Here is a 226,317-nt window from a genome sequence, read left to right as displayed (position 1 = left end):
TCGCACCGGGGCACCGGGCCGTACCTCGCCGTCGGCCGGTTCGACGTGACCGACCGGGCCGGCGCCCCGGCCCGGGTCGACGTGTCGGCCGACGGCTCCCGGATCAACCTGGTCGGCATCCCGTTCGGCGACGAGCCGGTCACCGCCGACTGGCTGCTCACCGTCGCGCCCCGGTGGACCGGCCCCGCGTTGCAGAGCGACGTCACCTGGTCGGTGAACGGGTGGCCGACAGCGGCGGTGTGGGAGGTGGCGTTCAACATCGACGGCGCGTCCCCGGCGGTCGGCGATCCGGCCGTGGAGGCGCGGCCGACAGGTGACGTCACCGGGATGCCGCGCTGGACGATGAGCACCGGCGACGGGCTCTCGGTGGTCGCTGTGCACCGGTGGGGCTCGGCCTGGCGCGGCGACAACACCTGGTACGACGCCGGCCACGCGATGGCGGCCTGGCAGCCGTTGTGGCGCGACGGCGGCCTGTCCTGGGCGCCCGGCCAGTACGCGGGCGGCACCTGGCGCCTCACCGCGAGCGGGGTCCGGCGGGACGTGACGTCCGCCGACGCCGCACACGCCGCGATCAACGCGATCCCATGACGGGCGCGGGCATCGGCGACGCGCCGCACCGGAACGGCCGGGTGGTCGTCGCCGCGACCGGCGTGGCCAAGCGGTTCGGCGGCGTGACCGCCCTCGACGGCGTCGACTTCGACGTCCGGGCCGGCGAGGTGCACGCGCTGCTCGGCGAGAACGGCGCGGGCAAGTCCACCCTGATCAACATCCTCTCCGGTGTCGTCACCGACTACGACGGAGAGGTCACCGTCGACGGGGCGCCGGTACGGTTCACCGGGCCCGCCGCCGCCCAGGCTGCCGGCATCGCGACCATCCACCAGGAACTCGACCTGGTGCCCGGGCTGTCGGTCGCCGACAACCTGGTGCTCGGGCGGGAACCCCGGACCCGGCTGCGCACGCTCGACCGGCGGGCCGCGGCCCGTACCGCGCGCGAGCACCTCGGCCGGCTCGGCGCCGACATCGACCCGCGCCGCCCGGTCGGCTCGCTGCGCGTGGGGGAGCAGCAACTCGTCGAGATCGCCAAGGCGCTCGCCCTGGACGCCCGCGTGCTGGTCATGGACGAGCCGACGGCCGCCCTCGCCGACGGGGAGGTACAGCGGCTGTTCACCACCATCGACGGCCTGCGCCGCCGGGGCGTCGGCGTCGTCTACATCTCCCACCGGATGGAGGAGATCGAGGTCGTCGCCGACCGCGCGACGGTGCTGCGCAACGGCTCGGTCGCCGGTGTCGTACCCGCCGGGCGGATGGACCGGCGGCGGATCGTCGCGATGATGGTCGGCGAACGGGCCACCTCGCTGTTCGCGCCCGCGCCGGGCGACGCGGCCGGCCGCCCCGGTGGGCGGGGCGAGCCGCTGCTCGAACTCGCCGGCCTGGCCGTGCGTCCCCGCTCGCCCCGGCCCGGCCGCTGCGAGCCGGACGGCATCAGCCTGACCGTACGGGCCGGGGAGATCGTCGGGCTGGCCGGCCTCATGGGCGCCGGCCGTACCGAGCTGCTGGAGACGCTCTTCGGCGCCGGACCCGTCGGCCTCCGTACCGGCACGGTCCGGCTGGCCGGCCGCCCGTACGCTCCGCGCGGCCCCCGCGCGGCGCTGCGCGCCGGCGTCGGCTTCGTCCCCGAGGACCGGCGCCGCTCCGCGCTCGTCCTGGCACACCCGGTCGGCCGCAGCATCGTGCTGGCCGCACTCGCCCGGCTGACCACGGCCGGAATCGTCAGACGTGGCCGGGAGCGGGCCGCGGTCGCGCGGTCGGTCGCCGACCTGGCGATCAAGACCGCGTCGGCGGCCACCCCGGTCGGCGCGCTCTCCGGCGGCAACCAGCAGAAGGTCGTCTTCGCCCGGCACCTGCTCACCGAACCCCGGCTGCTCCTGCTGGACGAGCCGACCCGCGGCGTCGACATCGGAGCGAAGGCAGAGATCTACCGGCTGCTGCGCCGGCTCGCCGACGACGGCGTGGGCATCCTGCTCGCCTCCTCGGAGCTGCCGGAGCTGCTCGGCGTCTGCGACCGGGTGGTGGTGCTGCGCCGCGGGCGGGCCGTGGCCGACCGCGTCACCGGCGGCTGCACCGGCGAGGACATCCTCGCGGCGGCGATGGGCGGCCCGGCCGCCGGAAGGGACGCCCGATGACCGACACCCGCGTGCCGCCGCCCGAGCCGGCCGTGGCCGAGGCGCCGCCCGCCGCCGGTACGGTCGGGTTGCGTGGCGCCGCCGCCCGCTGGCTGCGCCGGCCACGCAGCCGCCGGGAACTCGTCGACCGGCTGTTCGCGGTGCAGAGCCTGTTCGCGCTGCCCGTGGTCTTCGTCGTGGCGATCCTCGCCTCACCGCGCCGGGACGGCGAGATCCTCTTCCTCACCGCCGGCAACCTCGGCAACATCGTCCGCGCGGTCTCCGAGATCGGCATCATCGCGATCGGGATGACCTTCGTCGTCCTGCTGGGCGGCATCGACCTGTCGGTCGGGGCGATCCTCGGCCTCGCGGCCGTCGGCACGGCGACCCTCATGGTCGACTCCGGGCTCGGCATCCTGCCCGCCGTCGCCGCAGTGCTCGCGATCGGCGCGCTCTTCGGCGCGCTCCAGGGATACGCCGTGGCCCGCCTCGGCATCCAGTCCTTCATCGTCACGCTCGCCGGTCTCCAGGTCGCGCGGGGCATCGCCCGGATCTGGTCCGGCGGCCTCGGCGTCCCGATCGCCTACGGCGACGGACCGCAGGAGGCGCCGCCCGCCTTCGAGCTGCTCAACGGCTCGATAAACGGGGTGCTCCCGGTGCCGGCGGTGCTGTTCGTGCTGATCGGGGTGGCCGCTGTGGTGGTGCTGCGGACGACGGCGTTCGCCCGGCACGTCTACGCGATCGGCGGCAACGAGAAGGCGGCCCGGCTCTCCGGCGTACCCGTGACCCGGGTCAAGGTCGCCGTCTTCGCCGTCGCCGGCCTCCTGGCGGCGGTGGCCGGCGTCGTGCACGCCGGACAGCTCAACCAGGGCAGCCCGAACGACGGCGCCGGATACGAGCTGGACGCGATCGCCGCCGTCGTCATCGGCGGCACCAGCCTGGCCGGCGGCTCCGGCTCGATGGGCGGCACGCTGGCCGGCGCGCTGCTGCTCGGCATCCTGAACAACATCCTCGCGCTCAACAACATCGACGCCAACGTCCAACTGCTGATCAAAGGACTGGTGATCGTGCTCGCGGCGGCGTTGCAGAAGCTGCGTCGCGGCCTCGCCTGACCGGACCGACACCCCGAGGAGCCATCCCGTGGAGAAGCGAACCAGACTGCTCGCGCTGCTGGTCACCGGCGCGCTGGCGGTGACCGGATGCAGCGTGGAGAAACCGTCCGACGACGCCGGGCAGGCCCGTGCCTGCGGCGCCGGCAAGGACTTCCTGATCGGCATGTCCCAGGCCAACAACGCCGAGCCGTACCGGCAGGTGATGAACAACGACGTGCAGACGGCGGCGAAGTCGGTGCCCGGGTTCCGCGTCGTGGTCTCCGACGCGGCGCAGGACAACAGCAAGCAGGTCGCCGACGTGGAGAACTTCCTCACCCAGAAGATCAACCTGCTGGTCATCTCGCCCAACGAGGCCAAGCCGCTCACCGCCGTGGTGAAGAAGGCGTACGACCAGGGCGTGCCGGTGATCGTGCTGGACCGCAAGGTCGAGGGGGAGGCGTACACCGCGTTCGTCGGCGGCGACAACGTGGCGATCGGCAGGGCGGCCGGCGAGTTCTACGCCACGACGCTGCTGCCGGACGGCGGCAAGGTGATCGAGATCGCCGGGCTGCCCGGCTCGACACCCGCCGCCGAGCGCGCGCAGGGCTTCCGCGACGGCATCGCCGCCAATCCGAAGATCCAGATCGTCGCCTCCCAGCCCGGCGACTGGCTGCGGGAGAAGGGCCAGTCGGTGGCGGACGCGCTGATCAAGGCCCACCCGGACGTGTCGGCGATCTACGCGCACAACGATCCGATGGCCGAGGGCGCCTACCTGGCCGCGAAGTCGGCGGGCGCCGAGCGTCGGATCAAGTTCACCGGCATCGACGCGCTGCCGGTGCCCTCCGGTGGGATCAAGGCCGTCGAGCAGGGCCGCCTCGCCGCCACGTTCCAGTACGCCACCGGCGGCCGGGAGGCGGTCGAGCTGGCCCGGAAGATCCTCGTCGACTGCGCCGAGGACGTCCCGCGCAGCACCACGCTGGACACCATGCGGATCACCGAGGAGAACGCCACCGAGGCGTACGCGAAGTTCGGCGGCCGCTGAGCGCCCTGTCCCGTCCCGCCGACCGAGGGAGCTGTCCGTGACCCGTTACACCCTGCCCGTGCCGGTCGAGCGCCCGGCCGCCCCACCCCGCACCGTCTACACGGTGGCCAGCGGCGACCTGCGGCTGAGCGCCAACGTCACCTGCTGGCCCGTACAACGGCAGCTCGAAGCGGACCTCGCCGCCGCCGTCACCGCGCTGGGCTGGCAGGTGCGGCGCGGGCACGACGTCGACCCGGTCACCGGCCACGGCTTCATCGACAGCCAGCGCGCCGGGATCGAGGTGTTCCGGCGCATCCCGGCGGACGTGCCGCTGATCGTGGTCGAGGCGGTCTGGCAGTACAGCCACCACGTGCTGGCCGGGCTGCGCGCCCACCGCGGGCCGATCCTGCTGGTGGCGAACTGGAGCGGGCAGCACCCCGGCCTGGTGGGCCTGCTCAACCTCGCCGGCAGCCTCACCAAGGCGGGGGTGCGGTACTCGACGCTGTGGAGTGAGGACTTCACCGACGAGTGGGCACGCGACGGCCTGAAGAAGTGGCTGGAGACCGGCGAGGTCGTGCACGACGAGAGCCACGTACGCCCGCTGCCGGCGCTGCGGCCGGACGCGGAGGTCGAACTCGGCGTGGCGCTGGCCCGGCAGCTCGTCGCCGAGCGGGCCGTCATCGGCGTCTTCGACGAGGGCTGCATGGGCATGTACAACGCCATCATCGACGACGAGTTGCTCAACCCGATCGGCGTGTTCAAGGAACGCCTCTCGCAGAGCGCGCTGGTGGCGGAGATGGCGCGGGTGCCCGACGCCGAGGCGGAGGCGGTGCTCGCCTGGCTGGAGGCGGCCGGGATGACGTTCCACACCGGTGTCGACGAGGCCACCGAGCTGACCCGGGCCCAGCTGCTGAGCCAGTGCCGGATGTACGTCGCCGCGCTGCGCATCGCCGACGACTTCGGGCTGGACGCGGTGGGGATCCAATACCAGCAGGGACTCAAGGACACCGTGCCGGCCAGCGACCTGGCCGAAGGGCTGCTGAACAACGTGGCACGCCCGCCGGTGACCAGCCGGGACGGCTCCCGGGAGCTGTACCCGGGTGCGGCACTGCCGCACTTCAACGAGGTCGACGAGGGCGTCGCGGTGGACTCGCTGATCACCAACCGGATCTGGACCGCGATGGAGCTGGACCCGGCGACCACGCTGCACGACATCCGCTGGGGACAGCGGTACGGCGAGCACTTCGTCTGGGTCTTCGAGATCTCCGGCTCGGTGCCCGCGTCGCACAACGGCGGCTACGACAGGTCCTACAGCATGCGTCAGCCGCCGATGTACTTCCCGCTCGGCGGTGGCACGCTCAGCGGCGTGTCGAAGCCGGGGGAGATCGTCTGGTCGCGGGTGTTCCTGATGGACGGCGGCCTGCACGTGGACCTGGGGCGCGGCACGGTGGTGGAGCTGCCCGAGGCGGAGACCCGGCGGCGGCTGGACGCCACCACCCCGCAGTGGCCGATCATGCACGCCGTGCTGCACGGCGTGGACCGTGACCAGTTGATGGCCCGGCACAAGGCCAACCACGTGAACGTCGTCTACGCCCCGGACGCCGTGACCGCCGACCGCGCCCTACGGGTCAAGGCCGCCTTCTTCGCCGAGCTGGGCGTACGCGTGCACCTGTGCGGGGAGGTCACGATCTGAGCGAGCCGGCGGCCGCGCCGCGCGGGCGAGGCCGGTCGGCGGCGCGACCCTCGGCCGACCGGGCGGAGCTCTCGCGTACCCGCAACTCGGTGTGGAGCACCACGGTCGAGGGCGCCTTGACCGGGTCGGCGATCCGCTCGACGAGCAGCGTGGCCGCGGTACGTCCGAGGTCGTAGGTGGGCTGCGCGACGGTGCTCAGCGACGGCCGGACCAGGTGCGCCCACGGGATGTCGTCGAACCCGACGATGCCGAACCGGTCGGGCACACCGATGCCGTTGTCGACCAGGCACTCGACGGCGCCCACAGTCATCAGGTTGTTCGCCGCGAACACCGCGTCGGGCGGCTCACCGGCCTCCAGCAGCGACGCCATCGCCCGGTAGCCGCCCTCCTCGCGGAAGTCGGCGTACCGGATCAGCTCCTCGCCGGCGGGACACCCGCTCGCCTTCAGCGCCCGCTGGTAGCCCCGCAACCGCTGCATGGCGGTGGAGATCCGGCGTGGCCCGGTGATGCAGGCGATTCGCCGGTAGCCGGCGTCCACCAGGTGCGCGGTCGCCTGCTCGGCGCCGTGGGTGTTGTCCACGAGCACGGTGTCCACCGCGACGCCGCGCGGTTGCCTGTCGATCGCGACGACCGGGATGCCGGCCTGCACCAGCCGGTTGATCAGCGCCGGCCTCCCGGAGGAGGAGATGATCACGCCGGCCATCCGTTCGGCCAGGGCCGCCGCGACGTAGCGCGCCTCCTTCTCCGGGTCCTCGTCGCCGTTGCACAGCACGACCGAGAAGCCGGCCTCCTGCGCGACGTCCTCGACGCCTCGGACCATCGAGGTGAAGAACGGGTTCCCGATGTCGGAGATGATGACCGCCCAGAGGCTGGTCCGGCTACGGCGCAGACTGCGGGCGACAGCGTTCGGGCGGTAGTCGAGGTCCTGCGCGGCTTGGCGGACCCGGGCGGCCATCTCGGGGTCGACCGAGGGCCGTCCGTTGAGGACGCGGGAGACGGTCGCGGGGGACACTCCCGCGCGACGCGCCACGTCGTAGATGGTCGTCATCGCCGCTCCCGTCGTCCGTCGCCGGGTCTGGTCCGGCCGGCCATGGCGGTCTGCCCGTCGGACCGTGACCCACCGGAGGGAGACCGCCACCGCGGGAGATCGCTCGGAATCCTATACCCGTCAAGCAATCGATTTCCGGCCGGGCGTGCCCGTCCTTCCAGCGGTCCATGCCGCCGCTATTGACATCGACATCGATGACTACGACACTCGTCAGCAATCGATTTCTCGGGCCCGCGCCGCCTGGTCACCCCGGTTGGCGGGCAACCTTCCGGTCCTTCCTCCGACACCCCCGAGGAGCACGGTGAGACGAACTCCGCTGGCGATGCTCGTCGCGCTCTGCACGGCCGTGGCGGCCGTCGCAGTCGGCGCGCCCGCGGCCGCCGTACCGATGGACACGCTGGCCTGCCCGTCCGTTCCGGCCACCCACGACCCCGCCGTCACCGTGATCGTCTACCGGGTGGCCCTGTCGTACAACGCAAACGACAAGGTGATGCTCTCCACCTTCGAGGCGGGCTGGGTCGAGTCCCACATGAACAACCTGCCCTGCGGCGACAAGTCGAGCCTCGGGGTGTTCCAGCAGCGCTGGGACTACGGGTGGGGCACCCCGGAGCAGATCATGGACCCGGTCTACGCCACCCAGCAGTACGTCACCCGCGCCATCACCTGCGACCGCAACAACCCCGGCTACACCGCCGGGCAGGTCGCGCAGTGCGTCCAGCGGTCGGGCTTCCCGGACCGGTACGACCAGGCGGCGGGGACGGCGCGGTCGCTGCTCAACCAGGCCTCGCGTACGCACGGCATGGCCGGCGGGTCGTCGACCGACGTCAACGGCGACGGCCGCGACGACGTCCTCACCTTCACCCAGAACGCCTCCGCCGACGTCTACGCGAGCACCTCCACCGGCACCGGCTTCGCGGGAACGTCGGTGAAGTGGAACGACTTCTTCTCCATCGGCGGGGAGACCGCGTCGACAGGTGACGTGAACGGGGACGGGCGCGACGACATCGTCACGTTCGCGCACGGAAACACCGGCGACGTGTACGTGGCGCTGTCGAACGGATCGGCGTTCACGTCGCCGGGCAGGTGGCACGACTGGTTCGCCCCCGGCGCGGAGATCGCCGCGGTCGGTGACGTCAACGGCGACGGCAGGGACGACATCGTCGCGTTCACCCACAACGCGACGGCGGACGTGTACGTGGCGTTGTCGACCGGCACATCGTTCGCGGGCACGGCGGTGAAGTGGCACGACTACTTCTCGATCGCCGGAGAGTTTCCCGCCCTCGGCGACGTCAACGGCGACGGCCGCGACGACATCATCACCTTCACCCAGGGCCCCGCGTCGGCCGCGGACGTGATCGTCGCCCTGTCGACGGGCAGTGGCTTCGGGGCGCCGCAGAAGTGGCACGACCTGTTCGCCGTCGGCGCCGAGCAGCCCCGGGTGGGCGACATCAACGGCGACGGACGCGACGACATCGTCACCTTCACCTGCAACGCCGACGCCGACGTCTACGCCGCCACCTCCACCGGCACCACCTTCGCCGGCACCACCGTCAAGTGGCACGACTTCTTCTGCCTGCCCGGCGAATTCCCCTACCTGGGCGACGCCAACGGCGACGGCAAAGACGACCTCATCGTCTTCACCAAGGGCGCCACGAACGACGTCTACGTCGCGCTGTCCACCGGCACCACCTTCGGTCCCTCCAGCAAGTGGCACGACTATTTCGGCCTCACCGGTGAGGTGACGCTGTGACCTCAGGATGGGAGGCCCCCGTGGCCGGAACACGACGGAGACGGCGGCGCGCCGGCGTCGCCCTGCTGGCCGCGGCGCTCGTCGGCGCGGTCGCGGTTCAGCCGGCGTCCGCGACCGCGACGCCGCCGGCCCGCACCGCGCTGGACGCGGCCTTCGTGCGGGCGGCACAGGAGTACGACGTGCCCCGGGACGTGCTCGTCGCTGTCGGTTACGGCGAGTCCCGCCTGGACGCGCACGGCGGCAAGCCGAGCCAGGCCAACGGCTACGGGGTGATGCATCTGGTCAGCAACCCCGCCCAGCACAGCCTGGAACGCGCGGCGGCGTTGACCGGCGAGCCGGTGGCACGCCTGAGGACCGTCACGCCGGTGAACATCCGTGGCGGCGCGGCGGTGCTGCGGGAACTGGCCGACGCGGAGGGCTTGACCGCGCGCGACCGGGACCGGGTCACCGCCTGGTATCCGGTGGTGGCGAGGTACGGCGGCGGGGCCGACGACGCCACCGCCCGGCTGTACGCGGACGGCATCTACGAGCTGGTGCAGCAGGGCATTCCGGGCGCGGTGGCGGTGCGGGCGTACCGGGTGGAGCCGGAGCGGGGCCGCTTCGCCACTGTGGCCCCGGCCGGCTCCCCGTCCCGTACGCTCGCCGCCGCCGTGCCGGAGTACCCGGCGGCGCGGTGGGTGGCCGCGAACGGCGCGAACTACGGCGTGGGCCGGTCCAGCCGGATCACCACCGTGATCCTGCACGTCACCCAGGGCTCGTACGCCGGCACGATCAGCTGGTTCCAGAACCCGTCAGCGGGGGTCAGCGCACACTACGTGGTGAAGTCCAGCAGCGGCGAGATCACCCAGATGGTCCGCGAGGGCGACACCGCGTACCACGCCCGGTCCGGCAACGCCTACGGCGTCGGCATCGAGCACGAGGGGTACGTCGACAACCCGGCCTGGTTCACCGATGCGATGTACCGCTCCTCGGCCGCGCTGACCCGTTACCTGTGCGACAAGTACGGCATCCCGAAGAACCGCACCGGCATCAAGGGGCACAACGAGATCCCGGGCAACGACCACACCGACCCGGGGCCGAACTGGAACTGGAACTACTACCTCTCACTGGTGAACCAGGGTGGCGGAGGATCGGCCGCCCGGTATTTCGGTGGGTCGCCCACCGATTTCACCGGTGACGGCCGTGACGACGTGGTCGCGTTCACCCACGGCCCGCTCGCCGACGCGTATGTGGCGACGTCGACGGGTTCGTCGTTCGCGGGCACGTCGGTGAAATGGCACGACTGGTTCGCCCTGTCCGGAGAAACACCGTTGACCGGAGACGCCGACGGCGACGGACGCGACGACGCCATCGTGTTCACCCACGGCACCGACGCCGACGTCTACGTCGCCCTGTCCACCGGCACCAGCTTCGCCCCCTCCACCAAATGGCACGACTGGTTCGCCCCCGGCACCGAAGTCCCCGCCATCGGCGACGTCAACGGCGACGGCCGCGACGACATCATCACCTTCACCCACGACACCAACGCCGACGTCTACGTCGCCCTGTCCACCGGCACCGGCTTCACCGGCACCGCCGTCAAATGGCACGACTACTTCTCCATCGCGGGGGAGTTTCCCGCCCTCGGCGACGTCAACGGCGACGGCAAGGACGACATCATCACCTTCACCCAAGGCCCCGCGTCGGCATCCGACGTCATCGTCGCCCTGTCCACCGGCACCTCCTTCGGCCCACCACAAAAATGGCACGACCTGTTCGCCGTCGGCACCGAACAACCCCGCGTCGGCGACATCAACGGCGACGGACGCGACGACATCGTCACCTTCACCTGCAACCCCGACGCCGACGTCTACGCCGCCACCTCCACCGGCACCACCTTCACCGGCACCACCATCAAATGGCACGACCACTTCTGCCTCACCGGCGAATTCCCCTACCTCGGCGACACCAACGGCGACGGCAAAGACGACCTCATCGTCTTCACCAAAAACACCACAAACGACATCTACGTCGCCCTCTCCACCGGCACCACCTTCAACCCCTCCACCAAATGGCACGACTACTTCGGCCTCACCGGCGAAACCACCCTCTGACAGCCGACAGGAAGCGACGCCGGCCCCGATCGGGGCCGGCGTCGCTCGTCGTCGTCCGCCTACCGCTTCACCAAGTTCCGCAGCGCACCGAGGATCGACCGGTGGCTGACCTCGGCGTAGATCTTCTTGTCCAGGCCGTACAGGACCACGTACGGGCACTGCTGGTCGTCACCGCCCATGGTCTTGTCCAGCAGCTTGCGGCCGGTCGCCACCTCGTACACGCGTAGCTGGTAGGTGGCCTTCAGCAGCGTCAGCGTGTCCGGCTTCGGGTCGTCGTAGCGGCACTTGCGGATCGTCGCGCCGGTGCTCGTGCGGTCCAGGCAGGCGACCATCTGCACGGTCTTCAGGTCCTCCGACGCCCAGGTCCGTTCCACCCGCTTCGACAGGCCCTCGTCGTAGTAGTAGACCCGGTCGTGCCGGCGGTCCGTGCCCAGGTCGGTGCCGACGAGCAGCGCCACCGGATGCGGCGCGGCACCGGTGCGCTTCGGCGACTGCGGGTAGTAGAAGACCCCGTCGCACACGTTGTTCAGATCGGAGATCTGCGCCGCCGGGAAGTCGCTGGGCTGGGGCCCGCGCGTCGACGGCTCCGTGCCCGCTGTCGCTCCCGGAGCGGGTGTCGCGCCGGACGACTGCCAGGGGGTCACCGGCGGTGCGGCCGGCTGCGGCTCGGCCGCCTGACGCTCGGAGGAACGCAGTAGGAACGCCCCGACGACCAGGCCCGAGCAGGCCACCAGCAGCAGGACGCTCAGTGCCGCGACGGCGATGACCAGGCCGCGGTTGCGGCCCCCGGGCGACGGCGGGCCGGGCGGCGGGTACGGCCCGAACGGCGGACCCGCCGCGGGCGGCCCGTAGCTCGGGCCCGCATGGGATGGCGGGCCGAGAGCGGCGGGAGGCTCGCCGGCCGGCGGCATCCAGGCGTTCTCCGGGCGCTGTTCCGCGTCCCCAGTCGCTTCCTGACCCGATCCGGCCCCCGTGTCGGACATGCGCGTTCCCCCGTCGAACCCGTGTGGAGCGCGCAACTTATCAGGATCGGCGCACCGGAGATGCCCGTACTAGATGGTTGCGCCACCTAGGTAGCGGCGCTACTGTTTTCGTCCGTGATCGTCTCATCGGGACACTGCGGAGCGGTATGAACCAGGAACGGCGGGCGCAGTGGCTGCGCGGGGTGCTCGACCTCTGCGTGCTCGCGCTGCTGAGCCGGGGCGAGTCCTACGGCTACGAACTGTCCCAGGCGTTGCGGGCCCACGGGCTGGGCGCCGTGCAGGGCGGCACCCTCTACCCGGTGCTGCTGCGGTTGCAGCGCTCCGGCCTGCTCACCGCGCACTGGCGGGAGGGCGGGACCGGCCCTGCGAGGAAGTACTACCGGATCAGCCCGGCCGGCAGCGTGGTCCTGCGCGAGGCCGCGACCGACTGGAGCGCCTTCGCGTCGAGCGTGGGCGGGATACTGAGCGAGGAGCCGAAGCGGTGAACCACAACCTCTGGCTCGCCGCCCTGACCGGCGAGCTGCGCCGGCACGGGGTGGGGCCCGATCTGACCGGTCACGTCGTCGCCGAGGCGGCCACCCACCTGCTCGACAGCGGAGAATCGCCGCTGCGGGTCTTCGGCGCGCCGGAGGCGTACGCGCAGGCGGTGGTCGACAGCCTCGGCGGTCCCGACGTACGCCCGCCGCGCCGTCAACCGGGACCGGTGCGGCTCAGGGCCCGGGGCATCACCAAGCGCTACCGGGGGCGGACCGTCCTGGACCGGGTCGACCTGACCGTCCGAGCGGGGGAGATCGCGGCGGTGGTCGGTGCCAACGGCGCCGGCAAGAGCACGTTCCTGCGCATCTGCGCCGGCCTGCTGAGCCCGGATGCGGGAACCGTCGAGGTCGACGGCACGCTCGGCTACTGCCCGCAGGACGGTGGCACCGCCGAGTTCCTCAGCCCCGACGAGCACTTCGTGCTGATCGGCGCCGGCAGAGGGCTGGGCCGTACGGCCGCCCGGCGGGCCGGTCGCGCGGAGGCGGCCGGGCTGGAGTGGACGCCGCCGAGACGCACCCAGGCGCGGCACCTCTCCGGTGGCACCCGGCAGAAGCTCAACCTGGTGCTGGCCCGGCTCGGCGAGCCGGACGTGCTGCTCCTCGACGAGCCCTACCAGGGTTTCGACAGGGGGACGTACCTCGACTTCTGGCACGAGGTGTGGCGCTGGCGCGACGCGGGCAAGGCCGTCGTGGTCGTCACGCACCTGCTCAACCAGCTCGACCGGGTCGACGTCGTGCTCGACCTGGCGATGCTCGGGGAGCGTGAGGCATGAGCCGGACCCTCGTGGTGGCCGAAGCCGCCCTGCGCGAGCTGCTGCGCCGCCGTACCGTGCTGGTCATCCTGCTGCTGATGCCGCTGGCCTTCTACCTGAGCCGCCGCGGCGACTTTCTCGGGCAGTCGATCCGCTTCGTCTGTCTCGGCCTGGCCTGGGCGCTCAGCACCGCCGCGCTGTTCGCGGGCAGCGCGGCGCGGGGCATGGAACCGCGCCTGCGGCTCTCCGGCTACGGCAGCCGGCACCTGGTGCTCGGCCGGCTGCTCGCCCTCTGGACCGTCGGCGTGCTGCTCTCCACCCCGTACTTCCTGCTCGTCCTGGCCGACCAGCGCGACGTGCGGTACGGCGCGATCGCGCTGATCATGGCGCTGACCGTGTTCGTGTCGGTGCCGTTCGGGCTGCTGCTGAGCGCCGTGCTGCCGCGCGAGCTGGAGGGCACGCTGGTGCTGCTGACCGTCGTCGGCCTCCAGATGGTGATGGACCCGGCGGGCAGCGCCACCCGCGCGTTGCCGTTCTGGTTCAGCCGCGAGCTCGCCACGTACGCCGTCGACCACACCGACGGCGGCTACCTCACCCGCGGCCTCACCCACGGGCTGGTCTTCGCTGTCGCGCTCACGCTGCTGGTCGTGGCGGCCGCCGCGGTGCGGCTGCGACAGCGGCGGCACCTGCGGCTCGCGACCTGACCTCGGCGGCGGCGGACGAAACCCGGTCGCCGGGCGTGGCAGGATCGGCGGGTGCAGATCGGGTTGCTCGGGCCGTTCCAGGTCACCACGGACGGCGGCGTTGTCGCCGACGTGCCGGGCGCGCGACTGCGCGGGCTGCTGGCCGCCCTCGCGCTCCAGCCCGGCCGGGTGGTCCCGAAGTCGTCGCTCGTCGACTGGATCTGGGGCGAGCAGCCGCCCGCCGACGCCGCGAACGCGCTGCAACGGCTGGTGTCCCGGCTGCGCAAGGCGCTGCCGGCGGGCACCGTCGACGGGCTGCCGGACGGCTACCGGCTGGCCGTCGAGCCCGACGCGGTCGACGCCGTGCGGTTCGAACGGCTCGTCCGCCGGGCCCGCGACGGTGACGGGCCGCAGCGAGTACGCCTGCTGCGCGAGGCGCTGGGCCTGTGGCGTGGTGACCCGCTGCGCGACGTCGGGCTGCCCGACAGTCCGGCGCTCGACGCGGCAGCCACTCGGCTGGAGCGGCTGCGCCTGGCCGCGACGGAGGACCGGTACGACGCCGAGATCGGGCTCGGCCGGGAAGCCGATCTGATTCCGGAGCTGACCGACCTGGCGGCCGCCTATCCGGTACGCGAGCGGCTCGCCATGTCGTTGATGCGCGCGCTCGCCGCGGCCGGCCGGGACACCGAGGCGCTGCTCGTCTACCAGCGCACCGCCGACGCGCTCGCCGACGCCCTGGGCGTCGACCCGTCGCCGGAGCTGTCGGCGCTGCACGTCACCCTGCTGCGCGGCGGGACGGTACGCCGCGAGGACACCCGCCGCACCAACCTGCGCGCCGAACTGACCAGCTTCGTGGGCCGGGACGCCGATCTGGTCGCGGTCGGCGAGCTGGTGACCGCGCACCGGCTCACCACGCTCACCGGCCCCGGCGGATCCGGGAAGACCAGGCTGGCCACGGAGGCCGGGCGCCGGATGACAGGCGACCTGCCGGACGGCGTGTGGCTGGTGGAGTTCGCCGCCGTCAGCGCCGGCGGGGACGTGGTGCAGGCGACGATCTCCGGGCTCGGCCTGCGGGACGCGCTGCTCGGCGACCCGGGCAACGCGGAGCCGGCCGACCGGCTGGTCGCGGCGATCCGGGACCGGGACATGCTGCTGATCCTGGACAACTGCGAACACGTCGTGGAGCAGGCGGCCGCGCTGGCCCACCGGCTGCTCGGCGAGTGCCGGCGGCTGCGGATCCTGGCCACGAGCCGGGAACCGCTCGGCATCACCGGGGAGGCGTTGTGGCCGGTCGCGCCGCTGGGCCTGCCGGACGGCGACGCCACGGTCGCCGAGGTCGAGTCGTCGCCCGCAGTCCGCCTGCTGCGGGACCGGGCCGCCGCCGTCCGCCGGGACCTCGCGTCCGACGCCGGCACGGCGATGACGATGGCGCGGGTCTGCAGTGCGCTCGACGGCATGCCGCTGGCGATCGAGCTGGCCGCGGCGCGGCTGCGCAGCATGTCCGTCGACCAGCTCGCCACCCGGCTCGACGACCGGTTCCGGCTGCTCACCGGCGGCAGCCGGACCGCCCTGCCCCGGCACCGGACGCTGCGCGCGATTGTCGACTGGAGCTGGGAACTGCTCACCGACGCCGAACGCGCGGTCCTGTGCCGGCTGTCGGTGTTCTCCGGCGGGGCGAGCCTGGACGCGGCCGAGCGGGTCTGCGCCGGCGGCGCCGTCGAGCCGGGCGAGGTGCTCGACCTGCTCACCGCGCTGACCGAGAAGTCGCTGCTGGTCGCCGCCGGTGGCGTCGCGCCGCGCTACCGCATGCTCGGCACGATCAAGGAGTACGCCGCGCAGCGGCTCGCCGAGGCGGGGGAGACGAACCTCGTCCGCCACGCGCACCTCGCGTACTTCACCGAACTGGCCGAGGCGGCCGAGCCGTGGCTGCGCCGCGCCGATCAGCTCACCTGGCTCGCCCGGCTCGACGCCGAGCACGACAACATCACCGCCGCGATGCGCGGCGCGCTGGCGGCCGGCGAGGCGCGCGAGGCGATGCGGCTGGCGGCCGGCGCCGGTTGGTACTGGTGGCTCGGCGGCCACCGCACCGAGGGCATGGAGCTGGTCGTCGCGGCCACCGAGGTGCCGGGTGAGGTGCCCGACGACAACCGCGCCGTGGTGTACGCGCTGGTGGTGCTGTTCCTCAGCTCCGGGCCGGGCGACGGGCAGCACGCGGCCGAGTGGATCCACCGGGCGTACCGGCTGAGCCGGGCGGGCCGGGGCAGGCACCCGGAGCTGGCCCTGGTCGTGCCGATGGAGCGCATGCTGCGGGAGCCGGACGCGTTGCTGCCCGCCTGGGAGTCGCTGCTCGACCACGAGGACCCGTGGGTACGCGCGCTGGCCCGGCTGCACCTGGGCAAGCTGCGGGTCATCCTCGGGATCGAGGCGGCGGAGGCGGAGGCGTGCCTGCGGCAGGCGCTGGCCGAGTTCCGGGCGGTGGGTGAACGGTTCGGGATCTCGTTCGCGCTCAGCGAGCTGGCCGAGCTGATCGCCGTGCGCGGTGACGTCGCCGCCGCCTGCGACTACTACGAGCAGGCCGTCACGGCGGTCACCGAGGTCGGCGCCGTCGAGGACGTGATCCGGATGCGGGCGCGGCTGGCCTGGCTGTACCGGCTGGGCGGTGACGAGGCCGCGAGCGCCGCCGCCGTGGCCGAGGCGCAACGGCTCGCCGCAGGGGTCGCGTGGCCGGGCGCGCTGGCCGAGCTGGCGCTGGTCCGGGCGTACCTGGCCCGCCACGACGGCGACGCGGACGAGGCGTACGCGCAACTGCGGGCCGTGTCGGCGCTGCTCGGCGACGAGGCGGACCTGGCTGGCGTCCGGGCGGGCACCCAGGATCTGCTGGGCTACCTGGCCGAGGACGTCGAGCAGGCCCGTACCCATCGGGCGGCGGCGTGCCGGGCGGCGCGCGAGGGCGGCTACGCGCCGCTGACCGCGCAGGTGCTCGTCGGTGTGGCGGACCTGGCGTTGCGGCTGGACCGGCCGGACCAGGCGGCGCGGCTGCTCGGCGCCGCCGTCGCGGTACGCGGGCTGCCCGACCTCGCCCACCCGGACGCGTCCCGGATCGAGGCGGCGGCGCGCGACCGCCTCGGCGACGCGGGGTTCGCCGAGGCGGTCGCACAGGGCCGGGAGACCGGCTGGGAGCGGCTGGCCGAGGTCACGCTCGCTTCGTGAACGTGGACCGCGCCCACAGGTAGCCGACCACCGCGATGCCGGCGCACCAGACGATCGCGGGGACCACGTCGCCGGCCGAGGGAGCGCCGCCCAGCAGGCCGCGCAGCGTCTCGATGATCGGCGTGAACGGCTGGTACTCGGCGAACTGCCGCAGCCCCGGCCCCATCTTGTCCGCGGGCACGATCGCGCTGCTGAAGAACGGCAGCAGGATCAGCGGCACGGCGGCCATGCCCGCCGACTCGGGCGACTTGGCGAACAGGCCCAGAGCGACGGTGAACCAGCTGACGGCGACGCTGAGCAGCACCACCATGCCGACCGCACCGAGCCAGTGCAGGGGACCGGCGGCCGGGCGGAAGCCGAGCAGGAACGCCACACCGACCAGGGCCGCGACCGCGATGACGTTCGTCAGCACGGTGGCGACGACGTGGCCGGTCAGCACCGCGCCCCGGGAGACGTGCATGACCTTGAACCGGTTGATGATGCCCTTGGTCATGTCGGAGCTGACCGCGGTCGCGGTGCCGCCGAGGCCGTAGCAGACCGCCAGCAGCATCAGGCCCGGCGTCGCGTAGTCGACGTAGTCGACGCCGACGGAGAACGCGTCGCCGAGCATGTACACGAACATCAGCATGACGATGATCGGCATCAGCACCGCGTTGAACACCGAGGTGGGGTTGCGGCGCAGGTGCGTCAGGTTGCGGCGCAGCATGACGACCGAGTGGTTCCTGCTCATTTCGCGGCCACCTCCGGGGTACGGCCGGTCAGGGCCAGGAAGACGTCGTCGAGGTCGGGGGTCTGTACGGACAGGTCGCCGGCGCTGATCGCGTGCGCGTCGAGCCGGTCGAGCAGGGCGCGCAGCGCCGCGGTCCCGCCGTCGGTCGGCACGCTCAGCGCCAGCGCCTCCTCGTCGCGTACGGCGTCGGGCAGCACCAGCGCCGCCGCGTCGAGTTCGGCGACGCTGCCGAACCGCAACCGCACGTGCGTGCCGGGGATCCGGCGCTTCAGCTCCTCCGGCGTGCCCTGGGCGGCCAGCCGGCCCTGGTCCAGCACCGCGATCCGGTCGGCGAGGCGGTCGGCCTCGTCGAGGTACTGGGTGGTGAGGAAGACCGTCACGCCGTCGGCCACCAGCTCCCTGATGATCGACCACATGGTGCGGCGGCTGCGCGGGTCCAGCCCGGTCGTCGGCTCGTCCAGGAAGATGATCCGCGGCTCGCCGACCAGCGTCATCGCCAGATCCAGCTTGCGGCGCATGCCCCCGGAGTACGTCGACACCAGCTTGCCGGCGGCCTCGACCAGGTCGAACCGTTCCAGCAGCTCGGCGATGACCCGCTTGCCGATCACCCGGTCACGCGGGCCGAGGTCGGCCATGAGTTGCAGGTTCTCCCGCCCGGTCAGCAGTTCGTCCACCGCCGCGAACTGCCCGGTCACCCCGATCGCCGCGCGTACCGACCCGGCCTCGGTGGCCACGTCGTGCCCGGCGACACGCACCGACCCGGCGTCGGCGCGGATCAGGGTGGTCAGGATGTTTATGGCTGTCGTCTTGCCGGCCCCGTTCGGGCCGAGCAGCGAGAAGATCGTCCCGGCGGGGACGTCCAGGTCGATGCCGTCGAGCACCACCCGGTCCTTGTACGCCTTGCGCAATCCGGAGACCGCGATCGCTGAACTCGTCATGCGACCACCGTGCGCGGCCGTGCCGCCACCGCCCTGACACGGCGCTGACACGACCGCTGACAGTTTGTCGGTGGGCCGGCGTACGGTCCCGCCGTGGATCGGGAGACGTTCTGGGAGATCGTGGAGCGGGCACGTCGCGCCGCGGGGCGCGAGACGGTGACCGCCGAGGGGGCCGACGCGGTGGCCGGGCACCTGGTCGCGGAGCTGTCGGCGCGGAGTCCGGCGGCGATCGTGGGCTTCCAGCAGGCATACGACGACGTGACCGAGGAGGGATGGCGCTGGGACCTGTGGGCGGCCGCCTACCTGATGCGTGGCGGCTGCTCGGACGACGGGTTCGACTACTTCCGCGGCTGGCTGGTCGCGCAGGGGCGGGCGGTCTGGGAGCGGGCCGTCGCCGATCCCGACTCACTCGCCGGGGCCGGTGTCGACCCGGACGACGACGCGGTCGAGTGCGAGGCGGTGCTGAGCGCGGCGGGCGACGCGTACGCCGTGGCGACCGGCGGCGGCACCGATGCGTTCTGGGAGGCGCTCGACGCCGCCGACCGCGCTGCTCCCGACCGCACGCCGGCCGACCCGGCCGGTGACGACTTCGACTTCGACGACGACGAGCAGATGCACGCCCGCCTGCCGCGCCTGGCGGCGATCTACCGGCCGGTGGAATGAGGCGGTGCGCACCGCCTCCGACCCGATCCGGGTTAACCGCTGGTCCGCCGCGGGCCGGTGGGCGAGCATTGTCGGCATGGCCGGGTCGACGGGTGCGAGGCTGCCGCTCCAGGGCGGGCTGCCACCCGGCGAGGCGCTGACCGGCGCGGTGCTGGAGATCGCCTGCGACGAGTCCGGCTTCTCCGGCACCAACCTGCTCGACCCGGCCACCCCGGTGATCGTCCACGCCAGTGTCGACCTGAGCCGCGACGAGGCCGCCGAGTTGATCCGTACGCTGCGGTCCGGGTTCCGGTTCTCCCCCGACGAGGTCAAGTCCCGGCAGTTCCTGCGCCGGCGCGAAGCCGCCGAGGTGACGGCGTGGCTCCTGGCGGCGCTGCGCGGCCGGGCGCACGTGCACCTGGTCGACAAGGAGTTCTTCCTCGCCACCCGGGTCGTGGACCTGCTGCTGGCCGAACCGTCGTACGCGGCGGGCACCCGCCTCGCCGGTGACCGGCGTCCGGCCGCGACGGCGCTGCACCGGGCCGGGCGGGCGGCCGGACCCGGCTGGGCGGTCTTCCTCGCCGCCGTGGTCGAGATGCTGCGCACCAAGCGGCGGGACCGGGCGGACGACCGGAGCGTCGAGCGGTTCTTCGCCGCGCGGGACGCGTTGCGTCGCCACGTCGGCGACGCACAGGTCGGCGCGGTTCTCGACGCGCTCGATCCGGCCCGGGTAGCAGCCGTGCAGGCCCGGTTGTACGCGGGCGACCGGACGATCCCGCCGCCGCTGGAGCCGCTGCTGCCGGCGCTGGCCGAGACCGTCCTGCACTGGAGCGCCGGACGGCGGCGGGTGCTGGTGATCCACGACGAGCAGAGCGCGCTCACCGAGGACCGGCTGCGCCGCCTCCAGGCGGCGCTGGCTGCCGGCGACCCGGCCGGCCCGTCACCGCTGGCCGGGCTGGTGATGACCGATTCGCGCGACGACCCGCGCGTCCAGGCCGCCGACCTGCTCGCCGGGGTGGCCCGCCGGATGCCCGGCGTCCCCGGCGACCGGCCGCTGCGCCCGCTGCTGGCCCCGGCCTCCGACGCCGGGTAGCCGTCAGCTCATGTCGAGCGCGTACGCGGCCTCCCGCACGTCGGCGTCCGGGTGACGGCGTAGCCCGGTCAGCAGCTCCCGCCACGGCGTCTTCCAGCCGAACTCCGAGCCGTGCGCGACGAGCGCCACCGCGAACAGCCCACCGGCGAGGTCTCCGCGCCCGGCGAGGCGGGCGATGGTGTCGGCGAGCGCCGCCGGGTCGGGCCGCCGCCTGTCGCGCAGGCGCGCGCCGACGTGTTCGGCAGTGCGGACCGCGACCAGGGGCCGGCCCGCGCAGAGCGCGGCGACCTCGTCCAGGTTGTCCATCCGGCCGATGCCGACGAGAAGGCCGGTGGCCGTACCCAGGAAGCCGTCCCGGCCGGCGAGCCACCGCGCGGCCTCGACCAGTCCGGCCCGGTCGACGTCGGCCGGCCGGCTGCGGGACCACAGGGCCGCGCCGACGGCGAGCACGTCGATGCGCCGCCGGGCCGGCCGGTCGGTCACCGGGCCGCCCGGGTCGTCGTCGGCCGCGTCCCGCTCCACCAGCCGGGTCAGCGCGGCCCGGAACGCCGCGTCGCCACCGGCCCGCAGCAGGTTCGCCACGCCGATGCTCGGCGTCGTCTCGTCCGGGTCGGTGAGCCGGTCCACTATCAGGTCGGTGACGCCGGTCAGCCACGGCCACCACTCACCGAGCGCGGCGAACGCGGCGCGGCTGACCTCCCGGTCCTCGGCCCGGCACGCCGCCGCGACCAGGTCGGCGTAGGCGCGGCGGTGACGCTCCGAGATCCCGGAGGGGAACGCGCCGAGCACCGCCCGCCGCTCCTCGCGGCTGGCGTGCACCGCCGCCCGCAACACGGCCCAGGCCGCCTCCGACCCCAGCCGCTGCCGGGCGGCGGAGACGATCGCCGCGCGCACGTCGCGGTGCGTGTCCGGATCGGTGTACGCCGCGCCGAGCGTCACCATCACGTCGGTGTGGGTGTAGCGGGCCAGGAGCCGGGCGGCCTCCTTGCGGCTGGTGACCTTCGCGGCGCCGGTGAGCACCCCGCCCAGCAGTTCGGCCAGGCGGGCCGGCGGGACGTACCGGGCGGCCCGTCCGGCCGCGTACAGCGCGACACGTGCCCGTTCTCCGTCGGCGTACCGCAGCAGCACCGGGAACGCCTCGTCCGGCCGGTCGGTCCAGACCAGCGCGCCGAGCGCCGCCTCGGCGACCGGCACCTGGGACGCGTCGAGGTGGCGCAGCACCAGCTCACGTCCGGCCGGTCCGGCCCCGGCGGCGGCCCGGATCGCCCCCGCCCGCCGCCAGACCCGTTGCCCGGAGTCGGCGACGACGCGGGCCTGAAGCGCCACGAAGCGCTCCTGCTGGCGGGGGAGCCAGCGCTGGGCGTACGGCGCCGTGTCGGGCACCCACCGCAGGCCGCGCTCCACGAACCGGCCGCGCGGGGGCCGGTCCAGCGCCCGGTCGAGCAGGTCGGTGCGGGACGCGCAGACGGTCGTCCACACCCCGTGGATCGCCACCGCCGACGCGTCCACGTCCAGCACCTCGGCGACGCGCCGCGAGCGGGTACGCGGATCGGCGAGCCAGAGCTCCACCGCGGCACGGGCCACCGAGGGCAGGGTGTCCGGCCCGATCGCCCGGCGCAGCATGTCCTGTAGCTCCGGCAGCCGCCAGGCCCGCCGGCCGAGCGCTTCGGTGAGCGCGAACAGCAGCCCGTACCGGCCGCGCGCCATGCCGCCCTCGATCCGGCCGCGCAGCCGGTCGAACACCACCCTCTCCTGGCCGTGGCGCAGCACCGTGTCGAGCCGGCGCAGCACCGGCACCGTCGCGTCGCTGCTCACCACGTCGATCGTGAGCAGTGCCCACTCCACCAGCTCGGGCACGTCCACGTGATGCGTGAGCACGTCGACGGAGAGCCGGCTCAACGCCGTGGTGGTGGCCGCCGAGGTGTCCCGCGCGTCCACCGCGTCGGTGGTGAGCCCGGTCAGCCCGGCCGCGCTCGTGGCGGTGAGCAGCGGCGCCACTGTGGCCAGCGCGGTGAGCGCGGCCGCGCGTACCGGGTCCTGCTCGTTGCGCAGCCGGCCGAGGCGGACCACCACCTGGGCCACCGTCCGCGGGTCGCGGGAGCGCCGCGCGGCCGCCACCAGCAGCCGCCAGCCGTCCGCCCGTTCGTCCGCGTCGCCCGAGCGCAGTGCCGCGCTCGCCGACGCGGAGGCCGCCGGCCACGGCAGGTACGCGCTCCAGAACCGCACCTGCTCCTCCCGCTCGCGGACCGACGGCAGGACCAGCACCCGGGTCGCCTCGCGTGCCTGTACCGGCGCCGGCAGCACCTCCATCACCTCGGCGCCCGGCAGCAGCGCCGTGGTGTCGGTGTCGGCCAGCGCGCCGTGGTACAGCTCGGCGCGGCGGCTCGGCGCCACGGCGCGCAGCAACGCGGCGAGCGCCCGGTCGTGCTCGCGCAACCGGGCGGCCAGCGGGATCAGATCGTCCACGGGCAGCGCGGCGAGGCGGCCCAGCAGCGCGCGGGGCAGCACGATCCGTGCCAGCCAGGTCGCGCGGCCGGGCGAGGTGAGCAGGCGTACGACACGGCGGGCGTCGTGTGTGGCGAGCCGCCCGTACGCGACGAGCGGGCCGGGTAGCGACTCCTCCGGCGCGTACTCGTCGAGCAGGTCCAGCGCCCGCGCGGGATCGCCGCGCAGCACCGCGCCGGCGACCTCGGTCCAGATCCGCCTGCGCGACTCCGGTGGGGCCGCGGCCAGCCGTTCACCGGTGCGCGCCAGCACGATGCCGGCGTGCCACCGCATCAGCCGTTCCGGGTTCAGCGCGTGTTCCAGGTCGGGCAGCAGGGTCCGTACCGTCTCCGGGCCGCAGGCCGGCAGCAGCGCGGCTGCCTCGTGGTCACCGAACCGCTCGCGTACCCCGATGATCAGCGCGTCGGCGACGGCCGGTGCCGGGCGGCGGCGCAGCCCCCGGTAGACCCGCCGCCGCGCGTTCGCCGGCCGGTCGGTCAGGTCGGCGGGCGTCACGCCGGCCCGCACGGCCGCGTTCAGCGCGGTGGCGCCGATCGAGGGCTCCGGGTCGTGCGTCGCCGCCAGGACGGCGTCGGTGTCCTGGGTGGCCAACGCGGCGAGCAACGCGAGACGCCGCTCGTAGGTGCCGCGTTCGCGCAGGTCGGCGCAGACCTGAGCACGGTCGGGCGCGGTGCGTGCCCACGCCACGAGGCGTCGCGTCCGGTCGCGGTGGGACAGCGGATCGAGTGACGTCAGGAGAGCGCGGGTGGCTTTGAGCACGGTGATCATTGTGCCGGTGGCCGGCCACCGCTGCCGCCCCGTCAAACCATTCCGCAATTCCTATGGAAATTGTAGATTTTCAGCTTACTCTCAGCCGCCCGGGATTGACATTAATCGGACCGTCGGGGATATTCCTAGCGGCGCGTCGGGGCGCGGGGCGGAGCAGGCGAAGGCTGCGGATTTCACCTGCGTGACGTGCGGAAACGTGTTCGTGTCGCCCCTGCTCCGCAGGGTCCTGATGAGGTTGGACGATGATTAACCGGGCCGTCGAATTCGCCAAGCACAATTCGCCGAATTCCCTGCGCGTAAAGGCCCGGCGGGCACAGATGGAAGCGCGTAACGCCCGCATGCGACTCGCCGTGCCGGTGGTGGAACGCAGCGAATTCGACAACATCTTCCACTGCACGGTCCGCAAGACCGGCAGCCAGTGGATCAAGGCGTTGTTCAGCGACCCGGCCGTCTACCGTCACTGCGGGCTGCTGCCCTACGACCCGCGCTTCTACTCCGGCGGGGCGACCGCGCCGGTGCCCGCCGGCCGCATCGGCCTGGCGATCTTCCTCTCCCACAAGCGGTTCGAGGCAGTGCCCAAGGCCGGCAGCTACCGCGCGTTCTTCGTGATCCGTGATCCGCGCGACGTGGTGGTGTCCAGCTACTTCTCCCTGCGCAACTCGCACGCCCCGATGGGCGACATCCCCCAGGCGCGCAAGGCCCTCCAGGAACTGCCGAAGAAGGAGGGGATGCTCTACGTCATCGACCGGCTGCGCGACAAGAAGCAGTTCGCGCAGATGCGGTCCTGGGGGGTCGCACCGAGCGACGAGACGTTCCGGCTGTTCCGCTACGAGGACCTGACCGGCGAACGGCAGACCGAGGAGGTCGACCAGCTCATGCGGCACTGCGGGATCACCCTGCCGCCGGCCGAGCTGGAGGCCCTCCTGGCCCGCTACAGCTTCAGCAAGATGAAGAAGAGCAAGGAGACCCCGGGGCGGATCTCCCACTACCGCAAGGGCGCGTCCGGCGACTGGCGCAACCACTTCGACGACGACGTCTACGCCGCGTACACGGCCGCCGCCGGTGACCTCGCCGAGATCCTCGGCTATCCCGCCCGCGACGACGTGACCGACGAGCGGAACGGCCAGGGGTCCGCTACCCGGTAGGGCGCGTCACGAGCCTGCCTGCCCGAACCACAGATCGTGGACGGACTGCAAGCCGTCATGCGTCGAGTCGGTCACCCGGAAGAACTTCCACGCATAGCCGAACGGGTCCTCGAACTCGACGTACCTCTCTCCCCACGGTGCGTTCTCCGGACCGGCACTGATGACGCAGCCGGCAGCTTCACACCGCAGGGCCGCCTCGTCGATGTCGTCAACCTCGAGCCCGATGACAACGCCGAGCCCGCGCGGGCCGGTCTTCGTCCGACGTTCCCGGGCGCTGTCCGGGAACGGGATGCCAACCAGCGCGTCGACCAGCAACTGCAACGGGCCCCGCCGGAGGATTGCCATGACGAGACCACCATCAGCGCCAGGCACCGTGCCCACCGGGACAAAACCGAAACTCTGATACAACGTCGAGGCTGCCGTGACGTCACTGACCCGCAGCGCGACCCGTACCGGTGGCTCGTCGGTCATCCCGCGACGCTAGCGATTCGGCACACTGCGCGCAACGCTCGCCCAACCTGTCCGTTCGACCTCCGTATCTCGACCATCCTCTCCGGAATGCGAAGGATCCCGCGAGGCGGTGAGCGGATGGTCCGCACCTGGATCGCCTTATGCTCCTGCTGTGGAGCTGCGGTTCACCACGCGCCCGTCCGACTCGGCCTGGATCGACACCGTCTGGACCTGCACCAGCGAACGGGTCACCGAGATGACCTCGGTGGCGAGCCCGTGCTGGGGCCTGGTCTTCTGGCGGCGTGACGGGCACTCGTACGCGGCCGTCTCCGGCCCCGAGACCGCCACCGGCGCGGCACCGGTGCCCGAGGGCGCGACGTTCGTCGGCATCGAGTTCGCGGTGGGCACCTCGCTGCGGCTCGTACCCACGCCGGCGCTCGTCGACAGCGGCGCCGAACTGCCCGACGCGACGCGCCGGACGTTCCGGCTCGACGGCGGCCGGTGGGAGACGCCCGGCCCGGACGACGCCGAATCGCTCGTCGAACGGCTGGTCCGCGCCGGTGTGGTGGTCCGCGACCCGCTCGTCACCGAGGTGCTTCGCGGCGGCCGTCCGCCGGCCTCACCACGCACCCTGGAACGCCGGTTCCGCGCCGCGACCGGGCTGACCCGGGGCGCCGTGCGGCAGATCGACAGGGTGCGCCGGGCCGCGGTGCTGCTGGCCGCCGGCAGCCCGCCCGCCGACGCGGTCACCACCTTCGGGTACGTGGACGAACCGCACCTGGCCCGCGCGCTGCGCCGGTACGTCGGGCGGACGGCCGGTGAGCTGCGCGCGGGCGCCGGTGGCGCGATCGCGCTGGACCCGGCTCAGCGGGTCACGTCGTAGATCAGCTTGATGACGCCGTTGGGGTAGGCGGCGCAGTCGCGCAGACGCAGCGCCTGCTTGTCCCGATCGGCCTGGCTGAACAGGCTCTTGCCGGCGCCGAGCAGCACCGGGAAGACGAGCAGGTGGTACCTGTCGATCAGGTCCGCCTCGGCGAGACGGCGGGCGAGTTCCGCGCTGCCGTGGATGAAGACGTCGCCGCCGTCGCCCTGCTTGAGCGCGGCCACGTCGGCGGTGCTCCGCAGGACCGTCGTCGGCCCCCAGCCGTCGACCAGGGCGTCCTCGGGCAGGCTGGACGACACCACGTACTTGGGCAGGTCCCGGTAGGCGGCGTGGTCCTCGGAGTCGCGCCAGGTGGGCGCGAACGCCTCGTAGCTGCGCCGGCCGAACATCAGCGCCGTGGTCTGTTCCAACTCCTCGCCCTTGAGCGAGAACGCCTCCGGCAGGAACTCGACGTCCTTGACGACCCAGCCGCCGCTGCGGTGGTCCTCGCCCGGCCCGCCGCCGGGGGAGTCCACCACGCCGTCGAGCGACATGAATCCGGTGTAGACAAGATCACGCATGCGGCCATGCTAGGAACGGCCGCCGGCTGCCGTCTTGTACGGAACCGACACGCCTCAGCAGCCGCACGACGCACCGGCCGGGGCGGTGAGGTCGTCGGCGGGCCGCCGGATCAGCCCCGCCTCGGTGCGTACCGGGAAGCCCTCCCGCACCCAGTACTCGTACCCGCCGATCATCTCCTTGACCGGCCGGCCGAGCCGGGCGAACTCCAGCGCCGCCCGGGTGGCGCCGTTGCAGCCCGGCCCCCAGCAGTAGGTGACCACTGTGGCGTCCGGCGGGACCAGCTCGCCCGCCCGGGCGGCGATCTCCGCGGTGGGCAGGTGCACCGCGCCGGGGAGGTGTCCCTGCCGCCACGCCGGCAGGGAGCGCGAGTCGACCACGACCAGGCCCGGTACGCCCGCCTCCAGATCGGCGTGCACGTCGCTCACGTCGGCCTCGAACGAGAGCCGGGCCGCGAAGTGGGCGAGGGCGTCGGCGGGACGGGCGGCGGGAATGCGCAGGACGTTCGACATGGCACCCATCGTGCTGGCCGCCGCCCGGCCGCTCCAGTGGCGCGAGCGACGCCCTTCGCTAAGATCCCGCCATGAACCGTGCCACCGTGTCGGTGCTGGCGTACGAGGGCATGTCGGTGTTCGAGACCGGGATCGTCACCGAGGTCTTCGGCCTGCCCCGTCCGGAGTTCGACGTGCCCTGGTACGAGCTGACCGTCTGCGCAGAGACCCCCGGCGCGGTGCGGCTGGTCGGCGGCGCCACGCTGCACACCCGCCACGGCCTCGACGCGTTCGCCGCCGCCGGCACGCTGATCGTGCCCGGCGTCGCCGACGTGCACGCCGACCCGTCGCCCGCGCTCACCGGCGCGCTCCGCGCGGCCCACCGGCGCGGCGCCCGGATCGTGTCGATCTGCTCGGGCGCGTTCGCCCTGGCCGGCGCGGGCCTGCTCGACGGCCGTCGCGCCACCACCCACTGGCGGTACGCCGACCTGCTCGCCCGGCGCCACCCGGCGGTACGCGTCGACCCGGACGTGCTCTACGTGGACGACGGGGACATCCTGACCAGCGCCGGCAGCGCGGCCGGTCTCGACCTCTGCGTCCATCTGGTACGCCGCGACCACGGCCCGACGATCGCCAACGCCGTCGCCCGCCGGCTCGTCGTGCCGCCGCACCGCGACGGCGGCCAGGCGCAGTTCGTCGAGGCGCCGGTGCCCGGCGACCCGGAGGACGACCGGCTCGCCGCGAGCATGTCCTGGGCGCTGGCGAACCTGAACGCCCCGATCACGGTGGCCCGGCTGGCGCGGCGGGCGCACATGTCGTCCCGCACCTACCTGCGGCACTTCGCGCGGGCCACCGGCACCACCCCGATCCGGTGGCTGATCGACCGGCGCGTCCAGGCCAGCCTGCCGCTGCTGGAGACCACCACCGCGCCGATCGGGGAGGTCGCCGCGACGGTCGGGTTCGAGACGGCGGTGACGTTTCGGCACCACTTCACCGCCGCGATGCGGACCTCGCCGTCGGCGTACCGCCGGACCTTCACCAGGACGTCCGGGGCTCACGCCCCGGGCAGCGGGACGACGTAGGAGTCGACGCGGGCGATGAGCCCGTCCCGGAACGTGAACAGGTCGTTGAAGGCGAACCGGAACGGTCCGTGCTCGACGGTGACGCCCCGGCCCTCGCCGGTCACCACGACGACCGGCCCGTCCTCGTGCACGCGCTCGACGTCGAGGTGCGGGCTGCCGGTGAAGGCCGGATTCTCGATCTCGCCGTCGAACTCCGCCCGGCCCCGGGTGGTCCGGTGGCCGTGGATGACCCACTCGACGTCGTCGGTGAGGGTGGCGAGGATGCGCTCGTGGTCACTGGTCCGGAAGCCGTCGAAGTATTCGGCGACCAGCTCACGCTGGGTTGGTCGGGTCACTGCTGTCTCCTTCGTGTCGCAGGTGGGCGGCGAGGGCGTCGAGGATCGAGGCGAGCCCGTCGGCCGCCTGGTCGGTGCGCAGCTCGGGCGGGAGCTTGCGCTGGTGCACGGTGAGGTCGGTGCCGTCCCCGGCAGGCCGCAGCGTCACCGTCGTGCGCAGGCCGGTGACCGGCTCGTCGAACACCAGCTCACGCGGCCGGTCGGCACGTACGTAGACGAACCGCAGCCGCCCGGTCCGGCCGTCCGGGGCCCGGGTGTCGAGCGCGAACTCCCCGCCGGGCCGCAGGTCCACGATCACCGACGCCTGCGGCACCGTGGCGTGCGAGCCGCCCCAGAACGCCGCGATGCCGGCCGGCGAGGTGAACGCCTCCCACACCCGGTCCGGCGCGGCGGGCAGGTGGCGCCGCGCGATCAGCTCGTCGCCGTGCCGTTCGGTGACTGCCCTCACCGGGTCGCCTCCGGGCCCGAGAGGTGCGTCTCCAGCGCGTCGAGGCGGTCGTCCCAGGCGCGGCGCTGCTCGTCGATCCACATGCTCAGGCGGGCGAGCCGGTCGCCGCGCAGCCGGCACGGTCGGCGCGTGCCCTCCCGTCGCTGCTCGACCAGGCCGCACCGGCGCAGCACGCCGACGTGGTGGGAGACGGCCTGCGGCGTCAGGTCGAACGGCTCGGCCAGCTCGCCCACAGTGGCCTCACCGCGGGCGAGGCGGGTCACCAGGGCGCGGCGGACCGGGTCGCCGAGGGCGGCGAAGGCGAGGTCGAGGTCCGGGTCGGAGCGCATGCCCGCACGCTAGCGCAAACAATCATTTGCGCAAGCACATCTTTGCGAATGTCGTGTCGTCGTGTCGCACCGGCAGCCGCACAGCCCCGCTGTCGGCTCGTCGGAGCGGCCGGAAACCGGTGGCGGGGCCGGGCGTCGGGGGAGTGGCGGTGCTGTTTCGGGCGCCGCCGCGCCGGGAACGTCGTCGGGACGGGCACGGGACGGAGGTCGACGTGAGGACACCGGGTCGCCGTAGGCGGATGCGTGGCGTACCCCTGCTCGTCACCGCGCTGCTGGCCGGCGCGTGTGGCGACGGCGGGGGGAACGACGGCGGCGCCGGGGGACGCACCTCGGCGCCGACCTCCGGTCCGACGGCCGTCACGCCGTCGGCGTCACAGTCGTCCGGCGGGCCCGTGACGATTCCGACGTCCGCGTTCGCCGACCTGCCGCCGGAGCTGCGCAAGACCGCCGCCCAGCCGACGGAGGTCGCCGGCGCGCTGCCCGAGCTGTGCGACAAGGAGTTCCGCAGCGGTGGACGGTCGGTCACCGCGAGCGCCGCGATGATGAGCACCTACAAGCAGCCGAAGGATCCGCCGGAGAACGTCCCCTACGGCACGCTGCACCAGACCGTCTTCGCCTTCGAGGGCGCCGGCGCGGCCGACTACCTGCGCCGGGTCCGGGGAGCGGTCGCGGAGTGCCGGTCGTTCCCGGCCGCGGGCGGCAGCGTCACCGTCGCGTCCCGGCCGATGGCGGGGACCGGGGACGAGGCGCTGCTGATGACCGTGAGCCGGCCGGCGACCGACCCGGACGGAAGCCCGGCCCAGGGGCGGAGCACCAGCCAGATCATCGTCATCCGGGTCGCCGACGCGGTCACTGTCGTGCACGACCAGGGCTGGGAGGGCACCAGCGCCGACCCCGGCCTGGCCGACGACATCGCCCAGGCCGCGGTCCGCGGCCTCGACTCCTGGCAGCGCTAGCGGCGGCGGCGCGTCGCCCGGCGTACGAGCAGGTACGCGACGCCACCGGCCAGCACCCAGGGCGCGGCGACCACGACCGGGTCGAGCGGGTGATGCACGCGGTCGACCCGGTTGCCGCGCAGCCGGGAGGAGAGCCCGTGGTGGGTGACCTCGCTGAGCACGCCGGTCTCGGTGACCGGGTTGTCCGGGTGGCGGCTGAACAGCGACCCCAGTCTGCTCTCCGCCGTGTCGACCCGGTCGGCGGCGAGCAGCAGCAGCCAGTGTGCCGCGCGTCCCTCGCTGAACCGGCGGTACGAGTAACGGCGGATCACGCCGGAGAGCCCCTTGGGCGGGCACGAGGTGCCGAAGACGGGCGTCAGGAACGCGTGCTCGATCGACCGCTCGCGCGGCCACTTCTCCGGCTGCCGCTCGGGGAACTCCCAGTGCGCGCCGGTGACCTCCGGCGCGAAGCGCTCCTTCGGCACGGCGGGCCGGTCCGCCGGGTCGAGGTCGGCGCCCCACCCGGGGATGCGGGCACGCAGCTCGTCCGGGGACTCGGCGAGTTTGGGCTTGTCCGGCGTGTACGGCATGGTCGGCTCCCGGTCCTCTCAGGCGGCGTTCGGGACGATGAGCGGCTTGATGCAGCCGTCGAGCTTGGCGGAGAAGATGTGGTACGCCTCGGCGACGTGCTCCAGCGGGATCCGGTGGGTCACGAGGTCGCTGGGCTTGAGGTAGCCGTTGCGGATGTGCTCGAACAGGCGCGGCCACTGCCGCTTCACCGGGCACTGGTTCATCCGCAGCGTGAGCCCCTTGTTCATCGCGTCGCCGAACTTCACCGCGCTGAACATCGGCCCGTACGCGCCCATCACCGAGATCGTGCCGCCCTTGCGTACCGAGTCGATGGCCCAGTTCAGCGCCACCGGCGAACCACCCTGCAACTTCAGCTTCGTCGCGGTGACGTGCTGCAGCAGGTTGCCGTCCGCCTCCGCGCCGACCGCGTCGATCGCCACGTCCGCGCCCAGGTGGTCGGTGATCTTCTTCATGTGCACGACGATGTCGTCGTACTCGGCGAAGTTGTAGGTCTCGGCGTGCGCGAACGACGCCGCCTTCTCCAGCCGGTAGTCGAGGTGGTCGATGACGATCACCCGGCCGGCGCCCATCAGCCACGCCGACTTGGCGGCGTAGAGGCCCACCGGGCCGGCGCCGAAGACCACCACCACGTCACCCTCGGCGATGTCGCCGAGCTGCGCGCCGAAGTAGCCGGTGGCGAGCGCGTCGGTGAGCAGCACCGCGTCGTCGTCGTCCATCCACTCCGGAATCGGGCTCGGCCCGACGTCGGCGAACGGAACCCGGACGTACTCGGCCTGGCCGCCGTCGTAGCCGCCGCAGGTGTGCGAGTAGCCGTAGATGCCGCCCACCGCCGTGGCGTTCGGGTTCACGTTGTGGCAGTTGCTGTAGAGGCCCCGGGCGCAGAAGAAGCAGGACCCGCAGTACACGTTGAAGGGCACCATCACCCGGTCGCCCGGCTTGACGTTGCGCACCGACGGCCCGACCTCGTCCACCACGCCGACGAACTCGTGACCGAACGTCATCCCGACCCGGGTGTCCGGCATCATGCCGTGGTAGAGGTGCAGGTCGGAGCCGCAGATGGCGGCCCGCGTCACCCGCACGATCGCGTCGTTGGGGTGCTCCACGACGGGCCGGTCCTTCTCCTGCACCCGCACCCGGTACGGACCGCGGTAGACCATTGCTCGCACTCGACGCCTCCCGGATGCCCGTGCCGTTGTTCGACTCGCCCCGGGTCGTCCGGTGCACTGGAAGGGCTACCCCGGAGGACGAGGGGCAAACGGGAGGGGGATCACCGGGCCGCGCGGTCAGGACACGGCGGCCCGTACCAGCTCGGTGAGCTTCTTCTCCACCTCCGGGCTCCACCGCAGCAGCGCGAACGACGCCGGCCACATGTCGCCGTCGTCGAGGTTCGCCGCCTCCTGGAAGCCCACAGTCGAGTAGCGGTACTTGAACTTCCCCGCGTCCTGGAAGAACACGACGATCTTGCCGGCCGCGTCGGCGTACGCGGGCATGCCGTACCAGGTCTTCGGCGACAGCTCCGGCCCGGCGGAGGTGATCGTCATGTGCACGCGCTCGGCCAGCTCGCGGTCCTCCGGCGCCATCTGCGCGATCCGGTCGAGCACCGCCTGGAGGTCGTCGGCCTTCTTCGCGCCCTTCCTGCCCTCGGCGCGCAGCTCGGCGGCGCGCTCCTTCATCGCGGCGCGCTCCTCGGCGCTGAACCCGTCGGACATCTCGATTCCCCCTCGTGACTCGCGGTCCGCGTGGTGCCGACCGCCCGACGACAACGCTAGGGCGCGGCGGTGACGGTGTGCTTCTCGATTCCTGATCACCTGCCGGGGCCACGGCAACCTGGCGTGCCGCCTACCATCGCCGCCATGGCAACCCGGTTCGTACAGATCAACATGAAGGCCCACGACGAGGTGGCGCTCGGCGGCTTCTGGGCGAAGGTGCTCGGCTGGGAGATGTCCAGCGAGGGCCCCGGCGTGACCAACCTCGAACCCGAGGGCCTCACCTACCCGGATCCGAGCACCCTGTACGTCGACCTGGTCGTCTCCGCGGAGCCCAAGACGGCGAAGAACCGGGTCCACGTCGACCTCGCGACCACCTCGGCCGCGCACCACGCGGAGCTGGTCGCGCGCCTGACCGCTCTCGGCGCCACCCCCGCCGACGTGGGCCAGGGCGACGTGCCGTGGACGGTCCTGGCGGACCCGGAGGGCAACGAGTTCTGCGTACGGGAGCCGAACCCGCGGTACGCGGACACCGGTCTCGTCGGCGCCGTGGTGGTCGACTGCGCCGACCCGCGCGCCATGGCCGGCTTCTGGGGCCGCGCCACCGACTGGACCGTGCACGAGATGACCGACCAGGAGGCGGTGCTGCGCTCCGCCAAGGGCGTCGGCCCCTACCTGCGGTTCGTCCGCACACCCGACGCGAAGACCGGGTGGAACCGGGTCCACCTGGACGTCCGCCCGTACCCGTCCGACGACCTGGACGCCGAGGCCGCCCGCCTGCGGTCTCTCGGCGCCACCGACGCCGACCTGGGCGGGGCCGACCTCCGGTGGCGGGTGCTCGTCGACCCGGAGGGCAACGAGTTCTGCCTGCTCACCCCGGCCTGACGGGATCACGGGCCGACGGCCGGCCGACCCGTCCCGTCCGGCCGGAACTCGTGGACCACCTCGATCGACCCGACGATGTGCCGGTTGAACTCGTCCAGCTCCTCGGCCGGCACCCACAGCTCCAGGATGTCCCGGCCGCCGGCCTGCCGGACCGGGTAGCGGGCGACGAACGCGCTGTCGACGTGGAAACGCGTCACGTAGCCGACGCCGGAGGCCGCCACGTTCCAGTCCCGGGCGATCATCACGGCGTACTGCTCGTTGAGGACCGGATAGAAGATCGGCTGGTCCGGCAGCCGGGGTGGCCAGGCCCGCCAGCTGGAGACGCGGACGAGGTCGAGTTCCCGCGGGCCGGTCGGGCGCCACAGCGTCGTCGTCTCCGTCATCGCGTGCCCCTCTCGCGTCTCGTCCGCGAACCGTACCGGACGGACCGTCGCCGCCCCCCGCGGATTTCGCCGGCTGCCTATGCTTCGGAGATGGACGATGTGACCAGCGAGACCGAGGCCGAGGCGCTGCTGGCCGTCCTGGAGCGCAACCGGCGGACCTTCGCCTGGAAGACCGAAGGGCTCGACGAGACGGGCCTGCGTGCGGTCATCGCCGCCAGCACCATGACGCTCGGGCGGGTGGGCGAGGGCGCCCCACCGGATTTCGCGTTCTGATCCCGGGTGACGTCGTCGGGGGCAGATGAGTTTGACCAGTTGCGGCGGTCAACCGTCGAACCCACTGCGAAGGAGAACCACGATGGCCACTGTCATCTCCACGCTGTTCATCTCGGCCGACGGTGTCGCCGAGATCGACCCCGACTGGCACTTCCCGTACTTCGACGACAACATGGGCCGGGCCGTCACCGAGGACTACGACACCTCGGACGTGCTGCTGATCGGGCGGGAGACATACGACAGCTTCGCCGGCGCCTGGCCGGACCGGGAGGCCGCCGGCGGTGAGGACGCGCCGTTCGCCAAGCAGCTCGGCGACATGCGCAAGGTGGTCGTGTCGCGCCAGCCGCTGGAGTTCTCCTGGCGCAACTCCGAGCTGATCCAGGGCGACCTGATCCACGCCGTCACCGCGCTCAAGGCCGACGCCGGCATCAAGGGCATCCTCATCCCCGGGTCGATCTCGGTGGTGCAGCAACTGCTCGCCGCGGGCCTGGTGGACGAGCTGCGGCTGCTGGTGCACCCGGTGGCCGCCCGCAAGGGCCGCCGGCTGTTCGACGAGGGCGACGCGCCGTACCACCTGCGGGTGGCCGCGACCGAGGCGTACCCGACCGGCGTGATCCGGGTGATCTACACCCCGGCCCCGGCGCCGGGCGCGGTCGGCTACGACGACGTCAAGGACCAGGTGCCGGCGGGAGGCTGACGAGCACGGGGCGGCGGCGGATCGGTGTGTCGTGAAAGGATCCGCCGCGTGCGTCGCGCCCCGCTGCTGCTGCTCCTCGCGGCGGTGTCCGCCGTCGCCCACGTCGTCGGCGTCCTGGTGGCCGCACCCCTCTGGCGCGGCGCCGAGGTGCTGAGCCTGACGCTGCTGTTCGCGTACGCCGTCGTCGCCGGGCTGCCACCTCCGCGCTGGGTGGTGCCGGTGGCGCTCGCGCCGCTGATCGTGGACGCGGTCCGCACCATGCCGGCCGAGCCGGGCGCCGCAGACATCGGCTGGACGGTGTACGGCAGCGGCTACACCGTCATCGACCGCACGGCCGGCTTCGACGCGACGTTCGCCGGCAGCTGGGCGGCGCTGGTCGCGGTGGCGGTGCTGCTGGTCGTCTTCCGGGGCCGCGGGCGGCGCCGGCACCTGATCGTCGCGGCGGCGGCCGCCGCGCCCGTCGTCGGGTACGCGGCCGTCCGGCTCACCGACATCGGCTTCGCCGTCGCCGCCCACATCGTGGAGACGCGCACCGAGACCACGCTGACCCGGGTGGAGGGCCCGGCGTACTACGACCAGGCCGACGTCGTGGCGGCGCTCGTCCTCGCGGTGCTGCCGCCGCTGGCGCTCGCGCTCGCCGCGCTGGGGCTCGCCGTGCTGCTGGCCGGGCGGGGCCGACGTCTCGCCGCGACCGGCGCGACGCTGCTGGCGGTGCTCGCGCTGTCGCTGCTCGATGCGGGCATCGAGGCCGTGCCGCTGCCGTACCCGGCCGACAGCACCGCCCTGTTCGCCTGGTACGTCATCACCCCCACGTCGGCGATGCCGCAACCGGTGCCGGCGCTCACGGCGGCGGTGGAGCTGGCCGCGTACCTGCTCCTCGTCGCCGGCCTGACCGGCGCGGACCGCACCGCACCGGCGGTGCCCGCCCCGGAATCGGCCGGCTGACGTCCTGCGGGACCTCCGTCATCATGAGCGTGGCCGGCAACGACGGTACGGGCGACGGGAGCGGGTCATGACGAAGGCGGACGTGGTGGTGGCCGGCGGCGGGGTGGTCGGGATGACGACCGCGCTGACGCTCCAGCGGCGCGGCGCGCGGGTCACCGTGCTGACTGCCCACGACCCGGCCGACACGGTTTCGGCGGTGGCCGCCGCGGTCTGGTACCCGAGCCACACGGAGGAGGATCCGCGGGTGCTGCGCTGGGCGCGGGACACCCACGCCGAGCTGCGCCGCCAGGCGGCCGACAGCGTGCCGGGGGTGGTCGACCGGCCCACCCGGATGTGGCTGCGCCACCCCTGCGCCGGACCGCCCTGGTGGGCCGACGCCTGCGGCGACCTGACGATCGAACCGGCGGAGCCGCCGTACACCGCGCTGCTGCGGTTCACCGCCCCGTCGGTGGAGATGACCAGCTACCTCACCTGGCTGCGGCAGCGCCTGGAGGCGGGCGGCGGCCGGGTCGTCCGCCGCGCGCTGGGCACGCTCGCCGAGGCGTACGAGTTCGCGCCGGTCGTGGTGAACGCGACCGGCCTGGCCGCCGGACGGCTCGCTGCCGACCCGGGCGTGTACCCGGCGCGCGGGCACGTCCTGCTGGTGGCGAACCCCGGCCTGACCGTCTCGGTACGCGACGAGGACGACCCGGCGGGCGTCACGTACGTGCATCCGCGCCGCCACGACGTGGTGCTCGGCGGCACCTACGAGGCCGGGGTGGGACACACCCGTCCCGACCCGGAGGAGGCGGCGGCGATCCGGCGCCGGTGTGTGGCGCTGGTGCCGCAGCTCGCGGACGCGCCGGTGCTGGGGGAGCGGATCGGGCTGCGGCCCGCCCGGCACGGCGGCCCCCGGGTCGAGGTGGACGCCGCCGACGGGCGCTTGGTGCACGCGTACGGGCACGGCGGTGCCGGGGTGACGCTGTCCTGGGGCTGCGCCGCCGAGGTGGCCGACCTGGCCCTGAGTGTCTGACCGTCCCGGCGCAGGCACGTCGCCGGTCCACCGCCGCACCGGGTGGGCGGTAACCTCGGCCCGGTGTCCGCCCGCCGCGCTGCACTGTCCGCCCTCGTCGCCCTGATGACCGTTCACATCGGCTGCACGCTCGTCGCGCTCGCCGCCTACAGCCACCGGATCGGCCTGGTGACCCACGACGGCTCCGGTTTCCTGGTGGAGTTGCTCGACGCCGTGGTGCCCCTGCGTGACCTGCTGCCCGCCGTGCTCTGGCTGCTGACGGTCACGCTGCTCGTCACGTTCGCGGCCCTCGGTGGGTGGGCGGCCCGGCGGGTCACCGGCTCCGACGCCGAGCGGCTACCGGCGGCGGCGTGGGTGGCCGGGATCGCGGCGGTGCTGCTCAACCCGCTCGCGGTCGTGCGCTACGCGTCCGCCACCGCCGAGGGCGGCGAGTACATGCGGACGGTGCAGGTGGAGACCACCCTCCTGGTGCTCGCCGCCGCCGTGGCCACCACGATGAGCGCGCTCGCGGTCGCCGGGTTCGTGCGGCGCTCCGACACGGCGAGCCCGCCGTCGCCGCGGATGCGGGTGGACCACTGGTCCGCGGGCACGGCGGGACGGGAGTGACCCGTCCGGTCAGGAGTGTCTCGTCCACGCGACGAACCGGTGGAACAGTTCGTCGGGGGGAGGCCCGGAGCGGGGTTGAGTCTCAGCAGATCCGCGGCGGCGTCGAACAGGCAGCCGGCCATGTAGATCGACAGTGCCACCCGGTCGCGCCGGTACTCCAGCAGCAACAACAGGCGCGCGGGCTGACACGGCCACGGCCCGGCGCAGACCCGGCACAGCCACAGCGGCCGGATCGCCACGTGGGGCCGGATCGCTCTGGGTGGGCGGCCCTGTGTCGGCGAGGAAGTCGGCATACCCCATACGGTGACCGAGGCGTTGACCTGAGTCAAGGAGCCGGGGCAACTGTCTAGCGTCCGGCTTATGGAGCTGGTGGGCGCAGCCGAGATCCGCGTGATGCTGGGTGGCATCAGCAAGCAGCGCGTCTACGTGATCACCAGTCACCGCAACTTCCCGGAGCCGGTGGCCGACCTGGTGCAGGGCAAGGTCTGGCTGAAGTCGGATGTGCGGAAATGGATCAAGGAGCATCGGCCCGAGCTGGCCGCTGACTGAGCGGGTTCGCATGCGGGGCCACGCCGCCCGAGCGAGGTGGTCACCGTTCCAGGACGGTCAGCCATTCGGCGGCGCGTGGACGGTATCCATGCAGCTCGAAGAGCCCGCGCACGATCGCCGGTACGTGCCCGGCGCCGTACACGACAGCCACGTCGATGCGTTCCGCCGACCGGGCACGGATCAGCTCGGACAACTCGGCGAGCAGCCGCTCGTCGCGTTCGCCGCCGAACGCGCGCTCGGCGTGCTCGGTGAACTCGTGGTCGGCGTACCGCTCGTCGGTGGCCGACAGCAGGTCGTTCATCTCGATCTCTGGTGAGAGCAGACGCCGGGTGCCGCCGAAGAACTGCATCACCGTCACGAACGGGATCACCAGCCACATCTGGAGGCGCAACCGCAGCGGCATCGTCCGCCAGCTCTTGCTGAACTCCTCCGCCGACACGTCCGGGTTGAGCACCTCGACCCCGAGAGACGCGTACGGAATGGGGTCTGTCACCAGGCCGGAGCGCCGGTTGGCCGGCATGGCCCGGTAGGTGAGTGTCAACGCCGAGCCGACCACCGAGCGGCCGCTGACGCCCTCGACGACGAGCAGGTCGCATTCGCGGAGCCGTTTCGTGACCGCCGCGTAGAACCCCGGGCTCGCCACGTGGAGCATCGGGAACACCAGGAACTCCAACCGGCTGCCGGGCCGGCGTAGACGGAGCACGGCGGAGCGGGTGCCGATGATGCTGTGTTCGATGATCTGCATGCCTGCCCCCGTGGCATCGGCTGCTCTTGTCGGCAGGGTAGGGCGACCGGTCAATCCGTCCCACGCGCGGCGCGACAGCGTGTACCGGTCAGGAATCGAGAAGCATCGCGCGGGCGGGCGGACCTAGCGTTGCCGGCACGGGCCACCCGCCGGGGCGGCCACCGGGAAAGGTCGTCGACCGATGGACACGCGCATCCGCCAGTTGCACCGCTGGTTCTCCGTCGCCTTCACCGTGACCGTCGTGGTCACGTTCGTGGCGCTGGCCCAGAAGGACCCGATCGTGTGGGTCTCCTACGTGCCGCTGCTCCCGCTCGCCCTGCTCCTGATCAGCGGCCTCTACCTGTTCGCGCTGCCGTACCTGCGGCGTCGCCGTGCCGCCGCACGCCCGCGCTGACCTGGGTGATTACCGGGCCGGTCAGCGGGCAACACTGGCGGATGGACCAGAAGGTGATGGTGTTCGCCCCGGCGCCGCTGTTGACGGTGACGATCGAGCAGCAGGGCGACGCGTCCGAGCTGCATCTGCACCCCGGTGGGCAGGGGGTGTGGCAGACCCGGATGATCGCCGCGCTCGGTGTGCCGGTGACCATGTGTGTGGGCCTCGGCGGCGAGGTCGGCGACGCGGTCCGCAAGCTGCTCGACGACGAGGACGTCACGGTACGGGTGGTGCGGCGGGAGTCCGGCACCGGCTGGTACGTGCACGACCGGCGCGACGGCGAGCGGACCGAGATCGCCGAGCACCCGGGCGCGCCCATGGTGCGGCACGACATCGACGAGCTGTACACGGTGACGCTCACCGAAGGGCTGCGCGCACCGGTCAGCGTGCTCAGCGGGCCGGCCGACCCGCAGGTGGTGGACCCGGACATCTACCGCCGGCTCGCCTCCGACCTGAGCGCCAACGGCGGAACTGTGGTGGCGGACCTGTCCGGGCCGTACCTGGAGGCGGTGCTCGACGGCGGGGTGAGCGTGCTGAAGGTCAGCCACGAGGAACTGCTCGACGACGGACTGGCGAAGGACGACAGCGTGGAGGAGCTGCGCGACGCCGGCCGCCGGTGTCAGGAGCGCGGCGCGCGTACGGTGCTGATCAGCCGGGCCGGGGAGCCCGCGCTGGCGCTGCCGGAGGACGGCGAGCCGCTGCTGGTGCACGCCCCGCCGCTGGAGCTGGCCGACCACCGGGGCGCCGGTGACTCGATGACCGCCGGGGTGGCGGCGGTGCTGGCCCGGGGCGGAGACCTGCGGGAGGCGCTGCACGTCGGCGCCGCCGCCGGAGCGCTGAACGTGACCCGGCACGGCCTCGGCACCGGCCGGGCCGAGGCGGTACGCGAGCTGGCCGGCCGGGTACGGCTGACCCCGCTGGACGGTGGTGACGATGACAGCTGACCGGCGACCCCGGGTGCTGGTGACCAACGACGACGGCGTGCACGCCCCCGGCATCCGCGCGCTTGCCCGCGCCGCGTACGAACGCGGGCTGGACGTGGTGGTCGCCGCGCCGCGGCACGAGGCGAGCGGGATGAGCGCGGCACTGTCCGCGGTGACCGAGGACGGACGGGTGGTGTTCCGCGAGACCGAGCTGGACGGGCTGCCCGGCGTGCCCGCGTACGCGGTGGCCGCCTCCCCGGCGTACATCGCGGTGCTGGCCGGGCTCGGCGTGTTCGGGCCGGTGCCGGACCTGCTGCTGTCCGGCATCAACCGGGGCGCCAACGCGGGCCACGCGGTGCTGCACTCCGGCACCGTCGGCGCGGCGCTGACCGCCGGGAACAACGGCATCCGCGCGCTCGCCGTGTCGCTCGACGTGCTCACCGCGGCGGTGGCGAGCGCCGGTAGCGGCGGTGCGGCGATCGCGGTGCTGGACAGCGTGGACGACGAGTCCCGCCACTGGTCGAGCGCCGCCGAGCTGGCCGGGACGCTGTTGCCCTGGCTGGCCGACGCGGCCCCGGGCACGGTGCTCAACCTCAACGTGCCCGACCTGCCGGCTGCCCAGGTGGCCGGGCTGCGCCGGGCGACCCTGGCGCCGTTCGGTCAGGTGCAGGTGTCGGTCGCCGAGCGCGGCGAGGGCTTCGTGCGTACGGCGGTGGAGGAGAACGCGGTCCGCGCGGTCCCCGGCACCGACATCGCCTGGCTGGCCGACGGGTACGCCGCGGTCACCGCGATCCGGGCGCTCGGGCACCTGCCCGACGTGGAGCTGCCGGTCGACGGCTGAGGACGGCTCCGCCCCGCCACCGTCGTACGGGTGGCGGGGCGGAGAGCGTCACTCGCCTGCCGCGCGCCGGCGGTCGGCCTCGGCGTCGGCGGCGCCCACCGGGGTGCCGTCGCTGTCCCGGTCGGCCCGGGACAGGTCCACGTCGGCGCCGGCGCGGGCGGCGTCGGCAGCCGCGTCGTCAGCGCCGACGACCTCACCGCCGCCGGTCTCCCCGTCGTCGGGGACCAGCTGCCCGGCAGTGGCCAGCCCGATCGGTGCGTACCTGGGGTCGGTCATCTCGTCCTCCTCACCGGTGCTTCTGCGCAAGCGGTACCCCGGGACGGGACGCGGCAACCGCGCGGGGCCGGCGTCAGCGGTCGAGGAAGTCCAGGGTGACCGCGGCGAACAGCGGCGACTGGTCGATGTCGTAGTGGGTCAGGCCGGGCAGGATCGCCAGCGCGTGCCCGCCCGCCGGACGGCCCTCGCCCGTCCAGCCGCCGTCGCGCCGGCCGCCGTCGAGCAGCCCGAACACCTCGACGAAGTGGCTCGGCGGGGCCATGTCCGCATCGGCGGCCACCACCAGCGTCGGCACCCGCAGGGCCCGGACCTGCTCGGTGAAGTCGAAGTCCGTCCGCATCGCCTCGCCGATCTTGTCGAGCAGCCGGGGGAAGTCCTCCGGACGGGGCGCGACCCGCTGGTACAGCTCGTACATCGGGGTGTCCTTCATGTACTCGGCCGCCGCGGCGCCGACCTGGCCCTGCTGCGCCAGCAGTTCCGGGTACACGGCGTCGCGGCGGATGTGCGCGGACGCGGCGACCAGCCGGCCGATCTTCTCCGGGTGCCGGAACCCGGTGTGCAGCGCGACGCCGCCGCCTAGGGAGAAGCCGACCACGTCCGGCCGGTCCAGCCCGAGGTGGTCGATCAGCGCGGCCACGTCGTCGGCCATCAGCGCCATGTCGAGCGGACGGTCCACGTCGGCGGTGCGGCCGTGCCCCTGGAGATCCACCAGGATCACCTGGTGCCGCGCGGTGAGCGCGGGCAGGATCGGCGCGAACATCTCACCCGAGGTGAGGCCGCCGTGCAGCAGGATCATCGGCCGGCCTTCGCCGTGCGTCTCGTAGTAGAGGTGGACGCCGTTGACGTCGGCGTACCGCCCGGGGGCGTGGGTCTCGTCGCGCTGCGCTGTGGTCATCGGTGCTCCTCGGACGTGGTGACCTGACGGCTGGTGGACCGGGCGGGCGGCACGGAATCATCGGCGCGGGATCGAACGTGCTCGCATTGTCGCTGCATGTGGGCTAGGTTCGGCGAGGTGAGCGAGGTGGCGAGTGTTCCCGTCGAGGCGCAACTCGAGGCGTACCGGTCGGAGTTGACCGGCTACTGCTACCGGATGCTGGGTTCGGCCTTCGAGGCCGAGGACGCCGTGCAGGACACGTTCGTCCGGGCCTGGCGCAATTTCGACAAGTTCGAGGGGCGGTCCGCCCTGCGGACCTGGCTCTACCGGATCGCCACGAACGTCTGCCTCACCATGTCCACGAGCGCGCAGCGCCGGATCCGGCCGATGGACCTCGGTCCGGCGGGCGTCGGCGCCGCCACCCATCCCGGCGAGCCGCGCCCGGAGCAGATCTGGCTCGGTCCGGCGCCCGACGACCGGGTGCTGCCCGAGGCCGCCGACCCGGCCGAGGTGGTCGCCGGCCGGGAGTCGGTCCGGCTGGCGTTCGTCGCTGCGTTGCAGCACCTGCCGCCGAAACAGCGGGCCGTGCTGATCCTGCGCGAGGTGCTGGCCTGGTCGGCCCAGGAGGCCGCCGAACTGCTGGACACGTCGGTGGCGAGCGTCAACAGCGCGCTGCAACGGGCGCGCGCCACGCTCGCCTCGGCCGACACCGGGGCCGAGGTGCGCCGTCCGCTCGACAGCGAGCAGCAGGCCCTGCTCGCCCGCTACGTGCGCGCCTTCGAGGCGTACGACCTGGCGGCGCTCACCGCGTTGCTGCACGAGGACGCGACGCTGTCGATGCCGCCGCTGCCGCTGTGGCTGCGCGGTCCCGAGCACATCGCCGCGTGGATGGCCGGCACCGGCAGCGGCTGCCGCGGCTCCCGGCTGGTGCCGACGGCCGCCAACGGCATGCCGGCGTTCGGCCAGTACCGGTGCGACCCCGACGGCTCAGGTCATGTGCCGTGGGCGTTGATCGTGATCGGCGTCTCCCGGGGGCGGATCACGTCGCTCAACAACTTCCACGACGTCGACCGGCTGTTCCCGCTGTTCGGGCTGCCCGCCCGGCTGGAGGAGGACGCCGGCCAGCCCGAGCAGGCCGGCCAGTTCGCGTAGGCCTTCGCACGCGCCGCGTACCTCGAGCCGCCAGCCGAACCGCCGGGCGGTCAGGCGTAGCCGCGCCAGCACCTCGACCGTGACGAGGTCGGGCGCGGTCACCGCGGACACGTCGCACACCACCACGCCCCGGTCGCGGCCGCGCAGCGCCTCGGCCAGTTCGGCGCAGCGGGCCGCGATCTCCGCGCGGGTCGGCGTCCCGTCGGCCAGGCGGAGCAGGTGGGTGATCACAGGCATTGGACCGCCGTACGTCCCGGCTCTCATCGGTACGCGCGCGTCGGCGCAATGCGCCTCGAACACCTTGTCGCACGCAGTTACATAGACGTTAACTGCTATACCAATCATCGGTGCCCGGCTATATGATCCCGGTAGTTCACCCCGAAGCCTCACGAAACCGCAGCTCCCGCATCCCTCGGGTCGAACTCCGCAAGCCAGGTGCCTCCGCATCGCCGTGCCTGGCGACCGCCCGGCGTTGTGGTTCAACCTGCCGGAAAGGTGGGAACGGATGACAGGGATCCCGTCCTTGGTCATCGGCATCGCGACCTCGTCGGCCGAGCGCCGGCAGCTCGCCCAACTGCTCGGCGGCACCGAGTCGTTCCTGATCGTGTCCAGCGCCCATCAGGCCCGCCGCTTCCTCGACATGGTGCGCCGGCCGGCGCTCGCCGTGGCGCCGCACCCGCCCGTGGATGACGAGGCGCCGGCCGAGCCGCCCCGGCGGGAGCTCGCGGTCGACTCCGACCGGCGGGTGCTGCGCTGGCGGGAGCGGGAGATCGGGTTGACGCCGCTGGAGCACGACCTGCTTGTCTGCCTCACCGACACGCCCGGCCAGGTGTGGACGTACGCCCGGCTGCACCGCGCCGTCTGGGGCAACGACCACCTCGGACGGGGCTCGGACATGCACTCGGTGGTCCGCCGTCTACGCCGTAAGCTGGGCCGCCTCGACGCCCCCGCCGAAATCCACGCCGTAAGAGGCGTGGGTTTCCGTCTCACCCCCTAACCCCGCCCCGCCCTTCCCCGCCCCACCCGCTCGCGCCGTCGATCTTGCAGTTCCGGCCCCTCGGGTGGGGCTTTTGTGTGCCCTTGCCGGGGCGGCAAGTGCGAGATCGGCGGGAAAGGGGGTGGACATGGGACGGCCCGCCCGGTGCGTGCACCGGGCGGGCCGTCCTTGTCGGGTGCTGGGTCAGCAGCGGGTGGGGGAGAGGGTGAAGTCCTCTACCGTGGGCGTGCTGCTGTTGATCTTCGTCTGGCGCGTCTGGGGCTTCCAGCCGTCCTTGGCGACGATCAGCGTCAGCGGGTTGTTGCGCCGGTCCATCCAGTAGGCGTACCGGCCCTGGGCGTCGGTGGTGAAGGTGTACGAACTCGCCCAGGAGTCGACCTGCACCGTCACGCCCGCCAGCGGCGCGGTGGCGCCCTGGCAGCTCTTGCCGGAGACCGTGCCGGACAGCTTGCCCCAGGTGGTCGGCGGCTGCGCGATCATGGTCACCGCCACCGGCTCCACCGTGTACGGGGTGTCCTCCTTGATCACCACGGACGCGGAGTACGTGCCCGGCTGGTCCACGCTCGCGGTCATGCCGACAGTGACTGTGACCGTCTCACCCGGCGCCAGCGTGACCTTCGACTTGTCGACGGTCAGCCAGCTCACGTCGGCCCCACCCTCGGCGCACTCGCCGAAGCCGGGCAGGACCTCGCTGTCCTTGGTGGCCGTGAAGCCGCCCGACGAACCGCCGATCTTGTAGAACCCGCAGGCCGCGCCACCCCGGTAGCGGGGGGCGTTGGCGTTGGGCAGGTTGGCCCACGAGTTGGTCGCCGGGTCGAAGGCGAAGCCGGCGTTGGTGATGGCGCCGCCCTGCGACCCGCCGACGACCAGGAGCTTGCCGTTCGCCACCGCGTACGAGGCGGCCCAGCTGTCGGCCGGCGCGTCCGGGATGGCGGTCCAGGCGTTGGCACCCGGGTCGAAGGCGTAACCGACCTTCTGCGACACCGACCCGTCGTTACCGCCGGTGCAGTAGACGGTGCCGTCGATCCCGCCGCAGGACAGGAACGCCACCGACTTCGGGTACGCCGGCAGCGTCTCCCAGGTGTTCGCGCCCGGGTCGTACCGGACCACCGAGTTCGACATCGGCGTGCAGCTCGCGGTGGTGCAGCCACCGATCGCGTACAGCTTGCCGCCCGCGACCGCCTGGCCGGCCGCCGAGCGCGGCGCCGGGTTGTCGGCCTTGCGGGTCCAGGTGTTCGCCGCCGGGTCGTACGAGAAGGTGGCGACGTCCGGACCGGCGGCACCCCAGCCACCGGTAGCGATGATCTTGCCGTCGAGCACGCCGACGGTCATGGCGTTACGCGCGCCGGGCAGGTCGGCGATCCCGGTCCACGCCTGGGCGATCGGGTCGTACTTGTAGTTCTTGGCGCTCGACGTGGTGCCGTCACCACCGGCGATGGAGTAGACGACGCCGTCGACGTTGACGACCCGGTTGTCCATCACGTTCGCCGGGTAGCCCGGGATGGTGGTCCACGGATCCGCCTGCGGTGCGGCCGCGACGGTCGCGTTCGACGACTTGCCCGACGAGCGCGCCGCGAACGACGTGGCGACGTTCAGCCGTTGCACCGGCGCGCCGGTGGAGCCGAGCATCGCCTGCTCGGACAGCCGGGAGCCGTCGGCCCGTTGCAGCACGAACCCGCCGTCGCGCTCACTGAACTCGGCGGTGACCGGTGCGCCGCCGGTGTTGGTGACGGTGAAGGTCTTGCTGACCTTCCCGCTGGGCATCCGGACCGTGCCGGTGATCGAAGTCGGCTTCACCGACAGCCGGCCGGCGGCGAGCTGGAAGTTGGCCGCGGTCGCCCAGTCCTCCTCGACAGTGACCTGCTTGGTCTGGCTCACGTAGTTGCCGGCGCTGGCGGTGAACGGGTGTGTCCCGGTCAGCGACGAGAACATCCAGTAGAAGCCGTCGGGCAGCTCGGGATCGTCCGGCGTGGCGACCGTGGTGGCCTTGTCCGCCGGGTTGTCCTTACTGGTCACCGTCGCGCCGTTGACGTAGCCGTTGTCGTTCTTGTCCCGGACGTGGCCGAGGACCAGGCCGCCCTTGACCGGCTTGCAGACGAGCTTGCTGCCGATGAGGACGTTGTCGACCTGCCACCACCATTCCCAGCTCGCCTCGTAGTAGTGGAAGCGCACCTGCACCTGCGACTGGCCGGCCGCCTGCGGGATCGGCACCTCGGTCACCCGGGGTCCGCGTACGTCGGTGGCCTGCCGGAGCACGTTGCTCCACGTGGTGCCGCCGTCCAGGCTCAGGTCGACGTCCGCGCGGTCGCTGTTGAGCCAGTTGTAGTCCTGGTTGAACCGGACCACCGGCGCGGTCACGCCGGTCAGGTCGACCACCGGGCTGACCAGCGACGTGTCCTGCCGCCCGCCGCTGCCGTAGTTGTCGCTGTCGATGACGGCGAGGTTGCCGCTGCCGCCGGTCCGGTTGCCGCGTTCACCGGTGTCGGTGAACTCCCAGACCTGGCCGGTGCCGGCGTTGTCCACCACGGTCCAGCCGTCCGGCACATCGGTGCCGTCGAACGTCTCGTACTCACCGTCGGAGCTGACGGTGTAGCCGGGGGCTGTGGCGCACGCCTCCGGGTCCGCCTGCACCGCGATGTTGGCGGTGACGTTTGCCGCGCCGACGGTGACCTCCTTGGTGGTGGTCAGGTAGCCGGCGTACTGCGGCTCGACGGTGAGCCGGTAGGTCGTCCCGGACGGCAGCGACAGGCTGTAGCGGCCGGTCGCCGGCGTGGTGTAGTCGGAGATCGGCGTGCCCTCGACGCTCACCTTCGCGTACAGCGGCCAGCCGTGCCCGGACCCGTCGGTGACCTGCCCGCTGACCGTCACGCTCGGTACCGCGCTGAGCGCCACGTCGAGCGTGGTCGTGGTGTTCGCGGTGACAGTCGCGGACAACGTGCGGCTGGCGTACCCGTACGCCGAGACGACCACCTGGTAGTCGCCCGCCGGCAGGAGCGAGGAGTAGACGCCGTCCGCGCCGGTGGTCAGCGTACGGTCCGCCGCGCCGGTCAGGGTGACTGTCGCGCCGGCGATGGCGGCGCCGCTGCGGGCGTCGGTGACCTTGCCGGCCAGCGTGCCGTTGTCGCCGATCGGCGCGGCGGCGAGCAGTGCGAGCGCGTCCAGCCGGCCCTCGCCGTACACGTTGTTGTCGTCTGCGGTGCCACCGCACTGCGTGTCGGCCTTGTCCACGGCGGTGTCGTTGAGCAACGCGCGGGTCGCCGTGATGTCACCGACCAGGCTCGGTGCCGCGGACCAGAGCAGCGCGATCGCACCGGCCAGGTGCGGTGCCGCCATCGAGGTGCCGCTGGCGGTGGCGTAGGTGTCGTTCGGCACGCTGGAGCGGACGTTGACGCCCGGCGCCGAGATGTTCGGCTTGATCTCGCCGCTCTGCCCGGTGCCCCGGGACGAGAAGCTGGCGATGTTGTTGTTGATGTCGTACGCACCGGTCGAGTAATTGCTTCCCAGGCTGCCCGGTGAGCCGCTGGTCTGGCAGGACGGGCCGTTGTTGCCGTTGGACCAGACGCCGAAGATGCCCGAGGCGGTCCAGGCGTTCGTGACGTCCTCCATGAACGGCTCGTTGGACGGCGTCGTGGTGCCCCACGAGTTGTTGATGATGTTCGGCCGCTTGCTGGCGTCCGGGTTCTGCCCGTTGAGGTCGGTGGGCTCCAGCATCCACTGGCCCGAGTTGATCAGCGCGGCGTCGGACGGGCAGCACCCGTTCGCGGCGATCCACTTGACCTCGGGGGCGACACCGATCTGGTTGGCCCCGTCGGCGCCGGCCATGGTGCCCATGGTGTGGGTGCCGTGGCCGTCGGAGTCGCACGGCGCGGTGGCGCACTCGCCGGCCGCGTCGAACCAGTTGTAGTCGTGGTCGAAGGTGCCGTCACCGTTGTTGCCGCGGTAGGCGTTCACCAGCGCCGGGTGGTCGAACTGGACGCCGCTGTCGATGCTGGCCACGGTGATCCCGGCGCCCTTGACGCCGTACTGGGACCAGACGTCGTCGGCGTTGATGTTGGCGATGCCCCACTCCAGGGCGTTCGCCGACTTCTCGTCGGTACCCGGGGTGGTCTCCGGCAGCTTGTACTCCACCGGCGCGTACAGGCCGTCCACCTCGGAGTGGGCGGCGAAGTTCTGCGCCATGGTCAGCGAGCCGTCGGTGACCTTGATGGCGTTCGTCGCCCAGAAGGTCTGGTACTTCGTGCCCGAGCGGTCCAGCTCGGCGCGGATCTTCGACTGGCTGTCGGCTGCGGTCTTCTTCAGCGCCGCCGCGACGAGGGCCCCGCGCTCGTTCCAGTCCTTGATCGCGGCGGCCTTGCTCAGGTCCGCCTTGGCGCCGAAGTGGATCCAGAAGTCGCCCTCGCTCTTGCCCTGGAGCGCACGGGTGAGCTCCGGGCGGATCTTGTCGCCGGCCGACGCGCCGGCGCCTGTCTCCGCCTGCGCCGCCGTGCCGGTGGCGGCCAGCGCGGTGGCGGCGAGCACCAGGACGGCGCCCGCGCTCACCAGCCGCCGGGCCGGGCCCCATCTGTGTGAACGTCTCAGCATTCGGTGCTGCCTCCTACTCCGATGACCCGCTGATGATCGAGCCATGGCAGAAGGGCCAGGAGACGAACTCTCCCGACTGGTCGCACCGGTGTTGCAAGAACCCCCCAGGCCCCCTAGGCGTCCGTGCGGGTCTGCGCCGGACGCCTGAGTGGACACTATGATCGACAGTGACGAGCGATCAATGACCGTACGTAAGCAACATGTCACCAACAGGCCCCCGGATCGGGTGGCCTGTTGACAGTTTCTGTCACGGTGGGGGCGCGGTGACGACTGACGGCACGAACGCGGCTGACTCCGGCACCGACCCGCCGGAGCGGCCCTTCTCGCTCGTCATCGGCGTGACGCCGTCGTCCGCCGAACGGCTGCGGCTGACCGAGCTGCTGGACGGCGTGGCGCCTCTTCTGATGGTCACCGATCTGGACGAGCTGCGCGAGCTGATCATGACGGATGCGCCGGCCCCGGCCGACGCGCCGGCTCGGCCCGTACCCCCGGCCGGGCCTGCGCCGGACGGCGCGCTGGTGATCGACGCGGCCCGGTCGACAGCCCGGTGGGGTGACCGGGAGACCGCCCTGACCCGGCTGGAGCGTGACCTGCTGACCTGCCTGACCGCCGAGCCGGCACGGGTGTGGACCTACGCCGAGCTGCACCGGGCGGTCTGGCGCGACGCGCCGACGCACGGCCGGGCCGACGTGCAGTCCCTGGTGAAGCGGTTGCGCCGTAAGCTCGACGAGCTGGGCACCGGCGTCACCATCGCGGCGGTACGCGGCGTCGGCCTGCGGCTGACCGACCACCGCCAACCCCGGGTACGGGGCGACTGACTTCTACCGGCCGCGAGTTCCGGTGGCAGCTCCACTGGCACTTCGCGCCGCCGTTCGGGGGCGCCGGGTGCGGCAGCGAGGCGCCCTGAGCGCGGCGGCCGGACGGCCGGACGGGTGACACGATCGGTGGAGGCGGGCCACCGATGTGGCCGGAATTGATGGCGACCGGTCGATTACCGGTGCGGCGTGTATCGCGAGAGGTCTCTGCCTCCTACGGTGACGTCCGGCACGCGGACGGAGGGGACTCGGGAATCACCCGGGAGGGCCGTCCCGGCGGACAGGGAGAGTTGACTCGATGCGAGTTTGGCTTCGCGCGATGTCGGTGGTCGCCGCCGGCGCGGTCGTGGTGGCGGGAGTACCGGCGCTGGCCGGCACCGTCGTCGTGCGGGACGCCGGCGTGGCCGGCCAGACCGGCGCCCAGGCGACGGGCGGCAGCGCCGCGCTCGGCGCCGCGCGTACCACCGCGACCCGTGCGCTGGTCACCCCCGGGGACACCCGGCTGATGCCGACCACGCCCCGCACCGACACGCCGCGGATCACCAACGGCGAGATCACCGACATCGAGGTGATCGGCAACCGCGTCTTCATCGCCGGCACGTTCACCTCGATCGCGAACGTCGGCGGGTCCGCGATCGCGCAGAAGTCCCTGGCGTCGTACAACCTGGACACCGGCAAGGTGGACACCGGGTTCAAGCCGGTCATCGACGGCGCGGTCGCCGCGGTGGAGGCGTCGCCGGACGGGTCGTCGCTCTACATCGCCGGCTCGTTCAACACGATCAACGGCGTGGCCAAGCGCAAGATCGCCCGGCTGAACCCGGCCACCGGCGCGCCGGTCGCCGCGTTCACCGCCACCGCGAACGCGCGGGCCACCGCCCTCGCGGTCAGCGGCAACGCCGTCTACGTGGGCGGCCAGTTCGCCACCGTCAACGGGGTCAGCCGCAGCGGCCTGGCCGCGCTCAACCCCACCACCGGCGCCGTCGACACCGGCTTCGACCTGCCGCTCACCGGCGGCATCGGCGTCGGCGGCATGCTCACCGTGCAGCAGCTCAAGCTCACCCACGACCGCAGCAAGCTGCTGGTCGTGCACACGGGCCGCCAGATCGCCGGCCAGGACCGCTACGGCGTCGCCCTCATCGGTACGGCCGGCAAGGCGCTGCTGCCGTGGCGTACCCGGCTGTGGGAGGACAACCTCTCCTTCGTCGGCGGCATCCAGCGGGTCTTCGCCGGCGACATCGCGCCGGACGACTCGTACTTCGTCGTCACCAGCGGCTCCGGCGGCGACCGTCCGCCGATCAACGACACCGCCATCGCGTATCCGCTGACCGGTAACGACAACGTCGAGCCGCTCTGGATCTCCCGGCACTTCGACAGCATCTACTCGGTGGCGATCACCGACACCGCCGTCTACGTCGGCGGGCACTTCAGCTGGCAGGAGTCGCCCACCTCGAACGTGCCGTGGCCCGGCCTGGACAACGTCGGCTACGGCACCGGCCAGGGGCTCAGCGGCTACGGCCTCGGCGACCAGGTGGTCCGCCGCGACCACCTCGGCGCGCTCGACCCGCTCACCGGCACCGCGCTGGAGTGGAACCCCGGCTCCAACTCCTACGAGGGCGAGAAGGCGATGCTCGCCACCTCGCGCGGCCTGCTCGTCGGCGGCGACGGCAACGTCAAGGGCGGCAAGACCACCGGCCGGGTGGCCTTCTTCGACCTCTCCAAGGAGCCCGCGCCGGCGCCGCTGGACACCACTGTCACCACGCCGATCGAGGGCGCGGTGAAGCCGGCCGGCGAGTCGTTCACCATCAGCGGCCAGGCGCTCGCCCCGGCCGGCGTGGCCCGGGTCCAGCTGGAGATCCAGGATCGCAACAGCGGCAAGTACCTCCAGGCCGACCTGACCACCTGGGGCGCGTTCAAGGCGATCAACACGACTGTGGCCGCGCCGAACGCGACCTCCACCACGTGGAGCCTGCCGGTGACGCTGCCGGCCGGGGTCTACCAGTTGCAGGCCAAGACGTTCGACCGTAACGGGGCCGGCGACACCACCAAGGCGGTCAAGAAGATCGAGGCGTTCCGCTTCGACGACCTGCCGCCGACGACCCGGATCAGCTCGCCGTCGGCGGGCCTGGTCGCCACGCAGACGTTCGTGGCCTCCGGCACCGCCACCGACGACAAGGGCGTCAACTCGCTGATCTACTCGTTCCGCACCCTGGACAACAGGTACCTCCAGGACGACGGCACCGTCGCCGCCGTCTACAACACCTTCCGGGGCGAGCCGGACGTGATCGGCGCGACGTCCACCACCTGGCAGTACGAGGTCACCCTGCCGACCGAGGGCCAGTGGAAGATGACCGCCACCGCCGTCGACACGACCGGCCAGAGTGACCTGCGCGGCGACAACCGGGACTGGACCGTCTCGGCCACCGGCGTACCGCCGACCGTGGCGATCACCTCGCCGGTGGCGATGACCCCGCCGGGCAACGCCGCGCCGTTCACCGTCGCGCCCGGCGGCACCGTCACGTTCTCCGGTACGGCGCGTGACGACGACGCCCTGAAGTCGGTCGAGATCTACCTGCGCAACAACACCACCCGCGAGGCCCTCGCCAGCGACGGCACGTGGGGCGCCGACTCGATCGCCGGCTACCACCGGATCTCGCCGGCCAACCTCGACGCCGCGACGTTCGACTGGTCGTTCACCACGGTGCCGCTCACCCCCGGTGTCTACGACTTCCGGGTACGGGCGACCGACAAGCTCGGCCTGACCACGTCCAGCAACAACATGGGCCGGCTCACGGTCACCGCCCAGGTGCCCGGCGACGCCTTCCCGAACGGGCTGCTCAGCTTCACCGGCACCAACCAGGACATCGACCAGCTGCACCTGGACCTGACCGGCACCGCCACCGACGACAAGGGCGTCCGGGCGGTCCGGATCGCACTGCGCGACCTGGACACCGGCCGGTACGTGCAGCCCAACGGCACCATGGCCGCCGCGTTCGCCACCGTCGACGCCACGCTCGCCTCGCCCGGTGCGACGAGCACCCCGTTCACGCTCTCGATCAACCTGCCCGCGCGGGGCACGTACAGCGTGGAGGCGTGGGCCGTGGACACCGCGGGCCAGCAGGACAACTCGACAAGCGGCGCCACCGCCCGCTACCTCGTCTACCCGGGTGACACCGACCCGACGCTGGAGCCGAGCATCACGCCGGTCGAGGGTCAGGCGTACACCGGCGGCCGGATCGTGATCACCGGCCGGGCGGTGGACGACGGCGGGATGCAGAAGGTCGAGGTGCAGATCGGCAACAGCGCCGGTCAGGGCATGAATTCCGCCGGCACGTTCGGCCGGGCGGGCGCGCCGACCGGCTGGCCGTGGATCGCCACGTTCCTCACCAGCCCGGGATCGCCGGGGTCGAACTTCGCGTACACGTCGCCGGTGATCCCGGCCGGCACGTACACGGTGACGATCCGCGGCATGGACAACCGCGGGCAGTACCAGCAGCCGCCGCGTACCGTCACGGTGACCGTCACCGACTGACGGGCGGGCATCGCGGGCCGGTCCGCGCCGGGTCCTCCCGGCGCCGGGCCGGCCCGCTCTGGCTCAGGGCCGGATCAGGCACATCCCGGCGCCGGCCGGGTGGTCCATCGTGGCGAGTGCCTCCGGCACGGCGGCCAGGTCGATGGTGCGGGTGACCAGCTCGGCGGGGCGCAGCACCCCGGCGGTGACCAGCCGCAGCATCTCCGGGTACGCGTGCGCCGGCATGCCGTGGCTGCCCCGCAGCTCCAGCTCGTACGCGATCACCAGGTCCATCGGCAGCGCGGGCCGGCCCCGCGCTGCGGGCAGCAGCCCGACCTGCACGTGCCGGCCGCGCCGGCGCAGGCCCTCGATCGACGCCACGCAGGTGGCGTGACTGCCCAGCGCGTCCAGCGAGAGATGGGCGCCCCCTCCGGTGGCGTCCCGGATCGCGGCGGCCACCTCGCCCGGACCGTCGAGCGCGCTCGCGTCCAGGCAGACCGCGGCGCCGCTGCGGCGGGCCAGCTCCAGCGCGGCGGGCGAGACGTCCACGGCCACCACCCGCGCGCCGCTCGCCGCCGCGACCATGACGGCGGACAGGCCGACGCCCCCGCAGCCGTGCACCGCCACCCACTCGCCCGCCGCCACGCGGCCCTGCGCGACGACCGCCCGGAACGCGGTGGCGAACCGGCAGCCGAGCGCGGCGGCGGCCGTCTCGTCCAGCTCGTCCGGCAGCCGGACCAGGTTGACGTCGGCGTGCCGCACCGCGACCAACTCGGCGAACGAGCCCCATCCGGTGAAGCCCGGCTGGGTCTGCCGCTCGCAGACCTGCTGGTCGCCGGCCAGGCACGAGGGACACCGCCCGCACGCGCAGACGAACGGCACGGTCACCCGGTCGCCGGACCGCCAGCCGCGTACGTCAGCGCCGACAGCCACGACGACACCGGCGAACTCGTGCCCCGGCACGTGCGGCGGGCGGATGTCCGGGTCGTGGCCCTGCCAGCCGTGCCAGTCACTGCGGCACAGGCCGGTCGCGCCGACCCGGACGACCACCCCGTCCGGCGCCGGCGCCGGATCGTCCACCTCCCGGACCTCCGGCCGAACCCCGAACTGCTCGAACACCACAGCACGCATGCCCCGATCCTCACACCCACCCCGCTCCCCTCCCGAACCCGTCCCGCCCTCCGGCTCTCCGGCTCTCCGCGATCTTGCACTTGTGGCCCAGCAGATGTCGCGAATGTCCGGCCTGCCCGGGCAGAAAGTGCAAGATCGTCGGGAGGTGGAGTCCGGTCCGCCGTTGCCCGCCGCAAGCTCCTTGATCACCGGGGCGAGGGGGGCGGAGGGGACTACAGGCGGCGGTTCTGGGGATCGTGGGCGGTGATGCCGTCCAGGGGGGTGCCGGGGGTGAGCGTCCTCGGGTCGAACCAGAAGATCACCACCTGTGGGTCCTCGCTCCACCGGACCAGCTTCGCCTCGACCTGCCGGCCGTCGACCGTCCCGACGATGCGTGCCGCCGGGCCGACGAAGTAGCCGAACGTCGGCACCGGCGCGTCGGCGGGCACCCGCTGCTGGTCGTACCCGATCTCGTGGAACCCCGACCGGCGGTCGCTGCCGGACACGTCGTTGACCAGGAAGTCGGAGGTCAGGCGCCCGCCCGGTGTGCGCCGGCCGGCGACCAGGCCGATCGTCACGCGCGGCAGTTCCGGAACGTCGAGCGGGACCATGAAGAACACACGCTCGTCGGCACCGTACCGGATGCCGCTGCCCACGACGGTCCCGAGCGGTCGCGGCGGCGCCTCGGTCGGTTCGGCGGTCGGCGTGGGTGAGGCCGTGCGGGCGGGCGCGGCGGCGGTCGGCTCCCCGGCCGGGGCGTGCGGCGGGCCGGGCCGCGTCGCCACGGCGTCGACGCCGACGACCACCGCGATCACCGCCGCCGCCGCGATTCCGGCGCCGATCCGGCGGCGGCGGCGCAGCCGGCGTCCCCGGCGCATGATGTCGGCGATGTCCAGTCCGTCGGCCCGCTCGGCCGCCCGCATCGCGCGGCGTAGCTCGTCCATCTCGGTCACCGGCACGTCTCCCGCGGTCGCGGCGCGGCCAGCCCGGCGGTGCGCAGCTTCTCCAGCGCCCGGGACGCGGTGCTCTTGACGGTGCCGACCGACACGTCGAGTTCGCGTGCCACCTGGGCCTCCGGCAGGTCGAAGTAGTGACGTAGGACGACGACGGCGCGTTCGCGCGCGGTGAGTGTGCCGAGCGCGGTGACCAGCCACCGCCGGGTGGCCACCTCCTCGGCCAGGTCGCCGCCGTGCCGCTCCGGCAGGTCGTCGCTCGGGTATTCGCGGATCGGCCGTCGCCAGGTGTCGACGAGGTGGTTCACCAGCACCGACCGGGCGTATCCGTACGGGTCGCCGTTGCGGATCCGGGACCAGGACGCGTACGTGCGCACCAGCGCGGTCTGTGCGGCGTCCTCGGCGTGGTGGTGGTTGCCGGTCATGAGGAAGGCGGCGTGCGTCAGCCGCGCGGAGGACGCCCGCGCGAACTCGACGAACTCCGCATCACCCCGGGCCATGCCGGCCCTCTGCACCTCTCACCTCGACCAGGACGTGCGAGGCGGGCAAAAGGTTGAGCCCTCGCCGGACCAACTTTCGCGACGGATCACCCGTCCTCATCGCTGCGCCCGAGACCGGGCGGTGAGGGGAGACGAGATGACCGGGACCGTGGACCGGACGCGCGGCGGCGCGACCATCACCCTGCTGGCGTTGCTGGCCGGCTGCGTGCCGGCCGCGGCGGACCAGCCCGCCACCGCACCGGCCGGCCCGCCCGCCGTCACACCGGTGGCGACCACGGCCGCGCCCGCCCGCGCCCGGCCGGCGTCGATCGGCTATCCCGCCGAGGGCGACAACAAGTGGCGGTTCGCCGCCGCCGAGCCGGCCGGCTCCGGGGGTACGGGCCGCCTGATGCGCTACCGGGTGGCGGTGGAGCGGGACATCACCGGCCTGTCGGCGGCCGAGTTCGCGGCGCAGGTCACCGCCATCCTCGCCGGCCCGGGTGGCTGGACGACCGACGGACGGCTCACCCTGCGTCGCGTCGGCGCACGCGGACCCGCCGACTTCACCGTCCACCTCGCCACCCCCGGCACGCGCGACGACCTGTGCCAGGGCGGGCCGGACCGGTACACGTCCTGCCGTAACGGGAGCCGGGTGGTGGTGAACGTGGCCCGCTGGGTGCGCGGCGCACCGGCCTACGGCAGCGACCTCGCCGCGTACCGGCGGTACGTGGTCAACCACGAGGTCGGTCACCGCCTCGGCCACGGTCACGAACGCTGCCCGGGGCGGGGCCGGCCGGCGCCGGTGATGCAGCAGCAGACGCTCGGCCTGCACGGCTGCACCCCGAACCCGCTGCCGTTCCTGCGCGGCGAGCGGTACGCGGGACCGTCCGGCGTGTACGACGACCGGGTGCCCCCGCCCGAGGGCGGCCGTCCGGGCTGACCGGGCGATCCCGTCCGGCGCTCAGAACAGCGTGGCCGGGCCGACCGGCTCCGGTTCCGGCAGCGGCGCGAGCCCGGGCACCCGCGCGCGGACCTGGTCGTGGAAGCGGCGGGCCAGCTCGAGGGCGTCCGCGTTGTCCGGCGTGTGCACGAACACTGTCGGCGAGCGGCCCTCGCGCAGCCAGCCGGTCACCACGTCCAGCCACGGCTGCCAGCCCTCGACGGTGCGGGCCGGGTCGTCGCGGCCCAGGTAGCGCACGATCGGCCGGTCGGTCAGCGCCCGGGTGCGCAGCGGCAGGCGCGGTTTGCGCGTCCACGCCTCCCGTTCCGCGTCGCTCGTCGGCGGCGTCCGGAAGAACGCTGTGGTGTCGAACGGGATCCATTCGGCGCCGGCGCGGTGCAGCGTCGCCTCCAGCGCGTGTGCCGCACCGGGCTCGGTGAAGAAGGCGGGGTGGCGGACCTCGACGGCGTACCTGTGGGTGGTGGGCAGCGTGCGCAGGAACCGGTCGAGGTCGGGCACGTCACCGGGGCCGAACGAGCCGGGCAACTGGATCCAGAGCGAGTCCGCCCGGTGGCCGAACGGCTCGATCGCGTGCAGGAACGCCCGCAGTTCCGCCTCGCCGCCGGTGAGCCGGCGCTCGTGGGTGACCACCTTCGGCAGCTTCGGCAGGAAACGGAAGCCCGGGCCGGTCTGCTCGGCCCAGGACGCCACCGTCGCCCGGGCCGGGGTCGCGTAGAACGTGGTGTTTCCCTCCACCGCGTCGCACCACCCGGCGTACGCGCGCAGCCGCTCGTGCGCGGGCAGCGGGTGCGGCAGGAAGCGGCCGGACCAGGATCTGTGCGTCCACATGGCACAGCCGACGTGCAGGCGCGTCCCGGTCACCGGTAGGGCCAGTTCGTCGATCCGCCGTGTAGCCGCGCCTCCCGGTTCCACTTCCGGGTGAGGTACAGCGCGAGGCAGCCGAGACCGGCCAACACCGGTGCGAGCAGCATGAGCAGCAGTCCGGTGGCGAGCCGGAAGCTGTCAGTCTGGATGCCCTTGGCGGTGGTCAGCGCGAACGCCTCCGCGCCGTCACCGGTGCAGCTCACGAAGTCGGTCTCCATCCAGGTGAGCCCGCCGGTGACCAGCACCGGAGTGAACTCGTCGCCGCGGTCGCGCATCACCGCCGCGGTCCCCTCGGGCCGGGCCCCGGTGAGCTCCTTGCTCCGCTGCTCGCCGGTGGTGTAGACCCGGCTCTTCGCGGTGCACCGGACGGTGGCCGGGTCCACAGTGGCCGGGGTGGCGAGGATCAGGATGTTGCCGGGACGTACGCCGGTGTCACTCACCTTGATCTCCGCGCCGGGGGCGAACTCGGCATCGGCGGAGAAGGTCGACGCGGCCGCGAACGGACCCGTCTGGGTCAGCAGGGCCAGGCCGAGGAAGCCGGCCAGCAGGAACCCGCCCCCGCCGACGAAGATCCACATCGCGACCACGGCGCGGAAGCGCCGCACCAGTCCGTTCACTGGACGCGGTCCATGTCGCAGGCGCCCTCGGTGACGTGGCCGGGGTCGTCGGAGTACACGCTGTACCTGGCGTCCGGCACCGACAGTTGCACGCAGAGCGACGACGCGTCGTTGTTCGTGACGAACGTGACGACGCCGACGCCGTCGTAGTCCCCGATCGACAGATCGCTGACGCCCCGGGGGAACTGCCCGGCCTCCTGCTTGATCGACACGGCCTCGCGCATCGCGTCCCGGAGGTAGGTCTCGGGATCGGTGCCGGCGTCCCCGCCGCAGGAGGCGAGCGAGAGCGCCAGTGCCGCCACCAGACCGGTCCTTCTCCGTCGCATCCGTCCTCCTCGCGCCTCACGTCGGCGGGCCGGGGCCGCCCGGTCGCCGCGCCCACGGTAGCCGAGTCCGGCAGGCCCGGCGGATCGGGCCGCGACCGCCGGGGCAAGAGGCGGCCGGGGGTGGTGACGATGACCGATGGAGCGGGTCTGCGGCTGCGCCAGGTGGTGCTGGACCGCACCGACGCGCGCGCCCTGGCCGAGTTCTACCGTGCGCTGCTGGACCTGGTCCATGGGCCGCGGCCCGGCCTGGACCGGCGCGGGTCACGGGCGTTCCACCCGTACCGGGTCGCCGCGCACGAGGTCGTCGTGGACGCGCCAGCGGGCGTCGACGCCCGCCCGCCGGGCCGCCTCGTCGTCGTCGGCGATCCGCTGCCGCAGCAGCTCGACGGCGATCCGGCGGTTGAGGTGCAGGTGCCGTTCGGTGTCCACCACCACCGTCCGGCCCGACGGGCGGTGCGTGGCCCGGACGGCTGTGCTCGCCTTGTTGCGGTGCTGACCGCCCGGCCCGCCGGTGCGGCACGGCACGAACTCGACGTCGGCCTCGTGGAACGGCGTGACCACCACGTCGGTCCGGCAGGGCTGTGCGGTGACGTACCAGTTCTTGCGGCCGTGACCCGTCCGGTACGGGCTGGGCGCCTGCCAGCAGAGCGTGCCGGTCCACCCGGCCGCGAACGCCTCCGCCCCGGCGCCGGTGATCCGGAGCAGCACCGACCGGTAGGTGCCGGCCCGGTCGCCGGGCACCGTCTCGACCCGGTCGGTACGCAGGCCGCGCCGGGTCGCCTCGCCCTCCAGGCGGGACAGCAGCCGGGCGAGGGCCCACGAGCACTCGGCGGGTCCGCGCCCGGCGGACAGCAGCAGCTCGGTCACCGCCGACCCTTCCGGCGCTCGTCACGACGGCCGGCGTCCGGCGTCTTGTAGGTGACCAGCGGAACCGTGGTGGTGATCGGCGTGGCCAGGTCGTGCGCCACCAGGTCGCCGATCACCTGCTCGATGCGCTTGTACGCGGTGGGCGCCTCCTCGAACAGCAACTGCCGGTCGCCGCACACCACCACCGAGCCGACCGGTGTACGCCGCAGCTCCTCGACGGTGTGCTTGGCCCGGCCCCGGCGCAGCGCGTCGGCGCGGGACATCTTCCGCCCGGCGCCGTGCGCCACCGAGTAGCCGGCGTCCGGTCCGGCGTGCGCGGCCACGAGGTAGGAGGGCGTGCCACGGGTGCCGGCGATCAGCACGTCCCGGCCGTCGCCCGGGGCCGCGCCCTTGCGGTGCAGGTAGTGTCCGTCGCGGATCTCGACCAGGTTGTGGCACTGGTCGACGACCGGTTCGGTGGGCTCGGCGCCGAGCGCGTACGCGACCCGCGCGGCCAGCAGCCGCCGGTTGAGCGAACCCCACCGCACGGCCGCGTCGTGCCGGGCCAGGTAGGCGTCCGGGTCGGGCGCGGGGCCGGCGCCGTGCGTCTCGGTGTGCTCGCGCAGGATCCGCTCGCCCAGCCCGCGCGACCCGGAGTGCACCAAGAGCACCAGGTCACCGGCGTCCAGCCCGAGCCGCGCGGCGTGCTCCGGCGCGAGGACCGGCCCGACGCGGGCCAGCTCGACGAAGTGGTTGCCGCGCCCGACCGTGCCGAGGCCGTCCAGGTGGCCGGCCGGCACGTCGCCGTCCAGCACCGACCAGGCCGGGTCGTCGGCGTCCCGGTCCGGGTCGAGCGCCCGGTCCAGGTCGGGGAACCGGGCCGCGAGCCGTTCCGGTACGGCCCGGCGCAGCGCGATCGGGAACACCGCGATGCCGCAGCCGATGTCGGAGCCGACCAGGAACGGGTAGAGCACCGTCGAGGACATCGCGGCGCCGATCGGCGCGCCCTTGCCGGGGTGCAGGTCCGGCATGGCGGCCACGTGCGCCATGCCGTCCAGGGCGGCGACCTGACGGCACTGGTCGAGCGCGGCGGACTCGATCCAGCTGCCGGGAGAGGAGAAGACGGAGACGGTGGCGGGCACGACGGCCCGCCCGGAGGGGTACGCGGACACAGACGCTCGTTTCTGCGGAAAGAGAGGCGGGAACGGCAGGCGGCGATGGCCTGCGAGCTGGGGAGCGGTCCGTCAGAACGTCATGCGCTCAGCCTCCCGGAGGTGGCCGCGGGGCGGCAACCGACTTTCGACAGGCGACGCGTTCACGTCGACATCGCCGCACCCGCTCCATAGACTCCGGTCGTTCTGGTACCACGAGTCCAGGGAGGACCACCGTGTCGAGCGAAACCCGAACGCACGCCGCCTTACCCCTGCTGGCCCGCCTCGCCGGGGTGAGCGTGGCCGCCGCGGCGCTGGTCGCCAGCGCCGGTGTGGCCGCAAGCGCGGCGCCGCCCGCCGACCCCGCGCCGACCAAGGGCCCGTGCGCGTACACGCCCACGCCGGACGAGCCGGCCGCCCGTCCGGTGCCGCTGCCGCCGGACCCGCGCCGCACGCCGGACCGGGGCACCGTTCGGGTCACCCTGCGCACCAACCAGGGACCGATCGGGCTGACGCTGGACCGCGAACAGGCGCCGTGCACCGTGCAGAGCTTCCTGCACCTGGTCCGCAAGCACTTCTACGACCGGACGCCCTGCCACCGGCTCACCGCGTACCCGACGCTGACCGTGCTCCAGTGCGGCGACCCGTCCGGCACCGGCGAGGGCGGCCCGGGCTACCGCTACCGCGACGAGCTGCCCACCGACCTGCCGCCCGCGCCGACCGACCCGACGGGTGTACGCCGCCTGTACGCGCGCGGCACCCTCGCCATGGCCAACGCCGGCCCGGACACCAACGGCAGCCAGTTCTTCCTGGTCCAGGCCGACTCGGCGCTGCGCCCCAACTACACGGTGTTCGGCCAGGTCGACGCGGCCGGGCTGGCCACGCTGGACCGGATCTCGGCCGGCGGCATCGCGCCCACGCCGGAGGACCCGGCTCCGGTCGACGGCGCCCCGGCGGTGCCGGTGGAGATCTGCCGCGCCAAGCAGGGACGCTGACGCGACGGCCCGGCGGGACGGCCGCCGGGCCGCCCAGGCCGCCCGCCGGGCCCGCGTCGTCGCCGGTAACCTGCGGCGATGACGCATGAGCGGGAGATCACCGAGCCGGTCGACCTGTGCCGGCCGGACGGGCGGTTGAACCCGGACGCGGTCGGCTGGAGCCGCCGGCCCCTGCACCGGGCGAACCTGCGCGGCTGGGGCCGGGCCAAGCGGTGGGAGCACTGGGGCGTGGTCACCCCGACGCACATCCTCGGCCTGGTCGCGTCGTCGCTGGACTACGCCGGGGTGCAGAGCCTCTACCTGCTCGACCGGGCCACCGGGCGGGAGACGACGGCGGAGGCGGTGGTGCCGCTGGCCCGGGGCACGGCGCTGCCGCCGGTCAGCGGCGCCGGACCGGTCCGGGCCCGGGGCGGGAAGCTCGCCATCGCCGTGGACCAGGGCCCGGACGGCAGTACGGTGCGGGCCGGCGCGCCCGGTGTCGAGGTGGACCTGACCGTGCCGCTGCCGCCGGGGCACGAGTCGCTGGGCGTGGTGGTGCCGTGGAGCACCCGCCGGTTCCAGTACACGGTCAAGGACATCGGCCGGCCGGTGCACGGCACGATCACCGTCGACGGCACGGCGTACCCGGTGGGGGAGGGGTCGTATGCGGCGCTCGACCACGGCCGGGGCAAGTGGCGGTACGCGGTGCGGTGGAACTGGGCGGCCGGCAGCGGACCGGGCCGGTCGATCCAGCTCGGCGGCAAGTGGACCGACGGCACCGGCTCGACCGAGAACGCCGTCTTCGTGGACGGGCGGCTGCACAAGATCGGCGCTGACCTGACCTGGTCGTACGACCGGGCCGACTGGCTTCGGCCGTGGCGGATCACCGGCGACCGGGTGGACGTGACGTTTCACCCGTTCCACGAGCGGGTGGCGCGTACCAACCTGCTCGTGCTGGCCGGGGAGACGCATCAGTGCTTCGGGCACTTCACCGGCTGGGCGACCACCGACGACGGCGAGCGTGTGGACCTGGACGGCCTGACCGGCTGGGCCGAGGAGGCCCGCAACCGCTGGTGACGGCGGGCGACGGTTCCGGGGGCGCGCAGCGGCGTGGGGCGGCCCCGGATCCGGGACCGCCCCACGCCGGGGACTCGATCAGGCGACCGAGGCCGGGAACCGCTCCCAGACCCGGTGCGCCGCCATCAGCCGCTGCACCTCGGCGAGCACCTCGATGCCGGAACCACCGGTGACCACGCCGGGCGTGCCGGTGACACCGGCCTGGTTCAGCACCTCGGCACCCGCGCCCCAGGCGCCGATCACCTTGGCGTGCCGCCACGCCTCCTCGACCAGCAGCAGGACCCGCGGGTCGACGGTGGCCGAGCCCGCCGCGCCGGCCTTGGCGTCGCGGGCCGGCAGCGCGTCCGGCGCCGGGGCCGGCGCGCCGGCCAGCAGCACCACGTCGAACTCGACCGAGCGGCCGGTGGCGAACGTGCGCTGCACCGGCAGCCCGTCGACGGTGCCGCCGTGCGCGGCGATCAGCAACGGCACCATGCCGGCGGCGAACACCTCCCGGCGCACCTCGTGCACGTCGTCCAGGGCACCCTCGGCGTCGACCACGATGCCGACCATCCGGCCGTCGGCCGGCCACTCGCGGCCCACCTGGGACAGCGCCGGGCTGGGCTGCACCTCGGCGAGCGGAACGGTCGGCTGCGGCACGGGCAGGCCCAGGCCGATCGCCACCTGCTCGCACAGCACCGGGTCCACGTTCGCCAGGCACTGAAGCTGCCGCTCCTTGATCGCCTGGTGGTAGCACTTGCCCAGCTCGAACGTGTACGCCCGGATGATGTGCTCCTTCTCCACCGGCGACATGCTCTGCCAGAACAGGCGTACCTGGCTGTAGTGGTCGTCGAAGGAGGCCGGCGAGGCCCGCACCTTCGGCGCCTCGGCCACCGTCACCGGCGTGTCCACGAACGCGTGCTCGCGGTCGCCGGCCGGGAACGGGTTGCCGCCGTCGAGCGAGTTCGGCCGGTACGGCGCCACGCCCGCGTGCACCGCGTGCTGGTGGAAGCCGTCACGGAACATGTCGTTGACGTCGGCGTGCGGCCGGTTGATCGGGATCTGGGTGAAGTTCGGCCCGCCGAGGCGGGTGAGCTGCGTGTCCACGTACGAGAAGAGGCGGCCCTGCAACAGCGGGTCGTTGGTGACGTCGATGCCCGGCGGCAGGTGCCCGACGTGGAACGCCACCTGCTCGGTCTCGGCGAAGAAGTTGCGCGGCGTCTTGTCGAGGGTGAGCTTGCCGATCGGCTGCACCGGCGCCAGCTCCTCCGGCACGATCTTCGTCGGGTCGAGCAGGTCGATCCCGGCGAACGTCTCCTCCGGCGTGTCCGGGAAGACCTGGATGCCCAGCTCCCACTCCGGGTACGCGCCGGCCTCGATCGCGTCGTACAGGTCGCGGCGGTGGTAGTCCGGGTCGATGCCGCCGATGAGCTGCGCCTCCTCCCAGGTCAGGGAGTGCACGCCCAGCTTCGGCTTCCAGTGGAACTTGACCAGCACCGTCGCCCCGGCCTCGTTGACCAGGCGGAACGTGTGCACACCGAAGCCCTCCATGGTCCGGTAGGACCGCGGGATGCCCCGGTCGGACATGTTCCACATGGTGTGGTGCTGCGCCTCGGTGTGCAGCGAGACGAAGTCCCAGAACGTGTCGTGGGCGCTCTGCGCCTGCGGGATCTCCCGGTCCGGGTGCGGCTTGCCGGCGTGGATGACGTCCGGGAACTTGATCGCGTCCTGGATGAAGAAGACCGGGATGTTGTTGGCGACCAGGTCGAACGTGCCCTCGTCGGTGTAGAACTTGGTGGCGAAGCCGCGGGTGTCGCGGACCGTGTCGGCCGAGCCGCGCGAGCCCAGCACCGTGGAGAAGCGGACGAAGACCGGCGTCTCGCGGCCCTTCTTCAGGAACCCGGCCCGGGTCACCTCCTCGGCGGTGCCGTACGCCACGAACGTGCCGTGCGCGCCCGCGCCCCGGGCGTGCACCACCCGCTCCGGGATCCGCTCGTGGTCGAAGTGGGTGATCTTCTCCCGCAGGTGGTGGTCCTGAAGCAGGACCGGGCCGCGCGGGCCGGCCTTGAGCGAGTGGTCCGTGTCCCGCAGCCGGGCCCCGTTGGCGGTGGTCAGGTACGCGCCCTGCTGCCCCTTGGCGATCCTCGGCACGCCGGTCTCGGCGCCGGTCGGGGTCCGGGTGTCCGGCGCGCCCTGCTCGGCCTTGGGCGGCAGTGGCCCGTGCGGCGTGGTCGGTTCCTCCAGCGGCGGGGGCGCGCTGCCGGGAGCGCCCGGCACGTCCGGAGTCAGCGCGTCGCCGACCTTCTCGACGGCGGCTTCGACGACACCCTTGACGATCTGGGCGGGCTTGCTGGATTCCATCAGGACCTGTCCTCCTACAGCTAAATGTCCAGGCCCTCTCCGCCCTACCCCAGGTCAGGGCGGGCAAACCGGAAGAATGGTGGAATCGCTGCTCAGGGTCGGTGCGGCACGGCCACGGCGGTCAGCAGCAGCCCACCGGTGACCAGCCAGCGGCCGTCGAGCACGTCGAGCGGCGGGCCACCGTCGGCGCGGGCGCCGTCGACCAGGATCCGGGCGGCGAACCGGCCGGCCCGGTCGAACGTCAGCTCCGCCTCCTCGAACCCGAGCCAGCGCCCGGTCAGCGGGTACCACGCCTTGTAGACCGACTCCTTGGCGCTGAACAGCAGCCGGTCCCAGTGCGTCGCCGGGTCGGCGGCGCGCAGCGCGGCCAGCCGCTCCGGCTCGCCCGCGACGGTGACCACGCCGGCCACCCCGTCGGGCAGCGGCTCGTGCGGCTCCGCGTCGATGCCGAGGCCGGCGAGCGCCCCGGCCGGGGCCACCGCGGCCGCCCGGTAGCCGGCGCAGTGGGTGATGCTGCCCACCACCCCGTCCGGCCAGACCGGCTCCCGACGGGGGCCGGGACGGATCGGCGCGGGGGCGTACCCGAGACGGGCCAGCGCCTCCCGCGCGCAGCGGCGGGCCGTGACGAACTCCTGACGGCGGCCGGTCACCGCGCGGGCGATCAAGTCCTCCTCGCCCGGGTACGGCGCCTCGCCCGGCACGTCGGTGAACGCCTCCACGGCCAGCGCCCCGGCCGGCAGCAGCGCCTCGATCATCCGAGGATCCGCTTCATCGGCGCCGGCTCGCCGCCCCGGCGCCGCCACTCGCGCGGGTAGCCCAGCGACACCTCCTCGAACCGCACCCCGTCGTAGTGGGTGGTGCGCGGGATGTGCAGGTGGCCGTAGACCGCGACGGCGGCGCGGTGGCGTACGTGCCAGTCGGCGGTGCGGTCGGTGCCGCACCACTGGGCGAACTCCGGAAACCAGAGCACATCGGTGGGCTGACGCACCAGCGGCCAGTGGCTGACCAGCACGGTGGGCAGCGCCGGGTCGGTGGCCTCCAGCCGCCGCCGGGTCGCCTCCAGCCGCGCCCAGCACCAGGACTCCCGGTCCGGGTACGGGTCGGGGTGCAGCAGCATCTCGTCGGTGCACACCACGCCCGCGTCGTACGCCTTGCGCAGCGACTCCTCCTTGGTCGTGGTGCCGGGGGCGCGGAACGAGTAGTCGTAGAGCAGGAACAGCGGCGCCACGGTGACCGGCCCGTCCGTGCCCCGCCACACCGGATAGTCGTCCTCCGGGGTCAGCACGCCCAGCTCGCGGCACATCGCCACGAGCGCGTCGTAGCGCGCCACGCCGCGCAGCGTCACCGGGTCGTTCGGGTGGGTCCACAGCTCGTGGTTGCCCGGCGCCCACACCACCTGCGCGAACCGGTCGCGCAGCAGCCGCAGCGTCCGCTCGATGTCGGCGAAGACCTCGCCGACGTCGCCGGCCACGATCAGCCAGTCGTCCGCCGTCCGCGGCCGCAGGCCGTCCACCACCGCGCGGTTCTCCGCGTACGACACGTGGAGGTCACTGACCGCGTACAGCGCACCCGTCACCCGGCCGATCTTGCCAGTGACGCCTCCGGATGACCAGGCCCGCCGGCCGCGCTGTCGGGGCTCCGACCGGTGCCGGTCAGCCGGCCCGCGCGGTCACCTCGTCCAGCGCGCGCAGCACCTCCCGGGTCACGCCCGGCTCGGCGGCGGAGTGCCCGGCATCAGGCACGATCCGCAGTGTCGCCTCCGGCCAGCGCCGGGCCAGGTCGTACGCGGTCACCGGCGGGCAGCACAGGTCGTAGCGGCCGTTGACGATCACGGCGGGCAGGTGCCGGACCCGGTCCACGCCGTCGAGCAACTGGCCCTCGGCGAGGAAACCGCCGTGCACCGCGTAGTGCGACAGGATCCGGGCGACCGGCAGCGTCTGGTCGTCGGCGGTGAAGTGGGCGAGCATCTCCGGGTCGGGCCGCAGTGACGAGTTGACCGCCTCCCACCGGCCCCAGGCCCGCGCGTACTCCCGGGCCCGCGCCTCGTCCGGGCCGTGCAACCGCCTGTGGTACGCGGCCAGCACGTCCCCGCGCTCGTCCGGCGGGATCGGCGCGACGAACCGCTCCCACTCCTCGGGCTGAAGGTGACGCAACCCGCCCTGGTAGAACCAGTCCCGTTCGCTGCGCCGCAGCAGCAGCACGCCGCGCAGGACCAGGCCGGTCACCCGCTCCGGGTGCGTCTGGGCGTACGCCAGGCCGAGCGTCGTGCCCCACGACCCGCCGAACACCAGCCAGGAGCCGATGCCCAGCCGTTGCCGGATGACTTCCAGGTCGGCCACCAGGTGCCAGGTGGTGTTGGCGCGCACCTCGCCGTGCGGGGTGCTGCGGCCGGCGCCGCGCTGGTCGAACAGCACGGCCCGGTGCCGTGCGGGGTCGAAGAACCGGCGGGCCGCCGGCACCAGGCCGCCGCCGGGGCCACCGTGCAGGAACACCACCGGTACGCCGTCCGGCCGCCCCACCTCCTCCACGTACAGGACGTGGCCGTCACCGACCGGGATCCGGTGGGTGCCGTACGGCTCGACGGGTGGGTGCAGGCTGGTCATGCCCGGTCATTGTGCCCGTCGCGGGCCCGCCGGGTGGTCCCGGTCAGCAGGCGACGTTGCCGCCGAGGTTGTCCAGCAGCGCGTCGGCGACCCAGCCGGAGACACCTGTGGTGACGTCCCGCAGGTACGTCCACGTGTAGGTGGTGTGGCCGTTGGCGCTGACCCGGTCGCCGCTGGCGAAGCAGTGGAAGTCGACCGTGTGACTGAGCTGCCCGTAGCCCAGGGAGGCGCAGGTGGTGTGCGGGCCGGTGCGGATGTTGACGTTCGTGGCGTTGAAGAGCTGGCCGAACTTGCTGTCCACGTTGGAGTGGGAGTGGCTGCAGCCGGCGCTCGCCGGTCCGGCCGTACCGGCCACCACGGCGCACGCCGAGGTGGCGGTCAGGACGACGGCGGCACCGATGGAGGAGATTTTCCGCATACCCGTCAACTCCCGCAAAAGGATCGAGATACATCAGCAGATCGATCCAAATATTTGCATAGAGCAAGCTCGATGGGCAAGGTGCGCGCCGCCGGCCCGGCGGCGCGCACCTTGCTCAGGCGGTAGCCGGTACGCCGTTGTCCGTACCGGTGGTCTCCGCCTCGGGCACCCCGCGCGGGGCCGGCGTCCGGACCGCGAACGCGTCGAAGCTCGGACCGTCCAGCCGCTCGACGAACGGCTCCACGGCCGGCGGCTCCGACCGGTCCCGCTCGATTGCGTCCGGCTCGGCCCGCCCGTCCGAGGCCCGGGGCGCCGCCTCGCCCGGGACAGGTACCGCCGGCCGCGTCGGCACCTGCGGGTACTCGGCGGTCTCGCCGCCGCCCGCCGCGGCGGCCATGACCGCCGCCGCGGCCAGATTGGCGACCCGCTTGGCCTCCCGCTGCACCCGGGCCCGGGTGTCCTTGGCGTGCTGCTCGGCCAGGTCCGCCGCGCGCCGCGCCTCGTCGAGCCGCTTGCTCTCCGCGCTCAGGTCCCGGCGTACGCCGACCAGCCGCTCCTCCAACTCGGCGCCGTTGCGCTCGATGACGGCGATCTCCCGGCGGGTGTCCTCCAGCTGCCGGGAGGCCGTCTCCAGCTCCGCCTTCAGCTGGGTCAGCGACTCCTGCCGCTGCTGGATCTCCCGCTGCACAACGGCGAGCTGCTCCTGGTGCGCCGCCGTCTCCTCGTCGGCCCGCTCCCGGACCTCGGTGGCGTACTGCTGCGCCTCGGCGACCAGCGCGGCGATGTCCTTCTCCGCGGCGGCGGCCCGGTCGGCCAGCTCCTGCTCGGCGGCGGCCCGCCGCTCGTCCAGTTCCTTGGCCATGGTGGCCTGCCATTGGGCCAGCTCCTGCTGGGCCTTGCTGCGGTTGGCCTGGACCTCCTGCTGGATCTGCGTCCGCGCGGCCTTCACCAGCGCCTCGGACGCCGAACGCGCCTGCTCGACCTGCTGGGCGCTCTGCTCGGTGATCCGCTTCGCCTCCTGCTGGGCCCGGTCGTGCACGGCCTGGCCCTCGACGCGCAGCTTCTCCGCCAGCTCCCGCACCGCGGTCAGCTCCGCCTGCGCGGCGGCCCGCCGCTCCTCGTCCACCCGCTCCTGCTCGGCCCGGCGGGCGGCCAGGTCCTCGTCCAGGTCACGCCGCTCCCGGGCGGCCTGCTCCTGCGCGGCGACGAGCAGCTTCTCCGCCTGACCCTGGACCTCCTCCGCGCGCCGGGTGGCCACCTCGGTGATCTGGCCGGCCTGCTTCTCCGCCAGGTCCAGGATCTGGTCGACCATCGGGCCGAGGTCGCGGAAGGACGCCCGGTCCACCGGCGGCACCGGACGGTCGCGCAGCTCCACCGCCTCGGCCTGCGCCCGCTGTACCTGCGCGGTCAGGTCGCGCACCTGCGCGTACGCCCGGTCCCGCGCGGCGGTCAGCGCGCTCACCTCGGCGTCGACCTGCTCGACGTACCGGTCCACCTGACGTTTGTCGTAGCCGCGCAGCGCGGGGTCGAATCGCGGTCGCGCGGACAGGTCGTCGTGGGGTGCGAACGGCTCGGCACCGTTTGACATGCGCCATCCTCCGTCGGTTCGCCAGCGCCAGGCCGGCGGATGACCGCCCCGCAGGGCACGATGAGGCGCTACGGTACCGCGTCCGCGCGCGGGGCTCGCCCCGCCCCGGGCCCGGCCCGCCGACCGGCGTCGCGGTCAGACCGGGAAGTGCGGGTTCCCCGCCGTCAGGCGGATGGTGAATCCCTCCGCGTCCCGGTGGTACGTCACGTGGTCGCAGCTCTGGTGGCTGATCCACAGGCCCAGCCCGCCCTCGGAGCCGTCGCCGGCCCGCAGCAGCCCGGCGTACGGGTCCTTGGGGCCGGGGCCTCGATCGTGGACGGTCACCACGATCCGGTCCGACGCGCGCCACAGCCGCATCCGCACCGGCGGCTCGCCGTGCCGCAGCGCGTTGCTGACCACCTCGCTGACGGCGATGACCAGGCCGTCGAGGCTGTCCGGCGGCAGCAGGCCACGATCGGCGGCGTGTACCTCGGCGCGGGCGGCGGCCGGCGTCGGGTCGATCAGCTCGGCCAGCGGCGTGGTCCGCTGCACCGGGTCCGTCGGCGCCGGGCGGTACTCGGTCAGGTAACTCGCCGGATCGGTGTAGAGACCGGCCGCCTCGTGCCCGCCGTCCGGCCGCGCCACCAGCGGGTGGGTACGCGCCACGTCGTTCAGCACGTGCGCGGGCGTACCCCGGCGGTCGTAGGCGCAGATGCCCCAGAGCGGGAAGTCGTCGTAGGCGTGGTTGATCGCCGACTCGTAGCGCGCCCACCAGTCCCAGGTCGCGCCGAGCAGCACCGGAGACAGCTCGCCGACCATCCGGATCTGCGCCGCGCCCGCCGCCACGTACGAGGTGAGCAGCTCCCGGTAGGTCCGCAACGCCACGCTGGGCCGGGCATAGAGGTCGCTGACCGGCAGGAACGTGACCTCGGCGCCCGGCGGCAGCGCCCGGCGGACCAGCTCGGCGTGGCGCTCGCCCAGGGCCGCCGCCGTCGGCTCGCCGGCCGCGACCCCGTCCAGCAGGAACGGCAGCGTCACCGCCAGCAACTCCTCGTCGGAGTCGTAGACGAACGCCTCGTGGAAGTAGCCCACGTGGCCGGCGGCGGCACCGCTCCTCATCGGACGGCCTCCACCCGTACCTCGGTCAGACCGAGCAGGTCGACCAGCCGGCTCGGCGTGCGCAGCACCGCGACGGCGTCGTGCCGGCGGGCGTGGTCGCGCAGGTGCAGCAGAGCGCGGTGGTCGACGAAGCGCAGCTCGGCGGCGTCGAACACGAGCCGGCCCGCCACCGGCCGCGGGTCGGCCCGCTCCAGCGCGGCGGCGAAGTCCCAGTGGTTGGACGGGTCCAGCTCGCCGGCCAGCGCCACAGCCGTGTCGCCGCCGCCGGCGTGCAGCCGGAACAGCACGTCGGCGTTGGTCTGCGGGTGCAGGCAGGCCAGCTCGGCGATCGCCGCGTCGTCCAGTTGCCGGCGGTCGTAGGCGCAGACCGCCGACATCGGCCGGTGCCGCATCCAGTGGTCGATCCGGTGCTCGTAGCGGGCGAAGGCGTCCCGCTGGGCGGCGGTGCGGACCAGGCTCGTCGCCTCGGCCAGCACCCGCAGGCCGGTGTGCCCGGCGGTCAGCGCCTCGGCGGTGGCCCGCGCGTACGCCCGGACCTGCCGGTCGGGGTCGACGATCTCGTCGTGCCGGTACGCCTCGCCGACCGGGACCAGCCGCAGCGCGTCCTGCCGGCGCGGCCTCGACCCCCGGGACCGAGGCCAGCCAGCCGGTGACGGTGGCGCGATCCTCCGGACAGACCACCCAGACCTGCTCACCGGCGGCCAGACCGGCGCTTACCTGCTCGACCGCCAGCGCGCGTAGCGCGGCCGGATCGTCGTAGGCGAGGCAACCGTGGGTGTACCCCGGGTACGACACACCCCCGCTGATCACCGACCCCGCCCCATGCGCCCAGTCTAGGCCCAGCCCAGCGGGGGGCCGCGCCAGGTGTTGCCGCCGGCGGTCAGGGCAGGGGGTGGGCGATGTCGCGGGCGTGGTCGGCCACCGCCGCGCCGACCACGGTCGCGGTCAGCGGCAGCACCTCCAGGCACCGGCGTACCGCCGCGCCCATCAGCGGGTTCGGCACCCGCATGGACAGCGTGCAGTGCGGCACCCAGCGGCCCGGCCGGTAGTGCTCCACCACCTCGACGCCGGCCCGCGCCAGCCGCTCGTGCACGGCGGCGTGGTGCGTCAGCAGCTCCGGCGTCGGGGCCGGGCCGAGCCAGAGCACCCGCCCGACGAACTGCCCGGCGTGCTGGAACTCCAGCCGCAGCGGCGCGGCCACCACGGTTCCGGACAGCGCCTCGGCGACCCGGTGCGGGTCCAGGCGGGGCGCGACGGCCAGCGAGACGTGCGGGCGGTGCCGCTGCGCCAGCAGGGACCGCATGCTCGGCACCCCGTCGGACTCCAGCAGGTCCCACAGCACCCGGATGCGCCGGGTGGCGTCGGTGTCCAGATACAGCTCCAGCGCCGCGACCACGCGCTCACCCTAGAGGCGGGGCCCGTGCCGAGGTTTGCCGGGCACGCCCAGCGGTACTGCCCCGAGGGACGTACGAGAGCAGGGAAGTGAGGTACGCGTGGACGCGACGGACGTGCTGACCGAGGCGTACGGCCGGTTGCCCGATCTGGTCGCCGGAGCGCTCGACGGGCTCGACGCGGCCCGGTTGCGGCGGGCGCCGGCCGACGGGGCGAACCCGGTCGGCTGGCTGGTCTGGCACCTGACCCGGATCCAGGACGACCATGTCGCCGACGTGATGGGCGAGCCGCAGCTCTGGGCCACCGGCGACTGGGCGGCGCGGTGCGGTCTGCCACCCGATCCCGGTGACACCGGTTTCGGGCACGGGCCGGAGCAGGTCGCGGCGGTACGCCCGGAGAACGGCGGCGTGCTGCTGGGCTACCACCGGGCGGTGGTGGACCGGAGCCTCGGCTACCTGCGCGGGCTGCGCCCGGCCGACCTGGACCGGGTGGTGGACGAGAACTGGGATCCGCCGGTCACGCTCGGGGTGCGGCTGGTGAGCGTGCTCGACGACGACCTCCAGCACGTCGGCCAGGCCGCGTACGTGCGAGGGCTCATCCTGCGCTGAGCGCCGCACCGGCCCGGCGCAGCGCGGCGTGCCCGAGCAGGTGACAGGCCTGCGCCTCGGGCGAGGTGCCGGGGCGCTCGAAGTGCGGCGCCCCGCTGACGCCGGTCACCCGGCCGTACGCGTCGATCCGCCGGCCGGCGGCGGCCAGCAGATCGGCGCCCACGTCGAACCAGGGCCGGGGCAGCCATCCGTCGGCCACGCCGGTGAGGGCCGCGTACCCGAGCAACTGGGCGGTGTTCGCCTCGCGGAACGCGGCGGGATCGTCGAGCACGTCGGGGAAGAGGCCGTCCGCACCCCGGTACGCGAGGCAGGCGGTCAGCACCTCCTCGGCGTGCCCGGCCAGCTCGGCGCGCAGGTCGCCCGGCCAGTGCGGCGCGAGCCGCAGCGCGCGGGCGACCCCGGCGACCACCCAGCCGTTGCCGGTGCCCCAGGGGCCGGGCCGGTCCAGCTCACCGCGGTCCTCGTCCCAGCGGGCGGCGTACAGGCCGGTACGCGTGTCGTACAGCCGTCGCCGGTGCCCCTCGACCTGCGCCGCCGCCGCGTCGGCCCGGCCGGTGAGCGCCAGCAGCGGCACCACCATGTAGACCGTGTCCGCCCAGACCTGGTGACCGTCGAGCAGGTGGAACAGCGTGCCGTCGGCGGCCCTCGGGGCGCGGCGGGCCAGCCAGTCGAGCTGGGCGTCCAGCGCGTCGGCGTACCGCCGGTCGCCGGTGCCGCGCGCGGCGTGCCGGACCACCTCGCCGCACGCGGCGCCGTTCACCGCGCCCACCGAGCCGGCCGCCTCCCCGAGCCGCCCGTCCGGCCGCTGCCGGGTCACCGCGGCGTCGGCGACCAGCACGGCGGCCTCGTCCAGGCCCAGGTCGAGCAGCGCCTGACCGAGGATTCCCTGCTCCCAGGACTCGCGCTGCATGGTCAGCAGCGCGAGCAGCACCCGGTCGGCGGTGGGATCCCCGGTGGTCGTCATGGCCCGCAGGGTTACCCGCCGCACCGCCTGGTCTCACCCGGTCCGGGTGAGTTCGCCTCACCCGGAGCGCGGGGACGCTGCGGGACGAGCGGCGCCGGCCGCGACCACCGACGAGGAGGGCCCGATGAGCGTCTCGGCCGCCGAACACCTGAACCGGGGGACCGCGGGCTGGCACCCGGAGCTGCCCGAGACCACCTCCGGCACCATCCGCCTGGACCTGCGCGACGACGGCACCACCGAGCACTGGTACCTGACCGTCGACCGGCAGGACGTCCGGGTGGACCGCCTGGGCGAGGAGGCGGACCTGGTGGTCGGCGCCGATCGGGAGGTGTTCGACCGGATGGCGGCGGGGCGCCTGCATCCGTTCGAAGCGCTGCTGCGCAACGACCTCGCCGCGCGGGGCGACCTCAGGCTGCTGATGACGCTGCGCCGGATCTTCCCCGGTCCGCCGGAGGCCCGGCACCCCCGGGACGTGGCCGGACGGACGGCGGCCCGATGAAGCAGGAGCTGGTCCACGTCCTCGCCGGCAACGCGTTCGCGTTGAGCGACGCGCAGGGCGACATGGAACGTGACCCGTGCGCCCCGATCGGCCTGTTCTCCTTCGACACCCGGTTCCTGTCCCACTGGGTGCTCACCATCGACGGCGAACGGCTGCACGCGCTGTCCCGCGACGACCTGACCTACTTCGAGACCCGTTTCGTGCTGGTGCCGGGGGCGGCCAGCCACTACGTGGACGCCGACGTCTCGGTGATCCGGCACCGCTCGATCGACGAGGCGTACCACGAGAGCATCACCGTGCTCAACCACTCGCCCGAACCCGCCGAGTACACGGTGCGGCTGGAGATGGGCAGCGACTTCGCCTCCACCTCGGAGATCCGGCGCCCCGGCACCCGGCGTCCGACGATCGTCCCCGACCCGGCCGGACAGCGGTTGCGGATCCGGTACGAACGCGGCCGGTTCATCCGGGAGACCTGCGTGTCCAGCTCCGCCCGGGGGCAGGTGGACACGCGCGGGATGACCTTCCGGGTGACCGTCGAACCGCAGGGCATGTGGCACGTCGACCTGCACATCGCCATGATCATCCAGGGGGCCGGGGGACGGGACCTACGGGCCGACATCGAGTCGCACCGCCGCCACGTCCGGCAGGACATGCGCGACGACCTCGAACGGTGGCTGGACCGGGCGCCGCACCTGGTCGCCGACCGGCCCGCGCTCACCGCCGTGTACCGGCAGGCCCTCACCGACCTGGCCGCCCTGCGGTACACGCCACTGGCGTACACGGAGCGGGTGCCGGTCGGCGGGCTGCCCTGGGCGATGACGCTGTACGGGCGCGACGCGCTCGTCACCTGCCTCCAGACGCTCCCGTTCACGCCCGAACTGACCCGGGGCACCCTGCACACGCTGGCGATGTTGCAGGGTGGCCAGCTCGACGACTTCCGCGAGGAGGAGCCCGGCAAGATCCTCGCCGAGCTGCGGTACGGCGAGGCGGCCGCGTTCGGCGAGCAACCCACAGCCGTCTACTACGGGGCGGCCGACACCACGCCGCTGTTCGTGATCCTGCTCGACGAGTACGAGCGCTGGACCGGCGACACCGACCTGGTGCACGAGTTGCGGCACCCGGCCCGGATGGCGCTGGACTGGCTGACCCGGTACGGCGACCTGTGCGGCGACGGCTACCTGCGCTACCAGCCCCGCAACGCGGACAACGGGGTGGCCAACCACGCCTGGCGCAGCACGCCCGCGGCGATCGTCGACCGGCACGGCGTGGAGCCGCCGTACCCGCGCGCCACCTGCGAGCTCCAGGGGTACGCGTACGACGCGCGGATCCGGGGCGCCCGCCTGGCCCGGGAGTTCTGGGGCGACCCGGACTACGCCGAGCGACTGGAGGCCGACGCCGCGCGGCTGCGGGAACGGTTCGACAGTGACTTCTGGCTGCCGCAGCGGGGCTACTACGCGCTGGCGCTCACCCCGGACGGTGAGCCGGTCGACGCGCTCACCTCACACCTGGGGCACCTGCTGTGGAGCGGCATCGTGGCGCCGGAGCGGGCCGATTCGGTGGCCGGGCACCTGTACGGGCCGGACCTGTTCTCCGGCTGGGGCGTGCGCACCTACGCGCAGGGGCAGCGGCCGTACAACCCGGTCGGCGCGCACCTCGGCGCGGTGTGGCCCTGGGACAACGCGATGGTCGCGGCGGGCCTGCGGCGGTACGGCTACGACGAGGAGGCGGCCGACATCGCCGCGGGCGTGTTCGCGGTGGCGGAGACGCTCGGCGGCTCGGTCCCGGAGGCGATCGTCGGCTATCCCCGCCCGGTGACCAAGTACCCGGTCCAGTTGCCGGAGGCCGGGCGGCCGCAGTCGTGGGCGTCGGGCGGGCTGCTGATGCTGTTGTCGACCATGCTGGGGTTGCGCCCGTGCGGGGAGAACCTGCTGGTGAACCCGGCCATCCCGGCCGGTTTCGGACCCATCGAGCTGCTCGACGTGCCGGGCCGGTGGGGGCGGGCCGACTCGTACGGCCGGGAACGCGGCGGGGGCCGGCCGGCCCGCCCGGCCGCCTGACCGGCCCGCCGCTCAGCCCGTGCCGCTGGTCTCCCGCTGGGCCACCGGCGGCTCCACCGGGCCGGCTGCGGGTGGCGGCTGCGCCGCTTCGGCACGGCCGGCCCGGGCGAGCAGCCGGTCCACGCCCACGAACAGCAGGCCCAGCAGCCAGAACACCGCGGCGAACCCGGCCGCGCTGACCGCCACCCCGTCGTAGCCCAGCTCGCCCGCGTCGATGAACGGGTACGGGTAGCTGTCCACGATCAGGCCGCGTGCGAGCGCGAATCCCAGGTATCCGACCGGGAACGCCAGCCACCAGGCGGCGTGCCGGGGGCGCAGCCGGCCGCGCCTGTCGAACAGCGCCCAGTCGGCGACCGCCAGCAGCGGCACCACTGTGTGCAGCAACTGGTTGCCCCACCACTCGCCCGGTTGCCGGTCCGGCTGGGTCATGGCGAACGGGCTCGCCGGGTTGGCCAGCACCAGGTGGTAGACGGTGCCGGTGATGGTGATGTAGAGGGTCACCGCTCCCTTGACGACACTCGACGGCTCCGGCCGGTCGCGTAGCGCGCGCCAGGCGGCGCACCCGGCGAGGAGACCGACCGCCACGTTGCTCTGAATGGTGAAGTACGGCAGCAGCCCGGTCACCGTGGCGGGGCCCAGGGCGGTGAGCACGATGCCGGCCGGCACGGCGAGCACCACTGCGAGGCGGAGGAGGATCGCCGGTAGGCGACGCCGGGAGGTCACCGGGGCAAGTTATCAGCCGGTACGCCGCCCGGGCGGGGTGCCGGCCGGGCGGCCGGCGTGCCCGGGCGCGGGGACGTCCACCTGCGGCGGCCCGCCGGACGGGCGGACCGGAGGCGCGGGCCTGCCGCCGCCCCGTGTGCCGGCCCGGCCCGGCGGATCGGTGTCGCCGAGCAGCCCGGCGCAGTAGTCCGGCACGCGGCTGCGGCCCCCGGCTGCGGCGACGAGGTCGGTGAAGGCGGGCGCGGCCAGGGCGCGGCCTCGTTCCGTTTCGGCCAGGGCCCGGTACGCGACGCACAGGCCGGGTGGTGCGGACGGTTGCGGGGTCCGGCGCGCCGGCGTGCCGGCCGGCGGGCTCGGACGGGCCGACGGCGTGGGCGGCGCGGTGACGGCCGGTGGCGCCGCCGGGCGGGTGGCGGGCCGCAGGTTACCGGTCGCGGCGATCGCGACGCCGCTGGTGAGGGTCGCGGCGAGCGCGGACACGGCCACCCGGGCGGCGAACCGGAACCGGCGGCGCCGACGTACCCGCCGGGCCGCGTGGAACGCCGCCACCGCTGCCGCCTCGCCGTCGAGTTCGCCCGCGCCGGGCGCGGTCCGGACCGCGGCCAGCACGGCGACCAGGCCCAGGGGAGCGGACGGCGCGTCGCCGGAACGACCGGCGAGCAACCGCTCGACGGTCTCCTGGTCCAGGCCGGATGCGTCCATCTCGTCACCCTCAGCGCCGTCACCCGGCCCGGTGTCACACTCCGACGCCGCAGACGCGGTGAGGTCGTTCACCCCCGCCGCCGGTCACGGCCGGTCAGGCATCTCCAGTTGCCGATGTCCGGCGGTAGCGGTGAACTGAACTACATGGGTGTCATCAAGGTGGGCACGTCCTCGTGGGCGGACCAGATGCTGATTCGCTCCGGCTGGTATCCGCGCGGGGTCAACACTCCCGCCGGCAGGCTGGGCTGGTACGCCGAACGGTTCGGACTGGTCGAGGTGGACACGTCGTACTACGCGGTGCCGGTGCCGGAGACCACGGCGGGGTGGGCGGCCGCCACCCCGGACGGGTTCACCTTCGACGTCAAGGCGTTCCGCATGTTCACTGGCCATCACACGCCGGTCGACGCGCTGCCCCGCGACCTGCGTCCGGCCGGCGGTCCGAGCCGGATCCGCTGGCGCGACCTGCCCGCCGGGGCGTACGACGAGTTGTGGGACCGGTTCCACGCGGCGCTGGCGCCGCTCGCGGCGGCCGACCGGCTCGGCGCCGTGCTGTTGCAGTTCCCGCCGTGGCTGGCGCGGAGCGAGGCGGCCCGGCGGCGGATCCTGGACGCCGCACGGCGCTGCCGTCCCTGGCCGGTAACCGTCGAGCTACGGCACTCGTCGTGGTTCGACGGGGACGCGATGGCCGACACCGTGACGTTCCTGCGCGACCACGACCTCGGGTACGCGTGCGTGGACATGCCGCAGGGGCACGTCTCCTCGGTGCCGCCGATCCTGGTCGCCACCACCGACCTGGCTGTGATCCGGTTCCACGGGCACAGCACCGCCTGGGAGAGCGGAGACAAGCAGGAGCGGTTCCGCTACGCCTACGGCGAGCGGGAGCTGCGGCACTGGTCGGTGCTGCTGCGCGAGCTGGCCGACCGGTGCGCCGAGCTGCATGTGCTGATGAACAACTGCTGCGGCGACCAGGCCCAGCGCGACGCCGCCCGCCTGGCCGACCTGCTCGGCGTCGCGTCCGCCGCCGCGCGCGCCTGACGTTTCCCCGGCCGTCGTCCGGGTACCGCCGGATGCATGGACGACCGCGAAGGGGGAGCTGTGGAGAAGCGGCACGGCGAGGACGAGCGAGACCCGCGAGCGACCCGGGAGGCCGAGGAGGCGCACGGCGGCAGCATGGCGCCGGGCCTGGTCGACGACACCGGGCACCCGGTGGCCGAGTCGCCGGTGCCGGACAACGAGCCGTCGGCGCCGGGCCGGCCGGGTGAGGACGGCACCGGCTCCTGAGCTCTCAGGGGCGCGTCTCCGGGCGCATCCCGGTCGCCTCCTCCAGCGCGTTGTCGCCGAGGTCGCCGTCCGCGCTGTCGTCCGGGAACGTCCGCCCGGACGGGGCCGGATCCGGCGGCGCACCCGGTCCGGCCATGGGCGTCCGGGTCGGCTCGACCGATCCGAACCCGTGCCGCCCGGCCTTCGGCCCGCCCGGCCGGGTCCCGGCCGCCCGTCGTTCACCGAGCCGCCCCTCGGGCACCGCGGTCTCCTCGCTGCCCTCGTCCATCGGGTCGCTGTCGCCCGCTCCCCACGGCGGGTCGGCGTCGAAGCCGTCGGTGGTGCCCCACGGCGCCGCCGACTCCGGCCCGCGCCCGTCGTCCGTACCCGGCCGGTTCCTGCTGGTCATGGTCACCTCACCTCGCCTGCTGTGCCCGCGCCGCCGCCAGCGGCCGGTTCGGGTCCCGGTGCACCGCGCGGCCGGTGACCCACCCCGATGTGGGTCGCCGGCCGCGCGGTGGTCAACGGGCCGCCCCGACCAGATGACGTCCGGCCGCGCCCACGGCGGCCGCCTTGCCGATGTTCTTCGGCGCGGACATCAGCCCACCCGCGCGGTCCAGCATGCCCCGGAACACCTGGCCCGGCTTCTGCTGCTCGCCCATGTACGCCGACACCACGACGAGCGCGCCGGTCAGCGCCGGGACCGCCCACTGGAGCAGCTTCATCTGCCGCTGGCTGGCGGCGACGTTCGCCGGGGTGTGGTGGTTGGGTTCGGTGGTCCCCTCGACCGGCGGCCCGCCGGCCCGCTCCAGCCGCATGCCGACCAGCCGGCTGTAGCCGGTCACCGCCAGCGCGCCGACGGTGAGTGCGGTCTTCACCGCGCTCATCTTCCCCACGCCCGCCTGGCGGGCCATCCGCGGGCTCTCGGTGACCAGTTCGCCGACCGCGCCGGCCAGGTGCGCGCCGATCGCCGCCGCGTTCACCGGTGTCCACCGCGCCCACCCGGCCGAGGCCACCGGAAGCCGCTCGGTCGTGTCGTTGATCCGCGCCGCCGCGCCGTTGACGCCGAGTGCCCCCATCAGGGAACCGCCGAACCAGGCCGCCAGGCCCAGGTCGTGCATCGAGCGCAGCGTGGTGTGCCGTTCTGACATCAGATCCCCCTCCGCCGTGTTCGGGCGAAGCGGCATACCCACGATCGGGCGACTCACGCCCGGGCGTGGCTCACCGGCGGGGGAGCGTGCCCGCGAACGCGGCGATCCGGGCGGCCAGTGGCGCTGACGCGCGTACCCAGGTGAAGTGGTCGAGCGACGCGCCCGCCTCGGTCACCGTGTAGCGGTGCCGCGTCACCGGCGCGCCGGTCAGCTTCTCGCACAGGTGGTCGAGCGTCTCGTGCGGCGTGTACTGGTCGTCGTCGACGCTCACCGCGAGCACCGGTGTGCGGATCCGCCGCACGGCGGCCTCCGCGTCCACCCCGTCCAGCGCCGGGAACCGGCCGGTGCGGGCGGTGTGCGCCCAGTCCCGGATCACGCCGACGGCCTGCCGGCCGCCGAAACCCCAGCCCGGCCAGACGCCGAGCAGCCGGGCCGTCGCCGCGATCGCCTGGGTGTACGGCAGCACGCCCCACCCGCGCAGGCCCGGGTACCGCCGCCACCACGGCAGTCCCACCGCCACCAGGGCCAGCCCGTCCACCCGCTCGGCGTCGTGCAGCGCCTGGTGCAGCACCGCGACCTGGCCGCCGAGGGAGTGCCCGAGCAACACCCGGGTGCGGCCGTCGAGCCGGGGCTTGAGCGCGTCGAGCACGGCGCCGATGTCAGTGGACATCTCCTGGTAGCCGTAGCGGCAGGCGCGCGACGGCGCGGGGGTGCTCTCGCCGGTGCCGCGCAGGTCGGCCACGATCACCGCGAGCCCGGCGTCGCGCAGCGCGGCGGCGAACGGCCGGTAGTAGCGGGCGCGCACGCCCATGGCGGGCCAGATCAGCACCACCGGGGCGCCGGGTGGACCGGCCGGCTCCGGGTAGACCTGCACGCCGATGCGTGCGCCGTCGACGTCCACGAACTCCTGGGTGTAGTCCCCGCTCACCCGGACAAGCGTACGGCCCGAACCTACCGCCGGGTAGGAAGGGTGGGCCGGCGCACACCCTCGTCCGCGGCGGCCAGGCTCAGGTGCGTCCCGAGCTGGTCGGGGTGTGTCCTCACGCCACCGCCGGTGTGGGCCGGGCCGCGCTGGTCAACGTGCCGTAGACGGCGCTGAGCTGCTCGGCGCAGCGCCTCCAGGAGTACCGGCTGCGGATGCGGTCCAGCGCGGCAGTGGCGTACGTGAACCGGCGCACGTTGTCGCCGAGCAGCCGGCGCAGCGCGGTACCGATCGCGCGTGGATCGCGCGGCGGCACCAGGTCACCGGTGAGTCCGTCCACCACGCTGTCGGCGATGCCGCCCACGTTCGTGCCGATCACCGGCACGCCGCAGGCCATCCCCTCCAGCGGGGTGAGCCCGAACGGCTCGTACCAGGGGGCGGCCACCAGTACGTCCGCCGACCGGTACCAGGCGCCCATCTCCTCGCGGGGCACGCCGCCGAGCAGCCGTACGCGGTCGGCCACGCCGCACGAGTCGGCGAGCGCGGACAGCCGGCGCGCGAACGAGTCCGCGGGCAACAGGTGGGCCGGCGGGCCGCCGGCCACCACGCACTCCGCGTCCGGCACCGCGGGCAGCGCCCGGACCACGTCCAGGAAGCCCTTGCGCTCGACCGGGCCGTCCGGGCGGAACACCGCCTCGTTGACGCCGGACGGCACGAGCGCCATCCGGGAGCGGGGCACACCCATCCGGACCAGCTCCGCGACCTCGTCGGAGCACTGCACGACCACCCGGTCCACCGCCCGGCCGAGCGCCCGCTCGTAGCCGACGCGCCCTGGTGGGCTGGTGTCCCGGGCGCCCTGGTGGCGACGCTTGACGGTGCCGAGCGCGTGGTACGTCAGCACCGTCGGCACACCGGTGCGGCGGCCGGCGTGCACGGTGGCCAGCCCGCTCATCCAGAAGTGCGCGTGTGCCACGTCCGGCGTCCAGTCGCCGTGGCGCCAGGTGCCGGCCAGCCAGTTGCCGAACTCGCCCATGTACGGCAGCAGTTCGTCCTTCGGCACTCGCCGGGCGGGACCGGCCGGCACGTGGCACACCTGGTAGCCGTCCGGCGCGGGCACCGCCTCGGGCAGCGCGGGGGAGTCGCGGCGGGTGTAGACACGGACGTCGTGGCCCGCGTGGGTGAGCGCGGACGCGAGTTCCGCCACGTGCGTGTGCTGACCGCCCGCTTCCTCCTCGCCGAGGGCGGCGAGTGGGTCGGCGTGCGCGGAAATCATCGCGATGCGCATGTCTCCTCTTCCATCGAGCGTCATCACCTTCTACTCGTGGAGCCGGCCGCGTCGCGGCACAGGCCCGGAGCGAAGGAGCACGTGGCCGCGTCGAGCCGGTCTGCCGTGCTCGCGGCGGCTGAACCGCTCCTCCCCGGCGGCGGCCACGACCCGGCCGTCGGCCACCAGGGCCGCGGCCGGGTCATGAAATCGCATTGATGCCGAGGACACGCATGGGTGGACCCCTACCCTCGGGACCCGCCCCTAACCAGCAGATCGTCGACTTCTCCGCGGGCCCGCCGCCTCCGCTGTGGAGGCTCCTTGCCCTGGGCGGGGCAGCGACGCGTGCCCCGTATCGAAAAGCGGGGCTGCTCAGGTCCTGTTTCGTGGCGGTGCGCTCAGTCCGGCAGCATCCCGGGGCCGAACACCTCGTACGCGATCCGCTCGGCCGGCACGCCCCGGCGCAGCAGGTTGCTCCGGACCAGGTTCATGAACGCCACCGGACCGCACAGGTGCACGGCCACCCCGGCGGGCAGCGGGAGCCGGTCCGGGTCGATCAGCCCGGCGGACACCTGCGCCTTCAGGCCGGGCAGGTCGGCCCCGGCGGCGTCGAGATACCAGAGGTGGACGGCCAGGTTCGGCAGCCGCCGCTGGAGCGCCGGCAGTTCCGCGCGCAACGCGTGCGCCTCGGCGTGCCGGTCGGCGTGCGCCAGTGTCACCTGACGCCCGGGGTCCCGGTCCGCCAGGTGGGCCAGCGCCGCCATCGCGGGGGTGAGCCCGATACCGGCGCTGACCAGCAGCAGCGGCCCTTCGTCGCCGGTGGCGTCGACCTCACCGAACGCCGGGCTGAGCCGCAACGTGTCGCCGGCGGCCACCCGGTCGTGCAGGTGACCGGAGACCATGCCGTCGGGTGCGCCGGCCTCGCCGCGTACCCGCTTCACGGTGATCCGCCACTCCGTGGCGCCGGGACGGCCGGAGAGGCTGTACTGGCGGATCTGCTGTCCCCGGCCGCCGTCCAGGTCGACCGCGACCGAGACGTACCGGCCGGGGGTGAAGCCGGGCGCGGCGCCGCCGTCGGCCGGCGCGAGGGTGAGCGAGACGACGTCGGCGCTCTCCTGGGTGCGGCCGGTCACCCGCCACTCCCGCCACACCGGCGCGGCCTCGGGCACGCCGGCGCCGGCGTAGAGCCGCGCCTCGCGGGCGATCAGCTCGCAGGCCAGCAGCCAGTAGACCTCGTCCCAGGCGGCGGCCACCTCCGCGGTGACGGCGTCGCCGAGCACCTCGCCGACGGCGGCGAGCAGATGCCGGCCGACGATCGGGTACTGGGTGGCGGTGATGCCGAGCGAGGCGTGCTTGTGCGCGATCCGGTCCAGGACCGGCCCCCACGGCGTGCCGGCCCCGCCGGTCAGGTGCGCCGCGTACGCGACCACGGCCGAGGCGAGGGCGGCCTTCTGCGCCCCGGTGGCCTGGTTGCCCCGGTTGAACAGGTCGAGCAGTTCCGGGTGGGCGTCGAACATCCGCTTGTAGAAGCGGCCGGTGATGGCCTCGCCGTGCGCCTGCACGACGGGCAGGGTGGCGGTCACGACTGCCGTTGAGGATTCCGAGAGCACTACCGAATCTCCTTCCAGGGCTCGAACAGGTCGATCCCACGAAACAGGACTTGTCTATTCCTCTTTCAGGGTCGAAGGTCCCGGGAGCGCAGTGGCATAGGTCACCGTGAATCCGCTTGTGTCGCGGACGCGCCGAATGGCTAGGGTCGGTGCGTGAGGCTGAACCGGTCGACCGACATGGCGCTGCGGATCGCCATGCTGACCGCCGCGTCCCCGGTCCGGGCCACCGTCGACGAGCTCGCCACCCGGCTGGAGCTGCCTCGCAGCCACGTCGCGAAGGTGGTGCAGCGGCTGCAGCGCATCGGTGTCCTGGTGACCATCCGGGGCCGCTCCGGCGGCGTGGCCTTCGCCGAGCACGCCGGTGACCTCACCGTCGGCCGGGTGGTCCGCGCCTTCGAGGGCGACGGCGAGGTGGTCGACTGCGCCCAGCCGGTCTGCCCGCTGGTCGCGGAGTGCCGGCTCCGCGGTGAGCTGCGCCGCGCGCAGGCCGCCTTCCTCGCCGTGCTCGACGGGGTACGCCTCGGCGACCTGGTCGACGGTGCCGCCGGCCCGCTCCTGCTCAGCCTCGGCAACCCGCCGGCCGGTCGCTGATGGCCGTCTCCCATCCGATCTTCGCCCGGTTGTTCGCCCGCGCCAGCGTCGCCATGGACCAGGCCGGCATGGCCGGGCACCGCGCCCGCCTCGTCGCCGGACTGCACGGCCGGGTGGTGGAGATCGGCGCCGGCAACGGGCGCAACCTGACCCACTACCCGCCGGGGGTGAGCCACGTGCTCGCCGTCGAGCCGGAACCGCGCCTGCGCGCACTGGCCCGCGCCGCCGCGCCCGCCGCCCCGGTGCCGGTGACCGTCGCCGCCGGACTGGCCGAGGCGCTGCCGGTCGCCGACGGCGCCGCCGACGCCGTGGTGCTGTCGCTCGTGCTCTGCTCGGTGCCGGACCAGGCCGTCGCGCTCGCCGAGGCGTGCCGGGTGCTGCGGCCCGGGGGCGAGCTGCGCTTCTACGAACATGTGGTGGCCCAGACGCCGGGCCTGCGCCGGGCCCAGCGCCTGGCCGACGCGACACTGTGGCCGCTGTGCTGCGCCGGGTGCCACACCGCGCGGGACACGGTGGCCGCGATCCGGGCCGCCGGGTTCACGGTGACCGAGCTGGACCGTTTCCGATTTCCGCCGGCCGGGCTGCCCGCACCGGCTTCGCCGCACGTCCTCGGCGCCGCGATCCGGGCCTGACGCGCCGCACCGGGCCGCGCCCGCGTGCCGGCCGGGCTCGGCCGGCGCCCTCGCGGGGCGCCGGCCGTTCGGGCTCAGCTCACGGTCACCGTGCCGTCCGGGGCGCGGACGCAGGCGACGGTACGGGCGCCGGTCGCCGCCGCCCCGGCCAGGCACCGGCCGAGCACCCGGTGCCCGGCGGCGTTCGGGTGCCACGACTCCTGGCAGGTCTGGAAGTACGTGCCGCAGGCGTTGGCGATGCGCTGGATGTCCAGCTTGTCGTATCCGGACAGGCTGGTCACGAACGTGCCGGTCGGCCCGTCCATCAGCCGGATCGGCGTGGCCAGCGCGTTGGCCGGGCTGCCGGTCGACTCGCAGAGCCGGGCGCCGTCGAACGCGCGCTGCACGTTCAGGTAGACCAGGTCGTCCTGCGGGAACTCGCCGGCGAGCGTGCCGCGTACCGAGCCGACGAGCGTGCCGAGCCCCTGGGAGAAGCGGTGTCCGGGTGCCAGGCTGGCCCGGTGGATCGGGCAGCCGGCCGCGTACCGCTCGGCGCCCAGCGCGCGGAACTTGTCCCGGGTGTCGTCGCGGCTGTCCTCGGTCCAGTAGCTCTGGTCCAGCTCGAACGGCAGCGGGTTGGTGTAGTCCTGGAAGACCACCCGGTGCCGGCCGTCGGCATCGATCTCGTCCAGCGTGGTGAGCAGCTGCCGCAGCGCCGCGGTGGTCTCCGCGGTGGCGGCGGCGAACTGCGCGGCGGTGCCCAGGTCGGCGTCCGTGCACGGCTTCTGCTCCACCGGCCCGCCCAGGTACGCCCAGAACTCCCACCAGCCGGTCCACGCGTCGGCGATGAACCGGTTGGCGCACTTCTCCGCCACGCTGCCGAAGGTGAACGAGCTGTTGTTCGAGCCGAGGCCGACCAGCACCAGGTCGATGTCGTGGGTCCGCGCCACCGTCCGGAGCTGGTCGAGCTGCGCGGCCACCTGCCGTCCCTTCGTGCGGGTGGCCGAGGCGCCTGCGATGTCGTACGGCTGGCCTCCCGAGCAGGCCAGGTTGAACCGCGCGGAGATGCCGGGCAGGTCGGCCTGGAACAGCGAGGCGTTCGGCGAACGGTGGCAGAAGTAGGCGTTGGCGTTGGCGGCGGACCAGCCGGGGAAGCCCTGGGCCACCCCGTTGACGTCCACCACCGGCGCGTACGCCCCGGCGCCCTCCCCACTGATGAAGCTGTCACCCAGCGCCACCGCGGCGGTGGGCAGCGCGGCGGCGGCCGGCTGGGCGGGTGCCGCGGCGGCGGGTAACGCGACAGCGGCGAGCGCCACCGCCGCCGCGAGCACGGAACGACGGAACAGGGACATGCCCGACCCTCCACAACATCGAAAGGTGAAAGATTCTTCAGAGTGGCGATCAGATCACGAGCGTGTGACGGACGTCAATGGCTCGACATGCGCCGCCCTCGTCGGGGAAGACATCCGGTGCCCAGGTCGTTGTGCCGCCTGGACGCCCCGCCCGTCCCGCCGGTGCCGCCGTACGCGGCCGCGCCGCGGACCGGGCCGGCAGGTCGATCGCGCAACGCACCGCCCCGGTGCCGCCGACCTGTCGGGGCACCCGGCTAGGCTCGCTGCGGCGCGCCGCGCCCGGCGATCATCGTGGGGGGATCACACGGTGAACGGCACCACACCGCCGAGACCTGGGAGTACGACCAGTTGACCGCACAGCCTGAGACCCTCTACGGGGCCGACGACCTGACGCATCTGGAGGGCCTCGACGCCGTCCGGAAGCGCCCCGGCATGTACATCGGCTCCACCGACAGCCGTGGCGTGGGTCACCTCGTCAACGAGATCCTCGACAACTCCACCGACGAGGGTGTCGCCGGTCACGCCACGAAGGTCGACGTGATCCTGCACGCCGACGGCTCGGTCCAGGTCGACGACGACGGCCGCGGCATCCCCACCGACGTGCACGCCAAGTCCGGCATCTCCGGCGTCGAGCTGGTGCTGACCCGCCTGCACGCGGGCGGCAAGTTCGGCGGCTCCGGCTACAAGACCTCCGGCGGTCTGCACGGCGTCGGCGCGTCGGCGGTCAACGCGCTGTCCCGTCGTTTCGACGTCACGGTCCGGCGCGGCGGCAAGGTCCACGCCATGTCGTTCCGCCACGGCGTGCCGGGCGTCTTCGACGGCGACGGTCCGGACGCGCCGTTCACACCCGGCCCCGGCCTCCAGATCATCGGCGCGATGAAGCGCGGCCAGCGCACCGGCACCTCGATCCGCTGGTGGCACGACCCCCGCTACTTCGAGACCGGCGCCGGGCTCGACACCGAGGCGGTCCGGCTCAAGCTGCGCAACACCGCGTTCCTCGTCCCCGGTGTGGCCTACCGGCTGCGCGACGAGACCGGCGAGGAACCCGTCGAGGAGCGCTTCCACTTCCCCGACGGACTCACCGACATGGTGGAATACCTCGCCCCGGCCGGCGACCGGCCGGTCTCCGGCACGCTGCTGGTCACCGGCGAGGGCACCTACCGGGAGAACGCCGCCGACGCCAACGGCGTCATGCAGTCCAACGTGCAGCGCCGCGCCGAGGTCGAGGTGGCGTTCCGCTGGGGCACCGGCTACGAGCGCACCGTCGAGTGCTTCACCAACACCATCCGCAACGCCCACGGGGGCACCCACCGCAAGGGCTTCGAGCGGGCGCTGGCCCGTACCCTCGCCGAGGCCGCCCGCAACGCCCGCGGCCTGCTCAAGCCCAAGGAGGACGCGCCCAGCCTGGACGACGTCCTGGAGGGCATGACCGCCGTGGTGCACGTGCGCATCCCCGAGCCGCAGTTCACCTCGCAGACAAAGGACGAGCTGTCCACCGCTGGCATCACCAAGGTGCTCCAGGGCCTGGTCGAGGCGCACCTCAAGAGCTGGCTGGACGACCGCCGGACCAAGGCCGAGGCGCGGACGGTGCTCCAGAAGATCGTCGACGCGGCCCGCGTCCGGCTCACCCAGAAGCAGCAGAAGGACGCCGCCCGCCGCAAGACCGCGCTGGAGGGCGCGGCCATGCCGGCCAAGCTGGTCGACTGCCGAGCCGCGGGCATCGAGAGAAGCGAACTGTTCATCGTGGAGGGGGACAGCGCCCTCGGGACGGGGCGCCTCGCCCGGTCCTCGGAGTACCAGGCGCTGCTGCCGATCCGCGGCAAGATCCTCAACGTGCAGAAGGCCAGCCTCCAGCAGGTGCTGGACAACGCCGAGTGCGCGGCCATCGTGCAGGTGCTCGGCGCCGGCTCCGGGCGGACGTTCGACCTGTCCGCCCTGCGCTACGGCCGGGTGCTCATCATGGCCGACGCCGATGTCGACGGCGCCCACATCCGCACCCTGCTGATCACGTTGTTCGCCCGCTACATGCGACCGCTGGTCGAGGCCGGGCGGCTCTACGCGGCGATGCCGCCCCTGCACAAGATCACCACTAGGGGGCGCAGCCCGCAGACCGTCTACACCTACACCCAGGCGGAGATGGAGGCGACGGTCCGCAAGCTGGAGAAGGCCGGCAAGCAGATCGTCACGCCGATCCCGCGCTTCAAGGGCCTCGGTGAGATGGACGCCGACGAGTTGTGGGAGACCACCATGAACCCGGCCACCCGGGCGGTCCGCCGGATCACGCTCGACGACGTCGAGGCCGCCGAGCGGATCCTCGAACTGCTCATGGGGGAGAAGGTCGAGCCCCGCCGCAACTGGCTGATCGACTCCGCCGACCGGGTCGACCGCGACGCCATCGACGCCTGACCAACGGGTTCTCGGAAGGAACGCACACCATGGCACGCCGCAAGGACGACCGCGCGAAGGCGGATCTGGCCGCCTTCGACCAGGCCGGCGCCCGCGTCTTCGACAACCCGCTGGTCACCGAGGTCTCGGACTCCTACCTGGAGTACGCGTTCTCGGTCATCCACTCCCGCGCCCTGCCCGACGCGCGCGACGGGCTCAAGCCGGTGCACCGGCGCATCCTGTGGTCGATGTACGAGCAGGGCCACCGCCCGGACCGCGGCCACGTCAAGAGCGCCCGGATCGTCGGCGACGTGATGGGCAAGTACCACCCGCACGGCGACACCGCCATCTACGACGCGATGGTGCGGCTGGCGCAGGACTTCTCGCTCAACGTCCCGCTCATCGACGGGCACGGCAACTTCGGCAGCCCGGACGACGGGCCGGCCGCGGCGCGCTACACCGAGGCCCGGATGTCCCGGGAGGCGATGCTGCTCACCGGCGAACTGGGCGAGGACACCGTCGACGTCGAGCCGAACTACGACGGCTCGCTGACCCAGCCCACGGTGCTGCCGGCGGCGTTCCCGAACCTGCTCGTCAACGGCGCCTCCGGCATCGCGGTCGGCATGGCCACCAACATGATCCCGCACAACCTCGGCGAGGTGGTCCAGGCCGCCCGCTGGCTGATCAACCACCCGGACGCCACACTCGACAAGCTCATGGAGTTCGTGCCCGGCCCCGACCTGCCGACCGGCGGACTGCTGCTCGGCCTGGACGAGGTGCGCCGCGCGTACGAGACCGGACGCGGCGTGGTGCGCATGCGCGGGCGGGTGGAGATCGGCCCGCTGGAGGGCAGCCGTGGCCGGCAGGCCATCACGGTCACCGAGCTGCCGTACGGGGTCGGTGCCGAGAAGGTCATCGCGGCCATCACCAACGAGGTGAACAAGACGAAGCGGCTCACCGGCATCGCCGACGTCAAGGACCTCACCGACCGGGAGAACGGCACCCGCCTGGTGGTGGAGTGCAAGGTCGGCGTGAACCCGCAGGCGTTGCTGGCCGACCTCTACCGGCTCACCCCGCTGGAGCAGTCGTTCGGCGTGAACAACCTGGTGCTCGTCGACGGCCAGCCCCGCACGCTGGGGCTCAAGGAGCTGCTCGACGTGTTCCTGGCGCACCGCTACGAGGTGGTGACCCGGCGCAGCGCGTACCGCAAGCGCAAGCGGGAGGAACGCCTGCACCTGGTCGACGGCCTGCTGATCGCCCTGCTCGACATCGACCGGGTGGTCAAGCTGATCCGGGCCAGCGAGGACGCCCAGGCGGCCAAGGACGGCCTGATGCGGCGGTTCAAGCTCTCCGAGATCCAGGCCGCCTACATCCTGGACACCCCGCTGCGCCGGCTGACCAAGTACGACCGGCTGGAGCTGGAGGCCGAGCAGGAGAAGCTGCGCGGCGAGATCGCCGAGCTGTCGAAGATCCTGGACGACGAGAAGGTGCTGCGGAAGGTGGTCTCCGACGAGCTGGCCGCCGTGGTCAAGCAGTTCGGCGCGCCGCGACGCACCACGCTCGTCGACGGCGACCTCAAGGAGGTGCTCGCCGCCTCGGTGCCGGCCGGTCCGCTGGAGGTCGCCGACGACCCGTGCCAGGTGATCCTGTCCGCCACCGGGTTGGTGGCGCGGACCGCGGCCGAGTCGGAGGAGGCCGCCGAGGCGCGCCGGCGCAGCGGCCGGGTCAAGCACGACGCGGTACGCGCGATCGTGCACTCCACCGCCCGGGGTCGCGTGCTGCTGGTGACCAGCGCCGGCCGCGCGTTCAAGATCGACGTGTTGCCGCTGCCGGTGCTGCCGGAGCAGTCCGGCACGGTGTCGCTGCGCGGCGGCATGTCGGCGGCGGAGCTGGCGCCGCTGGAGCCGGGCGAGACGGTGGTCGGGCTCGCGCCGCTGGGGCCGTCCGCGCAGGGGTCGCCCGGCCTGGCGCTCGGTACCCGGGCGGGCGTCGTCAAGGTGTGCGCCCCGGACTGGCCGGTCCGCTCCGACGAGTTCGAGGTGATCTCGCTGCGCGACGGCGACGAGGTGGTCGGCGCGACCTGGCTGACCGACGGCGCCGAGACACTGGCGTTCGTCTCCTCGGAGGCGTCGCTGCTGCGCTTCGCCGCATCGGTGGTGCGCCCGCAAGGGCTCAAGGGCGGCGGCATGGCCGGCATCAACCTGCCGGGCGACGCACGGGCGGTCTTCTTCGGCGCGATCCGCACCGACGACGCGGCGCACGGCGAGCCGATGGTGGTCACCTCGACCGGCGCCACGGTGAAGGTGACGCCGTTCAAGGCGTACCCGGCGAAGGGAAGGGCGACCGGCGGCGTCCGCGCGCAGCGGTTCCTCAAGGGTGAGGAGGACCTGTCGGTGGCGTGGATCGGTCCGCGGCCGGTGGGTGCGACCGCCACCGGCGACCCGGTGGAGCTGCCCCCGGCTGACCCGCGCCGCGACGGCTCCGGTTTCGCCGTGATGCTCGGCCCCACCGTCGTAGGCCACCACATCGACCGCGACTGACGAGGCAGGGGCGGGTGGCCCGGCCCACCCGCCCCAACCGGTCGGTCGCTCTCGCTCGTCTGCCGCCATCGCCCGCACCCCGCCCGACGGCCTGGTCCTGGCCGCCCAGCCCTCAGGCCACCCGACCCGCCCTCCCCGCCCTTGCCGCTGCGCCCTTCCCGGCCCCTCCCAACTCGGTTGATCAAGGAGTTAGCGGCCTTTTCACGCCTTCCGCGACCGCAAACTCCTTGATCACCGCAGCGGGCGCCCCTGGCGGACTGGGCGCCCTGGGCGGCTGGCGAGTTCCGGGTGTCTGGGCACTCGCCCTCACCCTGCACGGTCGATCATGAGGTTAGCGGCGACAAAACGGACACTAAATGCCGCTAACCTCATGATCGACGTGGTCGGGCCCTCCGGGTGCCTCGATCGCACCCCCATTGCCCGTTGACCATGAAGTTGGCGGGCGTGAATCGGGCAATTTGTGCCGCTAACTTCATGATCAACGGGGCGAGGGCGGGCGAGGGCGGGCGAGGGCGGGGCTGAAAGCCCCCGCGGGGTCAGAGTTCGGGGTCGGGGGACTGGCGGGACTGGGGGGTGGTGCCGCGCAGGCGGGCGATCAGGCGCATGCCGTGGTAGATGACCAGGGCGGCGGTGGTGCCCAGCGCGATGCCGTTGAACGACAGGTCGCCGGCCGTCAGCGTGTAGTTGGCGGCGCCGATGATCACCGCCACCGCGGCGGTGAACAGGTTGATCGGGTCGTGGAAGTCGACCCGGCTCTCGATCCAGATCCGGGCGCCCAGGATGGCGATCAGGCCGTACAGGGCGGTGGTGGCGCCACCGAGCACGCCGGCCGGGACGGTCAGGATCAGCGCGCCGAACTTCGGGCAGAGCCCGAGCAGGATCGCCGTGCCGCCGGCCACCCAGTACGCGGCCGTGGAGTAGACGCGGGTCGCCGCCATCACGCCGATGTTCTCCGCGTACGTGGTGGTGCCGGAACCGCCACCGGAGCCGGCCAGCACCGTCGCGACGCCGTCGCCGAGCAGCGCCCGGCCCATGTCGCGATCCAGGTTGCGGCCGGTCATCGCGGCGACCGCCTTCACGTGCCCGGCGTTCTCCGCGATCAGCACCAGGATCACCGGGATGACCAGCACGACGGCGCGCACGTCGAAGGTCGGCGTGTGGAACTCGGGGAAACCGATCCAGGCCGCCTGGCGCAGGCCGCTGACCGCCTGCTGGTCGAGGTTGCCGGTCAGTGCGGCGAGCACCCAGCCGACCACCACGCCGATGAGGATCGACAGCCGCGCCACGAAGCCGCGGAACAGCACTGTGGTGAGCAGGATCGCGGCGAGCGTGACCACGGCGATCAGCGGCTGCGCCTTCACGCCGGTGCCGGAGCCGCCGCCGTCCCAGGCCACCGGCGCGAGGTTGAGGCCGATCAGCATGACGATCGCGCCGGTGACGACCGGCGGCATGAGGGCGTCGATCCAGCGGGAGCCGGCGACCTGCACCACCACGCCGACGAGCGCGAGCGCGACGCCCGCGACCACGATGCCGCCGAGGGCCGCGCCGATGCCGCCGTCGGTCTTCGCCGCCAGCACCGGCGCGATGAACGCGAACGACGAGCCGAGGTACGACGGCAGCCGGTTGCCGGTGATCAGCAGGAACAGCAGCGTGCCGAGGCCGGAGAAGAGCAGCGTGGTGGCGGGCGGGAAGCCGGTGATCAGCGGGACGGTGAAGGTGGCGCCGAACATGGCGACCACGTGCTGCACGCCGACGCCGATGGTGCGCGGCCAGGAGAGCCGCTCGTCGGGCGCGACCACGTCGCCGGGGCGTACCTGGCGACCGTCGCCGTGCAGGATCCACGGGGACCAGCGGGAAGTGGGGGACTCGGACATCGGGCGCCCTTCGCGTCATCGGGTGACGGGGGCGTGATCGACCCTGAGAGTTGTTTCTAGCAGGTGCCCTGCGGGGCCGTGGGCCCGGCCCGGGCTCAGGCGACGCCGGTGGGACGGAACTGGACGCTGATTCGGGGGCCGACCGGGCGGGTGGTCTTCGGCACCGCGTGTTCCCAGGTGCGCTGGCAGGAGCCACCCATCACGACGAGGTCGCCGTGGCCGAGCGGGAACCGCAGGCTGCCGCCGCCCCCGCCGCGAGGGCGCAGCAGCAGCGCGCGCGGGGAGCCGAACGAGACGATCGCCACCATGGTGTCGGTGTGGGCGGAGCGGCCCTGGGTGTCGCCGTGCCAGGCCACGCTGTCGTGGCCGTCGCGGTAGAGGCACATGCCGGCGGTGACGAACGGCTCGCCCAGTTCGGGCGCGTAGTGCCGGGTGAGCGCGTCGCGGGCGGCGGTGAGCACCGGGTGCGGCAGCGGCCGGCCGGCGGCGTACCAGCAGAGCAGCCGGGGCACGTCGACCTCGGTGTCGTACATGGTGCGGCGCTCGGCCCGCCAGGGCACGTCGTGGCGCAGCGTGTCGAGCACCGCGTCGGAGCCGCGCACCCAGCCGGGCAGGTGGTCGACCCAGGCGCCCCGGCTCAGCTCGTGCCGGCGCAGCACCCCGGCGAGCGGGCCCAGGGCCGGGCCCTGCTCGGCCAGGTCGAGTATCGAGGGCTGGTACGCGTCGGACACGCAGCCGATCGTACCCCGCGCTCGAACAGGCGTACGACGATCAGCGCCGCAGCATCCGGCGAACCTTGCCCGGGACGGCCTGCTTGATCCGCTCCCGGAGCTGCTGCGAGCGCATCGCGTCGAGGGTGGCGGTGAGCTTGGCGTTCTCGTCGCGCAGCCGCTCGATGCGGGTCAGCAGTTCGGCCGGTGGGGTGGTGGCGGCGGGCCGGACAGCCGGCGGGAACACCGTTTCGCCGACCCGGCGGTCGAAGCGCGCGGCGCTGTCGCCGTCGGCGAACGAGGTGCCGAGGTCGTGCTTGCGCAGGAACGCGGTGATCGTCTCGAAGCGGGCCTTGTGGCCGTCGTTCAGCGCGGTGTAGTCGGCCTCCGCGTAGAGGTCGGCGGCGTCGACGTCGGCCGGCACGTCCCGCATGATCCGGTGCGGGATGCCGAAGTAGCGGGCCAGTTCCAGGGTGCGCGAGTCGTGGGCGAACAGGTAGCCGGGCGTGCCGGCGACGAGCGCGCTGATGGTGCCGTGGATGCGGGTGCCGAACGCGAAGTCGTACCCGGACAGGTGCGAGAACCAGGTCCACGGGTCGACGAACATGCGCACCTTGTCCTCGGCGAACAGCCGGTGCGAGGTGTGCAGCGGGATGTCGCTGCTCTGGCCCCGGTGCTCGGGCGCGTCGCCGTAGAGCAGGGTGCCGAGTGTCCGCAGGTCCTGCGGCACGTAGCAGAGGTTCGGGTAGCGCTCCTGGTGGTGGCGGACCACCGAGGCCATCGAGCGGACGTACGGGGAGACGTTGATCGCGATCTTCGACTCGGCGGTCAGCTCCGGGCGGGTCTTCTCCAGGTGGAACGAGTCGCCGTGCAGGAACATCGACGGGCAGCCGATCTGCTCCACCGCGGAGAAGCCCAGCGCGTTGAGGTAGCTCTCGGTCACCTCACCGCGCACGCCGATGCTGTGCGACCGGTCCAGCACGGCCTTGCAGAACGCGCGCACCGGCTCGTCGATCGGCCGCAGGTACTCGCGGTCGCCGTCGACGTTCGTCTGCACGCCGACGCCGAGCACCACCACCGGGATCTTCAGTCGCTCGATCAGCCTGGTCAGCGGCGTCAGGCGGTGCACGAAGCTGCGGCGGAACGCGTTCGCCAGCGGAACCACGAAGACGTCGTACCGCTCGTTGATCTCGTCAGCCAGGCGCGGGTCGGCCGGGGTGCGGGTCGGCGTGATCTCGGCCGTGGACGTGGCGAGCAGCTTGTGCGCGGCGTGGCTGAAGACCAGGTTGCCGCTGTTGTCCCCGATCCAGTTGCCGGCGAACGTCTCCTCCGGCGTGAGGACGTCGAACGCGCCCTTGCGGGCGCGGAGCAGGATCCGCTGGTGCATCCGGTTCGCTCACCTTCCGTACGGCACGACGTGCGGGCGAGAGCCGGGTGGGTGCCCGCGCGTGCAGGAACGGAATCCTATCCGCCGCCCCTGGGTGGTCCGCTGGACGTCGGCTCGCCGGGAACGTCCCGGTTCCCCGGGGTAGGGTGCCCGGAATGACCAGCGCGCCGACCGTCACCCGTGCCCCACGACTGCCGTCGCTGACCGGATTGCGGTGGGTCGCCGCGCTGCTGGTCTTCGCCTTCCACGCCGGCACCATGGGGATCATCGCCGAGCCGCACCTGAAGCCGGTGATGGACAAGGCGTTCAGCCTCGGCCTGTCCGGCGTGGAGTTCTTCTTCATCCTCAGCGGGTTCGTGCTGGTCTGGTCGTACCGGGACGGGGAACGCGCGTGGACGTTCCTGCGCCGCCGGCTCGCCAAGATCTACCCGAACCACGTGGTGACGTTCGTGGCCGCGCTGGCGGTCGCGGCCTGGTTCGCCGACCCGATCGTGCCGTGGGCCGCGATCGCCAACTTCTTCCTGGTCCAGGCGTGGATCCCGCTGGGCGGCTACTTCTACAGCGTCAACAACGTGAGCTGGTCGCTCTCCTGCGAGCTGGCCTTCTACCTGTGCCTGCCGCTCGTGGTGCCGTGGCTGCGCCGCGCCCGTACCGGGGTGCTGCGGACCGTGCTGGTCGCGGCGCCGCTGCTCATCCTGGCGCTGTGGCCCGGCCAGCAGCTGGTGCCCGAGGAGCAGCGGTGGTGGTTCACCCAGATCTTCCCGGTGACCCGGTCGCTGGAGTTCTGGATGGGGGTGGCCGCCGCCGAGCTGATGCGCCGGCGCCGCTGGCGCGGACCCAACCTCGCCGTCGCCACCGGCGTCTTCGTCGCCACCTGGGTGGTCGCCGCGCTGTGGATCCCGGCCGAGTTCTGGGCCGCCCTGCTCGCGGTGGCGTACCTGCTGGTCATCGCCGCCGCGGCGGACGCGGACGTGCGCGGCCTGCCCACCCCCTGGCGGTCCCGCGCGATGGTCTGGCTCGGCGAGGTCTCGTTCGCGTTCTACCTGGTCCACGTGCTGGTCATGGTCACCGTGCTGCGGCTGACCGGGCACTGGGGGACCGGGCTGACCGGCTGGCGCGGCCCGCTCGCGGTGCTCGGCTTCCTGGTGGTCACGCTCGCGCTGGCCGCCGCGCTGCACCGCTGGGTGGAGGTGCCGATGATGCGCCTGATCGGCTCGTCCCGCCGCGACCGCGCGGCGTCACCCGGACTGACCACGTTCCCCGTCGGCCGGTCGATCCGCGACACGCCGTGGGGCGGTGCGCCGGTGGGGGATCGGCGGTAATTTGTACCCGTGGCGGCGGGCCGGGTCGCCGCGCCGGCCGGCCCGCGGGCCCCGCCCGCCCGCTGATCCACCCACGGGCCGCACCCGTTCCACGCACCCACCGAACCCACGCCCCGCACCCGCCGCCCTGCCGCTCCGCGGCACGCCCCGGCCGGTCGTGCGGTCCTCCCGCCAGGTCCTTCCCGTGAGGTGCCGACCATGTCGCAGACTGCTCTGTACCACTTCCTCATCTCCGTGCCCGAGGCCGCCGCCATCTGGTCCTTCCTGCTGCTGCTCGCCCTCGGCCTGCTCGCCGCGCTCGTGGCCCGGCCCGAACGCGACGCCGCGCCGGAGGCCGCCCCCGAGCCGGCCGACGCCGACGCCGTCGGCCGCGACGACCTGATCCGGTACGCCGAGGAGGTGGCGGTGGCCGCCGCCGGGGCCACCCAGACGGCCCGGCGCCGCCGGGAGCAGTGGCTGGCCGCGCAGGACGAGGCGGACCGGGCCTGGACCGCGTACGACGAGGCGGACGGCGCCGCCCGGCGCCTGGCCGGCGCCGCCGCGCTGGCCGCCCCGCGCACACCCCGGACCCCTGCCGAGTACGCGACCCGGGAGCGCTGGCTGCGCCACGCCGCCATGACGGCGCACTGGCGGGGCGACCTGAGCGCCCGTCAGCTCGCCGACGTGCTGGCCCGCCGCAACGGCTGGGATCCGCGCCGGCACCCGGCCGAGCAGGAGATCGTGCTGGCCCGCACCGTCCGGGACGGGCGCCGGGCCGGGTGGGAGAGCGCCGCCGCGCGGGAGCGGCAGGCCTGGCGGGACGCGGAACTGGCCGCCGGGGCCGCCCGTGCGCTCGCCGCTGAGGCGTACGCGGCCAGCGCGGCGCTGTGGCCCGTTCCGGCGTACCGGAGCGCGGCGACGAACCCGCTGCCGGTGCCCGTACCGGTCCGGCGTGCCCGGTGGCGTCCGGCCCGGGTGGGCTGAGACGGTCGTCTCGACCGAATCGTTACCCGGAATGTGGTGGGCCCGGCGACAGGGGACGCCGAATCGGACGCCGCGCGCAGAACGGGCCATCGAGTCACGCGATTGCGGGTCGGCTGGTCGCCGTCTGTCCGCTTTCCGCCGCGAGGTGACGTGAAAACCGCTTGTCCCATCGAGCGAAGTCAGTAACCGGCTGTTCCGAAATCCGTTATCGCGGATCACGTTTGCCCAGGTGGGGACGTTTGGCAGGGGGCAATACCCGCCGGTAGTGTCGGCGCGTCGAAGCGGTAACCGATCGCCGACGGCGACGCCGCGCCGACCCGCCCAATCGTGTCTCACGAACCGGGGACCCATGAGCAACATCGGGGTGAATCCGCGAGCCCACGGCTCGCGGTAGGGCGTACTTCCCGCCCGAATCCGTCAGCTAACCCGGTCGGCGGCCACGGAAGGAGCACCGACCTCGTGCCCACCCCCCGATCGTCCCGCCGCCTCCACGGCGACGTAACGCCCGCGCTCGCCTGACGCGCGACCGCGACCGCCCCCTTGGGCGCCCGGCGTCACGGGCGTTCCCGATCCCCCGGCCATCCGGCCCCGCCGGCACGCGTGAGTTCCTCCGCGTGCCGGGCCGGCGTGCGCCGCTCACGCCCCGTGGAGGATTTCGTGAAGCACCACCTGAAGCGTCAGCTACGACGGATCGTCACCGAACGCCCGTACCAGATGATCGCCGGATCGGCCGCCGCGCTCGTGCTGGCCGTCGGCGCCGGCGCCGTCGCCACCGTTGGTGACGACGCGCCGGTCCAGGAGAACACCGCATCGGTCGCCGAACTCGGCGCCGCCCGCCTCGGCGAGCAGCCCGCCGGCCGCGGCGGGGCCCGGACCGCCGTCCCGCCGGCGTCGCCCAGTGCCTCCGCCGCGCCGAGCGCGTCGTCCAGCGCCTCCCCGTCGGCGAAGGCGGCGGCGGACCCGGACACCACTGCGAAGGCAAAGCCGAAGCCGCCGTCGAGCAAGGCGCTGGACTACGCCTACCAGGCGCAGATCAACTACTTCTACTGCGGCCCGGCCGCCGTGCGCAACGCGCTCAGCGCTACCGGCATCGAGCGCAGCCAGGACGCGCTCGCCGGCCCGCTCGGCACCACCGAGATGGGCACCAACTCGGCCGAGGACACCACCCGAGTGCTCAACCAGCAGGTCAAGGGCAACCCGTACCGGACCCGCATGATTCCCGCCGGCTCGGCCACCCCGGCTCAGATGGACCGGCTCCAGGCCGACGTGGTCGAGGCGATCAGCAACGGCCGCGCGGTCGTCGCCAACGTGGCCGGTGACGTCACCGACACCAACGGCGGCTGGCACTCGTTCCCGGGCGGTCACTACGTCGCCGTGGTCGGCTACAAGAACGACGGCCGGCTCGTACGGATCGCCGACTCGGCCGACCCGTCGCTGCCGTCGTACTGGGTCACCACGATCGACCTGGCGCACTGGATCGCCAGCCGTGGCTACTCCGCCTGACCGTCCCAGCACGAAGGCCGGCACTCCGCTCCGGGGGCCGGCCTTCGTCGCTGTCACCGTCCCGCCCCGCGATCTTGCGGTTCGGGCCCGCGAGTCGCCCGGTTGGCGAGGTATGCGGGGGTGCCGAAGTGCAAGATCGCGCGCGGAGAGGGCGGCAGGGCGGAGCGCGTCGTGGGGGTTCGCGTCTCGCGTGGGCGGGGCGGGCGGTGGCAGACTGCGTCAATGGGCGATACGACGGGTGACCGGCATCTGGTTCTCCTGCACGGCATGGGTGCCACCGGCGAGGTGTGGCTGCCCTGGGCGCCGCTGCTGGAACGCCGCTGGCCCGGCCGCTGGCTCGCCCCCGATCTGGCCGGTCACGGCTGGTCGCCGCCGCTCGACGGCTACTCGTTCGAGGCGCTGGCCCAGCGCGTGGCCGACGGGCTCGGCCCGGTCCGGCTCGGTCCCGACGACCGGCTCGTGCTGCTCGGGCACTCGCTCGGCGGGATGGTGGCGCTGGCGCTCGCCGCCCGGCAGCGGGGTCTTCCGATCGACGCGGTGGTGGGGCTCGGCATCAAGGCGGTCTGGTCCCCGGCCGAGCTGGCGAAGTCGGCGGAGCTGGCCGCCCGGCCGGTCACCTGGTTCGCCACCCGCGACGAGGCGGCCCGCCGCTACCTGCGGGTGTCCGGGCTCGCCGGGCTGTTCGCCCCGGACCATCCGGTGGTGGAGGCGGGGCTGCGGCGGGAGGACGGCCGCTGGCGGCTCGCGATGGACCCGGCCGCGTTCGCGGTCGGTGAGCCCCGGCTGCCGGCTCTGCTGGGGGCCACCGATGTGCCGGTGCTGCTGGCCCGGGGCGAGCTGGACCCGCTGGTGACCGACGCGCAGCTCAAGGAGCTGGGCGTGCCGGTGGCCACGCTGCCCGGGCTGGGCCACAGCGCGCACGTCGAGGACCCGGCTGCGGTGCTCGCCCTGCTCGACCCGTACCTCTGAGCGGGCCTACACCACGGCGCGTGGCGCCGGGACCGCCCGGTCGGGTTCCAGCTCCCGGCGGGCGGCGGCGAGGAACGCCTCGGCGTACCCGTCGGCGGGGAAGTCACCCAGGTAGCGCGTCCGCGCCGCCCAGCGCTGCGCCGCCTTCGGGTCGGCGGCCAGCAGGTCGGTGAGCACCTCGTCCACGTTCGACATGTCCCGCCGCAGCACGTAGCCGGACGCGGCGAGCGGGAACCGCTCGACGAAGTGCTCGCCGTCGGCGCCGGTGTCGGTGACCGCGTACGGCTTGCCGGAGTAGAGCCAGTCGGAGATGACCCCGGAGACGTCGGAGACCAGCGCGTCGGCGCGGTTGACGCACTCGGTGAGCGTCAGCTCGCGGCTCGCGGCGGCGCCCCACAGGTGCGGCCGGCCGGTCTTGGCCCGGTCGGCGGCGAGCAGTTCGGTGAGCCGTGCGAGCTGACGGGCCGAGCCCGGGTTCTTGTCGGTGTACGGGTGGGCGCGCAGGATCACCGCGACCCCGCGGTCGATCAGCCGGCGGATCAGCGTCTCGGCCACCGGCAGCGAGCAGTAGTTGGCGTCGGCGTGGTGCCCGGTCCAGGTCGGGGTGTAGAGGACCGTGGGATGCGCCGACGAGGTGACCGGCTTTCGGCGTACCTCGATCGCCTCGACCTGGGGACGACCGACCACGACGAACTTGTCGGCGGGGATCTCCACGCCGGCGCGGGCGTACCTGTCGATAGCCGCCTGCCCGGCCACGAAGATCTTGTCGAAGATGGCCGAGACCGGGTTGGCGCTCGGCGCCTTGTCGCTGTCGCCGTGGTGCAGCTGCACGTGGGTGAGCTGGTTGAACCGGATCAGGTGGGCGTTCTTCGCGCCGTGGTTGACGTAGAACGCCACGCGCAGGCTGGGCACCAGTGCCTCGTCCAGCGCCTTCAGCGTGGGACAGAGGACCACCGGGGCGCGGGTGGCGGCGGCGACCGCGGGCAGGAGTTCCGGCTCGCGCAGCACCACCACGAACGGGCGCCCGATCCGCTCCAGGTACGGCAGCCACATGGTGACCTGATATTCCGAGCCGGGTGGGGCGGAGAAGTGCAGCACGAACTCGGGCTGGTGGCGGCGCAGGGCGCGGCCGACCGGGCCACCTCCGGCGGGCGGCCGGAACCGGCGCCGGGCGAGGTCGAGCGCGACCGCCCCGCAGCCGGCGCCGACGAGCAGCGTGGCGGCGAGCGCCGTGACGGCCGGCAGGGCCAGGGCAGCGGCGAGCGCCACCAGGGCGAGCAGCACCAGCAGCGCGTCGCCGAGCCGGGCGGCCACGACCGGCGTCCACGTGCGGACCGGGAGGTTCGCCGCCCGGATCTCCAGCGCGCCGGCCTGTCGCAGCGGGCCGACCAGCAGCACCAGGCCGAGCAGGACGAGCGCGGTGGCCGCGAGGGCCGGGTCGAAGCCGTCGTCGAGGCGACGGCTGTAGCCGACGAGGATGCCGGCGGCGACGAGCACCGTCTCGGCGAGACCGTCGGCCGACGGCCGGACGCGGCGCTCCCACGCGGTGGCGGCGAGGGCCGCGACGGCCAGGGCCAGGCCCCAGCCGGTGGCCCCGGTGAGCGCCACGACGAGGAAGGCCAGCACCGCCAGCCCGGTGGTCAGCACCCGGGCGAGCAGCTTGCGGACCAGGTCACCACGCATCTGGTACGTCCCGTCGGGTTCAGGCGTCGGCGGACAGCTCGGACCGGTGCGGGCCCGGCTGGGCCGGTACCGCGGCCACCTGCTCGCCGGGGGACCGGCGTACGTCGACCACCTGGCCGGTCAGCTCGGAGATCAGCACGTCCAGGGACGCCTGCGCGACCGCCTCGGAGGAGAGCAGCGTGTGCTCCGGCTCCTCGCCGAACGCCCGCGTCCGCATCGGGGTGGCGGTGCGCTCCGGGTTGACGCAGTTGACCCGTACGCCGAACTCGGCCCATTCGTCGGCGAGCGCCTGGGTCAGGTTGACCAGCGCGGCCTTGGTGGCCGAGTAGAGCGCGTAGCGGGCCCGGCCGCGGGTGTAGGAGCTGGACGTGTAGAGCAGCAACTGGCCCTTGGTCTGCTGGAGGTACGGCAGCGACTGGCGCGCGATGGTGACCGGGCCGACGAAGTTGACGTGCAGGAGACGGTCCATCGTCTCCTCGTCCATCTCGGCCAGCGCGCCCTTCTCCAGGATGCCGGCCGTGACCACCACGTGGTCGATCCGGCCGGTCGCCTCGAACGCGGTCTTCAGCGCGGCGGCCACGTCCTCGCCGCGCTCGACGTGCGTGCCGGTGGTGGAGCGGCTGAACGGGAAGACCTGGGCGCCGTAGCCGCGGGCCAGCTCGGCCAGGTCGTGGCCGATGCCGTAGCTGCCGCCGAAGACCACGATGGTCCGGCCGGTCAGCTCCTCGGCGTAGCTGCGGTGGTCGGTCAGCCGGGGCGCCTGGGCGGCGGCGAGCTGGAACAGCTTGTCGGCCAGGTGCACGTCGACCGGGTGGGTGACCTTGATGTTCTCGTCCGAGCCGTCGATCACCTTGATCGGCGTGCCGGGCAGGTAGCGCAGCACCACGCCGCAGTCGTCGGTGGCGGCGAAGTCGGGGTCGCCCTCGGCGCGGCGGTACGCCTCGCGGATCGTGCCGGAGCGGAACGCCTGCGGGGTCTGGCCGCGGCGCAGCCGGGCGCGGACCGGGATGTCGGTGATGCAGTCGTCCGCGTCCACCTGGACGATCGTGTCGGCGGACGGGATGGCCACGTCCACCGCCGAGTAGGTCCAGAGCGCGTTCACGCACTCGCGCACGATCCGGGCGCTGACCAGCGGGCGGACCGCGTCGTGGAAGAGGATGTTGACGTCGCCCTCGCCGACCGCGTCGAGCGCGATGCGGGTGGTGTCGTTGCGGGTCTCGCCGCCCTCGATCACCTTGCTGACCTTGCGGAAGCCGGCGTCGGCGACGATGCGCTGCGCGTCGTCCACGTGCCCGGTCGCCATCAGCACGATGATCTCGTCGATCTCGGCCGCGGCCTCGAAGACGGCCAGCGTGTGCTCGATGATCGGCTTACCGGCGATCTTGAGGAGCTGCTTCGGGATGCCCAGCCCGAGGCGCGTGCCGGTCCCCCCGGCGAGGATCACGGCCACCGTACGTGCGGGGCGCCAGGGTGCCGGGCTCGCCGGCGTGGCGTCCGGTGCGGTGGTGTGGTCCTGCGTCATTGCCGTACCTCACTCTGGGTGAAAGGGGATGGATCCGAAAACCTTAACGCGGACGCCGGAGCGCACCGCCGCGGGCGGAACCCGGTGCGGTGCGCTCCGGCGCGCTACTTCTGGTTCTCGTACGCGTCGCAGACCTCCTTGGTGGGGCCGTCCATCTTCAGGACGCCGCTCTCCAGCCAGATGGTCCGCTCGCAGGTGTCCCGGATCGAGCCGATCGAGTGGCTGACCAGGAAGACCGTGCCGGCGCTGTCGCGCAGCTCGCGGACCCGCTGCTCGCTGCGGACCCGGAACTTGCGGTCGCCGGTGGCCAGCGCCTCGTCGATGAGCAGCACGTCGTGCTTCTTCGCCGAGGAGATCGCGAAGCGCAGCCGGGCGCCCATGCCGGAGGAGTAGGTGCGCATCGGCAGCGAGGCGAAGTCGCCGCGCTCGTTGATCCCGGAGAACTCGATGATCTCCGGGGCGATCCGCCTGACCTCCTCCGGCTGCATGCCCATGGCCAGGCAGCCGAGCACCACGTTGCGCTCGCCGGACAGGTCGTTGAGCAGCGCGGCGTTCACCCCGAGCAGCGACGGCTGGCCCTTCGTGTAGACCGCGCCGCGGGCCGGCGGGAGCAGCCCGGCGATGGCCCGCAGCAGTGTGGACTTGCCGGAGCCGTTGCTGCCGATCAGGCCGATCGCCTCACCCTCGTACGCGGTGAAGCTCACGCCCTTCACCGCGTGCACCTCGCGGATGTTCGGCGCCTTGGTGCGGGAGACGATCCGCTTGAGCGCGGAGACCGGCGTGGTGCCGCCGCTCGCGCCCTTGTGGATCCGGTAGATCACGTGCACGTCGTCCACCACCACTGTGGGGACGCGACCCGAGTCGGTCACCGGGCCGGCGTTCAGCGGCAGGGTCTGCTCAGCCACGGCCGTACTCCTTCTCTCCGCGCCAGAAGTAGACGAACCCGCCGACGCCCATCACGACCGCCCAGAACAGGCCGAGCGTCCACAGCTTCAGCGGCGAGCTGATCAGGTTCGCCTGGTGCGAGTCGAGCAGCGCGTAGCGGGCCAGCTCGATGAAGACCAGCGGTGGGTTCCACTCCAGGACGTTCGCCGCCCAGCCCGGCAGGTGCTGGCGGATGAGCGCCACCGGGTAGAGCACGCCGGAGGCGTACAGCCAGGTGCGCATCACGAACGGCATGATCTGCTTGAGGTCGGTGGCCTTGGAGCCGAGGCGGGCCATGACCATGCTCAGTCCGACGTTGAAGATCGTCTGGAGCAGCAGTATCGGCGCGATCAGCACCCACCGCAGGGTGATCGGCTCGCCGGTGATCAGCACGATGGCGGCAAGCACGACCATCGACATGAGCAGCTGCTGGAGCTGCACCAGCGTCACCGTGATCGGCAGCGCGGCCCGGGGGAACTGCAGCGCCCGGATCAGGCCCAGGTTGCCGGTGATCGCGCTGACGCCGTTCGTCGCCGCCGTCTGCGTGAAGATGAAGATGAAGATGCCCGTGCACAGGTACGCGATGAAGTTCGGCACGTTCCGGTGCTGGGCCAGGATCACGCCGAAGATCAGGAAGTAGACGGCCGCGTTGGTGAGCGGTGTCAGCACCTGCCAGAGCTGGCCGAGCTGGGTGTTGCTCAGCGAGGAGGCGACCTTCGCCCGCGAGTACGCGGTCATGAAGTGCCGGTACGCCCACAGCCGGCGGGCGTACTCGCCCAGGGGTGGTCGTTCCCCGGCCACCCGTAGTCCGTACCGCTGGGCCAGTTCGGCCCGGGTCAGTCCGGATTCGGGGTCGGCCACCGCGGTGTTGGCCATGTTGAGGCGCTCCGATCTTTCGTGCTGATGGGGAGCAGTGCGGTGAAGTGATCCAGCGTGGCCGGGCGGAAGGAGCCGCCTCGCTGCTGCATGGAAGGTAGTCCACCGAACGTCGGGACGCAACCGTACCGTCGTTGCGCTACATTGTTCCACGTGACGACCGAGAAGAGGCGTGCCCCGGCCGGCGCGGCGGTGCTGCGCGGCGAGATCACCAGCGCCATCCGCGCCGCGGTGATGCAGGAGTTGGCCGAGGTCGGCTACGGTCGCCTCTCCATCGAGGCGGTGGCCCGCCGCGCCGGTGTGAGCAAGACCGCCATCTACCGCCGCTGGCGTTCCAAGCTCGATCTGGTGCTGGACATGGTCTCGGCGGTGGCCGGCCGGAACATCCCGCTGCTGGACACCGGCAGCCTCCGCGGTGACCTGGAGATCCTGTTGCACGTGCTGGCGCGCGCGTTGCGCCACCGGCTGGCCGCGCAGATCATCCCGGACCTGCTGGCCGAGGCCGCCCGCAACCCGCAGATCGCGGAGAAGTTGCAGGCCGCCCTGGACGACTACCAGCAGGCGGTGGGCCGGATCCTGATCGGCCGGGCGGTCGAGCGCGGCGAGCTGTCCCCGGCCACCGACCGGCGTGCCGCGGTCGATCTGATCGTCGGTCCGGTCTACTGGCGGATGGCGATCTCCCGGGCCCCGCTGGAGCCGGCCGAGGTGCCCCGGATGGCGGCCGCGATCGTCGCCGCCCTGCGGGTAGCATGCGTGGAGCCTGCGCGCGACGAGGTGGAAGTGTGAGCCCCGGGCCGCCCCCGGAGGTCCGTCGCCGATCATGAACAGAAGGTCACAACCAGTCGGACAATCAGTGCGAACGGCTGGTTTCCCCGACAGGGCAGTACCATCCCCCGAAATGTCTCCCATGAACCACGCTTCGACAGGAGGAAGCCCCATGGCCGGGCCGCATCCAGAGTTCATTCCCCCCGCACGGCCGATCATCGGCGAAGCCGAGATCGAGGCGGCCGTCCGGGTGCTGCGGAGCGGCCGGGTCGTGCAGGGCCCCGAGGTCGCGGCGTTCGAGGAGGAGTTCGGCGACCTGGTCGGCGGCCGGCACTGCATCGCCGTCAACTCCGGCACCTCCGCGCTCCAGCTGACGCTGATGGCGCTCGGCTTCGGTCCGGGCGACGAGATCATCGTCCCCTCGTTCTCGTTCGCCGCCAGCGGCAACGCGGTCCGGCTGGTCGGCGCCGAGCCGGTCTTCGTGGACATCGAGCCAGGCAGCTTCTGTGTGGACCCGGAGGCAGTCGCCGCCGCGATCACGCCGAAGACCGTCGCGATCATGCCGGTGCACCTCTACGGCCACCCGGCCGCGATGGACCGGATCACGGCGATCGCGCAGCAGCACGGCCTGGCCGTGGTCGAGGACGCCGCCCAGGCGCACGGCGCCGAGCTGAACGGCACCCCGGTCGGCGCGTTCGGCACCGCCGGCTGCTTCAGCTTCTACCCGACGAAGAACATGCACTCCCTCGAGGGCGGCATGATCAGCACCGCCGACGCCGAGCTGGCCCGCACCCTGCGGTTGCTGCGCAACCAGGGCATGGAGCAGCGGTACGCGAACGAGATCGTCGGCGCCAACATGCGCATGACGGACGTGGCCGCCGCCATCGGCCGGGTGCAGCTCACCCAGCTCGGCGAGTGGACCGAGCAGCGCCGCGCCAACGCCAAGTTCCTCGACTCGGCGATCACCGGCATGATCACCCCGCCGGTCGCCGACGGCGCCAAGCACGTCTACCACCAGTACACGGTGCGGGTGCGGGGCAACCGCGACGCCGCCCAGGCCCGCCTCACCGAGCTGGGCATCGGCAACGCGGTCTACTACCCGACCCCGATCCACCGGCTCAAGCCGTACCTCACCGCCGACGGCAAGCCCGGCCCGTGGGACCTGCCGGAGACCGAGCGGGCCGCCGCCGAGGTGGTCTCGCTGCCGGTGCACCCGTCGCTGAGCCAGGCCGACCTGGAGCGGATCGCCGAGGGCGCGAACCTGGCCGGCGGTGCCCGGTGAGCGCGAGGAGTGAGCCGGGTTTGCGAGCCCCGCAGTCGCGAACGAAGGAGGGCGCAGTGAGTGGACGGAAGCTGCGGGCCGGTCTGATCGGCCTCGGCGCGATGGGCCGCAACCACGCCCGCGTGCTGTCCAACCTGGACGGTGTCGAGCTGGTCGGCGTGGTCGACCCGGCCGGCGACGTGACCGGCACGCTGCGCGCGCCCGTCGTACCCGAGCTGAGCGACCTGCTCGCCCTCGGCGTCGACTACGCGGTCGTGGCCTGCCCGACGGCGCTGCACGAGCCGATCGGCATGGAGCTGGCCGCCAACGGCGTCTGCGCGCTGATCGAGAAGCCGCTGGCCCAGTCCGTCGAGGCCGCCACCCGGCTGGTCGAGGCGTTCGAGAACGCCGGCCTGGTCGCGGGCGTCGGGCACATCGAGCGCTACAACCCGGCGCTGCAGAGCCTGCGCACCCGCCTGGAGGCCGGTGAGCTGGGCGAGGTGTTCCAGGTCGTGACCCGGCGCCAGGGCCCGTTCCCGCACCGGATCGCCGACGTCGGCGTGGTGATGGACCTGGCCACCCACGACATCGACCTGACCGCCTGGGTGACCGGCCAGCAGTACAGCTCGGTCGCCGCCCGCACCGTCTCGCGCAGCGGCAGGCTGCACGAGGACATGGTCGCCGTGGTCGGCCAGCTCGCCGACGGCACGATGGTCAACCACCTGGTCAACTGGCTCAGCCCGCTCAAGGAGCGGTCCACTGTCGTCACCGGCGACAAGGGCTGCTTCGTGGCCGACACGCTCACCGCCGACCTGACGTTCTACGCCAACGCCGCCATCGACACCGAGTGGGAGGCGCTGCGCGCCTTCCGCGGCGTGGCCGAGGGCGACATGGTCCGCTTCGCCATCCCGAAGCGGGAGCCGCTGCTGGTCGAGCACGAGCGCTTCCGGGACGCGGTGGAGGGCAAGCAGAGCGACATCGTCACGCTGCGGCAGGGCCTGCGTACCGTGCGGGTCGCCGCCGCCCTGCTGGAGTCGTCCGCCGACGGCAAGGTCGTGTCCGTCGCGGCCAGCGGCAGCGACGCGGAGCCGGCACTGCGATGAGCCCGGCGCCGGTGCGGCGGACGGTCTCGGCGGTACGGCGGCGGATCCCCCGGCGGGTGCGCATCGCGCTCCGCCGGGCCGCCGCCGGCACGCGGCCCTGGCAGACCCCTTCGGTACGCGAACTGTGTGAGCTTCCCGCCGGCACGCCGCTGCTGGTGCACGCCGGCGGGATCACACGCGACCGGGCGCTGGACGGCGTGCTGCGCGCCCTGGCCCGGTTGCCCGAGGTCCACCTGGCGCTGGCCTGTGACGAGGCGGAGCGGGCGGCGGCCCAGGACCTGATCCGCCGGGCCGGCAAGGCCCGGCGCCGGGTCCACGTGGTGCCGCGCCCGCGCCCGGTGACGGCTGCGTTTCTCGCTTCCGCGGACGTGGGGGTGTTCGGGTTCGACCCGGACGCCGGCCTCGACCTGCTGGACACCTTCCGCACCGCCGGACTGCCGGTGGTCGCGGCCGACAGCCGGGCGGTCCGCGAGCACCTGGCCCGGCACGGCGTGGGTGATCTCTTCGCCCCCGGCTCGCTGCCGTCCTTCACCAAGGCGGTGGAACGGGCCCGGCAGCGCGGCGAGGAGCCGCCGGAGCCCCCGGTCGCGCCGATCGAAGCCGGCACTCCCGGCCCCTGGCGTCCGCTCGGCGCCGGGCCGATCCGGTTGGGGCTGGGCACGGCGAACCATGCCGGGCAGCTCTCCGCCCTGGCGGTGGCGATCACCACCGCGCGCGCCGACGTCGGCGTCGAACTGGTGATGGCCAAGCCGCCGGCCACCTACCGCTACCCGGCCGACCGCTACCTGAACTACCCCGGTGAACACCGGCTCGACGTGCAGGCCGCGCAGGCCGAGCGGGTGCTCGGCTGGTACACCCACCTGATCGTGGACGCGTTCCGCCCGGTGCTCGGCCGGGCCAACGGCGACGACATCTCCGCGGACCTGCCCGCGCTGCGCCGGGCCCGGCTCAAGGTCGCGCTGCTGGCGCACGGCAGTGAGATCCGCCACCCCGGCGCGCACCTGGAACGGCATCCCGAGTCCGCGTTCCGGGACGCCCCGGAGGACCTGGTCGGGCAGCTCACCACGGTGACCGAACGGAACCGGCGCACCGCCGAGGAGAGCGGCCTGCCGTTCTTCGTGACCACCCCCGACCTGCTGGACGACGTGCCGTTCGCCACCTGGGCGCCGCTGATCGTCGACGTGGACGCCTGGGCCTGCGACCGCCCGGTGCTGGAACGCGCCCGGCCGGTGGTGCTGCACGCGCCGTCGAAACGGTGGACCAAGGGCACCGACCGGCTCCTGCCCCGGTTGCAGGAGCTGCACGACCGACGGATCATCGAACTGTGCCTGGTGGAAGGGCTGCCGCACCACGAGATGCGCCGCCAGGTGCAGGAGTGCGACATCGTGGTCGACCAGCTGGTGATGGGCAGCTACGGCACCTTCTCCTGCGAGGGGATGGCCGCCGGCAAGGTGGTGGTGGCGTACGTCAGCGAGGGCCCGCACCGGGCCGCCGGAGTCGCGCCGCCGATCGCCAACGCCACGCCCGGAACGCTCGTCAAGACCATCGAGTCGTTGCTCGACGACAGGCCCGCCGCGGTCGCCCTGGCCGCGGAGGGCGCACGTTACGTCCGTGACCACCACGACGGGCGACGCACCGCCGAGGTCTTCGACGCGTTCCTGCGGTGACCCGTCCGCCCACCACCCACGCCCGCCCCGTCAACGAGGAGAAACACCCGATGCAAGCTGGCGCTAACAGCGATGCCCGACCGACCCGGGGCCGGGTGGTGATGCTGGTCGACAACGGCGTCCACGGCGACTCCCGGGTGCAGAAGGCCGCGCGGTCGGCCGCCGACGCCGGCTGGGAGGTCTTCCTCCTCGGCATCCGTAACGCCCACTCCGACGTCGACACCTGGCGCATCGGCGACGCCGAGGTGCGACTGCTGCGCGTGCCCAAGCCGCTGCACCGGCTGCCCCGCGAGTACAGCCGGTCGCTGCGCCGGCCGCTGGCGTACGCGTCCACCACCAAGGCCGCCTACCGGGTCCAGGAGATCAAGGCCTGGCAGGCCGACCTGTTCGAGCGCCGCGTCCGGACCCAGGCGCTGGGCGGCGGGCTGCCGGCCACCGTGGGCCGGGCGGCCCAGCTGCCGGCCCGCGCCGCCGCCACGGCGCTCGCCCGCTGGGTGCGGCTGCGCAGCCGGGAGACCCGCCGGCTGCGCACGTCGCAGGCCGACCCGGAGGCGCTGTTCAGCCGCCTGCCCGTGCGGTTCTGGCAGGGGCTGATGGGCGACCGTGCCTGGCGCCGGCTGGACCCGGGCCTGTGGGACTTCGAAATCGCCTTCCGCAAGACGCTCGACGAGCTCAAGCCGGACATCATCCACGCCAACGACTTCCGGATGCTCGGCATCGGCGCGCGCGCGACGCTGCGGGCCCGGGCCGCCGGGCGGCGGACCAAGCTGGTGTGGGACGCCCACGAGTTCGTCGGCGGCATCACCGGCCGGGCCGACAACCCGCGCTGGCTGCCGGCCCAGATCGCCTACACGGCCGAGTACGCCGCCTACCCGGACGCGGTGGTGACCGTCTCCGACACGCTCGCCGACCTGCTCCAGGAGACCCACGGCCTGTCCGACCGGCCGGCCGTGGTGCTCAACGCGCCGATGGCGCCGCCGGCCGAGGCCGACGGCGACGTGCCGGACCTGCGGGCCCTGTGCGGCGTGGACGCCCGTACGCCGGTGCTCGTCTACTCCGGTGCGGTGAACCCGAGCCGGGGCTGCCAGATCATGGTGGAGGCGCTGCCGGAGCTGCCCGGTGTGCACGTCGCGTTCGTGACCATGAACCCGAACGGCGACAACCAGTTCTCCGAGGCGCTACGGGAGCGCGCCGCCGAACTCGGCGTCGCGGACCGCGTGCACCTGCTGCCGTACGTGGCGCACTGGCAGGTGGTGCCGTTCCTGTCCGGCGCGGACGCCGGGGTCATCCCGATCCACCACAAGCCCAACCACGAGCTGGCGCTGATCACCAAGTTCCTGGAGTACTCGCACGCCCGGCTGCCGATCGTGGTCAGCGACGTGAAGACCATGGCGCAGACCGCGCGGGCCACCGGGCAGGGTGAGGTGTTCACCGCCGAGGACCGGGCCGACTACGTCCGGGCCGTCCGGGCCGTGCTCGACGACCCGGAGCGCTACCGGGCGGCCTACGACAAGCCCGGCCTGCTGGAGGGCTGGACGTGGGAGGCGCAGGCCCGGATCCTCGACGAGGTGTACGCCTCGCTGCTGGGCGGGTCCCAGGGCGGGGCGTGTCCCCCGTCGTCCCGGCGTCCCGAGGACGAGCGGGAGTACGCCGCCACCGCGCGCTGATCCCCGGCACGAAACGGTTCGGCCGGCTCCCCGCCACGGGGAGCCGGCCGATCTCGTCGTACGTCGGTCAGCCGGCGGTGGCCGGCGGTTCCAGCAGCAGCCGGTCGAAGTCCTTCTGCGTCACCGACCAGTCCCAGGTGCTCAGCACGTGCGACGCCGCGGCCCGGCCCGCCTCCCGCCAGACCTCCTCGGTGGCGGTGAGGGCCAGGATCCGCTCGGCGGCCTCCTGCGGCGTGCCCACCACCCAGTCGCTGGGGAACAGGCTGCGGGCGCTGTGCGGACGGCCGGCGAAGAACGGCCAGTCGCGCACCACGGGCACCGCGCCGCTGGCCGCGCCCTCGACGAGCGCACAGTGGAAGCTCTCCCGCAGCGAGGTGCTGAGGATGACCCCGACGTCGGTGAGCGCGCCCGGCACGTCCGAGGTGCGGCCGGTCCGCACCACCGCGCCGGACGGCTCCAGCTCGGCCAGCTCGGCGTCGAGTTCCCGGACGTAGGCGGCGATCGCCGGGCTGAGCTCCGGGTTCAGGTCGTCGCCGACGAGCTTGAGGCGGTACCGCTCGTCGTGGCGGCGCAGCTCGCGCAGCACCGCCAGGGCCCAGCGGGGGTCCTTCGCCAGCGAACTCGTCCCGACCAGCCCGAGGGTGAACCGGCTGTCCGCGGAGGCCTTCGGCGCCACGTACCGGTGCAGGTCCATCGCGTTGGTGATCATGTGGGTCCGGGGCCCCTGCGGGGCGCGCAGCCGCGGCACGGCGGCCAGCGCGAGGTCACGCAGGTGCTCGGAGACGAACACCACGTCGTCCACACGAGACCAGTCGGTCAGGTGCGGCCACCAGCTGAACGCCTCGAAGCTGTGCAGGCGGACGATCACCCGGGTGGTGCCCGGGTCGATCATCGTCAGCATGGCGGCGCCGAGGTTGCACCAGTCCACGAAGACCGTGTCCGCCCACTCCAGGTGGGGGCCCCACGCCTCCTGGACCTCGCCGGCCCGCTTGGAGGCGCCGGCGAGCATGTGGAGCGTCACGTTGGTGCGGCCGTTGCTGAGCACCGGGAGGATCGACTCCTCCATCAGGTTCAGCCGGCGGACCTCCACCCCCGGCATCGCCTCGTAGCGCTCCAGGATCGGCCCGAGGAAGTTGTCGTTCAGCCCGGTGAAGAAGAGCATCCGGTGCGGCCGGCCGGCCGGCGGGAACGCCGCCGGGCTCTGCCGCCCGCGCGGCGTCGCCAGCGCCTGCCCGGCCTCGCTGTTGTGCAGCGGCGCGAGGAACTTCTCCGGGTCCTCGGCCAGCGGCGAGGTGGTGCCGTCGAACTGCACGATGCGGTGGAACATCAGGTTGAACGCCCGCAGCACGTGCGGCGCGGCCTTGCCCGGGTTGCGCTTCTTGAGGAAGCCGTCGGCGAGCTTGAGCTGACCCCGCACCACTGTCATCAGGTGCTCGGGCACCTTGCCCTGGCTCAGTTCCGCGTCCACGATCGGGCCGAGGAGCTGGCCCTTCGTCGCCGGGCTCTTGAGGCGGCCCTGCGCCGCCAGCGCCAACCGCTTCGCGCTGGCGTCGTGCCCGGTCTTGAGCATGGTGCCGGTGACCCGCCGGGCGATCGTGCCGCGGTGCCGTTCCGGCAGGCCGGGCGCGGTGACGGCGCCCTGCCAGAACCAGCGCACCGGGCCGAGCTTCATGGCCCGCCCGCCGGTGCTGATCTCGAACACCCGCTTCGCCAGGTCGACGGTCTGGCTGCGGGTGGCGCTCGCCAGCACGCTCGGGGCCGGACCGACGGTGTTCAGCCGCGGACGGCGGTAGCGCGCCGGGTCGGTGGACCGCTTCTCCACCGCGCGCAGCGCCGGGGCGATGCCGTAGACGGCGTCGGCCCGCCGGTACCGCTGCGCGAGCTGCCAGACGGTGTGCAGTGCCTGCGCGTCGAGCGCGACCAGGACGTCGGCCCGCTTGGCGTGCCGGCGCACCCACGGGTCGCGCTGGGCGCGCAGCCACGGGCGCCGGGCCGGGGCCGCCCGCTTGACCATCCGGCCGAACCGGGGGCCCAGCTCCTTGGCGGTGGGCAGCAGGTGCACCTCGGCCAGCTCGGTTGCCGCCGGGATCTTCTCCACCGGGTCGAAGGTGGTGGCCACCCGTACGGTGACGCCCTTGTCGCGGAACTGCTGGAGCGCGTCGGTCAGGACCGCCACCCGTCCGGGGACGGTGCCCATAACCATCAGGACCTCGATCATGACCTACCTTCTCGGGCCAGGACGCGCGCGCCGGCGGGGGAGGGCTGTGCGGTGCCGGCCGTGCCGCCGGCGCCCAGCACCAGGTCGGTCACCTCCCGGACGGCGGGGATGAGCTGCTCCTCGCGGGCGTACTGCCGCGCCTCGGCGCGGGCCTTCTCCCGTTCGGCCTCGTCCGCGGTACGGGCCATCGCGGCGGCCCGGCGGAAGGCGCCGGCCAGCTCGGCCGGGTCCAGCCCGACCGCGCCGGTCCAGAGCGGGTAGGTGGACAGCACCGTGGAGGCGTCGTGGTCGGCCTCGTGGGCGGAGACCACCGGCAGGCCGGTGGCCATGTACTCGTACACCTTGCCGGAGGTCATGTACCGGCCGCCGGTCACCATCAGCACCACCGCGTCCCACCGGGCGTAGAGGTCGACCACCTCGGCCTTGGGCACCGAGCCGCCGACCAGCACGCCGTCGACGGCGGCGGCCCTGAGCAGCTCCGCGTGCGCGTTGTCGCCGCGCGCCCAGGCGGCGCCGATGTGGCCCCGCACCTCGAAGCGGGCGTCGGCCAGCGCCGGGTCCTCCGCGCGCGCCGTGCGCCAGCCCTCCAGCACGGCGCTCAGCAGCGGTACGGGAAGGTTCAGCGCGCCGAGGTAACCGAAGGTCAGCGGCCGGTCCGGCGGGGCGGGGCGGACCTGGGCCGGGATGCTCGCCGCGTCGTAGCCGTTGCGCACGACCCGCATCTTGTGCGCCAGCTCCGGATAGCGCTCGCGGTACCAGCGGGAGATCGGCTCGTTCACGTTCCAGATGGCGACGGCGTTGGTGAGCAGCTTGATCTCCCACTGCCCGGAGACCGACTCGCGGGTGAACGCCTCACCGTTGTTGATCACGTCGACCGACCAGCCGTCGCGGAAGTCCACCACGTACGGCACCTGGTGCGTCTCCCACAGCTTCCAGGTCGCGGAGAGGTTCACGTACGGCGCGCAGGTGGTCACCAGCAGGTCGACGTGTCGCTCCTTGTGGATGCGGAGCAGGGCCTTCTCCAGCGCCGGACGCCAGCCGCCGAACACCGGCTCGGGGAAGACCTTGAGGTTCTGCTTGCGCAGGCCGGCCAGGTAGTCCAGGTGCGCCAGGGCGCGCTGCTCGGTGAACGTGCGGATGTCGGTTTCGAGGTCGTCGCGGAACAGCGGCAGCTTCACCACGCGCACGTTGGGGTCCACGCCCTCGGAGAGGGTGTGGTCGAGTCCGTACTCCCGCTCCCAGGCTTCGTCGGCGATGGTGACAGCGGTCACGTCCCAGCCCGCGGCGGCGAACTGGTTGGCGGTCTCCCGCATCCGGTAGGCGCAGCTCTTGGCCGCCGGTGGGAAGCCGATCGCGAGGTAGACCATGTGCGGCCGGGACCCGGACCGTCGCGGCCGGGGGAGTTTCAACGAGTCCCAGAGAGTTCGCCCGTTGTTCATCGATTCCGATCCTGGGGAGGTTGGGGAGATGCCGTGTCGCGGCCTGGACGGCTCGGCCGGACGCGGCGCCTGCTGTACCGGTGGCCCGGTAACGACCGCCGGAGCGCGTGCGGACACTACAATAACGCCGTCGCGTGCGCCGGGCCCGCCGCCGCTCGGCGGCCACCCCGGGCGCCGTGCCCCGGATCACCGCACCTCCGCCGCCGGCCCGGCCGGCCGGACACGCCGTCTCGGCCGGTCCTCGACCGCGGCCTCCGCTTTCGTAGACTCCTACGCCATGACCGCGCCTGCGCCCGACACCCGCGACCGTGAGCCCGCCCGCAGCGGCGGCGACGGGCCCGTGGCCGACGACTCGTCCGATCCGGGGCCGTCCACCCCGCGCCCGACGACGACCACGGCCCCGGATCGGCCGGAGCAGCCGGAGCCGGACACGGCGGCCGAGAAGCGGCGCGGCGGCCGGTGGCGGCGGGCCGACGCGCTCGTGGCGCTGATCTACCTCGCCGGGGCGTTCTGGGTCACCGCCCGCGGCTGGCGCGACTACGACGGCCGGCTGCTCGGCAGCCGCCCGAACGACCAGGGCTTCAACGAGTGGATGCTGGCGTACGCGGCGCACGCGGTCACCAACCTGGAGAACCCGTTCTTCACCACGCTGCAGAACGCCCCGGCCGGCGTGAACCTGATGACGAACGTCGGGATGCAACTGCCCGGTCTGGTGCTCACCCCGTTCACCCTGCTGTTCGGCGCGTCCTTCTCCTATCTGCTGTTCATCACGCTGAACCTGGCCGGCACCGGATACGCCTGGTACCACGTGTTGTCCCGGCACGTGGTCGGCTCCCGGCCGGCCGCGTTCGTCGGCGGACTGTTCTGCGCCTTCGCGCCCGCGCTGATCTCGCACAGCAACGGCCACCCGCACATCACCGCGCAGTGGCTGGTGCCGTTCATCGTCTGGCGGGTGGTCGCGCTTTCCCGGGGCGAGCGGGTGATCCGCGACGGCCTGATCCTGGGCGGGCTGGTGGTGGCCCAGTTCTTCATCAGCCTGGAGATCCTCTTCCTGACCGCGCTCGGCTGCCTGATGCTGGTCCTCGCCTACCTCGCGTTCCGGCCCCGCGACGCGGTGCGCCGGCTGCGTCCGCTGCTGTCCGGCCTGGCGATCACCGGCGTGCTGGTGTCGGCCGCGGCGGCGTACCCGCTGTGGATGCAGTTCGCCGGGCCGCAGCACCGGGTCGGCCACCCCGGCACCCCGGACATCTACGCCCTCAAGCTCGGCTCGTTCGTCCAATTCGCCACCAAGTCGCTCGCCGGTGGCCCGACCAGCGCGATCGGCTGGGCGCCGAACACCACCGAGCAGGCCAGCTTCTACGGCTGGTCCCTGGTGGTGCTCGCGGCCGGTGTGCTCTGGTGGCTGCGCCGGGAGACCATCGTCCGGGTGCTCGGCGCCGTCGCCGTGGTGTCGGCGCTGTTCTCCATCGGCACCACCTGGACCGTCGGCACCCGTCGCACCGACGTCCCCGCGCCGTTCGCCCTGGTGCAGAACCTGCCCGTGTTCGACTCCGTGGTGGTGTCCCGGTTCGCGCTGATCACCACGGTGGCGCTCGGCGTGCTGCTGGCGGTCGCCGGTGACCGGCTCGCCGCCCGCCGGGGCGAACCGGCCGGCCGGCTGGCCGCCCGCGTCGGGGCCGTCGCGGTGGCCGCCGCGCTGCTGCCGATCCTGCCGATGCCGCTGGACGCGAAGGGCCGCACCCCGGTGCCGGACTTCGTCACCGCCGGCACCTGGCGTGACCACGTGGCGCCGGGCCGCACGCTGGTGCCCGTTCCGGTGAACGGCATGACGTCGCTGTACTGGAGTTCCGCCGCGGTGGCCGGCTTCGCCGTCCCCGAGGGCTACTTCCTCGCCCCGGTGTCCGCCACCGACAACACCGGCCGCTGGGGCGTCGACCCGCAGCCCACGGCGAAGCTGCTCACCGCCGTCTCGCTCGGCGAGCGGGACACCACCGTCGGCCCGGCCGACGTCGACCGGGCGCGCGCCGACGTCCGCCACTGGAAGGCCGACGCGGTGGTGCTGCCCGACCGGGGCGCGCGCCGCCACGACGACCTGAAGACCGTGCTGGACGCGCTCTACGGCCCGGGGGAGCGGGTCGCGGACGTCTGGGTCTGGGACGTCCGGCCGTTCACCCGCTGACCGGTCACGGCGACTTCGTCCAGATCATCAGCAGGTAGCCGCCGAAGTAGGCGGAGAACGCGACGAGCGTCGCCAGCACCGTGGCGGCCCGGGCCCAGCCGGCCCGGGCCAGGCCCACGGCGGCGGGCAGCAGCAGCGGGAACGCCGGCAGCAGGAACCGTGCCTTGGAGTGGTAGTAGCCGGCCGCGCCGAGCGTGGTGACGAGCATCAGGCCGCTGTAGAGCAGCAGCTGCCACGGCTGCCTGTCGATCGCGCTCAGCACGAAGAACATGATCGACAGCAGCGCCACCACGGTGACCACCAGCAGCGGCAGCGCCGCCAACTGGACCAGCGCCCGCTGCCCGCGGTCGACCGTGTAGACGCCGAAGTCGAACGTGGTGCCCCACCCGGCGGACTGGATGTGGAACCAGCCGTCCAGCCGGCCGGTCCGGTCGCCCACCCAGGCCAGGTAGCCCAGCCAGCCGGCCGGGGCGAGCAGCAGCGCCGCCCAGGGCCGCCAGCCGTCGCGCCGCTTGACGATCGCCAGCAGCGCGGCCAGCCCCACCACCGGGATCAGCGACGAGGCGGTGGGCCGGGTCAGGCCGGCGAACAGGCACACCACGCCGGCGGCGACCCAGTGGCGGCGCAGCAGCGCGTACAGCGTCCACGCGGCCAGGGCGGTGAACAGGCTCTCGCTGTAGCCCATCGACTCCACGACGGCGTGCGGCACGGCGCCCCAGAGCGCGGCGAGCAGGATGCCGGTGCGCCGGTCGTGCAGGTGCGCGCCGATCGCGTACAGGCCCCAGGCGGCGGCCAGCGCGGCCAGCCACGCCACGATCAGGGCCGACTCGCGCGGGGTGAACGGGGAGATCCGCTCCAGGCCCGCGGTCAGGCCCGGGTAGAGCGGGAAGAACGCCATGTTGCTCTGCGTCTTCTCGTAGCCGTCGTAGCCGTGCTGGACGATCCCCGCGTACCAGTTGCCGTCGGCCCGGGTGAGCCGCTCGACCGGGGACTCGCCCAGGTTGCGGGCCCACAGGTAGACGACGAGCACGCCGATCAGCCGGATCACCGCGAACACCGCCAGCGCGGGGGCCGCGTCCCGGGCGGCGTCGCGCAGCCGCCGGACGGGGCCCGGCCGGACGGGTTCGGCTGTGGCCGGCCCGGTGTGCGGGGCTGGCGCGGGCCGGCTGGGTTCCTCGGTGGTCACCACGTCCATTGTGCGGTCCCGTTCGCGCTGAGCTGGGGATGTCCGAGGGCCCGCGTGGCGCGGCCGGCGACCCGGCGAACGACCCGGAGCGGGCGCCGGTCGTTGAACAGGATGGAGGGTAGCAACAGTCACACGAGGTCGGGGGGCACCGGCGGCGGCGGGCGTTCGGGCGCGATCCGCTGTCGTAGACTCGCTCGGGTCCGCGGGCGCGGTGCTGGCGATGACGAAACGGGCAGGAATGGGATCTGACGGCACGATCGCAGCGGCGGGCACCCGGGGACGGGTCGTGATGCTGGTGGACAACGGGGTCATGGGGGACTCCCGGGTGCAGAAGGCGGCTCGCTCCGCCGCCGACGCCGGCTGGGACGTCGTGCTGCTCGGCCGGGCGCCGGCCGGTCAGCCGCAGAGCTGGCGGGTCGGCGCCGCCGAGGTGCGCCTCGTGCCGATGCCCGAGCCGCTGGCCCGCCGCCGGCACGAGTTCCGCCGGGCCTGGCTGCGACACCCGCTCGCCTATCCGCCCAGCGGCATCGCGGCGCACCGTACCCAGGCGGTCAAGGCCTGGCGCGCGGACCTGGCGGTACGCCGGGCGGCGCTCACCGTCGCGGCCCGCGAGTCCGGCGCGGGCCGGCCCGGCGGGCTGCCCTGGGCCGCGCTGCGCGCCGAGGAGAAGCTGTCCGGCCTGACCCGCAAGTGGGTCGGGTTCCGCAACCGTCAGCTCACCCGGGCCCGCAAGGGCCGCAAGCTGGACGGCCCCTGGGACCGCGCGTACACGCTGTTCTGGCGGAAGCTGCGCGGCGACGGCGCATGGCGGCGCCTGGAGCCGGGGCTGTGGGACTACGAGCTGGCCTACGGGCCGGTGGTCGACGAGCTGGCGCCGGACCTGATCCACGCCAACGACTTCCGGATGCTCGGCGTCGGCGCCCGCGCGAAGGTCCGGGCAGCCGCGAAGGGCCGGCGGATCGCCCTGGTCTGGGACGCCCACGAGTACCTGCCCGGCGTGCAGCCGTGGCGCGACAACGCCCGCTGGCTGCCCGGCAACGTGGCGCACGAGCGGGAGTACGTGCCGTACGCCGACGCCACCATGACCGTCTCCGGCGGCCTGGCCGACCTGCTGCGCACCGAGCACGGGCTGGTCGAACGGCCGGCGGTCGTGCTCAACGCCCCGGCGGTCGACGAGCTGCCCGCCGACGCGGCCGAGCCGGCGCCGGACATCCGCGCCCGCTGCGGGCTCGGCCCGGACACCCCGCTGCTGGTCTACAGCGGGGTGGCCGCCGCCAAGCGCGGCCTCGGGGTGATGGTCGAGGCGCTGCCCCGGCTGCCCGGCGCGCACGTCGCGTTCGTGGTCAACAAGCCCGACTCGGCGTACGTCAGGGGCCTGGTCACCCGGGCCGGCGAGCTGGGCGCGGCGGACCGGCTGCACGTGCTGCCGTACGTGCCGCACCACCAGGTGGTCCGGTACCTCAGCGGCGCGCAGGTCGGCGTCATCCCGATCCAGCACTGGCCGAACCACGAGATCGCGCTGATCACCAAGTTCTTCGAGTATTCACACGCCCGCCTGCCGCTCGTCGTCTCCGACGTGCGCACCATGGCCGAGACTGTCCGGGAGACCGGTCAGGGCGAGGTGTTCCGCGCCGAGGACGTGGCCGACTTCGCCCGCGCGGTCACCGCGGTGCTCGCCGACCCGCAGCGCTACCGCGCCGCGTACGACCGGCCGGGCCTGCTGGCCGGCTGGACCTGGGAGGCGCAGGCCCGGGTGCTCGACGAGGTCTACACCCGGCTGCTGCCCGGCGCGCCGCCCCGTCCGGCGTCGCCGGCGCCCGCCCCGGTGGAGCCGGCACAGGTGGAGGTGGGGGCGTGAACGGGCCGGACGTGACAGTGGTGGTGGCGGTCTACAACACCATGCCCTACCTGACCGCCTGCCTCGACTCGCTCGTCGGGCAGACCATCGGCCTGGAGCGGCTGGAGGTCGTCGCCGTCGACGACGGCTCCACGGACGGCAGCGGCGCGGAACTGGACCGCTACGCGCAGCGCTACCCGGGCACGGTCCGGGTGCTGCACCAGGCCAACTCCGGCGGCCCGGCGGCGCCGAGCAACCTGGCGCTCGACCACGCCCGCGGCCGGTACGTCTTCTTCATCGGCTCGGACGACCACCTCGGCCCGGAGGCGCTGGAGCGCCTCGTCGACGCCGCCGACCGGTGGGACTCCGACGTGGTGCTGGGCCGGATGGTCGGCACCAACAAGCGGTACGTGCACCAGGCCGTCTACGCCACCACCCGGGAGCGGCTCGACCTGTTCGACAGCGACCTGCCCTGGTCGTTGTCGAACACCAAGCTGTTCCGGCGGGAGCTGATCGAGCGGCACGGCCTGCGGTTCCGCACGGACATGCCGATGGGCAGCGACCAGCCGTTCACGCTGGAGGCGTGCTTCCGGGCGAAGAAGGTGTCGGTTCTCGGCGACTACGAGTACTACTACGCGGTCAAGCGGGACAACGCCCAGAACATCACCTACGCCAGCCGGTTCTCCGAGCGGTTGCGCTGCGCCGAGGAGCTCGTCGGTTTCGTCGCCGGCCTGATCGAGCCCGGCGCGCGACGCGACGCGGTGCTGGTCCGCCACTTCACCTGGGAGGTGGCGAAGCTGCTGCGCGAGGAGTTCCTCACCCTCGACCCGGAGGTGCAGCGGCACGTCCACGACCGGATCCGCAAGCTCGCCGAGGCGTACCTGACCGACGGCGTGACCGCCCGGATGGCGCCGGAGGAGCGGCTGCGGGTGGCGGTGGCGCGCGACGGCGACCTCGACGCGCTGCGCACGTTGATCGGGCAGCAGTCGGACCGGTCCCTGCCCGACGTCGTCGTCGAGGGTGACAGCTGGTACGCCGACCACGTCGGCTTCCGCGACCCGGCGTTCGGCTATCCGGACGACTGGTACGACGTGACCGGCCGGGCCGCCGCGCTGCTGGCCAGGCTGACCGCGACCGGGCTGGCCTGGGGACGCGACGCCGCCGGGGCGCAGGCGCTGGTGATCACCGCGCGCAGCCGCCGGGCCGAGCTGACCGAGCTGAGCGCGGACGCGCTGCGCGTCAGCGTGGGCGATCTGACGGGTGTCACGTCGGTGGAGTCCGCCGGGCCCGGTACCGTCGTACGAACGGATTTCGCGGTGGACCGGTTGCTGGCGGTCGTCGCGGCGGCCGGCGAGCGTCGTATCGTGCGCGCCGAGGTCTCCGCCCTGGGCGGAACGGGCGCGGCGCCGCTGTGCGCCGACCACCCCGTCGGCGCACCCCGGCTGATGGCCCGGCGCGGAGTCCGATGGCACCTCGTCACGCCCACCACGAACCACAAGGGCCAGGTGATCGTCGCGATCACGCCGGTGACCCCCGGTCGGTTCCTTGCCCGCCTGCGCCGAATCTGGCCCTCTGGAGGAAAGTAGTTCATGAACATCTGCGTCGTCGCGCTCGGCAAGATCGGTCTTCCCCTGGCCGTGCAGTTCGCGTCGAAGGGGCACCGGGTGATCGGCGCCGACGTCTCCGAGCGGGTCGTCCAGCTGGTCAACGACGGTGCCGTGCCCTTCCCGGGCGAGGCCGACCTGGACGTCAAGCTCAAGGAGACGGTGGCCGCCGGCCTGCTGTCGGCCACCACCGACACCGCCGCCGCGGTCGCCGAGTCGGAGGCGGTCGTCGTGGTCGTGCCGCTGTTCGTGGACGCCGAGGGCGTGCCGGACTTCGGCTGGATGGACGACGCCACCCGGGCCATCGCCCGTGGGCTGAAGCCGGGCACGCTGGTCAGCTACGAGACCACGCTGCCGGTCGGCACCACCCGTAACCGGTGGGCGTCGATGCTCGCCGAGGGCTCCGGCCTGACCGCCGGCACCGACTTCCACCTGGTGTTCAGCCCTGAGCGGGTGCTCACCGGCCGGGTCTTCGCCGACCTGCGCCGCTACCCCAAGCTGGTCGGCGGCATCGACGAGGCGTCGGCCGCGCACGGCGTGCGGTTCTACGAGGCGGTGCTCGACTTCGACGAGCGGCCCGACCTGGACCGGCCCAACGGCGTGTGGGACCTCGGCTCGACTGAGGCGTCCGAGCTGGCCAAGCTCGCCGAGACGACCTACCGGGACGTGAACATCGGCCTGGCGAACCAGTTCGCCCGCTTCGCCGACACCGTCGGCGTGGACGTCACCAAGGTCATCGAGGCGTGCAACACCCAGCCGTACAGCCACATCCACTCGCCGGGCATCGCGGTCGGCGGCCACTGCATCCCGATCTACCCGCGGATGTACCTGTGGAACGACCCGGCCGCCACGGTGGTCCGCTCGGCCCGCGAGGCGAACGCGGCCATGCCGGAGTACGCGGTCGACCTCCTCGCCGCCGCGTACGGCGACCTGACCGGGGTGGGCGTGCTGGTGCTGGGCGCCGCCTACCGGGGCGGCGTGAAGGAGACCGCGTTCTCCGGTGTCTTCCCGACCGTTGACGCGCTGCGCCGCCGGGGCGCGGTGCCGTACGTCTCGGACCCGATGTACACCAACGAGGAGCTGGTCGCGCACGGCCTGCCCGGCTACGACGGCGAGCCGGTCGGCGCCGCGGTGATCCAGGCCGACCACGCGGAGTACCGCACTCTCGCCCCGGCCGACCTGCCGGGCGTGACGGTGCTCGTCGACGGCCGCCGCGTCACCGACCCGGCGCGCTGGACCGGCGTGCGCCGGGTGGTCATCGGGGGCTGACCCTACCGACTTCACGGGCCCCGGCCGTCTCGAACGGCCGGGGCCCGTCGCGTGCCGCCGCCGGAATCACGCCGTGCGGAGTTCACCTGCCGGACACCCCGGCAATACTTGTGTCATGTGACCCGTTTAGGGTCGCAGCCGTCGGAAATCGACTCGGACCGACATCGGTCGGGCAGACAGGGAGCGTGTCGTTGTTCAGCAGAGTACGCAGCCAGCAGGGTCTCGCCGCGGTCGGCGCGACGCTCCTCGGCTACGCGGTCATGGTCCTCGCCGGAGTCCTCGGCCTGGTGGTCCCGTACGCGGTGGCCGCGGTGGTCGCCGTCGCCGGTGAACTGGCCCTGGCCGGGCGGCACACCGGGACCGCCACGCTGCTCGACAAGGCCGGTCTCGGCGAGATCTTCCGGCGGCTGGTGCGGGACCTGTCGGTCGTCCTGCTCGTGGTCGCCACGGTGCGACCCGGGGTGGCCGGCACCGTTGCCGTCCTGCTGCTGCCCGCCGCGCTGTGGACGGTGGCCGTCGCCACCAACGCGGTGACCAAGGTGATCGACGGCCGGGTCGACCCCCCGGCGTACACCCGCAACATCGACCTCGGCGCGCTGCGGCGGGTTCCGGTGCCGCCGGCCTGGGCACGGCAGCTGGCCGGGCTGCGCATGCCGCTGCTGAACGTGCTGCTGGTGCCGGCCGCAGTGGTGGCCGCCGCGCTCGACCGGGTCGCCCCGGTGGTGGTCACCGGCCTGGCCACGCTCGCCGCCGGCCTGGTCACCGCCGCGGTGCTGGCGCTCACCGCGCTGCGCGGCCGGGGCAGGGCCCCGGGTGTGCTGCCCGCCGTGCACGACTGGATGGCCCGGGAACGGCCCGAGGTGGCGCTCTACTTCGCCGGCCCGGCCAAGGACGTCTACCAGGCCAACATGTGGCTCGCGCCGGTGGAGGCGACCGACCGTCGCGCCGTCGTGCTGCTGCGCGCCGCGGACGCGTTCGAGCAGCTCGCCGACACCCGGCTGCCGGTGATCTGCGTGCCGGCCGGCGTCGACTTCATGAATCTGGACCTGGGCTCGCTGCGCGTGGCGCTGTACGCCGCGAACGTCGGCGCCAACATCCACCTGCTGCGGGAGCCGGGCGTGAAGCACGTCTTCGTCGGCCACGGCGACAGCGACAAGCAGGCGAGCGTGAACCCGTACAGCAAGGTGTACGACGAGGTCTGGGTGGCCGGGCCGGCCGGGCGGGAACGGTACGCCCGGGCCGACGTCGGCGTGCTGGACCGCGACATCGTGGAGGTCGGCCGCCCGCAGCTGGCCGGGGTGCACACGTTCGGTTCCGGCGCCGCCGACCACCGTTTCACGGTGCTGTACGCGCCGACCTGGGAGGGCTGGCTCGACGACGACCCGTACCACACGTCGCTCGTGCTGATGGGGGAGCGGATCGTGTCCGGCCTGCTGGCCGCCGGGGACGTGCGGGTGATCTACAAGCCGCACCCGCTGACCGGGACGCGCTCGCCCAAGGCCCGGGCCGTGCACGAGCGGATCGTGGCCCGGATCAAGGCCGCCGGCGGCGAGACCGATCCGTCCGCGCTGGACGGCGCCGCGCACCTGGTGGTCACCGGCCGTACGCCCGGGCTGTTCGACTGCTTCAACGTCACCGACCTGCTGGTCAGCGACGTGTCCAGCGTGGTCTCCGACTTCGTGCAGAGCGAGCGGCCGTACGTGGTGGCCAACCCGGCCGGTCTGCCCGAGGACGAGTTCCGGCGGCAGTTCCCGACCGCGCGGGCGGCGTACCTGCTCTCGGCGGACTGCGGCGAGTTGGCGAAGATCCTCGACGTGACCCGAGCCGGCGACGACCCGCTGACCGGGGCGCGGCGGGAGCTGAAGGAATACCTGCTCGGTCCGGCCGGGTCGAACCCGATGGACCGGTTCCGGGACGAGATCGGCCGGCTCTGCGGCTGACGCGTACCGACGGAACGGGGCGACGACCGGCGCGGTCGTCGCCCCGTTCGCTGCTCAGCCCTGGTGCGGCGAGTTGTCGACGTCGCGGGAGACGACCTCGCCCTTGGCGTCGACCCAGCCCTTCGGGCGGGCCGGGTTGCCAGCCACCAGCTGGTACGGCTTGACGTCGCGGGTCACCACCGAGCCGGCGGCGATCATCGCGTACTCGCCGACCTCGATGCCGCAGACGAGCGTGGCGTTCGCGCCGATCGAGGCGCCCCGGCGGACCAGCGTCGGGGTGATCGTCCAGTCCGGGTTCTGTGCGCGCGGGCGGAAGTCGTTCGTGAACACCGCGCACGGGCCGACGAACACCTCGTCCTCGATGGTCACGCCCTGGTAGACCGAGACGTTGTTCTGGATCTTCACCAGGTCGCCGACGGTGACGCCCGCGTCGACGTAGACGTTGCGGCCGATCACGCAGCCGGCACCGACCTGGGCGCTGGACCGGATGTGCGCCAGGTGCCAGACCTTGGTGCCGTCGCCGACCTGGGCGCCGGACTCCACGTCGGCCGTCGGGTGGACGAAGACGGAGGCGGACCGGTCGTTGCTGTCAGTCATCTCAACTCGCATCATGCAGGGCGCGTCGCGCCGTCGGGCGGGCTCGACGCAGCATAACGAGCGCTCACCCGAGCAGTTCGGCCACCGCGTCGGCGGCGGGCCGGTCGGCCGGCAGCGGATGCGCGGCGGCCACCGCGTCCACCGGCAGCGCCGCGTACAGGTGCGGGAACAGCGCGCCGCCGCGCGAAGCCTCCCAGCGCAGCGCGTCGCCGAGCCGGGCCTCGTCGACCGCGAGGAGGGTCAGACCGGTGACCCCGGCGAAGAACCGGCGTGCGGTCTCCACCACCTGGCCGGCGGCGGACAGGTGCACGTAGCCGTCCTGCCGGTCCATCGCGGTGCCGGCGAACCGCCCGTCCACCCGCGCCTGCGCCCACTCGTCGTCGGAGAGAATCTTGTAGATCACGGCAGCAGCCTAGAGCGGCCTCGCGTCCCGGCGGCGCGTCTGCCACCATTCGCAGGGCAACACGTCGAGCGGAGGGAGGCGCGGGTGCGGATCCTCCTGGTCGAGGACGACCGCCGGGTCGCCGCGGCGTTGTCGTCCGCGCTGAGCCGGCGCGGCTACCAGGTGGAACACGCCGCGACTGTCGCCGCCGCGCTCTCCGCCGCGCCCTGCGACCTGGTGCTGCTCGACCTGGGGCTGCCCGACGGCGACGGCACCGAGGTGTGCCGTGAGCTGCGCCGGCGCAGCAGCCGGCTCGGCATCATCGCGGTCACCGCGCGCGGCGAGGAACGCGACCGGGTGCTGGGGCTGCGGCTGGGCGCGGACGACTACGTGGTGAAGCCGTTCTCCATGGTGGAGTTGCAGGCACGGATCGAGGCGGTGCTGCGCCGGGCCGCGCACACCGCGCCGCAACGCAACCTGATCGAGGCCGGCACGGTCCGCATCGACGTGGGCGGCCGGACGGTGAACGTGGCCGGCCGGGACGTCACGCTCACCCGTAAGGAGTTCGACATCCTGCTGTCCCTGGCCCGCCAGCCCGGGGTGGCGGTGCCGCGCGAGCGGATCCTGCTCGACGTGTGGGGCACCACCTGGGCCGACCGGCACACCGTCGAGGTGCACGTCGGGTCGTTGCGCGGCAAGCTCGGCGACCCGACGCTGGTGGAGACCGTACGCGGGGTCGGCTACCGGCTCCGCGACGCGTGAGGAGGGGCCCGTGCGCCGCCGGCTGGTGATCAGCTACCTGCTGTTGATGGTGCTGGTCCTGCTCGCCCTGGAGACCCCGCTGGCGGCCACCCTCGCGACCCGGGAGACCGACCGGGTACGCGCCGACCGCCTCGCGGACGCCACCCGCTTCGCCTCGCTGGCCGGGCCCGCGTTGCGGGGTGGCAGTCCCGGCCCGCTGGACGGGGAACTGGCCGCCTACGAGGCGCTGTACGGCATCGGCGCGGCGGTGGTCGACCGGGAACGGCGCACCGTGGTCGCCTCCTCCGGTTGGGAGCCGGACGAGGGCGCCGGCCCGGCGCTCGACACCGCGCTCTCCGGACAGCAGTTCAGCGGCCCGGAGTCGGTCTGGCCCTGGGACAGCGCGCCGGTGGTGACGGCCGTGCCGATCAACGACGGCGGCGAGGTGCTCGGCGCCGTGGTCACGACCAGCCCGGCGGACGGGGTGCGCCGCTCCGTCGCCCTGTGGTGGCTGCTGCTGGCCGGCATCGGCCTGCTGGCGGTGCTGGCCTGCGTCTCGACCGCGTTCGGGCTGGCTGGCTGGGTGCTGCGCCCGGTCACCGAACTGGACGCGGTGACCCACGAGATCGCCGAGGGCCGCCGCACCGCGCGGGTCCGCCCCCGGCTCGGCCCGCCCGAACTGCGCCGGCTGGCGACCAGCTTCAACGACATGGCCGACGCGGTCTCCGACGTGATGGACCGGCAACGCGCCTTCGTCGCGCACGCCAGCCACCAGCTCCGCAACCCGCTCACCGCGCTACGGCTGCGGGTGGAGGAACTGGGTCCCAACCTCACCGACCCGGACGGACGCGCCGAGCACCGGCTGGCGCTGGAGGAGACCGACCGGCTCGCCACTGTGCTCGACGCGCTGCTCACCCTGGCCCGCGCCGAGCGGGAGGAGAACCAGCGGGTCACTGTGGACGCCACCGCCACGGCCGCCTCCCGGGTGGCGGCCTGGCTGCCGCTGGCCCGGCACCGCGAGGTCGCGCTCCGCCTCGACGTGGAAGACGCGCCGGTGTACGCCCGGACCGTGCCGACCGCCATCGACCAGGCGCTCGACGCCCTGATCGACAACGCCGTGAAGTTCAGCGGCACCGGGGGAGAGGTGACGGTGACCGTACGCGCCGGCGGCGGCGGCGGGACGGTGCTGACGGTCAGCGACACCGGTCCGGGCATGACGGCGAGTCAGCTCGACCAGGCCACCGAGCGGTTCTGGCGGGCGCCGGACGCGCAGAACGTGGACGGCGTGGGTCTCGGCCTGACCATCGCGGCGGTGCTCGTGGACGCCTCCGACGGCCGGCTCACCATGCGTCAGGGCGAGCCCCGGGGCCTCGTCGCCGAGCTGTGGTTCCCGGCGCCCGCCGACGACCCGCCCGCGGTCGTCGACCTGCCCGGGGCCGTCGCGCCGCACGAGGCCGTCGAGCCGGCCCGGCGCTGACCCGGCGTCAGGGCTTCGCGTCGCGATACCACTGCGCCGCGCCCGGATGCAGCGGCAGCGGGGTGGTGACGATGGCCGACCGAGGGCTCATCCGTCCCGCCGCCGGGTGGGCGGCGGCCAGCTCCTGCCGGCGATCCATCAGCAGCCGGGTCACCTCCCGCACCAGCGCGGTGGGCAGGCCGGCGCGGACGATCAGGTAGTTCGGGTTCGCCACGGTGCTGACCGGGTCGGCCCGGTAGACCGAGCGCGGCACGTCCCGGGTCACGTAGACCTGCCCGTACGCCCGGCGCAGCGGCTCGGTCCAGGCGCCCAGGTCGACGATCCGCAGCGAGGTCCGCTGGGCCAGGTCGGCGACGCCGCGCACGGGTAGCCCGCCGGAGAAGAAGAACGCGTCGATCCGTCCCTCCCGCAGGGCCGCCACCGAGTCGTCCAGCCCCAGGTGCTCCTGGCGTATCCGGTCGCCGTCGAGCTGGGCCACCGCCAGCAGGCGGGTCGCGGTGATCTCCGTGCCGGAGCCGTCGGCGCCCACCGACACCCGCCGGCCGCGCAGGTCGCCGAGCGTGCGGATCGGCCCGCCGGCGCGGGTGACCAGGTGCAGCAGGTCGTCGTAGACCCGGGCCACCGCCAGCACCGACGGATGCGCGGGCTCGCGCGGCGGCAGCACGTCGGCCTGGGTGAAGCCCAGTTCCGCCTCCCCGGCGCCGACCAGCCGGACGTTCTGCGCCGAGGCGGCGGTGACCACCACCTCGGCCCGCACGCCGGGCAACTCCCGGTTGAGCAGCGCCGCGAGCGACTTGCCGAAGGCGTGGTAGACGGCGGTGGGGCTGCCGGTCGCGATCCGGATGCGGGTCGGCTCGGACGGCTCGTCCCGGCACCCGGCAGGCCCGGTGACGAGCAGGAGCACCAGCACGAGCGGGGCGGCGGCGCGCACAGGCCAGTGTCGGCTCACGGGCTGCACTCTGCGCCGTGCACCCGTCGCCGCGCAAGCCCGGACCGGGCACCCTGCCGCCCGTGCACCGGTCAGCTCGCCGGGGCCAGCTCCGCGCTCTCCGTGATCCGGTTCCGGTGCTCGCCGTTCGCCACCACCACGAGGAAGCAGCCCGAGCCGGGCCGCAGCGCCGCCGGCACGTCCAGCAGCGCGGCGCCGCGTACCAGCACCGCCGCCAGGTCGCGGTCGGCGAGCCGGATGCCGAGGCAGTGCCGGCGTACGTGCCGGCCGCCGGCGAGCAGCGCCGCCCGCCAGGCCGCCGCGGCCAGCCGGGGCCGCCACAGTCGCCGCGCCGCCGAGGCGCCGGGGAACGGCCCGCCGAGCAGCTCCCGGCGGCCCTGCCGCCAGCCCGTGGTCAGCAGATTCGCGTACGCCGCCCGGTGCTCCTGCGGCACCGAGAGCCGGTGCAGTTCGTAGCGGCGGCGCAGGCCACCGGTGGTCAGATCGTGCTCCACCGGCACGTCGAGGCGGCCCAGGAGCTGCCGCATCCGGTGTGCCGCGTCCTCGCTGTTGAACTCGGCGATCCCCACCCGGTGCGGTCCGGAGTCGAGCCGGCGTACGCCGGCGGCCGGCGGCGGCGTGCAGCGCATCATGCAGGCGATCTCGAAGGCGTCGGTCAGGGGCAGCCACGCCAGCGGCGGTGGCGACGTGCGCGGGCGGTCGAGCAGCGTGGTGAGCATCGGCGCGGCTCCTCGGTCAGATTCGGGGTGCCTCTACCGTGGCCCCCGAGCGCCGGGCCGGGAACCGCTGCGCCCGAGCCTTGAGCAAAATTTGCGGGAAGCCCGCGCCTCAGAGTTCGGTGACCACGAGGTCGACCTGCCGGGGCCGGCCGGCCGCCCGGGGCGCCTCCTCGACCGTGTACTTCAGCTCCCGCAACGCGCCCACCAGCGCGTCGGCGGTGCGCGGCCGGGCGCCGGTGAGCAGCAGATCCCGCACCAGCCGGCCCTTCGTGGCCTTGTTGAAGTGGCTCACCACCGACCGGGTGGGCGTGCCGTCCACGGTGCGTTCGTGCAGCACCCGCACCGTCACCGTGCGTTCGGCGAGCGCGCCGCGCGGCGTCCAGGTGGCCGCGTACGCGCCGGAGCGCAGGTCCAGCACCGGGCCACGCCCGGCGGCGGACTCCAGCACCGGGCCGAGCGCCACCCGCCAGTAAGCCGACAGCGCCCCCGGCCCGGGCAGCCGCGCCCCGATCGGGCAGCGGTACGGCGGGATCCGGTCGGCGAGGCGTACCGCGCCCCACAGGCCGGAGCTGATCAGCACCTGGCGGCGGGCCGCCCGCTGCGCGTCCGGGGGCAGCGTGTCCAGGCCCAGCGCCTCGTAGAGCACCCCGGTGTAGAGCCGTCCGGCCGGTGCGGTGGCCGCCTCCCGCAGCCGGGCGTTGCGCCGCAGCTCGCCGCGCTGTCCCTCGGTCAGGCCCAGCGCGTTCCGGGCCGCCGTCTCGTCCGGCCCGGCGCACAGGTCGACGAGCGCGGCCAGCACGGCCTCCCGGGCCGGGTTCAGCTCGGTCAGGGACAGCCGGGACAGGTCCAGCCTGCGGCCGGTGCCGGCCTCGGCCTTCCCCTCCGACGGGGGTAGCAGGATGAGCATCGGCACAGCGTACGGGCCGGGTTCAGCGCCACGGCCGCACGGCACGGTCGGGGTGGTACACGCGACTGCCGCCCACCTCGGCCACCATCGCCGCGTCGGCGCGGTCGCCCAGCAGCCGCCGCAGCGTGCGCTCGGCCGGGGAGCCGACGGCCAGCACGTACCCGGGCCGCGCAGCGCGCGCCACCCGCTGCCAGTACGCCGGATAGCGGTTCTGCCCCGGCGTGAGCGCGCCGTCGAGCACCCCGCAGGCGACCGTCTCCCCGGTGTTGAAGATCAACCGGTTGCAGATCCAGTAGTCCGCGTACACCTCGCGCAGCCCGGCGGCCCGCACCGTGTCGGCCAGGCGGCGGGCCGTGCGCTCCTCGTCCCGCACCGCCGGCACGCCGGCCAGGAACGCCACGGTGCCGGCGATCGTGGCGGCGGTCAGCCCGGCCAGCACCGCCGCCGCGGTGGCGCCGCCGAGCCGGGCGGACCGTCCGGCGGCGCCCCGCAGCGCGTGCGCGGCGGCCAGCCAGAGCGGCCACAGCACGGCCGGCAGCGAAATCTGGAGCACCGACAGGTAGCGGGCGTTGCCGAGCGGGTCGGTCGCGGCGAGCGGGCTGCGCACGTATGCCAGAAGCGTCAGCGCCGCGCCCACCACCAGGGCGAGGATCGCCACGGCCCGGACCCGCGCGGCGTGGTCGGCGGCCCGGCGGTACGCGCGCAGCCCGAGCCCGGCGGCGGCCACCAGCAGCACCGGATAGAGCACGCCGAACCACTGCGCCCAGCGTGCGCAGCCGTCCATCGGGCACAGGCCCGACGCCAGCGGCACGCCCTCCAGCAGCCCGCCGCGCAGCCGCTCGGCCAGCGACGGCGCGACCCCCTCCTTGGTGCTGATCTCGCGGAACACCGACAGCGAGTCCTGCCCGGGCGGCGCGACGAGGTTGTCCTTGATCACCGGCACGATCCCGGCCAGGAAGCCCGCCACCAGCAGCACACCCGGCCAGCCGATCAGATCCCGGGGCACCGCCACTGCGAGCACCACGGCGGCCACCAGCAGGTACGGCGCGATCAGCCAGTCCGACCACAGCGACAGCCCGGCGAGCAGCCCGAACGCGCCGGTGGCCAGCCAGTGGTGCCGGACCCGCCGGTCGCCGAGGGCCACCGCGATCAACAGCATCGCCAGCACCGCCGGTTTGACCTCGGGACGGCCGCCGACCACGGTGAGCTGGTCGCGGACCACCCGCTCCGAGCCGAGCGCCAGCAGGCCCACCACGACGACGGCGAGCCACGGGGAGAACAGGCGGCGGGTCAGCCGGTAGGCCAGCCACAGGAAGGCCGCGAAGAGCGCGAGCAGCGGCAGCCGCAGCAGCGGCCAGCTCGGCCCGGCCCAGCCGACCAGCGGCGCGGCCAGGTACGACTCCAGCACGCCCATGTAGCGCTGGCCGTAGAGGAAGACCGGCCGCTCACCGCGCTCGGCGATGTGCAGCGCGGCCAGGCCGAACGTGGCCTCGTCGCTGTTCGACGCGGGCACCGTGAACAGCGTCAGCACCAGCCGGTAGCCGACACCCGCGACGCCGAGCAGCAGCGCCACCAGCGCCGGCGCGTCCGGACGCGGCCGTACCGGGTCCTGCTTCGTCGTCGACACGACCAACGCCCCCGTCGTCGTCCCGACCGCAGTCTGTCACGGCGGCGGCCGGGCCCGGGGCGGATCGGCGTGGATCACTCGCGTGGCCGGGCCGGGCGGGTTGTGGCACTGTTGCCGTGTGCCGCCCACACCACCGGACCAGCTCGCCGTCCCGCAACTGCACCGCGCCGCGCGCTTCGAGGACGCCGTGCACGGCCTGGTGGAGCGCCGGTTGCGGCGCACCGGGTGGCAGCCCAACATCGTCGCGTACGCGGGCTACGGCGCCCCGGGCTGGGCGCGCGTGCTCTGCCGGGTGCTGCTCGGGCGTCCGGACACCCGGCGGCGGGGCCGGCTGGACAAGGTGCGGGGCTGGCGCAGCTTCGCCACCCTGCCCGCCAAGCACGTCCGGGTGACCATCGAGGCCAACGGCGTGCGCCAGGAGGTGACCGCCGACCGCAGCGGCTTCGTCGACGCCGTGATCGAGGCCGACTTCACCCCCGGCTGGGGCTGCGTACGCCTCAGCGTCGCCGACGCCGAACCGGTGGAGGCGCTGGTCCGCGTCCTCGACCCGGCCGTGCGCTTCGGCATCCTCTCCGACATCGACGACACGGTCATGGTGACCGCGCTGCCCCGGCCGCTGCTCGCCGCGTGGAACACGTTCGTGCTGGACGAGCACGCCCGCAACGCCGTGCCCGGCATGGCCGTGCTGTACGAGCGGCTGGCCACCGCCCACCCGGGCGCGCCGGTCTTCTACCTGTCCACCGGCGCCTGGAACGTCGCGCCCACGCTCACCCGGTTCCTGTCCCGGCACCTCTACCCGGCCGGGCCGCTGCTGCTCACCGACTGGGGTCCGACGGCGGACCGGTGGTTCCGCAGCGGCCGGGAACACAAGCGGGCCACGCTGGCCCGGCTGTCCCGGGAGTTCCCCGAGGTGCGGTGGCTGCTGATCGGCGACGACGGGCAGCACGACCCGGAGATCTACCGGGAGTTCGCCGCCGCGCACCCGGACAACGTGGCGGGGGTGGCGATCCGGCAGCTGTCGCCGACCCAGTCGGTGCTGGCCGGCAGCCTGCCCGCGCCCGGAGAGCGTTCCTCGTCGTCCGGCCCGGTGGGCCAGAAGTGGCTGAGCGCCCCCGACGGCGCCGGCCTATGGAAGCTCCTCCGCGAAGCCGACCTGGTCTGACCCCCCACGCGGTCGATCATGAGGTCGACGGCCTTGTGGAGATCCACAAGTGTCGTCAAGCTCATGATCGACGGGGCGTCAGCCAGAGCACGCCGAGTGGGGGGACCCGCAGGGAGACCGACGCCGGGAGGCCGTGCCAAGGGGTGTTCTCCGCGTGCACCTCGCCCAGGTTGCCCACGCCGGAACCGCCGTAGTGGTGGGCGTCGGTGTTCAGCGCCTCGGCCCACGTCCCGGCGGCCGGCAGGCCGATCCGGTAGTCCTCCAGCGGTGTGGCGGAGAAGTTGGCCACGCACACGAGCGTCCGGCCGTCCGGGGCGATCCGGATGAACGAGACCGCGTTGTTGGCGACGTCGTCCCCGGCGATCCAGCGGAAACCCGCCGGGTCGGTGTCCTGCGCCCACAGCGCCGGGGTGTCCCGGTAGACCCGGTTCAGGTCGGCGACCAGGCGCTGCACGCCCGCGCGCGCCGGGTCGTGGGTGAGGTACCAGTCGAGGCCGCGCTCCTCGCTCCACTCCCGGTCGTCGGCCAGCTCGCAGCCCATGAAGAGCAACTGCTTGCCCGGGTGCGCCCACATGTACGCCAGCAGGGCACGCGTGGTGGCCAGCCGCTGCCACGTGTCGCCGGGCATCTTGCCCGCGAGGGAGCCCTTGCCGTGCACCACCTCGTCGTGGCTGATCGGCAGCAGGTAGTTCTCGCTCCACGCGTACGCCAGCGAGAACGTCAGCTGATGGTGGTGGTGCTGCCGGTAGATCGGGTCCTTCGAGGTGTAGAGCAGGGTGTCGTGCATCCAGCCCATGTTCCACTTGAACCCGAATCCGAGCCCGCCCTCGGAGGTCGGCTTGGTGACGCCGGGCCAGGCGGTGGACTCCTCGGCGATCATCAGCACGCCCGGGTGGTGCCGGTAGACGGTCGCGTTGACCTCCTGGAGGAACGCGATCGCCTCCAGGTTCTCCCGGCCGCCGTGCACGTTCGGGGCCCACTGCCCATCGGACCGGGAGTAGTCCAGGTAGAGCATCGAGGCCACCGCGTCCACGCGTAGCCCGTCGATGTGGAACTCGTCGAGCCAGTACAGCGCGTTGGCGACGAGGAAGTTGCGCACCTCGTTGCGGCCGAAGTCGAAGACGTACGTGCCCCAGTCGGGGTGCTCGCCGCGACGCGGGTCGGGGTGCTCGTACAGCGGGGTGCCGTCGAAGCGCGCGAGGGCCCACTCGTCCTTGGGGAAGTGCGCCGGCACCCAGTCCAGGATCACCCCGATCCCGGCGGCGTGCAGCCGGTCGACCAGGTGGCGGAAGTCGTCCGGGTCGCCGAACCGGGCGGTCGGCGCGTAGTAGCCGGTGACCTGATAGCCCCACGAGCCGCCGAACGGGTGCTCCATCACCGGCAGGAACTCCACGTGGGTGAAGCCCATCTCCAGCACGTACGCGGTGAGCTGCTCGGCCAGCTCCCGGTAGCCGAGGCCGGGTCGCCAGGAGCCCAGGTGCACCTCGTACACGCTCATCGGCTCCTGGTGCGGCGCCTGCCGCGACCGGCGCGCGAGCCAGTCCGCGTCGCCCCACTCGTACCGTGACTCGTGCACCACCGACGCGGTGGCCGGCGGCACCTCGGTGCGCGCGGCCATCGGGTCGGCCTTGTCCCGCCACCGGCCGTCGGCGCCGAGGACGCGGAACTTGTAGCGGCTGCCCACCGGCAGGCCCGGTACGAAGATCTCCCACACGCCGCTGGAGCCGAGCGACCGCATCGGCCATCCGTCGTCCGGCGCCCAGCCGGTGACGTCGCCGACGAGTCGCACGGCGCGCGCGTTGGGCGCCCAGACGGTGAACGCGACGCCCTCGTCGAAGACCCGGGCGCCGAGCGCCGACCAGAGCCGCTCGTGCCGGCCCTCGCCGATCAGGTGCAGGTCCAGGTCTCCGAGGGTGGGCGGATAACGGTACGGGTCGTCGTACGTCGTGCCGTCCACCTCGACCCGGTAGTCGAGCACCTCGCCGGGGAGCACCGCCTCGAAGACACCGGCGTCGTGCAACCGCTTCATCGGGTGCCGGTCGCCGTCGGCGAGCACCGTCACCTCGCCCGCGCCCCGGCGCAGCGTCCGGATCGTGGTGCTCCCGTCGGCGAGGTGCGCGCCGAGCACGGCGTGCGGGTCGTGTACCTCGCCGGCGATCAACTGGTCCATCGGGTGTCGTCCTTGTCGGCCGGTGCGGTCGGGGCGGTGCCGCCGGAGAGGTCGGCGGGTACGTCTTCGACCGTGAGGTCGGGCGCGGCCGTCTCCGGTGCGACCGACTGCGCCGGATCGGGCGCGGCCGGGCGGCGCACGGTGAGCACGTGCGCGGGTTGCAGGTACGGGTCGAGGCGTACGGCGTTGCGCTGCCCCCAGTCGTACTCGGCGCCGGTCAGCTCGTCGCGCACGGTGAACCGTTCGTGCCAGTCCATGCCGAGCTCCGGCATGTCGAGCGTGGTGTTGCCCCACTGCACCGCGCGGGAGTCGAACGAGCAGACCACGATCACCGTGTTGCCGGTCTGGAGGTCGTGCTTCGACCAGCACAACAGCGCCGGGTTGTCGATGTCGTGGAACCGCAGGTTGCGCAGCTGGTGCAGGGCGGGGTTGTCCCGGCGTACCCGGTTCAGCGTGGTGATGAACGGCGCCAGCGAGCGGCCCTGCGCCAGCGCGGCGTCCCAGTCCCGGGGGCGCAGCTCGTACTTCTCGTTGTCCAGGTACTCCTCGGCGCCCGGCCGCGCGACGTGCTCGAACAGCTCGAACCCGGCGTACATGCCCCACGAGGGGGACAGCAGCGCGGCCAGCACCGCCCGGATCTTGAACATCGGCGGACCGCCGTGCTGCAACGAGGAGTGCAGGATGTCCGGGGTGTTCGGCCAGAAGTTCGGCCGCATGTAGTCGGCCGCCTCGATCAGCTCCTCGCAGTACTCCCGCATCTCGGCCGCCGTCGTGCGCCAGGTGAAGTAGGTGTACGACTGGGTGAAGCCGATCCTGCCGAGCCCGTGCATGATCGCCGGCCGGGTGAACGCCTCGGCCAGGAACAGCACGTCCGGGTCGACGGCTTTGACCTCGGCGATCAGCCACTGCCAGAAGTCGAACGGCTTGGTGTGCGGGTTGTCCACCCGGAAGATCCGGATGCCCTCGCCCACCCAGTGCAGCACCACCCGCAGCACCTCGGCCCGGATGCCGTCGGGGTCGTTGTCGAAGTTGACCGGGTAGATGTCCTGGTACTTCTTCGGCGGGTTCTCCGCGTACGCGATGCTGCCGTCGGCCCGGGTGGTGAACCACTCCGGGTGCTCGGTGACCCACGGGTGGTCCGGCGCGCACTGCAACGCCAGGTCCATCGCCACCTCCAGCCCCTGCTCGGCGGCGGCGACGACGAAGTCGCGGAAGTCCTCCGGCGTACCCAGGTCGGGGTGGATGGCGTCGTGGCCGCCCTCGGCCGCGCCGATCGCCCACGGGGAGCCGACGTCGTCCGGCCCGGCGGTGAGCGCGTTGTTGCGGCCCTTGCGGTTGACCCGGCCGATCGGGTGGATCGGCGGCAGGTAGAGCACGTCGAAGCCCATCGCCGCGACACCCGGCAACCGCTCCGTGGCGGTGGCGAACGTGCCGGAACGGGCCGGCGCGTCCACGGTCGCCGGGATCGCGCCCTCGGAGCGGGGAAAGAACTCGTACCAGGCGGAGAAGAGCGCCCGGGGCCGGTCCACCCACAGCGTGCGCTCGTCGCCGGTGGTGACCAGTTCGCGCACCGGGTACGCCCAGAGCAGGTCGGCCAGATCCAGCGCCCCGCTCACCCGCCGCGGCAGGTCCAGGCCGTCGTCGGCGAGGGCCCGCGCGGCCTCGCGTACGCGATCACGGTCGGCCCTCGGCACCAGGTCGAGCGCGGCGGTGAGCACGCGCGCGCCCTCGGCCAGGTCGTTCGCCAGCTCGGCCGCGCCCTGGCCGGCGGCGAGCTTCTTGGTGACCGCGTTCTGCCAGGTGAGGTACGGGTCCTGAAACGCCTCCACGGCGAAGCGCCACAGACCCACCGCGTCCGGGCGGATGGTGGCGTGCCAGCGGTCCTGGCCGGGCTCGCCGGAGCGCATCCGGGTGAACGGGCGGGCGGCGCCGTCCGGGCCGAGCCAGACCACGTTGCACCCGAGCGCGTCGTGGCCCTCGCGGTAGGCCCGCGCCGACACCGGCACGACCTCGCCGACCACTGCCTTGGCCGGGTAGCGACCGCAGGAGACGACGGGGGAGACGTCTTCGATCGGGAACCGTCCAGTCACCCGCTCAACCTACTGCGCGAGATCCTCTCGCGCTCGGTTGCGCCTGCTTCCACGGCGACGCGCCGGACGCGCCCGTGCCCGGGTGGGCGGGCCTGCCGGGTCAGTGCCGGGCCCGCCACGCCCGGGCACGCCGCATGTAGCGCAGCACCCCGGCCGGCCCGGTGGAGACGGGCCAGTCGTCGGTGCGGAAGTAGGCGTCCGAGCCACCGTCCAGGAAGATCACCGAACCGCAGAGGAAGTCGGCGGCCGGCGACAGCATGAACGCGACCCACTCGCCGACGTCCGCCGGCCTGCCGCGCCCGCCGATCGGCACCGGAAGCCCTTCGACCGCCCCCTTCTCGCCCCGGGCGATCTGCTCCTCCAGCAGCGGGGTGGCGATGATGCCGGGGGCCAGGACGTTCACCCGGATGCCGGCGCCGGCCCACTCCGGCGAGATCGCGGCGCGGCGTGCCCACCGCGTCACCGCCAGCTTCGAGCTCGCGTACGCGAACGGCGCCGAGCGCTTGCCGAAGCGCCCCACCACGCGCAGCGCCCTGCCGGCGTCGCGGTCGAGCAGCGCCCGCACCGCGCGCTCCGGCACCATCGGGGTGAGCGTGACGGAGTTCGAGCCGAACACCACGACCTTGCTGTTGCCGGCGGTGGCCAGCGCCGGTCGCCACGCCTCGAGCAGCTCCACCACGCCGAAGAAGTTGACCTGCTGCACGAGCGGGTCCCGGCCGGGGATGCCGCCGAGCCCGGCGGCGCAGACCGCCCCGTCGAGCCGCCCTCCGGCGCGCTCCAGCACCTCGGTCGCCGCCGCCGCGCGCCCGGTCGGCGTGGAGAGGTCGGCGACGACCTCCACGTCCCGCAGGTCCACGCCGACGACGGTGTGCCCGTCGCGCCGCAGCCGCTCGGCGGACGCCCGGCCCATGCCCGAGGCCGCGCCGGTCACCGCGTACGTACCCATGTCGGTTCCTCTCCGCTTCGCCGACGGCCGGTCCGGGCCGGCCTCGTGCGTCTTGCCGGATGCTGGCACGCCCGGCGGCGCCGGGTGCGACGATCGCGACAAAAATCGGCGGCAATAACCGGCGGCCGGCCGACGACGGCGACGCCCCGTACCACCCGCGGGTGCTGGCTCCGCGTCCAGCTCGTCCGCTGCGCGACGAACACGAACTCCCGATCGGGGCGATCAGGCGCCTCCCGCACGTCGAGCACCCGGTATCCGGCGGCGGTCAGGCTCGACTCGACCTCGTCGCGCTCGCGGAACCGCAGCGTCGAGTCCGACGTGACCACTGCCCCGTCGGCCAGGAACCGGTAGGTGAAGCGGAAGGAGACGAACGGCAGGTCGATCGCGGTGACCCGAAAACGCCGTTCCACCCGTCCGACGCCCGGGACGGGTCGGACGACCGGGCCGGTATCCGTCGCCCACTCCTCCCAGGCGCGATGGTCGGGACGCCGGGTCTCGAAGACGAGATGCCCCTCCGGTCGGAGCGCGGCGTGGATGCTCTGGAGCGTCCGTCCCCAGTCGGCATCGGTCAGGAAGACCTGCGCCACGTTCCCGGTCATCGTGGCCAGGTCGGCGTCGAGCGCAGGCAGCGCCGCGGCTTCGCCGTGGATCCAGCGGACCGTGCCGGCCTCGTCCTTGGCCCGCGCGACGTCGAGGGACGCCTCGGCCGGGTCGACGCCGACGACCGCGTGCCCGTGCCGGGCCAGCAGGACCGCCAGCGACCCGGTCCCGCAGCCCACGTCGAGCACCGTGTGCGCGCCCAGCTCACTGGCGAGCGCGAGGTAGGCGGCCAGGTCGTCCCGGTCGGAGTCGAAGGCGTCGTAGACCGGCGCGAGGCGCGGATGGGCGAAGATCGCATCCGGCATCCGGCGACCCTAACCGCACCCGTTAAGAAGGGGCCCTTCCTCTACCGGAGGCGTTAAGAAGGGGCCCCTCCTTGCACCCCCACCGAGCGGTACACCTCGATCGTCTGGCGGGCGATCGCGTCCCAGGAGAAGTGCTCCACCGCGCGCCGCCGCCCGGCCGCCCCGAACGCCGCGATCCGCTCCGGGTCGGCCAGCAGCTCGTTGATCCGCGCGGCCAGGTCGGCCACGAAACGCTCCGGGTCCAGCGGCGTGCCGGAGCCGTCGCCGGCCTGCTCGATCGGCACCAGCAGCCCGGTCTCGCCGTCGGCCACCACCTCGGGGATGCCGCCGGTGGCGGTCGCCACCACCGCCGTCTCGCAGGCCATCGCCTCCAGGTTGACGATGCCCATCGGCTCGTACACGGACGGGCAGGCGAAGACCGTGGCGTGGGTGAGCACCTGGATCACCTCGTGCTTGGGCAGCATCGCCGCCACCCAGACCACTCCGGAGCGCTTCTCCCGCAGCTCCGCCACGAGGCCCTCCACCTCGGCGGCGATCTCCGGGGTGTCCGGCGCGCCGGCGAGCAGCACCAGCTGGACGTCGGCGGGCAGGTCCCGGGCGGCGCGCAGCAGGTAGGGCAGGCCCTTCTGCCGGGTGATCCGCCCGACGTAGACCACGCTGGGCCTCCCCGGGTCGATGCCGAGCCGGTCGAGCACGTCGGTGCCCGGGTCCGGGGCGTACTGCGCGGTGTCGATGCCGTTGTAGACCACGCGTACCCGGTCCGGGTGCACCGCCGGGTACGCGGTCAGCACGTCGCGACGCATCCCCTCGCTGACCGCGATGATCGCGTCGGCCGCCTCGAACGCGGTCCGCTCGCACCAGGAGGAGAGCGCGTACCCGCCGCCGAGCTGCTCGGCCTTCCACGGCCGCAGCGGCTCCAGGCTGTGCGCGGTCACCACGTGCGGCACCCCGTGCAGCAGCTTCGCGGTGTGCCCGGCCAGGTTGGCGTACCAGGTGTGGCTGTGCGCCACGTCGGTGCCGGTCGTGCCGGCGGCCATCTCCAGGTCGACGCCCATCACCCGCAGCGCGGCGTTCGCGCCGGCCAGCGCGGCCGGTTCGGCGTACGCGGTGACGCCCGGCTCGTCGCGGGGCGCGCCGAAGCAGTGCACCCGCACGTCGGCGAGCCGGCGCAGCTCGCGGGCGAGGTATTCGACGTGCACCCCGGCGCCGCCGTACACCTCCGGCGGGTACTCGCGGGTGAGCAGGTCGACGCGCATCGGTGCCATGCCCGCACCCTAGTGCAGAGCGCCACATCGTACGCGGTCGCAAGTGTGGGCGTCCGAGTGGTGAAGTCGGTTCCAGGTGGATAGCGTCTGAGCATGGCTGCCAAGGTGCTCGCGATCGTCCTGGCCGGCGGGGAGGGCAAGCGCCTGATGCCCCTGACCACCGACCGGGCGAAGCCTGCCGTCCCCTTCGGCGGGATGTACCGGATGGTCGACTTCGTCCTGTCGAATCTGGCGAACGCCGGCTTCCTCAAGATCGTCGTGCTGACCCAGTACAAGTCCCACTCCCTGGACCGGCACATCACCAAGACCTGGCGGATGTCGACGCTGCTGGGCAACTACGTCACACCGGTGCCCGCGCAGCAGCGCCGCGGCCCGTGGTGGTTCGCCGGCTCGGCCGACGCGATCTACCAGAGCTTCAACCTGATCAACGACGAGCAGCCGGACTACGTGATCGTCTTCGGCGCCGACCACATCTACCGGATGGATCCCCGGCAGATGGTCGAGGATCACATCGCCTCCGGCGCCGGGGTGACGGTGGCCGGCATCCGGCAGCCGCTGTCGACTGCCGACCAGTTCGGCGTGATCGAGGTCGGCCAGGACGGCAAGCGCATCCGCGCGTTCCGGGAGAAGCCCACCGACGCGGTCGGGCTGCCGGACGCGCCGGACGAGATCTACGCCTCGATGGGCAACTACGTGTTCACCACCCGCGCGCTGTGCGAGGCGGTCGAGCGCGACGCGGCGGACAAGACCAGCAAGCACGACATGGGCGGCAGCATCATCCCGATGCTCGTCGAGCGCGGCGAGGCCAACGTCTACGACTTCAAGGACAACGAGGTGCCGGGCAGCACCGACCGCGACCGCGGCTACTGGCGGGACGTGGGGACGCTCGACTCGTTCTACGACGCGCACATGGACCTGATCAACGTGCACCCCGTGTTCAACCTCTACAACTTCGAGTGGCCGATCTACACCGAGCAGCCGCCGTACCCGCCCGCCAAGTTCGTGCACGCCTGGGGCGAGCGGGTGGGCCGCGCGGTCAGCTCGATGGTCTCGCCCGGCTCGGTGATCTCCGGCTCGCTGGTGGAGAACTCGATCGTGTCGCCGAAGGTGAAGGTCCACTCCTGGGCGCACGTCGACGGCGCGGTGCTGATGGAGGGTGTCCAGATCGGCCGCCACGCTGTCGTCCGGCGCGCGATCCTGGACAAGAACGTCCACGTCCCGGAGGGTGCCGAGATCGGCGTCGACCTGGAGAAGGACCGCCAGCGCTACACCGTGTCCGACAACGGCGTCGTCGTCATCGGCAAGGGCCAGCGCGTCGAACCCTGAGCAGTCCCACGGCTTTCCCGAGGAGGATCCCGCAGTGGCCCACCCCCGTGCCGGCCAGCCCGCGCAGCCCGACGATCTGGTCGACGTGCCCCGGCTGGTCACCGCCTACTACGCCGAGCACCCGGACCCGGACGACCCGGCGCAGCAGGTCTCCTTCGGCACCTCCGGGCACCGCGGGTCCAGCCTGCGCAACGCCTTCAACTCCGACCACATCCTCGCTGTCACGCAGGCGCTCTGCGACTACCGGCGCGAGCAGGGCCTTTCCGGGCCGCTGTTCCTCGGCCGGGACACCCACGCACTCTCCGCGCCCGCCGAGGCCGACGCGCTGGAGGTGCTCGCCGCGAACGACGTCACTGTGCTGCGCGACAGCCGCGACGGCTACACCCCGACGCCCGCCGTCTCGCACGCCATCCTCACCCACAACCGGGGGCGGACCAGCGGCCTCGCCGACGGCATCGTGATCACCCCGTCGCACAACCCGCCGTCCGACGGCGGGTTCAAGTACAACCCCACCCATGGCGGGCCCGCCGACACCGACGCCACGAAGTGGATCCAGGACCGCGCGAACGCCATCCTCGCCGCCGGGCTCAAGGAGGTGAGACGCATCCCGTACGCCCGGGCGCGTGCCGCCGGCACCACCGGGGGGTACGACTTCCTCGCCCGGTACGTCGACGACCTGCCCGCCGCGCTGGACATCGACGCGATCCGCGACGCCGGGGTGCGCATCGGCGCGGACCCGATGGGCGGGGCGAGCGTGGCGTACTGGGGGGAGATCGCCGACCGGCACCGCCTCGACCTGACCGTGATCAACCCGCTCGTGGACCCGACGTGGCGGTTCATGACGCTCGACGGCGACGGCAAGATCCGGATGGACTGCTCGTCGCCGAACGCGATGGCCTCGCTGATCGCGGCCCGGGACGACTACGCCGTCTCCACCGGGAACGACGCCGACGCCGACCGCCACGGCATCGTCACCCCCGACGGTGGCCTGATGAACCCCAACCACTACCTGGCCGTGGCGATCGGCCACCTGTTCCGTACCCGGGAGCGGTGGAGTCCGGCCGCGGCGGTGGGCAAGACGCTCGTCTCCTCCTCGATGATCGACCGGGTGGCGGCCGACCTCGGCCGCCCGCTGCTGGAGGTGCCGGTCGGCTTCAAGTGGTTCGTGCCCGGCCTGCTCGACGGCGCCGTCGGCTTCGGCGGCGAGGAGAGCGCCGGCGCGTCGTTCCTGCGCCGCGACGGCGGCACCTGGACCACCGACAAGGACGGCATCCTGCTCTGCCTGCTCGCCGCCGAGATCATCGCCACCACCGGCCGTACGCCCAGCGAGCACTGGGCCGACCTGGCCGGCCGCTTCGGCGCGCCCGCGTACGCCCGGATCGACGCCCCGGCAGACCGGACGCAGAAGGCCGTGCTCGCGAAGCTCTCGCCGGAGCAGGTGACCGCCACGGAGCTGGCCGGCGAGCCGATCACCGCGATCCTCACCACCGCGCCCGGCAACGGCGCCGCGATCGGCGGCCTGAAGGTGACCACCGAGTCGGGCTGGTTCGCCGCCCGCCCGTCCGGCACCGAGGACGTCTACAAGATCTACGCCGAGTCGTTCCAGGGCCCGGAGCACCTGGCCCGGATCCAGGAGGAGGCCAAGGCCCTCGTCGACGGCGTGCTCGCCACCGCCTGACCGGGTCATCGGGGCGGGGCAGCTCCCGGCGGTTGAGGTGCTCCCGCAACCCGTCCGGCAACAGTCCCGGAGCTGGTCGGGCAGCAGTCCGAACAGGTATCCCGCCACCGGCACAGCTCACCACAGCGTCCAGGACCTCGGAGTAACTCCGTCGAGGATCTCTCGTTGAGGCGACAGCGGCGGCAAGTGCCGATTGTCGGTACGGATGGGAGACGGATGACTCGCGTGATGACGGTGGTCGGCACCCGGCCGGAGATCATCCGGCTGGCTCGGGTGCTCGACCGGCTGGACCGGACCGTCGAGCACGTGCTCGTGCACACCGGCCAGAACTGGGATCCCGCACTTTCCGAGATTTTCTTCACCGAGCTGCGCCTACGCCAGCCGGACCTCTACCTGAATGTGGACACCTCTTCGCTCGGACGGGTCCTCGCCGGGGTGCTGACCGGTGTCGAGCAGGCCATCGCGGACGTCCGTCCGGACGCGCTGCTGGTGTTGGGCGACACGAACAGCTGTATCGCCGCACTGATGGCCCGGCGGATGCGGATTCCCGTCTATCACATGGAGGCGGGCAACCGGTGCTTCGACCTGAACGTGCCGGAGGAGACGAACCGGCGGCTGGTGGACCACGTCGCGGACTTCAACCTCGTCTACACCGAACACGCCCGCCGGAACCTGCTGGCCGAGGGGTTGCATCCCCGTCGGATCCTGCACACCGGCTCACCGATGCGGGAGGTGCTGGAGCACTATCTGCCCGACATCGACCGGTCCACGATCCTCGATCGCCTGCTCATGTCACCCGGCGGATATTTCCTCGTCAGCGCGCATCGGCAGGAGAATGTCGACCGGCCGGACCGGCTCAACCGGTTGCTCGACTGCCTTCGGGCGGTCCAGGAGGAGTGGGGGCTGCCCGTGCTGGTGTCGACCCATCCGCGAACCCGTAAGCGGCTGGAGGCTCTCGCCCTCGATCCGACCGTTCTGGAGGGCATCGCCTTCCACGAGCCGTTCGGCCTCATCGACTATGTCTGCCTGCAACGGCAGGCGCGCTGCACGCTCTCCGACAGCGGCACGGTAAGCGAGGAGGCCGCCATCCTCGGCTTCCCGGCGGTGACGTTGCGCGACTCCATCGAGAGACCCGAGGCGCTCGACGCCGGGGGCATCGTGATGACCGGGCTCGACCCGGCGGGCGTGGTGGAGGCGGTCCGGGTGGTGGTCGACCAGGTGACGGCGGAGGGGGTGCCCTGCCCGGCCGACTACCGGGTCGCCGACACCTCACGGCGGGTGGTGGACTTCATCCTTTCGACGGTCCGCCGTCATCACGACTGGGCGGGCATCCGCCGCTGACGTCTCGGGCGGCCGCCGCGGTAGCCCGCTCAGTTCTCCGAGCCGGCGGCGCTCACCTGCCGGACCTGGGCCATCCCGGTCGTGGCGGTCCGGGCCGGCTGCTGCGCCGTGGCCGATGCCGGGCGCGTCTGTGCCCGGCGGCGGCGTGAGAGCGCCACAACCGCGATCACCGCCGCCGTGGACACCTCCGCCACGGTGGTCGCGCCGGCCGTCCCCGCCGGACCGAGGTGGGGTAGCTGTACCAGAAGCGTGGTGCCCAGCAGCGCGGCCGGCAACAGCGTCAGGCGTGTCGCGCCGGGGTAGTCGCCGTCGCCGAGGCGGTTGAGGATGACGGCACGGGTGACCGTCATGAAGGGCAGGGCCACCAGCAGGAGCTGCAACCAGCCGGTTGCGGCCTCGGGCAACCGTAGTAGTTCGGTGCAGATCGGGCCAGCGAGCACGAGACCGCAGGCGGCCGTGACCGCTGCCGCGGCGACGACCATGACTTCGCTCTCCCAGCTGGTAGATCCGCCCACCGCAAGTCCGTGTCGCCGACGCACCCGCACCGCCATCGGAACCTGAAGCCCGCCGTAGAGCACCACCGCCATCGCCTGGTATACGGCGTAGACCGCGCCGTAGGTGCCGACGGTGTGCGGTGACGCTGCCATCGACAGCAGGACGCCGCCGCCGCGGCCGGTGAAGGCGTCGCCGAGGCTCAACACCATCAGGTTGCGGTTCAGTCGAAAGGCGGTGAGGGCCGCGCGGACCGAGATTCCTCTCCAGATCGGCGTTCGCCCGCTGGCGCCCCGGCAGGCCAGCACCTCGGCGGCGACGAGCTGGGTGAGCACGCCGACGGCGAGGGCCACGGTGAGCGGGACGTTCGTGAGCAGCAGCGCCAGCGCCAGGCCGCGACCGGTGACGGTCACCACCGCACCGGCGACAAACCTGAACTGACGGGTCAGGTCGGCGGTCAGCAGTTCGAACAGGTTGTTTCCGATGGCCATCACCGCGGCGGCGGCCAGCGCGACGACGTCGTAGCCCCGCTGGCCGTACACGGCGGTGAGACAGCCGGCGGCCATCAACATCACGGGTAACGCGATCACGATCCGCTGGCAGCGCACCGCCAGGCGCTCGTGGTCGTCGCCGGCGGCGTACAGCAGCGACGTCCCACCGGCCAACAGCACGGCCACGCCGGCCAGGGCCGACCCCATGACGGTGTAGGCGGCGATCTCGCCGGTCTGCCCGGAGCGGGCGCTGAGGGCCAGCATCGTGGCGTTGAGAAGGGCGCCCGCGAGCGCCGACGACGCCGTGATGATGGTGTAGCGCCGAGTTCGCGACAGCTTGCCGACGCCGCGCAGCCCGGTGGCGCTCAGCTCGCCGGGATCGGCTGGAGGCACTGGAGATGTCTGTCGTGCGGGTCCGGTCACCGGCGGCCCTCCACCTCGGGGCGTGCGATCCCGCGGTCAGGGACGCAGGCTCCTGAGTTGTACCAGATCAGCCACCTACAGGTGGGTCGATGCGAATTTGTGTGGTTCTCCCGGCGCGATCTGAGGGAAATGCTGCCGAGTTGAGTGCAGTAATTGCTAATTGTCCGGCAAGCCGGAACTTCGTACCGACCTTGGTCGTTGGAGGAAAAGTGCCGGGTGCTGCTCGGCCCAACTGCACCGTCGGAGGCGAGATTGCGAACCATTCGGCATTGGACCCCCGGCTACGTCCTGCACCGCTCCCGCGAGTGGGCCTACCGCCATAGTCATCCGGGTACCCCGTGGCTGACACCGCGGGCGACGGAGCTGCTCGACCAGATGCTGCTGCCCACGGACCGAGGGCTCGAGTTCGGGTCCGGATGGAGCACCCGGTGGTTCGCCCAGCGGATCCACCATCTGGTGAGCGTCGAACACGACCAGACCTGGCACCACGCGGTTTCCCGGCAGCTCAAGGACGACGCGGTCGACAACGTGGACCACCTCTTCGTGCCGCGCGACGTCCCGGAGACGCGCGGCGGTGACAGCGAGTACGTCGGGACCGCCGCGCGATTCGCCGACCAGAGCCTCCATTTCGTCCTCGTCGACGGTATCTACCGCGACCACTGTGCCCGCCAGGCGCTGCCGAAGATCGCGACGGGGGGCATGCTGGTGATCGACAACGTGAACTGGTACCTCCCGTCCGACTCGCGGTCCCCGCACTCGCGATCGCCCGCCGACGGGGCCGCGAGCGACGTGTGGCAAGAGGTCGCCGAAACCGTGGCCGGCTGGCGCACCATCTGGACTTCCTGCGGTGTGACGGACACCGCGATCTTCGTGCGGCCCTGAACGCCGTTCGCCCGTCGTCGGCGGTCCGCACACCCCACATCACCATGCGCGCTGCCCGTTCCCGGGTGGCGGTAGCTTCGGAGGTTGTCGTCCATGAGGGAACCGAGGTGAACGGGCCGGGTGCCGGCACAACGGTGCCGACCCGGCGCTCGTCGGCGAGACACGGGCGCGGGGCCGCCGTCCTGGCCGGCGTGGGCTGGCTGTGCCTCGGCAGCCTTCCGCTCCTGCTCGACACGACGGCCGGACGCGGTCGGTGGGGATTCGACGGCACCGTCCTCTTCGGTGTGCTGTCTGTGCTGTTCGGGCTCTGGGTCTTCTGGCGGGACGGAGGTGCCCGGGTCACCACGGTCGGCGCCTACAACCTCGGGTTCGCGCTCTTCGTCGGCTTCGCCGCCCTGTACCAGGCGCTCGAATCCGGGATCGAGGCTCCGGAGTTCCCGCTGTTCCGTGCCGTCGCGCTCGGCTACTTCGTCCAGGTGTCGACGTGGCTCGTCTTCTGGACGGGCAAGAGCACCCGCGCAACCGCCGGAACGCTCGTGACGACCACACCGGAGGTGGCTCGCTGGGCTGTGCGCTGCGGCGCACTGCTGTTGGCGCTGGCGGTACTGCTGCAACTGTCGTTGCCGGAGCGGTTCCAGCATCTCCTGATCAGCTCTGCGGGGTTCGTCGGGGTCATCATGCTGGGTGTCGGTCTGCTGCCGACGACCCGCAGGAGACCGTCTCTGATGTACGGGCTGGTGCCGGTCGCCGGACTCGTCATCTACTACCTGATTCTCTTCGACAGCTTCGGCCGTCTGGTGCTGGGCGCGCTCGCGCTCGCCCTGGCGGTCATCGTCGCCAATCGGGGCAATGGCCGACCGGTGAAGGCGGTGATGCTGGCCGTGGCTCCGCCGACTCTCGCCTTCCTCGCCAAGATCCGTGCGTCCCCGACGCCGCCTCCCCCCGGTACCCCCAGGACGGAGTGGGACAGCGATGGGCTCTTCTCGGTGGTGGGCCCGTTCCACGACTTCGCTCAACTGTTGAGCCTGAGTGACCTCGGCCTACTGCCCAAGGCGTGGGGGGAGAGCTTCTACGCGGCGGCCGTGATCCTCGTACCCCGTTCCATCTGGGAGGACAAACCGCGCGGCCTGGGCGCGGTGCTCGTGCCCTACCTCTCTCCCCAGTTGGCCGGCACGGAACACTCCGACGCAGCGCTCTTCTTCGGCGAATGGCTCTACAACTTCGGCCTGGCCGGCCTGGTGTTGATGATTCCGATTACCGGGCTGGCGTTGCGAGCGGCGGACCGCGTGGTCCGGGCGGCCAGTAAGCCCTTGATCGGGACGAGGCGCGGGGTGTTGGCGTACGTCGCCGCGATCGTACTGCTCGTCGGGGCACTCGACCTGATCTGGGTCGGCACCGCGACGTTCGCCTCGCGCGCCGGGTGCCGACTGCTGATACTCGCCGCGCTGTTCGCCGTTCATGCCCTGTTCTCCCGTGCGCCCACCGCCGTGCCGCCGCAGAGCCCGCCGTCGCCGTCCCGACCCGTGCCGCACTCGCGGCTGGGTACGACCTCGACGGCGTCCCCGGCCGGCGGCGGCGTTCCCGAGTCCGTTCGCCAGCGTTGTAGATGAGAGAGCGGCCATGATCGTATTTGTCCTCGAGTCCCGCACACCCCATCACAACCCGGTTCTCGACCGGCTCGCCGCCCACCTGTCCCGCCCAGTCCAGGTTTTCTACGTCTCGGCCGACGACTCCGCACGCGGCTGGGGCACGGTGGAGCCGTCTCACTCGCACCGCATCCTTCGAGGGCGCAAGCCCTGGTGGCTGTTCCTCCGGACCCTGACGGCACCGGATCTCGACGCCGTGTGCCTCTTCGGTTACCGGGGCTCGGCCCGGATCGCCGCGGCACTGGTAGCCCGCTTACGTCGGGTGCCGCTGGTACTGCGCAGCGACAGCAACGTGTCAGCGGAACTGCGCCGGTCGCGGAGCCGGCGGGCGGCCAAGAGGTGGTATCTGCGGATGCTGCTCGGCGAGCCGGAGATCTGGTCCGTGGGCACCGCCAACGAGGCGTACTGGCGACTGCTCGGGTTCCGGCGGTTCCGGCGCATCCCCTTCGCGTTGCCGGAGCTGCCCCGCGGGGAAACCGGAGCGCCGGCGATGCGGGCGTCACTCGGCGACCAGGACCGTTTCGTCTTCGTCTTCGTAGGCCGGCTGGAGCCGATCAAGGGGGCGGATCTGCTCCTCGCCGCGTACGACATCGTGCGCGACAAGGTGCGCGACGGTGCCACGGCCCTGGTGGTCGTGGGCGGCGGCAGTCTGGCCCCGGACGTGGCGCATTACTGCGCGACCAGAGCCGACTGCCACTACCTGGGCCCGATCGATCACGATCGCCTCGGCGCGGCCTTCGCCGCCGCCGACGTGGCTGTTGTGCCGTCCCGGACAGAAGCCTGGGGCCTGGTCGTCAATGAATCCCTGGGGTTCGGAACGCCAGTGATCGCCACCGTCGAGGTCGCCGCCGCCGACGACCTCGTCACCCCGGAGAACGGGCGCCGGTGCCCGGCCGACGTCGTCGGACTGGCCGACGCGATGCTCGCCGAGTACCACCGTGGGCCACGGCGCGTGCCCCGGCTGGTCGCTGCGGACGTCGCCGCCGCGATGGCCGAGCGGCTCGACCGGCTCACCGGCTGACGGTGGGCGGCGTCCCGTGGGCACGCCGCCCGGCCGTCGCACACGGCGGTCAGGGGTCGATCAGCACTCGCCGCCCGGAGGTGGACAGGCCGAGCCGGTGGGCCCGGCGGTGTGCATCCTGGACGGCGAGGAAGTAGGCGTGGCGCTGCGGCACGAGTCGTTCGGCGGCGTACCGGCGGGCGCGCGTCAGGTTCTCCGCGGAGGCTTCGGTCATCAGTCCCGGAGTGCTCGACAACCGTCGGATCGCCGCGGCCAGGCCGACAGCGTCGTCCGGTGCGACCAGGTGCTGTTCCGGCAGCAGTTCGGGGATGCCGCCGACGGCCGACGCCACGGCCGGCAGCCCTCGGGCCATCGCCTCGACGAGCGCCTTGGGCAGCCCTTCCGTACGCGACGGCATGACGAAGAGATCGGCCGCGTCCAGTTGCTGCCGTACCGCGTCGCCGGACGGCAACGGTCCGGTGAAGGTCACCTGCTCGGCGACGCCGAGCAGGTCGGCCAACTGCGTGAGTCGGTGCCGGAACCGGCCGTCGCCGACGTGTACCAGCCGGGGGGCGAGGCCGTCTGCGCGCAGCCGCGCCACAGCGGCGAGTAACGTGTCGATCCCCTTGTACATCTGGTCGAGCGAACCGACCGAGATGAGCGTGACGTGGGGGAGCCCCGGCGTCCGCGCGCGAGCCTGGTCGGCGTAGGCGTGTCGCGGCAGATCCACGTCGGAGCAGACAGCGGTCACCGTCTGCGGGCCGGCCGGGTATCTCTCCTGCAGGTACCGCTCGGTCACGTAGGAGACGGCGACCGCCGAGCGGCACAGATGCCGTAGCCGGCTGGTATATCGCTGCCGCAGCAGTGGCCGCAGCGGGTGCTCCACCACGCCGGGAGCGAACACCGCGTGGGGGTCTCCCATCACGTCGAGGGCGTAGGGCAGCCGCCCCCGGTCGCGTACAGCGGCGAGGATCGAGCCGATGAAGGACGGCACGCGCAGGATCACCGCGTCCTCCGCGGACGCCGCCGACGCCACGGCCCGCCGGATCGCGGGGAACCGCTGCAGGTACTGCCGAGGGCCCTGGTAGTAGGGGATGGGCCAGACCTCGACGTCCGGCCCGTCCACGCGGTTGGCCGCCCGCTCCAGATTCGCGACCGTCCGCACCCGGGCGACGACCCGGACCTGGTCGAACACCTGCAGGTAGTCGGTGAAGAAGCGGTAGGCGGGTCCGTCGTACGTCCAGACCGCGCCGTCGGGTGTGCGGACGTAGCGCGACTCCACCGTCACGGTGGCTCTCATCGGCTCTGCCTTTCCGGAGGGTGCCGGACTCGCCTGCCGAGACCGCAGAGCCCGTCGCCCGGCAGCCGAGGCGTGACCTGACCGTCCGTCTCTCGTTGAGGAAGTGTTATATAAGACAGAACGTGTCAAAGGTGTATTTCGGTACGGCAGAGCGTCTCCCTCCCTTCCCCGCGATCGCGACCGCCCGAACCGCACGAACCAAGAGGAGTGGACGTGTCCTTTCTGCCCTCCGGATGCCGCGTCGCCGTAACCGGCGGTACCGGATCATTCGGTAAGACCCTGGTACGCCGCCTGCTCGACCACGATGTGGACGAGATCCGGGTGTTCAGTCGGGACGAGGCCAAGCAGGACCTCATGCGCCGAGGGCTGGGCGACGACCGGGTGCGGTACTACGTGGGCGACGTCCGGGACTTCGACAGCGTTTTCCGGGCGACCCGCGATGTCGACTTCGTGTTCCACGCCGCCGCGCTCAAGCAGGTGCCGTCCTGCGAGTTCTTTCCCATGGAGGCGGTGCGGACCAACGTGCTCGGCAGCGAGAACGTGGTCATGGCGGCGGAGCGCAACGGGGTGAGATCGGTGGTGCTGCTGAGCACCGACAAGGCCGTCTACCCGGTCAACGCGATGGGCATCAGCAAAGCCTTGATGGAGAAGGTCGCCCAGGCGCACGCCCGGAATCGCCCGGACAGCACGACTGTCGTGTCCTGCGTCCGGTACGGCAACGTGATGTACTCACGCGGGTCGGTGATCCCGCTGTTCGTGGAGCAGATCAAGGCCGGGAAGGCGCCGACCGTGACCAGCCCGGCGATGACGCGCTTCCTCATGTCGCTGGCCGACTCGGTGGATCTCGTCGAGCACGCCTTCCAACACGCCCGTCCCGGTGACATCTTCATCCGCAAGGCGCCCGCGTGCACGATAGGCGACCTCGCCGAGGCGGTCTGTCAGCTCTTCGACGTACCGGCCAAGCTCGACGTGATCGGGGTCCGGCACGGCGAGAAGCAGCACGAGACGCTCGTCAGCCGCGAGGAGCTCGCCCGGGCGGACGACTTCGGTGACGTGTTCCGGGTGCCGGTCGACGCCCGCGACCTCAACTACGACCTCTACGTCTCCGAGGGGGACGTGCGTGGCCCGCTGACCGAGGACTTCACCTCCGCCAACGCGCCCCAGATGGAAGTGGCGCAGATCAAGGAACTCCTGCTGAGCATCCCGGAGATGCGGGCGGAACTGACGCTGCGGGACGCGGTGCTGACGTGCTGAGGCTCGCCCTCACCGGTGCCGGGGGTTTCCTGGGCTGGCACGTACGGGTCCTCGTCCGTGCGCTGGGCTGGCCCGATCCCGTCGTGGTCACCCGGGCGGACCTGGCCGATCCGGCGGCCGTGGCGGCGCGGGTCGACGGCACCGACCGGGTGCTGCACCTGGCCGGGGTCAACCGAGGTGACCCGGCCGAGGTCGCAGCGGGCAACGTGTGGCTCGCCTCGGCGCTCGCGCGCGGACTGGGACGGTGCGCCGCGCCGCCCGGCGTCGTCGTCTTCGCGAACTCGATCCAGGCCGGCAACGGCAGCGCCTACGGTGACTCGAAGGCGGTCGCCGCCGAGACCCTCGCCGCCGTGCGCCCCGATCTGGTCGACCTGCGCCTGCCCAACCTCTACGGGGAGCACGGGCTGCCCGGCTACAACTCGGTCGTGGCGACGTTCTGTCGCCTGCTCGCCGAGGGCGGCCGGCCCGAGGTGCACCAGGATCGGGAGTTGGTCCTGGTGCACGCCACCGACGCGGCGGCCCGCCTGGTCGGTGCCGCACAGGCAGGCCCGTGGGATGCCTCGATGCCGGAGCTGCGCATCGGTGTCCAGGCGCTCGCCGACCGGCTCTCGGAGCTGGCCGGCTGCTACCGCACAGGCGAGATCCCGGCACTGACCGACCGGCACGCGGTGCGCTTGTTCAACACGTACCGGTCGCACTGCCTTCCGTCGCACCAGCCGCTGCCGCTGCCCCGGCGGTCCGACGCGCGCGGCGAACTCGTCGAGGTCGTCAAGTCGCACGGCGGGCCGGGACAGACCTTCTGTTCCTCCACCCACCCCGGCGTCACCCGGGGAGAGCACTTCCATCTGGCGAAGCTGGAACGGTTCTGCGTGGTGCAGGGCAGTGCCGAGATACGTCTGCGACGAGTCCTCGACGACGAGGTCGTCCGGCTCCGGGTGGACGGCCGCGATCCGGTCGTGGTGGACATGCCCACGATGTGGGCCCACGACATCACCAACACCGGCTCGGGTGCCCTCATCACCCTGTTCTGGGCCAACGAGGTCTTCGACCCGGCCCAGCCGGACACCTGGCCCGAACCCGTGGATTCCCGAGCGCGAGCGGCGGTCGCGGCGGTCTGACCCGGCCGCCGGCATCCCCCGCCGAGCTCCTGAGACGAGGTGTCGAGATGCGGTTCGGCTTGCTGACCCAGTGGTTCGACCCGGAGCCGGGGCCGGCCGGCCTGCCCGGTGTGCTGGCCCGCGGCCTGGCCGCCCGGGGGCACGAGGTGCGGGTACTCACCGGCTTCCCGAACTATCCGACCGGACGGCTGGCGCCGGGCTACCGCATGTCTCGTCGGCAGGACGAGAACCTCGCCGGTGTGGAGGTTCGCCGGGTCGCCCTCTACCCCAGCCACGACGCGTCGGCCGTCCACCGGATGGCGAACTACGGCTCGTTCGCGATGTCCGCGCTCGTGTCCGGCGTGAGGGCGCTCCGCGGGCTCGACGCCATCTGGGTGGGGAATTCCCCGGTCACGGTGGCGCTGCCGATGTGGTTCGCCCGGCACGTGTACCGGGTGCCGGTGGTGCTTCACGTGCTCGACCTGTGGCCCGACACCCTGGCGGCCAGCGGCTTTCTCGGCAACGGCGCCGGTGGCCGGGCGGTCGAGCGCTGCCTGCACGGCTGGTGTGGGGCGATGTACCGGTCGGCCACGCGGGTGGCCTACATATCGCCGGGCGTTCGGGACCTTCTGCGGGGCCGGGGGGTGCCGGAGAGCAAACTCACGTACGTTCCGATGTGGGCGGACGAGCGGCCCTGGTCGCCGCAGGGTGACCTCCGTGCCGATCTGGGACTGCCCGACGACCGGGTGGTGCTGGTGTACGCCGGGGCGCTGGGGGAGGCGCAGGGACTCGACGCCCTGCTGGATGCCTGCGCCCTGGTGCACGATTCCCGGTTCGTGTGCCTGATCGCCGGGTCGGGGGTCTCGGAGGACCGGCTGCGGGAGCGCGCCCGGTCGGCGGGGCTGGACAACGTGCGGTTTCTGGGCCGGGTGCCCAGCGAGCGTATGCCGGCGGTGATGGCGGCCGGCGACATCCACTTCGTGAGCCTGCGGGACACGGCGATGTCCGCCTGCACGATGCCGAGCAAGATGCAGGCGATCCTTGCCGCCGGACGAGCCCTCCTTGTCGCCGCGCCCGGTGACGCGGCCGAGGTGGCGCGGGAGAGTGGCGGCGGCATCACCGCTCGGCCCGGAGACCCGGAGTCCATCGCGGCTGCACTGCGCGAGGCATGCCAGATGGGGCGGGAGAAGCTTCGACTGCTCGGTCAGGCAGGCCGCCGCCACTACGAGCGCCAGTTCGCTGCCGACCTGGGAATACGCCGCGTGGAGCAGGAACTGCGGACGGCTGCGGCCGTCCGCGGGGCCAGGCGGCACGGCGAAGAGGCCCGCGAGTTCTGACCGATTGCACACCGACGGAACTATGTCCTGATATGGGTATCTCATGAGCACTGATGCCACGTGGCGGCGACGCCACACCGCCGCACCACATCGGCCCTCGTCCGGCGGCACGCCGCGCCCGTACGACCGTCTGAAACGCCTGCTGGACGTGCTCGGTGCCGTGCTGGCGCTGGTGCTCGGCGCACCGGTCATGGCTGCGGTCGCCCTCGTGGTGCTGGTGACGCTGGGACGGCCGGTGCTGTTCCGGCACACCCGGCCGGGGCGTGACGGCAGGCTCTTCGAGATGGTCAAGTTCCGCACCATGCACGATGTCGACCCGGCGCGAGGGCTGGTGAGCGACGCGGACCGGCTTACGCCGGTGGGGCGATGGCTGCGTTCCACCAGCCTCGACGAGCTGCCCGAGTTCTGGAACGTCCTGCGCGGCGACATGAGCGTTGTCGGTCCGCGCCCACATCTGGTCCGCTACCTGAGCCTCTACGACGCCCGTCAGGCCCGGCGGCACGAGGTTCGTCCCGGCATCACGGGCCTGGCGCAGGTGCGCGGTCGCAACGCGCTGATCTGGGAGCAGAAGTTCGAGTACGACGTGGAGTATGTCGACCGGCGCTCCCTCGCCCTGGACCTGCGGATCCTCGCCGCGACGGTCGGTGCGGTGCTGCGCCGGGAGGGCATCTCGGCGCCCGGCGCCGCCACCTGGCACGAGTTCACCGGCAACCGGCAGCCCGGCGACCGCGAGCACCTGCGCGCCGGAGAATCCGTGGGCATGTGGTGACGGCCGTACTGCTGTTCGGGGCCGGCGGGTTCCTGGGCCGGCACATCCGTCGCAACCTCGAACCGCACTGCGATGTGCGGTGTCCGGATCGGCAGGAGTGCGATCTGGTGGCCGTCGGCCCGTCTGCCCTGGCCGCGTTGCTGAGCCGGGAACGACCCGACGTCGTGGTCCTCGCGGCGGGGCGCATCGTCGGCTCCGGCTACGACTTCGTCCAGGCACACGCCGTGACGACGGCCAAGGTGATCGAGGCGATGGCCGCCGCCGCTCCCGGTGCGCGGCTCGTGCGGATCGGTTCGGCCGCAGAGTACGGCGTGGTCGCCCGCGATGTCGCAGTGCGGGAGGACGCCCCGACGTCGCCGATCAGCGAGTACGGGGTGAGTCACCTCGCCGCCACCCGGCTGGCCGAACTCGCCGGTGCGTCCGGCCGGGTCGACACGGTGGTGTTGCGGGTGTTCAACCCGGTCGGACCGGGCATGCCGCCCGGGAACGTGCTGGGGCGGGCGGCGGGGCTGATCAGGGCCGCGGCCGAGCGCGGCGACGATCACGTCGCACTGGGTCTGCTCGATTCCTGGCGGGATTTCGTGGACGTGCGGGACGTGGCCGGCGCGGTCCTGGCCGCGGTGCGCTGCGGTGCGGTGGGACAGCGGGTGTTCAACGTGGGCAGCGGGCTGGCGACGGCCACCAGGGACGCCGTCCGGCAGCTCGCGGACATCGCAGGTTTTCCGGGGGAGATCCGCACCGGCGCATTCGGCGCCGACGCGACCCGGTCAGCGGCGGTGCCCTGGATCTGCGCGGACATCGGCCGTGGCCACCGGCTGCTCGGTTGGACGCCGGTCCATCCGCTGGCCGACTCGCTGACGGCGCTCTGGCGCGAGACGGTCGAGCGGGTACCGGGTCTGGTGCGGCAGCCGTCCGGCCCGGCGAGGGACGTGCGTCACACCTGACGCGCCGGTAGAGTGCGGCGGCCGACGCCAGGGACGCGCACCAGGGAGCCGCCAGTGCTGCACTTGAGGATCATCACCCCGGCCGACCGTAGCGCGGCGGTGGCGGACCTGCTGGCCGCTGAGCCGGGGGTGGCGCACCTGGCCGTCCTGCCCGGCGCCGCCCGCCGCCCTGTCGGTGATCTCATCCTCTGTGACGTCGTGCGAGAGAGCGCCGATCACGTGCTTCGGGTGCTTCAGGAGATGGGCGTCGAGGCACGTGGCGCGATCTCCGCCGACGACGTGGAGCTGACCCTGTCCGAGGCGGCCGACCGGGCCGCCGAGGAGGCGCCCGGGTACGGCGAGGATGCCGTGGTCTGGGACGAGATCGCCGCGAAGACCGGCGAGCAGACCGTCCTCACCGGCACGTTCGTCGCCCTGATCGTGGTCGCCACCATGATCGCCGGCATCGGCGTGCTGCTCGACCAGCCCATCCTGATCGTCGGCGCGATGGTGGTCGGCCCCGAGTTCGGGCCGCTCGCCGCGCTCAGCGTGGCGCTGCTGCGGCGGCAGCCGCGCGTGGCCGTGCGCTCGGTACAGGCGCTGACCGTCGGCTTCCTCGTCGCCATGGCCGCCACCGTGCTGAGCACCTGGGCGCTCACCGCCACCGGCCTGGTCGACCGGGACATGCTGCTGGCCGAACGGCCGCTGACCGACTTCATCTGGCGCCCGGACGCGCTGTCCTGGGTGGTGGGCCTGCTCGCCGGCGTCGCCGGGATGCTGTCGCTGACCTCGAAGAAGTCCGGCTCGCTCGTCGGCGTGCTGATCTCGGTGACCACGGTGCCGGCGGCGGCGAACGTGGCTGTCGCGTCCGCGTACGGCGTGTGGCACGAGGCGGCCGGCTCGGCCCTGCAGCTGCTGATCAACGTGGCGGCCATCGTGCTCGCCGGAGTGTTCACGCTGGTGGTCCAGCTCTGCTGGTGGCGGCATGTGGACCGGACCGCCGCCCGGGGACTGCCGCGACAGCGGGCCGGCCGGGGACGGGCGCCGGTCAGCGCCAGTCGTCGCCCGCCTCGAGACGGCGGCTGAGCAGCGTCGCCAGTGGCACCGACTCGCCGTCGCGCCCGCCGCGGCCGACCACGAGCGGCGGCGGGCTGGGCCGCGGGTCGGCCCCGAACAGCCGCGCCCGCAGACCCGGCGGCACGGTGAGCAGGTAGAACCGCCCCTCGGTGTCCACCGCGCGGCTGCGCGCCCGGTCCACGTACCAGCCGGTCAGCCGCGTGCGGTAACGCCCGCGCCCGTCGTGGCCGGTAGCGGTCAGCCGGTCGGCGCGCAGCCCGCGCCGCGACGCCTCGGCGGCGAACCGGGCCACCAGCTCCGCGGCCTCCGCCTGCTCCGCGGCGCGCTCGCGGTCGGCGGCCTCCGCGTGCGCCCGCACCGCGTGGCGCCGCCGTTCCCGCCACCGCTCGTCGTCCTCGACACCCACGACCGCGAGGGTACGCGCGCCCGCCGCCCCCGGCGCACCACGCGTCAGGGCGCACCACGCGGCCGGGTGCCGGGAGGTCAGGCCAGGCCCGCGCGGCGCAGCGCCTCCGCCATGGCGTCGTTGACCGGGGCGGGACCGCCGCCGCGCCCCGACCGCTGTGACTGGCCACCGCGCGACGCGCCCTGGCCACCGCGCGACGCGCCCCGGTCGCCGCGCGACGCACCGCCCTGGCTGGTGCCCTGTCCGCCGCGCTGACCGCCGCCCTGGCCGCCACGTGGAGCGGCGGCCTGCGGGCCGCCGCCCGGGCGACCGCCGCCGGCCGGCGCCTCGTCGTCCAGCCGTAGCGTCAGCGAGATCCGCTTGCGCGGCACGTCCACGTCGAGCACCCGGACCTTGACCACGTCGCCGGACTTCACCACGTCGCGCGGGTCCTTGACGAACGTGTGCGACATGGCCGAGACGTGCACCAGACCGTCCTGGTGCACGCCCACGTCGACGAACGCGCCGAACGCGGCCACGTTCGTCACCACGCCCTCCAGCACCATGCCCGGCGTCAGGTCGCCGATCTTCTCCACGCCCTCGACGAACGTCGCGGTGCGGAACTCCGGGCGCGGGTCGCGGCCGGGCTTCTCCAACTCGGCCAGGATGTCGGTGACGGTGGGCAGGCCGAACGTGTCGTCGACGAAGTCGGTCGCGCGCAGGCCGCGCAGGATGGCCGACTTGCCGATCAGCGCGCGCAGGTCCTGCCCGGTGGAGGAGAGGATGCGGCGGACCACCGGGTACGCCTCGGGGTGCACGCTGGAGGAGTCGAGCGGGTCGTCGCCGCCGGGGATGCGCAGGAAGCCCGCGCACTGCTCGAACGCCTTCGGGCCGAGGCGCGGCACCTTCTTCAGCTCGGCCCGGGTGCGGAACGGGCCGTTGGCGTCGCGGTGCAGCACGATGTTCTCGGCCAGCCCCGCGCCGATGCCGGAGACCCGGGTGAGCAGCGGCGCGGAGGCGGTGTTGACGTCCACACCGACCGCGTTGACGCAGTCCTCGACCACCGCGTCGAGCGAGCGGGACAGCTTCACCTCGGACAGGTCGTGCTGGTACTGCCCGACGCCGATCGACCGCGGGTCGATCTTCACCAGCTCGGCCAGCGGGTCCTGGAGGCGGCGGGCGATCGACACCGCGCCGCGCAGCGAGACGTCCAGGCCGGGCAGCTCCTGCGAGGCGTACGCCGACGCGGAGTAGACCGACGCGCCGGCCTCGGAGACGACCACCTTCGTCAGCTTCAGCTCCGGGTGCTGCTTGATCAGGTCACCGGCGAGCTTGTCGGTCTCCCGGCTGGCGGTGCCGTTGCCGATCGCGACCAGCTCGACGCCGTGCGCGGCGGCGAGCCTGGCGAGCGTGTGCAGCGAGGCGTCCCACTGCCGGCGCGGCTCGTGCGGGTAGATGGTGTCGGTGGCGACCACCTTGCCGGTCGCGTCGACCACCGCCACCTTCACCCCGGTACGCAGGCCCGGGTCGAGGCCCATCGTCACCCGCGCCCCGGCCGGCGCGGCCAGCAGCAGGTCCCGCAGGTTGGTGGCGAAGACCCGCACGGCCTCCTCCTCGGCTGCCTGCCACAGCCGCATGCGCAGGTCCGCGCCCAGGTGGATCAGGATCCGGGTACGCCAGGCCCAGCGCACCGTGTCGGCCAGCCACTTGTCGGCGGGCCGCCCCTGGTCGCTGATGCCGAAGCGGCCGGCGACGGCCGCCTCGTAGCGGCTGGGACCCGGGTTCGCGTCGGCGTCCCCCTCGGCCTCCGGGTCCATGGTCAGCTCCAGCACGCCCTCCTTCTCGCCCCGGAACACGGCGAGGATGCGGTGCGAGGGCAGCTTAGGGTACGGCTCGGCGAAGTCGAAGTAGTCGGAGAACTTCGCCCCGGTGGTCTCCTGGCCGTCGCGTACCCGGGAGACCAGGCGGCCCCGCGACCACATCTGCTCGCGCAGCGTGCCGATCAGGTCGGCGTCCTCGGCGAAGCGCTCGATCAGGACGGCCCGCGCCCCGTCCAGCGCGGCCGCGGCGTCCGCGACGCCCTTGTCCGGGTCGGCGAACCCGGCGGCGACCGTCTTCGGGTCCTGCGCCGGGTCGGCCAGCAGCGTGTCCGCGAGCGGCTCCAGCCCGGCCTCGCGGGCGATCTGGGCCCTTGTGCGCCGCTTCGGCTTGTACGGCAGGTAGATGTCCTCCAGGCGGGACTTCGAGTCGGCGGCGAGGATCTGCGCCTCCAGCGCCTCGTCGAGCTTGCCCTGACTCCGGATCGACTCCAGCACCGCCGCGCGCCGCTCGTCCAGCTCACGCAGGTAGCGCAGCCGCTCCTCCAGCGTGCGCAGCTGCGCGTCGTCGAGCAGGCCGGTGGCCTCCTTGCGGTAGCGGGCGATGAACGGCACTGTGGCGCCGCCGTCGAGCAGCTCGACTGCCGCCCGCACCTGACGTTCGGCGACGCCGAGTTCCTCGGCGATCCGCTGGTCCACTGACTGGGTCACGATTGTCATCCGCCTTCTCGGGTGGTTTCCGCCCTGCATTGTGCCGTTCGCCTCGGACCGGCTGTGCCCGGCCCGCCGCTGGCTGCGCTAGCGTGGCGATCATGGAGGCACCTGCGGATCCGCGGGCCCGGCGGCTGTTCGGCGGCAGCGCCCGGGCGCTCGGCGACCTGGCCGCCGGCCCGTTCCGGGCCGACCGGGACCGGATCGTCGGCTCGCCGTTCTTCGCCCGGCTGAACGGCGTCACCCAGGTGATCAGCCCGGGTGGTTCCGGGCTGCTGGTGCACAACCGGCTCACCCACAGCCTGAAGGTGGCCCAGGTGGCCCGGGCCATCGCGGAGCGGCTGACGGCCGACCCGGCGCACCGGGACCTGCTGGACAAGCTCGGCGGCTGCGACCCGGAGGTGGTGGAGGCCGCCGCGCTCGCGCACGACCTCGGGCACCCGCCGTTCGGGCACCTGGGGGAGCGGGTGCTGGACCGGCTGGCCCGGCAACGCCTCGGGCTGGCCGACGGATTCGAGGGCAACGCCCAGTCGTACCGGATCGTCACCAGCACCGAGATCCGCGGCGCCGCGACCACCGGACTCGACCTGACCGCCGCGGTCCGGGCCGCCATGCTGAAGTACCCGTGGACCCGGCTGGACCATCCCGACCCGCACCCGCGCCACCTCGACCCGGCGCCCCGGGGTGCGGCGGCGCCACCGGAGGATCCGGAGAGCGGGTCGGTGAAGTTCGGCGCGTACCGCACCGAGCTGGACGACCTGCGGCAGGCGCGCGAGCCGTTCGCCGGGCGGATCCCGGAGTGGCAGCAGACCCCCGAGGCCTCGGTGATGGACACCGCCGACGACATCGCGTACGCGATCCACGACGTGGAGGACTTCTACCGGGTCGGTGTGCTCCAGCAGGGCGCGGTGGCGGCCGAGCTGATGGCCTGGCAGCGCGAGAGCGGGCACCTGCGGTCGATCACCGCGTCGGCGCTGGAGGCGGCGGCCCGGCGGCCCGGCGTGGCGATCGAGCGGCTGCGCCGGCAACTGCACCGCAAGGACGGCTGGATCGCCGACGACGAGGCGTTCGCCGCCGCTGTCGAGCACGTCCGCGAGGAACTGGTCGAAGGGCTGCTGGCGCTGCCGTTCGACGGCTCGATCGAGGCGGAGCAGTACGTGGCCCGGTTCTCCGCCCGCTGGTCCACCCGCTTCGTGGACGCCATCACCGTCACCCCGGAGCCGGACGTCCGTTCCGGCTACGTGCTGCTGGCGAAGGCGCAGTGGCACGAGGTGCAGGTGCTCAAGTTCGTGCACCACCGGTTCGTGCTGGCCCGCCCGGACCTGGCCCTGCACCAGCGCGGGCAGGCCCGGCTGCTGGGCACGTTGGTGGAGGCGCTCTGGGAGTGGCTGCTGGACCCGGAGGAGGAGTCCCGGCTGCCGCGCCGGCTGCACGACCTGGTGGAGCTGGCCGAGGCGGAGCTGCACCCGCGTACCCCGGACCGGATCGGCCGGGCCCGGGGCCGGGCGATCATCGACTTCGTCGCGCAGCTCACCGACGGTCAGGCGGTGGCGATGCTGGACGCGCTGTCCGGCCGCTCCGGCGCGCTCTGGACGGACGCCTTCGTGCTCTGAGCCGGCTCAGAGCACGAACGCGTCAGCGCCGGGTCAGGCGACCGACTGCCACCAGCCGTCCACCGCCGGCGGCTCGTCCACCACGACCCGCTCGCCGGGGCGCGGCACGGCCAGCCGGACGTCGCGCGCCTTCGCCTCGGCCCAGAGCCGGTCGACCGGCTCGGACCAGTCGTGCAGGGCCAGGTTGAACGTGCCCCAGTGCACCGGCACCAGCAGTCCGCCGTGTACGTCGAGGTGGGCGGCGACCGCCTCCTCCGGGAACATGTGGATGTGCGGCCACGCCCTGTCGTACGCCCCGATCTGCATGAGCGTCAGGTCGAACGGGCCGTGTTCGGCGCCGATCGCGGCGTACCCGTCGAAGTAGCCGGAGTCGCCGGTGTAGAAGACCTTCCGGTGTGCCCCGGTGATGGTCCAGGAGCTCCAGAGCGTGCCGTCGCGGCGCAGCCCGCGCCCGGAGAAGTGCTGCGCGGCGGTCGCGGTGAGCGTCAGCGCGCCGACCCGGTGGTTGTCGGACCAGTCCAGCTCGATGATGCGGTGCTCGGGTACGCCCCAGCGGGCCAGGTGCGCGCCGACGCCCAGCGGCACCACGAACGGCGCGGACTGGAGGTCGACGAGCGTGCGGACGGTCTCCATGTCCAGGTGGTCGTAGTGGTCGTGCGAGATCAGCACCGCGTCCAGCGGGGGCAGCTCGGTCAGGCGTACCGGCGGCTCGTGGATGCGTCGCGGGCCGACCAGCCCGGACGGGGAGCACCTGTCGCTCCACACCGGGTCGAGCAGCACCCGGCGCCCCTCGATCTCGACGAGCGTGGAGGCGTGGCCGTACCAGACGACGTTCAGCTCGCGGGCCGGGTCGCCGGCCGGCGCGGGGGCCGGGCGCAGCAGCGGCACCGGGCTGCCGGGCCGCCGCTTCTGCTTGCCGAAGACCAGCTCGCGGAGCAGGTTGCGGCCGGGGTCGGCGACCATCGTGGCGCTCGCGTCGGCCGGGTTGTGGAACGTGCCGTCGCGGAAGCGCGGCGACCGGGCCGCCCGTTCCGCCCGGGCGCCGGTGAGCCGGCCGCCGAGCTGGGCCGGCACGTCCCGCGCCGCCCAGGCCAGCCCGGCGACGGCGGCCAGCCCGGCGAGCTTCCACCCCCGCCCGCCGCGCGTCCGGTCCGGTTCCCGCCCCGTTGGTTCCCGCATGCTCGTCCCTCCGCCGTGTCCCGTCGTACACGGTAACCACCCTCGTCCCGGTCCGCCCGCGCGACAGCCACCCGCGGGACCGTCCGCCCGCGCGACAGCCAGCCCGCGCGACGGGTCCGCCCGTGGGACGGTCCGCCGCGGCGGTCAGGGCAGCCGGCGGCGCACCGCGGACGCCACGGTCGCCGCGCGCCCGCCGACGGCACGGACCACCTGGGACACGTCGGGCACCCATCCGCCCCGGACCGACTCGCCGGCCGGGTTCGGCGTGAACACGATGCCCTGGTGCGCGGCGACCGGCTGCCGGGTCAGCCCGGCCAGGCGCATCAGTGGCCCGACCAGCACGTCGTACACACCGGGCAGGGCGGTGAAGCCGAAGCGCATGATCACGTTCAGTCGGCCCACCGAGACCTCCCGGCGCGGCCGGTCGAGGCAGTGCGCGATGGCCCGCGCCACCCGCTCGGGAGCGGCGACCGGGGGCGGCGGCCGGCCGATCCGGCCCAGGTAGTTGGCGGCCTGCCGATAGACGGGTGTGTCGACGCTGCCCGGGTTGACCAGGCAGATCGCGATGCCGGGCGTCTCCCGCGCCTCCTGCTGGAGGGTGCGGGCCAGCCCTTGCAGGCCCCACTTGGCTGCCACGTAGCCGCTCATGTAGGGCGCGGTGATGTGCCCGAGCACCGAGCCGGTGAGCACGAGCGTGCCGCCGCCGGTGTCCCGGAACCGGCGCAGCGCCTCCCGGGCGACCGCGGCGGCGGCCAGCAGGTCGGTGCGCACCACCTGCTCGAACACCTCGGCCGGGGTCTCGTCGAAGCGGCCGTAGGACATCACCGCGGCGGTGTGCACCCAGGCGTCGACGCCGCCGAACTCGGACCGTGCCGCGTCGGCCAGCGCGGCCACCGCGCCGGGCTCGGTCACGTCCATCGGTACGGCGATCGCCTGCGCGCCCGCCGCCCGGCACTCGTCGCGTACCTCGGTGAGGGTGGCGGGGGAGCGGGCCGCGAGGACCAGCCGGTCCCCGCGGCCCGCCAGTTCCCGGGCGGTCGCCCGGCCGATGCCGCTCGTGGCGCCGGTGACGACCACCGTCCGGGTCACGGTGCGAGCACGACCTTGACGCAGCCGTCCTCCTTCTTCTGGAACATCTCGTACGCGCGCGGCGCGTCGGTCAGCGGCAGCCGGTGGGTCCGCAGGTCCTCGACGCCCAGCGGGTCGTCGTCGCGCTCCAGCAGCGGGATGATCTCGTCGACCCAGCGCCGCACGTGGCACTGGCCCATGCGCAGCTGGATGCCCCTGTCGAACATCTCCATCAGCGGCATCGGGTCCTGCTCGCCGCCGTACACGCCGGAGATCGACACGGTGCCGCCGCGCCGTACGGCCTTGAGCGCGGCGTGCAGCACCACGAGCCGGTCCACGCCGGCCTTGTCGGTCATCGCCTGGGCCAGCTTGTCCGGCAGCAGCCCGGCGGCGGTCTGGGCCATCTTGCCCAGCGGCGCGCCGTGCGCCTCCATGCCGACCGCGTCGATCACCGCGTCGGGGCCGCGCCCGTCGACCAGGTCGATGAGCGTGCCGGGCACGTCGTCGAGCTGGCTGACGTCGAGCACCTCGATGCCGTGGCGCCGGGCCATCTCCAGCCGCTCCGGCACCAGGTCCAGCCCGATCACGCGGCCGGCGCCCAGATGGCGGCCGATCCGGGCGCTGAACTGCCCGACCGGACCGAGCCCGAACACGGCGAGCGTGCCGCCGGGCGGGGTGTCCGCGTACTTCACCGCCTGCCAGGCGGTGGGCAGGATGTCGGAGAGGTAGAGCCAGCGCTCGTCCGGGCCGCTGTCCGGGATCTTGATCGGCCCGAACTGGGCCTGCGGCACGCGCAGGTACTCCGCCTGGCCGCCGGGGATCGAGCCGTACAGCGAGGTGTAGCCGAACAGCGACGCGCCCTTGCCCTGGCTGGTCACCTGGGTGGTCTCGCACTGCGCGTAGAGCTGCCGCTCGCACATCCAGCACGAGCCGCAGGAGATGTTGAACGGGATGACCACCCGGTCGCCCTTCTTGAGCCGGGTCACGCCGGGCCCGACCTCCTCGACGATGCCCATCGGCTCGTGCCCGAGGATGTCGCCGGGCTTGAGGTACGGCCCGAGCACCTCGTACAGGTGCAGGTCGGAGCCGCAGATGGCGGTCGAGGTGATCCGGACGATCGCGTCGGTCGGCTCCTCGATGCGGGGGTCCGGGACGTCCTCGACGCGAACGTCCCGCTTACCGTGCCAGGTCAGTGCCTTCATGCCTGTATGTCCCCTCTCCGGTGCCGTCCATCGGAGTGCTACCCGGCAGGGGGCCGTTGAATCGGCGGCGCCGGTCACCGTGGCGTGCGGTCGACCGGCACGGCGATCGTGCTGGTGGCGGCGGCGGTGCCGTTTACCGAGGCGATCGAGGCGGGCTGCCGGGCTTCGTGGCCCGCGCCCGGGTGCTCGCCGAGCGCTACGGCGAGCGGTTCGACCAGGCCGGCGGGTCCGGCTCAAGCGTGCCGGCCACAGCGCTCAACGAGTGGCCGAGGCCGGCACTGCCGTCAGACGCCCCGGCCCGTCTTCTCCGGCCCGCGGGCGATCGGCCGCTCGCGTCCCCAGGCGGCCAGCGGTTCGAGCGCGTCGTTGAGGCGCACGCCGTCCTCGGTCAGCGAGTACTCGACGCGGGGCGGCACCTCGTCGTAGGAGACGCGGTGCACGACGCCGTCCGCTTCCATCTCACGCAGGTGTGAGGCCAGCACCTTCTCGGTGACCCCCGGCAGCAGCCGGCGCAACTCGCCGAAGCGACGGCCGGGGTGCTCGTGGAGTGCCCAGAGGATCAGCACCTTCCACTTGCCCCCGATCACCTCCATCGCGGTGTCGATCCCGCACACGTGTCCGCCTGGTGCGCCCGGCCGGTTCGACGTCGTCATGTCCCCGCCCCTTCGACCTGCTCGCTCACCTCAGGGTAACCACCCACTCCGAAGTGCGTACTTGATCCTCTTCGGGCCGGCGACCAGCCTGATCGGCATGGCACACGACACTCCTGAGAAGACCTCCGTTACGCTGCTGGGCCTCGGCGCGATGGGCGCCGCGCTGGCCCACACCTGGCTCGCCGCCGGCCACCCGCTCACCGTCTGGAACCGCACCCGGGCCCGCGCCGCGGCGATCTCCGCCGAGGGGGCGAGGCTCGCGGACAGCGCCGCCGCGGCCGTCGCCGCGAACACCCTGGTCGTCGTCTGCCTGCTGGACGACGCCTCGGTCGGGACGGTGCTGGACGGCGCCGACCTGGCCGGCAAGGATCTGGTCAACCTGACCACCAGCACCCCTGCGGAAGCCCGCTCACGAGCCGAGTGGGCCCGCGAGCGCGGGGCCCGCTACCTGGACGGCGGGATCATGGCTGTTCCGCCGATGATCGGTGTCCCGGAGGCCGGCGGCTACGTCTTCTACAGCGGCTCCCGTGAGCTGTTCGAGCGGCACCGGGAGACGCTGGGCGTCCCGGCCGGCACCACCTACGTCGGTCAGGACGCGGGCTTCGCCGCCCTGCACGACGTGGCCCTGCTCAGCGCCATGTACGGGATGTTCGCCGGGGCGGCGCACGCCTTCGCCCTGATCCGGCGGGAGGACATCGACCCCACGTCCCTGGCCCCGCTGCTCGCCGACTGGCTCGTCGCGATGGCACCGGCGGTCCACCAGACCGCCAGCCGGCTGCGCAGCGGCGACTATACGAAGGGAGTCGGCTCCACTCTCGCCATGCAGGTGGCCGGCACGCCGACCTTCCTGAGCACCGCGGAGCAGCAGGGCGTCAGCCCGGAGCTGCTCAGCCCGTACTTCGAGCTGATGCGCCGCCGCCTGGCCGAGGGCAGCGGCGAGGAGGACCTGACGGGCGTCATCGACCTGCTGATGCGCTGACCGCCACCCGCCGGCCGGACGCGCCGGGCCGGACCGCGTCAGGACATCTGCTCGGACAGGCGTACCCGCGGGAAAGCGCGACCGCCGCGCCCGTGGATGCGGGGCGCGGCGGTCGCGTGTGTCGTGCGGTGCGGTCAGGAGCCGGGGGTGCCGGCGCGCTTGGCCGTCGCCTTCAGGTAGTCCCGGTTGAGCCGGCCGATGGTGTTCAGCGGGATGCCCTTCGGGCAGGCCGTCGCGCACTCGCCGATGTTGGTGCAGCCGCCGAATCCGGCCTCGTCGTGCGCGTCCACCATGCCGATCACCCGGGTGTAGCGCTCCGGCTGGCCCTGCGGCAGCAGCGAGAGCTGGGTGATCTTGGCGGCGGTGAAGAGCATGCCGGAGCCGTTCGGGCAGGCCGCCACGCAGGCGCCGCAGCCGATGCAGGCGGCGGACTCGAACGCGGCGTCCGCGTCGGCCTTCGGCACCGGCACCGAGTGCGCCTCCGGGGCGCTGCCGGTCGGCGCGGTGACGTAGCCGCCGGCGGCGATGATCTGGTCGAAGGCGTTGCGGTTGACCACCAGGTCCTTGACGACCGGGAAGGCGCGCGCCCGCCAGGGCTCGATGTCGATCGTGTCACCGTCGGAGAACTGCCGCATGTGTAGCTGGCAGGCGGTGGTGCCGCGCTGCGGGCCGTGCGCCTCACCGTTGATCATGAGGCTGCACGTGCCGCAGATGCCCTCACGGCAGTCGTGGTCGAACGCGACCGGCTCCTCGCCGTCGAGGATCAGCCGCTCGTTGAGCACGTCGAGCATCTCCAGGAAGGACATGTCCGGCGACACGTCCTGCACCGGGTAGGTCACCATCCGACCCTTGTCCTGGGGGCCGTGCTGGCGCCAGATGCGCAGGGTCAGGTTCACTTGTAGCTCCGCTGCGTGGGGTGGACGTATTCGAAGTTCAGGTCTTCCTTGTGCAGCACGGGCTCACCGGTGCCGGTGTACTCCCAGGCCGCCACGTACGCGAACCGCTCGTCGTCGCGCTGCGCCTCGCCGTCGGGCGTCTGGTGCTCGGCCCGGAAGTGGCCGCCGCAGGACTCCTCGCGGTGCAGGGCGTCGATGCACATCAGCTCGGCCAGCTCGAAGAAGTCGGCCACCCGGCCGGCCTTCTCCAGCGACTGGTTCAGGCCCTCGCCGTCACCCGGGACGCGCACCCGCTGCCAGAACTGCTCGCGCAGCGCGCGGATCTCGTCGATCGCCTTGCGCAGCCCGGCCTCGGAGCGCTCCATGCCGCAGTGCTCCCACATGATCTGGCCCAGCTCACGGTGGAACGAGTCCACCGTGCGGTCGCCGTTGACGGCGAGCAGCCGCTTGATCCGGTCCTCGACCTCGGTCCGCGCCGCGACGGCCTCGGGGTGGCTGGCGTCGACCTTGTCCAGCGGGCCGGAGGCCAGGTAGTTGGCGAGCGTGTTCGGCAGCACGAAGTAGCCGTCGGCCAGGCCCTGCATCAGCGCCGAGGCGCCGAGCCGGTTCGCGCCGTGGTCGGAGAAGTTGGCCTCACCGATCACGAACAGGCCGGGGATCGACGACTGGAGGTCGTAGTCGACCCAGAGGCCGCCCATCGTGTAGTGCACGGCGGGATAGATCCGCATCGGGACCTCGTACGGGTCCTCGCCGGTGATCCGCTCGTACATCTCGAAGAGGTTGCCGTACTTGGCCTCGATGGCCTTGCGTCCGAGCCGGTTGATCGCGTCGGCGAAGTCCAGGTAGACGCCGAGGCCGGTCGGGCCGACCCCGCGTCCCTCGTCGCAGACGTTCTTCGCGGCGCGGGAGGCGATGTCGCGGGGGACCAGGTTGCCGAAGGACGGGTAGATCCGCTCCAGGTAGTAGTCGCGCTCGTCCTCGGGGATCTCGCGCGGGCTGCGCTGGTCGCCCTTGGCCTTGGGCACCCACACCCGGCCGTCGTTGCGCAGCGACTCGCTCATCAGGGTCAGCTTCGACTGGTGGTCGCCGGAGACCGGGATGCAGGTCGGGTGGATCTGGGTGTAGCAGGGGTTGGCGAAGTACGCGCCCTTGCGGTGCGCCCGCCAGGAGGCGGTGACGTTGCAGCCCTTGGCGTTCGTGGAGAGGTAGAAGACGTTGCCGTAGCCGCCGGAGGCGAGCACCACCGCGTCGGCCATCTCGGTGCTGATCTCGCCGGTGACCATGTCGCGGACCACGATGCCGCGCGCCCGGCCGTCGACGATGACCAGTTCGAGCATCTCGTGGCGGGCGTTCATCTCCACGTTGCCCAGGCCGATCTGCCGCTCCAGGGCCTGGTACGCGCCGAGCAGCAGCTGCTGGCCCGTCTGGCCCCGGGCGTAGAAGGTGCGCTGCACCTGGGCGCCACCGAAGGAGCGGGTGTCCAGCAGGCCGCCGTACTCGCGGGCGAACGGCACGCCCTGGGCCACGCACTGGTCGATGATGTTCACCGACACCTCGGCCAGCCGGTGCACGTTCGACTCACGGGAGCGGAAGTCGCCGCCCTTGACCGTGTCGTAGAACAGGCGGTGCACCGAGTCGCCGTCGTTGCGGTAGTTCTTGGCGGCGTTGATGCCGCCCTGCGCGGCGATCGAGTGGGCCCGGCGCGGGCTGTCCTGGTAGCAGTAGGACCGCACCTGGTAGCCCTGCTCGGCGAGCGTGGCGGCGGCCGAGCCGCCGGCCAGGCCGGTGCCGACCACGATCACCGTCATCTTCCGGCGGTTGGCCGGGTTGACCAGCTTCATCTCGAAGCGGTGGCGCTCCCACCGCGTCTCGATCGGGCCGTCCGGGGCCCGGGTGTCGGCGATCGGGTCGCCTTCGCTGTAGAGATCCATGTCAGGACACCAATCCGGTGATCACGGCGAACGGGACCAGCAGGTAGCCGCCGACGAGCGCGACGGCGAAGACGAGCGCGGCGATCCGGGCCCGGCGCTCGCCCCGGGGCGTCTGCTGGCCGAGGCTGCGGAACGCGCTGAAGGCGCCGTGGCGCAGGTGGAAGCCGAGGGTCACCAGCGCGAGCGTGTAGAAGAGCGTGACGTACCAGCGCTCCGGCGCGAAGCCCGCGACCACGTTGCCGTACGGGTTGGCGGGGTCGCCCTGCGGGTTCAGGTGGCCCGTGGTCAGGTCGAGGATGTGGTAGATCACGAAGAGCAGGATGATCACACCACCCCAGCGCATCGTGCGGGCCGCGTAGTTCACGTGGATCTTGCGGCGGTGTGCGTACCGCACCGGGCGGGCGGCCCGGGACCGCATCGCGAGCACGGTGGCCGCGCCGATGTGCCCCAGGACGGCCACGGTGAGCACCGTGCGCTGGATCCACAGGAACCAGGTGGCCGGCAGCAGTGGCGTGCCGATGTCGCGCAGCCAGTGCGCGTAGTGGTCGAACGAGGTCTCGCCCGTGAAGATCTTCAGGTTGCCGACCATGTGCAGGATCAGGAACAGCACAAGGATGATGCCCGTCACCGCCATGACGGCCTTGAGGCCGACGTTCGAGCGGATGGGCGACCGAGTTTTCGTGATTACCACGCGGTCGACGCTAGGAGCACTTCGATCAGGCGTCCAATGCATCGAAATCGCAGCGTCGATAGCCGTAAGCTATGTAGATGCAGCTCCATCAGCTTCGGTACTTCGTAGCGGTCGCCGAAGTACGACATTTCACCCAGGCAGCCGATCTTGTCGGCATAACCCAGCCCTCGTTGAGTAAGCAAATTCACGCGCTGGAGGCCGACCTCGGTGCCCCGTTGTTCGAACGGGTAAGGGGCAACATCACACTCACCGCGGCCGGCGAGGTGCTGCTGCCGCTGGCCAAGCGGATCCTGGCCGACGTGGAGACCGCCACCCGCGAGGTCCAGGAACTGGTGGGGCTGCGCCGCGGGCGGGTCCGGCTCGGCGCCACGCCCAGCCTCGCCACCTCGCTCGCCCCGCCGGTGCTGCGCCGGTTCCGCGACGCGCACCCCACTGTCGACCTGAGGGTCGAGGAGGGCGGCTCGCAGGACCTCGTCCGGGACCTGCTCCGCGGCGGCCTCGACCTCGCGCTGATCATCATGCCGTCGACCGGCACCGACCCCGGGCTGCGCGCCGACCCGATCCTGCGGGAGAGCCTGGTGGTCGCCTCGGTCGACCCGCTGCCGGGCGCCTCGGCCGCCGGGGAACTGCGCATCACCGACCTGCGCGACCAGCCGCTCGTCATGTTCCGCGAGGGCTACGACCTGCGCGACGCCACGCTCCAGGCGTGCCGCGCGGCCGGGTTCGAGCCGACCCTGTCCGTCGACGGCGGGGAGATGGACGCCGTGCTCAGCTTCGTCGAGGCCGGGCTCGGCGTCGCGCTGGTGCCCGGCATCGTGGTGGCCCGCCGCGCCGGCATCCGGGTCACCCGGCTCGTCCCGCCCGGCGTCCGCCGGACCGTCGCGGTGGCCCGCCGCCGCGACGTGGTGCCCACCCACGCCGGGCGCGAGCTGCGCCGCATCCTCCTGGAGTACGTCCACGACGCCACCGCCACCGCCGAACTCCCGCCCGGCGTCGAGCCGCTGTAGCCCTCCTGTCGCCTCGCCGATCTTGCACATTCAGCCCCGGCGAAAGGTGCGAAAGCCCCGGCGCTGGGGCGCGAAGTGCAAGATCGACGCGCAGGGGTCAGTTTCAGCGGCCCTCGGCGTCGTCCATGGCTCGGTAGATGCGTTGCTCCGAGACGGGGTAGGGGGTGCCGAGGGCCTGGGCGAAGACGTTCACCCGCAGCTCCTCGATCATCCAGCGGATCTGGCGGACCGCCGCCTCCTGACGGCGGGCCTGCGGCAGCGCGGCCAGCATGTCCTGGTATTCCTTCTGCACCACGGCGACCCGGTCCTGCTGCTGCTTGTCGCGCTGCGGGTTGCCGGGCAGCCGGTCCAGCCGCCGCTCGATCGCGGTCAGGTAGCGCAGCAGGTCGGGCAGGCGCGCGTACCCCGTCTCGGTGATGAAGCCCTTGTGCACCAGGCCGGTGAGCTGGTTGCGGATGTCCGCCAGCGCGGCCACCACCGCGAGGTTCCGGGTGGCGCCGAGGCGCTGCTCGACCGCGTATCCGGCGGCGAGCACCCGGCGCACCCGCTCCATCAGCTCGACCACCGTGTCCACCAGGTCGGCCCGTACCCGCTCGCGCAGCGCGGCGAAGCCCTCCGCGTCCCAGGCGGGACCGCCCGCGTCGCCGATCAGCTTGTCGATCGCCGCGCCCGCGGCGTCCTCGATCAGCTCCGGCACGCTGCCGTGCGGGTTGCGGGACAGCGCGAGTTTCGCCTCGTTGGTCAGCCGGCCCTGGAGGAACTTCGCCGGTGACGGCAGCGTCAGCCGCAGCAGCCGCCGGGTGCCGGCCCAGTGCGCGGCCTCCTGCTCGGCAGCGGAGTCGAACACCCGCACCCCGACCGTCGTGCCCTCGTCCACCAGCGCCGGGTACGCGGTCACCGCGAAGCCGGCGCGTACCTGCTCGATGGTGCGCGGCAGGGTGCCGATCGACCACTCGGTCAGCCCGGTACGGGCCACGTCCGGCGCGGCGGCGGCCACCACCTGGCGTACCTCCTGGCGCAGCTCGCGTTGCAGGGCCGGCAGGTCCTTGCCCTCGGCGACCGGCTTGTCGTCGTCGCCGAGCACCCGGAACGTGACCCGCAGGTGCGGCGGCAGCCTGCCCAGGTCCCACGCGTCCGCCGGAACGGTCACCCCGGTCATCCGGCGCAGCTGCCGGGTCAGCGCGGCCAGCAGCGGCTCCTCGCCCGGGGTGATCGCGGCGAGCGCGGCGCGGGCGTAGTCGGGCACCGGCACGAAGTTGCGCCGTACCGGCTTGGGCAGCGACCGGATCAGCGCGATCACCAGCTCCTCGCGCAGCCCCGGCACCTGCCAGTCGAAGCTCTCCACCGGCACCTGGTTGAGCAGCGGCAGCGGGATGTCCACTGTCACGCCGTCGGTGGGCGCGGTCGGGTCGAACGTGTAGGTCAGCGGCAGCGTCACGCCGTCGGCCCGCCACTGGTCCGGGAAGTCCTCCTCGTCCACCCCGCCGCGACCGTCGTTGACGAGCAGCTCGCGGGTGAACGTGAGCAGGTCCGGCTGCTCCCGGCGAGTCTTCTTCCACCACGAGTCGAAGTGCCGGCCGGAGACCACGTCGGCGGGGATGCGCTGGTCGTAGAAGGCGAAGATGGTCTCGTCGTCGACCAGGATGTCGCGCCGCCGGGCCCGGTTCTCCAGCTCCTCGATCTCGGTCAGCAGCCTCTGGTTGTCCCGCCAGAAGTGGTGGTGGGTCTGCCAGTCGCCCTCCACCAGGGCGTGCCTGATGAACAGCTCCCGGCTCAGCGCCGGGTCGATGCGCCCGAAGTTCACCTTCCGCGAGGTGACGATCGGGATGCCGTACAGCGTGACCTTCTCGTAGGCCATCACCGCGGCCTGCTTCTTCTCCCAGTGCGGCTCGCTGTAGCTGCGCTTGACCAGGTGCTGGGCCAGCGGTTCGACCCACTCCGGCTCGACCCGCCCGGCCACCCGCCCCCACAGCCGGGACGTCTCCACCAGCTCCGCCGCCATCACCCAGCGCGGCGGCTTCTTGAACAGCGCCGACCCGGGGAAGATCGCGAACTTCGCGCCGCGCGCGCCCAGGTACTCGTGCTTCTGCGCGTCCTTCAGGCCGAGGTGCGACAGCAGGCCGGGCAGCAGCGACTGGTGCACCTTCGGGGTGTCGATCTCCTCCGGCAGGTCGGCGCCGGCGCCGCGCCGGCCCTCACCCTTGTCGGCGGTACGCAACACCTGGCGCAACTGGCTAACGATGTCCTGCCACTCGCGTACCCGAAGGTAGTTGAGGTATTCGGCCTTGCACATCCGGCGGAACGCGCTGGAGGACAGCTCCCGCTGCTTCTCCCGCAGGTAGCGCCACAGGTTCAGGTACGCGACGAAGTCGGACTCGGAGTCGGCGAACCGGGCGTGCGCCTGGTCGGCCTGGGCCTGCTTCTCGGCCGGGCGTTCGCGCGGGTCCTGGATGGAGAGCGCGGCGGCGATCACCACCACCTCGGTGGCGCAGCCGTTGCGCTCGCCCTCCAGGACCATCCGGGCCAGCCGGGGGTCCACCGGGAGCTGGGCCAGCCGCCGGCCGAGCGCGGTGAGCCGCTTCGCCGGGTCGGTCTCGGCCGGGTCGAGCGCGCCCAGCTCGTGCAGCAGGTTGACGCCGTCGGCGACGTTGCGCCGGTCCGGCGGGTCGATGAACGGGAACGCCGCGACGTCGCCGAGCCCGATCGACGTCATCTGGAGGATGACCGAGGCCAGGTTGGTCCGCAGGATCTCCGGGTCGGTGAACTCGGGGCGGGAGGTGAAGTCCTGTTCGTCGTAGAGGCGGATGCAGATGCCGTCCGAGGTACGCCCGCAGCGGCCCTTGCGCTGGTTGGCGCTGGCCTGCGAGACCGGTTCGATGGGCAGCCGCTGCACCTTGAGCCGGCTGGAGTAGCGGGAGATCCGGGCGGTGCCCGGGTCCACGACGTACTTGATGCCGGGCACCGTCAGCGAGGTCTCCGCGACGTTCGTGGCCAGCACCACCCGGCGGTTGGAGTGCGCGGCGAAGACCCGGTGCTGCTCGGCGGTGGAGAGCCGGGCGTACAGCGGCAGGATCTCGGTGCCCAGCAGGGACCGCTTGGACTGCACCAGCTTGCCCAGCGCGTCGGCGGTGTCGCGGATCTCCCGCTCGCCGCTGAGGAAGACCAGGATGTCGCCGGGCCCTTCGGCGGCCAGCTCCTCGACCGCGTCGCCGACGGCCTGGATCTGGTCCCGGACGTTCTCCTCGTCGGCCTCGTCCTCCTCGTCGGCCTCGGTGACCTCGGTGACCTCGACCAGCGGCCGGTAACGGACCTCCACCGGGTACGTGCGCCCGGACACCTCGACCACGGGCGCCGGGTTGCCCTCCGCGTCGGCGAAGTGCTTCGCGAACCGGTCGGTCTCGATGGTCGCCGAGGTGATGACCACCTTGAGGTCGGGCCGGCGGGGGAGGAGCTGCCTGAGGTACCCGAGGATGAAGTCGATGTTGAGGCTGCGCTCGTGCGCCTCGTCGATGATCAGCGTGTCGTACTGCCGCAGCATCCGGTCGGTCTGCAACTCGGCCAGCAGGATGCCGTCGGTCATCAGCTTGACCAGGCTGTTCTCGCCCACCTGGTCGGTGAAGCGCACCTTGTAGCCGACCACGTCGCCCAGCTCGGTGCCGAGTTCGTCGGCGATCCGGTCGGCGACCGTGCGGGCCGCCAGCCGGCGGGGCTGGGTGTGCCCGATCAGGCCGGTGATGCCGCGCCCCAGCTCCAGGCAGATCTTGGGGAGCTGGGTGGTCTTGCCGGAGCCGGTCTCGCCGGCCACGATCACCACCTGGTGGTCGCGGATCGTGGCGGCGATGTCGTCCTTGCGCTCGCTCACCGGCAACTGCGGCGGATAGGCGATCGCCGGCACGGCCGCGCGGCGCGCCTGGAGCCGCGCCTCGGCCCGGGCCACCTCGGCCGCGATCTCGGCCAGCGCCGCCTCCCGCCGCTGCGGGTCGCGCAGCTTGCGCACACCGTCGAGCCGCCGCTGGAGCCGCCGCTGGTCGCGGAACATCAGGGGGTCGAGGCGGCGGTGCAGGTCGCGGGCGGTCTCAGGGGCGGCGGGTACGGCTGGATTCTGCATGTCGTCGCCAAGGATAGGCAGCCGCGTGGCGGACCGCCCCCGGGTTACCGCGCTCCGCTCGCGTCCGCGGTCACCGACGCGGGCGGGGCATCGCGGTGCGGGCGTGCGTCCTCGGGCCGGCGCAGCGTACGGATCCGGCGGTTGAGCATCGGAACCGTGGAGAGCGCGAGGCCGACGGCGCCCGTCCGGCGCCGGCTCCCGGGCTGGCCGGCGTGGACCTGCTGGTGGCCGAGGTCGGGCGGGTCGTGCTCGACGCGGTGGCGGCGGGCACGTGGCCGAGGCTGAAGGCGTGCGCCGCGCACGGCTGCCGCTGGGTCTACTACGACCACAGCCCGGGCGGCCGGAGCCGCTGGTGCACCATGGGGATCTGTGGCGCGCGGGCCAAGATGCGCGCCTACCGGGAGCGCAGACGGCCTGGCTGACCGGGATCCGTGGCCGCCGCGACTAAAGTTGCCGCCGACCGGGTTCGACGAGGGGCGGGGATGATCATGCGGGACACCGACCGGGCGCTCGTGCAGGCCGCCACCGCGGTCGCGAAGCTGCGCTGCCGCAGCGACAACCACACCGTCGCCGCCGCCGTACGCAGCACCGACGGCCGGGTGTTCAGCGGCGTGAACGTCTACCACTTCACCGGCGGCCCGTGTGCCGAGGTGGTGGCCCTCGGCGCCGCCGCGACCCAGGGCGCGGGCGAGCTGGAGGCGATCGTCGCGGTGGGGGACCGGGGGCGGGGCGTCATTCCGCCGTGCGGGCGCTGCCGTCAGGTGCTGCTCGACTACTTCCCGTCGATCAAGGTGATCGTCGGCCCGTCCGACGGGCTGCGCGTCATCCCGATCGCCGACCTGCTGCCCGAGACGTACGTCTGGTCCGACCACCAGGTCGAGGTGCCGGTAACCGCCCGCGCCGGGGTGTGGCCGACGCCTGTGGTGCCGGGCAGCCGGCAGGCCACGGAGGACTGACCCACGACCGACAGCACCGCGCCCTGCTCCACCAGCCCGGCCTGGTGCGCCAGGTGGGCGTCCTGGATCCGGTCGAGGGCGTCCTGCGGCAGCTCGGGCGCGTCGTCCGGGCGGACCAGGAGCACCACCGTGTGCCTGTCGAATCGCAAGCCCTCAGGCTAGGGGCTGCCGGGCGCACAGTGCCCGGATCGACCAGTCCAGCACCGGCGCCAGGCTCTCGGCCGGTGGCCAGCCGTTCACCACGCAGAGCAGTTCCAGGTACCGCTCCCGGCGGGGATCGCACGCGGTCCGCAACCGGTCCAGCATCCTAAGGCGCAGGGCGGCGTCGTCCGGCAGGCCGCAGAGCCGCGCGTACCGGCTCGCCGCCCGGGCCAGGATCGGGTCGGCCAGGGGCGAGGCCGGTTCGACGCCGTCGGCCAGTGCCGGGGCCACCTCCTCCCGGACCACGGCGACCACGTCCCGGCGTACGCCCTCGGCGCCGGCCCGGTCGGCCGCGTGCTGCTCGGCCAGCCGGCGCAGCCCGGCCCGGAAGGAAGGGTCCAGGGCCAGCTCGGCCAGCTCCACCCACGCCTCGATCTGGCCGTCGTCCGGATCGTCCGGCAGCTCGGGCGTGAGCGACCGGCGGATGCCCGCGAACGCCGGCTCGGTCAGGCCCTCGAACGCCGCGTCCAGGAACTCGTCGACCAGCCGCCGTCGCTCCCGTGCGGCCAGTCCGGCCAGCCGGTGCAGCAGGTCGGCCTCGGACGGCGTGGCCCTGCGCCGGGCGATCACGGTCAGCACCGCGCGGCGCGTCCGCAGCAGGCGGATCTGCGCGGTCAGCGCGTCGGCGTGCGCCGAGGCGACCTCGGGCAGGGTGACCTCGCGCGTCACCACCCGGTGCACGGTGGGCAGGTCCACACCCAGCTCGCGCAGCGTCCGTACCAGGTCCAGCCGGGCCACCGCCGCCGCGTCGTAGCGCCGTTGGCCGGCCGGCCCGCGGTCCGTGGGCGGCACGACGCCGCGGTCGGACCAGAACCGGATGGTCTTCACCGGCAGCCCGGTCCGCCGGGCCAGGTCACCGATCGAATAGCGCTCCGCACCGTCCATGTGGACCACCATCGCGCCTCCCCCCGGTGGAGGCGCAACCCCATCGACAGTGCCCGCTCAGGTGCGCCTTACCTGGTCAGCTAAGGTAAGGCGCACCTAAGCGGAAGGCGAATACCTCTCGTGACCACCGTCGCCGCCCGGCCCGCGCGGGCCGGGACTCCCGTCCGCCGCGGCACCGTCCGCCGCGTCGCGGTCACCGTGGCGGCGGCCCTCCTGCTCCTGCTGGCGCTGCTCGCCAGCCTGGCGCTCGGCAGCCGGCACATCCCCGTCGACCAGGTATGGCACGCGCTGGTGTCCCCGGACAGCGGCGACGCGACCGTCGTGGTCCGGGAACTGCGGCTGCCGCGTACCGTCCTCGGGCTCGTCGTCGGCGTCGCGCTGGCGCTGGCCGGCGTGCTGTTCCAGGCGGTCACCCGCAACCCGCTGGCCGAGCCGCGCATCCTCGGCATCAGCGCCGGAGCGTCGTTCGGCGTGGTGCTGGCCATCGCCGTGTTCGAGGTGGGCACGCTCGCCGGGTACGTCTGGTTCGGCGTCGCCGGCGCGCTGCTCACCGGCCTGCTCGTGTTCGCCGTCGCCAACCGCGCCCGCGAGGGCGCCAGCCCGGTCACCCTCGCGCTGGTCGGCGCCGCGCTCGACGCCGGTCTCGGTGCCATGGTGTACGCGCTGCTCAGCATCGACGCCCGCACGTTCGAGGAGTACCGCTTCTGGGTGGTCGGCGGGCTGACCGGCCGGGACGTCGGCGTCGCCGGGCAGGTGCTGCCGTTCGTGGTGGCCGGGATGCTGCTGGCCGCGCTCGCCGCCCGCGGCCTGGACGCGCTCGCGCTCGGCGACGACGTGGCCCGAGGACTCGGCCACCGGGTCGCCCTGGTCCGGCTCGCCGCCGGGGCCGGTGGCGTGCTGCTCACCGGCGCGGCGGTGGCCGCCGCCGGGCCCATCGCGTTCGTCGGGCTGGCAGTGCCGCACCTGGCCCGGGCGCTTGTCGGCGCGGACCAGCGGTGGACGCTCCTGGTCGCCGCGCTGCTCGGCCCCGCGCTGCTGCTCGCGGCCGACGTGGCCGGCCGTCTCGTCTCCCCGCCCGGCGAGATCCCCGCCGGCATCATCACGGCCCTGCTCGGCGCCCCGCTCCTGGCCTTCCTGGTCCACCGAGCCAAGACGGTGACGACATGACCACCCCCACCTCCGGCTCCCGCGATCTTGCAGTTGCCGCCCCGGCGGAAGGGGCATTCAGGGCGCCTTCGGGGCGGGAAGTGCAAGATCGACCAGGTGGCGGAGGGCCGCGCGGGCGTGGGGTGCTGCGGGTCGGGGCGGTGGTGGTGCCGTTCCGGTGGCGGCCCGTCGTGGTGGCAGTGGTGCTGTTCGTGCTGCTCTGCCTCGCGGTGGTGGTCAGCCTGTCCCTGGGGACGCCGTACGTCGCCCCGGGGGACGTGGTGCGGTCGCTCTCCGGCGCGGGCACCCCGTACGACCTCGTGGTGCGCGACCTGCGACTGCCTCGCGCGGTCCTCGCGGCGGTGGCCGGGGCGGCCTTCGGCGTGGCCGGCACGCTGATCCAGAGCGTCGCCCGCAACCCCCTCGCCAGCCCCGACGTCATCGGCGTCACCCAGGGTGCCGGGCTGGCCGCGACGATCGCGCTGACCAGCGGCGCGGCGGCGGTGCTCGTGGCGCCGGCGGCGCTGCTCGGCGGGCTGGCCGCCGCCGTGCTGGTGTTCGCGCTCGGCGCCCGGCACGGCCTGGCCGCCCAGCGGTTCGTGCTGGCCGGTGTGGCGGTGGCGTTCGCGTTCCGGGCGCTGATCGAGGTGGTCATGCTCACCGCCGACCCGATCGACGGGCTGCGCGCGCAGGTCTGGCTGATCGGCACGCTCGCCGGCCGGGGGTGGAGCGAGGCGGCCTGGATCGCCGGCACGCTCGCCGTGCTGCTGCCGGTGCTGCTCTGGGCCGGGTGGGCGCTGCGCAGCAGCGCGCTCGACGACGACACCGCGCGGGGGATCGGCCTGCGGCCGGTGGCCCGGCGTATGGGGCTGGCCGGCACCGGTGTGCTGGCCGCCGCCATGGTCACCGCCCAGGTCGGCGCCGTCGACTTCGTCGCCCTGGTGGCCCCGCAGGTGGCCCGCCGGCTGGTCCGCGCCGAGCGTCCGCCGCTGCTGTGCGCCGCGCTGCTGGGCGCGTTGCTGCTGGTCCTCGCCGACCTGGGCGCCCGGCGGCTGCTGGCGCCGACCCAACTGCCGGCCGGCGTGCTGACCGCCGCGATCGGCGGGCCGTACCTGATCTTCGTGCTGCTGCGCACCCGAGGGAGGCGGTCGTGACCGCGCTGCTGTCCACCCGCGACCTGGTCGTCGGCTACGAGGGCCGCACCGTGCTGGACGGACTGGACCTCGACCTGCCGGCCGACACGTTCACCGTGATCGTCGGCCCGAACGCCTGCGGCAAGTCGACGCTGCTGCGCACGATGGCCCGGCTGCTCACGCCCCGGCGCGGCGCGGTGCTGCTCGACGGCGCGGCGATCCGGGACCTGCCGACCCGGGACGTGGCCCGGCGGCTCGGCGTCCTGCCGCAGAGCCCGCTGGTGCCCGAGGGGATCACCGTGGCCGACCTGGTCGGGCGTGGACGCCAGCCCTACCAGCGCTGGTGGCGGCAGTGGTCGGCCGAGGACGGGCTGGCGGTCGACGAGGCCATGCGGCTGGCCGACGTCGGCGCGCTCGCCGATCGCGCGGTGGACACGCTCTCCGGCGGGCAGCGCCAGCGGGTGTGGATCGCCATGACGCTCGCCCAGGACACCGACGCGCTGCTGCTGGACGAGCCGACCACGTTCCTCGACCTGGCCCACCAGGTCGAGGTGCTGGACCTGCTGCACCGGCTGCGCGCCGAGCGGGGCCGGACCGTGGTGGCGGTGCTGCACGACCTCAACCAGGCCGCCCGGTACGCCGGTCACCTGATCGCCATGCGTGACGGCGCGGTGGTGGCCGCCGGCCCGCCGCGCGAGATCCTCACCGCGGACCTGGTCCGCGACGTGTTCGGGCTGGACTGCGTGGTCGTGCCCTGCCCGGTCAGCGGCGCCCCGCTCGTGGTGCCGGCCCTCACCCAGGCCGGTCCGAACCAGACCGACCCGAACCAGACCGGCCCCACCCAGACCTCGGCCGTTCCGGCCGCCACGCCGGCCACTGCCGGCGTCCCCGTCGGCGACGCCTGAGCGCGCCGACCCGCACCACCGAAAGGAACCTGATGCGTCGTCTCGCCGTCGCACTCACCGCCGCCCTCGCTCTCGGGGTCGGCCTCACCGCATGCGGGGAGAGCGACCCCGTCGCCGGCACCGGCACCGGGGAGACCCGGGAGATCACCCACGCCATGGGCACCACGAAGGTGCCCGCCGAGCCCAAGCGCGTGGTCGTGCTCGACACCGACAAGATCGACACCGCGCTGTCGCTGGGCGTCACCCCGGTCGGCGCGGCGACCGCCGGTGAGGCGAAGAGCTGGCCCACCTACTTCGGCGCGGACAAGCTCGCCGGCATCACCGAGGTCGGCGTGCTCACCGAGCCGGACCTGGAGGCGATCAACGCGCTCAACCCGGACCTGATCCTGGGCAGCAAGTTCCGGCAGGAGAAGTTCTACGACGAGCTGTCCAAGATCGCCCCGACCGTGTTCACCGAGAAGGTGGGCGTCACCTGGAAGGAGAACTTCCTCCTCGACGGTGCGGCGCTGGGCAAGGAGCAGCAGGCCAAGGACCTGCTGGCCGAGTACGAGAAGCGGGCGAAGGACTTCGGCGCGAAGCTCGGCGACGCCGCGTCCCGCAAGGTCTCCATCGTGCGCTTCATGCCGACCGAGATCCGCCTGTACGGGCCGGACTCGTTCTCCGGCATCGTCGTTGGCGACACCGGTCTGGGCCGCCCCGAGCGGCAACTGCTCGACGGCAAGGAGGACAAGCGGATGGACCGGGTCAGCCCGGAACGCATCGCCGAGGCCGACGGCGATGTGGTGTTCGTGACCGCGTACGGCGAGAAGGCCGCCGCCGAGCAGGCGAAGGTCACCGGCGGCACGCTGTGGAAGGGCCTGTCCGCGGTCAAGGCCGGCAGGGCGCACGTGGTCTCCGACGAGATCTGGATGACCGGCATCGGCGTGGGCGCCGCCAACAAGATCCTGGACGACCTGGAGAAGTACCTGGCCGCCTGAGCCCTCACCACCCGCGCCCGTCCAGCCGCACCCGGCCGGACGGGCGCGGGTGTGTTCAGGCTGCCAGTTGCCAGAGCAGGAACGCGTTGAGCGCCACCACGAACCCGGTGATCGCCACCGCCGCGGCGGTGGTGGCCCGCCGGTTGACCAGGCTGCCCATCAGGTCCCGGCGGCGGGTGAACAGCACCACCGGGATCAGCGCGAACGGGATGCCGAAGCTCAGCACCACCTGGGACAGCACCAGCGCGCGGGTCGGGTCGACACCGATCGCGAGCACCACCAGCGCGGGCAGCAGGGTGATCATCCGGCGAACCAGCAGCGGGATCCGGCGGCGCAGGAAGCCCTGCATGATGATCTCGCCGGCGTACGTGCCGACGCTCGTGGAGGCCAGGCCGGACAGGAGCAGGGCGACCGCGAAGCCGACCGCCGCGGCCGTGCCGAGCGTGGCGGCGAGCCCGGCGTGCACGCCGTCGAGCGTGTCGGTGTCGGGGATCGAGGTGCCGTGGAAGCTGCTCGCCGCCACCAGCAGCATGGCCAGGTTGACCGCCCCGGCGATACCCAGCGCGATCAGCACGTCGACCCGCAGGCCCTTGGCGATCACCCGCCGCTGCGCCTCGCCCTCGGCCGGCAGGCGGTTCGGGATCAGCGCCGAGTGCACGTAGATGACGTGCGGCATCACCGTCGCGCCGAGGATGCCGGCGGCGAGCAGCATGCTGTCGGTGCCCTGCATCCGGGGCAGCAGCCCGGCCGCGGCGGCGGAGGCGTCCGGCTGCGCGCTGACCAGGTTCACCGCGAACGCCAGCACGATCACGCCGAGCAGCACCGCGATGGCGATCTCGAACGTGCGGAAGCCCCTGGCGCGCAGCGCCAGGATCGCGAACGAGGCGGCGCCGACGATCAGGCCGCCGGGCAACAGCGGTACGCCGAACAGCAGGTACAGCGCGACCGCCCCGCCGATCACCTCGGCCAGGTCGGTGGCCATGGCGACCAGTTCGGCCTGCGCCCACATGACCCGGTTGAGCGGCCGGGGCAGGTGCTCCCGGCACAGTTCGGGCAGGCTGCGCCCGGTGGCCAGGCCGAGCTTGGCGGTGAGCGTCTGCACCAGCATGGCGGCCAGGTTCGCCGCCACCACCACCCAGACCAGCAGGTATCCGTACCGGGCCCCGGCCGTGGAGTTGGTGGCGAAGTTGCCGGGGTCGACGTAGGCGACCGCCGCCACGAACGCGGGCCCGAGCAGGATGAGCCGGCCACGTACCGGGCGCGGGGTGCGGGCGGTCCGTAGCGGGGGTACGACGGGCGAGTCGTTTGTTACCACTGCTGCTCCTCGACGGACGACGGGCGGCGGGACGAGACGACGATCGGCGGGGGCGAGGCGGAGTCAGGCGGGTTCGTGCCGGGCCGTCGCCGGGTTGCGCTCCAGCGCGTCCGCGAACGGGACCAGCGCGACGAGGTCATGGAGGCCACAGCCATGCCGGGTTGTTCCCGACTATTACTCATATATGCCACTAACCTGATCCCGGAGGGGAAAGCGCACATGAGGGACGGTGCCGCCCGGCTCGCGATGATTGCCGGCAGCACGCCGAACGGCCGTCCCGGGTGCGGGACGGCCGTTCGGTCGGGCGGCGGTGAGCCGGATCGGATCGGTCGGTCAGGCGGCGGTGGACCAGATGGCCCGGAAGGCGGCGGCCTCACCGGCCAGCCACTGCTCGATCTGCTCCGGCTTGACGTCGGCGGGCATCCGGTGCGCCTCGCCGCGCCGCACGTCGACAAGCACCGGCTCGGCGTGCGGCAGCACCGCGTCCATGTGCCGGGTCATCAGGTGCAGCGTGGCCAGGGTCGCCTCCTCGCTCGGCGGCGCCTCGTCGAAGTGCAGTCGGATGGCCTCGGCCCGGCCGTCGGCGTACCGGACGCCGAACTGCGGGTTGATCTTCACGGGCAGGTCGCCCAGCATGGCCAGCGCGTCGCGGGTCTGGGCCAGGTCGACGCCGGCCGGCTCGCCGAGCGAGTGCAGCCAGCGGGTCGCGCCCGGCACCAGCGCCTCGTAGAGCGGGCGCCAGCGCGGCTTGACCAGGTCGGCGACCTGCGCGAGGTGGGTGCCGCCGGTGTGGAACGCGACGTCGGCCTTGAGCGCCTTGACGAACTGGCCGTGCGGGTTGAAGCCGTGCCGGCTGGCCCGCTGCCGGCGCAGCCCGCCGACGAAGGTGGCTTTCGTGGGTCCGGTGCGGTCGACGTACCGGGTGAAGCCGAGGAGGGTGGCGTAGGGGGTGACAGGGGCGGAGGTGGGCGCGGTCACTGGCGTCCTCCCAGGTCAACGACTGGATTAGTACATACATTCTAATCGACGGGTCTGACATCGCCCAGGGCTTCGGCGGACGTTCTTGTCCGGTCCACTTGAAGCTGGCACCGTCCACGGTTGGTGGCACCAGTGGTGGCACCGTCCGGATTGTGTTGGCACTGGTCTCCGGTCTCCGACATCTGGCGTCTGTCTCGCTGTAGCTGGTGACGGCCAGGGCGGTGTCAAAACCTCGAAGGTGGGTGCTCAGTTCACCGAAGTTGGCTTGGAAACTGGTAGCGTGCGCGGCTTCCGAGACCTACGCGTCCGCACCAGTTCACGAGGAGGAGCCGAACGATGACGGATGCCGGAACGCGGTTGGAAGGCGGCGGCACTTCTGGGTCACGGAGCAGGCGAGCGGACGACTGGTTGGCAGACATCCGGATCTCCTACGACACGGTCGCCGACAGCTACTCCGACTACACACGGGTGGCCTTGGCTGGGGAGCCCTATCTGCTCGCGGCCTTGGCGTTGTTCGCCGACCTGGTCCACGCCGCCGGCGGTGGCCCGGTGGCGGACGTGGGCTGCGGACCAGGCCATGTCACTGCCCACCTGCATAAGCTGGGCGTCGATGCCTTCGGCGTCGATTTGGCACCCGCGATGATCGACATCGCTCGGCGGGAGCACCCCGACCTGCGGTTCGAGGTGGGTTCGATGACGGACCTACAACTCGCTGACGCCTCGATCACTGCCCTGCTCGCCTTCTGGTCGTTGATCCACATCCCCGACGACGAGATCCCGGCGGTTCTTAGCCACTTTCGGCGGGTGCTGCGTCCCGATGGACCTCTGTTGCTCGGCTTTCACGTCGGAGATGAGTCACAGCTGAAGACGGAAGGCTACGGCGGTCATCCGATGAAGGTCTACGTGCACCGCCGTCAGCCGGACCGGATGGCGACCTGGCTGCGCGATGCCGGATTCACGGTCAAGGCCCAGATGCTGCTCGGCCTCGACGAGAGCCTTCCAGGAGCGGTCCTCTTTGCACACCGCCGGCCCTAGCATCCCGGCCAAGTCCACTGACCCAGGCATCAGTGGTGATCAAGCTCGACGAGGACGACGTCGCCGCGCTCGGCCACCCCGCTCAAGAAGGTGCCAACTAAACCTGGACGGAAACGCTTCCGCCGTCCGCACCTAGTTGGCACCGCTACTGCTCAAGCGCGACGATTAGTGCCACCTTCACGTGGACCGGACATTCTTTCTCGGCCTGCCCGCCGGTGGTCGGCCGGGCCGGTCGGCGCAGGACTCCGGCATCGACGCCGGCCGCTCCCTATACTCGCCGCATGGCGGCGTCACCTGCTGTCGTCGCAGACCTCGGCGACGAGCTGAGAGGGCTGGGCTGGGTCAGCGACCTGATGGTGGCGGGTTCACTTGCCACCGGCGACTACGTGCCGGGCGTCAGCGACCTCGACCTGGTCGCGCTCGTCGACGGACCGGTCGACGCCGGCCGGCGGGACGCCCTCGTCGCGATTCATCGTCGCCTCGACGGCGGCAGCGGCGAAGGACTCAAGCTCGGCTGCGTGTACGTCGAGGGCGCCACCGTTCCCGACCTCGGCCTGCGGCATCCGACCTGGACCCACGGCCGGCTCGTCCACCGCGTCCTCTCCCGGGTCACCAGAGCGGAGCTGGCCCGGCACGGATACGCGGTCCACGGGCGCTCGCCGGGTGACGTCTTCCCCGAGGTCTCCGCCGACGACATACGAGCGGCGGCCCGCGCCGAACTGACCGGCTACTGGGCCTGGGCCGCCCGACGTCCATGGCTGTGGCTGGACCCCACCGTCGCCGAGCTCGGTCTCACCTCGATGGCGCGGGGCCGGCACGCGCTCCGCGAGGGCGCGCTGCTCACCAAGACGCAGGCGATCAGCCAGGCGCACGCCCCCGCCTGGCTGATCGACCGGCTCGCTGCCAGACGGCGGGGCGAGGACGTCTCCCCGCCCCGGATACGGACGGCCTTCGTCGCCTGGCGCGACGCCCGCCGAACGGTCGCCCACGCACGGCGCGTCCGCTGAGCGGCGGGCCGCCTCAGCGCGCCGCCGCTACAACTGGCCGACGTCGGTGATCCGGACCACCGCCGCGCCGGTCTCGTCCGAGGCGGCGAGGTCGATCTCGGCGCTGATGCCCCAGTCGTGGTCGCCGTCCGGGTCGTCCAGGATCTGCCGTACGGTCCACGTGTCGCGGCCCTGCTCGATCATCAGCAGCGCCGGCCCGCGCGCGTCCGGCCCCACCCCGATCGCGTCGTACGTCTCGAAGTACGGCTCCAGCGCGTCGGCCCAGGCGTCGGCGTTCCAGCCGTCGCCGGCGTCCAGCTCGCCGAGCAGGTCCCAGCGGCGCAGCGCGGCCAGCTCGACGCGGCGGAACATCGCGTTGCGCACCAGCACCCGGAACGCCCGCGCGTTGCGGGTGACAGCAGGTGGCCGGTCGTCGAGGGAGGCGGCCACCTCGGCCACGTCCGACGGGTTGCGCAGCCGCTCCCACTCGTCGATCAGGCTGGAGTCGACCTGGCGGACCAGTTCGCCCAGCCACTCGATGAGGTCGACCAGCTCCTCGGTCTTGGCGTCCTCGGGGACGGTCTGTCGCAGCGTCTTGTACGCGTCGGCGAGGTAGCGCAGCACCAGCCCCTCGGACCGGGACAGCCCGTAGAACTGGACGTACTCGGTGAACGTCATGGCCCGCTCGTACATGTCCCGGACCACGGACTTGGGGGAGAGCTCGTGGTCGGCGACCCAGGGGTGGCCCTGCCGGTACATCTCGTACGCGGCCTCCAGCAGCTCGGCGAGGGGCTTGGGCCAGGTCACCTCGTCGAGCAGTTCGAGGCGGGCCTCGTACTCGATGCCCTCGGCCTTCATCGCGGCGACCGCCTCGCCGCGGGCCTTGAACTGCTGTGCGGACAGCACCTGGCGCGGGTTGTCCAGGATCGACTCGATCACGCTGAGCACGTCGAGCGCGTACGACGGGGACTCGCGGTCGAGCAGTTCGATGGTGGCCAGCGCCAGCGGTGACAGCGGCTGGTTGAGCGCGAAGTCGAGCTGGAGGTCGACGGTGAGCCGCACCCGGCGGCCGGTCTCGTCCGGCTCGGGCAGCTCCTCGACCACACCGCCGGCCCGCAGCGCCCGGTAGATGGCGATGGCCCGGCGGATGTGCCGGCGCTGGGCGGCCTGGTCCTCGTGGTTGTCGGTGAGCAGGTGCCGCATCGAGGCGAACGCGTCGCCGGGACGGCCGATCACGTTGAGCAGCATCGAGTGGCTGACCTGGAAGCTGGAGGTGAGCGGCTCCGGCTCGGCCTCGACCAGGCGCTGGAACGTCGGCTCGCCCCAGCCGATCGAGCCCTCCGGCGGCTTCTTCTTCACCACCTTGCGGCGCTTGCGCGGGTCGTCGCCGGCCTTCGCGAGGGCCTTCTCGTTCTCGATCACGTGCTCGGGGGCCTGCACCACGACCCGGCCGAGCGTGTCGAACCCGGCCCGCCCGGCCCGGCCGGCGATCTGGTGGAACTCGCGGGCCTTGAGCAGCCGGGTGCGGGTGCCGTCGTACTTGCTCAGGCCGGTGAACAGCACCGTACGGATCGGCACGTTGATGCCGACGCCGAGCGTGTCCGTACCGCAGATGACCTTGAGCAGGCCGGCCTGGGCGAGCGTCTCGACCAGGCGGCGGTACTTCGGGAGCATGCCCGCGTGGTGCACGCCGATGCCGTGCCGGACCAGCCGGGACAGCGTCTTGCCGAAGCCCGAGGTGAACCGGAAGTTGCCGATCGCCTGGGCGATCATGTCCTTCTCGGCGCGGGTGCAGACGTTCACGCTCATCAGCGCCTGGGCGCGTTCCAGCGCGGCGGCCTGGGTGAAGTGCACGACGTACACCGGGGCCTGCTTGGTCTCCAGGAGCTCCTCCAGGGTCTCGTGCATCGGCGTGGTCGCGTACGAGAAGAGGAGCGGGACCGGCCGCTCGGCCGAGCGGACGACGGCGGTCGGCCGCCCGGTGCGCCGGGCCAGGTCGTCGACGAAGCGGGTGGTGTCGCCGAGCGTGGCCGACATCAGCACGAACTGGGCCTGCGGCAGCTCGATCAGCGGCACCTGCCACGCCCAGCCGCGATCCGGCTCGGCGTAGAAGTGGAACTCGTCCATGACCACCTGGCCGACGTCGGCGCGGCGGCCCTCACGCAGCGCCAGGTTCGCCAGGATCTCCGCGGTGCAGCAGATGATCGGCGCGTCCGCGTTGACGCTGGCGTCGCCGGTGAGCATGCCGACGTTCTCCGCGCCGAAGACCTCGCAGAGCGCGAAGAACTTCTCCGAGACCAGCGCCTTGATCGGCGCGGTGTAGAAGGAGGTCCGGTCGTCGGCGAGCGCCGCGAAGTGCGCCGCGATCGCCACCAGGCTCTTGCCCGAGCCGGTGGGCGTATTCATGATCACGTTCGCGCCGGAGACGATCTCGATGACCGCCTCCTCCTGATGGGGATAGAGGTTCAGGCCGCGCTCGGACGCCCAGGAGGCGAACGCGTCGTAGAGGGTGTCGGGGTCGGCGGTCTTCGGCAGCGCGGCGGTGAGAGTCATGGCGCTCCCATCGTGCCTGGATCCCACCGCGCCGCGCCAACCGGGTTCAGCGCACCGGGTTCAGCGCCGCCGGTGGATCAGGTCGAAGACCTCCCGGCCGGCGGTCAGCGCGCGGCGTTCGAACTTCGTCACCGGCCGGTGCTCGGGCCGGGGCGCGTAGCCGCCGTGCACGTCGACCAGCTCCGGGTCGGCGGTGAGCGTCTCGCGCATCGCCTCGGCGTACTCGGCCCAGTCCGTCGCGCAGTGCAACGTGCCGCCGGGCGCCAGCCGGGAGCGCAGCAGCGCCACGTGCGCCGGCTGGATGATCCGCCGCTTGTGGTGGCGGGTCTTCGGCCACGGGTCGGGGAAGTAGACGTGCACCGCGTCCAGGCAGCCCTCCGGCATGGCCCGGACCAGGTCCAGCGCGTCCCCCTCGGCCACCCGCACGTTGTCCAGGCCGTGCCGTTCGACCAGGTCGAGCAGGTTGGCGATTCCCGGCGTATGGACCTCGACCGCCAGATAGTGTCGGTCCCGGTCGGCCGCCGCCATGGCGGCGGTGGCGTCGCCCATGCCGGAGCCGATCTCCAGCACCAGCGGCGCCCGCCGTCCGAACAGCGCCGCCGGATCGCACGGCCCGTCGAGGGCGGCGATCCTGAGGCCGTACGCGGGCCAGAGCCGCTCAAGCGCGTCGCGCTGCCGGTCGCTCATCCGCCCGCGACGCGGATGGAAGGTGCGGATGCGGGCGGCGGGGAGGTCGGTGAGGGTCACAACGACCCGAGCCTACGTCACCCGGATCGGATGTGATGTGCGGCCGGGGGTGAGAGGATTCATCCCGTACGCCGGGAGGGGTCATGGGGTCGTTCAGGGTACGTGAGGCGCTGCTGGTCGCCCTCGCCGCGTGCGCCGCCCCGCTGGCCGGCGCGGCGTCCGCCCAGGCCGCGCCGCGCGCGGTCGAACCGGTGCCGGAGCAGCCCCCGGCCGACGTGATCTTCGTGGAGGTAACCCCGGGCACCGTCTCGCCCGGCTACCTCGTCGGCATCCGGGCGAGCTGCCGGGACAACTTCGTACCGGCGATCGCGACCTCGGACGCGTTCGGCAAGATCCAGGTGCAGCCGCAGCGCGGCCTGCTCACCGCCTCGCCGATGGTGCACGAGCGCACCCGGCCCGGCAACTACCGGGTCAAGCTGGAATGCCCGGGCGGGGAGACCGCGTCCACCATGCTCCAGGTGATCAAGCAGGGCCAGCCCACCCGGCAGCCGAACCGGCCGAGCCATCTGCCCAGCCGCGGCCCGGCGACCGGTTTCGGCGGCACTGCCGGCCCCGGGCTCGGTGGCCTGCTGGTGCCCGTCGGGCTGGCGGTGACGGTGGTCGGCGCCGGGCTCGGCGTGGCCGCGTCCCGCCGGCAGGCTCGCGGCGCCGCGGGACGCTGAGGCCGGCCATGGCCGAGCACTTCCTCCCGCCGCCCGCCGGATCCCGGCGCTCCGGCCGGCCGTTCCTCGCCCCACCGGCCGCCCCACCGAGTGACGCCACCCGCCCGTCCCGGGCCGGCCCACCGCCCGCCGCGCCGCGACCGTGGTACCCGCCGTCGGCCGATCCGCCGGCCCTGCGCCCACGGCCCGCCGGGCCGCCGCCGGCCGAGCCACCGGCGCCGCCGGGCAGGGGGGACCGGGGCCGGGGCTCCTGGTCGAAGCCGCTCGCAGTGGTGCTCGTGCTGGCCGGCGTGTTCGCCACCGGGGCCGGGCTCGGCCGCACGGCCGGGCCGTTCGACTTCGCCGACGCGTCCACCGGCTCAGGCGAATCGCGCGTCGCCGCACCCGCGGTGAGTGCCGCCGCCCCGGTCCGGAAGCCGGCGAGCCGGCCGGTACGCCTGGCGGTGCCGGCCATCAAGGTCAACGCGCCGGTCACCCCGGTCGGGCAGGCGAAGGACGGCTCGGTGGCGGTGCCGCCGCTGACCGAGCACGACCAGACCGGCTGGTACGACAGGGGAGCCGTGCCCGGCGACCCGGGCCGGGCGATCATCGTGGGCCACGTCGACACCAAGAGCGGCCCGGCCGTGTTCTACCGGCTGCGTTCGCTCAAGCCCGGCGCCCGGATTCAGGTGACCCGCGCGGACCGCAGCGTGGTGACCTTCACGGTGGACAGCGTCGAGTACTTCGACAAGGCGAACCTGCCCGCCGCGCGGGTCTACGGCGACTCGGGTCCGGCCGAACTGCGCCTGATCACCTGCGGCGGGGAGTGGGTGGGCGGCCGTACCGGCTACCAGGACAACGTGATCGTCTTCGCGTCCCTCACCCGCTGACCGCTCTCACCTGGCCGGCCCTTCCCGCCGCCAACTTCATGATCGACGCGGTGGGGTCAGGGCTTGGCGGGGACCTGCTGGACCACCTCGAACTCCAGCAGGGTGGCGCCGGTGGCGACGGGCTTGCGGGGTTCGCCGCCCTCGGCGTGCGCGGCCCGGGACGGGCCCTGCGCCCACGCCTGATACGCCTCCTCGCTCTCCCAGCGGGTGTAGACGAAGTAGCGGGTGTCCCCGGCGACCGGGCGCAGCAGCTCGAAGCCGAGGAATCCGGGGGAGTTCTCCACCGCGCCGGCCCGTGCCGCGAACCGCTTCTCCAGCTCCGTGCCGGCACCGGGCGGGACGTCGATTGCGTTGATTTTCACGACAGCCATGTGTCCACCCTAACCAGCGCCGGGCTCAGAACGTCTCGACGGCCGGCGCCAGGTCCGCGTCCACCACGATCGGGGCGTGGTCGGAGGGGCCCTTGCCCTTGCGGGCCTCCCGGTCCACGTACGCCGAGCGGACCGCGCGGGCGAACGACGCGCTGGCGTACACCAGGTCGATCCGCATGCCCTTGTTCTGGTGGAACATCCCGGCCCGGTAGTCCCAGTACGTGAACGGGTGCGGCCCCTTCATCGGCGTCGGCACCACGTCCTCCAGCCCCAGGTCGCGCAGCGCGGCCAGGGCGGCCCGCTCGGCCGGGGTGACGTGGGTGGAGGTGACGAACAGCGCCGGGTCCCACACGTCGGCGTCGGTGGGCGCGACGTTGAAGTCACCGCAGACGGCCACCGGCAGGGGACCGGCCACCTCCGGTTCCAGGGCGTCGCGCAGCGCCGCGAACCAGGCCAGCTTGTACGCGTAGTGCGGGTCGTCCGGCGTGCGGCCGTTCGGCACGTACACCGACCAGACCCGCAGCCCGTCGCAGGTGGCCGAGATGGCGCGGGCCTCGGGCTCGGGGAACCCGGGCTCGCCCGGGAAGCCGACGGTCACGTCGGCCAGCCCCACCCGGGACAGCACCGCGACGCCGTTCCACCGCCCGTCGCTGTGGCTGGCCACCTCGTAACCCAGCTCGCCCACCTCGGCGACCGGGAACGCCCCGTCCGGGCACTTGGTCTCCTGCAGGCACACGACGTCGGGCTTCGTGGTGGCCAGCCAGTCGAGCAGCCGGGGCAGGCGGGCCTTCACCGAGTTGACGTTCCAGGTCGCCAGACGCATGTCTCCACCCTGCCGCATCCCCGCCCGCCCCGCCCGGTCAGCGCTCCGGGTTGTCACCGGGGCGGGTCTGCTCGGCCAGGAACCGTTCCAGCTCGGCGCCGAGTTCGTCGGCGGTGGGCAGCGGCCCGGTCTCGCCGGCCAGCAGGTTCTTCTCGCCGCGCCCGCGGGCGAACGCGTCGTACTGCTCCTCCAGCGCCTGGACCAGCGTCGCCGCCTCCTCGGTCTGGGTGACCTGACGGTCGATCTCGACCCGGACCGCCTCGGCGGCGGTCCGCAGATCCTCGACCGGCAGCAGCAGTCCGGTGCTGCGGGACACCGCGGACAGCAGCGCCTCGGCGGCGGCCGGGTACTCGGCCTGGGCCACGTAGTGCGGCACGTGCGCGGCGAAGCCGAGGGCGTCGCGCCCCTGCTCGCCGAGGCGGAACTCCAGCAGGTGCCCGACTCCCGCCGGCACCTGCACCTTCTGCAGCCACGGCTCGTGCCCGGAGATCAGGTCCTTGCGGGTGGCGTGCGCGGTGACGCCGCTGGGCCGGGTGTGCGGCACCGCCATCGGGATCGAGTTGAGCCCGACGGTGAGCCGGACGTCGAGCCGGGCGCAGAGCCCGGCGACGGAGGCCACGAAACGCTCCCACTGCAGATCCGGCTCGGGGCCGGTGAGCAGCAGGAACGGGGTCTCGTCGTCGTCGTGCAGCAGGTGCAGCTCCAGCGCCGGGGCGTCGTAGGACTCCCAGTGGTCCTCGACGAACGTCATCACCGGGCGGCGGGAGCGGTAGTCGAAGACCTGGTCGACGTCGAAGCGGGCGATCACCCGGGCGTCGAGCGAGGTGAGTAGCTGTTCCCGGGCGAGCCGGGTGGCGTTGCCGGCGTCGACGAAGCCGGTGAGCGCCTGGATCAGCACCGGCTGGCCGAGCTCGGGCAGCTCGTCGGTGAGTTCGTAGAGCTCGTGTGGATCGAGCACCGGTGGTCCTCCTGTCGACGCGTACGGGGGAGCGCCGACCGTGCGGCCTCCCCGGTTCGGCCAACGTACCGGGGTGGGTGGTCCATTCCGTTACGGCCACGTCCGATGCCCGGATGATGATCACGATTCGGCTACGCCCCGGTCCGCCGACCCATATCCGGATCGTCCGAACGGACGAGTTAGTCGATCATCGGGTGGGACCGGGAGGTCTGCGACGTTCGTGCCCGGCCCGGTAGGCCCACCGTCGGCCGGGCGATTGGCCCGGTTGCCGAGGTTCGTCCCCTGCGGGCCGAGGCCGACGCGACCTGTCCGTTTCGCGTGGACCAGAATGTGGTGAGGGCCACTCTATAGGCCTGGGTGATCCCGGTTTGCCCTGTCTAGCCTCGTCGGATGCGTAACGACGGCAACCTCGACGACCCGTTCGGCTCCGGCCGCCCGGGTGACCGTTCGGACGATACCCCCTCCATCAACCGGTCGACGGTGCTCCGGCGGCTCTTCCCGCGTACCCGCTTCTGGGCGCCCACGAACCCCCGGCCCGGCCGGACGAAGCTCGCGGTCGCCACCGGCGCGGCCTGCTGCCTCGGCCTGGTCGGCGTCAGCCAGGCCGACTCCGGCGCTCCGGAGCGCGCCGCGAGCCCGGCGCCCTCGGCGGAGGTCGCCGAGCGCGCGGCGGTCGACCCGGCCTCCCGGGCCATGGCCCGTCCGAGCACCGCCCCCGCCACCCCCAGCGCCGGCCCGTCCGCGACGGCGAGCCCGAAGGCGACCGCCAAGCCCAAGCCGAAGAAGCCCGTCCGGCAGATCGTCCCGGTCGCCGGCCTCGACCGCACCCAGATGAACAACGCCAAGAAGATCGTGCAGGCCGGCCAGAAGATGGGCATGCCGCGCCGCGCCCTGGTCATCGCGGTGGCGACCGCCATGCAGGAGAGCACCCTGCTCAACTACGCCAGCGGCGTGCTGCCCGAGTCGCAGAGCTACCCGCACCAGGCGATCGGCTGGGACCACGACTCGGTCGGGCTGTTCCAGCAGCGTCCGAGCAGCGGCTGGGGCACCGTCGAGCAGCTCATGGACCCCGAGTACGCGACGAAGGCGTTCCTGTCCGCGCTGAAGGAGATCCCCGGCTGGCAGAACCTGCCGATCTCGGTGGCCGCGCAGGCGGTGCAGATCTCCGCGTTCCCGGACGCGTACGCCCAGCACGAGTGGCGGGCCGGCGAGGTGGTGGCCGAGATCCTGGGCTGACCCGGACGGGGTGGTTGCCGAAGGGGCGATTCGGGTATCAAGGGCTTGCCGGTCCCGCGTACACATGAAGGGGACCGCGGGACGGGAGGACCCTCATGTCGCTGATGCAACGGATCACCGCCTTCCTGCGGTCGCCGCGGGGCCAGCAGCTGGTCGACCGCGGCCGGCGCGAGATGTCCAAGCCGGAGAATCAGGCCCGGCTGCGGCAGATCGCGACCCGGCTGCAGTCGCGCCGGCGCTGACCCGCGTCGCCCTCGCCGTACGAGCCTCCGGAGCCCTTCGTGACCGACCCCGCCCCCGTCGACGGGGAGCCCAACGCCGCCCCCGTTCCGCCGTTGGAGGTGCCCGAGGCGCCACCGGCCAAGCTGTGGGACCGGATGCGGGCGGACCCGCAGTACGCGCCGGAGCACCTGGCCCTCGAAGCGGTACGCCGGCTCGGCCCGGAGGCCGCGCAGTGGGCCGCCCGGGAGCGGGCGCTGCGGCCCGACGTGCCACCGGAGCAGCTCGCCGACCAGGCGGTCCGCAAGTTCGTCAACCACGCCCGGCTCTCCGGCGCCGTGTCCGGCGCGGCCGGGCTGCCCGGCGCGGTGATCGACGTGGGCGTGCTGGCCTGGACCCAGGCCCGGCTGGTGCTGCACGTCGCGGCCGCCTACGGCGCCGACCCGACGGACCCCGAGCGGGCCACCGACCTGCTGGTGCTCCAGCGGGTGCACAAGGCCACCCAGGCCGCCCGCCTGGCGCTCGGCGTGGCCGCCGGCCGGGAACGGGCCGGCGCGCTGTTCGGCTCCGCCGGTGACCGGGCGCTGGGCCGGGTGATGCTCCAGCTCGGCGTCCGGCTGGCCCGGATGGCCGGCGTACGCGCCGCCAAGCGGATGTTCGCCAAGGTCGTGCCCGGCGCTGCGATCGTGCTCGGCACCTGGGCCAACTCGTCGGCGACGAAGGAGCTGGCCGACCGGACGCGCGCCCTCTACCGCACCGCCGGCCAGCAGCGGCTACCCGGTCCGCGCCAGCCCTGACCCGCCTCGCGTCGGCCGTCCACCCCGGGGCGGCCGACGCCGGCCGGTCAGCTCGCCCAGCCGGAGGCGTTCCAGGCCACCTCCGCCAGCCGGCCCTGCCCGGCCGCGTTCGGGTGGAACCAGTCGAGCGCGTTCACCTGGTCCAGGGCGATGCGGTGGCGGTGCACCGCGCCGCCGTCCCAGCGGCAGCGCGAACCGTACGCCCGGCAGGCGGCGCGCAGTTGCCCGTCGTACGCCTCGATCCGGTCCCGGACGCGGGCCCGGCGGGCCACCGCGGCGGGCGTGCTCGACGTGGCGTCGGCCAGCAGCGACGGGCAGACGCCCCGCGACCAGGCCCGCACGGCGCGGGGCTCGGTGTGGCCGATCTGCCAGAGCCGGTACAGGTCCGGGATGCTGACCACCAGCACCCGAGCCTTGGGGCGGCCCTCGCGCAGCACGCCCAGTGCCGCGTCGACCTGGTCGCGGAAGGTGGCGACGGGCGTCATGTCGTCGACGTCGCCCCGGCAGGCGTCGTTCGCCCCGATCAGCACGGTGACCAGGTCGGCCTTGTCGCGTACCGCCGACCGGGCCTGGCCGGTCAGCGCGGACGCGCGGGCGCCGGGCACGGCCCGGTTGTACGCCCGCAGCCCCGGCGCGTCGGCGCGCAGCCGCCGGTAGACGCTCTCCACCCGCAGGCCGTCCCCGGTCGACCAGGAGTTGCGTTCGCAGCTCACCAGCACCAGGCAGGAGCCGTAGCCGGTGGTGACCGAGTCGCCAAGCGCGGCCAGCACCCGGGGCTCGCCGGGGCGGGGCGTGCCGGAGGGCCGGGGGGACGCGTCGCCGGAGCCGTCACAGGCGAGCGCGACGAGCGCCGCCAGGCAGGCCAGCGCGGCGATCCAGCGTCTCATCGGTCCCCCGTCCGGCGGCGGCAACGGGCGCGTCGACCCTATGCCCCGGTGGGGTCCCGGCGGCGGTTCTGTCGGCTATCGGGCATCGACCACCGTCGTTCACATCTGTCGTGCCGGCGCGGGCCGGCCGTGCAGCCACCGGTGCAGCAACCGGGTGATCCGGGGCAGCACCAGGTAGGTCATCAGAGGGGTGAGCACGAGCGTCATCAGCAGCGTCCGGCCGGCCAGCGGCACGTCGGCCAGGAACCTCGTGGTCAGCAGCGTGGCGACCAGGCTGAGCGGGAAGAACGCCAGCCAGATCGTGACCGCCTGCTTCCAGCGCGGCGGCGCGGACGGCTCCGGCTCGCCGAACGTCTCGACCACGTGGTCCACCGGCGGGTCGAACCAGCCCTCGATGCCCCGGTGCGCCGCTCCACCCGGGTGTGCTGCCCGCCGGCCGCATCCGGCGACCGCCCGCCGGGTGTCCCGCATCACCGGTACGTCCCCGGGTCGTGCCGGTAGCTGCCGGTTAGCCCTGCCCGTGCCGGGGTAGGCCCCAGGAATGACCCGATCACAACCCCGGCGCGCCCGTGGCACGGTCGGCCACGCGAACAGCGCGCTGAACCTGCGGCTCGCGCTGGCGACGTTCGGTCTGGTCGTGATGACCGTCTTCGCGGTGCTCGCGTTCGCCGCCGGCATCGCCTGGCTGGGCGTCGTCTGCGCGCTGCTCGCCGTGGTGGCGGTGGTCGACCTGGTCGTGATCCAGCGCCGCCGCGCCGCGCGCCGCCGGGAGGAACCGGGCGTGCGGCACTCGCTGTTCGAGTGACAGGAGGACGAGATGCCCATCGCCACCACCAATCCCGCCACCGGACAGGTGCTCAAGACGTACGAGGCGATGTCGGACGAGCAGATCGACGCCGCGATCGAGCGGGCCGACCTCGCCTTCCGGCAGTTGCGGGACACCACCGTCGCGCAGCGGGCCCGGTGGCTCACCGCCGCCGCCGACCTGCTCGACGCCGAGCGCGACGAGACGGCCCGGCTGATGACCACCGAGATGGGCAAGACGTACGCCGCCGCGAAGGCGGAGGTCACCAAGTGCGCCACCGCCTGCCGCTTCTACGCGGACAACGCGCCGGGGATGCTCGCCGACGAGCCCGCCGACGCCGCCGCGGTCAAGGCGAAGCGGGCGTACGTGCGGTACCAGCCGATCGGTCCGGTGCTCGCGGTGATGCCGTGGAACTTCCCGCTGTGGCAGGTGATGCGCTTCGCCGCCCCGGCCCTGATGGCCGGCAACACCGGCCTGCTCAAGCACGCCTCGAACGTGCCGCAGACCGCGCTCTACCTGGAGGGCCTGTTCCGCCGGGCCGGGTTCCCCGAGGGCGCCTTCACCACGCTGCTGGTCGGCTCCGACGCGGTCGACCGGATCCTCAGCGACCCACGCGTCCGTGCCGCCACGCTGACCGGCAGCGAGCCGGCCGGCCGGTCCATCGCCCAGATCGCCGGTCGGGAGATCAAGAAGACGGTGCTGGAGCTGGGGGGCAGCGACCCGTTCGTGGTGATGCCCTCGGCCGACCTGGACACCGCCGCCGAGGTCGCCACCACCGCCCGCTGCCAGAACAACGGGCAGTCCTGCATCGCCGCGAAGCGGTTCATCGTGCACACCGACGTCTTCGACGCGTTCGCCGAGAAGTTCGCCGCCCGGATGGCGGCGCTGCGCGTCGGCGACCCGATGGACGACGACACCGACGTCGGCCCGCTCGCCAGCGAGCGCGGCCGCGACGAGGTGCACGCCCAGGTCACCGACGCGGTGGACCAGGGTGCGACGGTGCTCTGCGGCGGCGAGAAGCCGGCCGGGGACGGCTGGTACTACCCGCCGACAGTGGTGACCGACCTGCGCCCGGAGATGCGCATGTGGAGCGAGGAGGTGTTCGGGCCGGTCGCCGGGCTCTACCGGGTCGGCTCGTACGACGAGGCGATCGAGGTCGCCAACGGCACCAGCTTCGGCCTCGGCTCCAACGCCTGGACCAACGACCCGGCCGAGCAGGAGCGCTTCGCCGTCGACCTGGACGCCGGCAACGTGTTCGTCAACGGGATGACCACGTCCTACCCGGGGCTGCCGTTCGGCGGCGTGAAGAACTCCGGGTACGGCCGCGAGCTGTCCGCCGCCGGCATGCGCGAGTTCTGCAACACCAAGACCGTGTGGATCGGCGAGGGGCAGGCCGGCGCGGGCGCGGGCGCGCACTCCGAGTAGGGCGATTGGCCGGACGCCGTCACGGGTAGGAGTGGCGACCATGACGGCGTTCGGCTTCCACGCATCCCACGAGCAGATCCACCCGGCCCGGCTGCTGGAGGCGGTGATCCACGCCGAGCGCGCCGGCTTCGACGCGGCCATGTGCTCCGACCACTTCTCGCCGTGGAGCGAGCGGCAGGGCCAGTCCGGTTTCGCCTGGTCCTGGCTCGGGTCGGCGCTCCAGGCCACGAATCTGTCCTTCGGGGTGGTGAACGCGCCCGGCCAGCGCTACCACCCGGCGATCATCGCGCAGGCCATCGGCACGCTCGGTGCCATGTACCCGGGCCGGTTCTGGGCTGCGCTGGGCACCGGTGAGGCGGCCAATGAGCACATCACCGGCGAGGTCTGGCCCCACAAGGACGTCCGCAGCGCCCGGCTGCGCGAGTGCGTCGACGTGATCCGGGCGTTGCTGGCCGGCGAGGAGGTCAGCCACGACGGGCTCGTCACGGTGGACCGGGCGAAGCTGTGGACCCGGCCGGAGGAGCCGCCCGCGCTCGTCGGCGCCGCCGTCAGCATCGCCACCGCCCGTTGGTGCGCCGAGTGGGCGGACGGGCTGATCACCGTCAACGCGCCGGTCGAGCATCTGCGCCAGATGATCGACGCCTACCGGGACGCGGGCGGACGCGGCCCGCTGCACCTCCAGGTGCACGTGAGCTGGGCGCCCGAGCAGGCCGAGGCCGAGGCGATCGCGTACGAGCAGTGGCGCAGCAACGTGTTCGCCCCGCCGGTCTGCTGGGACCTGGAAACCCCCGAGCACTTCGACGTGGCCAGCGCCGACGTGCCGATGTCCAAGGTCGCCGAGACCGTGAACGTCTCCGCCGACCTGGGCCGGCACATCGGCTGGCTGGAGGAGTACATGGCGCTGGGCTTCGACCAGATCGCCCTGCACCACGTCGGGCAGGAGCAGCGCGCGTTCATCGACACGTTCGGCGCCGAGGTGCTGCCGAAGCTGCGCTCCGCCGCCTGATCCCACACCGGGCCGCCGGCACATAAGCTCGACGGTCGTGGATGCTCTGTTCGAGGTCGTGGTCTTCCTGGCCATCGCGACCTTCGGCGCGGCGCTGGCCCGCCGGCTCGGCCTGCTGGCGCCGATCCTGCTGGTGGTGCTCGGCCTCGCACTGTCCTTCCTGCCGTTCTTCCCGCACGTGCGGCTGGACCCGGACCTGGTGCTGGTGGGCATCCTGCCGCCGCTGCTCTACGTGGCGGCGCTGGAGACGTCGGTGCCGGCGTTCCGGCTCAACCTGCGGCCGATCCTGCTGCTCGCCGTCGGGCTGGTCGTCTTCACCGCGTTCGCGGTGGGCACCGTAGTGCACTGGTTCCTGCCCGAGCTGCCGTACGCGATCTGCCTGGCGCTCGGCGCGGTGGTGGCGCCGCCGGACGCGGTCGCCGCCACCGCGGTGGCCCGCCGGGTCGGCCTGCCCCGGCGGGTCGTCACCATCCTGGAGGGCGAGAGCCTGGTCAACGACGCCACCGCGCTGGTGCTGCTGCGGGTGGCGATCGTCGCCGCGACCGCCACCACCGGCGGGGTCGGCGTCGGCGACGTGGCCCGGGAGGTGGTCGTCGCGGCCGGCGGCGGCATCCTGGTCGGCCTGCTCGGCGTGGTGGTCTTCGGCTACCTGCACAAGCGCATCACCGACCCGGTGCTGGACAACGCGCTGTCGCTGATCGTGCCGTTCGCCGTGGTCTTCGCCGCCGAGGAGATCCACGCCTCCGGTGTGGTCGCGGTCGTGGTGACCGGCCTGGGCATCGGGCACAAGCTGCCCACGCTGCTGTCGGCCGCCTCCCGCCTGCAGGTGACCGCGTTCTGGCGGCTCATCCGGTTCCTGCTGGAAGGGCTGGTCTTCCTGCTGGTCGGCCTGCAACTGCCGGAGGTGGTCCGCGACATCGACGAGCCGTTCGGCTCGCTGGCCGCGATCACCGCCGCGGTGCTGGCCGCCGTCTTCCTGGCCCGGTTCGTCTGGGTGTTCCCGGCCACCTACCTGGCCCGGCTCGTGCCCCGGATCCGCCGGCGTGACCCGGCGCCTCCGGTGCAGTTCCCGGTCGTCATCGGCTGGGCCGGCTGACTCAGCCGACCCGGCGCTCCAGCACCTGCCCGGTCCACGGCTCGCGGCCCGGCCGCTCCACAGTGAACGGCTCGGTGGCGGTGAAGCCGCAGCGCTCGTAGAACCGCACGAGCGCCCGGTCCGGGCTGCGGAAGCAGTCCACCCGCAGCAGGCCCACACCGCGTGCGCGAGCCAGCTCCGCCGCGTACGCCAGCAGCCCCGCACCGACCCCACGCCCCGCGTACGCCCGGTCGGTGACCAGCAGGTTCACGTACAGCTCCGGTTCGGTGGCCGGCGGCACATAGTCGGTGGCCGCGCCCACCACGAGCGCGCCCACCACCGTCGCGTCGATCTCGGCGAGGTGCAGGCCGTCCCCGGCCGCCCACGCGTCGGCCTGGGCGATGCGGCGCGGGTCGATCGACGCCGGCTCGGCGCCCCACTGGTCGGTACGCCCGCGTTCGGCCAGCCAGGCGGTGGCGCTGTCGAGCAGCCGCAGCAGCGTGGGCGCGTCGCCGGGTCCACCCGGGCGGATGGTGAGGGAGGACTGGTCGGTCATCCCGCCATGCTGCTACACCGCGCTCAGCCGGGCACGCCGGCGGGTCGGGCCTGCGGCGCCGACCGGTTCGCCACCGCGCGGCGGGTCAGCGCCGGGGCGGCCAGCCCGGCGGCGGCGAAGACCCCGCCGAGCACCAGCCAGCCGGCCGGACCTCCGCCGAGTACCAGCAGCGTGAGCAGGCCACGGCCGAGCGCCTGGGCCAGCCCGGCGAGCAGGCCGTCCCCGCCCTGGTACGCCCCGATCGCCCCGGGCGGGGCCAGGTCGTAGGCGAGCCCCGCACCGGCCGCGCCGTGCCACAGGTCGCCCACCGTCCACACCGCGGTGGCGACGAGCAGCAGCACGACCGCCGGGAGCACCGGCAGGACGCCGGTCACGGCGTACAGGGGTGTCGCCGCGGCGAGCACCAGCCCCGCCCGGCGCAGCTTCCGGGCGGCCGGTGCGGCCCGCTCCGCGCCCCGGCTCAGCCGCACCGCGAGCAGCACGGTGAGCACCGTGTTGACGAGCAGCACCGCCGACACCACCGGTGGCGGCGCGCCGGCCCGGTTCACCGTCCACAGCGGCACGACGAGCACGAGCACCGTCGCGTGCGTGCTCAGCACCGCCGACGTGCCGCTCACCGCGAGGAACCGTCCGTCCCGCAGCGGTCCGCCGCGCCGTGGTCGCCCGCCGCGCCGCAGCGTGCCCGGCGTGCGTCGTGCGCCGTCGGCGGCCGGTTGCGGCGGCAGGCGCAGCAGCAGCGCCGCCGAGAGCAGGTAGGTGGCCGCGTTGCCGACGATGAGCACCTGGTACGCCCGGTGTGTGTCCACTGCCAGGGCGATCCCGGCCAGCGCGGTGCCGACGGTGATGCCCAGGTTCGCCACCGCGCGCAGCGTGGCGAAGGCGTGCACCCGGCCGTCCGGGCCGCCCACCGCGGCGACGAGTGCCGCCCGTACCGCCAGGTTGCCGGCCGCGAGCAGCGCCTCCGGCACGGCCACCGCCAGGAACGCCGGGAACGAGCCGACCAGCAGGTACGCCAGCGCGGCCACGGCCTGGCCCACCTGGAGGACGGCCCGGAGCGTACGCGGGTCCCACCTGTCGGCAAGCCCGCCCAGTGGCACGCTCGCGCTCAGCCCGACCAGCCCGGCGACGGTCAGTCCGGCGCCCACCGAGGTGGCGGAGAGGCCCACGTCCCGGGTCAGGTAGAGCGCCCCGCCCGCCAGCCACAGCCCTGCGCCGAGGGTGTTGACCAGCGTGGCGTACGCGAGCGTGCGCAGCGGCCCGGGCGGCGGAAGCGGCGAGACGCTTCCCATCAGCGGGGTCCGGCGAGGGCCATGGGATCGACGCTAGGACTGTTCCGGCTGGCCCGGAGCCCCGCTCGGGGCGACGCCTGTCACACCGCGAGCCCGCCGGGGCGTCGCCGCCGCTGGTCACCGCCGAAACACCCGGATCGAGCGCGGTGCGGGAAATCCGCTCGCCTGCCGGTCCCCGCTCTGCCAGTGTCGGCGCCGTGGAGCGCAGCAGGATCGCCACGGCCGAGGAACTGACCGAGGTGCAGCGGATCGAGGTGGCCTCCGGCGCCCCGTTCCGGGAGATCGGCATGACCCTGGTGGCCGACATGCCGCCGCTGCCGGTCGAGGCGCTGGCCGCGGGGCAGCGCGCCGGCCGGCTGTGGGTGGCGACCGACCCGGCCGACCGGCCGATCGCGTTCGTGCTGGCCGATGTGGTCGACGGGGCGGCGCACGTGCAGCAGCTCAGCGTCGATCCGGCGTACGCCCGGCGTGGCATCGGGCGGCGTCTGCTCGACCGGGTGGCGGGGTGGGCGTCGTCGCAGGGGTTGCCGGCGCTGACGCTGACCACGTTCCGCTCGGTGCCGTGGAACGGGCCCTACTACGTGCGGTGCGGATTCCGCGAGCTGAGCGGGACGGAGCTGACGGCGGGCCTGATCGAGCTGCTGGCCGCCGAGGCGGCGCTGGGCCTCGACCCGGCCGAGCGGATCGCGATGCGCCGCCCCGTCCCGCGCCCGGCGGGGCGGCCGGGCTGAGCCGGGCCGCGCTCAGTGGGCGCCGCCGAGGTTGAGCACCACGACCCCGGCGATGACCAGTCCCGCGCCGACCACCTTCGCCACGCTCAGCGGCTCGCCCAGGAACGCCGCGCCGATCGCCATGATGGCGGCGGTGCCGAGCCCGGACCAGATCGCGTACGCGACGCCGACCGGGATGTCCTTGACGGCCAGCGAGAGCAACCCGAACGCGGACAGGTACGCCACGGCGAGGCCGAGCGTGGGCCAGAGCCGGGTGAAGCCGTCGGTGGCCTTGAGCAGACTCGTGCCGATCACCTCGGCGGTGATCGCGCCGAGCAGGAACAGGTACGCCATCGCAGGACCGTACCCGGTCCTGCGATGGCGCCCGGTTGGAGCGGGAAAGCCGGTCAGGAGACCGTGCAGGCCTTTCCGTTCAGCGTGACCAGCCCGGGGTCGGGGTTGGGGCCGGGGGAGGAGACGCCGTTGAAGCCGAACGTGGTGCTGGCGCCGGGCGCCAGCTTCGCGTTCCACGACAGGTTCTTCGCGGTGACCGTGGCGCCGCTCTGGCCGACCTGCGCCGACCAGGACTGGCTCACCTTCTGACCGCTGAGGAAGGCCCAGCGCAGGTTCCAGCCGTTCACCGCCGTCGTGCCGGTGTTGCGCACCGTCACCTGGGTGGTGAAGCCGGACGGCCAGCTCCCGTGCGTGGTGTAGCTGACCGCGCAGGACCGCGCCGGCACCGCGCCGGAGTCACCCTGGTCGGCCAGGAACGACGCGAGCCAGGCCAGCGCCGAGTTCCAGTTGATCGCCACCTCGTTCGTCGCGTACGAGTTGATGTCGTCGACGTAGCAGAACATCGGCGCGCACCCGGCGAGCAGGTTCGCCGCGAACGGGTCCTGGAGCGCGGCGTTCGGACCACCGGCGAGCGAACCGGCCGGCGGGCGCGGCAGGTCCGGGTTCAGCTGGTGGCCGAAGATGCGGCTGTGCTGGTTGCGGGCGTGCTGCTCGCCCCAGCCGGTCACGTACGACATGTTCAACGCGTTGCGGCCGAACAGGTAGTCGGCGGCCTGCGCCGCGCCGTCCCGGTACTTCGCGTCCCGGCTCAGGTCGAACGCGGTGGCCAGCACGATCGCGTTGTTCACCAGGTTGCTGTTGCTGCCCCAGACGTACGCGTCGGCGCTGCCCGGGAACGGCAGCCCGTACGCCTGGCCGGCGATGGTGGCCAGGTAGCTGTCGGCGGCGGCGGTGATGGACTCGCGGATGCGGGTCTTCTCCGCGGCGGGCAGCGTGTTCGGCACCGTGGCCAGGTCGAGGCGACCCAGCGCGGCGACGCTCTGCCAGCCGAACGCGCCGTTCGCGGCGAACACGTCGGCGGTGTGCAGCGGCGAGCCGGTGACGTCGGCCAGGTACGCCTTGTCGCCGGTGGTCAGCCACAGCTCGACAGCGGCCCAGTAGAACTCGTCGCTGACGTTCGTGTCGTCGTACGCGCCGCCGCCGGTGCCGTCGCTGGCCGAGGCGTAGATCGCCGGGTGCTCCTTGGCCGCCGCGTACGCGGTCTTCGCGGCGGTGCCGCAGCGCGCGGCGAACGCGGCGTCGTACGGGGCGTACAGGCGCTGGCACTGCGCCGCGACAGCGGCCAGGTTCAGCGTGGCGGCGGTGGACGGCGCGTGCAGCTCGCGCGGCTGCGGGTCGTCCTGCGGCTGCAGCGGCAGGCCGGTCCAGTTCCGGTCGTGGATCTTGTGGTGGACCATCCCGGCCAGCGGCTTGCCGGCCGGCACCTGCATGCGCAGCAGGAACTCCAGCTCCCAGCGGGCCTCGTCGAGCACGTCCGGCACGTCGTTGCCGCGCTCGGGCACCCGCAGCGTGGAGTCGCCCAGGGCGGCGCCGCCGTCGGCGGTCTCGGCGGTCTTGGTCCGCTCGAAGGTGCTCAGCAACTGGTAGGTGGCGATGCCGCCGTTGACGACGTACTTGCCGTGGTCGCCCGCGTCGTACCAGCCGCCGCGCACGTCCAGCGAGTAGTCGCAGACGCCGGCCTGGCACGGCACGTTCGTGTCGCCCTGGTTCGGCGCGACGTCCAGGTGGCCGGCGGGGCGGGCGTACTCCTCGCCGATCAGGTCGCCGTCGATCTCGATGCCGCTGCGCTGGGCGTAGAAGAACTGGAGCGAGTCGGCGCGCAGCCGGTCGTAGAGCGCGCCGGAGATGTCGAACGGGTGGCTGGTCTCGCCGTCCACGGTGAGCGTGTAGCCCGTGCCCGGCGTGCGGTACGCGGAGAAGTCGACGGTCTGCACGTTCTGCGCCGAGGCGGCGTCCGTGCCGCGCGGCGTGGTCTGCCCGCTGGCGACCACCGCGCCGGCGGCCGACTTGAGCTGCCAGGGCAGCGCGTCGGTGGCCTCGGTGACCACAGTCGCGTGCTTCGGACCGCCGGGCAGGTAGCCGACCTGGTTGACCCGGACCCGGGGCCCGGTGTCCGGCTCGTACGGCGGCGCCGGCTCCCCGCCGCGCAGCGACACGTTGTCCAGGCAGAACGTCTGCGCCTCGGCGCTGCCGCCGACCTGGAAGATCAGTTGCGCGGTGGGGTTGTCCGCGGGGGAGGTGAACGTGGTGGTGACGTGCCGAGCGGTGCCGGTGGCGGTCGCGTCGACGCTCGCGTACGTGGTGTACGGGGCGCTGCCGAGTTGGAGCACCGCCTTGACGGCCGCGCCGGGGGTGGCGGAGACGTCGAAGGACAGTTCGTACTCGGCGCCCTCGGTCAGCGGCACCGCGTCCTGGCCGATGCCGGCGTCCCACGGGTTGGCGGTGCCGGCGGCGACGGAGGTGCAGAGCCGGCCGTCGACGACAGCGAGGTCGCCGGTGCCGTAGGAGAACCAGGGTGAGACACCGGCGCTGAAGTCGCCGTTGCGTAGTTGTTCGGGGGCGTCCGGCGGCACCTCGGCGCTCGCCGGGCCGGCGGTGAGGCCGGTGAGCGCCAGCGTGGTAGCCGCGATCGCGGCGAGCCGACGACGGGATCGGGTCACGGAGGTTCCTTCCGTGCTCGGGGGTGATGGGGGAGACCGGAAGCTGGGAGCGCTCCCAATATCAACCCGATGTTTCCACCGCGTTCCGTCGCTGTCAATCGATCCGGCCCGATGAGGTGCGCGGCCCGCGCGCGGGGGGATTCCGCGCGCCACGTACGATGTCAGTGATCTCCTAGAGACATCCGAGCCCTCGACCTGGCAGGCTGCGACCCATGACCCTGAAGCTTCGTTCCGTCGGAGCGAGCGACCGTGGGCTGATCCGCAGCGGCAACCAGGACGCGCAGCACGCGGGCGCCTGGTTGGTGGCGGTCGCCGACGGCATGGGCGGCATGGCGGCCGGCGACCTGGCCAGCCGCATCGCCATCGACGCGATCGCCCCGCTGGACCTGGCGACGCCGGAGGACGCGCTCGTCGCCGCGCTCCAGGGCGGGATCGAGCTGGCCACCGCGCGGATCCGCCAGGCCGTCGAGGAGGATCCGGAACGCCAGGGCATGGGCACCACGCTCACCGCGTTGCTGTTCGCCCGCACCGGTAGCTGCCTGGCGCTGGCGCACGTCGGCGACTCTCGGGCCTACCTGTACCGCGAGGGCGTGCTCAAGCAGGTCACCCGCGACGACACGTTCGTGCAGATGCTCGTCGACCAGGGCGTCATCACCGCCGAGCAGGCCAGCAGCCACCCTCGGCGGGCCGTGGTGACCCAGGCGTTGCAGGGCGACGAGGTCTCCCCGTCGTACGCCACGATGGTGCCCCGGGCCGGTGACCGCTGGCTGCTGTGCAGCGACGGCCTCTCCAACGTGGTCCGCGCGGACACGCTCACCGAGGTGCTCAGCGAGCAGCCGGAACGCGACGCCTGCGCGGCCCGGCTGATCGACCTGGCGTTGCGGGCCGGTGGCCCGGACAACATCACCGTCGTGATCGCCGACGTGGTCGAGGAGTAGCCAGCCCTCACCGCCCGCGCGGGCTGGCCCGGCGGGTCGGCTCGGCGGTGGTCGGATCCTCCGGCCAGGGGTGGCGCGGGTAGCGTCCGCGCAGCTCCGCCCGTACCTGCGGATAGCCGGTGCGCCAGAACGAGGCCAGGTCGGCGGTGACCGCCACCGGCCGCCCGGCGGGGGAGAGCAGGTGCAGCAGCACCGGCACCCGCCCGTCGGCGACGCGCGGCACGTCTCGCCAGCCGAATGTCTCCTGGAGCTTGACCGCCAGCACCGGGGCGGCCGGGTCGGCGTAGTCGACCCGGATCCGCGAGCCGCTGGGCACCGCGAGTCGCTCCGGCGCCAGCTCGTCCAGTCGCGCGGCCTGCCGCCAGTCCAGCAGCCGGCGCAGTGCCGCCGCCACGTCCACCCGGCCGAGGTCCGCCCGGCGGCGGGCGCGGGCCAGCTCCGGGCCGAACCATTCCTCGGCGCGGGCCAGCAGCGCGGCGTCGGAGACGTCCGGCCAGTCGTCGCCCAGCGCCCGGCGGCAGAACGCCAGCCGCTGGCGCAGCCCGGTCGCCTCCGGCGTCCAGCGCAGCAGCCCCGGCCCCTCCTGCCGGAGCCCGTCCAGCAGCGCCGCCGCGACCAGCTTCGGCTCCGGCGCGGTCAGCGGCCGGTCGACCAGCTCGACGGCGCCGAGCCGGACCAGCTCCCGGGCCACCACGTCCCCGCCGGACCAAACCACCTCCCGCCCCGAGCGCAGCAGCGCCGCCCCGGCCTCCCGGGCGGTCGCCTCGTCGATCGGCGCGGCCAGCCGCACCCGGGCGGCCGGGGCGCCGGGGGAGCGGTCGGCCACCGCGACGGCCAGCCACGCCGCTCCGGCCAGCCCTGACCCGGGCGCCAGCTCCGCGGCGGTCCCGCCGGCCATCAGGTACGCGGACCCGCCAGGCCGCCGCGCCCGGGCCAGCCGTTCCGGGTACGCCAGCCCGGCGAGCAGCCCCGCGGCCAGATCGTCCGGCAGCCGCTCCCGCTGGTTCACGCGGTCGGCGGGGCGCTGGTCGGTGGGCAGGGCGGCGCGCAGCCGGCGTACCTCGGTGCGCCAGCGCGCGGTGGCGGCCGGGTCGGTGCCGTCGCGCAGCCGCCGCCAGCGGGCGGGCAGGTCGTCTCCCGTCCCGCCCAGCGTGTCCTCGCCGAGGATCGCCACCACCTGGGCGGCCCGTTCGGCGCCCACCCGGGGCACGCCGTCCAGCAGTGCCCGCGCCAGCCGGGGATGCGTGCCCACCGCCGCGACCGCTCGCCCCCGTGCCGTGATTCGGCCCTCGTGGTCCACCGCGCCGAGCGTGGTCAGCGTCTCCCGCGCCACGGTCAGCGCGGCCGGCGGCGGCGGGTCGGGCAGCGCCAGCCCGGCGCCGTCCGGTGTGCCCCAGGCCGCCAGCTCCAGCGCGAACCCGGTCAGGTCGGCGGTGGCGATCTCCGGTTCCGGCTGCGGGGCGAGCCGCGCGTGCGTCGCCTCCGACCAGCAGCGGTAGACGGCGCCGGGCGCCTCCCGGCCGGCCCGGCCGGCGCGCTGGGTCGCTCCCGCCCGCGACACCGGCACCGTGACCAGCGCGCCCAGCCCTCGGGCCAGGTCGGTACGGGGCACGCGGCTCAGTCCGGCGTCCACCACCACCCGTACGCCGGGGACGGTCAGGCTGCTCTCCGCCACCGCCGTCGCGAGCACCACGCGCCGCCCGGCGGCCGGGGTGAGGGCCGCGTCCTGGGCGGCTCCGGGCAGCCGGCCGTGCAGCGGCAGGACCGTGACGTGGTCACGCAGGTCGGCCAGCCGGCCCGTGACGGCGGCGATCTCGCCCGCGCCCGGCAGGAAGACCAGCACGTCCCCGTCGTGCTCGCGCAACGCCCGGCGGACCGTGGCGGCCACGTGGTCCAGCAGCGCCGGATGGACCCGGCCGGCGCCGGGTGGCGTCACCGGGCGCGGCGGCGGCGCCCACACCCGCTCGACCGGGTGCAGCGCCGCCTCGGCGCGTACCACCGGGGCGGGGTGGCCCGCGCCGAGCAGCGTGGCGAACCGGTCGGTCTGCGGGGTGGCCGACATGGCCAGCAGCCAGAGATCCGGGCGCAGCGTGCCGCGCGCCTCGACGCTGAACGCCAGTGCCAGGTCCGCGTCGAGCTGCCGTTCGTGGCACTCGTCGAGCAGCACCGCGTCCACGCCGGGCAGCTCCGGGTCGTGGTGCAGGCGACGGACCAGCAGGCCGGTGGTGACCACCTCCACCCGGGTACGCGGCCCGGCCCGGCGCTCGCCGCGCACCGCGTACCCGATCCGGTCGCCGACCCGCTCGCCGAGCAGGGCGGCCATCCGGTGCGCGGCGGCGCGGGCGGCAACCCGTCTGGGCTGCGCGATCACCACGCGGCCGGTGACCGCGCCGGCGACCGCGAGCGGCGCGGTGGTGGTCTTGCCGGTGCCCGGCGGCGCCACCAGGACGGCGGCACCGCGCTCGCGCAGCGCGTCGATCAGCGCCGGCAGGACCGGGCGGACCGGCAGGTCGAGCGGGATGTCGGCGAGCACCGACCCACTCTCGCACCGCGCCGCCGCACGCCCCGAGGTGCCCCCCGCCGCACGCCGGGTCACGTCGTATCCGCTCCGTCACCCGTTGCTACGGCCTGGGACGGAACGGCACTGCCGGCGCCACCCCCGGACACGGAACGGCCCGGCCGGCGCACCGCCGACCGGGCCGGGTGGACCGCGACGCCGGGTCCGCCGCCCCGGCCGCCGCCACCCCCTAGTAGGTTCCGTCGAGCTGCCCGCGCAGCTTGGTCAGGGCCCGGGCCAGCAGCCGGGACACGTGCATCTGCGAGACGCCGATCTGCTCGGCGATCTGCGACTGGGTCAGGTTGCCGTAGAAGCGCAGCGTGAGGATCTTCTGCTCGCGTTGGTCGAGCGTGGCCAGCGCCGGGCCGAGGGCCACCCGCATCTCGGCCAGCTCGAACTCGCCGTCCTCGCCGCCGAGCAGGTCGCCCAGCTCGGTGGCCCGCTCGCCGTCGCCGGTCGGGGTGGACAGCGACACCGCGTTGTAGGCGCGGGCGCCCTCCAGGCCCTCCAGCACCTCTTCCTCGGTGAGCTTGAGGTGGGCGGCGATGTCGGCGACAGTCGGCGAGCGGCCGAGCGTCTGCAGCAGCGTGCTGTTGGCGTCGGAGATCGCCAGGCGCAGCTCCTGGAGCCGGCGGGGCACCCGGATGTCCCAGGTGCGGTCGCGGAAGTGACGCTTCAGCTCGCCGATGATGGTGGGGATGGCGTAGCCGGCGAAGTCGACGCCGCGCGACGGGTCGAACTTGTCGATGGCCTTGATCAGGCCGATCGCGGCGGTCTGCGCCAGGTCGTCGCTGGGTTCGCCCCGGCCGCCGTAGCGGTGGGCCAGGTGGTTCGCCAGCGGCAGCCACGCCTCGATGGCACGGTCGCGCAGCGCGGGCCGCGACGGGTGGTCGGCGGGCAGCGCGGCCATCGCGGCGAGCAGGTCGGCGGCGCTGTCGGTGAGCGAGCGGGGGTCGAGCTTCGAGGAGCCGGCCGGCGTGGTCGCCGGGGCGCTGATCGTGGGAGCGGTCATGGGTGGTCCTCCCTGCACCTCGTCCACGGAAGAAAAAAGACGTGACGCTTAGGTTTAGATGTTGTTCGTACGTTCGGAAGCCACCATAGCCCGATCGTGCTGCGGAAATCTAGCCGAAAGTACGATGTACTTAAGGTGTAGGTGGACGTGAACGGTGTGAAGGGGCCTATACCTGGCTTCACCAGGTGCCGGCCCGGCGGGCCCGCAGTGGCCTGCCGTCCGGGTCGTAGACCAGCCGGTACGCCGGTAGCGCCCAGAGCCGCGTACGCCAGGGCAGGCGCTCCGGGCGGTGCGGCCGCAACCGGCCCGGCGGACGGGGACCGACCCGGCCCCCGGCGTGCCAGCGGTCCAGCTCATCGGCCGCCGCGGTGATCGTCGTCACCGCGTCCGCCGGGTCCAGCAGATCGCCGTCCTGCCCGCCGCCGGGATCGCGGTCCAGGTGCTCGCGCCACAGCCGCAGCCGCAGGTCGCGGGCGAACGCTCGGGCGCCGTCGCCCAGCCCGGCCGGGTCGGCCGGCGCCCGCTCGTCGCGGGTGTCGTCGAGTACGGCACAGGACAGCTCGCTGTCGTGCGTCCAGGATCGGCGGTTGAAGTTGTCGCTGCCCACGCTGGCCCAGACGTCGTCCACCACGCAGACCTTGGCGTGCACGTAGACCGGCGTGCCGTCGTGGTTCTCCACGTCGAACACGTGCACCCGTTCCGGCGCGGCCCGGTGGCACAGCGACAGCGCCTGCTCCCGGCCCACCAGGTTCGGCGGCAGTGCGAGCCGGCCGTCCACGTCCGGGTGCCGGGGCACGACCGCCACCAGGTGCAGGTCCGGGTGCTCCCGCAGCGCCTGCGCGAACAGCTCGGCCACCTCGGTCGACCAGAGGTACTGGTCCTCCAGGTAGATCAGCCGCCGGGCCCGGCGTACCGCCTTGGTGTAGCCGCGGGCCACGGTGCGCTCGCCGTCCGGGGCGAAGGAGTAGCGGGGTCGTACCGCCGGGTAGGTGCGCAGCACCTGCACGTGGTGCGGCCCGCACGGTGGCGGATCGGCGGGCTGCGCGGGAAGCGGGTCCGGGCGCAGGTCGGCGCCGCGCAGCCGGTCCCGCAGGTACGCCATCGGGTTCTCCGAGTCCAGCGGCATCGGGTCGGTCCACCGCTCCCGGAACGTCGTGTCGAGCGCGCCGACCACCGGCCCGCGCACCGCGAGCTGCACGTCGTGCCAGGGCGGCGTGGGGCCGTACCGGGGGGACATGGCCACCGGTTGCGGGTCGCCGGCGTGGCCGGCGTCGTCGCGGCGGCTGTGGCACAGGTCGATGCCGCCGGCGAAGGCGATGTCGCGGCTCGGGTCGCCGGGGCGCCGCAGCACCACCAGCTTCTGGTGGTGCGAGCCGCCGCGCCGGACCCGCTGGTCGAGCAGCACCTCGCCGCCGGCCGCGCGGATCGCCTCGCTGAGGTCGCGGTTCTCCGCCTCGCTGTAGGAGAGCGTGTCGACGTGGGAACGCCAGATCAGGCCCTTGACGATCACGCCGCGCTGGGCGGCCCGGGCGAACAACTGCGCCACCGTCGGGCCGTCCGGGCGCATCCGCTCGTCCGGGTCGCCGCGCCAGTCGGTGAAGAACAGGTGGTCGCCCGCTGTGAGCGATTCCACCTCGCTGACCAGGCGATCGAAGTACGCGGCACCGTGAATCAGCGGCTCGGCGAGGTTTCCATCGGTCCAGACGGGTAACTCAGACCCCGGGTTGGCGCGTTCCTGTGCGGTGAGGAACCAGTCCCGCAGAGTCACGTTCCACCCCCCGAGGTCGACGACGTCCTCACACGGTAGGACCCCCGGCAGGGCCCCGCACGCCGAGCAGCAGGCGTCGGCGCCGCGCGTCAGGGGTGCGCCGGACCCCTGGACCGCGAAGCCGAGGAGGCACCGACATGCCCGCCGAGACGACGAACAGCGTGACCGACCGCGACCAGGCGGTGGAGGGGGAGCGGGGTGCGCTGGTGGCGGTCCTGTTGATGGTGATCCTGGGGGTGGCCGGGATCTTCGCCGTCTCCTGAGACCGCGCCGGGGCGCCCCGGCGAACCGGGGCGCCCGTGGCAGGTCAGGGCCGGTCGCCCTGGCCGTCGCTGTGCGGCACCCGCCCGGTCGGGACGACCCCGAGCCGGCCAGCCTGGAAGTCCTCGACCGCCTCGATCAGCTCGGCGCGGGTGTTCATCACGAACGGGCCGTAGTGCGCCACCGGCTCGCGGATCGGCTGGCCGCCCATCAGGTAGAGCTCCAGCGCCGGGGCGTTGGCGTCCTGCCTCGGATCGGCGGTGATCCGCAGCGCCTCGCCGGGCCCGTGCACGGCGAGCTGGCCGAGGTGGATCGGCCGCCGGTCGGTGCCGATGGTGCCCCGGCCGGCCAGCACGTACACCAGCGCGTTGAAGTCCGACCGCCACGGCAGGCTCAGCTCGGCGCCGGGCTGCAACGTGACGTGCGCGATGGTGATCGGCGTGTGCGTCGAGCCCGGGCCCTGGTGCCCGGCGACCTCGCCGGCGATGACCCGGATCAGGCCGCCGCCGTCGGGCGTGGTCAGCAGCGCCGACTCCCGGCCGCGGATGTCCTGGTAGCGGGGCTCGCTCATCTTGGCCACCCGGGGCAGGTTGACCCAGAGTTGCAGGCCGTGGAACAGCCCGCCGCTCATCACCAGGTGCTCCGGCGGCGCCTCGATGTGCAGCAGGCCACTACCTGCCGTCATCCACTGGGTGTCGCCGTCGGTGATGGTGCCGCCGCCACCGGTCGAGTCCTGGTGGTCCATGATCCCGTCGATCATGTAGGTCACCGTCTCGAAGCCGCGGTGCGGGTGCCAGGAGGTGCCCTTCGGCTCGCCCGGCGCGTAGTCGACCTCGCCCATCTGGTCGAGGTGGATGAACGGGTCCAGCTCGCTCATCGGCACCCCGGCGAAGGCCCGGCGGACCGGGAAACCCTCACCTTCGTACCCGCTGGGCGCGGTGGTGACCCGGCGGACCGAGCGGTATTCGGTGGCCTCGCCGAGCTTCGGCAGGCGGGGCAGGACGAGGACGTCGTCGACGGTGATCGCGGGCATCGCGGGGCTCCTTACTTGTCGGCCGGGGTGGACGACGCGGTGCGGTCGGCGCGCAGGCGCCGGCCGAGCCGCTCGAAGACCCGGGTGAGGCAGGCGACCTCGGCGTCGTCGAGGTCGTCGATCAGGTGGGCGCGCACGGAGCGCAGGTGGTGCGGCGCGGCCTCGTGCAGGGCGAGCAGGCCGGCCGCGGTGAGCACGGCCTCGCTGCCGCGCCGGTCCGCCGGACACGCCTCCTTCGCCACGAGGCCGCGCTTCTGCATGGTGGTGACCTGGTAGGTCAGCCGGCTCGGCGAGAACACCAGCCGGTCGGCCAGCTCACCCATGCGAAGCCGCTGGCCGGGCGCCTCGGAGAGCAGCACCAGCACGTGGTAGTCGGCGAAGCTCAGGTCGCTGTCGGCGCGTAGGTCGTCCTCGAGCCGGGTGAACAGCCGCTGGCTCGACTCTATGTACGCGCGCCAGCAGGCCATCCGCTCCGCGTCCAGGCTCTCCGTCATGGCTCCGAGAGTAGCACTATTTAAAATTTCAACGAGTGATTCTGCCGAGCGCAGGATGGCTTACGCCGGCCCTCTCTCAAAACCTGAAATGATGAACCCGGCTAGGGTCGGGGGATGGACGACCGAGGCGTCGCTGCGCCCGGCCTCCGGGAACTGCGCATCGACACCGGCGGCCCGGACGGGGTGGTCGCGTACCGGCCGGCGAGCGGGTCTACCACGGATGAGGGGAGGGCCGACCGGCCCTCCCCTCATCGCGTACCCCGCGTCAGCGGGCGGTGGCGCCGGTCGGTGTCAGGTGCATCCGGCTGAGCAGTTGCTGGGCCTGACCGGCCAGCTCCGCGTCCACAGTGACCGCGTACTGGGCGGCCCGCAGCGAACTGGCCGACGTGAAGTCACGCTGCCCACCGCTCATGGCGTGCGCCACCGCGCCGAACACGGCACCCCAGATCGCGCCGATCACCAGCCCGACCAGGATCACCGCCAGCCAGTTGCCGGCGGTGAAGATGCCGAACAGCAACCCGATGAACAAGCCGAACCAGGCGCCGGTGCCGGCCCCGAGCAGGGCCGCCCGGCCCGTGGTGAGCCGTCCCATCACGGTCTCCACGAGCGTGAGGTCCGTACCGACGATCGAGGTACGTTCCACCGGGAACCGGTTGTCGGCCAGATAGTCCACCACGCGCTGGGCGGACGGATAGTCCGGGTACGAGCCGATCGTGACGGTCGCCGCCCCGGCATGTGGGCCGTGCCCGTCCCCGCTCGGCGGCGTCGGGCGACCGCCCGGGCCGGACGGGAGGTTGTCGCTGCCCGGCATTCCGGGTTGCCAGGCCGCGGTCGGAGTCGAGGGTCTGGTCATGAGCATCCTCCTTCGTCAACCCGCCGCGTTCCCGCCGCCGGACACCGGTAACGCGCCGACCGGCACCGATGTGGCCAGGCATGTCGGCACCCGGGCCGGGTAGCCACAGTCGTGCCCACCCGACTCATCAGCGAGCACGGCTTCCTCGCCGACGGGCGCAGCGCGGCCCTCGTCGACAGCGACGGCTCGGTCAACTGGTGGTGCCCGCCCCGGTTCGACGCGCCGTCGGTCTTCGGCCGCCTGCTCGACGAGGACGCCGGGCACTGGAGTATCCGGCCCGAGGGCGCGGCCACCAGCAGCCGGTCCTACCTGGACGACACGCTGGTGCTGCGTACCGTCTTCACCACGGCGACCGGCGCGGTCGCCGTCACCGACGCGCTGGCGCTGGAGCCCGGCGCGCGCGGCCACGAGATCGGGATGCGCTCGCCGCGAGTGCTCGCCCGGCTGGTCGAAGGGCTGACCGGCGAGGTGCCGATGCGCGTCGACTACGCGCCGCGCTTCGAGTACGGCCGGGTCGGCGCCTACCTGACCGAGCGCGACGGATTGGTGGCCGCCACCGCCGGCGCCTGCCGCCTGGAACTGCGCGCCGACGTCCCGCTGGCCCTCGCCGGGGGGACCGCCGCCGGCCGGTTCACCGCCCGCGCCGGCAGCGTCCACCGCTTTACCCTCGGGTACGCCCCGACGTACGCCAGCGGTGAACCGGCGGTGCCCGACGCCGCCGAGGTGGTGGCCGAGACGGTCGCCGGCTGGCGGTCCTGGTCGGCGCTGCACGACTACCAGGGCGAGTACCGCGACGAGGTGCGGCGCAGCGCGCTCGCCGTGCAGGGTATGACGTACGCGCCGAGCGGCGCTGTCGTCGCGGCGGCGACCACCTCGCTGCCGGAGAAGCCCGGCGGCGACCGCAACTACGACTACCGCTACGTGTGGTTGCGCGACTTCAGCCTCACGCTTCAGGCGCTCTGGCGGGCCGCCTGCCCGGACGAGGCGGACCGGCAGTTCACCTGGGTGGCGCGGGCGATGGGCCGCATCGGCGACGAGCCCGTGCCGATCATGTACGGCGTCGAGGGGGAGCGGGACCTGACCGAGCACGACCTCGACCACCTGGCCGGGTACGAGCACAGCCGCCCGGTGCTCGTCGGCAACGACGCCTGGCGGCAGCGGCAGAACGACGTGCTGGGCGAGGTGCTCGACGCCGCCTGGCTGATGCGGTACTACCTCGACCCCATGTCGCTCGAGGTCCGCGACCTGCTGCGGACTCTCGCCGACCAGGCCGAGCGCGGCTGGCGCCGGCCCGACGCGGGGATGTGGGAGGTGCGCGGCCCGCAGCGGCACTACGTGTCGTCGAAGGTGGAGTGCTGGACCGCGCTCGACCGGGCGGTGCGGTTCGGCTCCCGCATCGGCGGGCCCGCGGACGTGGCGCGCTGGGCCGCCGCCCGCGACGAGATACGGGCGGCAGTGCTCACCCACGGCTGGAACGAGCAGGCCGGCGCGTACACCGGGGCGTTCGGCTCCGCCGACCTGGACGCCTCGGTGCTGGTCATGCCGCTGGTCGGCTTCCTGCCGGCGGACGACGCACGGATGCGCGCCACGATGGACGTGCTGGAACGGCGGCTGTCCCGCGACGGCCTGCTGCGGCGCTGGGACGGTGACCCGGCCGGGTTCGTGATCTGCTCGTTCTGGCTGGCCGCCTGCCTGGCCGAGGCGGGGGAGCTGGACCGGGCCCGGCGGCTGTTCGAGCGCCTCGCCGCCCGCACCAACGACCTCGGCCTCTACGCCGAGCAGATCGACCAGGACACCGGCGAGCAGGTGGGCAACTTCCCGCAGGCGTACTCGCACATCGGCCTGATCATCGCCGCCGGCCGCATCACCGACGCCGCCACCCGCTGAGGGGGAGGATGGGGGGTGTGGAACTCGTGATCATGGCGGACACCCATGTGCCGAAGCGGGCACGGGACCTTCCGGCGCCGCTCTGGGCGGCGGTGGCGGCCGCGGACGTGGTGGTCCACGCCGGGGACTGGGTGGATGTGGCGCTGCTGGACGCGCTGGAGGAGCGGTCGCGCCGCCTGATCGCTGTGTACGGCAACAACGACGGGCCGGCGCTGCGCGCCCGGCTGCCCGAGGTGGCCCGGGTCGAACTGGACGGCCTGCGGGTCGCCGTGGTGCACGAGACCGGCCCGAAGGCCCGCCGCGAGGAGCGTTGCGCCGCCGCGTACGGCGACTGCGACCTGCTCGTCTTCGGACACTCGCACATCCCGTGGGACAGCGTCGCCCCGGGCGGCCTTCGCCTGCTCAACCCCGGCTCACCCACCGACCGGCGGGCGCAGCCGTACGCCACCTACCTGACCGCCCGGGTGGCGGCGGGGCGGCTCGACCGGGTCGAGCTGCACCGCCTGCCCCCGCGCTGAGCTCAGCGGCCCCGGCCGGTCTCCGCCTGGAGCTCGTCGATCCGCCGGGACGCCTCGGCCTTGGTCAGGCCCTCCGGCACCGGCTCGCCCGCCTCCTGGGCCAGAGTGTGCAGGTAAGACTCCTGGGCGGCGGTGGGCGGCTCGTCGCCGGTGACCCAGTCGTCCGGATCCTTCACGGCGGCGTCCGGGTTCACGTTCCTGCCGCTGGCGTTGTTGCGGTCGGCCATGCTGATCACCTCTCCTCGAACAGGTGTACCACTACCCCGGCTCGGCGGATTCATGCCGTCCGCCGCCTACGATCACCTGGTGACGGCGGACCGGAAGGGTGTGCTGGTGGTCGGCGCGGGCATCGCCGGGGTGGCCTGCGCGGCCGAGCTGGCGCGGGCCGGTGTCCCGGTGCGGGTGCGTGAACGCGCCCGGGTCACCGGCGGGCGGATGGCCAGCGGGCGCTTCGACGGCCGTCCCGCCGACCTGGGCGCCGCGTACTTCACGGTTGACGACCCGGACTTCGCCGCCGTGGTGGACCGGTGGCGGGCCGCCGGGCTGGCGCGGGAGTGGACCGACACGCTCGTCGCGTACGGGCCGGGCGGGCGCGAGCGGGTCAGCGGCCCGATGCGCTGGGCCGCCCCGCGCGGGCTGCGCTCGCTCGTCGAGCATCTCGCGGGCGACCTGCCGGTGACGTACGAACGGCTGGTGATGCGCGTCGAGCCCGGCCCCCGGGTGGACGGCGCCGAGGCCGAGGCGGTCGTGCTGGCCATGCCCGGCCCGCAGGCCGCGCCGCTGCTGGACCCGGCGCTGGCCGACGCCGCCCGGACGGTGGCCGCGCAGCGCTGGTCGTCGGCGCTGACCGGGGTGCTGCACTTCCCCGCCCGCCGCTGGCCGGACTTTCACGGCGCGTTCGTCAACGACCACCCCGTGCTCAGCCTGGTCTGCGACGACGGCGCCCGGCGCGGCGACGGTGCCCCCGTGCTGGTCGCGCACACCACCGCCGACTTCGCCGCCGGGCACCTGCGCCGACCCGCCGCCGCCGGCCCGGCGATCGAGCAGGCGGTACGCGACCTGCTCGGACTGCCCGAGCCGGCCGCGTCGGCACACGTGCACCGCTGGACGTACGCGACACCGGCGGCGCACGCCGGGAGCGTCACGTTCCACCTGGACGACGACGGGATCGGTCTGGCCGGTGACGCGTTCGGCCGCCCGCGCGTGCAGACCGCCTGGCGTTCCGGCCGGGACCTGGGGCGCGCGCTCGCCGCCCTGCTGGGCTGATCCGGGGCGCTCAGCCGTTGGCGCCGACCGGTTGCGCCGCCGCGCCGGGCCGTGCGCCCTCGCCGGTGCGTTCGCCCTCCCGGTCCAGCAACTGCATGACCGGTGTCGCGGCGATGCCGTGCACCACCACCGACACCACCACCACGAGACCGACCGTGGCCCAGACCAGATCCGCCTGCGGGAAGTCGGTCTTGCTGGTGGCGTACGCCAGGTAGTAGAACGAGCCGACGCCGCGGATGCCGAACAATGAGATCACCCAGTGCTCGGCCGGCTTCCCCGGCGCCCCGCGCAGCGACAGCCACCCGGCCAGTGGCCGGATCACCAGCACCAGGGCCAGCCCGGCCAGCGCCGCCGGCCACGTCAGCGGCGCGAGCAGCCCGCCGATCACGGCCCCGCCGAACAACAGCAGCAACAGCACCGTGAGCAGCCGCTCCACCTGCTCGGCGAAGTCGTGCAGCACGGCGTGGAACTCGTTTGTGCGCTCGGCGGCCCGGATCGCCCGGGCGGCCACGAACACCGCCAGGAAGCCGTACCCGCCGATCACCTCGACCAGCCCGTACGCCAGGAACGTCGCGGCCAGCGCGAGGAAGCCCTCGGAGTGCTTGGCCAGCCGCAACTTGCTCGGGGCGCGGAAGAACAGCTTGCCGAGCAGCCAGCCGATGAGCAGCCCGCCGCCCACCCCGGCGGCGAGCTTGTAGAGCACGTCCACCGCGAACCACTCGGCCAGCCAGCCGGACGGCGCGAACCCGGTGGTGGCGATCGCGATGGCCGCGTACACGAACGGGAAGGCGAGCCCGTCGTTCAGGCCCGCCTCCGAGGTGAGCGCGAAGCGCACCTCGTCCTCCGAGTCCTCCACATCGGTCGGTTCGCCCACCTGCACGTCCGAGGCGAGCACCGGGTCGGTGGGGGCGAGCGCCGCGCCGAGCAGCAGCGCCGCGGCCGGCACCAGACCGGCCCACCACCAGCCGAGCAGCGCCACCGCGGCGATGCACAACGGCATGGCGATCGCCAGCAGCCGCCAGGTCGACGACCAGCGGGACCAGCTCAACGGACGGTCGATCTTCAGGCCGGCGCCCATCAGCGCGACGATCACCCCGACCTCGGTGAGGTGGGTGGTCAGTTCCGGCCAACGCAGCGGGTCCGGTGTGGGCAGACCGGTGGGCAGCAGGAACACGAGCATGCCGAGCCCGAGGAACGCGATCGGCATCGACAGCGGCCGTCGTTCCAGCACGCGGGGCAGCACCCCGGCCAGCAGCGCACCGACGCCCAGCAGAGCGAACGCGACATCGACCGGTTCCACGACACCACCCTTCCGTCGCCCGGCGGCCGGGCGGTGGAGTCCAGCAGTGCCCCGAAGCGGGCCCGGCTAAGCCTGCGCGCGCCCAGCGGTTGACCGGCCGGTCAGCCGAGGGCGCCGATCGCGCTGTCCGCCAGGGCGTCCAGCAGCGCCGCCGGGTCGTCGTACACGGCCACCGCGCCCGCGCCGGCCAGCTCGGCCCGGCCGGTGCCGCCGCAGGTCAGCCCGATGCAGGGGATGTCCAGCTTGCCGGCGGCGGCCACGTCCCAGACTGAGTCGCCGACGAACACCACCCGCTCGGCGGCCAGCCCGGACTGCTCCAGCGCGGCGACCAGGATGTCCGGCGCCGGCTTGCTCTCCTGCGCGTCGGCCGACGAGGTGACCGAGTCGATCACGTCGTCCGCGTCCAGCACCGCCCGCAGCGCGGTGACCTCGTGCTCGGCCGCCGAGGTGGCCAGCACCACCCGCAGCCCGCGCTCCGCGCAGGCGCGCAGCAGCTCCCGGGCGCCAGGCAGCGGCGCCAGCCGCTCCCAGTACTCCGCGTAGAGCGCGTCGTGGGCGTCGCGGAGCCTGCCGTCGGCGTCGCGGTCCCGTTCGGCGCCGAGCAGGTGGTCGAGGAGCTTGTCCGAGCCCATGCCGATGGACCTGTGCACGTGCGCCATGGGCACCCGGTGGTCGCCCTGGCGCAGCGCCTCCCACCAGCTCACCGTGTGCAGGTAGGTCGTATCGACGAGGGTGCCGTCCACGTCGAAGAGGACACCGCGTCGCTTGTCGTCAGTCATCTCCGGCTCCTACCCGGCCGGGGCGTCGCCGACGCGTGAGTCACCCGCCGGAATGAGGATCTCGAACCAGACCGTCGAGCCGCGTACGGTCGGGTCGGTGCCCCAGGCGTCGCTCAGCTCCTCGATCAGGCCGAGCCCACGGCCCCGGCTGCTGAGCGTGTCGGTCTGCGCCCGGGTGACCTGACCCCGGGTGCCGGAGTCGGCCACCGACACCAGCAGCCGCTCGGCGGACAGGTCGACCTCGACCCGGGCGGCGGTGCCGGCGTGCAGCAGCGCGTTGGTGGTCAGCTCGCTGGTGCACAGCACCGCGGCGCCGATCACCGCCTCGGGCACCCGCCACTCGCCGAGCTGCGCGGTCATCCAGTGCCGGACCCGGCTCGGCGCGGTCGGCTCGGCCGGCACCTCCATGCTCGCCGACCGGCTGGGGCGCACCGCGAACTCCACGGCGAGCACCGCCACGTCGTCCTCGGTGGCGCCCGGGACCGACGCGGTCGCCACCGCGCACAGCGCGCGCGGATCACCGCCGACCGCCCCGGTCACCGCCGCGCCCAGCCCGGCCATCCCGGCGGCCAGGTCCTGCCGGCGCCGCTCCACCACGCCGTCGCTGTAGAGCAGCAGGGTGTCGCCGGGGCGGAACGGCACGGTGACGGTACGCGCCCGCCCGCCCAGGCCCAGCGGAGGGGCGGGCGGCACGTCGACGAACTCGGCCACCGCCGCGTCCGGTCCGGCGCGGCGGATCAGCGGCGCGGGATGACCGGCGCTGGCGAGCGTGATCAGCTCGCGGTCCGCCTCGACCACGCCGAAGACCACTGTCACGAACAGCTCGTGGGTGCCGCCCTCGACGCCGAGGCTGCTGACCAGCCGGTCCAGTCCGTCGAGCACCGCGTCCGGGCGGGAGTCGACGAGGGCGAGCGCGCGCAGCGCGGCGCGTACCTGCCCCATCCGGGCGGCGGCCTGCACGTCGTGCCCGGCCACGTCGCCCAGCACCACGCCCAGCGCGCCGGTGGGCAGCAGGAACGCGTCGTAGAAGTCGCCGCCCGCGGCGTTGCCGTCCACGCCCGGGTCGTACCGCGCGGCGATCCGCAGCCGGGGCAGGTCCGGCAGCCGTTCCGGCAGCATGCTGCGTTGCAGCATCTGGGCGGTGCCGTGCTGGGTCTCGAACCGGCGGGCCCGCTCGGCGGCCTGACCGACCAGCTCCGCGGACGCGGTCAGCAGCGCCCGTTCCGCAGGCGACCAGGGGCGCGGCGCCCGGTAGCCGACGGTCAGCGAGCCCCGGACCACCGTCGTGCGCAGCGGTAGCGCCGCGAGCGCGCGGATCTTCTCGTCGTGCCGGTCCGCCGCGACACCGCGCAGCGGCTGCCCGTCGGCGGTGAACGAGGCCACGCCACTGCGCGCGGACACCACCGCCGGCAGCGCCGACTCGGCGGACATCCGCCGCCACAGCGGGGGCAGCCGCTCGTCGGCCTCGTCGAGCAGCTCGCCGCGGATGCGGCGGACCAGCCGCCACGCGCTGCCCTCGTCCACCGCGAACGACACCCGGTCGGCGTCGAAGGTGTGCAGGCAGTAGCGCAGCGTCACCCGCGCCACGTCGTCGAGCGTGAGCGTGCCGGCCAGCGCCGCCGCGAAGTCGCTCAGGCTCTGCAACTGCTGGGTCAGCTGGGTGGTCTGCGCCGAGACGGTGAGCACGCCGACGATGCGGCCGGCCGAGTCGCGGACCGGGCAGTGGCCCCTGGTGAACACGGCCGGCTCGGCCGGGCCCTGCCGGTCGGCCGGCAGGACCGCCTCCCGTTGCAGGAACGGCTCGCCGTGCCGGTACACCCGTTTCAGCGCCTCGCCCGCGCCCGGGTCGCGCCACACCTCGGCGAACGTCTCGGCCGCCGGCCGGCCCAGCGCGTCCGGGTGCCGGTCGCCGATCAGCTCGGCGTACCCGTCGTTGTAGAAGACCACCAGGTCGTCGCCGAGGAGCAGGGCCATCGGCACCGGGGAGGCGAGCACCACGTCGGCGACCGCGCGGACCGCGGGATCCCAGGTGTCCGGCGCGCCCAGCGACGTGCCGGCCCAGGGGTGAACGGCACCGGCCGCCGGCCCGCCGACGACGGGATCGGTGGGCGCTCCCGGTGCGGGGGCGGGCGGTGTGGGAACCCGACCGACGGTGCCTGGCATGACCGCAGCCTAACCGGAGCACGTCGGGCTGGTTCCGATCATGCCCCCGTGGCGGACACGGGCACCCGGCGGCGCGGCTGTTCCGGCAGGTCGGTGCCCGTTCGGCCGGCCATGTCGGGAAATTGCCCCGGTCCGGCCCGGCGTGCTGCCGAGGTCATCGGGTATGCGGGCGGCGCAGTTCACGCGACAGGAGGGACATCATGCCGAAAACCCTCGCGGTCGGGCAGGTCGACATCAGTGCGGCCTGGACCGACTTCTGGAGGTCGGTGCTGCTCTTCGTACCGCGGGCGATCGCGTTCATCGCGATCCTCGTCGTGGGTTGGCTCATCGCCCGAGCCGTCCTCAAAATCGTGGACGCGGCACTGGAACGGGTCGGATTCGACCGCGCCGTGGAACGCGGCGGCATCAAACGGGCCCTGGAACGCACCAAGTACGACGCCAGCGACATCCTGGCCAAATTGGCCTACTACGCGGTCCTGTTGTTCACCCTGCAGTTCGCCTTCGGGGTGTGGGGACCCAACGCGATCAGCGATCTGATCCGCGGGGTGGTGTCCTGGCTGCCGCGGGCCTTCGTGGCGATCGTGATCGTGGTGATCGCCGCCGCCATCGCCAACGCTGTCCGGGACCTGGTCTCCGGCGCGCTGGGCGGGCTCTCGTACGGCCGTGTGCTGGCCGACGTGACGGCGATCTTCATCCTGGCGCTCGGCGTGATCGCCGCGCTCAACCAGGTGGGCATCGCCACCACGGTGACCACACCGGTGCTCGTGGCGTTCCTGGCCACGGTGGCCGGCATCCTGATCGTGGGTGTCGGTGGTGGTCTGATCAAGCCGATGCAGGACCGATGGGACGGCTGGCTGCACCGGGCCGCCGAGGAGTCCCGGGCGTACCGGCAGCAGCGGCAGGCGCAGCAGGCCGGCCGGGGCGACTACCAGCGGCAGCAGGCCGACCGGGGCGGGCAACCGACGCCGGCGGGGCAGCAGCAGCAGTCGTCCATGTCGGGCGCGGGCACGTACCGCTCCGGCGAGGCGGGCGACGAGACACAGCAGTTCCGCCGGCCGGGCGGCTGACGGCAACGGGTGACGGGGTGTCCGCGGGGCGATCGCGGGCACCCCGTAGCCGTGCCCGGCTCAGGCCAGGTGACGCGGGTCCAGCCCGCGGGCCAGCAGGCAGACCGCGAGCAGGCGGGTGAGCATCCAGTCCGGCTCGGACCAGTCCACCTCCGGCCCGGCCGGCGGCGTCCAGCCGTGCTCGGCCGCCGCCTCGCGCAGCCCTTCGGCGTACCCGGCCAGCGCCGCGACGGTAAGCGGCCGGCGGTCGCCGTCGAGGCTGTCGCGTACCCCCGCGGCGTGCTGGTCGACCTCGGCGAGCAGCCCGGGGTTCGCGTAGGCCGCGGCGAGGCCGGTGGTGCCGACGGCGGCGGCGAGCGTGGTGAGGGTCGTCCGCGCGGCCACGGCCGCGGAGCGGCGGGTCGCGACCCGGTTGTTCGGCACGCGCATGGTGTCCGAGGCTAACGCCGCATGCCGGGGACCGACCTCGGCCGAGCGGCGGATGCCCGGATCGTCCGGGGGGTGCCCCGCCTCCTCCACCGGGATTGAGTCGCCCGTCCGGGGGCAGAAGTCCGGTACGCAGACCACGCGAGCACGGTCACGGAGGGCACGATGGGACAACGGGCCGACGGGCCGGACCGGGCACACCGGCGCCCGGAGGGAGTGAGTGACGCCACCGTCGAGGCGCTGGGCAAGCTCAGCGAGGCCCTGGAGTGCGTCGAGCGGGCCCGGGGCCACCTGTACGAGCTGCACCAGCTCATCGGCCACGCCGACCTGATGCTCGACGACGCGGTGGAGATGTTCCGCTCCGCCGGTCACCCGGCACTGGCCGAGCGGGTCGACAGGGAACTGCTCGGCCGCAACGTCATCGCCGGACGGTGGACGTTCCAGATCGTCGAGGACTTCGACGACGGGTACTACGCGCTCTTCCGGGAGCTGGACCGGCACGCCCGCGACGAGCTGGTCGAGGGCCGGCGGCACCTCTACGAGGCGGAGATGAAGGAGCGCCGCCGCAGCCGGGGAGTGCCGGGGCACGAGGCGCGCCCCAGCGCGAGCTGACTCAGTCGGAGGCGCGAGCGTCGGCCGGGCGGCGGCGCGCGCCGTCGTCGTCGGCGATGATCACGGTCGCTACCATCAGCGCCACCACCAGGCTGAACAGCCAGGAGCTGTCCTCGGTGAACCGGGCCGAGACCGGAGCCTGGATCGCGGCGAGCAGGAAGCCCAGCCAGGCGAGCTTGCGCTGACGGCTGGAGAGAAAACCGGAGCCCTGTTGCATTCCGAAAGTCTTGCGCGCCTCAGGGGGAGCGCCGTCAGCCGTTCGGCCGATTCTAGATGGGCTGTCCGTTTTCACGACCGTCCGTACCGCATTTTTTGCCGTTCCGTCGAGCATGATTTCGGGGGGGGGGGGGGGGGGGGGGGGGGGGGGGGGCGCGGCGGGGGGGGGGGGGGGGGGGGGGGGGGGGGGGTGGGGGGGGGGGGGGGGGGGGGGGGGGGGGGGGGGGGGGGGGGGGGGGGGGGGGGGCCCCCCCCGCCCCCCCCCGGGCCCCCCCCCCCCCGCCCCCGGGTCCAGGTGGTGCCGCGCCCGCGCCCGGTGACGGCTGCGTTTCTCGCTTCCGCGGACGTGGGGGTGTTCGGGTTCGACCCGGACGCCGGCCTCGAC

The 226,317-nt window shown here is 73.3% G+C and carries 202 protein-coding genes, 4 pseudogenes and 1 riboswitch (1 of these 207 only partly in view); of the genes and pseudogenes, 100 read left to right on the top strand and 106 right to left on the bottom strand.

Annotated features, from left to right (window positions below; genetic code table 11):
* The 5 genes in view from ACFYON_RS21555 to ACFYON_RS21535 are tightly spaced (at most 37 nt apart) and all read left to right on the top strand, a layout consistent with a single transcriptional unit that may run on beyond the window.
* Positions 1 to 588, top strand: the end of a protein-coding gene (locus ACFYON_RS21555; RefSeq protein WP_387321002.1) for a family 43 glycosylhydrolase. The gene continues 1,536 nt to the left of window position 1, outside the view; 588 of the gene's 2,124 nt are visible here — the last part of the coding sequence; the start codon falls outside the window, past its left edge; it ends in the stop codon at positions 586 to 588.
* Positions 585 to 2,183 carry a sugar ABC transporter ATP-binding protein gene (locus ACFYON_RS21550; RefSeq protein WP_387321000.1) on the top strand — a complete coding sequence of 533 codons (1,599 nt, stop codon included), beginning with the start codon at positions 585 to 587 and terminating at the stop codon, positions 2,181 to 2,183. Before ACFYON_RS21555 ends, ACFYON_RS21550 begins: the two co-directional genes overlap by 4 nt.
* Positions 2,180 to 3,274, top strand: coding sequence for an ABC transporter permease (locus ACFYON_RS21545; RefSeq protein ID WP_354874980.1), 1,095 nt, complete (start codon positions 2,180 to 2,182; stop codon positions 3,272 to 3,274). The genes ACFYON_RS21550 and ACFYON_RS21545 overlap by 4 nt, the downstream gene beginning before the upstream one ends.
* A gap of 28 nt (positions 3,275 to 3,302) precedes the next feature.
* On the top strand, positions 3,303 to 4,295 hold the full coding sequence (locus ACFYON_RS21540) for a substrate-binding domain-containing protein (RefSeq protein ID WP_387320998.1): 993 nt from the start codon (positions 3,303 to 3,305) through the stop codon (positions 4,293 to 4,295).
* Positions 4,296 to 4,332: 37 nt separating this feature from the next.
* On the top strand, positions 4,333 to 5,967 hold the full coding sequence (locus ACFYON_RS21535; protein WP_387320996.1) for a fucose isomerase: 1,635 nt from the start codon (positions 4,333 to 4,335) through the stop codon (positions 5,965 to 5,967).
* Here the strand turns inward: ACFYON_RS21535 and ACFYON_RS21530 are convergent.
* Complete coding sequence (locus ACFYON_RS21530; protein ID WP_354874974.1) at positions 5,957 to 7,015, bottom strand: LacI family DNA-binding transcriptional regulator; 1,059 nt, start codon at positions 7,013 to 7,015, stop codon at positions 5,957 to 5,959. The genes ACFYON_RS21535 and ACFYON_RS21530 overlap by 11 nt on opposite strands.
* Before the next feature lie 301 nt (positions 7,016 to 7,316).
* Between ACFYON_RS21530 and ACFYON_RS21525 the strand changes: the two genes are divergently transcribed.
* Positions 7,317 to 8,765, top strand: a complete 1,449-nt coding sequence (locus ACFYON_RS21525; RefSeq protein ID WP_354874972.1) for a VCBS repeat-containing protein — start codon at positions 7,317 to 7,319, stop codon at positions 8,763 to 8,765.
* Positions 8,766 to 8,785: 20 nt separating this feature from the next.
* Positions 8,786 to 10,858 carry an N-acetylmuramoyl-L-alanine amidase gene (locus ACFYON_RS21520; RefSeq protein WP_387256888.1) on the top strand — a complete coding sequence of 691 codons (2,073 nt, stop codon included), beginning with the start codon at positions 8,786 to 8,788 and terminating at the stop codon, positions 10,856 to 10,858.
* A gap of 59 nt (positions 10,859 to 10,917) precedes the next feature.
* On the opposite strand, the gene ACFYON_RS21515 is transcribed toward ACFYON_RS21520, so the two are convergent.
* On the bottom strand, positions 10,918 to 11,841 hold the full coding sequence (locus tag ACFYON_RS21515) for a hypothetical protein (RefSeq protein ID WP_355096488.1): 924 nt from the start codon (positions 11,839 to 11,841) through the stop codon (positions 10,918 to 10,920).
* Between the two features lie 146 nt (positions 11,842 to 11,987).
* On the opposite strand from ACFYON_RS21515, the gene ACFYON_RS21510 reads away from it, so the two are divergent.
* The 4 genes from ACFYON_RS21510 to ACFYON_RS21495 are packed head-to-tail and all read left to right on the top strand — an operon-like array spanning position 11,988 to position 17,022.
* On the top strand, positions 11,988 to 12,326 hold the full coding sequence (locus ACFYON_RS21510; RefSeq protein ID WP_355096486.1) for a PadR family transcriptional regulator: 339 nt from the start codon (positions 11,988 to 11,990) through the stop codon (positions 12,324 to 12,326).
* Positions 12,323 to 13,150, top strand: coding sequence for an ATP-binding cassette domain-containing protein (locus tag ACFYON_RS21505; protein WP_355096484.1), 828 nt, complete (start codon positions 12,323 to 12,325; stop codon positions 13,148 to 13,150). The genes ACFYON_RS21510 and ACFYON_RS21505 overlap by 4 nt, the downstream gene beginning before the upstream one ends.
* A complete protein-coding gene (locus tag ACFYON_RS21500) occupies positions 13,147 to 13,833 on the top strand; it encodes a hypothetical protein (RefSeq protein ID WP_355096482.1) in 687 nt (228 codons plus the stop codon). The genes ACFYON_RS21505 and ACFYON_RS21500 overlap by 4 nt, the downstream gene beginning before the upstream one ends.
* Positions 13,834 to 13,884: 51 nt before the next feature.
* Complete coding sequence (locus ACFYON_RS21495; protein ID WP_354867628.1) at positions 13,885 to 17,022, top strand: BTAD domain-containing putative transcriptional regulator; 3,138 nt, start codon at positions 13,885 to 13,887, stop codon at positions 17,020 to 17,022.
* On the opposite strand, the gene ACFYON_RS21490 is transcribed toward ACFYON_RS21495, so the two are convergent.
* Both ACFYON_RS21490 and ACFYON_RS21485 read right to left on the bottom strand, forming a co-directional pair.
* The gene (locus tag ACFYON_RS21490) at positions 17,006 to 17,752 is read right to left on the bottom strand and encodes an ABC transporter permease (RefSeq protein WP_354867577.1); all 747 of its coding nucleotides are present in this window, start codon (positions 17,750 to 17,752) and stop codon (positions 17,006 to 17,008) included. The genes ACFYON_RS21495 and ACFYON_RS21490 overlap by 17 nt on opposite strands.
* Positions 17,749 to 18,690, bottom strand: a complete 942-nt coding sequence (locus ACFYON_RS21485; RefSeq protein WP_354867575.1) for an ATP-binding cassette domain-containing protein — start codon at positions 18,688 to 18,690, stop codon at positions 17,749 to 17,751. Before ACFYON_RS21485 ends, ACFYON_RS21490 begins: the two co-directional genes overlap by 4 nt.
* Positions 18,691 to 18,783: 93 nt before the next feature.
* Here ACFYON_RS21485 and ACFYON_RS21480 point away from each other — a divergent pair, with 93 nt between their 5' ends.
* Positions 18,784 to 19,353, top strand: coding sequence for a DUF4240 domain-containing protein (locus ACFYON_RS21480; protein ID WP_354867572.1), 570 nt, complete (start codon positions 18,784 to 18,786; stop codon positions 19,351 to 19,353).
* A 76-nt stretch (positions 19,354 to 19,429) separates the two neighbouring features.
* Positions 19,430 to 20,425, top strand: coding sequence for a DUF3800 domain-containing protein (locus tag ACFYON_RS21475; RefSeq protein WP_354867569.1), 996 nt, complete (start codon positions 19,430 to 19,432; stop codon positions 20,423 to 20,425).
* 3 nt (positions 20,426 to 20,428) lie between these two features.
* Here ACFYON_RS21475 and ACFYON_RS21470 read toward each other — a convergent pair whose 3' ends face one another.
* A complete protein-coding gene (locus ACFYON_RS21470) occupies positions 20,429 to 23,698 on the bottom strand; it encodes a hypothetical protein (protein WP_387321019.1) in 3,270 nt (1,089 codons plus the stop codon).
* A 242-nt stretch (positions 23,699 to 23,940) separates the two neighbouring features.
* Here ACFYON_RS21470 and ACFYON_RS21465 point away from each other — a divergent pair, with 242 nt between their 5' ends.
* On the top strand, positions 23,941 to 24,843 hold the full coding sequence (locus tag ACFYON_RS21465; protein ID WP_354867567.1) for a sulfotransferase domain-containing protein: 903 nt from the start codon (positions 23,941 to 23,943) through the stop codon (positions 24,841 to 24,843).
* Positions 24,844 to 24,849: 6 nt separating this feature from the next.
* Here the strand turns inward: ACFYON_RS21465 and ACFYON_RS21460 are convergent, their stop codons facing one another.
* Entirely contained in the window at positions 24,850 to 25,314 is a 465-nt protein-coding gene (locus tag ACFYON_RS21460; RefSeq protein WP_354867564.1) for a VOC family protein, read from the bottom strand.
* Between the two features lie 151 nt (positions 25,315 to 25,465).
* Between ACFYON_RS21460 and ACFYON_RS21455 the strand changes: the two genes are divergently transcribed.
* Positions 25,466 to 26,176, top strand: coding sequence for a helix-turn-helix domain-containing protein (locus ACFYON_RS21455; RefSeq protein WP_354867561.1), 711 nt, complete (start codon positions 25,466 to 25,468; stop codon positions 26,174 to 26,176).
* Here ACFYON_RS21455 and ACFYON_RS21450 read toward each other — a convergent pair.
* Both ACFYON_RS21450 and ACFYON_RS21445 read right to left on the bottom strand, forming a co-directional pair.
* The gene (locus tag ACFYON_RS21450; protein ID WP_354867559.1) at positions 26,158 to 26,736 is read right to left on the bottom strand and encodes a dihydrofolate reductase family protein; all 579 of its coding nucleotides are present in this window, start codon (positions 26,734 to 26,736) and stop codon (positions 26,158 to 26,160) included. The two genes, ACFYON_RS21455 and ACFYON_RS21450, sit on opposite strands and share 19 nt — an antisense overlap.
* A gap of 54 nt (positions 26,737 to 26,790) precedes the next feature.
* Entirely contained in the window at positions 26,791 to 27,255 is a 465-nt protein-coding gene (locus tag ACFYON_RS21445) for a rhodanese-like domain-containing protein (protein ID WP_354867557.1), read from the bottom strand.
* Between the two features lie 62 nt (positions 27,256 to 27,317).
* Here ACFYON_RS21445 and ftrA point away from each other — a divergent pair, with 62 nt between their 5' ends.
* Positions 27,318 to 28,307, top strand: a complete 990-nt coding sequence (gene ftrA, locus ACFYON_RS21440) for a transcriptional regulator FtrA (protein ID WP_354867554.1) — start codon at positions 27,318 to 27,320, stop codon at positions 28,305 to 28,307.
* Here ftrA and ACFYON_RS21435 read toward each other — a convergent pair.
* From ACFYON_RS21435 to ACFYON_RS21425, 3 genes are read right to left on the bottom strand one after another with little or no spacing between them, the layout of a single operon-like run.
* On the bottom strand, positions 28,280 to 28,642 hold the full coding sequence (locus ACFYON_RS21435; RefSeq protein ID WP_354867551.1) for a nuclear transport factor 2 family protein: 363 nt from the start codon (positions 28,640 to 28,642) through the stop codon (positions 28,280 to 28,282). The two genes, ftrA and ACFYON_RS21435, sit on opposite strands and share 28 nt — an antisense overlap.
* A complete protein-coding gene (locus tag ACFYON_RS21430; RefSeq protein ID WP_354867548.1) occupies positions 28,620 to 29,090 on the bottom strand; it encodes an SRPBCC domain-containing protein in 471 nt (156 codons plus the stop codon). The genes ACFYON_RS21435 and ACFYON_RS21430 overlap by 23 nt, the downstream gene beginning before the upstream one ends.
* Positions 29,087 to 29,419 carry a metalloregulator ArsR/SmtB family transcription factor gene (locus ACFYON_RS21425; RefSeq protein WP_354867546.1) on the bottom strand — a complete coding sequence of 111 codons (333 nt, stop codon included), beginning with the start codon at positions 29,417 to 29,419 and terminating at the stop codon, positions 29,087 to 29,089. Before ACFYON_RS21425 ends, ACFYON_RS21430 begins: the two co-directional genes overlap by 4 nt.
* A gap of 239 nt (positions 29,420 to 29,658) precedes the next feature.
* On the opposite strand from ACFYON_RS21425, the gene ACFYON_RS21420 reads away from it, so the two are divergent.
* Entirely contained in the window at positions 29,659 to 30,375 is a 717-nt protein-coding gene (locus ACFYON_RS21420; protein ID WP_354867543.1) for a hypothetical protein, read from the top strand.
* On the opposite strand, the gene ACFYON_RS21415 is transcribed toward ACFYON_RS21420, so the two are convergent.
* From ACFYON_RS21415 to ACFYON_RS21405, 3 genes are all read right to left on the bottom strand, one after another.
* A complete protein-coding gene (locus tag ACFYON_RS21415; RefSeq protein WP_354867541.1) occupies positions 30,372 to 30,944 on the bottom strand; it encodes a hypothetical protein in 573 nt (190 codons plus the stop codon). The genes ACFYON_RS21420 and ACFYON_RS21415 overlap by 4 nt on opposite strands.
* An 18-nt stretch (positions 30,945 to 30,962) precedes the next feature.
* Positions 30,963 to 32,102, bottom strand: a complete 1,140-nt coding sequence (locus ACFYON_RS21410; protein ID WP_354867539.1) for a zinc-dependent alcohol dehydrogenase — start codon at positions 32,100 to 32,102, stop codon at positions 30,963 to 30,965.
* A gap of 126 nt (positions 32,103 to 32,228) precedes the next feature.
* A complete protein-coding gene (locus tag ACFYON_RS21405; protein WP_354867536.1) occupies positions 32,229 to 32,654 on the bottom strand; it encodes a hypothetical protein in 426 nt (141 codons plus the stop codon).
* A 144-nt stretch (positions 32,655 to 32,798) separates the two neighbouring features.
* Between ACFYON_RS21405 and ACFYON_RS21400 the strand changes: the two genes are divergently transcribed.
* Complete coding sequence (locus ACFYON_RS21400) at positions 32,799 to 33,536, top strand: VOC family protein (RefSeq protein WP_354867534.1); 738 nt, start codon at positions 32,799 to 32,801, stop codon at positions 33,534 to 33,536.
* A 5-nt stretch (positions 33,537 to 33,541) separates the two neighbouring features.
* Here ACFYON_RS21400 and ACFYON_RS21395 read toward each other — a convergent pair whose 3' ends face one another.
* Positions 33,542 to 33,919, bottom strand: coding sequence for an ADP-ribosylation/crystallin J1 (locus tag ACFYON_RS21395; RefSeq protein ID WP_354867532.1), 378 nt, complete (start codon positions 33,917 to 33,919; stop codon positions 33,542 to 33,544).
* A gap of 90 nt (positions 33,920 to 34,009) precedes the next feature.
* On the opposite strand from ACFYON_RS21395, the gene ACFYON_RS21390 reads away from it, so the two are divergent.
* The 6 genes from ACFYON_RS21390 to ACFYON_RS21365 all read left to right on the top strand — a co-directional run bounded on the left by ACFYON_RS21390 (position 34,010) and on the right by ACFYON_RS21365 (position 38,001).
* The gene (locus ACFYON_RS21390; protein ID WP_354867530.1) at positions 34,010 to 34,192 is read left to right on the top strand and encodes a hypothetical protein; all 183 of its coding nucleotides are present in this window, start codon (positions 34,010 to 34,012) and stop codon (positions 34,190 to 34,192) included.
* A gap of 82 nt (positions 34,193 to 34,274) precedes the next feature.
* Positions 34,275 to 34,889 (top strand): dihydrofolate reductase family protein, encoded by a 615-nt coding sequence (locus tag ACFYON_RS21385; protein WP_354867528.1) that lies wholly within the window; start codon positions 34,275 to 34,277, stop codon positions 34,887 to 34,889.
* A 48-nt stretch (positions 34,890 to 34,937) separates the two neighbouring features.
* On the top strand, positions 34,938 to 35,834 hold the full coding sequence (locus ACFYON_RS21380) for a hypothetical protein (protein ID WP_354867526.1): 897 nt from the start codon (positions 34,938 to 34,940) through the stop codon (positions 35,832 to 35,834).
* 67 nt (positions 35,835 to 35,901) lie between these two features.
* The gene (locus ACFYON_RS21375; protein WP_354867524.1) at positions 35,902 to 36,846 is read left to right on the top strand and encodes an FAD-dependent oxidoreductase; all 945 of its coding nucleotides are present in this window, start codon (positions 35,902 to 35,904) and stop codon (positions 36,844 to 36,846) included.
* Between the two features lie 105 nt (positions 36,847 to 36,951).
* Positions 36,952 to 37,452, top strand: coding sequence for a hypothetical protein (locus tag ACFYON_RS21370; RefSeq protein WP_354867522.1), 501 nt, complete (start codon positions 36,952 to 36,954; stop codon positions 37,450 to 37,452).
* Between the two features lie 360 nt (positions 37,453 to 37,812).
* Positions 37,813 to 38,001, top strand: a complete 189-nt coding sequence (locus ACFYON_RS21365; RefSeq protein ID WP_354867520.1) for a hypothetical protein — start codon at positions 37,813 to 37,815, stop codon at positions 37,999 to 38,001.
* A 40-nt stretch (positions 38,002 to 38,041) separates the two neighbouring features.
* Here the strand turns inward: ACFYON_RS21365 and ACFYON_RS21360 are convergent, their stop codons facing one another.
* Positions 38,042 to 38,746 carry a hypothetical protein gene (locus ACFYON_RS21360; RefSeq protein WP_354867518.1) on the bottom strand — a complete coding sequence of 235 codons (705 nt, stop codon included), beginning with the start codon at positions 38,744 to 38,746 and terminating at the stop codon, positions 38,042 to 38,044.
* Between the two features lie 181 nt (positions 38,747 to 38,927).
* On the opposite strand from ACFYON_RS21360, the gene ACFYON_RS21355 reads away from it, so the two are divergent.
* The 3 genes from ACFYON_RS21355 to surE are packed head-to-tail and all read left to right on the top strand — an operon-like array spanning position 38,928 to position 40,943.
* A complete protein-coding gene (locus tag ACFYON_RS21355; protein WP_262012149.1) occupies positions 38,928 to 39,140 on the top strand; it encodes a hypothetical protein in 213 nt (70 codons plus the stop codon).
* A gap of 56 nt (positions 39,141 to 39,196) precedes the next feature.
* Complete coding sequence (locus ACFYON_RS21350) at positions 39,197 to 40,123, top strand: 1-phosphofructokinase family hexose kinase (protein ID WP_387187906.1); 927 nt, start codon at positions 39,197 to 39,199, stop codon at positions 40,121 to 40,123.
* Positions 40,113 to 40,943, top strand: coding sequence for a 5'/3'-nucleotidase SurE (surE, locus tag ACFYON_RS21345; protein ID WP_354867514.1), 831 nt, complete (start codon positions 40,113 to 40,115; stop codon positions 40,941 to 40,943). Before ACFYON_RS21350 ends, surE begins: the two co-directional genes overlap by 11 nt.
* A gap of 48 nt (positions 40,944 to 40,991) precedes the next feature.
* Here surE and ACFYON_RS21340 read toward each other — a convergent pair whose 3' ends face one another.
* Positions 40,992 to 41,219 (bottom strand): hypothetical protein, encoded by a 228-nt coding sequence (locus tag ACFYON_RS21340; RefSeq protein WP_269700829.1) that lies wholly within the window; start codon positions 41,217 to 41,219, stop codon positions 40,992 to 40,994.
* Positions 41,220 to 41,292: 73 nt separating this feature from the next.
* On the bottom strand, positions 41,293 to 42,114 hold the full coding sequence (locus ACFYON_RS21335) for an alpha/beta fold hydrolase (RefSeq protein WP_354867512.1): 822 nt from the start codon (positions 42,112 to 42,114) through the stop codon (positions 41,293 to 41,295).
* Between the two features lie 96 nt (positions 42,115 to 42,210).
* On the opposite strand from ACFYON_RS21335, the gene ACFYON_RS21330 reads away from it, so the two are divergent.
* Positions 42,211 to 43,245, top strand: a complete 1,035-nt coding sequence (locus ACFYON_RS21330; RefSeq protein WP_354867510.1) for a sigma-70 family RNA polymerase sigma factor — start codon at positions 42,211 to 42,213, stop codon at positions 43,243 to 43,245.
* 30 nt (positions 43,246 to 43,275) lie between these two features.
* On the opposite strand, the pseudogene ACFYON_RS21325 reads toward ACFYON_RS21330, so the two are convergent.
* Positions 43,276 to 43,482 (bottom strand): annotated as a pseudogene (locus tag ACFYON_RS21325) (hypothetical protein); the annotation flags it as partial.
* 268 nt (positions 43,483 to 43,750) lie between these two features.
* Here ACFYON_RS21325 and ACFYON_RS21320 point away from each other — a divergent pair.
* Positions 43,751 to 44,242: a winged helix-turn-helix domain-containing protein gene (locus ACFYON_RS21320; RefSeq protein ID WP_354867507.1), complete on the top strand. Its 492-nt coding sequence runs from the start codon at positions 43,751 to 43,753 to the stop codon at positions 44,240 to 44,242.
* A 183-nt stretch (positions 44,243 to 44,425) separates the two neighbouring features.
* Here ACFYON_RS21320 and ACFYON_RS21315 read toward each other — a convergent pair whose 3' ends face one another.
* Entirely contained in the window at positions 44,426 to 48,823 is a 4,398-nt protein-coding gene (locus ACFYON_RS21315) for a S8 family serine peptidase (RefSeq protein ID WP_354867505.1), read from the bottom strand.
* Positions 48,824 to 49,086: 263 nt separating this feature from the next.
* Here ACFYON_RS21315 and ACFYON_RS21310 point away from each other — a divergent pair, with 263 nt between their 5' ends.
* Together ACFYON_RS21310 and ACFYON_RS21305 are read left to right on the top strand one after the other, a co-directional pair.
* The gene (locus ACFYON_RS21310) at positions 49,087 to 49,641 is read left to right on the top strand and encodes a winged helix-turn-helix domain-containing protein (RefSeq protein ID WP_354867502.1); all 555 of its coding nucleotides are present in this window, start codon (positions 49,087 to 49,089) and stop codon (positions 49,639 to 49,641) included.
* Between the two features lie 295 nt (positions 49,642 to 49,936).
* The gene (locus ACFYON_RS21305) at positions 49,937 to 53,167 is read left to right on the top strand and encodes an Ig-like domain-containing protein (protein ID WP_354867499.1); all 3,231 of its coding nucleotides are present in this window, start codon (positions 49,937 to 49,939) and stop codon (positions 53,165 to 53,167) included.
* A gap of 63 nt (positions 53,168 to 53,230) precedes the next feature.
* On the opposite strand, the gene ACFYON_RS21300 is transcribed toward ACFYON_RS21305, so the two are convergent.
* The 3 genes from ACFYON_RS21300 to ACFYON_RS21290 all read right to left on the bottom strand — a co-directional run bounded on the left by ACFYON_RS21300 (position 53,231) and on the right by ACFYON_RS21290 (position 55,709).
* Positions 53,231 to 54,277: a zinc-dependent alcohol dehydrogenase family protein gene (locus ACFYON_RS21300; RefSeq protein WP_354867497.1), complete on the bottom strand. Its 1,047-nt coding sequence runs from the start codon at positions 54,275 to 54,277 to the stop codon at positions 53,231 to 53,233.
* A gap of 212 nt (positions 54,278 to 54,489) precedes the next feature.
* Complete coding sequence (locus ACFYON_RS21295) at positions 54,490 to 55,200, bottom strand: hypothetical protein (RefSeq protein WP_354867623.1); 711 nt, start codon at positions 55,198 to 55,200, stop codon at positions 54,490 to 54,492.
* Between the two features lie 5 nt (positions 55,201 to 55,205).
* Positions 55,206 to 55,709: a SigE family RNA polymerase sigma factor gene (locus ACFYON_RS21290; RefSeq protein ID WP_354867494.1), complete on the bottom strand. Its 504-nt coding sequence runs from the start codon at positions 55,707 to 55,709 to the stop codon at positions 55,206 to 55,208.
* A gap of 136 nt (positions 55,710 to 55,845) precedes the next feature.
* On the opposite strand from ACFYON_RS21290, the gene ACFYON_RS21285 reads away from it, so the two are divergent.
* Positions 55,846 to 56,628: a DUF3152 domain-containing protein gene (locus ACFYON_RS21285; protein ID WP_354867492.1), complete on the top strand. Its 783-nt coding sequence runs from the start codon at positions 55,846 to 55,848 to the stop codon at positions 56,626 to 56,628.
* 21 nt (positions 56,629 to 56,649) lie between these two features.
* Here the strand turns inward: ACFYON_RS21285 and ACFYON_RS21280 are convergent, their stop codons facing one another.
* From ACFYON_RS21280 to ACFYON_RS21260, 5 genes are all read right to left on the bottom strand, one after another.
* Entirely contained in the window at positions 56,650 to 57,477 is an 828-nt protein-coding gene (locus tag ACFYON_RS21280; protein WP_354867490.1) for a DUF72 domain-containing protein, read from the bottom strand.
* Between the two features lie 29 nt (positions 57,478 to 57,506).
* Positions 57,507 to 58,130, bottom strand: a complete 624-nt coding sequence (locus tag ACFYON_RS21275) for a hypothetical protein (protein WP_354867488.1) — start codon at positions 58,128 to 58,130, stop codon at positions 57,507 to 57,509.
* Positions 58,127 to 58,456: a hypothetical protein gene (locus tag ACFYON_RS21270; protein ID WP_354867485.1), complete on the bottom strand. Its 330-nt coding sequence runs from the start codon at positions 58,454 to 58,456 to the stop codon at positions 58,127 to 58,129. The genes ACFYON_RS21275 and ACFYON_RS21270 overlap by 4 nt, the downstream gene beginning before the upstream one ends.
* A 261-nt stretch (positions 58,457 to 58,717) precedes the next feature.
* Positions 58,718 to 59,323, bottom strand: a complete 606-nt coding sequence (gene prfH, locus ACFYON_RS21265) for a peptide chain release factor H (RefSeq protein ID WP_355095311.1) — start codon at positions 59,321 to 59,323, stop codon at positions 58,718 to 58,720.
* A complete protein-coding gene (locus ACFYON_RS21260; protein WP_355095313.1) occupies positions 59,320 to 60,474 on the bottom strand; it encodes an RNA ligase RtcB family protein in 1,155 nt (384 codons plus the stop codon). Before ACFYON_RS21260 ends, prfH begins: the two co-directional genes overlap by 4 nt.
* A 215-nt stretch (positions 60,475 to 60,689) precedes the next feature.
* Between ACFYON_RS21260 and ACFYON_RS21255 the strand changes: the two genes are divergently transcribed.
* Together ACFYON_RS21255 and ACFYON_RS21250 are read left to right on the top strand one after the other, a co-directional pair.
* Positions 60,690 to 61,448 (top strand): peptidylprolyl isomerase, encoded by a 759-nt coding sequence (locus ACFYON_RS21255; RefSeq protein ID WP_354867477.1) that lies wholly within the window; start codon positions 60,690 to 60,692, stop codon positions 61,446 to 61,448.
* Positions 61,449 to 61,526: 78 nt separating this feature from the next.
* A complete protein-coding gene (locus ACFYON_RS21250) occupies positions 61,527 to 62,504 on the top strand; it encodes a DUF2804 domain-containing protein (RefSeq protein WP_355095315.1) in 978 nt (325 codons plus the stop codon).
* Positions 62,505 to 62,582: 78 nt separating this feature from the next.
* On the opposite strand, the gene ACFYON_RS21245 is transcribed toward ACFYON_RS21250, so the two are convergent.
* The 10 genes and pseudogenes from ACFYON_RS21245 to ACFYON_RS21200 all read right to left on the bottom strand — a co-directional run bounded on the left by ACFYON_RS21245 (position 62,583) and on the right by ACFYON_RS21200 (position 71,947).
* Entirely contained in the window at positions 62,583 to 64,844 is a 2,262-nt protein-coding gene (locus ACFYON_RS21245; protein WP_354867472.1) for a catalase, read from the bottom strand.
* A gap of 92 nt (positions 64,845 to 64,936) precedes the next feature.
* Positions 64,937 to 65,599, bottom strand: coding sequence for a 4'-phosphopantetheinyl transferase superfamily protein (locus tag ACFYON_RS21240; RefSeq protein ID WP_354867469.1), 663 nt, complete (start codon positions 65,597 to 65,599; stop codon positions 64,937 to 64,939).
* Positions 65,596 to 66,420 (bottom strand): metallophosphoesterase, encoded by an 825-nt coding sequence (locus tag ACFYON_RS21235; protein ID WP_354867466.1) that lies wholly within the window; start codon positions 66,418 to 66,420, stop codon positions 65,596 to 65,598. Before ACFYON_RS21235 ends, ACFYON_RS21240 begins: the two co-directional genes overlap by 4 nt.
* A 76-nt stretch (positions 66,421 to 66,496) precedes the next feature.
* Entirely contained in the window at positions 66,497 to 67,447 is a 951-nt protein-coding gene (gene pip, locus ACFYON_RS21230) for a prolyl aminopeptidase (RefSeq protein WP_355095880.1), read from the bottom strand.
* 43 nt (positions 67,448 to 67,490) lie between these two features.
* On the bottom strand, positions 67,491 to 67,865 hold the full coding sequence (locus ACFYON_RS21225; RefSeq protein WP_355095878.1) for a hypothetical protein: 375 nt from the start codon (positions 67,863 to 67,865) through the stop codon (positions 67,491 to 67,493).
* A 115-nt stretch (positions 67,866 to 67,980) separates the two neighbouring features.
* On the bottom strand, positions 67,981 to 69,453 hold the full coding sequence (locus tag ACFYON_RS21220; protein WP_355095876.1) for a hypothetical protein: 1,473 nt from the start codon (positions 69,451 to 69,453) through the stop codon (positions 67,981 to 67,983).
* Positions 69,454 to 69,588: 135 nt separating this feature from the next.
* A complete protein-coding gene (locus tag ACFYON_RS21215; protein WP_355095874.1) occupies positions 69,589 to 70,551 on the bottom strand; it encodes a sensor histidine kinase in 963 nt (320 codons plus the stop codon).
* Positions 70,548 to 70,928, bottom strand: coding sequence for an STAS domain-containing protein (locus ACFYON_RS21210; RefSeq protein ID WP_387189141.1), 381 nt, complete (start codon positions 70,926 to 70,928; stop codon positions 70,548 to 70,550). The genes ACFYON_RS21215 and ACFYON_RS21210 overlap by 4 nt, the downstream gene beginning before the upstream one ends.
* A pseudogene (locus ACFYON_RS21205) lies at positions 70,914 to 71,346 on the bottom strand (MEDS domain-containing protein); the annotation flags it as partial. The pseudogene ACFYON_RS21205 and the gene ACFYON_RS21210, both read right to left, overlap by 15 nt.
* Before the next feature lie 85 nt (positions 71,347 to 71,431).
* Positions 71,432 to 71,947, bottom strand: a complete 516-nt coding sequence (locus ACFYON_RS21200) for a 2'-5' RNA ligase family protein (protein ID WP_354867450.1) — start codon at positions 71,945 to 71,947, stop codon at positions 71,432 to 71,434.
* Between the two features lie 97 nt (positions 71,948 to 72,044).
* On the opposite strand from ACFYON_RS21200, the gene ACFYON_RS21195 reads away from it, so the two are divergent.
* Positions 72,045 to 72,551 (top strand): DinB family protein, encoded by a 507-nt coding sequence (locus ACFYON_RS21195; protein ID WP_354867447.1) that lies wholly within the window; start codon positions 72,045 to 72,047, stop codon positions 72,549 to 72,551.
* Here ACFYON_RS21195 and ACFYON_RS21190 read toward each other — a convergent pair.
* Positions 72,538 to 73,515: a glycoside hydrolase family 88 protein gene (locus ACFYON_RS21190; RefSeq protein WP_354867444.1), complete on the bottom strand. Its 978-nt coding sequence runs from the start codon at positions 73,513 to 73,515 to the stop codon at positions 72,538 to 72,540. The two genes, ACFYON_RS21195 and ACFYON_RS21190, sit on opposite strands and share 14 nt — an antisense overlap.
* 124 nt (positions 73,516 to 73,639) lie before the next feature.
* On the opposite strand from ACFYON_RS21190, the gene ACFYON_RS21185 reads away from it, so the two are divergent.
* Both ACFYON_RS21185 and ACFYON_RS21180 read left to right on the top strand, forming a co-directional pair.
* Positions 73,640 to 74,014, top strand: coding sequence for an SCP2 sterol-binding domain-containing protein (locus tag ACFYON_RS21185; RefSeq protein WP_354867442.1), 375 nt, complete (start codon positions 73,640 to 73,642; stop codon positions 74,012 to 74,014).
* Positions 74,011 to 76,071, top strand: a complete 2,061-nt coding sequence (locus ACFYON_RS21180) for a glycogen debranching N-terminal domain-containing protein (RefSeq protein ID WP_354867440.1) — start codon at positions 74,011 to 74,013, stop codon at positions 76,069 to 76,071. The genes ACFYON_RS21185 and ACFYON_RS21180 overlap by 4 nt, the downstream gene beginning before the upstream one ends.
* A 12-nt stretch (positions 76,072 to 76,083) precedes the next feature.
* On the opposite strand, the gene ACFYON_RS21175 is transcribed toward ACFYON_RS21180, so the two are convergent.
* Both ACFYON_RS21175 and ACFYON_RS21170 read right to left on the bottom strand, forming a co-directional pair.
* Positions 76,084 to 76,794, bottom strand: a complete 711-nt coding sequence (locus ACFYON_RS21175; RefSeq protein ID WP_354867438.1) for a Pr6Pr family membrane protein — start codon at positions 76,792 to 76,794, stop codon at positions 76,084 to 76,086.
* Positions 76,795 to 76,806: 12 nt separating this feature from the next.
* Positions 76,807 to 77,496 carry a hypothetical protein gene (locus ACFYON_RS21170; RefSeq protein WP_354867436.1) on the bottom strand — a complete coding sequence of 230 codons (690 nt, stop codon included), beginning with the start codon at positions 77,494 to 77,496 and terminating at the stop codon, positions 76,807 to 76,809.
* Positions 77,497 to 77,640: 144 nt separating this feature from the next.
* On the opposite strand from ACFYON_RS21170, the gene ACFYON_RS21165 reads away from it, so the two are divergent.
* Positions 77,641 to 78,531 (top strand): DUF72 domain-containing protein, encoded by an 891-nt coding sequence (locus ACFYON_RS21165; RefSeq protein ID WP_354867434.1) that lies wholly within the window; start codon positions 77,641 to 77,643, stop codon positions 78,529 to 78,531.
* 36 nt (positions 78,532 to 78,567) lie between these two features.
* Positions 78,568 to 78,777: a GTPase activator gene (locus ACFYON_RS21160; protein WP_354867431.1), complete on the top strand. Its 210-nt coding sequence runs from the start codon at positions 78,568 to 78,570 to the stop codon at positions 78,775 to 78,777.
* A gap of 4 nt (positions 78,778 to 78,781) precedes the next feature.
* Here ACFYON_RS21160 and ACFYON_RS21155 read toward each other — a convergent pair whose 3' ends face one another.
* The 5 genes from ACFYON_RS21155 to ACFYON_RS21135 all read right to left on the bottom strand — a co-directional run bounded on the left by ACFYON_RS21155 (position 78,782) and on the right by ACFYON_RS21135 (position 83,703).
* Positions 78,782 to 79,165 carry a hypothetical protein gene (locus ACFYON_RS21155; RefSeq protein WP_354867428.1) on the bottom strand — a complete coding sequence of 128 codons (384 nt, stop codon included), beginning with the start codon at positions 79,163 to 79,165 and terminating at the stop codon, positions 78,782 to 78,784.
* A 112-nt stretch (positions 79,166 to 79,277) separates the two neighbouring features.
* Positions 79,278 to 79,907, bottom strand: a complete 630-nt coding sequence (locus ACFYON_RS21150) for a hypothetical protein (RefSeq protein ID WP_354867425.1) — start codon at positions 79,905 to 79,907, stop codon at positions 79,278 to 79,280.
* A 70-nt stretch (positions 79,908 to 79,977) separates the two neighbouring features.
* On the bottom strand, positions 79,978 to 80,835 hold the full coding sequence (locus ACFYON_RS21145) for an alpha/beta fold hydrolase (protein ID WP_354867423.1): 858 nt from the start codon (positions 80,833 to 80,835) through the stop codon (positions 79,978 to 79,980).
* A 112-nt stretch (positions 80,836 to 80,947) separates the two neighbouring features.
* Positions 80,948 to 82,114 carry a glycosyltransferase gene (locus ACFYON_RS21140; RefSeq protein WP_387320994.1) on the bottom strand — a complete coding sequence of 389 codons (1,167 nt, stop codon included), beginning with the start codon at positions 82,112 to 82,114 and terminating at the stop codon, positions 80,948 to 80,950.
* Positions 82,115 to 82,491: 377 nt separating this feature from the next.
* Entirely contained in the window at positions 82,492 to 83,703 is a 1,212-nt protein-coding gene (locus ACFYON_RS21135; RefSeq protein ID WP_354867417.1) for a globin domain-containing protein, read from the bottom strand.
* Between the two features lie 153 nt (positions 83,704 to 83,856).
* Here ACFYON_RS21135 and ACFYON_RS21130 point away from each other — a divergent pair, with 153 nt between their 5' ends.
* The gene (locus ACFYON_RS21130) at positions 83,857 to 84,294 is read left to right on the top strand and encodes an Rrf2 family transcriptional regulator (RefSeq protein ID WP_354867414.1); all 438 of its coding nucleotides are present in this window, start codon (positions 83,857 to 83,859) and stop codon (positions 84,292 to 84,294) included.
* Positions 84,294 to 84,926, top strand: coding sequence for a methyltransferase domain-containing protein (locus ACFYON_RS21125; RefSeq protein ID WP_354867412.1), 633 nt, complete (start codon positions 84,294 to 84,296; stop codon positions 84,924 to 84,926). The genes ACFYON_RS21130 and ACFYON_RS21125 overlap by 1 nt, the downstream gene beginning before the upstream one ends.
* 74 nt (positions 84,927 to 85,000) lie before the next feature.
* Here ACFYON_RS21125 and ACFYON_RS21120 read toward each other — a convergent pair whose 3' ends face one another.
* Complete coding sequence (locus ACFYON_RS21120; protein WP_354867409.1) at positions 85,001 to 86,257, bottom strand: hypothetical protein; 1,257 nt, start codon at positions 86,255 to 86,257, stop codon at positions 85,001 to 85,003.
* A gap of 348 nt (positions 86,258 to 86,605) precedes the next feature.
* On the opposite strand from ACFYON_RS21120, the gene ACFYON_RS21115 reads away from it, so the two are divergent.
* Positions 86,606 to 88,663 carry a type IIA DNA topoisomerase subunit B gene (locus ACFYON_RS21115; RefSeq protein ID WP_387320992.1) on the top strand — a complete coding sequence of 686 codons (2,058 nt, stop codon included), beginning with the start codon at positions 86,606 to 86,608 and terminating at the stop codon, positions 88,661 to 88,663.
* A 29-nt stretch (positions 88,664 to 88,692) separates the two neighbouring features.
* The gene (locus tag ACFYON_RS21110; RefSeq protein WP_354867405.1) at positions 88,693 to 91,182 is read left to right on the top strand and encodes a DNA topoisomerase IV subunit A; all 2,490 of its coding nucleotides are present in this window, start codon (positions 88,693 to 88,695) and stop codon (positions 91,180 to 91,182) included.
* Positions 91,183 to 91,718: 536 nt separating this feature from the next.
* Here the strand turns inward: ACFYON_RS21110 and ACFYON_RS21105 are convergent.
* The 3 genes from ACFYON_RS21105 to ACFYON_RS21095 form a co-directional block, all read right to left on the bottom strand.
* A complete protein-coding gene (locus ACFYON_RS21105; protein ID WP_354867402.1) occupies positions 91,719 to 93,056 on the bottom strand; it encodes a solute carrier family 23 protein in 1,338 nt (445 codons plus the stop codon).
* Positions 93,057 to 93,151: 95 nt separating this feature from the next.
* Positions 93,152 to 93,787: an alpha-ketoglutarate-dependent dioxygenase AlkB gene (locus ACFYON_RS21100; RefSeq protein ID WP_354867399.1), complete on the bottom strand. Its 636-nt coding sequence runs from the start codon at positions 93,785 to 93,787 to the stop codon at positions 93,152 to 93,154.
* 40 nt (positions 93,788 to 93,827) lie between these two features.
* Positions 93,828 to 95,153, bottom strand: a complete 1,326-nt coding sequence (locus ACFYON_RS21095) for a polysaccharide pyruvyl transferase family protein (protein WP_354867397.1) — start codon at positions 95,151 to 95,153, stop codon at positions 93,828 to 93,830.
* Between the two features lie 155 nt (positions 95,154 to 95,308).
* On the opposite strand from ACFYON_RS21095, the gene ACFYON_RS21090 reads away from it, so the two are divergent.
* From ACFYON_RS21090 to ACFYON_RS21075, 4 genes are all read left to right on the top strand, one after another.
* Positions 95,309 to 96,475 (top strand): acyltransferase, encoded by a 1,167-nt coding sequence (locus tag ACFYON_RS21090; protein WP_355096845.1) that lies wholly within the window; start codon positions 95,309 to 95,311, stop codon positions 96,473 to 96,475.
* A 198-nt stretch (positions 96,476 to 96,673) separates the two neighbouring features.
* Positions 96,674 to 97,438, top strand: a complete 765-nt coding sequence (locus ACFYON_RS21085; protein WP_387189119.1) for a hypothetical protein — start codon at positions 96,674 to 96,676, stop codon at positions 97,436 to 97,438.
* Between the two features lie 308 nt (positions 97,439 to 97,746).
* Positions 97,747 to 97,889: riboswitch (cyclic di-AMP (ydaO/yuaA leader) on the top strand.
* A gap of 194 nt (positions 97,890 to 98,083) precedes the next feature.
* The gene (locus ACFYON_RS21080) at positions 98,084 to 98,941 is read left to right on the top strand and encodes a C39 family peptidase (RefSeq protein ID WP_387189120.1); all 858 of its coding nucleotides are present in this window, start codon (positions 98,084 to 98,086) and stop codon (positions 98,939 to 98,941) included.
* A 222-nt stretch (positions 98,942 to 99,163) separates the two neighbouring features.
* Complete coding sequence (locus tag ACFYON_RS21075) at positions 99,164 to 99,910, top strand: alpha/beta fold hydrolase (protein WP_387189121.1); 747 nt, start codon at positions 99,164 to 99,166, stop codon at positions 99,908 to 99,910.
* 6 nt (positions 99,911 to 99,916) lie between these two features.
* On the opposite strand, the gene ACFYON_RS21070 is transcribed toward ACFYON_RS21075, so the two are convergent.
* The 4 genes from ACFYON_RS21070 to ACFYON_RS21055 form a co-directional block, all read right to left on the bottom strand.
* Entirely contained in the window at positions 99,917 to 101,593 is a 1,677-nt protein-coding gene (locus ACFYON_RS21070; RefSeq protein ID WP_387189122.1) for a CDP-glycerol glycerophosphotransferase family protein, read from the bottom strand.
* Between the two features lie 19 nt (positions 101,594 to 101,612).
* Complete coding sequence (locus tag ACFYON_RS21065) at positions 101,613 to 103,115, bottom strand: bifunctional cytidylyltransferase/SDR family oxidoreductase (RefSeq protein ID WP_354867383.1); 1,503 nt, start codon at positions 103,113 to 103,115, stop codon at positions 101,613 to 101,615.
* Positions 103,116 to 103,219: 104 nt separating this feature from the next.
* The gene (locus ACFYON_RS21060) at positions 103,220 to 104,020 is read right to left on the bottom strand and encodes an ABC transporter ATP-binding protein (RefSeq protein WP_354867380.1); all 801 of its coding nucleotides are present in this window, start codon (positions 104,018 to 104,020) and stop codon (positions 103,220 to 103,222) included.
* Positions 104,013 to 104,915: an ABC transporter permease gene (locus ACFYON_RS21055; protein WP_354867377.1), complete on the bottom strand. Its 903-nt coding sequence runs from the start codon at positions 104,913 to 104,915 to the stop codon at positions 104,013 to 104,015. Before ACFYON_RS21055 ends, ACFYON_RS21060 begins: the two co-directional genes overlap by 8 nt.
* 153 nt (positions 104,916 to 105,068) lie before the next feature.
* On the opposite strand from ACFYON_RS21055, the gene ACFYON_RS21050 reads away from it, so the two are divergent.
* From ACFYON_RS21050 to ACFYON_RS21030, 5 genes are all read left to right on the top strand, one after another.
* On the top strand, positions 105,069 to 105,701 hold the full coding sequence (locus ACFYON_RS21050) for a TetR/AcrR family transcriptional regulator (RefSeq protein WP_354867375.1): 633 nt from the start codon (positions 105,069 to 105,071) through the stop codon (positions 105,699 to 105,701).
* A gap of 151 nt (positions 105,702 to 105,852) precedes the next feature.
* A complete protein-coding gene (locus ACFYON_RS21045) occupies positions 105,853 to 106,962 on the top strand; it encodes a DegT/DnrJ/EryC1/StrS family aminotransferase (protein ID WP_354867373.1) in 1,110 nt (369 codons plus the stop codon).
* A 56-nt stretch (positions 106,963 to 107,018) separates the two neighbouring features.
* Entirely contained in the window at positions 107,019 to 108,044 is a 1,026-nt protein-coding gene (locus ACFYON_RS21040) for a Gfo/Idh/MocA family oxidoreductase (protein ID WP_354867371.1), read from the top strand.
* The gene (locus ACFYON_RS21035) at positions 108,041 to 109,711 is read left to right on the top strand and encodes a glycosyl transferase family 1 (protein WP_355095663.1); all 1,671 of its coding nucleotides are present in this window, start codon (positions 108,041 to 108,043) and stop codon (positions 109,709 to 109,711) included. Before ACFYON_RS21040 ends, ACFYON_RS21035 begins: the two co-directional genes overlap by 4 nt.
* A 50-nt stretch (positions 109,712 to 109,761) precedes the next feature.
* Positions 109,762 to 111,378, top strand: coding sequence for a glycosyltransferase family 4 protein (locus ACFYON_RS21030; protein ID WP_387189124.1), 1,617 nt, complete (start codon positions 109,762 to 109,764; stop codon positions 111,376 to 111,378).
* Positions 111,379 to 111,445: 67 nt separating this feature from the next.
* Here the strand turns inward: ACFYON_RS21030 and ACFYON_RS21025 are convergent, their stop codons facing one another.
* Positions 111,446 to 113,596 (bottom strand): glycosyltransferase family 1 protein, encoded by a 2,151-nt coding sequence (locus ACFYON_RS21025; RefSeq protein WP_355096546.1) that lies wholly within the window; start codon positions 113,594 to 113,596, stop codon positions 111,446 to 111,448.
* A complete protein-coding gene (locus ACFYON_RS21020; protein WP_354867363.1) occupies positions 113,593 to 115,035 on the bottom strand; it encodes a glycosyltransferase in 1,443 nt (480 codons plus the stop codon). The genes ACFYON_RS21025 and ACFYON_RS21020 overlap by 4 nt, the downstream gene beginning before the upstream one ends.
* Positions 115,036 to 115,312: 277 nt before the next feature.
* Between ACFYON_RS21020 and ACFYON_RS21015 the strand changes: the two genes are divergently transcribed.
* Positions 115,313 to 117,214, top strand: a complete 1,902-nt coding sequence (locus ACFYON_RS21015; RefSeq protein ID WP_354867361.1) for a hypothetical protein — start codon at positions 115,313 to 115,315, stop codon at positions 117,212 to 117,214.
* A 4-nt stretch (positions 117,215 to 117,218) separates the two neighbouring features.
* On the opposite strand, the gene ACFYON_RS21010 is transcribed toward ACFYON_RS21015, so the two are convergent.
* Positions 117,219 to 118,409, bottom strand: coding sequence for a hypothetical protein (locus ACFYON_RS21010; RefSeq protein WP_387189125.1), 1,191 nt, complete (start codon positions 118,407 to 118,409; stop codon positions 117,219 to 117,221).
* A gap of 229 nt (positions 118,410 to 118,638) precedes the next feature.
* Here ACFYON_RS21010 and ACFYON_RS21005 point away from each other — a divergent pair, with 229 nt between their 5' ends.
* The 4 genes from ACFYON_RS21005 to ACFYON_RS20990 all read left to right on the top strand — a co-directional run bounded on the left by ACFYON_RS21005 (position 118,639) and on the right by ACFYON_RS20990 (position 125,050).
* The gene (locus ACFYON_RS21005) at positions 118,639 to 120,258 is read left to right on the top strand and encodes a glycosyltransferase family 4 protein (RefSeq protein ID WP_355095835.1); all 1,620 of its coding nucleotides are present in this window, start codon (positions 118,639 to 118,641) and stop codon (positions 120,256 to 120,258) included.
* A complete protein-coding gene (locus tag ACFYON_RS21000) occupies positions 120,255 to 121,823 on the top strand; it encodes a glycosyltransferase (protein ID WP_355095833.1) in 1,569 nt (522 codons plus the stop codon). The genes ACFYON_RS21005 and ACFYON_RS21000 overlap by 4 nt, the downstream gene beginning before the upstream one ends.
* 3 nt (positions 121,824 to 121,826) lie before the next feature.
* On the top strand, positions 121,827 to 123,110 hold the full coding sequence (locus ACFYON_RS20995; protein ID WP_354867351.1) for a nucleotide sugar dehydrogenase: 1,284 nt from the start codon (positions 121,827 to 121,829) through the stop codon (positions 123,108 to 123,110).
* A 191-nt stretch (positions 123,111 to 123,301) separates the two neighbouring features.
* A complete protein-coding gene (locus ACFYON_RS20990; protein ID WP_354867348.1) occupies positions 123,302 to 125,050 on the top strand; it encodes a CDP-glycerol glycerophosphotransferase family protein in 1,749 nt (582 codons plus the stop codon).
* A gap of 54 nt (positions 125,051 to 125,104) precedes the next feature.
* Here ACFYON_RS20990 and ACFYON_RS20985 read toward each other — a convergent pair whose 3' ends face one another.
* Both ACFYON_RS20985 and ACFYON_RS20980 read right to left on the bottom strand, forming a co-directional pair.
* Positions 125,105 to 125,647 (bottom strand): acyltransferase, encoded by a 543-nt coding sequence (locus ACFYON_RS20985; protein ID WP_354867346.1) that lies wholly within the window; start codon positions 125,645 to 125,647, stop codon positions 125,105 to 125,107.
* 64 nt (positions 125,648 to 125,711) lie between these two features.
* Positions 125,712 to 126,050: a DUF952 domain-containing protein gene (locus tag ACFYON_RS20980; protein ID WP_354867343.1), complete on the bottom strand. Its 339-nt coding sequence runs from the start codon at positions 126,048 to 126,050 to the stop codon at positions 125,712 to 125,714.
* Positions 126,051 to 126,134: 84 nt separating this feature from the next.
* On the opposite strand from ACFYON_RS20980, the gene ACFYON_RS20975 reads away from it, so the two are divergent.
* Entirely contained in the window at positions 126,135 to 126,791 is a 657-nt protein-coding gene (locus tag ACFYON_RS20975; protein WP_354867341.1) for a response regulator transcription factor, read from the top strand.
* Between the two features lie 10 nt (positions 126,792 to 126,801).
* Positions 126,802 to 128,247, top strand: a complete 1,446-nt coding sequence (locus ACFYON_RS20970) for a sensor histidine kinase (protein WP_387189127.1) — start codon at positions 126,802 to 126,804, stop codon at positions 128,245 to 128,247.
* Positions 128,248 to 128,254: 7 nt separating this feature from the next.
* On the opposite strand, the gene ACFYON_RS20965 is transcribed toward ACFYON_RS20970, so the two are convergent.
* The 4 genes from ACFYON_RS20965 to ACFYON_RS20950 all read right to left on the bottom strand — a co-directional run bounded on the left by ACFYON_RS20965 (position 128,255) and on the right by ACFYON_RS20950 (position 132,449).
* The gene (locus ACFYON_RS20965) at positions 128,255 to 129,178 is read right to left on the bottom strand and encodes a TAXI family TRAP transporter solute-binding subunit (RefSeq protein WP_387187912.1); all 924 of its coding nucleotides are present in this window, start codon (positions 129,176 to 129,178) and stop codon (positions 128,255 to 128,257) included.
* A gap of 89 nt (positions 129,179 to 129,267) precedes the next feature.
* Entirely contained in the window at positions 129,268 to 129,915 is a 648-nt protein-coding gene (locus tag ACFYON_RS20960) for a hypothetical protein (protein WP_355097117.1), read from the bottom strand.
* A 109-nt stretch (positions 129,916 to 130,024) separates the two neighbouring features.
* A complete protein-coding gene (gene yaaA, locus ACFYON_RS20955; RefSeq protein ID WP_354867332.1) occupies positions 130,025 to 130,822 on the bottom strand; it encodes a peroxide stress protein YaaA in 798 nt (265 codons plus the stop codon).
* 22 nt (positions 130,823 to 130,844) lie between these two features.
* The gene (locus ACFYON_RS20950) at positions 130,845 to 132,449 is read right to left on the bottom strand and encodes a hypothetical protein (RefSeq protein WP_357706935.1); all 1,605 of its coding nucleotides are present in this window, start codon (positions 132,447 to 132,449) and stop codon (positions 130,845 to 130,847) included.
* 118 nt (positions 132,450 to 132,567) lie between these two features.
* On the opposite strand from ACFYON_RS20950, the gene ACFYON_RS20945 reads away from it, so the two are divergent.
* Positions 132,568 to 133,611 carry a phosphatase domain-containing protein gene (locus tag ACFYON_RS20945; protein WP_354867328.1) on the top strand — a complete coding sequence of 348 codons (1,044 nt, stop codon included), beginning with the start codon at positions 132,568 to 132,570 and terminating at the stop codon, positions 133,609 to 133,611.
* Between the two features lie 61 nt (positions 133,612 to 133,672).
* On the opposite strand, the gene glgB is transcribed toward ACFYON_RS20945, so the two are convergent.
* The 5 genes from glgB to glgA all read right to left on the bottom strand — a co-directional run bounded on the left by glgB (position 133,673) and on the right by glgA (position 140,987).
* Positions 133,673 to 135,781 (bottom strand): 1,4-alpha-glucan branching protein GlgB, encoded by a 2,109-nt coding sequence (glgB, locus tag ACFYON_RS20940; protein WP_355096076.1) that lies wholly within the window; start codon positions 135,779 to 135,781, stop codon positions 133,673 to 133,675.
* Positions 135,769 to 137,871 (bottom strand): maltotransferase domain-containing protein, encoded by a 2,103-nt coding sequence (locus tag ACFYON_RS20935; protein ID WP_355096078.1) that lies wholly within the window; start codon positions 137,869 to 137,871, stop codon positions 135,769 to 135,771. The genes glgB and ACFYON_RS20935 overlap by 13 nt, the downstream gene beginning before the upstream one ends.
* Positions 137,872 to 137,971: 100 nt before the next feature.
* On the bottom strand, positions 137,972 to 138,817 hold the full coding sequence (locus ACFYON_RS20930; RefSeq protein WP_357706930.1) for an SDR family oxidoreductase: 846 nt from the start codon (positions 138,815 to 138,817) through the stop codon (positions 137,972 to 137,974).
* Entirely contained in the window at positions 138,799 to 139,722 is a 924-nt protein-coding gene (locus ACFYON_RS20925; protein WP_355094507.1) for a class I SAM-dependent methyltransferase, read from the bottom strand. Before ACFYON_RS20925 ends, ACFYON_RS20930 begins: the two co-directional genes overlap by 19 nt.
* 53 nt (positions 139,723 to 139,775) lie before the next feature.
* Entirely contained in the window at positions 139,776 to 140,987 is a 1,212-nt protein-coding gene (glgA, locus tag ACFYON_RS20920) for a glycogen synthase (RefSeq protein ID WP_355094508.1), read from the bottom strand.
* Positions 140,988 to 141,080: 93 nt separating this feature from the next.
* On the opposite strand from glgA, the gene glgC reads away from it, so the two are divergent.
* The 3 genes from glgC (at position 141,081) to wecB (ending at position 145,332) form a co-directional block, all read left to right on the top strand.
* The gene (glgC, locus tag ACFYON_RS20915) at positions 141,081 to 142,313 is read left to right on the top strand and encodes a glucose-1-phosphate adenylyltransferase (RefSeq protein ID WP_354867315.1); all 1,233 of its coding nucleotides are present in this window, start codon (positions 141,081 to 141,083) and stop codon (positions 142,311 to 142,313) included.
* Between the two features lie 34 nt (positions 142,314 to 142,347).
* On the top strand, positions 142,348 to 143,991 hold the full coding sequence (gene pgm, locus ACFYON_RS20910) for a phosphoglucomutase (alpha-D-glucose-1,6-bisphosphate-dependent) (RefSeq protein ID WP_355094510.1): 1,644 nt from the start codon (positions 142,348 to 142,350) through the stop codon (positions 143,989 to 143,991).
* Positions 143,992 to 144,207: 216 nt separating this feature from the next.
* Positions 144,208 to 145,332 (top strand): non-hydrolyzing UDP-N-acetylglucosamine 2-epimerase, encoded by a 1,125-nt coding sequence (gene wecB, locus ACFYON_RS20905; RefSeq protein WP_355094512.1) that lies wholly within the window; start codon positions 144,208 to 144,210, stop codon positions 145,330 to 145,332.
* Positions 145,333 to 145,361: 29 nt separating this feature from the next.
* Here wecB and ACFYON_RS20900 read toward each other — a convergent pair whose 3' ends face one another.
* Positions 145,362 to 146,708, bottom strand: a complete 1,347-nt coding sequence (locus tag ACFYON_RS20900) for a hypothetical protein (protein WP_355094514.1) — start codon at positions 146,706 to 146,708, stop codon at positions 145,362 to 145,364.
* A 486-nt stretch (positions 146,709 to 147,194) separates the two neighbouring features.
* Here ACFYON_RS20900 and ACFYON_RS20895 point away from each other — a divergent pair, with 486 nt between their 5' ends.
* From ACFYON_RS20895 to ACFYON_RS20885, 3 genes are all read left to right on the top strand, one after another.
* Entirely contained in the window at positions 147,195 to 147,620 is a 426-nt protein-coding gene (locus tag ACFYON_RS20895) for a hypothetical protein (RefSeq protein WP_355094516.1), read from the top strand.
* 107 nt (positions 147,621 to 147,727) lie between these two features.
* Complete coding sequence (locus ACFYON_RS20890) at positions 147,728 to 149,230, top strand: hypothetical protein (RefSeq protein WP_387189129.1); 1,503 nt, start codon at positions 147,728 to 147,730, stop codon at positions 149,228 to 149,230.
* A 10-nt stretch (positions 149,231 to 149,240) separates the two neighbouring features.
* A complete protein-coding gene (locus ACFYON_RS20885; RefSeq protein ID WP_355094520.1) occupies positions 149,241 to 150,287 on the top strand; it encodes a glycosyltransferase in 1,047 nt (348 codons plus the stop codon).
* A 49-nt stretch (positions 150,288 to 150,336) separates the two neighbouring features.
* Here ACFYON_RS20885 and ACFYON_RS20880 read toward each other — a convergent pair whose 3' ends face one another.
* Entirely contained in the window at positions 150,337 to 151,566 is a 1,230-nt protein-coding gene (locus ACFYON_RS20880; protein ID WP_355094522.1) for a glycosyltransferase, read from the bottom strand.
* A gap of 213 nt (positions 151,567 to 151,779) precedes the next feature.
* Here ACFYON_RS20880 and ACFYON_RS20875 point away from each other — a divergent pair, with 213 nt between their 5' ends.
* The 6 genes from ACFYON_RS20875 to ACFYON_RS20850 are packed head-to-tail and all read left to right on the top strand — an operon-like array spanning position 151,780 to position 158,032.
* Positions 151,780 to 152,820 (top strand): polysaccharide biosynthesis protein, encoded by a 1,041-nt coding sequence (locus ACFYON_RS20875; RefSeq protein ID WP_354867297.1) that lies wholly within the window; start codon positions 151,780 to 151,782, stop codon positions 152,818 to 152,820.
* Positions 152,814 to 153,938: a capsular biosynthesis protein gene (locus tag ACFYON_RS20870; protein ID WP_355094524.1), complete on the top strand. Its 1,125-nt coding sequence runs from the start codon at positions 152,814 to 152,816 to the stop codon at positions 153,936 to 153,938. The genes ACFYON_RS20875 and ACFYON_RS20870 overlap by 7 nt, the downstream gene beginning before the upstream one ends.
* A 47-nt stretch (positions 153,939 to 153,985) precedes the next feature.
* Positions 153,986 to 155,254: a glycosyltransferase family 4 protein gene (locus tag ACFYON_RS20865; RefSeq protein WP_355094526.1), complete on the top strand. Its 1,269-nt coding sequence runs from the start codon at positions 153,986 to 153,988 to the stop codon at positions 155,252 to 155,254.
* A gap of 43 nt (positions 155,255 to 155,297) precedes the next feature.
* Entirely contained in the window at positions 155,298 to 156,023 is a 726-nt protein-coding gene (locus tag ACFYON_RS20860; protein WP_355094528.1) for a sugar transferase, read from the top strand.
* Positions 156,020 to 156,967, top strand: a complete 948-nt coding sequence (locus tag ACFYON_RS20855) for an NAD-dependent epimerase/dehydratase (RefSeq protein WP_355094530.1) — start codon at positions 156,020 to 156,022, stop codon at positions 156,965 to 156,967. Before ACFYON_RS20860 ends, ACFYON_RS20855 begins: the two co-directional genes overlap by 4 nt.
* 54 nt (positions 156,968 to 157,021) lie before the next feature.
* Positions 157,022 to 158,032: a DUF389 domain-containing protein gene (locus tag ACFYON_RS20850; protein WP_354867284.1), complete on the top strand. Its 1,011-nt coding sequence runs from the start codon at positions 157,022 to 157,024 to the stop codon at positions 158,030 to 158,032.
* On the opposite strand, the gene ACFYON_RS20845 is transcribed toward ACFYON_RS20850, so the two are convergent.
* Together ACFYON_RS20845 and ACFYON_RS20840 are read right to left on the bottom strand one after the other, a co-directional pair.
* Positions 157,995 to 158,429, bottom strand: a complete 435-nt coding sequence (locus tag ACFYON_RS20845; RefSeq protein WP_354867282.1) for a hypothetical protein — start codon at positions 158,427 to 158,429, stop codon at positions 157,995 to 157,997. The two genes, ACFYON_RS20850 and ACFYON_RS20845, sit on opposite strands and share 38 nt — an antisense overlap.
* A gap of 77 nt (positions 158,430 to 158,506) precedes the next feature.
* A complete protein-coding gene (locus ACFYON_RS20840; protein WP_357706920.1) occupies positions 158,507 to 160,975 on the bottom strand; it encodes a Tex family protein in 2,469 nt (822 codons plus the stop codon).
* A gap of 62 nt (positions 160,976 to 161,037) precedes the next feature.
* On the opposite strand from ACFYON_RS20840, the gene ACFYON_RS20835 reads away from it, so the two are divergent.
* A complete protein-coding gene (locus ACFYON_RS20835; RefSeq protein WP_355094999.1) occupies positions 161,038 to 162,549 on the top strand; it encodes a dGTP triphosphohydrolase in 1,512 nt (503 codons plus the stop codon).
* Positions 162,550 to 162,582: 33 nt separating this feature from the next.
* Here ACFYON_RS20835 and ACFYON_RS20830 read toward each other — a convergent pair whose 3' ends face one another.
* The 4 genes from ACFYON_RS20830 to ACFYON_RS20815 all read right to left on the bottom strand — a co-directional run bounded on the left by ACFYON_RS20830 (position 162,583) and on the right by ACFYON_RS20815 (position 166,651).
* Positions 162,583 to 163,728 (bottom strand): MBL fold metallo-hydrolase, encoded by a 1,146-nt coding sequence (locus ACFYON_RS20830; RefSeq protein WP_355095001.1) that lies wholly within the window; start codon positions 163,726 to 163,728, stop codon positions 162,583 to 162,585.
* A gap of 144 nt (positions 163,729 to 163,872) precedes the next feature.
* Positions 163,873 to 164,817 (bottom strand): SDR family NAD(P)-dependent oxidoreductase, encoded by a 945-nt coding sequence (locus tag ACFYON_RS20825; RefSeq protein WP_355095003.1) that lies wholly within the window; start codon positions 164,815 to 164,817, stop codon positions 163,873 to 163,875.
* Positions 164,814 to 165,998: a zinc-dependent alcohol dehydrogenase gene (locus tag ACFYON_RS20820; RefSeq protein WP_354867268.1), complete on the bottom strand. Its 1,185-nt coding sequence runs from the start codon at positions 165,996 to 165,998 to the stop codon at positions 164,814 to 164,816. Before ACFYON_RS20820 ends, ACFYON_RS20825 begins: the two co-directional genes overlap by 4 nt.
* A gap of 284 nt (positions 165,999 to 166,282) precedes the next feature.
* Positions 166,283 to 166,651 (bottom strand): helix-turn-helix domain-containing protein, encoded by a 369-nt coding sequence (locus ACFYON_RS20815; protein ID WP_354867265.1) that lies wholly within the window; start codon positions 166,649 to 166,651, stop codon positions 166,283 to 166,285.
* 97 nt (positions 166,652 to 166,748) lie between these two features.
* Between ACFYON_RS20815 and ACFYON_RS20810 the strand changes: the two genes are divergently transcribed.
* Positions 166,749 to 167,630, top strand: a complete 882-nt coding sequence (locus ACFYON_RS20810) for an NAD(P)-binding domain-containing protein (RefSeq protein WP_354867263.1) — start codon at positions 166,749 to 166,751, stop codon at positions 167,628 to 167,630.
* Between the two features lie 134 nt (positions 167,631 to 167,764).
* Here ACFYON_RS20810 and ACFYON_RS20805 read toward each other — a convergent pair whose 3' ends face one another.
* The 3 genes from ACFYON_RS20805 to ACFYON_RS20795 are packed head-to-tail and all read right to left on the bottom strand — an operon-like array spanning position 167,765 to position 171,190.
* A complete protein-coding gene (locus ACFYON_RS20805) occupies positions 167,765 to 168,526 on the bottom strand; it encodes a succinate dehydrogenase/fumarate reductase iron-sulfur subunit (RefSeq protein ID WP_354867261.1) in 762 nt (253 codons plus the stop codon).
* Positions 168,523 to 170,457 carry a fumarate reductase/succinate dehydrogenase flavoprotein subunit gene (locus ACFYON_RS20800; RefSeq protein WP_354867258.1) on the bottom strand — a complete coding sequence of 645 codons (1,935 nt, stop codon included), beginning with the start codon at positions 170,455 to 170,457 and terminating at the stop codon, positions 168,523 to 168,525. The genes ACFYON_RS20805 and ACFYON_RS20800 overlap by 4 nt, the downstream gene beginning before the upstream one ends.
* Before the next feature lies 1 nt (position 170,458).
* Positions 170,459 to 171,190 carry a succinate dehydrogenase cytochrome b subunit gene (locus ACFYON_RS20795; RefSeq protein WP_354867255.1) on the bottom strand — a complete coding sequence of 244 codons (732 nt, stop codon included), beginning with the start codon at positions 171,188 to 171,190 and terminating at the stop codon, positions 170,459 to 170,461.
* 35 nt (positions 171,191 to 171,225) lie between these two features.
* Here ACFYON_RS20795 and ACFYON_RS20790 point away from each other — a divergent pair, with 35 nt between their 5' ends.
* Positions 171,226 to 172,155, top strand: coding sequence for a LysR family transcriptional regulator (locus ACFYON_RS20790; RefSeq protein ID WP_387320989.1), 930 nt, complete (start codon positions 171,226 to 171,228; stop codon positions 172,153 to 172,155).
* Between the two features lie 103 nt (positions 172,156 to 172,258).
* On the opposite strand, the gene hrpA is transcribed toward ACFYON_RS20790, so the two are convergent.
* Positions 172,259 to 176,263 (bottom strand): ATP-dependent RNA helicase HrpA, encoded by a 4,005-nt coding sequence (hrpA, locus tag ACFYON_RS20785; RefSeq protein WP_387320987.1) that lies wholly within the window; start codon positions 176,261 to 176,263, stop codon positions 172,259 to 172,261.
* A gap of 212 nt (positions 176,264 to 176,475) precedes the next feature.
* Between hrpA and ACFYON_RS20780 the strand changes: the two genes are divergently transcribed.
* Positions 176,476 to 176,685, top strand: a complete 210-nt coding sequence (locus tag ACFYON_RS20780; protein ID WP_354867247.1) for a CGNR zinc finger domain-containing protein — start codon at positions 176,476 to 176,478, stop codon at positions 176,683 to 176,685.
* A 66-nt stretch (positions 176,686 to 176,751) separates the two neighbouring features.
* Positions 176,752 to 177,219, top strand: coding sequence for a cytidine deaminase (locus tag ACFYON_RS20775; protein ID WP_355097108.1), 468 nt, complete (start codon positions 176,752 to 176,754; stop codon positions 177,217 to 177,219).
* Between the two features lie 153 nt (positions 177,220 to 177,372).
* Here ACFYON_RS20775 and ACFYON_RS20770 read toward each other — a convergent pair whose 3' ends face one another.
* Complete coding sequence (locus ACFYON_RS20770) at positions 177,373 to 178,317, bottom strand: MerR family transcriptional regulator (RefSeq protein WP_354867242.1); 945 nt, start codon at positions 178,315 to 178,317, stop codon at positions 177,373 to 177,375.
* Between the two features lie 108 nt (positions 178,318 to 178,425).
* Here ACFYON_RS20770 and ACFYON_RS20765 point away from each other — a divergent pair, with 108 nt between their 5' ends.
* The 4 genes from ACFYON_RS20765 to ACFYON_RS20750 all read left to right on the top strand — a co-directional run bounded on the left by ACFYON_RS20765 (position 178,426) and on the right by ACFYON_RS20750 (position 182,466).
* On the top strand, positions 178,426 to 179,472 hold the full coding sequence (locus ACFYON_RS20765; protein WP_354867239.1) for an iron ABC transporter permease: 1,047 nt from the start codon (positions 178,426 to 178,428) through the stop codon (positions 179,470 to 179,472).
* A 122-nt stretch (positions 179,473 to 179,594) separates the two neighbouring features.
* Complete coding sequence (locus ACFYON_RS20760) at positions 179,595 to 180,605, top strand: iron ABC transporter permease (RefSeq protein ID WP_354867237.1); 1,011 nt, start codon at positions 179,595 to 179,597, stop codon at positions 180,603 to 180,605.
* Positions 180,602 to 181,489: an ABC transporter ATP-binding protein gene (locus ACFYON_RS20755; protein ID WP_357706913.1), complete on the top strand. Its 888-nt coding sequence runs from the start codon at positions 180,602 to 180,604 to the stop codon at positions 181,487 to 181,489. Before ACFYON_RS20760 ends, ACFYON_RS20755 begins: the two co-directional genes overlap by 4 nt.
* 32 nt (positions 181,490 to 181,521) lie before the next feature.
* The gene (locus ACFYON_RS20750) at positions 181,522 to 182,466 is read left to right on the top strand and encodes an iron-siderophore ABC transporter substrate-binding protein (protein WP_354867231.1); all 945 of its coding nucleotides are present in this window, start codon (positions 181,522 to 181,524) and stop codon (positions 182,464 to 182,466) included.
* 55 nt (positions 182,467 to 182,521) lie between these two features.
* Here ACFYON_RS20750 and ACFYON_RS20745 read toward each other — a convergent pair whose 3' ends face one another.
* On the bottom strand, positions 182,522 to 183,781 hold the full coding sequence (locus tag ACFYON_RS20745; protein WP_354867228.1) for an Nramp family divalent metal transporter: 1,260 nt from the start codon (positions 183,779 to 183,781) through the stop codon (positions 182,522 to 182,524).
* A 333-nt stretch (positions 183,782 to 184,114) separates the two neighbouring features.
* Complete coding sequence (locus ACFYON_RS20740) at positions 184,115 to 184,759, bottom strand: hypothetical protein (RefSeq protein ID WP_354867225.1); 645 nt, start codon at positions 184,757 to 184,759, stop codon at positions 184,115 to 184,117.
* 336 nt (positions 184,760 to 185,095) lie between these two features.
* Between ACFYON_RS20740 and ACFYON_RS20735 the strand changes: the two genes are divergently transcribed.
* Together ACFYON_RS20735 and ACFYON_RS20730 are read left to right on the top strand one after the other, a co-directional pair.
* Positions 185,096 to 185,794: a class I SAM-dependent methyltransferase gene (locus ACFYON_RS20735; RefSeq protein WP_355095598.1), complete on the top strand. Its 699-nt coding sequence runs from the start codon at positions 185,096 to 185,098 to the stop codon at positions 185,792 to 185,794.
* A 281-nt stretch (positions 185,795 to 186,075) separates the two neighbouring features.
* Complete coding sequence (locus ACFYON_RS20730; protein WP_354867220.1) at positions 186,076 to 186,801, top strand: nucleotidyltransferase domain-containing protein; 726 nt, start codon at positions 186,076 to 186,078, stop codon at positions 186,799 to 186,801.
* Positions 186,802 to 186,828: 27 nt separating this feature from the next.
* Here the strand turns inward: ACFYON_RS20730 and ACFYON_RS20725 are convergent, their stop codons facing one another.
* Positions 186,829 to 189,333, bottom strand: coding sequence for a DUF3516 domain-containing protein (locus ACFYON_RS20725; protein WP_357706907.1), 2,505 nt, complete (start codon positions 189,331 to 189,333; stop codon positions 186,829 to 186,831).
* Between the two features lie 60 nt (positions 189,334 to 189,393).
* Positions 189,394 to 190,080 carry a tRNA (guanosine(46)-N7)-methyltransferase TrmB gene (trmB, locus tag ACFYON_RS20720; RefSeq protein ID WP_354867216.1) on the bottom strand — a complete coding sequence of 229 codons (687 nt, stop codon included), beginning with the start codon at positions 190,078 to 190,080 and terminating at the stop codon, positions 189,394 to 189,396.
* Positions 190,081 to 190,163: 83 nt separating this feature from the next.
* On the opposite strand from trmB, the gene ACFYON_RS20715 reads away from it, so the two are divergent.
* Both ACFYON_RS20715 and ACFYON_RS20710 read left to right on the top strand, forming a co-directional pair.
* On the top strand, positions 190,164 to 190,742 hold the full coding sequence (locus ACFYON_RS20715) for a hypothetical protein (RefSeq protein ID WP_354867214.1): 579 nt from the start codon (positions 190,164 to 190,166) through the stop codon (positions 190,740 to 190,742).
* 8 nt (positions 190,743 to 190,750) lie between these two features.
* Positions 190,751 to 191,611 carry a class F sortase gene (locus ACFYON_RS20710; protein ID WP_387187843.1) on the top strand — a complete coding sequence of 287 codons (861 nt, stop codon included), beginning with the start codon at positions 190,751 to 190,753 and terminating at the stop codon, positions 191,609 to 191,611.
* 56 nt (positions 191,612 to 191,667) lie between these two features.
* On the opposite strand, the gene ACFYON_RS20705 is transcribed toward ACFYON_RS20710, so the two are convergent.
* The 3 genes from ACFYON_RS20705 to ACFYON_RS20695 are packed head-to-tail and all read right to left on the bottom strand — an operon-like array spanning position 191,668 to position 193,763.
* A complete protein-coding gene (locus ACFYON_RS20705; RefSeq protein WP_354867212.1) occupies positions 191,668 to 191,982 on the bottom strand; it encodes an antibiotic biosynthesis monooxygenase in 315 nt (104 codons plus the stop codon).
* A 25-nt stretch (positions 191,983 to 192,007) separates the two neighbouring features.
* Positions 192,008 to 192,805, bottom strand: a complete 798-nt coding sequence (locus ACFYON_RS20700) for an exodeoxyribonuclease III (protein ID WP_354867210.1) — start codon at positions 192,803 to 192,805, stop codon at positions 192,008 to 192,010.
* A gap of 37 nt (positions 192,806 to 192,842) precedes the next feature.
* Entirely contained in the window at positions 192,843 to 193,763 is a 921-nt protein-coding gene (locus ACFYON_RS20695) for a PAC2 family protein (RefSeq protein WP_354867207.1), read from the bottom strand.
* A 390-nt stretch (positions 193,764 to 194,153) separates the two neighbouring features.
* Here ACFYON_RS20695 and ACFYON_RS20690 point away from each other — a divergent pair, with 390 nt between their 5' ends.
* The 3 genes from ACFYON_RS20690 (at position 194,154) to ACFYON_RS20680 (ending at position 196,015) form a co-directional block, all read left to right on the top strand.
* The gene (locus tag ACFYON_RS20690; RefSeq protein WP_354867205.1) at positions 194,154 to 194,999 is read left to right on the top strand and encodes a peptidase M23; all 846 of its coding nucleotides are present in this window, start codon (positions 194,154 to 194,156) and stop codon (positions 194,997 to 194,999) included.
* 95 nt (positions 195,000 to 195,094) lie between these two features.
* A complete protein-coding gene (locus tag ACFYON_RS20685) occupies positions 195,095 to 195,241 on the top strand; it encodes a hypothetical protein (RefSeq protein WP_166456378.1) in 147 nt (48 codons plus the stop codon).
* A gap of 39 nt (positions 195,242 to 195,280) precedes the next feature.
* Positions 195,281 to 196,015, top strand: coding sequence for an EcsC family protein (locus tag ACFYON_RS20680; RefSeq protein ID WP_354867202.1), 735 nt, complete (start codon positions 195,281 to 195,283; stop codon positions 196,013 to 196,015).
* 47 nt (positions 196,016 to 196,062) lie between these two features.
* Here the strand turns inward: ACFYON_RS20680 and ACFYON_RS20675 are convergent, their stop codons facing one another.
* Positions 196,063 to 196,902: a GDSL-type esterase/lipase family protein gene (locus ACFYON_RS20675; RefSeq protein ID WP_354867200.1), complete on the bottom strand. Its 840-nt coding sequence runs from the start codon at positions 196,900 to 196,902 to the stop codon at positions 196,063 to 196,065.
* Between the two features lie 99 nt (positions 196,903 to 197,001).
* Positions 197,002 to 197,330 (bottom strand): annotated as a pseudogene (locus ACFYON_RS20670) (antibiotic biosynthesis monooxygenase); the annotation flags it as partial.
* 113 nt (positions 197,331 to 197,443) lie between these two features.
* On the opposite strand from ACFYON_RS20670, the gene ACFYON_RS20665 reads away from it, so the two are divergent.
* The 4 genes and pseudogenes from ACFYON_RS20665 to ACFYON_RS20650 all read left to right on the top strand — a co-directional run.
* Positions 197,444 to 197,707 (top strand): DUF6343 family protein, encoded by a 264-nt coding sequence (locus ACFYON_RS20665; RefSeq protein WP_269700639.1) that lies wholly within the window; start codon positions 197,444 to 197,446, stop codon positions 197,705 to 197,707.
* Between the two features lie 12 nt (positions 197,708 to 197,719).
* Positions 197,720 to 199,132 carry an NADP-dependent succinic semialdehyde dehydrogenase gene (locus ACFYON_RS20660; protein WP_354867197.1) on the top strand — a complete coding sequence of 471 codons (1,413 nt, stop codon included), beginning with the start codon at positions 197,720 to 197,722 and terminating at the stop codon, positions 199,130 to 199,132.
* A gap of 31 nt (positions 199,133 to 199,163) precedes the next feature.
* A complete protein-coding gene (locus ACFYON_RS20655; protein WP_354867195.1) occupies positions 199,164 to 200,138 on the top strand; it encodes a TIGR03885 family FMN-dependent LLM class oxidoreductase in 975 nt (324 codons plus the stop codon).
* Positions 200,139 to 200,175: 37 nt separating this feature from the next.
* A pseudogene (locus ACFYON_RS20650) lies at positions 200,176 to 201,231 on the top strand (cation:proton antiporter); the annotation flags it as partial.
* 4 nt (positions 201,232 to 201,235) lie between these two features.
* Here ACFYON_RS20650 and ACFYON_RS20645 read toward each other — a convergent pair.
* Positions 201,236 to 201,769, bottom strand: coding sequence for a GNAT family N-acetyltransferase (locus tag ACFYON_RS20645; protein WP_354867193.1), 534 nt, complete (start codon positions 201,767 to 201,769; stop codon positions 201,236 to 201,238).
* Positions 201,770 to 201,792: 23 nt separating this feature from the next.
* On the bottom strand, positions 201,793 to 203,058 hold the full coding sequence (locus tag ACFYON_RS20640) for an MFS transporter (RefSeq protein ID WP_354867191.1): 1,266 nt from the start codon (positions 203,056 to 203,058) through the stop codon (positions 201,793 to 201,795).
* Between the two features lie 197 nt (positions 203,059 to 203,255).
* Between ACFYON_RS20640 and ACFYON_RS20635 the strand changes: the two genes are divergently transcribed.
* Positions 203,256 to 203,789 (top strand): GNAT family N-acetyltransferase, encoded by a 534-nt coding sequence (locus ACFYON_RS20635; protein WP_354867188.1) that lies wholly within the window; start codon positions 203,256 to 203,258, stop codon positions 203,787 to 203,789.
* A 12-nt stretch (positions 203,790 to 203,801) separates the two neighbouring features.
* Here the strand turns inward: ACFYON_RS20635 and ACFYON_RS20630 are convergent, their stop codons facing one another.
* Both ACFYON_RS20630 and ACFYON_RS20625 read right to left on the bottom strand, forming a co-directional pair.
* Entirely contained in the window at positions 203,802 to 204,122 is a 321-nt protein-coding gene (locus ACFYON_RS20630) for a multidrug efflux SMR transporter (RefSeq protein WP_184684385.1), read from the bottom strand.
* Between the two features lie 53 nt (positions 204,123 to 204,175).
* On the bottom strand, positions 204,176 to 206,782 hold the full coding sequence (locus ACFYON_RS20625) for a glycoside hydrolase family 9 protein (protein WP_354867185.1): 2,607 nt from the start codon (positions 206,780 to 206,782) through the stop codon (positions 204,176 to 204,178).
* Between the two features lie 212 nt (positions 206,783 to 206,994).
* On the opposite strand from ACFYON_RS20625, the gene ACFYON_RS20620 reads away from it, so the two are divergent.
* A complete protein-coding gene (locus ACFYON_RS20620) occupies positions 206,995 to 207,720 on the top strand; it encodes a protein phosphatase 2C domain-containing protein (RefSeq protein ID WP_357706900.1) in 726 nt (241 codons plus the stop codon).
* A gap of 7 nt (positions 207,721 to 207,727) precedes the next feature.
* Here the strand turns inward: ACFYON_RS20620 and hrpB are convergent, their stop codons facing one another.
* The 3 genes from hrpB to ACFYON_RS20605 all read right to left on the bottom strand — a co-directional run bounded on the left by hrpB (position 207,728) and on the right by ACFYON_RS20605 (position 213,057).
* Positions 207,728 to 210,253: an ATP-dependent helicase HrpB gene (gene hrpB / locus ACFYON_RS20615; RefSeq protein ID WP_354867180.1), complete on the bottom strand. Its 2,526-nt coding sequence runs from the start codon at positions 210,251 to 210,253 to the stop codon at positions 207,728 to 207,730.
* Positions 210,254 to 210,467: 214 nt separating this feature from the next.
* Positions 210,468 to 211,289: a SigB/SigF/SigG family RNA polymerase sigma factor gene (locus ACFYON_RS20610; RefSeq protein WP_354867178.1), complete on the bottom strand. Its 822-nt coding sequence runs from the start codon at positions 211,287 to 211,289 to the stop codon at positions 210,468 to 210,470.
* 178 nt (positions 211,290 to 211,467) lie between these two features.
* Positions 211,468 to 213,057: a phospholipase D-like domain-containing protein gene (locus ACFYON_RS20605; RefSeq protein ID WP_354867175.1), complete on the bottom strand. Its 1,590-nt coding sequence runs from the start codon at positions 213,055 to 213,057 to the stop codon at positions 211,468 to 211,470.
* A 137-nt stretch (positions 213,058 to 213,194) separates the two neighbouring features.
* Between ACFYON_RS20605 and ACFYON_RS20600 the strand changes: the two genes are divergently transcribed.
* Positions 213,195 to 213,320, top strand: a complete 126-nt coding sequence (locus tag ACFYON_RS20600; RefSeq protein ID WP_354867172.1) for a hypothetical protein — start codon at positions 213,195 to 213,197, stop codon at positions 213,318 to 213,320.
* Positions 213,321 to 213,364: 44 nt separating this feature from the next.
* Here ACFYON_RS20600 and ACFYON_RS20595 read toward each other — a convergent pair whose 3' ends face one another.
* The 3 genes from ACFYON_RS20595 to ACFYON_RS20585 form a co-directional block, all read right to left on the bottom strand.
* Complete coding sequence (locus ACFYON_RS20595) at positions 213,365 to 214,351, bottom strand: pirin family protein (RefSeq protein WP_354867169.1); 987 nt, start codon at positions 214,349 to 214,351, stop codon at positions 213,365 to 213,367.
* An 11-nt stretch (positions 214,352 to 214,362) separates the two neighbouring features.
* Positions 214,363 to 214,845, bottom strand: coding sequence for a MarR family transcriptional regulator (locus ACFYON_RS20590; protein WP_354867167.1), 483 nt, complete (start codon positions 214,843 to 214,845; stop codon positions 214,363 to 214,365).
* A gap of 265 nt (positions 214,846 to 215,110) precedes the next feature.
* A complete protein-coding gene (locus ACFYON_RS20585; RefSeq protein WP_354867164.1) occupies positions 215,111 to 215,698 on the bottom strand; it encodes a general stress protein in 588 nt (195 codons plus the stop codon).
* 111 nt (positions 215,699 to 215,809) lie between these two features.
* Between ACFYON_RS20585 and ACFYON_RS20580 the strand changes: the two genes are divergently transcribed.
* Together ACFYON_RS20580 and ACFYON_RS20575 are read left to right on the top strand one after the other, a co-directional pair.
* Positions 215,810 to 217,585: a glycoside hydrolase family 15 protein gene (locus tag ACFYON_RS20580; protein ID WP_354867162.1), complete on the top strand. Its 1,776-nt coding sequence runs from the start codon at positions 215,810 to 215,812 to the stop codon at positions 217,583 to 217,585.
* Positions 217,586 to 217,602: 17 nt separating this feature from the next.
* Complete coding sequence (locus ACFYON_RS20575; protein ID WP_354867159.1) at positions 217,603 to 218,103, top strand: YfcE family phosphodiesterase; 501 nt, start codon at positions 217,603 to 217,605, stop codon at positions 218,101 to 218,103.
* Between the two features lie 2 nt (positions 218,104 to 218,105).
* Here the strand turns inward: ACFYON_RS20575 and ACFYON_RS20570 are convergent, their stop codons facing one another.
* Positions 218,106 to 218,330 (bottom strand): DUF3072 domain-containing protein, encoded by a 225-nt coding sequence (locus ACFYON_RS20570; RefSeq protein ID WP_091424546.1) that lies wholly within the window; start codon positions 218,328 to 218,330, stop codon positions 218,106 to 218,108.
* A gap of 100 nt (positions 218,331 to 218,430) precedes the next feature.
* Here ACFYON_RS20570 and ACFYON_RS20565 point away from each other — a divergent pair, with 100 nt between their 5' ends.
* On the top strand, positions 218,431 to 219,369 hold the full coding sequence (locus ACFYON_RS20565; protein WP_387187914.1) for an NAD(P)/FAD-dependent oxidoreductase: 939 nt from the start codon (positions 218,431 to 218,433) through the stop codon (positions 219,367 to 219,369).
* A gap of 10 nt (positions 219,370 to 219,379) precedes the next feature.
* Here ACFYON_RS20565 and ACFYON_RS20560 read toward each other — a convergent pair whose 3' ends face one another.
* The 3 genes from ACFYON_RS20560 to ACFYON_RS20550 all read right to left on the bottom strand — a co-directional run bounded on the left by ACFYON_RS20560 (position 219,380) and on the right by ACFYON_RS20550 (position 223,611).
* Positions 219,380 to 220,669, bottom strand: coding sequence for a cation:proton antiporter (locus ACFYON_RS20560; protein ID WP_354867154.1), 1,290 nt, complete (start codon positions 220,667 to 220,669; stop codon positions 219,380 to 219,382).
* Positions 220,670 to 220,770: 101 nt separating this feature from the next.
* The gene (locus tag ACFYON_RS20555; RefSeq protein ID WP_354867152.1) at positions 220,771 to 221,448 is read right to left on the bottom strand and encodes an HAD family hydrolase; all 678 of its coding nucleotides are present in this window, start codon (positions 221,446 to 221,448) and stop codon (positions 220,771 to 220,773) included.
* 9 nt (positions 221,449 to 221,457) lie between these two features.
* Entirely contained in the window at positions 221,458 to 223,611 is a 2,154-nt protein-coding gene (locus ACFYON_RS20550) for a SpoIIE family protein phosphatase (protein ID WP_354867149.1), read from the bottom strand.
* 200 nt (positions 223,612 to 223,811) lie between these two features.
* On the opposite strand from ACFYON_RS20550, the gene ACFYON_RS20545 reads away from it, so the two are divergent.
* Positions 223,812 to 224,678: a hypothetical protein gene (locus ACFYON_RS20545; RefSeq protein ID WP_354867147.1), complete on the top strand. Its 867-nt coding sequence runs from the start codon at positions 223,812 to 223,814 to the stop codon at positions 224,676 to 224,678.
* Positions 224,679 to 224,738: 60 nt separating this feature from the next.
* Here ACFYON_RS20545 and ACFYON_RS20540 read toward each other — a convergent pair whose 3' ends face one another.
* Entirely contained in the window at positions 224,739 to 225,107 is a 369-nt protein-coding gene (locus tag ACFYON_RS20540; protein ID WP_354867145.1) for a DUF6401 family natural product biosynthesis protein, read from the bottom strand.
* Positions 225,108 to 225,269: 162 nt separating this feature from the next.
* Between ACFYON_RS20540 and ACFYON_RS20535 the strand changes: the two genes are divergently transcribed.
* Positions 225,270 to 225,716, top strand: coding sequence for a hypothetical protein (locus tag ACFYON_RS20535; RefSeq protein ID WP_354867143.1), 447 nt, complete (start codon positions 225,270 to 225,272; stop codon positions 225,714 to 225,716).
* Position 225,717: 1 nt separating this feature from the next.
* On the opposite strand, the gene ACFYON_RS20530 is transcribed toward ACFYON_RS20535, so the two are convergent.
* A complete protein-coding gene (locus ACFYON_RS20530) occupies positions 225,718 to 225,933 on the bottom strand; it encodes a hypothetical protein (RefSeq protein WP_354867140.1) in 216 nt (71 codons plus the stop codon).
* Positions 225,934 to 226,317 lie beyond the last annotated feature (384 nt).

Source organism: Micromonospora sp. NPDC005686, from assembly GCF_042871665.1.
Taxonomy (GTDB): domain Bacteria; phylum Actinomycetota; class Actinomycetes; order Mycobacteriales; family Micromonosporaceae; genus Micromonospora.
This window is presented reverse-complemented; position numbering and strand designations above follow the sequence as displayed.

Coding starts and splice junctions, on each gene's coding strand:
- ACFYON_RS21550 (WP_387321000.1), top strand. CDS start 585: ATGACGGGCGCGGGCATCGGCGACGCGCCGCACCGGAACGGCCGGGTG.
- ACFYON_RS21545 (WP_354874980.1), top strand. CDS start 2,180: ATGACCGACACCCGCGTGCCGCCGCCCGAGCCGGCCGTGGCCGAGGCG.
- ACFYON_RS21530 (WP_354874974.1), bottom strand. CDS start 7,015: ATGACGACCATCTACGACGTGGCGCGTCGCGCGGGAGTGTCCCCCGCG.
- ACFYON_RS21515 (WP_355096488.1), bottom strand. CDS start 11,841: ATGTCCGACACGGGGGCCGGATCGGGTCAGGAAGCGACTGGGGACGCG.
- ACFYON_RS21510 (WP_355096486.1), top strand. CDS start 11,988: ATGAACCAGGAACGGCGGGCGCAGTGGCTGCGCGGGGTGCTCGACCTC.
- ACFYON_RS21500 (WP_355096482.1), top strand. CDS start 13,147: ATGAGCCGGACCCTCGTGGTGGCCGAAGCCGCCCTGCGCGAGCTGCTG.
- ACFYON_RS21490 (WP_354867577.1), bottom strand. CDS start 17,752: ATGAGCAGGAACCACTCGGTCGTCATGCTGCGCCGCAACCTGACGCAC.
- ACFYON_RS21485 (WP_354867575.1), bottom strand. CDS start 18,690: ATGACGAGTTCAGCGATCGCGGTCTCCGGATTGCGCAAGGCGTACAAG.
- ACFYON_RS21475 (WP_354867569.1), top strand. CDS start 19,430: ATGGCCGGGTCGACGGGTGCGAGGCTGCCGCTCCAGGGCGGGCTGCCA.
- ACFYON_RS21470 (WP_387321019.1), bottom strand. CDS start 23,698: ATGATCACCGTGCTCAAAGCCACCCGCGCTCTCCTGACGTCACTCGAT.
- ACFYON_RS21465 (WP_354867567.1), top strand. CDS start 23,941: ATGATTAACCGGGCCGTCGAATTCGCCAAGCACAATTCGCCGAATTCC.
- ACFYON_RS21460 (WP_354867564.1), bottom strand. CDS start 25,314: ATGACCGACGAGCCACCGGTACGGGTCGCGCTGCGGGTCAGTGACGTC.
- ACFYON_RS21450 (WP_354867559.1), bottom strand. CDS start 26,736: ATGCGTGATCTTGTCTACACCGGATTCATGTCGCTCGACGGCGTGGTG.
- ACFYON_RS21445 (WP_354867557.1), bottom strand. CDS start 27,255: ATGGGTGCCATGTCGAACGTCCTGCGCATTCCCGCCGCCCGTCCCGCC.
- ftrA (WP_354867554.1), top strand. CDS start 27,318: ATGAACCGTGCCACCGTGTCGGTGCTGGCGTACGAGGGCATGTCGGTG.
- ACFYON_RS21425 (WP_354867546.1), bottom strand. CDS start 29,419: ATGCGCTCCGACCCGGACCTCGACCTCGCCTTCGCCGCCCTCGGCGAC.
- ACFYON_RS21420 (WP_354867543.1), top strand. CDS start 29,659: ATGCGTGGCGTACCCCTGCTCGTCACCGCGCTGCTGGCCGGCGCGTGT.
- ACFYON_RS21415 (WP_354867541.1), bottom strand. CDS start 30,944: ATGCCGTACACGCCGGACAAGCCCAAACTCGCCGAGTCCCCGGACGAG.
- ACFYON_RS21410 (WP_354867539.1), bottom strand. CDS start 32,102: ATGGTCTACCGCGGTCCGTACCGGGTGCGGGTGCAGGAGAAGGACCGG.
- ACFYON_RS21405 (WP_354867536.1), bottom strand. CDS start 32,654: ATGTCCGACGGGTTCAGCGCCGAGGAGCGCGCCGCGATGAAGGAGCGC.
- ACFYON_RS21400 (WP_354867534.1), top strand. CDS start 32,799: ATGGCAACCCGGTTCGTACAGATCAACATGAAGGCCCACGACGAGGTG.
- ACFYON_RS21395 (WP_354867532.1), bottom strand. CDS start 33,919: ATGACGGAGACGACGACGCTGTGGCGCCCGACCGGCCCGCGGGAACTC.
- ACFYON_RS21390 (WP_354867530.1), top strand. CDS start 34,010: ATGGACGATGTGACCAGCGAGACCGAGGCCGAGGCGCTGCTGGCCGTC.
- ACFYON_RS21385 (WP_354867528.1), top strand. CDS start 34,275: ATGGCCACTGTCATCTCCACGCTGTTCATCTCGGCCGACGGTGTCGCC.
- ACFYON_RS21375 (WP_354867524.1), top strand. CDS start 35,902: ATGACGAAGGCGGACGTGGTGGTGGCCGGCGGCGGGGTGGTCGGGATG.
- ACFYON_RS21370 (WP_354867522.1), top strand. CDS start 36,952: ATGACCGTTCACATCGGCTGCACGCTCGTCGCGCTCGCCGCCTACAGC.
- ACFYON_RS21365 (WP_354867520.1), top strand. CDS start 37,813: ATGGAGCTGGTGGGCGCAGCCGAGATCCGCGTGATGCTGGGTGGCATC.
- ACFYON_RS21360 (WP_354867518.1), bottom strand. CDS start 38,746: ATGCAGATCATCGAACACAGCATCATCGGCACCCGCTCCGCCGTGCTC.
- ACFYON_RS21355 (WP_262012149.1), top strand. CDS start 38,928: ATGGACACGCGCATCCGCCAGTTGCACCGCTGGTTCTCCGTCGCCTTC.
- ACFYON_RS21350 (WP_387187906.1), top strand. CDS start 39,197: ATGGTGTTCGCCCCGGCGCCGCTGTTGACGGTGACGATCGAGCAGCAG.
- surE (WP_354867514.1), top strand. CDS start 40,113: ATGACAGCTGACCGGCGACCCCGGGTGCTGGTGACCAACGACGACGGC.
- ACFYON_RS21340 (WP_269700829.1), bottom strand. CDS start 41,219: ATGACCGACCCCAGGTACGCACCGATCGGGCTGGCCACTGCCGGGCAG.
- ACFYON_RS21335 (WP_354867512.1), bottom strand. CDS start 42,114: ATGACCACAGCGCAGCGCGACGAGACCCACGCCCCCGGGCGGTACGCC.
- ACFYON_RS21330 (WP_354867510.1), top strand. CDS start 42,211: ATGTGGGCTAGGTTCGGCGAGGTGAGCGAGGTGGCGAGTGTTCCCGTC.
- ACFYON_RS21320 (WP_354867507.1), top strand. CDS start 43,751: ATGACAGGGATCCCGTCCTTGGTCATCGGCATCGCGACCTCGTCGGCC.
- ACFYON_RS21315 (WP_354867505.1), bottom strand. CDS start 48,823: ATGCTGAGACGTTCACACAGATGGGGCCCGGCCCGGCGGCTGGTGAGC.
- ACFYON_RS21305 (WP_354867499.1), top strand. CDS start 49,937: ATGCGAGTTTGGCTTCGCGCGATGTCGGTGGTCGCCGCCGGCGCGGTC.
- ACFYON_RS21300 (WP_354867497.1), bottom strand. CDS start 54,277: ATGCGTGCTGTGGTGTTCGAGCAGTTCGGGGTTCGGCCGGAGGTCCGG.
- ACFYON_RS21295 (WP_354867623.1), bottom strand. CDS start 55,200: ATGGACGAGCTACGCCGCGCGATGCGGGCGGCCGAGCGGGCCGACGGA.
- ACFYON_RS21290 (WP_354867494.1), bottom strand. CDS start 55,709: ATGGCCCGGGGTGATGCGGAGTTCGTCGAGTTCGCGCGGGCGTCCTCC.
- ACFYON_RS21285 (WP_354867492.1), top strand. CDS start 55,846: ATGACCGGGACCGTGGACCGGACGCGCGGCGGCGCGACCATCACCCTG.
- ACFYON_RS21280 (WP_354867490.1), bottom strand. CDS start 57,477: ATGTGGACGCACAGATCCTGGTCCGGCCGCTTCCTGCCGCACCCGCTG.
- ACFYON_RS21270 (WP_354867485.1), bottom strand. CDS start 58,456: ATGCGACGGAGAAGGACCGGTCTGGTGGCGGCACTGGCGCTCTCGCTC.
- ACFYON_RS21250 (WP_355095315.1), top strand. CDS start 61,527: ATGACGCATGAGCGGGAGATCACCGAGCCGGTCGACCTGTGCCGGCCG.
- ACFYON_RS21245 (WP_354867472.1), bottom strand. CDS start 64,844: ATGGAATCCAGCAAGCCCGCCCAGATCGTCAAGGGTGTCGTCGAAGCC.
- ACFYON_RS21240 (WP_354867469.1), bottom strand. CDS start 65,599: ATGATCGAGGCGCTGCTGCCGGCCGGGGCGCTGGCCGTGGAGGCGTTC.
- pip (WP_355095880.1), bottom strand. CDS start 67,447: ATGACCAGCCTGCACCCACCCGTCGAGCCGTACGGCACCCACCGGATC.
- ACFYON_RS21225 (WP_355095878.1), bottom strand. CDS start 67,865: ATGCGGAAAATCTCCTCCATCGGTGCCGCCGTCGTCCTGACCGCCACC.
- ACFYON_RS21220 (WP_355095876.1), bottom strand. CDS start 69,453: ATGTCAAACGGTGCCGAGCCGTTCGCACCCCACGACGACCTGTCCGCG.
- ACFYON_RS21215 (WP_355095874.1), bottom strand. CDS start 70,551: ATGAGGAGCGGTGCCGCCGCCGGCCACGTGGGCTACTTCCACGAGGCG.
- ACFYON_RS21210 (WP_387189141.1), bottom strand. CDS start 70,928: ATGTCGGCGGTCTGCGCCTACGACCGCCGGCAACTGGACGACGCGGCG.
- ACFYON_RS21190 (WP_354867444.1), bottom strand. CDS start 73,515: ATGACGACCACCGGGGATCCCACCGCCGACCGGGTGCTGCTCGCGCTG.
- ACFYON_RS21185 (WP_354867442.1), top strand. CDS start 73,640: ATGAGCGTCTCGGCCGCCGAACACCTGAACCGGGGGACCGCGGGCTGG.
- ACFYON_RS21180 (WP_354867440.1), top strand. CDS start 74,011: ATGAAGCAGGAGCTGGTCCACGTCCTCGCCGGCAACGCGTTCGCGTTG.
- ACFYON_RS21170 (WP_354867436.1), bottom strand. CDS start 77,496: ATGGACGCATCCGGCCTGGACCAGGAGACCGTCGAGCGGTTGCTCGCC.
- ACFYON_RS21165 (WP_354867434.1), top strand. CDS start 77,641: ATGGGTGTCATCAAGGTGGGCACGTCCTCGTGGGCGGACCAGATGCTG.
- ACFYON_RS21160 (WP_354867431.1), top strand. CDS start 78,568: ATGGACGACCGCGAAGGGGGAGCTGTGGAGAAGCGGCACGGCGAGGAC.
- ACFYON_RS21155 (WP_354867428.1), bottom strand. CDS start 79,165: ATGACCAGCAGGAACCGGCCGGGTACGGACGACGGGCGCGGGCCGGAG.
- ACFYON_RS21150 (WP_354867425.1), bottom strand. CDS start 79,907: ATGTCAGAACGGCACACCACGCTGCGCTCGATGCACGACCTGGGCCTG.
- ACFYON_RS21140 (WP_387320994.1), bottom strand. CDS start 82,114: ATGCGCATCGCGATGATTTCCGCGCACGCCGACCCACTCGCCGCCCTC.
- ACFYON_RS21125 (WP_354867412.1), top strand. CDS start 84,294: ATGGCCGTCTCCCATCCGATCTTCGCCCGGTTGTTCGCCCGCGCCAGC.
- ACFYON_RS21120 (WP_354867409.1), bottom strand. CDS start 86,257: ATGTCCCTGTTCCGTCGTTCCGTGCTCGCGGCGGCGGTGGCGCTCGCC.
- ACFYON_RS21110 (WP_354867405.1), top strand. CDS start 88,693: ATGGCACGCCGCAAGGACGACCGCGCGAAGGCGGATCTGGCCGCCTTC.
- ACFYON_RS21105 (WP_354867402.1), bottom strand. CDS start 93,056: ATGTCCGAGTCCCCCACTTCCCGCTGGTCCCCGTGGATCCTGCACGGC.
- ACFYON_RS21095 (WP_354867397.1), bottom strand. CDS start 95,153: ATGCACCAGCGGATCCTGCTCCGCGCCCGCAAGGGCGCGTTCGACGTC.
- ACFYON_RS21090 (WP_355096845.1), top strand. CDS start 95,309: ATGACCAGCGCGCCGACCGTCACCCGTGCCCCACGACTGCCGTCGCTG.
- ACFYON_RS21085 (WP_387189119.1), top strand. CDS start 96,674: ATGTCGCAGACTGCTCTGTACCACTTCCTCATCTCCGTGCCCGAGGCC.
- ACFYON_RS21075 (WP_387189121.1), top strand. CDS start 99,164: ATGGGCGATACGACGGGTGACCGGCATCTGGTTCTCCTGCACGGCATG.
- ACFYON_RS21070 (WP_387189122.1), bottom strand. CDS start 101,593: ATGCGTGGTGACCTGGTCCGCAAGCTGCTCGCCCGGGTGCTGACCACC.
- ACFYON_RS21065 (WP_354867383.1), bottom strand. CDS start 103,115: ATGACGCAGGACCACACCACCGCACCGGACGCCACGCCGGCGAGCCCG.
- ACFYON_RS21055 (WP_354867377.1), bottom strand. CDS start 104,915: ATGGCCAACACCGCGGTGGCCGACCCCGAATCCGGACTGACCCGGGCC.
- ACFYON_RS21045 (WP_354867373.1), top strand. CDS start 105,853: ATGGCCGGGCCGCATCCAGAGTTCATTCCCCCCGCACGGCCGATCATC.
- ACFYON_RS21035 (WP_355095663.1), top strand. CDS start 108,041: ATGAGCCCGGCGCCGGTGCGGCGGACGGTCTCGGCGGTACGGCGGCGG.
- ACFYON_RS21030 (WP_387189124.1), top strand. CDS start 109,762: ATGCAAGCTGGCGCTAACAGCGATGCCCGACCGACCCGGGGCCGGGTG.
- ACFYON_RS21025 (WP_355096546.1), bottom strand. CDS start 113,596: ATGATCGAGGTCCTGATGGTTATGGGCACCGTCCCCGGACGGGTGGCG.
- ACFYON_RS21020 (WP_354867363.1), bottom strand. CDS start 115,035: ATGAACAACGGGCGAACTCTCTGGGACTCGTTGAAACTCCCCCGGCCG.
- ACFYON_RS21015 (WP_354867361.1), top strand. CDS start 115,313: ATGACCGCGCCTGCGCCCGACACCCGCGACCGTGAGCCCGCCCGCAGC.
- ACFYON_RS21010 (WP_387189125.1), bottom strand. CDS start 118,409: ATGGACGTGGTGACCACCGAGGAACCCAGCCGGCCCGCGCCAGCCCCG.
- ACFYON_RS21005 (WP_355095835.1), top strand. CDS start 118,639: ATGGGATCTGACGGCACGATCGCAGCGGCGGGCACCCGGGGACGGGTC.
- ACFYON_RS20995 (WP_354867351.1), top strand. CDS start 121,827: ATGAACATCTGCGTCGTCGCGCTCGGCAAGATCGGTCTTCCCCTGGCC.
- ACFYON_RS20985 (WP_354867346.1), bottom strand. CDS start 125,647: ATGACTGACAGCAACGACCGGTCCGCCTCCGTCTTCGTCCACCCGACG.
- ACFYON_RS20960 (WP_355097117.1), bottom strand. CDS start 129,915: ATGCTCACCACGCTGCTCGACCGCCCGCGCACGTCGCCACCGCCGCTG.
- yaaA (WP_354867332.1), bottom strand. CDS start 130,822: ATGCTCATCCTGCTACCCCCGTCGGAGGGGAAGGCCGAGGCCGGCACC.
- glgB (WP_355096076.1), bottom strand. CDS start 135,781: ATGGACCAGTTGATCGCCGGCGAGGTACACGACCCGCACGCCGTGCTC.
- ACFYON_RS20930 (WP_357706930.1), bottom strand. CDS start 138,817: ATGGGTACGTACGCGGTGACCGGCGCGGCCTCGGGCATGGGCCGGGCG.
- ACFYON_RS20925 (WP_355094507.1), bottom strand. CDS start 139,722: ATGCCGGATGCGATCTTCGCCCATCCGCGCCTCGCGCCGGTCTACGAC.
- glgA (WP_355094508.1), bottom strand. CDS start 140,987: ATGGCACCGATGCGCGTCGACCTGCTCACCCGCGAGTACCCGCCGGAG.
- glgC (WP_354867315.1), top strand. CDS start 141,081: ATGGCTGCCAAGGTGCTCGCGATCGTCCTGGCCGGCGGGGAGGGCAAG.
- wecB (WP_355094512.1), top strand. CDS start 144,208: ATGACTCGCGTGATGACGGTGGTCGGCACCCGGCCGGAGATCATCCGG.
- ACFYON_RS20885 (WP_355094520.1), top strand. CDS start 149,241: ATGATCGTATTTGTCCTCGAGTCCCGCACACCCCATCACAACCCGGTT.
- ACFYON_RS20880 (WP_355094522.1), bottom strand. CDS start 151,566: ATGAGAGCCACCGTGACGGTGGAGTCGCGCTACGTCCGCACACCCGAC.
- ACFYON_RS20865 (WP_355094526.1), top strand. CDS start 153,986: ATGCGGTTCGGCTTGCTGACCCAGTGGTTCGACCCGGAGCCGGGGCCG.
- ACFYON_RS20860 (WP_355094528.1), top strand. CDS start 155,298: ATGAGCACTGATGCCACGTGGCGGCGACGCCACACCGCCGCACCACAT.
- ACFYON_RS20840 (WP_357706920.1), bottom strand. CDS start 160,975: ATGCAGGGCGGAAACCACCCGAGAAGGCGGATGACAATCGTGACCCAG.
- ACFYON_RS20835 (WP_355094999.1), top strand. CDS start 161,038: ATGGAGGCACCTGCGGATCCGCGGGCCCGGCGGCTGTTCGGCGGCAGC.
- ACFYON_RS20830 (WP_355095001.1), bottom strand. CDS start 163,728: ATGCGGGAACCAACGGGGCGGGAACCGGACCGGACGCGCGGCGGGCGG.
- ACFYON_RS20820 (WP_354867268.1), bottom strand. CDS start 165,998: ATGAAGGCACTGACCTGGCACGGTAAGCGGGACGTTCGCGTCGAGGAC.
- ACFYON_RS20815 (WP_354867265.1), bottom strand. CDS start 166,651: ATGACGACGTCGAACCGGCCGGGCGCACCAGGCGGACACGTGTGCGGG.
- ACFYON_RS20810 (WP_354867263.1), top strand. CDS start 166,749: ATGGCACACGACACTCCTGAGAAGACCTCCGTTACGCTGCTGGGCCTC.
- ACFYON_RS20800 (WP_354867258.1), bottom strand. CDS start 170,457: ATGGATCTCTACAGCGAAGGCGACCCGATCGCCGACACCCGGGCCCCG.
- ACFYON_RS20795 (WP_354867255.1), bottom strand. CDS start 171,190: ATGCATTGGACGCCTGATCGAAGTGCTCCTAGCGTCGACCGCGTGGTA.
- ACFYON_RS20790 (WP_387320989.1), top strand. CDS start 171,226: ATGCAGCTCCATCAGCTTCGGTACTTCGTAGCGGTCGCCGAAGTACGA.
- hrpA (WP_387320987.1), bottom strand. CDS start 176,263: ATGCAGAATCCAGCCGTACCCGCCGCCCCTGAGACCGCCCGCGACCTG.
- ACFYON_RS20775 (WP_355097108.1), top strand. CDS start 176,752: ATGCGGGACACCGACCGGGCGCTCGTGCAGGCCGCCACCGCGGTCGCG.
- ACFYON_RS20770 (WP_354867242.1), bottom strand. CDS start 178,317: ATGGTGGTCCACATGGACGGTGCGGAGCGCTATTCGATCGGTGACCTG.
- ACFYON_RS20750 (WP_354867231.1), top strand. CDS start 181,522: ATGCGTCGTCTCGCCGTCGCACTCACCGCCGCCCTCGCTCTCGGGGTC.
- ACFYON_RS20735 (WP_355095598.1), top strand. CDS start 185,096: ATGACGGATGCCGGAACGCGGTTGGAAGGCGGCGGCACTTCTGGGTCA.
- ACFYON_RS20730 (WP_354867220.1), top strand. CDS start 186,076: ATGGCGGCGTCACCTGCTGTCGTCGCAGACCTCGGCGACGAGCTGAGA.
- ACFYON_RS20725 (WP_357706907.1), bottom strand. CDS start 189,333: ATGACTCTCACCGCCGCGCTGCCGAAGACCGCCGACCCCGACACCCTC.
- ACFYON_RS20715 (WP_354867214.1), top strand. CDS start 190,164: ATGGGGTCGTTCAGGGTACGTGAGGCGCTGCTGGTCGCCCTCGCCGCG.
- ACFYON_RS20710 (WP_387187843.1), top strand. CDS start 190,751: ATGGCCGAGCACTTCCTCCCGCCGCCCGCCGGATCCCGGCGCTCCGGC.
- ACFYON_RS20705 (WP_354867212.1), bottom strand. CDS start 191,982: ATGGCTGTCGTGAAAATCAACGCAATCGACGTCCCGCCCGGTGCCGGC.
- ACFYON_RS20700 (WP_354867210.1), bottom strand. CDS start 192,805: ATGCGTCTGGCGACCTGGAACGTCAACTCGGTGAAGGCCCGCCTGCCC.
- ACFYON_RS20690 (WP_354867205.1), top strand. CDS start 194,154: ATGCGTAACGACGGCAACCTCGACGACCCGTTCGGCTCCGGCCGCCCG.
- ACFYON_RS20685 (WP_166456378.1), top strand. CDS start 195,095: ATGTCGCTGATGCAACGGATCACCGCCTTCCTGCGGTCGCCGCGGGGC.
- ACFYON_RS20675 (WP_354867200.1), bottom strand. CDS start 196,902: ATGAGACGCTGGATCGCCGCGCTGGCCTGCCTGGCGGCGCTCGTCGCG.
- ACFYON_RS20665 (WP_269700639.1), top strand. CDS start 197,444: ATGACCCGATCACAACCCCGGCGCGCCCGTGGCACGGTCGGCCACGCG.
- ACFYON_RS20660 (WP_354867197.1), top strand. CDS start 197,720: ATGCCCATCGCCACCACCAATCCCGCCACCGGACAGGTGCTCAAGACG.
- ACFYON_RS20645 (WP_354867193.1), bottom strand. CDS start 201,769: ATGACCGACCAGTCCTCCCTCACCATCCGCCCGGGTGGACCCGGCGAC.
- ACFYON_RS20640 (WP_354867191.1), bottom strand. CDS start 203,058: ATGGGAAGCGTCTCGCCGCTTCCGCCGCCCGGGCCGCTGCGCACGCTC.
- ACFYON_RS20630 (WP_184684385.1), bottom strand. CDS start 204,122: ATGGCGTACCTGTTCCTGCTCGGCGCGATCACCGCCGAGGTGATCGGC.
- ACFYON_RS20620 (WP_357706900.1), top strand. CDS start 206,995: ATGACCCTGAAGCTTCGTTCCGTCGGAGCGAGCGACCGTGGGCTGATC.
- ACFYON_RS20610 (WP_354867178.1), bottom strand. CDS start 211,289: ATGACCGCTCCCACGATCAGCGCCCCGGCGACCACGCCGGCCGGCTCC.
- ACFYON_RS20600 (WP_354867172.1), top strand. CDS start 213,195: ATGCCCGCCGAGACGACGAACAGCGTGACCGACCGCGACCAGGCGGTG.
- ACFYON_RS20595 (WP_354867169.1), bottom strand. CDS start 214,351: ATGCCCGCGATCACCGTCGACGACGTCCTCGTCCTGCCCCGCCTGCCG.
- ACFYON_RS20590 (WP_354867167.1), bottom strand. CDS start 214,845: ATGACGGAGAGCCTGGACGCGGAGCGGATGGCCTGCTGGCGCGCGTAC.
- ACFYON_RS20585 (WP_354867164.1), bottom strand. CDS start 215,698: ATGACCAGACCCTCGACTCCGACCGCGGCCTGGCAACCCGGAATGCCG.
- ACFYON_RS20570 (WP_091424546.1), bottom strand. CDS start 218,330: ATGGCCGACCGCAACAACGCCAGCGGCAGGAACGTGAACCCGGACGCC.
- ACFYON_RS20555 (WP_354867152.1), bottom strand. CDS start 221,448: ATGACTGACGACAAGCGACGCGGTGTCCTCTTCGACGTGGACGGCACC.
- ACFYON_RS20550 (WP_354867149.1), bottom strand. CDS start 223,611: ATGCCAGGCACCGTCGGTCGGGTTCCCACACCGCCCGCCCCCGCACCG.
- ACFYON_RS20545 (WP_354867147.1), top strand. CDS start 223,812: ATGCCGAAAACCCTCGCGGTCGGGCAGGTCGACATCAGTGCGGCCTGG.
- ACFYON_RS20540 (WP_354867145.1), bottom strand. CDS start 225,107: ATGCGCGTGCCGAACAACCGGGTCGCGACCCGCCGCTCCGCGGCCGTG.
- ACFYON_RS20535 (WP_354867143.1), top strand. CDS start 225,270: ATGGGACAACGGGCCGACGGGCCGGACCGGGCACACCGGCGCCCGGAG.
- ACFYON_RS20530 (WP_354867140.1), bottom strand. CDS start 225,933: ATGCAACAGGGCTCCGGTTTTCTCTCCAGCCGTCAGCGCAAGCTCGCC.